Origin of the sequence: Haladaptatus sp. SPP-AMP-3, from assembly GCF_049568665.1 — an archaeon.
Taxonomy (GTDB): Archaea; Halobacteriota; Halobacteria; order Halobacteriales; family Haladaptataceae; genus Haladaptatus; species Haladaptatus paucihalophilus.
The window spans coordinates 1,323,838-1,546,729 of the sequence record NZ_CP145897.1; the positions used below are offsets into that span (position 1 = coordinate 1,323,838).

Annotated in this window: 229 protein-coding genes (2 of these 229 running past the window's edge); 124 read left to right on the forward strand and 105 right to left on the reverse strand. The window is 63.6% G+C overall.

The window, feature by feature from the left end; all coding sequences use genetic code 11:
- The 5 genes from V5735_RS07550 to V5735_RS07570 all read right to left on the reverse strand — a co-directional run.
- On the reverse strand, positions 1–314 hold the start of the coding sequence (locus tag V5735_RS07550) for a cytochrome P450 (RefSeq protein WP_423745797.1). It extends 901 nt beyond the left edge of the window; 314 of the gene's 1,215 nt are visible here — the first part of the coding sequence; it begins with the start codon at positions 312–314; its stop codon lies beyond the left edge, outside the window.
- A gap of 193 nt (positions 315–507) precedes the next feature.
- The gene (locus V5735_RS07555) at positions 508–1,638 is read right to left on the reverse strand and encodes an ABC transporter ATP-binding protein (protein ID WP_423745798.1); all 1,131 of its coding nucleotides are present in this window, start codon (positions 1,636–1,638) and stop codon (positions 508–510) included.
- Between the two features lie 6 nt (positions 1,639–1,644).
- The gene (locus V5735_RS07560) at positions 1,645–2,517 is read right to left on the reverse strand and encodes a carbohydrate ABC transporter permease (protein ID WP_423745799.1); all 873 of its coding nucleotides are present in this window, start codon (positions 2,515–2,517) and stop codon (positions 1,645–1,647) included.
- Positions 2,514–3,413, reverse strand: a complete 900-nt coding sequence (locus V5735_RS07565; protein WP_423745800.1) for a carbohydrate ABC transporter permease — start codon at positions 3,411–3,413, stop codon at positions 2,514–2,516. The genes V5735_RS07560 and V5735_RS07565 overlap by 4 nt, the downstream gene beginning before the upstream one ends.
- A 16-nt stretch (positions 3,414–3,429) precedes the next feature.
- Positions 3,430–4,761: an ABC transporter substrate-binding protein gene (locus tag V5735_RS07570; protein ID WP_423745801.1), complete on the reverse strand. Its 1,332-nt coding sequence runs from the start codon at positions 4,759–4,761 to the stop codon at positions 3,430–3,432.
- A 192-nt stretch (positions 4,762–4,953) separates the two neighbouring features.
- Here V5735_RS07570 and V5735_RS07575 point away from each other — a divergent pair, with 192 nt between their 5' ends.
- Entirely contained in the window at positions 4,954–5,871 is a 918-nt protein-coding gene (locus V5735_RS07575) for a serine/threonine-protein kinase RIO2 (RefSeq protein ID WP_423745802.1), read from the forward strand.
- Here the strand turns inward: V5735_RS07575 and V5735_RS07580 are convergent.
- Positions 5,868–6,020 carry a DUF1328 domain-containing protein gene (locus tag V5735_RS07580; RefSeq protein WP_423745803.1) on the reverse strand — a complete coding sequence of 51 codons (153 nt, stop codon included), beginning with the start codon at positions 6,018–6,020 and terminating at the stop codon, positions 5,868–5,870. The genes V5735_RS07575 and V5735_RS07580 overlap by 4 nt on opposite strands.
- A gap of 278 nt (positions 6,021–6,298) precedes the next feature.
- Here V5735_RS07580 and V5735_RS07585 point away from each other — a divergent pair, with 278 nt between their 5' ends.
- The gene (locus V5735_RS07585) at positions 6,299–6,373 is read left to right on the forward strand and encodes a hypothetical protein (protein ID WP_423746007.1); all 75 of its coding nucleotides are present in this window, start codon (positions 6,299–6,301) and stop codon (positions 6,371–6,373) included.
- 4 nt (positions 6,374–6,377) lie between these two features.
- Here the strand turns inward: V5735_RS07585 and V5735_RS07590 are convergent, their stop codons facing one another.
- Together V5735_RS07590 and V5735_RS07595 are read right to left on the reverse strand one after the other, a co-directional pair.
- A complete protein-coding gene (locus V5735_RS07590) occupies positions 6,378–8,483 on the reverse strand; it encodes a hypothetical protein (protein ID WP_423745804.1) in 2,106 nt (701 codons plus the stop codon).
- Between the two features lie 28 nt (positions 8,484–8,511).
- On the reverse strand, positions 8,512–9,213 hold the full coding sequence (locus V5735_RS07595) for a DUF7504 family protein (RefSeq protein ID WP_423745805.1): 702 nt from the start codon (positions 9,211–9,213) through the stop codon (positions 8,512–8,514).
- A gap of 205 nt (positions 9,214–9,418) precedes the next feature.
- Between V5735_RS07595 and V5735_RS07600 the strand changes: the two genes are divergently transcribed.
- Positions 9,419–10,009 (forward strand): 50S ribosomal protein L15e, encoded by a 591-nt coding sequence (locus V5735_RS07600; protein ID WP_423745806.1) that lies wholly within the window; start codon positions 9,419–9,421, stop codon positions 10,007–10,009.
- Positions 10,010–10,055: 46 nt separating this feature from the next.
- On the opposite strand, the gene V5735_RS07605 is transcribed toward V5735_RS07600, so the two are convergent.
- Complete coding sequence (locus tag V5735_RS07605) at positions 10,056–11,636, reverse strand: lamin tail domain-containing protein (protein ID WP_423745807.1); 1,581 nt, start codon at positions 11,634–11,636, stop codon at positions 10,056–10,058.
- A gap of 187 nt (positions 11,637–11,823) precedes the next feature.
- On the opposite strand from V5735_RS07605, the gene V5735_RS07610 reads away from it, so the two are divergent.
- Positions 11,824–12,468: a TMEM175 family protein gene (locus V5735_RS07610; RefSeq protein ID WP_423745808.1), complete on the forward strand. Its 645-nt coding sequence runs from the start codon at positions 11,824–11,826 to the stop codon at positions 12,466–12,468.
- A gap of 249 nt (positions 12,469–12,717) precedes the next feature.
- Here V5735_RS07610 and V5735_RS07615 read toward each other — a convergent pair whose 3' ends face one another.
- The gene (locus V5735_RS07615) at positions 12,718–13,734 is read right to left on the reverse strand and encodes an NADP-dependent oxidoreductase (protein ID WP_423745809.1); all 1,017 of its coding nucleotides are present in this window, start codon (positions 13,732–13,734) and stop codon (positions 12,718–12,720) included.
- Between the two features lie 58 nt (positions 13,735–13,792).
- Entirely contained in the window at positions 13,793–14,608 is an 816-nt protein-coding gene (locus V5735_RS07620; RefSeq protein ID WP_423745810.1) for a CPBP family intramembrane glutamic endopeptidase, read from the reverse strand.
- A 92-nt stretch (positions 14,609–14,700) separates the two neighbouring features.
- Here V5735_RS07620 and ubaA point away from each other — a divergent pair, with 92 nt between their 5' ends.
- The 4 genes from ubaA (at position 14,701) to V5735_RS07640 (ending at position 17,764) form a co-directional block, all read left to right on the forward strand.
- Positions 14,701–15,519 carry an SAMP-activating enzyme E1 gene (gene ubaA / locus V5735_RS07625; RefSeq protein WP_423745811.1) on the forward strand — a complete coding sequence of 273 codons (819 nt, stop codon included), beginning with the start codon at positions 14,701–14,703 and terminating at the stop codon, positions 15,517–15,519.
- Positions 15,520–15,703: 184 nt separating this feature from the next.
- Complete coding sequence (locus tag V5735_RS07630; protein WP_423745812.1) at positions 15,704–16,273, forward strand: DoxX family protein; 570 nt, start codon at positions 15,704–15,706, stop codon at positions 16,271–16,273.
- A gap of 69 nt (positions 16,274–16,342) precedes the next feature.
- Positions 16,343–16,525, forward strand: coding sequence for a hypothetical protein (locus V5735_RS07635; RefSeq protein WP_423745813.1), 183 nt, complete (start codon positions 16,343–16,345; stop codon positions 16,523–16,525).
- 75 nt (positions 16,526–16,600) lie between these two features.
- On the forward strand, positions 16,601–17,764 hold the full coding sequence (locus V5735_RS07640; protein ID WP_423745814.1) for a VIT1/CCC1 transporter family protein: 1,164 nt from the start codon (positions 16,601–16,603) through the stop codon (positions 17,762–17,764).
- A 24-nt stretch (positions 17,765–17,788) separates the two neighbouring features.
- On the opposite strand, the gene V5735_RS07645 is transcribed toward V5735_RS07640, so the two are convergent.
- From V5735_RS07645 to V5735_RS07655, 3 genes are read right to left on the reverse strand one after another with little or no spacing between them, the layout of a single operon-like run.
- Positions 17,789–18,958 (reverse strand): NAD(P)/FAD-dependent oxidoreductase, encoded by a 1,170-nt coding sequence (locus V5735_RS07645; protein WP_423745815.1) that lies wholly within the window; start codon positions 18,956–18,958, stop codon positions 17,789–17,791.
- A 34-nt stretch (positions 18,959–18,992) separates the two neighbouring features.
- The gene (locus tag V5735_RS07650; protein ID WP_423745816.1) at positions 18,993–19,505 is read right to left on the reverse strand and encodes a winged helix-turn-helix transcriptional regulator; all 513 of its coding nucleotides are present in this window, start codon (positions 19,503–19,505) and stop codon (positions 18,993–18,995) included.
- A 33-nt stretch (positions 19,506–19,538) separates the two neighbouring features.
- Positions 19,539–19,910, reverse strand: coding sequence for a DUF7471 family protein (locus V5735_RS07655; RefSeq protein ID WP_423745817.1), 372 nt, complete (start codon positions 19,908–19,910; stop codon positions 19,539–19,541).
- Between the two features lie 197 nt (positions 19,911–20,107).
- On the opposite strand from V5735_RS07655, the gene V5735_RS07660 reads away from it, so the two are divergent.
- The 3 genes from V5735_RS07660 to V5735_RS07670 all read left to right on the forward strand — a co-directional run bounded on the left by V5735_RS07660 (position 20,108) and on the right by V5735_RS07670 (position 22,565).
- Positions 20,108–20,743, forward strand: a complete 636-nt coding sequence (locus tag V5735_RS07660) for a DsbA family oxidoreductase (RefSeq protein WP_423745818.1) — start codon at positions 20,108–20,110, stop codon at positions 20,741–20,743.
- A gap of 62 nt (positions 20,744–20,805) precedes the next feature.
- A complete protein-coding gene (locus V5735_RS07665; RefSeq protein ID WP_423745819.1) occupies positions 20,806–21,531 on the forward strand; it encodes a ribonuclease H-like domain-containing protein in 726 nt (241 codons plus the stop codon).
- A gap of 269 nt (positions 21,532–21,800) precedes the next feature.
- Positions 21,801–22,565, forward strand: a complete 765-nt coding sequence (locus V5735_RS07670; protein WP_423745820.1) for an NAD-dependent epimerase/dehydratase family protein — start codon at positions 21,801–21,803, stop codon at positions 22,563–22,565.
- 39 nt (positions 22,566–22,604) lie between these two features.
- Here the strand turns inward: V5735_RS07670 and V5735_RS07675 are convergent, their stop codons facing one another.
- Complete coding sequence (locus V5735_RS07675) at positions 22,605–22,955, reverse strand: hypothetical protein (protein ID WP_423745821.1); 351 nt, start codon at positions 22,953–22,955, stop codon at positions 22,605–22,607.
- 85 nt (positions 22,956–23,040) lie between these two features.
- Positions 23,041–24,903, reverse strand: a complete 1,863-nt coding sequence (locus tag V5735_RS07680) for a glycoside hydrolase family 15 protein (protein WP_423745822.1) — start codon at positions 24,901–24,903, stop codon at positions 23,041–23,043.
- Positions 24,904–25,017: 114 nt separating this feature from the next.
- Between V5735_RS07680 and V5735_RS07685 the strand changes: the two genes are divergently transcribed.
- Both V5735_RS07685 and nucS read left to right on the forward strand, forming a co-directional pair.
- On the forward strand, positions 25,018–25,554 hold the full coding sequence (locus V5735_RS07685) for a DUF6735 family protein (RefSeq protein ID WP_423745823.1): 537 nt from the start codon (positions 25,018–25,020) through the stop codon (positions 25,552–25,554).
- Between the two features lie 41 nt (positions 25,555–25,595).
- Entirely contained in the window at positions 25,596–26,330 is a 735-nt protein-coding gene (gene nucS, locus V5735_RS07690) for an endonuclease NucS (protein WP_423745824.1), read from the forward strand.
- 11 nt (positions 26,331–26,341) lie between these two features.
- On the opposite strand, the gene mutS (V5735_RS07695) is transcribed toward nucS, so the two are convergent.
- Positions 26,342–29,008 (reverse strand): DNA mismatch repair protein MutS, encoded by a 2,667-nt coding sequence (gene mutS / locus V5735_RS07695; RefSeq protein WP_423745825.1) that lies wholly within the window; start codon positions 29,006–29,008, stop codon positions 26,342–26,344.
- Between the two features lie 67 nt (positions 29,009–29,075).
- Positions 29,076–29,396: an antibiotic biosynthesis monooxygenase family protein gene (locus V5735_RS07700; protein WP_423745826.1), complete on the reverse strand. Its 321-nt coding sequence runs from the start codon at positions 29,394–29,396 to the stop codon at positions 29,076–29,078.
- Between the two features lie 104 nt (positions 29,397–29,500).
- Between V5735_RS07700 and V5735_RS07705 the strand changes: the two genes are divergently transcribed.
- A complete protein-coding gene (locus tag V5735_RS07705; RefSeq protein WP_423745827.1) occupies positions 29,501–30,574 on the forward strand; it encodes a guanosine monophosphate reductase in 1,074 nt (357 codons plus the stop codon).
- Positions 30,575–30,787: 213 nt separating this feature from the next.
- Here the strand turns inward: V5735_RS07705 and thsA are convergent, their stop codons facing one another.
- The gene (gene thsA, locus V5735_RS07710) at positions 30,788–32,425 is read right to left on the reverse strand and encodes a thermosome subunit alpha (protein ID WP_423746008.1); all 1,638 of its coding nucleotides are present in this window, start codon (positions 32,423–32,425) and stop codon (positions 30,788–30,790) included.
- Between the two features lie 229 nt (positions 32,426–32,654).
- Here thsA and V5735_RS07715 point away from each other — a divergent pair, with 229 nt between their 5' ends.
- Entirely contained in the window at positions 32,655–33,602 is a 948-nt protein-coding gene (locus tag V5735_RS07715; protein WP_423745828.1) for an AIR synthase family protein, read from the forward strand.
- A 16-nt stretch (positions 33,603–33,618) separates the two neighbouring features.
- Here V5735_RS07715 and V5735_RS07720 read toward each other — a convergent pair whose 3' ends face one another.
- Positions 33,619–34,566 carry a DUF7351 domain-containing protein gene (locus tag V5735_RS07720; protein WP_423745829.1) on the reverse strand — a complete coding sequence of 316 codons (948 nt, stop codon included), beginning with the start codon at positions 34,564–34,566 and terminating at the stop codon, positions 33,619–33,621.
- 130 nt (positions 34,567–34,696) lie between these two features.
- Between V5735_RS07720 and V5735_RS07725 the strand changes: the two genes are divergently transcribed.
- From V5735_RS07725 to V5735_RS07765, 9 genes are all read left to right on the forward strand, one after another.
- The gene (locus tag V5735_RS07725) at positions 34,697–35,278 is read left to right on the forward strand and encodes an NADPH-dependent FMN reductase (protein WP_423745830.1); all 582 of its coding nucleotides are present in this window, start codon (positions 34,697–34,699) and stop codon (positions 35,276–35,278) included.
- Positions 35,279–35,284: 6 nt separating this feature from the next.
- On the forward strand, positions 35,285–36,103 hold the full coding sequence (locus V5735_RS07730) for an arylamine N-acetyltransferase family protein (RefSeq protein ID WP_423745831.1): 819 nt from the start codon (positions 35,285–35,287) through the stop codon (positions 36,101–36,103).
- Between the two features lie 26 nt (positions 36,104–36,129).
- Positions 36,130–37,206, forward strand: a complete 1,077-nt coding sequence (gfo6, locus tag V5735_RS07735; protein WP_423745832.1) for a D-xylose 1-dehydrogenase Gfo6 — start codon at positions 36,130–36,132, stop codon at positions 37,204–37,206.
- 246 nt (positions 37,207–37,452) lie between these two features.
- On the forward strand, positions 37,453–38,526 hold the full coding sequence (locus V5735_RS07740) for a glucose 1-dehydrogenase (protein WP_423745833.1): 1,074 nt from the start codon (positions 37,453–37,455) through the stop codon (positions 38,524–38,526).
- Positions 38,513–39,139: a transcriptional regulator GfcR gene (gene gfcR / locus V5735_RS07745; protein ID WP_007982358.1), complete on the forward strand. Its 627-nt coding sequence runs from the start codon at positions 38,513–38,515 to the stop codon at positions 39,137–39,139. The genes V5735_RS07740 and gfcR overlap by 14 nt, the downstream gene beginning before the upstream one ends.
- A 65-nt stretch (positions 39,140–39,204) precedes the next feature.
- Positions 39,205–39,723 (forward strand): hypothetical protein, encoded by a 519-nt coding sequence (locus V5735_RS07750; protein WP_423745834.1) that lies wholly within the window; start codon positions 39,205–39,207, stop codon positions 39,721–39,723.
- Positions 39,724–39,766: 43 nt separating this feature from the next.
- Positions 39,767–40,114, forward strand: a complete 348-nt coding sequence (locus tag V5735_RS07755; protein WP_423745835.1) for a glutaredoxin family protein — start codon at positions 39,767–39,769, stop codon at positions 40,112–40,114.
- A gap of 105 nt (positions 40,115–40,219) precedes the next feature.
- Entirely contained in the window at positions 40,220–40,795 is a 576-nt protein-coding gene (locus V5735_RS07760; protein ID WP_423745836.1) for a DUF7110 family protein, read from the forward strand.
- Between the two features lie 208 nt (positions 40,796–41,003).
- Positions 41,004–41,975, forward strand: coding sequence for a phosphoadenosine phosphosulfate reductase family protein (locus V5735_RS07765; RefSeq protein WP_007982366.1), 972 nt, complete (start codon positions 41,004–41,006; stop codon positions 41,973–41,975).
- Positions 41,976–42,474: 499 nt separating this feature from the next.
- On the opposite strand, the gene V5735_RS07770 is transcribed toward V5735_RS07765, so the two are convergent.
- From V5735_RS07770 to V5735_RS07780, 3 genes are read right to left on the reverse strand one after another with little or no spacing between them, the layout of a single operon-like run.
- Entirely contained in the window at positions 42,475–42,762 is a 288-nt protein-coding gene (locus tag V5735_RS07770; RefSeq protein WP_423745837.1) for a winged helix-turn-helix domain-containing protein, read from the reverse strand.
- Positions 42,759–44,288: an ABC transporter ATP-binding protein gene (locus V5735_RS07775; RefSeq protein ID WP_423745838.1), complete on the reverse strand. Its 1,530-nt coding sequence runs from the start codon at positions 44,286–44,288 to the stop codon at positions 42,759–42,761. The genes V5735_RS07770 and V5735_RS07775 overlap by 4 nt, the downstream gene beginning before the upstream one ends.
- A complete protein-coding gene (locus V5735_RS07780) occupies positions 44,285–45,184 on the reverse strand; it encodes an ABC transporter permease (protein ID WP_423745839.1) in 900 nt (299 codons plus the stop codon). Before V5735_RS07780 ends, V5735_RS07775 begins: the two co-directional genes overlap by 4 nt.
- 195 nt (positions 45,185–45,379) lie before the next feature.
- Between V5735_RS07780 and V5735_RS07785 the strand changes: the two genes are divergently transcribed.
- Positions 45,380–46,228, forward strand: coding sequence for a class I SAM-dependent methyltransferase (locus V5735_RS07785; protein WP_423745840.1), 849 nt, complete (start codon positions 45,380–45,382; stop codon positions 46,226–46,228).
- A 14-nt stretch (positions 46,229–46,242) separates the two neighbouring features.
- Here V5735_RS07785 and V5735_RS07790 read toward each other — a convergent pair whose 3' ends face one another.
- The 3 genes from V5735_RS07790 to mutL all read right to left on the reverse strand — a co-directional run bounded on the left by V5735_RS07790 (position 46,243) and on the right by mutL (position 49,422).
- Entirely contained in the window at positions 46,243–46,434 is a 192-nt protein-coding gene (locus V5735_RS07790; protein ID WP_423745841.1) for a DUF7333 family protein, read from the reverse strand.
- A gap of 31 nt (positions 46,435–46,465) precedes the next feature.
- A complete protein-coding gene (locus tag V5735_RS07795) occupies positions 46,466–47,209 on the reverse strand; it encodes a hypothetical protein (protein ID WP_423745842.1) in 744 nt (247 codons plus the stop codon).
- Between the two features lie 83 nt (positions 47,210–47,292).
- Entirely contained in the window at positions 47,293–49,422 is a 2,130-nt protein-coding gene (gene mutL, locus V5735_RS07800; RefSeq protein ID WP_423745843.1) for a DNA mismatch repair endonuclease MutL, read from the reverse strand.
- 121 nt (positions 49,423–49,543) lie between these two features.
- Between mutL and V5735_RS07805 the strand changes: the two genes are divergently transcribed.
- Positions 49,544–49,831 carry a hypothetical protein gene (locus V5735_RS07805; protein ID WP_423745844.1) on the forward strand — a complete coding sequence of 96 codons (288 nt, stop codon included), beginning with the start codon at positions 49,544–49,546 and terminating at the stop codon, positions 49,829–49,831.
- A 260-nt stretch (positions 49,832–50,091) separates the two neighbouring features.
- Here the strand turns inward: V5735_RS07805 and V5735_RS07810 are convergent, their stop codons facing one another.
- From V5735_RS07810 to V5735_RS07825, 4 genes are all read right to left on the reverse strand, one after another.
- Positions 50,092–50,298, reverse strand: a complete 207-nt coding sequence (locus tag V5735_RS07810; RefSeq protein WP_423745845.1) for a DUF7576 family protein — start codon at positions 50,296–50,298, stop codon at positions 50,092–50,094.
- Entirely contained in the window at positions 50,295–50,576 is a 282-nt protein-coding gene (locus V5735_RS07815) for a HalOD1 output domain-containing protein (protein ID WP_423745846.1), read from the reverse strand. The genes V5735_RS07810 and V5735_RS07815 overlap by 4 nt, the downstream gene beginning before the upstream one ends.
- A gap of 90 nt (positions 50,577–50,666) precedes the next feature.
- Positions 50,667–53,909: a PAS domain S-box protein gene (locus tag V5735_RS07820; protein ID WP_423745847.1), complete on the reverse strand. Its 3,243-nt coding sequence runs from the start codon at positions 53,907–53,909 to the stop codon at positions 50,667–50,669.
- Positions 53,910–54,165: 256 nt separating this feature from the next.
- The gene (locus V5735_RS07825) at positions 54,166–55,020 is read right to left on the reverse strand and encodes an RNA ligase family protein (RefSeq protein ID WP_423745848.1); all 855 of its coding nucleotides are present in this window, start codon (positions 55,018–55,020) and stop codon (positions 54,166–54,168) included.
- A 218-nt stretch (positions 55,021–55,238) separates the two neighbouring features.
- Between V5735_RS07825 and V5735_RS07830 the strand changes: the two genes are divergently transcribed.
- Both V5735_RS07830 and V5735_RS07835 read left to right on the forward strand, forming a co-directional pair.
- Entirely contained in the window at positions 55,239–55,592 is a 354-nt protein-coding gene (locus V5735_RS07830; RefSeq protein WP_423745849.1) for a hypothetical protein, read from the forward strand.
- A gap of 215 nt (positions 55,593–55,807) precedes the next feature.
- Positions 55,808–55,942 (forward strand): DUF7503 family protein, encoded by a 135-nt coding sequence (locus tag V5735_RS07835; RefSeq protein ID WP_423745850.1) that lies wholly within the window; start codon positions 55,808–55,810, stop codon positions 55,940–55,942.
- A gap of 3 nt (positions 55,943–55,945) precedes the next feature.
- Here the strand turns inward: V5735_RS07835 and V5735_RS07840 are convergent, their stop codons facing one another.
- A complete protein-coding gene (locus tag V5735_RS07840) occupies positions 55,946–58,024 on the reverse strand; it encodes a hypothetical protein (protein WP_423745851.1) in 2,079 nt (692 codons plus the stop codon).
- Positions 57,954–58,460 carry a DUF7504 family protein gene (locus V5735_RS07845; protein ID WP_423745852.1) on the reverse strand — a complete coding sequence of 169 codons (507 nt, stop codon included), beginning with the start codon at positions 58,458–58,460 and terminating at the stop codon, positions 57,954–57,956. The genes V5735_RS07840 and V5735_RS07845 overlap by 71 nt, the downstream gene beginning before the upstream one ends.
- 379 nt (positions 58,461–58,839) lie before the next feature.
- Here V5735_RS07845 and V5735_RS07850 point away from each other — a divergent pair, with 379 nt between their 5' ends.
- Positions 58,840–59,550, forward strand: a complete 711-nt coding sequence (locus tag V5735_RS07850) for a hypothetical protein (RefSeq protein WP_423745853.1) — start codon at positions 58,840–58,842, stop codon at positions 59,548–59,550.
- A gap of 57 nt (positions 59,551–59,607) precedes the next feature.
- Here V5735_RS07850 and mutS (V5735_RS07855) read toward each other — a convergent pair whose 3' ends face one another.
- Positions 59,608–62,286, reverse strand: a complete 2,679-nt coding sequence (mutS, locus tag V5735_RS07855; RefSeq protein ID WP_423745854.1) for a DNA mismatch repair protein MutS — start codon at positions 62,284–62,286, stop codon at positions 59,608–59,610.
- A gap of 201 nt (positions 62,287–62,487) precedes the next feature.
- On the opposite strand from mutS (V5735_RS07855), the gene V5735_RS07860 reads away from it, so the two are divergent.
- Both V5735_RS07860 and V5735_RS07865 read left to right on the forward strand, forming a co-directional pair.
- Positions 62,488–63,678 (forward strand): hypothetical protein, encoded by a 1,191-nt coding sequence (locus tag V5735_RS07860; RefSeq protein WP_423746009.1) that lies wholly within the window; start codon positions 62,488–62,490, stop codon positions 63,676–63,678.
- Between the two features lie 42 nt (positions 63,679–63,720).
- Positions 63,721–64,065, forward strand: a complete 345-nt coding sequence (locus V5735_RS07865) for a four-helix bundle copper-binding protein (RefSeq protein WP_423745855.1) — start codon at positions 63,721–63,723, stop codon at positions 64,063–64,065.
- A gap of 49 nt (positions 64,066–64,114) precedes the next feature.
- Here V5735_RS07865 and V5735_RS07870 read toward each other — a convergent pair whose 3' ends face one another.
- A complete protein-coding gene (locus V5735_RS07870; RefSeq protein ID WP_423745856.1) occupies positions 64,115–65,443 on the reverse strand; it encodes an RNA-guided endonuclease InsQ/TnpB family protein in 1,329 nt (442 codons plus the stop codon).
- Between the two features lie 53 nt (positions 65,444–65,496).
- On the opposite strand from V5735_RS07870, the gene V5735_RS07875 reads away from it, so the two are divergent.
- On the forward strand, positions 65,497–65,634 hold the full coding sequence (locus tag V5735_RS07875) for a hypothetical protein (protein WP_423745857.1): 138 nt from the start codon (positions 65,497–65,499) through the stop codon (positions 65,632–65,634).
- A 99-nt stretch (positions 65,635–65,733) separates the two neighbouring features.
- On the opposite strand, the gene thiD is transcribed toward V5735_RS07875, so the two are convergent.
- From thiD to V5735_RS07890, 3 genes are read right to left on the reverse strand one after another with little or no spacing between them, the layout of a single operon-like run.
- Positions 65,734–67,101, reverse strand: coding sequence for a bifunctional hydroxymethylpyrimidine kinase/phosphomethylpyrimidine kinase (gene thiD / locus V5735_RS07880; protein WP_423746010.1), 1,368 nt, complete (start codon positions 67,099–67,101; stop codon positions 65,734–65,736).
- Positions 67,101–68,114 (reverse strand): AIR synthase family protein, encoded by a 1,014-nt coding sequence (locus tag V5735_RS07885; RefSeq protein WP_423745858.1) that lies wholly within the window; start codon positions 68,112–68,114, stop codon positions 67,101–67,103. Before V5735_RS07885 ends, thiD begins: the two co-directional genes overlap by 1 nt.
- A 39-nt stretch (positions 68,115–68,153) precedes the next feature.
- Positions 68,154–69,167, reverse strand: a complete 1,014-nt coding sequence (locus tag V5735_RS07890) for an AIR synthase family protein (protein ID WP_423745859.1) — start codon at positions 69,165–69,167, stop codon at positions 68,154–68,156.
- Positions 69,168–69,412: 245 nt separating this feature from the next.
- Here V5735_RS07890 and V5735_RS07895 point away from each other — a divergent pair, with 245 nt between their 5' ends.
- Positions 69,413–69,577, forward strand: coding sequence for a hypothetical protein (locus V5735_RS07895; RefSeq protein ID WP_423745860.1), 165 nt, complete (start codon positions 69,413–69,415; stop codon positions 69,575–69,577).
- Between the two features lie 59 nt (positions 69,578–69,636).
- On the opposite strand, the gene rbcL is transcribed toward V5735_RS07895, so the two are convergent.
- A complete protein-coding gene (gene rbcL / locus V5735_RS07900) occupies positions 69,637–70,884 on the reverse strand; it encodes a type III ribulose-bisphosphate carboxylase (protein WP_423745861.1) in 1,248 nt (415 codons plus the stop codon).
- 135 nt (positions 70,885–71,019) lie between these two features.
- On the opposite strand from rbcL, the gene V5735_RS07905 reads away from it, so the two are divergent.
- Positions 71,020–71,400 (forward strand): hypothetical protein, encoded by a 381-nt coding sequence (locus V5735_RS07905; protein WP_423745862.1) that lies wholly within the window; start codon positions 71,020–71,022, stop codon positions 71,398–71,400.
- Positions 71,401–71,545: 145 nt separating this feature from the next.
- Here the strand turns inward: V5735_RS07905 and V5735_RS07910 are convergent, their stop codons facing one another.
- Positions 71,546–71,716 (reverse strand): hypothetical protein, encoded by a 171-nt coding sequence (locus tag V5735_RS07910; RefSeq protein WP_423745863.1) that lies wholly within the window; start codon positions 71,714–71,716, stop codon positions 71,546–71,548.
- 74 nt (positions 71,717–71,790) lie between these two features.
- Between V5735_RS07910 and V5735_RS07915 the strand changes: the two genes are divergently transcribed.
- Together V5735_RS07915 and V5735_RS07920 are read left to right on the forward strand one after the other, a co-directional pair.
- Positions 71,791–72,303, forward strand: a complete 513-nt coding sequence (locus tag V5735_RS07915) for a gamma carbonic anhydrase family protein (RefSeq protein WP_423745864.1) — start codon at positions 71,791–71,793, stop codon at positions 72,301–72,303.
- A gap of 133 nt (positions 72,304–72,436) precedes the next feature.
- Complete coding sequence (locus tag V5735_RS07920) at positions 72,437–73,966, forward strand: alpha,alpha-trehalose-phosphate synthase (UDP-forming) (RefSeq protein ID WP_423745865.1); 1,530 nt, start codon at positions 72,437–72,439, stop codon at positions 73,964–73,966.
- A gap of 1 nt (position 73,967) precedes the next feature.
- Here the strand turns inward: V5735_RS07920 and V5735_RS07925 are convergent, their stop codons facing one another.
- Positions 73,968–75,341, reverse strand: a complete 1,374-nt coding sequence (locus V5735_RS07925; protein WP_423745866.1) for a nicotinate phosphoribosyltransferase — start codon at positions 75,339–75,341, stop codon at positions 73,968–73,970.
- Positions 75,342–75,683: 342 nt separating this feature from the next.
- Between V5735_RS07925 and V5735_RS07930 the strand changes: the two genes are divergently transcribed.
- Both V5735_RS07930 and V5735_RS07935 read left to right on the forward strand, forming a co-directional pair.
- Entirely contained in the window at positions 75,684–77,024 is a 1,341-nt protein-coding gene (locus V5735_RS07930) for a RimK/LysX family protein (RefSeq protein ID WP_423745867.1), read from the forward strand.
- A gap of 180 nt (positions 77,025–77,204) precedes the next feature.
- A complete protein-coding gene (locus V5735_RS07935; protein WP_423745868.1) occupies positions 77,205–77,564 on the forward strand; it encodes a M48 family metalloprotease in 360 nt (119 codons plus the stop codon).
- Here the strand turns inward: V5735_RS07935 and V5735_RS07940 are convergent.
- Positions 77,549–77,674: a hypothetical protein gene (locus tag V5735_RS07940; protein WP_423745869.1), complete on the reverse strand. Its 126-nt coding sequence runs from the start codon at positions 77,672–77,674 to the stop codon at positions 77,549–77,551. The genes V5735_RS07935 and V5735_RS07940 overlap by 16 nt on opposite strands.
- 49 nt (positions 77,675–77,723) lie before the next feature.
- Between V5735_RS07940 and V5735_RS07945 the strand changes: the two genes are divergently transcribed.
- On the forward strand, positions 77,724–78,947 hold the full coding sequence (locus V5735_RS07945) for an HAD family hydrolase (protein ID WP_423745870.1): 1,224 nt from the start codon (positions 77,724–77,726) through the stop codon (positions 78,945–78,947).
- A gap of 5 nt (positions 78,948–78,952) precedes the next feature.
- On the opposite strand, the gene V5735_RS07950 is transcribed toward V5735_RS07945, so the two are convergent.
- Both V5735_RS07950 and V5735_RS07955 read right to left on the reverse strand, forming a co-directional pair.
- Entirely contained in the window at positions 78,953–79,609 is a 657-nt protein-coding gene (locus tag V5735_RS07950; RefSeq protein WP_423745871.1) for a hypothetical protein, read from the reverse strand.
- 130 nt (positions 79,610–79,739) lie between these two features.
- A complete protein-coding gene (locus V5735_RS07955; protein WP_007979343.1) occupies positions 79,740–80,006 on the reverse strand; it encodes a MoaD/ThiS family protein in 267 nt (88 codons plus the stop codon).
- 100 nt (positions 80,007–80,106) lie between these two features.
- On the opposite strand from V5735_RS07955, the gene V5735_RS07960 reads away from it, so the two are divergent.
- Together V5735_RS07960 and V5735_RS07965 are read left to right on the forward strand one after the other, a co-directional pair.
- Complete coding sequence (locus V5735_RS07960) at positions 80,107–81,021, forward strand: dihydrodipicolinate synthase family protein (RefSeq protein ID WP_423745872.1); 915 nt, start codon at positions 80,107–80,109, stop codon at positions 81,019–81,021.
- Between the two features lie 106 nt (positions 81,022–81,127).
- Positions 81,128–81,991 (forward strand): NosD domain-containing protein, encoded by an 864-nt coding sequence (locus V5735_RS07965; RefSeq protein ID WP_423745873.1) that lies wholly within the window; start codon positions 81,128–81,130, stop codon positions 81,989–81,991.
- Here the strand turns inward: V5735_RS07965 and V5735_RS07970 are convergent.
- Positions 81,975–82,982 (reverse strand): glycoside hydrolase, encoded by a 1,008-nt coding sequence (locus tag V5735_RS07970; RefSeq protein ID WP_423745874.1) that lies wholly within the window; start codon positions 82,980–82,982, stop codon positions 81,975–81,977. The two genes, V5735_RS07965 and V5735_RS07970, sit on opposite strands and share 17 nt — an antisense overlap.
- Positions 82,983–83,406: 424 nt before the next feature.
- Here V5735_RS07970 and V5735_RS07975 point away from each other — a divergent pair, with 424 nt between their 5' ends.
- The 4 genes from V5735_RS07975 to V5735_RS07990 all read left to right on the forward strand — a co-directional run bounded on the left by V5735_RS07975 (position 83,407) and on the right by V5735_RS07990 (position 87,307).
- Positions 83,407–83,532 (forward strand): hypothetical protein, encoded by a 126-nt coding sequence (locus tag V5735_RS07975; protein WP_423745875.1) that lies wholly within the window; start codon positions 83,407–83,409, stop codon positions 83,530–83,532.
- 50 nt (positions 83,533–83,582) lie between these two features.
- The gene (locus V5735_RS07980; RefSeq protein ID WP_423745876.1) at positions 83,583–84,821 is read left to right on the forward strand and encodes a mandelate racemase/muconate lactonizing enzyme family protein; all 1,239 of its coding nucleotides are present in this window, start codon (positions 83,583–83,585) and stop codon (positions 84,819–84,821) included.
- A gap of 350 nt (positions 84,822–85,171) precedes the next feature.
- Entirely contained in the window at positions 85,172–86,755 is a 1,584-nt protein-coding gene (locus tag V5735_RS07985; protein WP_423745877.1) for a PQQ-binding-like beta-propeller repeat protein, read from the forward strand.
- A 48-nt stretch (positions 86,756–86,803) separates the two neighbouring features.
- The gene (locus V5735_RS07990; protein WP_423745878.1) at positions 86,804–87,307 is read left to right on the forward strand and encodes an NUDIX hydrolase; all 504 of its coding nucleotides are present in this window, start codon (positions 86,804–86,806) and stop codon (positions 87,305–87,307) included.
- Here the strand turns inward: V5735_RS07990 and V5735_RS07995 are convergent, their stop codons facing one another.
- Positions 87,308–87,670: a hypothetical protein gene (locus V5735_RS07995; RefSeq protein ID WP_423745879.1), complete on the reverse strand. Its 363-nt coding sequence runs from the start codon at positions 87,668–87,670 to the stop codon at positions 87,308–87,310.
- A 78-nt stretch (positions 87,671–87,748) separates the two neighbouring features.
- Here V5735_RS07995 and V5735_RS08000 point away from each other — a divergent pair, with 78 nt between their 5' ends.
- Entirely contained in the window at positions 87,749–88,279 is a 531-nt protein-coding gene (locus tag V5735_RS08000) for a hypothetical protein (RefSeq protein ID WP_423745880.1), read from the forward strand.
- Positions 88,280–88,348: 69 nt separating this feature from the next.
- Here V5735_RS08000 and V5735_RS08005 read toward each other — a convergent pair whose 3' ends face one another.
- Positions 88,349–88,564 carry a hypothetical protein gene (locus V5735_RS08005; RefSeq protein WP_423745881.1) on the reverse strand — a complete coding sequence of 72 codons (216 nt, stop codon included), beginning with the start codon at positions 88,562–88,564 and terminating at the stop codon, positions 88,349–88,351.
- A gap of 53 nt (positions 88,565–88,617) precedes the next feature.
- Positions 88,618–89,406: a YihY/virulence factor BrkB family protein gene (locus V5735_RS08010; protein WP_423745882.1), complete on the reverse strand. Its 789-nt coding sequence runs from the start codon at positions 89,404–89,406 to the stop codon at positions 88,618–88,620.
- Positions 89,407–89,537: 131 nt separating this feature from the next.
- Between V5735_RS08010 and V5735_RS08015 the strand changes: the two genes are divergently transcribed.
- Both V5735_RS08015 and V5735_RS08020 read left to right on the forward strand, forming a co-directional pair.
- Entirely contained in the window at positions 89,538–90,122 is a 585-nt protein-coding gene (locus V5735_RS08015; protein WP_423745883.1) for a flavin reductase family protein, read from the forward strand.
- Positions 90,119–90,916: an aminoglycoside N(3)-acetyltransferase gene (locus tag V5735_RS08020; protein WP_423745884.1), complete on the forward strand. Its 798-nt coding sequence runs from the start codon at positions 90,119–90,121 to the stop codon at positions 90,914–90,916. Before V5735_RS08015 ends, V5735_RS08020 begins: the two co-directional genes overlap by 4 nt.
- Before the next feature lies 1 nt (position 90,917).
- Here the strand turns inward: V5735_RS08020 and V5735_RS08025 are convergent, their stop codons facing one another.
- Positions 90,918–91,250 (reverse strand): 2Fe-2S iron-sulfur cluster-binding protein, encoded by a 333-nt coding sequence (locus V5735_RS08025; RefSeq protein ID WP_007979359.1) that lies wholly within the window; start codon positions 91,248–91,250, stop codon positions 90,918–90,920.
- A gap of 123 nt (positions 91,251–91,373) precedes the next feature.
- Here V5735_RS08025 and V5735_RS08030 point away from each other — a divergent pair, with 123 nt between their 5' ends.
- Positions 91,374–92,741, forward strand: coding sequence for a geranylgeranyl reductase family protein (locus tag V5735_RS08030; RefSeq protein WP_423745885.1), 1,368 nt, complete (start codon positions 91,374–91,376; stop codon positions 92,739–92,741).
- Positions 92,742–92,913: 172 nt separating this feature from the next.
- Here V5735_RS08030 and V5735_RS08035 read toward each other — a convergent pair whose 3' ends face one another.
- Both V5735_RS08035 and V5735_RS08040 read right to left on the reverse strand, forming a co-directional pair.
- Positions 92,914–93,231, reverse strand: a complete 318-nt coding sequence (locus V5735_RS08035; RefSeq protein ID WP_423745886.1) for a HalOD1 output domain-containing protein — start codon at positions 93,229–93,231, stop codon at positions 92,914–92,916.
- Positions 93,232–93,403: 172 nt separating this feature from the next.
- Complete coding sequence (locus V5735_RS08040) at positions 93,404–94,687, reverse strand: amidohydrolase (RefSeq protein WP_423745887.1); 1,284 nt, start codon at positions 94,685–94,687, stop codon at positions 93,404–93,406.
- Positions 94,688–94,879: 192 nt separating this feature from the next.
- Here V5735_RS08040 and V5735_RS08045 point away from each other — a divergent pair, with 192 nt between their 5' ends.
- The 3 genes from V5735_RS08045 to V5735_RS08055 all read left to right on the forward strand — a co-directional run bounded on the left by V5735_RS08045 (position 94,880) and on the right by V5735_RS08055 (position 97,327).
- Positions 94,880–96,451 carry a Na+/H+ antiporter NhaC family protein gene (locus V5735_RS08045; RefSeq protein WP_423745888.1) on the forward strand — a complete coding sequence of 524 codons (1,572 nt, stop codon included), beginning with the start codon at positions 94,880–94,882 and terminating at the stop codon, positions 96,449–96,451.
- Positions 96,448–96,708 (forward strand): DUF7513 family protein, encoded by a 261-nt coding sequence (locus V5735_RS08050; protein WP_007979365.1) that lies wholly within the window; start codon positions 96,448–96,450, stop codon positions 96,706–96,708. The genes V5735_RS08045 and V5735_RS08050 overlap by 4 nt, the downstream gene beginning before the upstream one ends.
- Positions 96,709–96,880: 172 nt before the next feature.
- Complete coding sequence (locus V5735_RS08055) at positions 96,881–97,327, forward strand: hypothetical protein (RefSeq protein ID WP_423745889.1); 447 nt, start codon at positions 96,881–96,883, stop codon at positions 97,325–97,327.
- A 78-nt stretch (positions 97,328–97,405) separates the two neighbouring features.
- Here the strand turns inward: V5735_RS08055 and V5735_RS08060 are convergent, their stop codons facing one another.
- Positions 97,406–97,738, reverse strand: coding sequence for an uS10/mL48 family ribosomal protein (locus tag V5735_RS08060; RefSeq protein WP_007979367.1), 333 nt, complete (start codon positions 97,736–97,738; stop codon positions 97,406–97,408).
- Positions 97,739–97,930: 192 nt separating this feature from the next.
- Between V5735_RS08060 and V5735_RS08065 the strand changes: the two genes are divergently transcribed.
- The gene (locus tag V5735_RS08065) at positions 97,931–98,359 is read left to right on the forward strand and encodes a bis(5'-nucleosyl)-tetraphosphatase (protein ID WP_423745890.1); all 429 of its coding nucleotides are present in this window, start codon (positions 97,931–97,933) and stop codon (positions 98,357–98,359) included.
- Positions 98,360–98,392: 33 nt separating this feature from the next.
- Here V5735_RS08065 and V5735_RS08070 read toward each other — a convergent pair whose 3' ends face one another.
- Complete coding sequence (locus tag V5735_RS08070; protein WP_423745891.1) at positions 98,393–99,091, reverse strand: PGF-CTERM sorting domain-containing protein; 699 nt, start codon at positions 99,089–99,091, stop codon at positions 98,393–98,395.
- Positions 99,092–99,228: 137 nt separating this feature from the next.
- Between V5735_RS08070 and V5735_RS08075 the strand changes: the two genes are divergently transcribed.
- Entirely contained in the window at positions 99,229–100,272 is a 1,044-nt protein-coding gene (locus tag V5735_RS08075; RefSeq protein WP_423745892.1) for a DUF5787 family protein, read from the forward strand.
- Between the two features lies 1 nt (position 100,273).
- On the opposite strand, the gene V5735_RS08080 is transcribed toward V5735_RS08075, so the two are convergent.
- Positions 100,274–100,774 (reverse strand): DUF5797 family protein, encoded by a 501-nt coding sequence (locus tag V5735_RS08080; RefSeq protein WP_007979372.1) that lies wholly within the window; start codon positions 100,772–100,774, stop codon positions 100,274–100,276.
- 132 nt (positions 100,775–100,906) lie between these two features.
- Between V5735_RS08080 and V5735_RS08085 the strand changes: the two genes are divergently transcribed.
- Positions 100,907–101,683, forward strand: a complete 777-nt coding sequence (locus V5735_RS08085) for an enoyl-CoA hydratase/isomerase family protein (RefSeq protein ID WP_423745893.1) — start codon at positions 100,907–100,909, stop codon at positions 101,681–101,683.
- 15 nt (positions 101,684–101,698) lie between these two features.
- Here the strand turns inward: V5735_RS08085 and V5735_RS08090 are convergent, their stop codons facing one another.
- The gene (locus tag V5735_RS08090; protein WP_423746011.1) at positions 101,699–102,904 is read right to left on the reverse strand and encodes an MFS transporter; all 1,206 of its coding nucleotides are present in this window, start codon (positions 102,902–102,904) and stop codon (positions 101,699–101,701) included.
- Positions 102,905–103,093: 189 nt separating this feature from the next.
- Between V5735_RS08090 and V5735_RS08095 the strand changes: the two genes are divergently transcribed.
- From V5735_RS08095 to V5735_RS08105, 3 genes are all read left to right on the forward strand, one after another.
- Positions 103,094–103,351 (forward strand): DUF5789 family protein, encoded by a 258-nt coding sequence (locus V5735_RS08095; protein ID WP_423745894.1) that lies wholly within the window; start codon positions 103,094–103,096, stop codon positions 103,349–103,351.
- A gap of 60 nt (positions 103,352–103,411) precedes the next feature.
- On the forward strand, positions 103,412–103,723 hold the full coding sequence (locus tag V5735_RS08100; RefSeq protein ID WP_069453019.1) for a transcription factor S: 312 nt from the start codon (positions 103,412–103,414) through the stop codon (positions 103,721–103,723).
- 475 nt (positions 103,724–104,198) lie between these two features.
- Positions 104,199–105,881, forward strand: a complete 1,683-nt coding sequence (locus V5735_RS08105) for an acyl-CoA mutase large subunit family protein (protein WP_423745895.1) — start codon at positions 104,199–104,201, stop codon at positions 105,879–105,881.
- 279 nt (positions 105,882–106,160) lie between these two features.
- On the opposite strand, the gene V5735_RS08110 is transcribed toward V5735_RS08105, so the two are convergent.
- The gene (locus tag V5735_RS08110; RefSeq protein ID WP_423745896.1) at positions 106,161–107,276 is read right to left on the reverse strand and encodes an aminotransferase class V-fold PLP-dependent enzyme; all 1,116 of its coding nucleotides are present in this window, start codon (positions 107,274–107,276) and stop codon (positions 106,161–106,163) included.
- Positions 107,277–107,376: 100 nt separating this feature from the next.
- Between V5735_RS08110 and mce the strand changes: the two genes are divergently transcribed.
- Complete coding sequence (gene mce, locus V5735_RS08115; RefSeq protein ID WP_423745897.1) at positions 107,377–107,760, forward strand: methylmalonyl-CoA epimerase; 384 nt, start codon at positions 107,377–107,379, stop codon at positions 107,758–107,760.
- Between the two features lie 8 nt (positions 107,761–107,768).
- Here the strand turns inward: mce and V5735_RS08120 are convergent, their stop codons facing one another.
- Together V5735_RS08120 and V5735_RS08125 are read right to left on the reverse strand one after the other, a co-directional pair.
- Entirely contained in the window at positions 107,769–108,350 is a 582-nt protein-coding gene (locus V5735_RS08120) for an NUDIX domain-containing protein (RefSeq protein ID WP_423745898.1), read from the reverse strand.
- A gap of 123 nt (positions 108,351–108,473) precedes the next feature.
- Positions 108,474–110,390: a beta-CASP ribonuclease aCPSF1 gene (locus tag V5735_RS08125; protein ID WP_423745899.1), complete on the reverse strand. Its 1,917-nt coding sequence runs from the start codon at positions 110,388–110,390 to the stop codon at positions 108,474–108,476.
- A gap of 300 nt (positions 110,391–110,690) precedes the next feature.
- Here V5735_RS08125 and V5735_RS08130 point away from each other — a divergent pair, with 300 nt between their 5' ends.
- On the forward strand, positions 110,691–111,167 hold the full coding sequence (locus V5735_RS08130) for a hypothetical protein (RefSeq protein WP_423745900.1): 477 nt from the start codon (positions 110,691–110,693) through the stop codon (positions 111,165–111,167).
- 1 nt (position 111,168) lies between these two features.
- Here the strand turns inward: V5735_RS08130 and V5735_RS08135 are convergent, their stop codons facing one another.
- On the reverse strand, positions 111,169–111,573 hold the full coding sequence (locus V5735_RS08135) for a hypothetical protein (protein WP_423745901.1): 405 nt from the start codon (positions 111,571–111,573) through the stop codon (positions 111,169–111,171).
- A 55-nt stretch (positions 111,574–111,628) separates the two neighbouring features.
- A complete protein-coding gene (locus V5735_RS08140) occupies positions 111,629–111,925 on the reverse strand; it encodes a hypothetical protein (protein WP_423745902.1) in 297 nt (98 codons plus the stop codon).
- A gap of 172 nt (positions 111,926–112,097) precedes the next feature.
- Between V5735_RS08140 and V5735_RS08145 the strand changes: the two genes are divergently transcribed.
- The 7 genes from V5735_RS08145 (at position 112,098) to gltB (ending at position 124,576) form a co-directional block, all read left to right on the forward strand.
- Complete coding sequence (locus tag V5735_RS08145; RefSeq protein ID WP_423745903.1) at positions 112,098–112,559, forward strand: 8-oxo-dGTP diphosphatase; 462 nt, start codon at positions 112,098–112,100, stop codon at positions 112,557–112,559.
- Between the two features lie 395 nt (positions 112,560–112,954).
- Complete coding sequence (proS, locus tag V5735_RS08150; RefSeq protein WP_423745904.1) at positions 112,955–114,412, forward strand: proline--tRNA ligase; 1,458 nt, start codon at positions 112,955–112,957, stop codon at positions 114,410–114,412.
- 86 nt (positions 114,413–114,498) lie between these two features.
- A complete protein-coding gene (locus tag V5735_RS08155) occupies positions 114,499–116,169 on the forward strand; it encodes an acyl-CoA synthetase (protein ID WP_423745905.1) in 1,671 nt (556 codons plus the stop codon).
- A gap of 133 nt (positions 116,170–116,302) precedes the next feature.
- Entirely contained in the window at positions 116,303–116,992 is a 690-nt protein-coding gene (locus V5735_RS08160) for a metallophosphoesterase (RefSeq protein ID WP_423745906.1), read from the forward strand.
- Positions 116,993–117,029: 37 nt separating this feature from the next.
- On the forward strand, positions 117,030–119,153 hold the full coding sequence (ppk1, locus tag V5735_RS08165) for a polyphosphate kinase 1 (protein ID WP_423745907.1): 2,124 nt from the start codon (positions 117,030–117,032) through the stop codon (positions 119,151–119,153).
- Between the two features lie 236 nt (positions 119,154–119,389).
- On the forward strand, positions 119,390–119,890 hold the full coding sequence (locus V5735_RS08170; RefSeq protein ID WP_423745908.1) for an Lrp/AsnC family transcriptional regulator: 501 nt from the start codon (positions 119,390–119,392) through the stop codon (positions 119,888–119,890).
- Between the two features lie 198 nt (positions 119,891–120,088).
- On the forward strand, positions 120,089–124,576 hold the full coding sequence (gene gltB / locus V5735_RS08175) for a glutamate synthase large subunit (protein WP_423745909.1): 4,488 nt from the start codon (positions 120,089–120,091) through the stop codon (positions 124,574–124,576).
- 25 nt (positions 124,577–124,601) lie between these two features.
- Here the strand turns inward: gltB and V5735_RS08180 are convergent, their stop codons facing one another.
- Positions 124,602–125,336, reverse strand: a complete 735-nt coding sequence (locus V5735_RS08180; protein WP_423745910.1) for a GNAT family N-acetyltransferase — start codon at positions 125,334–125,336, stop codon at positions 124,602–124,604.
- Positions 125,337–125,602: 266 nt separating this feature from the next.
- Here V5735_RS08180 and V5735_RS08185 point away from each other — a divergent pair, with 266 nt between their 5' ends.
- The 4 genes from V5735_RS08185 to V5735_RS08200 all read left to right on the forward strand — a co-directional run bounded on the left by V5735_RS08185 (position 125,603) and on the right by V5735_RS08200 (position 129,952).
- Positions 125,603–126,592, forward strand: coding sequence for an NAD-dependent epimerase/dehydratase family protein (locus V5735_RS08185; RefSeq protein ID WP_423745911.1), 990 nt, complete (start codon positions 125,603–125,605; stop codon positions 126,590–126,592).
- 551 nt (positions 126,593–127,143) lie between these two features.
- Positions 127,144–128,193: an NAD(P)-dependent glycerol-1-phosphate dehydrogenase gene (locus V5735_RS08190; protein ID WP_423745912.1), complete on the forward strand. Its 1,050-nt coding sequence runs from the start codon at positions 127,144–127,146 to the stop codon at positions 128,191–128,193.
- 240 nt (positions 128,194–128,433) lie between these two features.
- Entirely contained in the window at positions 128,434–129,084 is a 651-nt protein-coding gene (locus V5735_RS08195) for a helix-turn-helix domain-containing protein (RefSeq protein WP_423745913.1), read from the forward strand.
- A gap of 289 nt (positions 129,085–129,373) precedes the next feature.
- The gene (locus V5735_RS08200; protein WP_423745914.1) at positions 129,374–129,952 is read left to right on the forward strand and encodes a response regulator transcription factor; all 579 of its coding nucleotides are present in this window, start codon (positions 129,374–129,376) and stop codon (positions 129,950–129,952) included.
- A 29-nt stretch (positions 129,953–129,981) separates the two neighbouring features.
- Here V5735_RS08200 and V5735_RS08205 read toward each other — a convergent pair whose 3' ends face one another.
- The 4 genes from V5735_RS08205 to V5735_RS08220 all read right to left on the reverse strand — a co-directional run bounded on the left by V5735_RS08205 (position 129,982) and on the right by V5735_RS08220 (position 133,586).
- Positions 129,982–130,815 (reverse strand): ABC transporter permease, encoded by an 834-nt coding sequence (locus V5735_RS08205; RefSeq protein ID WP_423745915.1) that lies wholly within the window; start codon positions 130,813–130,815, stop codon positions 129,982–129,984.
- Entirely contained in the window at positions 130,812–131,747 is a 936-nt protein-coding gene (locus V5735_RS08210) for an ABC transporter ATP-binding protein (RefSeq protein WP_423745916.1), read from the reverse strand. The genes V5735_RS08205 and V5735_RS08210 overlap by 4 nt, the downstream gene beginning before the upstream one ends.
- A gap of 64 nt (positions 131,748–131,811) precedes the next feature.
- Positions 131,812–132,645 carry an ABC transporter permease subunit gene (locus V5735_RS08215; RefSeq protein ID WP_423745917.1) on the reverse strand — a complete coding sequence of 278 codons (834 nt, stop codon included), beginning with the start codon at positions 132,643–132,645 and terminating at the stop codon, positions 131,812–131,814.
- Positions 132,642–133,586: an ABC transporter ATP-binding protein gene (locus tag V5735_RS08220; RefSeq protein ID WP_007979421.1), complete on the reverse strand. Its 945-nt coding sequence runs from the start codon at positions 133,584–133,586 to the stop codon at positions 132,642–132,644. The genes V5735_RS08215 and V5735_RS08220 overlap by 4 nt, the downstream gene beginning before the upstream one ends.
- Before the next feature lie 121 nt (positions 133,587–133,707).
- Between V5735_RS08220 and V5735_RS08225 the strand changes: the two genes are divergently transcribed.
- Complete coding sequence (locus V5735_RS08225) at positions 133,708–134,211, forward strand: N-acetyltransferase family protein (RefSeq protein WP_423745918.1); 504 nt, start codon at positions 133,708–133,710, stop codon at positions 134,209–134,211.
- Between the two features lie 18 nt (positions 134,212–134,229).
- On the opposite strand, the gene V5735_RS08230 is transcribed toward V5735_RS08225, so the two are convergent.
- A complete protein-coding gene (locus tag V5735_RS08230; RefSeq protein ID WP_423745919.1) occupies positions 134,230–136,035 on the reverse strand; it encodes a S9 family peptidase in 1,806 nt (601 codons plus the stop codon).
- A gap of 307 nt (positions 136,036–136,342) precedes the next feature.
- On the opposite strand from V5735_RS08230, the gene V5735_RS08235 reads away from it, so the two are divergent.
- The 7 genes from V5735_RS08235 to V5735_RS08265 all read left to right on the forward strand — a co-directional run bounded on the left by V5735_RS08235 (position 136,343) and on the right by V5735_RS08265 (position 141,062).
- Positions 136,343–136,546: a HalOD1 output domain-containing protein gene (locus V5735_RS08235; RefSeq protein ID WP_423745920.1), complete on the forward strand. Its 204-nt coding sequence runs from the start codon at positions 136,343–136,345 to the stop codon at positions 136,544–136,546.
- A gap of 4 nt (positions 136,547–136,550) precedes the next feature.
- A complete protein-coding gene (locus tag V5735_RS08240; protein ID WP_423745921.1) occupies positions 136,551–136,745 on the forward strand; it encodes a hypothetical protein in 195 nt (64 codons plus the stop codon).
- 84 nt (positions 136,746–136,829) lie between these two features.
- Positions 136,830–137,327 (forward strand): hypothetical protein, encoded by a 498-nt coding sequence (locus tag V5735_RS08245; protein ID WP_423745922.1) that lies wholly within the window; start codon positions 136,830–136,832, stop codon positions 137,325–137,327.
- Positions 137,328–137,633: 306 nt separating this feature from the next.
- Entirely contained in the window at positions 137,634–138,233 is a 600-nt protein-coding gene (locus tag V5735_RS08250; RefSeq protein ID WP_423745923.1) for a DUF7344 domain-containing protein, read from the forward strand.
- An 84-nt stretch (positions 138,234–138,317) separates the two neighbouring features.
- Entirely contained in the window at positions 138,318–139,391 is a 1,074-nt protein-coding gene (locus V5735_RS08255) for a glycosyltransferase (protein ID WP_423745924.1), read from the forward strand.
- A 193-nt stretch (positions 139,392–139,584) separates the two neighbouring features.
- Positions 139,585–140,256, forward strand: a complete 672-nt coding sequence (locus tag V5735_RS08260) for an ABC transporter ATP-binding protein (RefSeq protein WP_423745925.1) — start codon at positions 139,585–139,587, stop codon at positions 140,254–140,256.
- Entirely contained in the window at positions 140,253–141,062 is an 810-nt protein-coding gene (locus V5735_RS08265; protein ID WP_423745926.1) for an ABC transporter permease, read from the forward strand. The genes V5735_RS08260 and V5735_RS08265 overlap by 4 nt, the downstream gene beginning before the upstream one ends.
- Positions 141,063–141,071: 9 nt before the next feature.
- Here V5735_RS08265 and folP read toward each other — a convergent pair whose 3' ends face one another.
- A complete protein-coding gene (gene folP, locus V5735_RS08270) occupies positions 141,072–143,522 on the reverse strand; it encodes a dihydropteroate synthase (RefSeq protein WP_423745927.1) in 2,451 nt (816 codons plus the stop codon).
- A gap of 75 nt (positions 143,523–143,597) precedes the next feature.
- Positions 143,598–144,125: an SHOCT domain-containing protein gene (locus V5735_RS08275; RefSeq protein ID WP_423745928.1), complete on the reverse strand. Its 528-nt coding sequence runs from the start codon at positions 144,123–144,125 to the stop codon at positions 143,598–143,600.
- Positions 144,126–144,251: 126 nt separating this feature from the next.
- Between V5735_RS08275 and V5735_RS08280 the strand changes: the two genes are divergently transcribed.
- Positions 144,252–145,052 carry an alpha/beta fold hydrolase gene (locus V5735_RS08280; RefSeq protein WP_423745929.1) on the forward strand — a complete coding sequence of 267 codons (801 nt, stop codon included), beginning with the start codon at positions 144,252–144,254 and terminating at the stop codon, positions 145,050–145,052.
- Positions 145,053–145,086: 34 nt separating this feature from the next.
- Here the strand turns inward: V5735_RS08280 and V5735_RS08285 are convergent, their stop codons facing one another.
- Entirely contained in the window at positions 145,087–145,353 is a 267-nt protein-coding gene (locus V5735_RS08285) for a zinc ribbon domain-containing protein (protein WP_423745930.1), read from the reverse strand.
- A 281-nt stretch (positions 145,354–145,634) separates the two neighbouring features.
- Here V5735_RS08285 and V5735_RS08290 point away from each other — a divergent pair, with 281 nt between their 5' ends.
- Positions 145,635–146,102, forward strand: coding sequence for a hypothetical protein (locus tag V5735_RS08290; RefSeq protein WP_423745931.1), 468 nt, complete (start codon positions 145,635–145,637; stop codon positions 146,100–146,102).
- Positions 146,103–146,189: 87 nt separating this feature from the next.
- Here the strand turns inward: V5735_RS08290 and purH are convergent, their stop codons facing one another.
- Positions 146,190–147,806, reverse strand: a complete 1,617-nt coding sequence (gene purH / locus V5735_RS08295) for a bifunctional phosphoribosylaminoimidazolecarboxamide formyltransferase/IMP cyclohydrolase (protein ID WP_423745932.1) — start codon at positions 147,804–147,806, stop codon at positions 146,190–146,192.
- Between the two features lie 167 nt (positions 147,807–147,973).
- On the opposite strand from purH, the gene purB reads away from it, so the two are divergent.
- Together purB and V5735_RS08305 are read left to right on the forward strand one after the other, a co-directional pair.
- Positions 147,974–149,350, forward strand: a complete 1,377-nt coding sequence (gene purB / locus V5735_RS08300; RefSeq protein WP_423745933.1) for an adenylosuccinate lyase — start codon at positions 147,974–147,976, stop codon at positions 149,348–149,350.
- Between the two features lie 58 nt (positions 149,351–149,408).
- Complete coding sequence (locus V5735_RS08305; RefSeq protein ID WP_423745934.1) at positions 149,409–150,089, forward strand: hypothetical protein; 681 nt, start codon at positions 149,409–149,411, stop codon at positions 150,087–150,089.
- Between the two features lie 10 nt (positions 150,090–150,099).
- Here the strand turns inward: V5735_RS08305 and V5735_RS08310 are convergent, their stop codons facing one another.
- The gene (locus V5735_RS08310) at positions 150,100–150,471 is read right to left on the reverse strand and encodes a hypothetical protein (protein WP_423745935.1); all 372 of its coding nucleotides are present in this window, start codon (positions 150,469–150,471) and stop codon (positions 150,100–150,102) included.
- A gap of 87 nt (positions 150,472–150,558) precedes the next feature.
- Here V5735_RS08310 and V5735_RS08315 point away from each other — a divergent pair, with 87 nt between their 5' ends.
- Both V5735_RS08315 and V5735_RS08320 read left to right on the forward strand, forming a co-directional pair.
- On the forward strand, positions 150,559–150,777 hold the full coding sequence (locus tag V5735_RS08315) for a zinc ribbon domain-containing protein (RefSeq protein ID WP_423745936.1): 219 nt from the start codon (positions 150,559–150,561) through the stop codon (positions 150,775–150,777).
- 39 nt (positions 150,778–150,816) lie between these two features.
- A complete protein-coding gene (locus V5735_RS08320; protein ID WP_423745937.1) occupies positions 150,817–151,158 on the forward strand; it encodes a DUF5518 domain-containing protein in 342 nt (113 codons plus the stop codon).
- A gap of 324 nt (positions 151,159–151,482) precedes the next feature.
- Here V5735_RS08320 and V5735_RS08325 read toward each other — a convergent pair whose 3' ends face one another.
- From V5735_RS08325 to dapA, 6 genes are read right to left on the reverse strand one after another with little or no spacing between them, the layout of a single operon-like run.
- Entirely contained in the window at positions 151,483–152,598 is a 1,116-nt protein-coding gene (locus V5735_RS08325; protein WP_423745938.1) for a M20 family metallopeptidase, read from the reverse strand.
- 4 nt (positions 152,599–152,602) lie between these two features.
- Positions 152,603–153,439 carry a diaminopimelate epimerase gene (gene dapF, locus V5735_RS08330; protein ID WP_423745939.1) on the reverse strand — a complete coding sequence of 279 codons (837 nt, stop codon included), beginning with the start codon at positions 153,437–153,439 and terminating at the stop codon, positions 152,603–152,605.
- A complete protein-coding gene (gene lysA, locus V5735_RS08335) occupies positions 153,436–154,683 on the reverse strand; it encodes a diaminopimelate decarboxylase (RefSeq protein WP_423745940.1) in 1,248 nt (415 codons plus the stop codon). Before lysA ends, dapF begins: the two co-directional genes overlap by 4 nt.
- Positions 154,680–155,522, reverse strand: a complete 843-nt coding sequence (locus V5735_RS08340; protein WP_423745941.1) for a 2,3,4,5-tetrahydropyridine-2,6-dicarboxylate N-succinyltransferase — start codon at positions 155,520–155,522, stop codon at positions 154,680–154,682. The genes lysA and V5735_RS08340 overlap by 4 nt, the downstream gene beginning before the upstream one ends.
- Complete coding sequence (gene dapB / locus V5735_RS08345) at positions 155,519–156,241, reverse strand: 4-hydroxy-tetrahydrodipicolinate reductase (RefSeq protein ID WP_423746012.1); 723 nt, start codon at positions 156,239–156,241, stop codon at positions 155,519–155,521. The genes V5735_RS08340 and dapB overlap by 4 nt, the downstream gene beginning before the upstream one ends.
- A 32-nt stretch (positions 156,242–156,273) precedes the next feature.
- Positions 156,274–157,164, reverse strand: coding sequence for a 4-hydroxy-tetrahydrodipicolinate synthase (gene dapA / locus V5735_RS08350; protein ID WP_423745942.1), 891 nt, complete (start codon positions 157,162–157,164; stop codon positions 156,274–156,276).
- 356 nt (positions 157,165–157,520) lie between these two features.
- Here dapA and V5735_RS08355 point away from each other — a divergent pair, with 356 nt between their 5' ends.
- The 3 genes from V5735_RS08355 to V5735_RS08365 all read left to right on the forward strand — a co-directional run bounded on the left by V5735_RS08355 (position 157,521) and on the right by V5735_RS08365 (position 159,115).
- The gene (locus V5735_RS08355) at positions 157,521–157,853 is read left to right on the forward strand and encodes a hypothetical protein (RefSeq protein WP_423745943.1); all 333 of its coding nucleotides are present in this window, start codon (positions 157,521–157,523) and stop codon (positions 157,851–157,853) included.
- Positions 157,854–157,926: 73 nt separating this feature from the next.
- Positions 157,927–158,568: a metallophosphoesterase family protein gene (locus V5735_RS08360; protein WP_423745944.1), complete on the forward strand. Its 642-nt coding sequence runs from the start codon at positions 157,927–157,929 to the stop codon at positions 158,566–158,568.
- 49 nt (positions 158,569–158,617) lie between these two features.
- Positions 158,618–159,115: an NYN domain-containing protein gene (locus tag V5735_RS08365; protein WP_069449646.1), complete on the forward strand. Its 498-nt coding sequence runs from the start codon at positions 158,618–158,620 to the stop codon at positions 159,113–159,115.
- Here the strand turns inward: V5735_RS08365 and V5735_RS08370 are convergent.
- Entirely contained in the window at positions 159,112–159,288 is a 177-nt protein-coding gene (locus V5735_RS08370; protein ID WP_423745945.1) for a hypothetical protein, read from the reverse strand. The genes V5735_RS08365 and V5735_RS08370 overlap by 4 nt on opposite strands.
- Positions 159,289–159,430: 142 nt before the next feature.
- Between V5735_RS08370 and V5735_RS08375 the strand changes: the two genes are divergently transcribed.
- The 3 genes from V5735_RS08375 (at position 159,431) to V5735_RS08385 (ending at position 161,074) form a co-directional block, all read left to right on the forward strand.
- Positions 159,431–159,901, forward strand: a complete 471-nt coding sequence (locus tag V5735_RS08375) for a PUA domain-containing protein (protein ID WP_423745946.1) — start codon at positions 159,431–159,433, stop codon at positions 159,899–159,901.
- 61 nt (positions 159,902–159,962) lie between these two features.
- Positions 159,963–160,355, forward strand: coding sequence for a nascent polypeptide-associated complex protein (locus V5735_RS08380; protein WP_423745947.1), 393 nt, complete (start codon positions 159,963–159,965; stop codon positions 160,353–160,355).
- A complete protein-coding gene (locus tag V5735_RS08385; protein ID WP_423745948.1) occupies positions 160,352–161,074 on the forward strand; it encodes a methyltransferase domain-containing protein in 723 nt (240 codons plus the stop codon). The genes V5735_RS08380 and V5735_RS08385 overlap by 4 nt, the downstream gene beginning before the upstream one ends.
- Before the next feature lie 111 nt (positions 161,075–161,185).
- Here V5735_RS08385 and V5735_RS08390 read toward each other — a convergent pair whose 3' ends face one another.
- A complete protein-coding gene (locus tag V5735_RS08390) occupies positions 161,186–161,785 on the reverse strand; it encodes a GNAT family N-acetyltransferase (protein WP_423745949.1) in 600 nt (199 codons plus the stop codon).
- Positions 161,786–161,867: 82 nt separating this feature from the next.
- Here V5735_RS08390 and V5735_RS08395 point away from each other — a divergent pair, with 82 nt between their 5' ends.
- Positions 161,868–162,236 carry a hypothetical protein gene (locus V5735_RS08395; RefSeq protein ID WP_423745950.1) on the forward strand — a complete coding sequence of 123 codons (369 nt, stop codon included), beginning with the start codon at positions 161,868–161,870 and terminating at the stop codon, positions 162,234–162,236.
- Here the strand turns inward: V5735_RS08395 and V5735_RS08400 are convergent.
- Positions 162,213–162,674 (reverse strand): MGMT family protein, encoded by a 462-nt coding sequence (locus tag V5735_RS08400; protein WP_423745951.1) that lies wholly within the window; start codon positions 162,672–162,674, stop codon positions 162,213–162,215. The genes V5735_RS08395 and V5735_RS08400 overlap by 24 nt on opposite strands.
- Positions 162,675–162,759: 85 nt before the next feature.
- Between V5735_RS08400 and trpC the strand changes: the two genes are divergently transcribed.
- From trpC to V5735_RS08420, 4 genes are read left to right on the forward strand one after another with little or no spacing between them, the layout of a single operon-like run.
- The gene (trpC, locus tag V5735_RS08405; protein ID WP_423745952.1) at positions 162,760–163,518 is read left to right on the forward strand and encodes an indole-3-glycerol phosphate synthase; all 759 of its coding nucleotides are present in this window, start codon (positions 162,760–162,762) and stop codon (positions 163,516–163,518) included.
- A complete protein-coding gene (gene trpB / locus V5735_RS08410; protein ID WP_423745953.1) occupies positions 163,515–164,828 on the forward strand; it encodes a tryptophan synthase subunit beta in 1,314 nt (437 codons plus the stop codon). The genes trpC and trpB overlap by 4 nt, the downstream gene beginning before the upstream one ends.
- A complete protein-coding gene (gene trpA / locus V5735_RS08415) occupies positions 164,821–165,702 on the forward strand; it encodes a tryptophan synthase subunit alpha (RefSeq protein WP_423745954.1) in 882 nt (293 codons plus the stop codon). The genes trpB and trpA overlap by 8 nt, the downstream gene beginning before the upstream one ends.
- A 21-nt stretch (positions 165,703–165,723) precedes the next feature.
- On the forward strand, positions 165,724–166,518 hold the full coding sequence (locus V5735_RS08420) for a 2-amino-3,7-dideoxy-D-threo-hept-6-ulosonate synthase (protein ID WP_423745955.1): 795 nt from the start codon (positions 165,724–165,726) through the stop codon (positions 166,516–166,518).
- Here the strand turns inward: V5735_RS08420 and V5735_RS08425 are convergent, their stop codons facing one another.
- Positions 166,519–167,190, reverse strand: coding sequence for an HAD family hydrolase (locus tag V5735_RS08425; protein ID WP_423745956.1), 672 nt, complete (start codon positions 167,188–167,190; stop codon positions 166,519–166,521). It lies immediately after the preceding gene.
- A gap of 182 nt (positions 167,191–167,372) precedes the next feature.
- Between V5735_RS08425 and V5735_RS08430 the strand changes: the two genes are divergently transcribed.
- On the forward strand, positions 167,373–168,542 hold the full coding sequence (locus V5735_RS08430; protein WP_423745957.1) for a 3-dehydroquinate synthase II: 1,170 nt from the start codon (positions 167,373–167,375) through the stop codon (positions 168,540–168,542).
- On the opposite strand, the gene V5735_RS08435 is transcribed toward V5735_RS08430, so the two are convergent.
- The 4 genes from V5735_RS08435 to V5735_RS08450 all read right to left on the reverse strand — a co-directional run bounded on the left by V5735_RS08435 (position 168,529) and on the right by V5735_RS08450 (position 171,769).
- A complete protein-coding gene (locus V5735_RS08435; RefSeq protein WP_423745958.1) occupies positions 168,529–168,945 on the reverse strand; it encodes a DUF7575 domain-containing protein in 417 nt (138 codons plus the stop codon). The two genes, V5735_RS08430 and V5735_RS08435, sit on opposite strands and share 14 nt — an antisense overlap.
- Before the next feature lie 72 nt (positions 168,946–169,017).
- Positions 169,018–169,692, reverse strand: a complete 675-nt coding sequence (locus V5735_RS08440) for a type I 3-dehydroquinate dehydratase (protein WP_423745959.1) — start codon at positions 169,690–169,692, stop codon at positions 169,018–169,020.
- Positions 169,693–169,722: 30 nt separating this feature from the next.
- Positions 169,723–170,751 (reverse strand): DNA-methyltransferase, encoded by a 1,029-nt coding sequence (locus tag V5735_RS08445; protein WP_423745960.1) that lies wholly within the window; start codon positions 170,749–170,751, stop codon positions 169,723–169,725.
- Between the two features lie 55 nt (positions 170,752–170,806).
- Entirely contained in the window at positions 170,807–171,769 is a 963-nt protein-coding gene (locus tag V5735_RS08450; RefSeq protein ID WP_423745961.1) for a transcription initiation factor IIB, read from the reverse strand.
- A gap of 254 nt (positions 171,770–172,023) precedes the next feature.
- Here V5735_RS08450 and V5735_RS08455 point away from each other — a divergent pair, with 254 nt between their 5' ends.
- Both V5735_RS08455 and yjjX read left to right on the forward strand, forming a co-directional pair.
- Entirely contained in the window at positions 172,024–172,773 is a 750-nt protein-coding gene (locus tag V5735_RS08455) for a helical backbone metal receptor (protein WP_423745962.1), read from the forward strand.
- 34 nt (positions 172,774–172,807) lie between these two features.
- Positions 172,808–173,344 (forward strand): inosine/xanthosine triphosphatase, encoded by a 537-nt coding sequence (gene yjjX, locus V5735_RS08460; protein ID WP_423745963.1) that lies wholly within the window; start codon positions 172,808–172,810, stop codon positions 173,342–173,344.
- Here yjjX and V5735_RS08465 read toward each other — a convergent pair.
- A complete protein-coding gene (locus V5735_RS08465; RefSeq protein WP_423745964.1) occupies positions 173,330–175,150 on the reverse strand; it encodes a flippase-like domain-containing protein in 1,821 nt (606 codons plus the stop codon). The two genes, yjjX and V5735_RS08465, sit on opposite strands and share 15 nt — an antisense overlap.
- A gap of 218 nt (positions 175,151–175,368) precedes the next feature.
- Between V5735_RS08465 and V5735_RS08470 the strand changes: the two genes are divergently transcribed.
- Entirely contained in the window at positions 175,369–175,608 is a 240-nt protein-coding gene (locus tag V5735_RS08470) for a DUF7123 family protein (protein ID WP_395281535.1), read from the forward strand.
- A gap of 204 nt (positions 175,609–175,812) precedes the next feature.
- Here the strand turns inward: V5735_RS08470 and V5735_RS08475 are convergent, their stop codons facing one another.
- From V5735_RS08475 to pyk, 5 genes are all read right to left on the reverse strand, one after another.
- Entirely contained in the window at positions 175,813–176,427 is a 615-nt protein-coding gene (locus V5735_RS08475) for a winged helix-turn-helix transcriptional regulator (RefSeq protein ID WP_423745965.1), read from the reverse strand.
- A gap of 102 nt (positions 176,428–176,529) precedes the next feature.
- Positions 176,530–177,666 (reverse strand): SPFH domain-containing protein, encoded by a 1,137-nt coding sequence (locus V5735_RS08480; RefSeq protein WP_423745966.1) that lies wholly within the window; start codon positions 177,664–177,666, stop codon positions 176,530–176,532.
- A 129-nt stretch (positions 177,667–177,795) separates the two neighbouring features.
- Positions 177,796–178,329 (reverse strand): NfeD family protein, encoded by a 534-nt coding sequence (locus V5735_RS08485; RefSeq protein ID WP_423745967.1) that lies wholly within the window; start codon positions 178,327–178,329, stop codon positions 177,796–177,798.
- 38 nt (positions 178,330–178,367) lie between these two features.
- Positions 178,368–178,550: a DUF7312 domain-containing protein gene (locus tag V5735_RS08490; protein WP_007979533.1), complete on the reverse strand. Its 183-nt coding sequence runs from the start codon at positions 178,548–178,550 to the stop codon at positions 178,368–178,370.
- A 35-nt stretch (positions 178,551–178,585) separates the two neighbouring features.
- On the reverse strand, positions 178,586–180,334 hold the full coding sequence (pyk, locus tag V5735_RS08495; protein WP_423745968.1) for a pyruvate kinase: 1,749 nt from the start codon (positions 180,332–180,334) through the stop codon (positions 178,586–178,588).
- A 115-nt stretch (positions 180,335–180,449) separates the two neighbouring features.
- Here pyk and V5735_RS08500 point away from each other — a divergent pair, with 115 nt between their 5' ends.
- Complete coding sequence (locus V5735_RS08500; protein WP_423745969.1) at positions 180,450–180,734, forward strand: GYD domain-containing protein; 285 nt, start codon at positions 180,450–180,452, stop codon at positions 180,732–180,734.
- 7 nt (positions 180,735–180,741) lie between these two features.
- On the opposite strand, the gene metG is transcribed toward V5735_RS08500, so the two are convergent.
- Together metG and V5735_RS08510 are read right to left on the reverse strand one after the other, a co-directional pair.
- Positions 180,742–182,811 carry a methionine--tRNA ligase gene (metG, locus tag V5735_RS08505; protein WP_423745970.1) on the reverse strand — a complete coding sequence of 690 codons (2,070 nt, stop codon included), beginning with the start codon at positions 182,809–182,811 and terminating at the stop codon, positions 180,742–180,744.
- Between the two features lie 774 nt (positions 182,812–183,585).
- Positions 183,586–184,152: a YqaA family protein gene (locus V5735_RS08510; protein ID WP_423745971.1), complete on the reverse strand. Its 567-nt coding sequence runs from the start codon at positions 184,150–184,152 to the stop codon at positions 183,586–183,588.
- A 103-nt stretch (positions 184,153–184,255) separates the two neighbouring features.
- On the opposite strand from V5735_RS08510, the gene V5735_RS08515 reads away from it, so the two are divergent.
- Positions 184,256–184,831 carry an HVO_2922 family protein gene (locus tag V5735_RS08515; RefSeq protein WP_423745972.1) on the forward strand — a complete coding sequence of 192 codons (576 nt, stop codon included), beginning with the start codon at positions 184,256–184,258 and terminating at the stop codon, positions 184,829–184,831.
- Positions 184,832–184,841: 10 nt separating this feature from the next.
- Here V5735_RS08515 and mfnA read toward each other — a convergent pair whose 3' ends face one another.
- Both mfnA and V5735_RS08525 read right to left on the reverse strand, forming a co-directional pair.
- Entirely contained in the window at positions 184,842–185,900 is a 1,059-nt protein-coding gene (gene mfnA, locus V5735_RS08520; protein WP_423745973.1) for a tyrosine decarboxylase MfnA, read from the reverse strand.
- A gap of 51 nt (positions 185,901–185,951) precedes the next feature.
- Positions 185,952–187,073, reverse strand: a complete 1,122-nt coding sequence (locus V5735_RS08525; RefSeq protein WP_423745974.1) for a hypothetical protein — start codon at positions 187,071–187,073, stop codon at positions 185,952–185,954.
- 163 nt (positions 187,074–187,236) lie between these two features.
- Between V5735_RS08525 and V5735_RS08530 the strand changes: the two genes are divergently transcribed.
- A complete protein-coding gene (locus V5735_RS08530) occupies positions 187,237–187,752 on the forward strand; it encodes an HPP family protein (RefSeq protein ID WP_423745975.1) in 516 nt (171 codons plus the stop codon).
- Between the two features lie 99 nt (positions 187,753–187,851).
- On the opposite strand, the gene ppsA is transcribed toward V5735_RS08530, so the two are convergent.
- A complete protein-coding gene (gene ppsA, locus V5735_RS08535; RefSeq protein WP_423745976.1) occupies positions 187,852–190,146 on the reverse strand; it encodes a phosphoenolpyruvate synthase in 2,295 nt (764 codons plus the stop codon).
- Positions 190,147–190,265: 119 nt separating this feature from the next.
- Positions 190,266–190,604, reverse strand: coding sequence for a DUF7344 domain-containing protein (locus V5735_RS08540; RefSeq protein WP_423745977.1), 339 nt, complete (start codon positions 190,602–190,604; stop codon positions 190,266–190,268).
- A gap of 181 nt (positions 190,605–190,785) precedes the next feature.
- Between V5735_RS08540 and V5735_RS08545 the strand changes: the two genes are divergently transcribed.
- A complete protein-coding gene (locus V5735_RS08545) occupies positions 190,786–191,133 on the forward strand; it encodes a KTSC domain-containing protein (protein ID WP_423745978.1) in 348 nt (115 codons plus the stop codon).
- An 18-nt stretch (positions 191,134–191,151) separates the two neighbouring features.
- On the opposite strand, the gene V5735_RS08550 is transcribed toward V5735_RS08545, so the two are convergent.
- Positions 191,152–192,075 (reverse strand): PhzF family phenazine biosynthesis protein, encoded by a 924-nt coding sequence (locus tag V5735_RS08550; protein ID WP_423745979.1) that lies wholly within the window; start codon positions 192,073–192,075, stop codon positions 191,152–191,154.
- A 104-nt stretch (positions 192,076–192,179) separates the two neighbouring features.
- Complete coding sequence (locus tag V5735_RS08555) at positions 192,180–193,559, reverse strand: hypothetical protein (protein ID WP_423745980.1); 1,380 nt, start codon at positions 193,557–193,559, stop codon at positions 192,180–192,182.
- A gap of 136 nt (positions 193,560–193,695) precedes the next feature.
- On the opposite strand from V5735_RS08555, the gene V5735_RS08560 reads away from it, so the two are divergent.
- From V5735_RS08560 to V5735_RS08585, 6 genes are all read left to right on the forward strand, one after another.
- The gene (locus tag V5735_RS08560) at positions 193,696–194,250 is read left to right on the forward strand and encodes a hypothetical protein (RefSeq protein ID WP_423745981.1); all 555 of its coding nucleotides are present in this window, start codon (positions 193,696–193,698) and stop codon (positions 194,248–194,250) included.
- Positions 194,251–194,286: 36 nt separating this feature from the next.
- Positions 194,287–194,997: a phosphoribosyltransferase gene (locus V5735_RS08565; protein ID WP_423745982.1), complete on the forward strand. Its 711-nt coding sequence runs from the start codon at positions 194,287–194,289 to the stop codon at positions 194,995–194,997.
- 5 nt (positions 194,998–195,002) lie between these two features.
- Positions 195,003–195,602, forward strand: a complete 600-nt coding sequence (locus tag V5735_RS08570; protein WP_423745983.1) for an HD domain-containing protein — start codon at positions 195,003–195,005, stop codon at positions 195,600–195,602.
- Between the two features lie 182 nt (positions 195,603–195,784).
- Positions 195,785–196,633, forward strand: coding sequence for an S-methyl-5'-thioadenosine phosphorylase (gene mtnP / locus V5735_RS08575; protein WP_423745984.1), 849 nt, complete (start codon positions 195,785–195,787; stop codon positions 196,631–196,633).
- Between the two features lie 76 nt (positions 196,634–196,709).
- Positions 196,710–196,865 carry a hypothetical protein gene (locus V5735_RS08580; protein ID WP_423745985.1) on the forward strand — a complete coding sequence of 52 codons (156 nt, stop codon included), beginning with the start codon at positions 196,710–196,712 and terminating at the stop codon, positions 196,863–196,865.
- A 118-nt stretch (positions 196,866–196,983) separates the two neighbouring features.
- Positions 196,984–198,054, forward strand: a complete 1,071-nt coding sequence (locus tag V5735_RS08585) for a pyridoxal-phosphate-dependent aminotransferase family protein (RefSeq protein WP_423745986.1) — start codon at positions 196,984–196,986, stop codon at positions 198,052–198,054.
- Here the strand turns inward: V5735_RS08585 and V5735_RS08590 are convergent.
- From V5735_RS08590 to V5735_RS08600, 3 genes are read right to left on the reverse strand one after another with little or no spacing between them, the layout of a single operon-like run.
- Entirely contained in the window at positions 198,051–198,965 is a 915-nt protein-coding gene (locus V5735_RS08590; RefSeq protein ID WP_423745987.1) for a segregation/condensation protein A, read from the reverse strand. The two genes, V5735_RS08585 and V5735_RS08590, sit on opposite strands and share 4 nt — an antisense overlap.
- Positions 198,958–202,536 carry a chromosome segregation protein SMC gene (smc, locus tag V5735_RS08595; protein WP_423745988.1) on the reverse strand — a complete coding sequence of 1,193 codons (3,579 nt, stop codon included), beginning with the start codon at positions 202,534–202,536 and terminating at the stop codon, positions 198,958–198,960. Before smc ends, V5735_RS08590 begins: the two co-directional genes overlap by 8 nt.
- Before the next feature lie 27 nt (positions 202,537–202,563).
- Complete coding sequence (locus V5735_RS08600; protein ID WP_423745989.1) at positions 202,564–202,818, reverse strand: DUF7518 family protein; 255 nt, start codon at positions 202,816–202,818, stop codon at positions 202,564–202,566.
- A gap of 270 nt (positions 202,819–203,088) precedes the next feature.
- On the opposite strand from V5735_RS08600, the gene V5735_RS08605 reads away from it, so the two are divergent.
- From V5735_RS08605 to V5735_RS08630, 6 genes are all read left to right on the forward strand, one after another.
- Positions 203,089–203,580 (forward strand): DUF4352 domain-containing protein, encoded by a 492-nt coding sequence (locus V5735_RS08605; RefSeq protein WP_423745990.1) that lies wholly within the window; start codon positions 203,089–203,091, stop codon positions 203,578–203,580.
- Positions 203,581–203,687: 107 nt separating this feature from the next.
- A complete protein-coding gene (gene gatB, locus V5735_RS08610; RefSeq protein WP_423745991.1) occupies positions 203,688–205,205 on the forward strand; it encodes an Asp-tRNA(Asn)/Glu-tRNA(Gln) amidotransferase subunit GatB in 1,518 nt (505 codons plus the stop codon).
- Between the two features lie 222 nt (positions 205,206–205,427).
- Complete coding sequence (locus V5735_RS08615) at positions 205,428–206,366, forward strand: DedA family protein (RefSeq protein ID WP_423743153.1); 939 nt, start codon at positions 205,428–205,430, stop codon at positions 206,364–206,366.
- 66 nt (positions 206,367–206,432) lie between these two features.
- Positions 206,433–207,464: a lysylphosphatidylglycerol synthase transmembrane domain-containing protein gene (locus V5735_RS08620; RefSeq protein WP_423743154.1), complete on the forward strand. Its 1,032-nt coding sequence runs from the start codon at positions 206,433–206,435 to the stop codon at positions 207,462–207,464.
- Between the two features lie 115 nt (positions 207,465–207,579).
- Positions 207,580–208,257 carry a DedA family protein gene (locus V5735_RS08625; protein ID WP_423743155.1) on the forward strand — a complete coding sequence of 226 codons (678 nt, stop codon included), beginning with the start codon at positions 207,580–207,582 and terminating at the stop codon, positions 208,255–208,257.
- Between the two features lie 133 nt (positions 208,258–208,390).
- Positions 208,391–209,104, forward strand: a complete 714-nt coding sequence (locus V5735_RS08630; protein ID WP_423743156.1) for a lytic murein transglycosylase — start codon at positions 208,391–208,393, stop codon at positions 209,102–209,104.
- Positions 209,105–209,157: 53 nt separating this feature from the next.
- Here the strand turns inward: V5735_RS08630 and V5735_RS08635 are convergent, their stop codons facing one another.
- The 3 genes from V5735_RS08635 to V5735_RS08645 all read right to left on the reverse strand — a co-directional run bounded on the left by V5735_RS08635 (position 209,158) and on the right by V5735_RS08645 (position 213,558).
- On the reverse strand, positions 209,158–210,588 hold the full coding sequence (locus V5735_RS08635; RefSeq protein WP_423743157.1) for an MATE family efflux transporter: 1,431 nt from the start codon (positions 210,586–210,588) through the stop codon (positions 209,158–209,160).
- Between the two features lie 80 nt (positions 210,589–210,668).
- A complete protein-coding gene (locus V5735_RS08640) occupies positions 210,669–211,217 on the reverse strand; it encodes a response regulator (protein ID WP_423743158.1) in 549 nt (182 codons plus the stop codon).
- A 124-nt stretch (positions 211,218–211,341) separates the two neighbouring features.
- The gene (locus V5735_RS08645; protein WP_423743159.1) at positions 211,342–213,558 is read right to left on the reverse strand and encodes a histidine kinase N-terminal 7TM domain-containing protein; all 2,217 of its coding nucleotides are present in this window, start codon (positions 213,556–213,558) and stop codon (positions 211,342–211,344) included.
- A gap of 180 nt (positions 213,559–213,738) precedes the next feature.
- Between V5735_RS08645 and V5735_RS08650 the strand changes: the two genes are divergently transcribed.
- Positions 213,739–216,267, forward strand: coding sequence for a DNA topoisomerase I (locus V5735_RS08650; RefSeq protein ID WP_423743160.1), 2,529 nt, complete (start codon positions 213,739–213,741; stop codon positions 216,265–216,267).
- A gap of 133 nt (positions 216,268–216,400) precedes the next feature.
- Here the strand turns inward: V5735_RS08650 and V5735_RS08655 are convergent, their stop codons facing one another.
- Positions 216,401–217,045, reverse strand: a complete 645-nt coding sequence (locus V5735_RS08655; protein WP_423743161.1) for a helix-turn-helix domain-containing protein — start codon at positions 217,043–217,045, stop codon at positions 216,401–216,403.
- 127 nt (positions 217,046–217,172) lie between these two features.
- On the opposite strand from V5735_RS08655, the gene V5735_RS08660 reads away from it, so the two are divergent.
- The 7 genes from V5735_RS08660 to V5735_RS08690 all read left to right on the forward strand — a co-directional run.
- Positions 217,173–217,610: an ester cyclase gene (locus V5735_RS08660; protein ID WP_423743162.1), complete on the forward strand. Its 438-nt coding sequence runs from the start codon at positions 217,173–217,175 to the stop codon at positions 217,608–217,610.
- Between the two features lie 335 nt (positions 217,611–217,945).
- Positions 217,946–218,668 (forward strand): phosphoglycerol geranylgeranyltransferase, encoded by a 723-nt coding sequence (locus tag V5735_RS08665; RefSeq protein WP_423743163.1) that lies wholly within the window; start codon positions 217,946–217,948, stop codon positions 218,666–218,668.
- 214 nt (positions 218,669–218,882) lie between these two features.
- Positions 218,883–219,815 (forward strand): ABC transporter ATP-binding protein, encoded by a 933-nt coding sequence (locus V5735_RS08670; protein ID WP_423743164.1) that lies wholly within the window; start codon positions 218,883–218,885, stop codon positions 219,813–219,815.
- Positions 219,808–220,611, forward strand: coding sequence for an ABC transporter permease subunit (locus V5735_RS08675; protein WP_423743165.1), 804 nt, complete (start codon positions 219,808–219,810; stop codon positions 220,609–220,611). The genes V5735_RS08670 and V5735_RS08675 overlap by 8 nt, the downstream gene beginning before the upstream one ends.
- The gene (locus tag V5735_RS08680; protein WP_423743166.1) at positions 220,608–221,237 is read left to right on the forward strand and encodes a TetR/AcrR family transcriptional regulator; all 630 of its coding nucleotides are present in this window, start codon (positions 220,608–220,610) and stop codon (positions 221,235–221,237) included. The genes V5735_RS08675 and V5735_RS08680 overlap by 4 nt, the downstream gene beginning before the upstream one ends.
- A gap of 25 nt (positions 221,238–221,262) precedes the next feature.
- The gene (gene aspS, locus V5735_RS08685) at positions 221,263–222,561 is read left to right on the forward strand and encodes an aspartate--tRNA(Asn) ligase (RefSeq protein WP_423743167.1); all 1,299 of its coding nucleotides are present in this window, start codon (positions 221,263–221,265) and stop codon (positions 222,559–222,561) included.
- Between the two features lie 239 nt (positions 222,562–222,800).
- On the forward strand, positions 222,801–222,892 hold the beginning of the coding sequence (locus V5735_RS08690) for a pantoate kinase (protein WP_423743168.1). Its footprint extends 742 nt past the window's final position; the window shows 92 of its 834 coding nt (coding positions 1–92); the start codon lies at positions 222,801–222,803; the stop codon falls past the right edge of the window.

Below are 222,892 nucleotides of genomic sequence, written 5' to 3' on the forward strand. Positions count from 1 at the left end.
TCGTCCACGAACCGCCGAAGTCGGTCGTGTTCCGGGGGTTCCGCGTTTATCATGGTCCGGCGCATCTCTTGGTCGTCGTCGAACGATACCGCCTCGGCGTCCCGCACGTCCGAGGAGAACGCGTCGTAGTCGGAGAGCACGCGGTCCACGTCCTCGTACCGAAACACGTCCCACATCTTTCGACTCTCGTCGTAGCGAACGGGAGACTCCCGACGCATTCGTGCGTACCAGTCGAACGGGTCGAGTTGCCGCTGTCTGTCGTACAGTTCTTCGGGCGGGCGGAGGACCGATGACGCTTGATTGGGGGACTCCATCGGCTGAATAACCGTTCAGTTAGATTGTATGCTTTTTGGTCAGAGGTTGGTTGATAGTATAAATAAATCGCGGATATAAACAGCGAACAACTATCAGCCCAGACCAATCTCGAAATGAAAGGGAACTGACCAGTCAGTTAGAAACCGATTTTACGGCCGCTCGTCCGAGGCGTGAAACGAGGGTCGGGTCCGGCTACGCCGAGGGACGCTTCACCGGCGTTCGCTCGGACGCGTCCGGCGACGAATGGTATATCGCCGCCCCGGTATCGGAACGGAACAGGTGGAGCCGTTCCGGGTCGGCGACGAGGTTGACCGTTTCACCCACTTCGACCGACCTTCGCGGGTCGGCTTTGACCGAGAGTTCGGTCCCGCCGACGGTGCCGCGGAGCAACAGCGACTCGCCGAGCGGTTCCGTGACGCTCACCGAGAGTTCGATATCGCCATCGCCCTCGCCGACCTCGAGGTCTTCGGGACGGATGCCGACCTGCGCGCGGTCGATATCGGTATCGACGCGCGTCTCCGCCCGTGGAAGCGGGATGCGAAATCCGTTCCCCTCGGCGACCCGGCGTCCGTCGCCCTCGGAGACGCGAGCGGGAAGGACGTTCATCGACGGACTGCCGACGAACTCCGCCACGAATCGGTTGACGGGATAGTCATAGAGCGTCTGCGGGTCATCCACTTGCTGGATTTTCCCGTCGTTCATGACCGCAACGCGGTCGCCGAGCGTCATCGCCTCCGTCTGGTCGTGCGTGACGTAGATGGTGGTCCGTTCGAGTTCGGCGTGGAGTTCCGCGAGTTCCGCGCGCATTTCGACGCGCAGTTTGGCGTCGAGGTTCGACAGCGGCTCGTCCATGAGGAGAATTTCGGGATCCCGAACGAGCGTCCGGCCGATGGCGACCCGCTGTCGTTCGCCGCCCGAGAGTTCACCCGGCTTCCGGTCGAGGAGGTCCACGATGTCGAGCATGTCGGCCGCGTCAGCGACCGCCCGCTCGATTTCGTCGCTCGTGTACGACCCCGACGAGTTCATGCCGAAGGTCATGTTGCGCTCCGCGGTCATGTGCGGATAGAGCGCGTAGTTCTGGAACACCATCGCCACGTTGCGGTCCTTGGGCGGGACACCGTTGATGACGTCGCCGCCGAACCGAATCGTCCCGTCGGATATCGTTTCGAGTCCGGCGAGCATGCGAAGCGTGGTGGATTTCCCGCACCCGCTCGGTCCGACGACGACGAGGAACTCGCCGTCGTTCACTTCGAGGTCGATGCCGTTGACTGCCGTCACGTCGTCGTACCGCTTGACGACGTTTTTCAGTGAGATGGTTGCCATAACTGGTCACTTTTGTTGAAGTCCGAACGTCTGGAGAAGCGGGCGGTGCAACACGAGGAGAACCAAGAGCGGGGGGACGAGCGCGATGACGGCACCCGCCATGATGAGTCCCCACTGGGTTTGCCCCGCGGCGCTGGCCGACTGCAAGAGTTTGACGCCGACCTGCGCGACCTGCTTTCGTTGCGTACTCATGATGGTGAGCGGCCAGAGGTACTGGTTCCACGCGTAGATGAACTCGATGACCGCGACGCCCGCGATCATGCCCTTCGACATCGGCACGAGGACGCGAAACAGGAACGTGAGCGGTCCGATACCGTCCAGTCGGGCGGTTTCGACGAGCGAATCCGGAATCGACCGGAAGTGCTGTCGAAGCAGGAAAACGGTCGTCGCGCTGGCCAGGTAGGGCGCGGTCAGCGCGAGCAACGAATCCGACCAACCGATGCTCGCCACGAACTGGAACAGAGAGAGGATGCGCACCGGGACGGGGAGCATCAGCGTGAACAGGATGAACATGAACACCAGTCGCTTGAACCGGAACCGGTAGTAGACGATGGCCAGCGCCGCGAACAGCGAAATCGCTACCTTGCCCACGACAATGACGAGTGACATCACGAGCGAGTTGAGCAGATACCGACCCATCCCGTACTCGGTCATGGCGGCGACGTAGTTGTGCGCCGCCTGCCCGCCGGGGGCGAGGTTCGTCGTCTGGTATATCTGGGTCGTCGTCTGCGTGCTCATCAGGAGCGCGAGCAACAGGGGCAACGCCATGACGAACGTCGAGCCGACGAGTGCGACGTGCACGAAGAGGTTGTCCGGGAGCACGTCCCGCCACGACCCCCGACGCACTCGGTCGGCGGCGGCGAGCGACTCCGTGCTCATGAGTTCCCTCCGTACTGGACGTACCGGTCGGAGAGGCGCAACTGGGCGTACGTCAGCACGCCGACGATGCCGAACAGGATGACGGACTCGGCAGATGCGAGTCCGGGGTTCGAGAACTCGAAGGCGTCCCGGTAGAGCTTGAAGATGAGGAAGTTGGTCGCCCCGTTCGGGCCGCCGTGGGTCATCAGGTCCACCAACGAGAACGTGCTGAAGAACGCGTAGATGGTGTCCATGACGACGAGGAACAGGAGCGTCGGCGAGATGAGAGGGACGTAGACGCGGGTGACGAGCTGAAACCGGCCAACGCCATCGAGTTTCGCCGCCTCGTTGAGCGTCGGCGGCACGTTGTTCAGCGCCGCGAGGATGAAGATGATGTTGTAGCCGAGTTGCTTCCAGATGGCCGCGAGCGCGACCACGACCAGCGCGAGCGTACCGTTCGTGAACCAGTCGAGCGTGATTCCGAACAGGTCGTCGAGGAAGTACGTGACGACGCCCAACGTGGGGTGCAACAGGAAGAGCAGGATGGTCCCTGCGACCGCCGGGGGCAGCGCGTACGGCCAGATGGCGGCCACGAGGTACGCCGCTTGCCCGGTCGTCACCTCGTAGAGGAGCGTCGCCACGAACAGCGATACGGTCAGCGTGCCGACCACGACGGCGACGGCGAAGAGGGCCGTCACCGCGATGCTGTGACGGTACTCGGGCGAGGTGAGGAGGGTTGCGAAGTTGTCCAGCCCGACGAACGTCTTGTGGAGACCCAGCACGCCCGTGTTGTAGAGGCTCAGACGGATCGTCTCGACTGACGGATAGTACAGGAACGCGACGAGGACGACTATCGTCGGCAGCAACAACAAGGCCGCCTGCCAGGTGCTCGAATACGTTGATTCTTTAGTAGACATGAAAAGCGGAGGTGGGTTACTTCTGGTTCGCGCGGGCCAGCTCGGACTCAACGTCCTTCTTTGCGCTGGCGAGCGCGCTATCGACGCTGGTTCCCTGAATCATGCTCACGTAGCTCTTCTCGACGATGGTTCGCGTCTTTGCGAACGGTGCCATCTGTGCGCCGCGAGTCGCCGTCGTATCCTTCGTGGCCTGCAGCTGGTCGAACGCCGTCTTGAAGTTGGGATTCTCGTCGAACCAGCCGTTGTCTTGGAGTTGTCCGACGGCCTCCTTTCGGACGGGGAAGTATCCCGTGTTCTTGTGCCATCGGACCTGCTGTTCGGGCTGGCTGAGCCACACGAGGAAGTCCGCCGCGGCCGTCTGTTTCGCGTCCGAGAGTCCCTTCGGAACCCAGAGCGACCCGCCGCCGATGACGACGCCCTTGCGTTTTCCCTCCGGGACGGGCAGGTAGCCGGTACCCATCTCGAAACCGTTCTCCTTCGCGCCCGCGGTGGTCGAGGCGATGCCGGAAGTAGAGGTGATAAGCATCCCGACTTTCCCGGCGATGAACGCCTGTTTCGCGGCGCTCCAATCCTCGATGCCGGGGTTGAGGTACGCGCCCTGCTCGTACAGTTCCGTCCACCAGTTGAAGATTTGCTTTGCCGCGTCGCTTTCGAGGTAGATTTCGGTCGGATCGCCCGCGCGACCGTTCTCCTCATTGACGAGGAGTTGATTTTGCTCGGCCATCCACTGTTCGACGAACCAGCCGTGGTTCGGCCACGTGATTCCCTTCTTCGTGGCTCCCGAGTCGATCAGCTTCGCGGAGGCGTCCGTAATCTCTTGGAAGGTTTTCGGCGGACTCTCGGGGTCGAGACCGGCCTTCTCGAAGGCGTCCTTGTTGTAGTACAGGACGGGATTCGAGGAGTTGAACGGCATCGAGTTGAGCGTATCGCCGATGCGGTAGTAGTTGAGGACCGGATTCAGGAAGTTGTCGTAGTCGATTTTGTCGGACGGAATGATGTCTTGGACGGCGACGAACGCGTCGCTGGTCCGTGCCAGTCCGGTCCCAATGTCGAAGATCTGGGCGACCGCCGGGGGTTTGTCCGCCTTGACCGCCGAAAGGGTCGAGTTCAGCGTCTCGCGGTAGCTCCCCTTCGATGTCACCTCGACGGAGACGTCCTCGTGTTCGGATTCGAAGTCGGAACCCATCTGGTCCAACAGCTTCGCGGTGTCGCCGCCCATCGCGTGCCAGAACTTGATGGTGGTCGTGGAGTTTCCGCCGGTCAATTGACCGCTACAACCGGCGAGCGCCAACGCACCGGTTGTGGCGCTCGTGGCAAGGAATTTTCGACGAGTGGATTCGTTCGTCATCACCCGTCGATTCGGACAACCAAACTTAAGCCGTTGTAATAGGTCTATGTGCCGAACACATAATCATACATAGCAGTCAATATACGTATGAATTGTACGCCGTTTCCATCGCAATCGCTACGAACGTCGTATCGGAGACCCCCATCAGCGTAGTCGCAAGCCCCTTACGCGCCGGACGAGTAGGCGAACGCGATGGTCCGGAACGTCGCACCCGAGATGGCCGAGTTGGAGCCGGAGGACTTCTATCTCCTCTCGGGCGTCGAGCAGGGGATGCGCTTCAGCGAGTGGGTACAGAAGGAGAAGATTCCACGCTTCTCGCGGTTGACCGCGGAGGAAGTCGAATATCGAATCGACCGGTGTCTCGACCGCGAACTGCTCGAACGCAAGACCATCCAGTACGAGGGCTACACCCTCACGTTCGAGGGGTACGACGCGCTCGCGCTTCGGGCGTTTTCCGAGCGCGATACGATTCAGGGCGTCGGGTCGCCGCTCGGCGTCGGCAAGGAAAGCGACGTGTACGAAGTGCAGTCGTTCCGGCCGCTAGCGTTGAAGTACCACCGCGAGGGCTACACCAACTTCCGCGAAGTGATGAAGGAACGCGATTACACGTCCGACCGGGAGCACGTCTCGTGGCTCTACACCGCTCGCAAAGCCGCCGAGCGGGAGCACGACGTCCTCGAAGCGCTGTACCCCGACGTGAGCGTTCCGCGCCCCATCGACCACAACCGCCACGCCATCGTGATGGAGAAGATAGACGGCGTGGAACTCGCGCGCTCGAAGTTCGAAGACGAGCAGGTCGTTCCCGTACTCGACCTCGTTCTCCGCGAGGTGGGGGACGCCTACGAAGGCGGGTACGTCCACGCGGACATGAGCGAGTACAACGTGTTCGTCAACAGCGAGGGAATCACCATCTTCGATTGGCCGCAAGCGATTCCGACCGACCACCAGAACGCGGCGGAGTTCCTCGAACGCGACGTCCGCAACATCGTCGGCTACTTCCGGCGCAAATACCCCCAACTCGTGGGCGACGTGGACGTTCCCGCGGTCGCGGACGCCATCACCGAAATAGAGTTCGACTCGGTTCGCAACCACGTGAACGACGGGGCCTAAACGACGTACGAGAGCACCGCCAACACGAGGAACACGATTATCAACCACTTGGCGATGTTCATCGACATGCCCGCGATACCACCCGCACCGAGCACGCCAGCGACGATGGCGAGGACGGCGAACGCGATCGCCAGACTGAGAATCGCCATTAGCGACTCACCCCGCCGACGCCGTATCTGTATGCGAGATACATGCACGGTCATAGTCCCCCTGGTCACTTCGTGTCGTGGGCTGAATTAGCAAGTACGGTATGTTATTTGTGGCCGTAAGGAGATTTTATCATGGAAACCAAGGATTCGTATTATAATTATCTTGTTTAAACTGATTAAATAAATTAATCTGTGATAGGGAATATAATGGATGTATGGCACGACAGAATGTCGCCACGTATCTCGAACGGCACCCACGAATGATCGGCGCTTTGTTCATGGCCAGTCTGTTGTTGATGCAGGCTGCGCCTGTGTTGGCAGGTCGTGGAGCAGAAGCAACAGCTGGGCCGTAGAATCCTATTTAAGAAAATCAATCGGGTTCCAATGGATTTGTCCATTGATAGTTGCTGGTTGTTGGTCTACCTCTAAAAATTCCTTAAGCTTTGCAGCGGACACATCTTCGAAAGATGAGTTACTGGAAACGATAGTTCTCGCCGTGCGGCCAAGGACGTTTACAGTATATGTTGATCCAATCTGACATCGAGGATCAATGAATGTGTCGAATTTAACGAGATATTGATTCTCTGCTCTAGCTGTAATCGATAGCCAACTTGGGATTCCACCACCAGACTGCACCAACGAGCGGCTCCCATTTCCAAGCGTGATATATCGATAACCGGAAACCGTTTCTTCACGAGCAATCGCTAACGCTGTTCGTAATGGAAAGCCACTGTTTAGTAGCGCTGCAAATGTTCGACCAACCCGTGTAGCGGTTTCATTGGCAACATCGTCAAGTGTCACGACGCCACCCATACTACCTCGCCCAATCAATGCCATCCCCTGCTCGTACGAAGAACAAGCGTTCAAAAAGAATGCCTTGATACCGACGTCATCGAGTGTCTGAGCGTCCAAACAACCATCGACACAGAGGAATCCATTTTCGTCTACGTGACCAACGTAGTGGAACAAATCGATGGGTGATTCAATTATCTCACGCAACTCGGCCACAGTTTGATTGTAGTCGATGGTGATGTCATAATCAACCAGTTCACGAAACCCGTACAGTTCATCCACGATTTCGTCGCTCATCTCCGCGTCGTTGCAGACGACGTGAATGCTGATTCCAGATTTGTTCGGCGCGGAGTAGTCGAACCGGCGTTTGAGAGTCTCAACCGTCAACTTGTTCGCACCCAACGGAAACCCATCCCCAATCCACGCGTGTTCGGTCGTTTCCACGGGGTCGGGTCGAACGATTTTCCCCGCGTCGGTTCGCTCGCTCGCACCCCGGAGGAGGTCCGCGCTTTCGAACTCCCGCTTTTCGTCCCGCGTGAAGCCAGTCCGATAGAAGTCGTCGAACATCTGTGGCTGTGAAATCGACTGCTTCGAGGAGCGGAGCGGTGCGGAGCGAATCTGGGAGAGGTCGTACGCGAGAAACGGCAACACCGCGGCGTGTTTTTCGAGCGGCGTCACGTCCGTCGTGAGCGTCCACGTCGGGACGTACTCCGAAATCGTCTCGAACGGAACCGAAAGGTACGTCTCCAACTGTTCGGGGAGCGAACTGTCGTACACTTCCGCGAAGTCCCAGTCGAGGCGCGGTTCCAGTTGGTTTCGTTCGTAGAGTTCGTCCTTGACGATTCCTTCCGTCCGAACCAGACAGTCGAGAAACGCGGTCTGGCGGAGGAGTCGATGCAGGGTCCCCTCGTAGGTGCCGTCGCTTTCGAGGGAGTACTCGAAGTCACCAGCGACCAGTTTGGGGACCCCGCTCGTCGGAACCACCTCCGCGCCGAGGTAGTAGGCCAACGACGCCGCCGGATAGACCTTCTCGTACAGCAGGGGCAGTTCGAGTCGGACGCCGGTGTCCGGCGGGTCGATGGACTCCGGAACGTGGAATTCGTCGCCCAGTTCCACGAGCGGCGGATGCCCCCGGAGCGTCGGATGCGCGCGGTCGGGAGTCGTCATCTTGAGCGCGGACCCGAACATCGAGAGCGCGCGCATCGTGTCCCGAACCGACCCTGAGACGGTGATGGTTCCTTCGGGAGATTCGTGATACGAACGCGCGCCGATTCGAACGGCCGTCGATACGTCGAACGAAAGCCGTATCTCCGTCTCCGACTTTCGAATCGTGACCGCGGACGAGAACGAGAGATAGATGACTATCGGCGTTCCGTTGAGTTGATAGTATTTCTCTCCCGGTTCGAGCGTCAGTTCGGTGTCACTGTTCGGCGTGAAATCCTGTAGAAACTCGCCATCGGCCGAGTATACGTAGATGCTCCCCAGTATCGGGAAGACGATTTCGTCCGTCTCGACGGTCACGGCCGAATCGACGGGATAGTAAAACGAATCGGCTGCTGCTGGCGTCGGTTCGACGGCGCTCGGGGTGTGCAACTCGAATCGCACCTTCTCGATGGGGTCCCGAATCCCGACGCCGGACCGTCCGTCCAGCGAATCGAACTGTGGTTCCACGATTTCGTGTGTTTCAGATTCCAGATACTTATAGGTCTACCCACGCGGTCGTCATATCGAGGGACGGGATGTGCCACCGGTGGTCGGGGCAGTCACCGTCCCGCTGCCGGAGTTCGATTCGGGCGTCGAACAGGGACGACAGTTCCGCAACCATGTCGGCGTCATCCGGTACTGGAAGATGGTAGTGGGCCATTCCGCGGACGCCCTTGGTGACCGCGCCGATGGAGCGCAGGAATCGCTTGAGTGCGAGCAGGTCGTGTTCGTCCACGAGGTAGTTCAGCGAATCGACACAGAGCCGAAGCTCGGCCGGGGCGACGCCCTCCGCGGCGTCGTCGTAGTAGCCGACGGCGGTCACTATCTCCTCGCGGAGTTCGTGGAGACCGTTGTGGCCGTCCAACGGCGGGAGGGTTTCGCTGACCCCCGCGGCGGCCTGTGGCATGGCGCGGCGACGGTTTCCGCGGTCGATGAGCCAGACGGAGGCATCGTCGTACGAAACGCCCGCCGGGAAATGCTCGTTCGCGGTGTTGATTCCCGCGTCCGTGAGCGCGAGGACGCGTTTTCGGTCGTGCATGTCATCTCCGAAGAGGGTGCGCGACGCGCGGTTCGTAACACGTTGTGACACTTCGCCGGTGACGAGGAGGTTACTTCCGTGCTGTCGGAGGCTTTCGAGGTGGTCCCGGAACACGTACACGTCCTCCTCGTCCCGGAATAACGGCCGACAGTCGTTCATCTTACGTTGTATTCCTCGTAATTTGATAAAACATCTCTGGTTGTGACGAGCGAAGACGAAGCTCTTAAACCCGCCAACCGGGAACGTTCGGTAACTCGCTGGGAAACGGGCACCAGTGGGCACCTGCAACTGCAGGACGGAATGTGGCGTGGTCGATTGTGAATCGATTCCACGCTGAACCACTCAACGCCCGTGGTGATAGACCATGGCAAAAAGTTTCTACTCCCACATTCGGGACGCATGGAAGGACCCGGACGACGGCAAACTCGCCGAACTCCAGTGGCAACGAAAGCAGGACTGGCGCAAACAGGGTGCCATCGAGCGAATCGACCACCCGACCCGCCTCGACCGCGCCCGCTCGCTCGGCTACAAGGCCAAGCAGGGCATCATCGTTGCGCGCGTGAGCGTCCGCAAAGGTGGCGCACGCAAACAGCGACACAAGGCCGGACGCCGTTCCAAGCGCCAGGGTGTCAACCGCCTCGGACGGCGCAAGAACATCCAGCGCATCGCGGAAGAGCGCGTCAGCAAGAAATACCCGAACCTTCGCGTCCTCAACTCCTACTGGGTCGGCGAGGACGGCAGCCAGAAGTGGCACGAAGTGATTCTGGTGGACCCCGAACATCCCGCCATCCAGAACGACTCGGACCTCAACTGGATTTGTGACGACTCGCACCGCGGCCGCGCACAACGTGGCCTCACCAGTGCGGGACAGCGAAACCGCGGTCTCCAGCAGCGCGGCAAGGGTACCGAACACACCCGCCCGAGCAACACCAGCGGCAAGGGCCGCGGCAAGTAACCCTTCGTCGATTTCGATTTTTTGCGCTCAACACCCTCGAGAGAGGTCAGTACGAGCGTTTCGTCACGAGGGCGTCCGTATCGTCGAAGACCGAAACGGTGTCTCCGTCGTCGTTCCAGACGCTCTGCGAGCGACCCCAGTTGAGGATGGCCTCGTCAGTTCCCGTCCCCGTTCGAAGCGTCACCGGTGTTCCGGGCGGGAGCGTGAACCCATCTGGAAATCGGTACTCGTGTTCGGCCTCGTCCGTTACCCGCCATCCGGTCAAATCGAGCGGCCGGTCGGTCGTGTTCTCCACGACGATGGACTCCGCCGTCGGCGAACCGGACCCGTCCTTCGGACGCGGGTGTACCTCGATAACCGAGAGCGGCGGTTCCGACGCGGAGTCCGGGGTGTGCGCGTCGAACAGGTCGAACGACGCGTTCAGTTCGGTCGTGGTTAGCAGGGACGGGTCGTCGGTCAGGTTGGCGGATTCGTCCGTCACTCGGTCGTCGTTCAACCGGAGGTCGGTCCCGAGTTCCGCGGCGAGCGCGTTCAGACGCGAGCGCGCCTCGTTTGGCATCTCCTCGTCGGAGTGGCCGACGAGAACGACCGCGCCGCCGGATTCCGCGAAGACTGCGACGGCTTCCCGCTCCGCCGCCGTGAACGGTTCGGCGGGCGGCGTCACGGTGAGCGCACGTCCGTTCAGCGCTCCGTCTGTCGCCAACTCGTTCACCTGTCGGAGTCGAAGGTCCTGCCCCTCCAGATATCGCCCATAGTAGGCGATGTCCTCGGCGGAGAGGGCGTACTCCGCGTCGAATTGCCCGTGTCCGCCGTCCATCAGAATTGCACCCGACCGCTCGGTGAGCGACGACACCACGTTGGAGAGGAACGGAAAGTTTCCGTATCGACTGGTGTCGACCGGGAAGCCCTCCGCTTGCTCGTACGTTTCGTCGACGAGCGGCCCGCCGACCATCGCGACGGACGCCGATTCGTCGACGGCGACCAACGGAATCCGTCCCTCGTAGGTGGTTCCGTTCCCCGAATGCTGCGTCGCGGTGTCGGCGGCGAAGACGGGAACCCTGTCGGACGCGACCGCTCCGCCGTCGGTTTCGATGCTCGCGGAGGTCGGGACGAAGAGTTTCTCCACGGGTCGGTCTCGAATCTCGGGAGCGGCGGCGACGTTGCTCTTCGTCCAGACGTGTCGGTGCTCCGTTCTGGCGGTCGCTTCCAGTTTCGAGTACTCGTCGTGGTGTGCGAACCCGGAGTCGTACACGCGGGCGAATCCTTCGGCGACGGCCTTTCGATTGTAGACCGTATCCCGTTCGCCGGTGTCGTCGGCGTCGTACCGAACGTATCGCAGGAGCCGACCGTAGCTCCCCCTGTCCGGTTCGTTTTCGTCGGTCAGGAGGTCGACGGTTTCCCCGGCGAGTTCGTCCTTTGCGAACCGACTCGCCGCTTCTCCCCACCGGCCGAGGTAGTTCAGTTCCTCGACCCCTTCCCACTCGGCGCGCCGCTCCGCATCGGCGTTGTCGGTCGTTTCCGGCGTGTCGATGCCGATGATCCGGACCGTTTCGGTGGTTCCGTCGTCGAACCGGACGTCTATCGTATCGCCATCGGTGACTTCGGTGACGGTGGCCGTCGTGGACATACGTTCCCTGATACGCACCGCAGGCGCATTATTCGTTCTTAGAATTTCTGATAAAATTCTACACCTCTAAGTGGAAATAAATGAGGCGGGGGGAGGAACCGAAAGGGTGGTCGATTCGAGGCGGAAAGACGCTCGTGCGCGATTCTCCGCGCAAATGCTATCAGACAGCGGGTAGTCAACGAGGTAAATGGGCGAACCGGAGGAGACGACGGAGCGAGCGACCCAAGAGCAGGCGGAGGGGATGGCTCGATTGGCGGGGTTCAGCGACGGCGTATTCGCCATCGCCATCACGTTGTTGATACTGAACATCGAAGTGCCCGAACCGACGGCTTCTGCGGCGGTCGCGGTCGCACAGGTGATACGCGAGTGGCCGGACGTGTTGAGCTACATCATCAGCTTTCTCGTCATCGGCAACTACTGGATCGTTCACCACAGCATCTTCGAGGACGTCGATAGCTACGACCGACGGTTCCTCTGGTTGAACGTCGTCTATCTCATGTTCATCGCGTTCATCCCCTTTTCCACCTCGTTGCTCGGCGACGTTCCGGGACGCTTTCCCGTCATCGTCTACGCCGGAACGCTCACGCTGACGAGCATCGTCCTCGCCGTTCTCTGGCGATACGCGTGGACGAGCGACCTGCTCGACGGCACGGTCGACGGCGAGAAGGTGCGCGACGTCACCGCCAGTATTCTCACGCCCGCCGTCGTCTTCGCCGGGTCGATTCTGGTGTCCTTCGTAAGCGCGCAACTGGCGATGTACTCGTGGGTGCTCCTCTTTTTCGCCGATTCCGCGCGGGAGCGGTTGCTCGGAGGAGAAACCGCCCGGGGGTGAAACGGCGAAATCTGCGGGTACGGAGGGAGCGAAGCCGGTTCGACCGATTGGAGAAACCACCCGAATGAATCGTATTTTGCGATATGAAATGGTTCGCGTCGCCGACGGACGCTGACCGTTCGGTCGGCGACGGTCGTCCGATAGCGAACCGTAAGACTTCGCGCTACGCTCACGGGTCGAGGCAGCGCGAGAGGAAAGTTGACATCCTCCCCGCGCTGAAGCGCGAGGATTCCCGACCGCGTTGGGATATTACTCTTCGGGTTCGCCGACCTTCACCAACTGCTTGCCGATGTTCTCGCCCTCGAACAGGCCGAGGAAGGCGTCGGGGGCGTTCTCCAGCCCCTCGGTGACGGTTTCGCGGTACTGAATTTTACCCTCGGATATCCACTGGCCGAGCTGTTTCGCGCCCTGCTCGAAGCGGGGCGCGAAGTCGCCGACGAGGAGGCCTTCGACCGTCGCGCGCGCCTCGATGAGTTTGCCGAGTTTGCGCGGTCCGGTGGGCATCGACTCGGCGTTGTAGAGCGCGATTTGACCGCACACGGCGACGCGTGCATCGACGTTGAGTTTCGAGAAGACCGCATCCGTGATTTCGCCGCCGACGTTGTCGAAGTAGCGGTCGACACCCTCGGGTGCGGCGTCGTCGAGCGCCGCGCCGTAGTCGTCCACGTCCTTGTAGTTGATTCCGACGTCGAAGCCGAGGTCGTCTTCGAGGAAGGAGACCTTCTCGTCGGACCCGGCGAAGCCGACGACTTTGGCACCCGTGAGTTTCGAAATCTGGCCGACGACGGAGCCGACGGCCCCCGCCGCACCGGTGACGACGACGGTATCACCAGCGCGCGGTTGGAGGACTTCGCGGGTGCCGAAGTAGCCGGTCAGTCCCGGCATTCCGAGGACGCCGAGCGAGGTTGAGATGGGTGCGAGGTCGGGGTTGACCTGCTGGAGTTCCGGGCCGAGGGCGGTAACGTAGTCGGCCCATTCGAGGTTGCCGGTCACGATGTCGCCAGCCTCGAAGCCAGCGCCGTTGGATTCGACGACTTCGCCGACGACCCCGCCTTGGAGCGGGTCGCCGACCTCCCACGGTTCGGCGTAGGACTCCCCGGCGTCCATTCGGCCGCGCATGTACGGGTCCACGGAAAGGTACAGCGTTCGGACGAGTGCCTCTCCCGGCCCCGGTTCCGGGACATCTTCTTCGACCAACTCGAAGGTGTCTCGGTCGGGCGTTCCGGTCGGGCGCTTCGACAACAGGAATTTTCGATTCGTCGCCATACTGAACAAATACTACGCACACGAATAAGGGGGCTGTGGCGGAAGCCGCCTTTGCCGCTTACAGGACGGTACCGAATGACACGAGGACGACCACGACGTGGAAGGTGACGTGACCGACCATCGCCGATTCGAGGCTCCCCCGCCAGTAGAGCCACCCCAAGCCGACGCCGACGAGTGCATTGAGAGAGACGGCAAGCGCGCCCAACGCGGGCGTGAACGACGGGGACGTTGAGAGCACGGGAAGGTGTCCGACCCCGAAGGCGAGCGCGGAGACGACGACGGCCGTCCACACGACGCCCGAGGACGGTCGGTCGCCACCGACGGGTTTCCAGACCAGCCACGCGACGAGCGTCATGAAGCCGTACCGTACGAGCAACTCCTCGGTGATTCCCCCGTAGAGGAGCCGGGTGGGGACGGTCGCGATGACGGAGAAGACGGTCGAGTGGACACCTCCTGCAACGCCGAGCGACGGGAGGTCGGGCGCGACCGCCGCGAGCGCACCGTCGAGGGCGAGCACGGTGACGGCGAGGGCGACGCCGACGCCGACCGCCGCGGGGAGTTCCTCGGCGAACAGGACCGGCGGCTGTGTCCGCCCGACGAGTCGGTAGAGGACGTGCGAATGCAGTTTCACGCGCGGCGCGAGTGCCGTCCCGACGAGACAGGCGAGCGCGAGCAGGACGAGGGGTTGTGCGATACCGACCAGAAAGAGGGAGGGGGTCGGCGTGTCGGTGAACTGCGGGACGGCCCGAAGTTCGTCTAACAACGACGCGCCGACCGCAACGACGCCGGGAAGCCCGAGGAGGAACGTCACGAGGGCCCCTTCGAGGAACGAACGCCGTCGCGTTCGCTCCGTCGTCGACCCGGGGGTGTGCATACGACTCGGCGCGTGCCCGAGGGCGAAAAAGGGTTCGAGTCGTCCGGCGGGTCGAACCACGGATTTATAGCTCGATGCGCCTACTGGAAACCATGAGCGGCCTTTCGCTCGACGCGACACAGCTCGACCGCTACTCCCGGCACATCATCATGGACGAGGTGGGGGCAGAGGGCCAACAGGCGCTGCTCGACGCCCGCGTTCTCGTCATCGGCGCTGGCGGTCTCGGCGCACCGGTCATCGAATACCTCGCGGCGGCGGGTGTCGGCACCATCGGCATCACGGACGACGATGCGGTCGAACGGAGCAACCTCCAGCGGCAGGTGATTCACGGCGACGACGACGTGGGGCGTCCGAAAGTCGAGAGCGCCGCCGACTTCGTTCGGGAGTTGAACCCCGACATCGACGTCGAAACGCACGCGGTCCGCGTCGAACCCGACAACGCGGCGTCGCTCGTCGCGGAGTACGATTTCGTCGTGGACGCGAGCGACAACTTCCGAACGCGATACCTCGTCAACGACGTGTGTACCCTCTCCGACACGCCGTTCTCCCACGGCGCGATTTACAAGTTCGAAGGACAGGTGACGACGTTCACGACCGACGGACCGTGCTATCGCTGTCTCTTCCCGGAAGCACCGCCGGAGGGAATGGTCGCCGACTGTGCGACGACCGGCGTGCTCGGCGTTCTCCCCGGAACCGTCGGCTGTATTCAGGCCACCGAGACGGTCAAATCCATCATCGGAGTCGGCGAGGTGCTGGAGGGCCGGATGCTGTTTTACGATGCGATGGACATGAGCTTCGAAGAGGTCGAGTATCGGCGCAATCCCGACTGCCCCGTCTGTGGCGAGGACCCCATCGACTCCATCGAGGACGTGGAGTACACCGAGTCGTCGTGTGCGGTACGGGCCGACTGACACCGGTTCTGATTTTCCGATTACGTTCCCAATCCGTTGCCCGGTTTTCCGCCCCCAAGTGTCACGTGACAACACTGGTTATTCATCCTAAAACAGAGATGTGAAAAAAGAGTTCTCAGGCCGTGGGAAATGGGAATCGGCTATATGCTCCCAGCGGTCGTCTCTTCATTTGTAGGTGAAGACAATGGCAACTAACGAAATCAACACCGGTGCAAACACGTTCGAAAGCAAAATCGGGGGACTGACCGTTCGCGGACAGGCACACAGCCTGAGCGCGTGGTTCGTATTGGCGCTCCGACTCATGATGGGCTACGCGTTCCTCCACGCCGGGTGGTCGAAAATCGTCGCGGCGGAACCGTTCGATGCGGCGGGATACCTCCTGCACGCGGTGCCGAAAACCAGCCCGATGCTCGGCGTGTTCCACTGGATGGGCACCACGCCGTGGTTCGTGGACTTCGTGAACGTGGCCGTCCCGTTCGGCGAGTTCTTCATCGGCCTCGCCCTCATCGTCGGCGCGTTCGTCCGCCTCGCGGCGTTCTTCGGCGCGTTCATGATGGCGATGTTCTACTTCGGCAACTGGACGGTCGAACACGGCATCATCAACGGCGACTTCGCGTACATGCTCGTCTTCCTCGCCGTCGCGGCGTTCGGGGCGGGCCACATCCTCGGATTGGACGCGCTCATCGAGCGGTACGAGGTCGGCGGCGAGGCGCTGGTCGAGAAGTACCCTGCCCTGCGATACATCCTCGGCTAAGCACGCTTTTTCTCGGACTCAGATTCCGTACACGGAATAAATACAACCTAGGCGACACAAGGGTGGCGTATGGAACACAGCATATCTCCGTACGAAGTGGTCCTCTTCGTGGGAATTCTCGCGGCAGTTGTCGTGAGCGGCAACCTCCTCCTCGGAATCGTAGCCGCCGTCTTGCTTCGTATTCTGAGCGTCCTGCTCGATATCCGAAACTCCCTTTCGACGCTCTCGGAACGGGAAGTCCTCGAAGGCTGATTTTCCGCACCTGTCGGTTCCCGCCTTCCCGATTCTCACGGCACTGTTTTCCCGAATGGCGATGATACAACAACTATGGAATCAGGGGACGAAGACTCGGACGACGCGGACCCGAGCAACGTGGACCCGGATGACGCGAAACGGTGGCGGGCCAACTGGCAGGACGAGGTGGACGGCGCGGCGCTCTATCGGGCGATGGCCGAATCGGAGTCGATTCCGGAGCTTGCCGAACTGTACGAGAACTTGGCGGCGACGGAAGCCGAACACGCGGATTTCTGGGCGGCGAAGTTGGACGACGCTGACGAACCGGTCGGCTTGCCGACGCCGAGCCGTCGCGCGCGAACCCTCGCGTGGCTGGCGCGGCGGTTCGGCGCGGCGTTCGTCCTCCCGGCGGTTCGGGGGAGCGAAATCGGCGGGAGCGCGGCCTACGCGGCACAAGCCGACGCGGGGACGACGCTCGCGGACGACGAGCGGTCGCACGCTCGACTCCTCTCCCAACTGGACACGCCGAGCGGCGTCGAAGGCGGGACGCTGGCGCGACTCGAAGGCAGGCATCGGGCGACCAGCGGAAACGCGCTTCGAGCCGCCGTCCTCGGCGCGAACGACGGACTCGTCTCGAACCTGAGTCTGGTGATGGGCGTCGCGGGGGCGGCGCTGTCCCCGAACTCGATACTCATCACCGGACTCGCGGGGTTGCTGGCGGGCGCGGGTTCGATGGCGATGGGCGAGTGGCTCTCCGTTCAGAGTTCGCGGGAGCTATTCCAGCGGCAGATCGCCGTCGAAGCCGACGAACTCGCGGAGGTGCCGGAGGAAGAGGAGACCGAACTCGCCCTCATCTATCGGGCGAAAGGGCTGTCGGAGGAGCAGGCCGACGAACTCGCCGCTCAAATCGTCTCGGACCGTGAGACGGCGCTCGACACGCTCGCGCGGGAGGAACTCGGCATCGATCCGGAAGGCCTCGGCGGGTCGGCGTGGGAGGCCGCGGGGTCGTCGTTCGTCCTGTTCGCGCTCGGCGCGGTCGTTCCGGTCGCGCCGTTCGCCGCCTTCGCCGGACTCACCGCGGTCGGCGTGAGCCTCCTCGCCAGCGCGGCCGCGCTGTTCGTCATCGGCGCGGGAATCACGCTTCTCACCGGACGAAGCGTCCTGTACTCCGGCGGACGGCAGGTCCTCATCGGACTCGCGGCGGCGGCCCTGACGTTCGGCGTGGGTCGGCTCATCGGCGTGACCATCGCCGGGTGACGGTGGGGAGCGAGCACTTCGGGGTCAGTTCGTCCGGTCGTACTCCCAGTCGTCGCGGAGCGCCCGCCACACCGACGTTCGGACGGCGGAAATCGACAGCAGACGGCCCGCAAGCGACGGGTGGGAGAGAAGACGAATCAGCGCCCGGTAGGGCTTCCTGTCGATAGCTTCGATGTCGATGCCGGAGGCGGCCGAGAGCAGGTCCGCCAACAGGTCGGTTCGGGCCTCGTCAAGAACGGTCGTTGCGAGCGACGAGAGGAGGTATTCGGCTCGCATACCTCGATGGAGGCGGTCGGGGTACTCGTCCAGTTCTCCCGCCGCGACGCACTCGGCGAGCAGGGACGCGGAGTGAATCGCCTGAGAGATGCCTTTTCCAGTGAAACGATTTGCGATTCCGGCGGCGTCGCCGACGCGAACGACGTTGTTCTCCGGGCGATAGATTCGCGCCGGGTCCAAACTCGGCCCGCGCGGGATGACGGCGACGTTCGTTCGGCTCCGGTCCGGTTTCGGCCAGTCGTTGCGCTCGCACGCGGCGCGGAACGCGGCGAAGTAGTCGTCGGGGACGTCGCCCTCGTGCCATCCGACGCCGACGTTGGCCCGCGTTTCGGTCTTCGGGAACAGCCACTCGTAGCCCAGATACCCCTCGAAAACGATGCGCGAGTGGGGGTAGAGCGCGGAAAAGTCGCCCGTCACGTCGGCGTTGAGCGCGACCATCCGACCGGCGTACTCGTCTGTTGCTCCGCGAACCTTGCTCGTGAGCGACGGCTGGCCCGTGGCGTCCACCAGCAGGTCGTACTCGCTCCCGAGACGGCGGAATTCCGCCTTTCTCACGCCGTGATTCGCCCGGATATCGACGCCCCGGTCGGCCAGCCACGCCGCCCACCGTCGCTCGACCAGATTTCGGTCGGTGATGTAGGCGTCCCGTGCGGGAAACGTGCCGCTGCCGATGACCGTCTCGTCTCCCCGAACCGCCACTCGAAACGACGGAACGGGATTCAGAAACCCGTTTTCGGCGGTCTTCTCGAGCGGGATCCCCGAGGCGGCCGTCATCGCCTCGCCGCAGTTGACCCGTTTTTCGTCGTACCGCTGGCGCTCGTAGAGGGTTACGTCGTCGCCGAGTCGCCGGAATTCGGTGGCGGCCGCGAGGCCGCCGACCGCACCGCCGACGACCGCGATTGATCTCCGACGTCGCATATCGTCTCCGATACGATTCGGCGTACGAAAAAAGCTACTCAGCCAGCAATCCGTCCACCAGCCGGGTGAAGCGGTCCACCATCCGCTCGGGGAACGACGGCGTGACGGCCGCCATCAGGTGGGCCGTCTCCTCGGGTCGCATCGGCGCGAGCGTCACCCGGTTTCGCACGTCGTGGCGTTTCTCCACGAGGTCCTGCTCTTCGAGGTGCGAGACGTGCCATTCGAGCGTGCTCCGGGCGATTCCGAGGTCGTCGGCTAGCGCTCCGGGGCGGGCGGTTCCGCGCTCCAAGAGCGTGACGAGCACGTCGCGGGCGGTTTCACGGCGGAGCAGGGCGAGCGCCGCCCGCTCCCACTCGTCGTACTCGGGGGTGTAGTAGTGGGTTTTGCCGTAGAGCTGTTCGCTCACGAGGCGACCCTCGGTCAGCAACGCTCGGATGTGATACTGTACCTGTCCGGGCGCGATTTCCGACTCCCGAACGAGGTCGTTGAAGTGGATTCCCGGACGGGAATCGACGCATTGGGCTATCCGTGTTCGTGTCTCGGTCATCGTTTTCAGTGGTTGTCGTTCCGTCGTCGTGGTTCAGTCGTCATCGTCTTCCGTCGGCACCGTTTCGTCGTCGTGGTTCAGTCGCCGCGTTTCGACGCTTCTGGCGTAGTACACCGCACCGATGAGGAGGGCGATGACGACGATGTCGAGCCCGTGTTCGTACAGGTGGTGGGCGTTCGCGGAGAGGTAGTTCGCCGCCGTCATCCCGCCGACGAGTTCGCGGCCCGCGAGCGCCGCGAACGCGAGCGCCACCAGCAGATACGGAAGCGTCCGCCGCTGTCGAAACGCCGCCAGCGCCAACAGGAAGACGGCCGCGGACCCGACCGCCGCCAGCGCCAACACGACGTGGAGTGCGAGTCCACCGGAGGAGGCGACGGCGTGGAGCGGGTACAGTGCGGGTGCCATCTGTCACGAATTTCGTGCTCGACGTACCTGAGGCGTTCGGTTCCGGGATGTGGTCGGGCGAGACGATTGAAGAAAGACGATGGCGGAACGGAGTCACGAGACGAAGTGCTCAAGGAGTTGACGGCGGGAATTTCGACGAAGGGGCAACCGCTTCCGAGGCCATCCGCTTTTTGCACTCCACAGCACAACGGCCATCCATGAGCCACCCCGAAGCTTCCGACCGACTCGTCGTGTACTCCGATTACGTCTGCCCGTTCTGTTATCTGGGACGGCAGTCGTTGGAGCGGTATCGGGAGACGCGCGAGGACCCGCTCGCGCTCGACTGGCACCCGTTCGACCTCCGGAGCGGGAAGCGCAACGCCGACGGCTCCATCGACCGGAGCGCCGACGACGGGAAGGGCGACGAGTACTACCGACGAGCGCGGGAGAACGTCCGGCGGCTACAGGAGAAGTACGGCGTCGAGATGGAACAGGAGATTGCGACCGACGTGGACTCGCTTCCCGCGCAAATCGCCTCCTACTACGTCAAATCCGAGCACCCCGACCGCTGGCTCGACTTCGACGAGGCGATTTTCGAGGCGCTGTGGCAGGATGGACGGGACATCGGAGACGCGGGCGTCCTCGCCGACCTCGCCGACGACGCGGGACTCGACCCCGAGGAGGTACGAAACGCAATCGCGGACGACGACCTCCACGAGGAGCTTAAAGACAGGTTCGCGGAGGCACGACAGCGCGGCGTGACGGGCGTCCCGACGTTCGCCTACGACGGCCACGCCGCGCGCGGTGCGGTTCCGCCGGAGCAACTCAAACGGCTCGTGGACGGCGGCCGGTAACGCGAGTCAGCCAATCCAATTACCACAGTTTTACTATCGCCGCCCGACGCCGTGAACGATAGATGGCAGGACGGTTCGCACTCGACATCGAAACGGTGAGTCCGACGCTCGACCACTACGAGACGCCGCCGGATTTCCGCGACCCGGCGTATTTCGAACTGCTCGCGGTCGCGCTCGGATACGAATCGCCGGACGGCGACAGGGAGACGGAGATGCTGTTCCGACGGGACGATACGCCCGCCGACGAACTCGATTTGGTCGAGCGAACGCTCTGTTGGCTCGCCGAGCGGGACGGGGACGAGTACATCACCTACGGCGGCGCGACGTTCGACGTGCCGCAACTCGTCGGCCGAGCGAGGGCGGCGGCCGATTCGACGCGGGAAGACCTCGCCGAACGGCTTCGGACCCGACTCGAGGCGGACCTCGCGCACGTCGATTTACGGCGTCCGGCGTGGGACGCGTTCGGCGACTACACGCGACTCGAAACCGCGTGCCGAGAGGTCGGAATCCGACCAGAGGACACCCGCTGGGACACGTACGACCACGGTATCGACCTCGACGCGCTCCGCCCCGAGAAGTTTCGGGGCTTCGGGAAGGTCATCAACAAGGACGTTCCCGTGTTCGGCGAGCGGTACATCGCGCTCGCGGCCGCCGGAGCGACCGAGACGCTGACGTTCCGGTCGTTGCACGAACTGCTCGACCACTACGGCCGGGAGGACGTCGTACACCTGTTCGACCTCGCCGACGCCCGCCCGTTCAGCGTCGCGGATACCGCGTCGCGGACGTGATTCGGAGACGGATGCAATCGGACGGCCCTGACGCCGAGCAGCACCGGGAATAGTATTTTTCGGTATGTTTTAGTACAATTCAGTATTATCCAGTATTTCACAGTATTTATTAGTTTTTTAGACATCGAATCAGTGTTCATCGATAGGATTCAGTAACGGAGACGACGGAGCGGAATCGTTCGACGCCTCGTCACCAAACTCTCGAAGCGATAGTTTCCGGACATCGTTCGACGGAGGATATAGGGTCGTCGGGGACGAATCACGCCGACATGACACGGATCGCAGTGACGGGGGCCGGGGGCAACGTCGGCCGCGAGTCTTTGACCGCGCTCGAAGACCACGACGTGACGCCGATTACGCACAGCGAGCACGACGACATCGACAGCGTGCGCTGTGACGTGACGGACTACGACGCGCTTTCCGACGCGCTGTCGGGACACGACGTGGTGGTACACCTCGCGGCGAACCCGTCGCCCGAGGCGGACTGGCGGAGCACCGTGGACGTGAACATCGAGGGAACGCGGAACGTCTTCGAGGCGGCGCGGGAGCACGGGATTCGGCGAGTCGTCTTCGCGTCCTCGAACCACGCCGTCGGGATGTACAACGCCGCAGATAGGACGAAGACGGAGACGATGACGACCGGGACGGCCGAACCGATCTCCCACGACGACCCGCCGCGACCGGACTCCTACTACGGCGTGAGCAAGGTGACCGGCGAGGCGTTGGGGACCTACTACGCCGACCGACACGATATCGAGGTCGTCAACCTCAGAATCGGGTGGCTCCTTCCCGAAGACGGCCTTCGGGACACGCAGGACGAACCGGAGGAACACGCCCGCTTCGCGCGCGCCATGTGGCTCAGCCCGCGGGACTGCCGCGACGTGATTCGCACCGCCGTGACGTCGGACCTGCCGGAACGGGCCGTCACCGCCCACGCCACGTCGCGCAACGACGACCGGTTCCTCTCCCTGCTCTGGGCGGAGCGTGCGCTCGGCTACCGGCCGCGCGACAACGCGACGGAAGTCCTCGACTGAGCGCGATTGGTTGGATCGATGTAACCGTCCACGAATCGGTCAGTTGGGTTTTCCGGTCGGTCGAACGCCCGCCAGCCGTCTCCCGAGCCACGTTACGACGACTGCGAACAGGTAGTACGTGACGAACGATCCGACCTCCCACGGTAGCTTTCCGCCACCCAAGACGCCGTCGATGGCGTAGACCACGTTTTCCAGACCCCACGGAGCGTCGTAGAAGAGGAGCGTCACCAGATACGACGGAATGAACAACACCCGCCAAAGGACGAAGCTGTATATGTCGAGGACGGCGGGGAGTTGCGACGTGACCGCGAGGAAGGTGAACACGATGAGCGTCGAACGGGCGAACCACACCGTTGGTGTCGGGGCGGTTGGTAACGGAGAATCCGTCATACCACTCCGTTCGCTTTCGAACGACTTTACGTCGCGTCCAGTCGCCCACGACGGGAGCTGTCGCGACCGTCAGGCCCGTTCGACCCTATTCCACCCGTGACAGGTCGTCGGACTGCTGTTCCCCGCCGATCGTTTCCGAGTACGGCACCTCCTCGCGCTCGGCCATGCCGAGATACAGCGCGGCGTTGACCAACCCGACGTGGCTGAACGCCTGCGGGTAATTCCCCAGCAGTTCCCCCGTCTCCGGGTCGATTTCCTCGGCGAACAGGCCGAGCGGACTCGCGTGGTCACAGACCGACTCGAACACGTCGCGTGCCTCCTCGACGCGACCGGAGAGCGCCAGCGCGGAGACGAGCCAGAACGAGCAGATGACGAAGGCCCCTTCCTCACCCGGTAGACCGTCCGTGCCGTCGTAGCGCCGGACGAGGCCGTCGTCGTCCGCTTCGAGTCGGTCGCGGACGGCGTCGATGGTGTTTTGCACCCGGTCGTCCTCGAACGGAAGGAAGCCGACGATGGGAATCAGCAACGCCGTCGCGTCGAGCGACTTCGAACCGTAGGACTGGACGAAACTCCCGACGTCATCGTCGTACCCCCGTTCGAGGATTTCGCCCCGGATCAGGTCGCGCGTCTGCTCCCACTTTTCAGTCGGGGCGTCGAACCCCCACTCGTCGGCGATTCGCAAGCCGCGGTCGAGCGCGACCCAACACATCACCTTCGAGTGGACGAAGTGGCGCGGGCCGCCGCGAACCTCCCAGATTCCCGCGTCGGGGTCGTCCCAGACGTCGCAGACGTGCTCGACGATACCGCGAATCGCGCCCCAGTCGTGGGGGTTGAACTCGTCTCCGTCGGTCGTTTCGAATATCGCCAAGAGGAGTTCGCCGAAGATGTCGAGTTGCTGTTGGTCCTTCGCCGCGTTGCCGACGCGAACCGGGGACGAATCGCGGTACCCCGAGAGGTGGTCGAGCGTTCGCTCCTGTAGGTCGGGGGCGCCGTGCAGACCGTAGAGCGGTTGCAGTTGCGTCGGGTGCTCGGCGTGGCTGAGGTTGAGGAACCAATCGAAGTACGATTCTGCTTCCGCGGTGTGGCCCAGGTTGGCGAGCGCCTGAATCGTGAACGCGGCGTCTCGAATCCAGTTGTAGCGATAATCCCAGTTTCGAACCCCGCCGACGTTCTCGGGGAGCGAGGTGGTCGGCGCGGCACAGATGGCTCCCGTTTCGCGGTGGGTGAGCAGTTTGAGGACCAATCCCGACCGGACGGCGAGGTCGTGGTGCACCCCGTCGAACGAGCACCCGTCCGGGCAGGAGTGCGCCCAGTCGCGCCAGAAATCCACCGTTCGGTCGAGGCGCTGGGAACAAACGTCGGGGTCCGCCTCACCCGTCTCCTCGTGCGACAGCACGAACCACGTCGATTCGTCCGCCGACAGCGACCACGTGGCGCGGACGGTTGCCCCGTCCACCTCGAATCCGACACCGCCCGCGAGAAAGACGAATTCCGCGTCGTCTGTTGGATACTCCCCGTCCGAGACACGAATCCCGCCGTCAGCGGATTCCACGACCGATTCCGCCCGTGCGTAATCGAATCGCGGGACGAACGTCAGTTCGAGTTCGACGCCCCCCTCGACGGCCGTCACCTCGCGGTAGACCGCACGCTCCATGCCGTCGTCGCGGACGGGCATGAAATCGGTAACCCGCACGCGCCCGGAATTCGTTTCGAACGTCGTCCGCAACACGTTCGTTCCGTCGAGATACGACTGTTCCGAGTCGAACGAGTCGGTCGGCTGAATCCGCCAGAATCCCCCGTTTTCGGCGTCCAAGACGCTCGTAAACACGCTCGGTGATTCGACGTGTGGCAGGGGAAGCCACTCGATTTCGCCCTCGTCGTTGACCAGCGCACAGGTCTCCAGATTACCGATGAGTCCGTACCGTTCGAGTGGAGAATACAGGGTCATCGTTTCGGAACCCCAGCAAACCGCGTCATATCGATAATTCGACCGAGCAACGAATTGAACCTTTGGGCGGTTCACCGTCCGCGTCGTCGGCGACGAGGCGGATGCTTTTATGTGATGACGGAAGCACTCCGGGCCACCGTGGGACACCGAGCACTCGTCATTTACGAGCGACCCGACGGCCGTTACGACCGTCACTACGCACACTGGGGCGCTGCGAACCTCGAACTCCGTCACGAAATCACGCCGGAAACACCGTTCGCTGGCAAGCGTGGAGCGCGAACCGAGAAGCGATGGACGCCCGCAATCGACCCGGCGCCCCGAGATACCGCGCTGTCGTTCGACGACGCCGTGACGTTCGACCATCGGGCGTTCGAGGCGTTCTACGTCGTCTCCCTGACGTGGCTCGTCGCAGCGTACCTCCCGCTGTGGTTCGGCGCGACCGTCGACGCCGACGTGCACGCTGGCGTGCTCGTCGCAGTCGAGTCGGAGCGCGACGCCGCCCGCGTCCGCCGCTGGTTTCGCGCGACGCGGACGGTGGTTCGGGACATGGTTCGCCGTGGCGTGTTCGATGTCGAGAACGCCCGGGACTACCTCGCATCTCGCGTCGCCGAGTGGGCGGGAAGTCGCCGGGAGGTGATTTCCGTGCGGTGATGGCAATCGGTTTTTATCCGACTACCATCTACCATCGGTCAGTGACGCAGACGAACGACAGGACGGACCCCGCCACGCTCCGGACGCCGACGCACGGCGAGGCGCTGGCACACGTCGAGACGGCCATCGAACGGGGGGACCTCGTGACCCTGTTCGGACGCTGTACCGTCGATTACGACGGCCGCGCGGAGAGCTATCTCGGACCCGGCGACCGACTCGTCGTGCTCAAACCCGACGGAACCACGCTCGTCCACACCGAGGAGGGACAGAAACCGGTGAACTGGCAACCGCCGGGGGGTACCCTCGACGCCGAACTCGTGAACGACCACCTCCGCGTCGGGAGTCAGCGGACGAGTCCGAGCGAATCGCTCGAAGTCGAGTTCGAACGCCTCACGCAGGTGTCCGCGTTCGACGTGACCGACGCCACGGAGTTATCGCTGGACGGGACGGAAGAGGACCTCCGGAAGCGGATTCTCGACGACCCGGACCTCGTGGAAGCGGGCTTCACGCCGCTCGCCACGGAGCGCCAGACGGCGGCGGGTGCCATCGACATCTACGGCACGGATGCGGACGGCACCACGATGGTGGTAGAACTCAAACGACGGCGCGTCGGCCCCGATGCGGTCGGCCAACTCCGGCGCTACGTGGACGCCCTCCGCCGCGACCTGCACGCCGAGGCCGAGATTCGCGGCGTCCTCGTCGCGCCGTCGGTGACGGAACGCGCCCGCAACATGCTCGCCGAAAGCGGGTTGGAGTTCGTCTCGTTGGAACCCTGAACGGACACAACTCAGTCTAACTCGCCCTTCAGCCTATCGAGCAGTTGCAACGCTTCGAGGGGCGTCGTGTCCGCGACGTTGGTACGGCGGAGTTCGGCGAGCACGTCGGTCGAAGCGGATGGCACGGGTGGTGACTGAGGAGCGGAATCGGTCGGGTCGGCGTCTCCAGAACGGGTACCTTCGCCCACCGAGTCCCCCTCGCCTTCGGCCAGCAGATCCTTGGAGCGGCGGATGACCGACTCCGGGACACCGGCGAGTTGGGCGACTTCGACGCCGTAGGAGGCCATCGTCGCGCCCTCCGAGATGTGGTGGTCGAAGACGACCTCGCCGTCCCGTTCCGTCGCGCCGAAGTGGAGATTGACGGCGTTCGGAAGGTCGTCGGCGACGGCCGTGAGGTCGTGGTGGTGGGTCGCAAAGAGCGTCTTCGCGCCGATTTCGTCGTGGACGTGCTCGGTCACCGAGCGCGCGATGGCGAAGCCGTCCGTGGTACTCGTTCCGCGGCCCACCTCGTCCAGCAGAATCAGCGAGCGGTCGGTCGCGTTTCCGAGGATGTCGGCGAGTTCGGTCATCTCGACCATGAACGTCGAGCGACCGCCCGCGATGTCGTCGCTCGCGCCGACGCGGGTGAACACGCGGTCCACCAGTTCGAGGCGCGCCTCGTCGGCGGGCACGAAACTGCCGACCTGTGCGAGGATGGTGATGAGCGCGACCTGCCGCATGTACGTCGATTTCCCGGCCATGTTCGGGCCGGTGATGACCGCCAGCGTGTCGTGGTCGAGGCGGGTGTCGTTCGGCACGAAGGAGGATTGGGTTCGCTCGACGACAGGATGGCGACCGTTTCGAATCTCGATGCCTTCCGAGACGATTTCGGGGCGCGAATAGCCGTGTTTGGCGGCGACCTCGGCCAGCGCGACGAGGGTGTCGAGTTCGGCCAGCGTCTCGGCGAGCGACTGCACCCGCTCGGATTCCTCGGCGACGGCCTCGCGCACCTCGCAAAAGAGGTCGTACTCCAACTCGTCGGCGCGCTGTTCGGCGCGGACGATTTCGTCCTCGCGCTCCTTGAGTTCCGGCGTGTAGAATCGCTCCGAATTTTTCAGGGTCTGCCGTCGCGTGTAGTCCTCGGGCACCTTGTCGAGGTTCGGATCGGTGACCTCGATGTAGTAGCCGTGGACCTGATTGTAGCCGACCTTGAGCGATCCGATACCCGTCCGCTCGCGTTCGCTCGCTTCGAGGTCGTCTATCCACGCCTTCCCCGAGCGCTCCGTCTCGCGGAGGTCGTCCAGTTCGTCGTCGTAGTCCGATTTGATGACGCCGCCTTCGGTGATTTCGATGGGAGGTTCCTCGGGAATCGCGCGACCGATTCGGTCGCGCACGGCGGCCATCTCGTCCAGATTCTCGTGGAGGCGTCGTAGTTTGGGAGATTCGACGCCTTCCATCGCCTCCGCGATGTCCGGAACCACGTCGAGCGTGGCCTTCAGCGAGCGCAAATCGCGGGCGTTGGCCCGGCCGCGGGAGACGCGGGAGATGAGACGTTCGATGTCGTAGACGTTTCGCAGGAGGTCGTGGACCTCTTCGCGCGCTTGGACCGTCGTCGTCCACTCCTCCACGGCGTCGAGTCGGGCTTCGATGCGGTCGCGTTCCAGCAGGGGGCGGCGGAGCCAGTCAGTGAGTTTGCGACTGCCGAGGGCGCACGCGGTTTCGTCCAGTACGCCGACGAGCGTGGCGTCGTCCTGCCCGTGAACGGCGCGGGACGAGAACAGTTCCAGGCTCGAGAGCGCCACGGCGTCCAACAGCATGTACGAGCGCGGGTCGTACCGCGTCAGGTGGTTGAGGTAGTCGAGACGGGTGTCGTCCGCATTCTCGTCGTCCTCAGCCGCGCCTTCGCCGCCGCGGACGTACTCGGCGTAGGAGAGGAGCGCCCCACAGGCCCGGATTTCGGCGTCGGTGGCGAGCAGTCGGTCCGGCGGGCCGAAGTAGTCGGCGACCAACTCGCTCGCGCCGTCGATGTCGAAGGTGGCTCCGGCGTACTCCGTCACCATGCAGTCCGCGTCGAAGACGTCGGGGGTCGGCGTGTCGGTCGCACCGTCGGGCGCGGCCGAGTCGGGGTCGAGGGCGGGGGCGACGATGGCCTCCGTCGGTGCGAACCGCTCCACTTCGTTGCGGACCTCGCTCGCGGTTTCGACCGTCGTCGCGTAGAAGTCCCCCGTCGAAACGTCGAGGATGGCGAGGCCGTACTCCTCGTCGTGGGCGAGGCTGGCGACGAAGTTGTTGTCGTCGCCGTGGAGCAGTTCGTCCTCGGTCAGCGTGCCGGGCGTGACGACGCGGGTGACGGCGCGTTCGACCACGCCGGAGGCGTCCGCCGGGTCCTGCACTTGGTCGGCGACGGCGACGCGATAGCCCGCGTCCAACAGCGCCTCGATGTACGATTCGGCGTTGTCGATGGGGATTCCGGCCATCGGATACGTCCCCGTGTTGTCCTCGCGTTGCGTGAGCGTGATTTCGAGAATCCTCGAACAGCGCTCGGCCGCCTCGCAGAACGTCTCGTAGAAGTCGCCGACCTGAAACAGTACCATCGAATCGTCGTACTGCCGACACAGCTCGAAGTACTGGCGCATCATCGGCGTCAGCTCGTCGCTGTGTTCGGCCATCTTCTCGGGTGCCCCCAGCGCCGCGTCCATGCGAGAAACCCAGTTCCCGCACGGCAATAAGCCACCGGAATCGCGGCGGAGCGGACGGGGCGCGTGGCTACCGTTCGTCCGTGAACGCCACGTCGTAGAGGTGGTAGTCCACCGTGGCGAGTTCGAGCGCCCCGTCCATGTGTTCGCGCACGTCGGGGCGCTCGAAGATGGCCTCGAAGTCGGCCTCGCTCTCCCACTGGGCGTAGTTGACGACGCGCTCTCCGTCCCGGCTTCGGTGGACGTTCGCGGAGACGAATCCGGGCAGGTGACGCATGGTCTCCTCGGTGGCGTCGGCGAGGAGGGAGACGAGTTCGTCCTGTTGCTCGGGGGGAACGGTGAAGACGTTGATGAGGGTCATCACGTCCGTTTCTGTGTCGATAGTCGTCATCGAATATCGTTCACCACGCGACACGAAATACGCTGCTGCCGACCACCCCCGTCCGTTTTCAGTGGAGTTAAGTGGAGTCGGAAACTCGGAAGTGAAGGTTACCGATGGACATCAGGACAGGTCTTTCGTACGGCGATGTGCTGCTCGTGCCGCAACGCTCTCCGGTCGATAGCCGGAGCGACGTCTCCCTGGCGACGAAGCTAACGCCGACCCTCGAACTCGACGCGCCGCTTCTCTCCGCGCCGATGGATACCGTCACCGAGACGGACGCCGCAATCGCCCTCTCGGAGCGGGGTGGTCTCGGAACGATTCACCGCTTCATGGGCATCGGGGAGCAAGCCGAACAGGTTCGCTCGGTGAAAGCGGCCGGTGGACTGGTCGGTGCCGCCGTCGGCATCAACGAGGAGTTCATCGACCGGACGGAAGCCACGCTCGACGCGGGCGCGGACTGCATCATGGTCGACGTCGCTCACGGCCACATGGAGCGCTGTCTGGACGCCGTGTCCGAAATCAAAGCCGAGTTCCCCGACGCGGAACTCGTCGCCGGAAACGTCGTCACGCCGGAAGCCGTCTCGGACCTCTACTCGGCGGGCGCGGACGGCGTGAAGGTCGGCGTCGGTCCCGGTTCGCACTGCACGACCCGCAAGGTCGCCGGAGCGGGCGTCCCGCAACTGACCGCCGTGGACGATTGCTCGGAGCGGGCGGACGACCTCGGAATCCCAATCGTCGCCGACGGTGGCATCCGTACCTCCGGGGACGCCGTGAAGGCGCTCATGGCCGGGGCCTCGACCGTGATGATGGGAAGCTTCTTCGCCGGAACCGAGGAAGCGCCCGGTGAAACCGTGACCGTGGACGGCCGGGCGTTCAAGCGTTCGCGCGGCATGGCCTCCACCGCCGCGAACGAGAACCGCACCGACAAGGACCTCACCCCCGACGCCGACGAGGGAATCGCGGGCCTCACCGAGTACAAAGGCCCGCTCGCCGACGAAGCCGAGACCTTCCTCGCCGGACTCCGCTCGGGGCTGAGTTACTGCGGCGGCCACGACATCGCCGCCGCACGCGAGAACGCCGAATTCATCCAAGTCGCCCCGAGCGCGCGGGAGCGAGAGGGCGCACACTCCGTCTTCGCAAACGCCGAAACGGAAGAAGAGAAGGAAGCACTGGCTCCGTTGCAGTAATCGGATTTCACATCTCGCGCTTCGGGTTTCGTTGTGGCGCGCTGGGACGGATCCGAGGACACGTCGTCCGAGGTCCGTGTTGACAGCGTGCGAGGGATGAGCACCCCTCTTCCGGCGCGAAGGGGGCAGAATATCTCCTCTCGTCGCCGTCTAGAACCCACGAACACCGCACCTCGTTGGACATCAAAACGAGATTCGATTCTCGCTCCCGTCCTACATCATGCCGCCCATCCCTCCCATACCGCCCATGCCACCCGTCTCGGGGCCGCCCGCTTCGTCCTCGCTCTTGCCGAGGTCACCCGCGGAAATCACGTCGTCGATGCGCAACAGGAGTTCGGCGACGTCGGTCGCGCTCTGGATGGCTTGGGTCTTGACGCGGAGGGGTTCGACCACGCCCGCGTCGAGCATGTCCACGACGTCGCCGGTTTCGGCGTTCATTCCGGCGCTCTCCTCCCCGGCGTCGTGCCGACTTCGGAGTTCGGTGATTGCGTCGACCGGGCTGACGCCCGCGTTTTCGGCCAGCGTGCGGGGAATCGCCTCCATCGCGTCGGCGAACGCCTCGACCGCGAGCTGTTCCCGGCCGCCGACGCTATCAGCGTACTCCCGGAGGGCGAGCGCGAGCGCAGTTTCGGGTGCGCCGCCGCCCGGTAACACCCGGCCGTCCAGCAGGGCGACGCGGACGACGCCGAGGCTGTCGTTGACGGCCCGTTCGACCTCTTCGACGACGTGTTCGGTGCCGCCGCGGAGGAGCAGGGTGACGCTTCGCGGGTTGTCACACTCCTCGACGAAAATCCGGGTATCCCCCGCCACGTCGCGTTCGGCCACGAGTCCGGCGTGGCCGAGGTCGTCGGGGTCGATGTCGTCGAGGCTGGAGACGACGCGGCCGTCCGTCGCCCGCGCGAGGTGGTTCACGTCGCTCTGTTTCGCGCGGCGGACGGCGAGGATGCCCTCCCGTGCGAGGAAGTGCTGTGCGAGGTCGTCGATGCCCTTCTGGCAGAAGACGACGTTCGCGCCGCTGTCGGCGATTCTATCGACCATCTCCCGGAGCTGTGCCTCCTCGCGGTCGAGGAACTGCTCGAGTTGGTCCGGGTCGGTGACGCTGACCGCCGTCTCCGCTTCCGTCTCCTGTACCTCGATGGGCGTATCGACCAGCGCGATGGTGGCGTCCTCGACGTGCCACGGCATGTCGTCGTCCACGCGCTGCTTGTCCACCACGACGCCATCCACGAGTTCCGACCCCGAGATGGCACCCCCGACGACCGTCTCCACGGTGACGTTCGAGAGGTCGATGTCGTCGCTCTCGTCGTCGCGGACCGCGCGAACCGCCCGCACGACGATTTCCGACAGCGCTTGCTTGGCCGCTTCGGCCCCCTTCCCCGTCATCGCCGTCTGTGCGATTTCGACGAGCAGGTCGCTCTCCTCGACGGGATGGGCCGCCGATTCGAGTACCCGTGACGCTTCTCTGCTCGCCTGTCGGTAGCCCCGCGCGACCGTGGTCGGATGGACGCCCTGTTCGAGCAGTTCCTCCGCCCGGCGAAGCAGGTCCCCGGCGAGGATGACCGCCGTCGTCGTCCCGTCCCCCGTCTCGTCCTCTTGGGTTTCGGCGGCTTCGACGACCATCGTCGCCGCCGGGTGTTCGATGTCCATCTCCGTGAGGATGGTCACGCCGTCGTTGGTGACGACGACGTCACCCATCGAATCCACGAGCATCTTGTCCATTCCCCGCGGGCCGAGCGTGGTGCGTACCGCCTCGGCGACCGCCCGTCCGGCGGTGACGTTCATCTCGCGGGCGTCGCGTCCGCTCGTTCGCTGTGCCTCCTCCCCCAGTATCAGGACCGGTCCGGTCTGCATTCTGTCTGCCATGATACCCCACACCGGATACGACAGCATGCACAAAAGAACTAGTCCCGTGACGCGAGCGGAGCAGTCGTTCCGTAGTGCGCCGAAATCAGCGCGGAGAATCCGACGGCCGGACCACGAGGAAACTGACGACCCCACCGCGGCGAATCCGACGGCCCCACCGCCCCGACAACCGCGCCACGACGAAACGCACATTGGCACGTCGTGAGAACGTCGGGGCATGATCGGTAAACTCGACCCGGAGGACCTCGCGCTCGTCGTCTCCCGGACCGGCGCGAGCGACGAGGACGTCTCCGTGGGTCCCGGATACGGCGAGGACGCCGCCGCAATCGAGGTGGGGGAGCGAACGCTCGTCGTCAGTTCCGACCCGCTCTCGCTGGCGCGCGAACGACTCGGCACGCTCGCGGTCAACGTCGCCAGCAACGACGTGGCCTGCTCCGGGGCCGACCCGCGATGGTTGACGAACGTCGTCTTCCTCCCCGACGACGACCGGGAGACGCTGGACGTCGTGACCCGACAGATAGACGAGGCGGCGACCGAACTCGACATCGCCATCGTCGGTGGCCACTCCGAGTACGCGCCCGACCTCTCGCGGCCGATGGTCACGATGACTTGCATGGGACTGGCTGACGAGTTCGTCCCGACCGGCGGGGCGGAACCGGGCGACCGACTGATTCTGACGAAGGGTGCCGGAATCGAGGGCACGGCCATCCTCGCCACCGACTTCCGCGCGGAGGTCGGCCCGGTGGCCGAACGCGGCGAATCGTTCTTCGAGGAGATAAGCGTCGCCGAGGACGCCCGCCACCTCCGCGAGTACGCCCACGCCATGCACGACCCGACGGAAGGCGGCGTGGTCACCGGGCTGTTGGAGATGGCGGAAGCTTCCGGCGTGCGCCTCGAAGTCGCCCGCGACGACGTGCCGGTCCGGGACGCGACCCGCGACCTCTGTGACACCATGGGCGTGGACCCGCTCCGCATCTTCGGCTCCGGGGCGCTCCTCGCGGCGGTCCCTGAGGAGTCGGTCGAGGAGGCGCTCGACGCGGTTCGGGCGGTCGGAATCCCGGCCGCCGTCGTCGGGCGCGCCGTCGAAGGCGACGGCGCGCTCGCGCTGGACGATGAGGAAATCACCGACCCGCCGCGCGACGAGTTGTACGCCCTCTGGGAGTAGCGCCGCGTGACTTCGGTTACGAGACAGACCGTTCGACGACGCTCAGCTCCTCGTCCACGACGAGTTCGAGCGTGTCGCCGTCGAGGGTAACGCGAAGCGCGACTTCCCACGGATCCGTGGAGCGGACGGTTACGTGGCGGTCGGTCGTGGCGAATTCGAGCTTCCAGATGGGCGTCGTCGTCACGTCGAGACCCCGCTCGTGGCAGAATGAGATGAGATCGGGGTTTCCGAGGAGGGCTTCGCCGAGCCGCAAGTAGTTCCGGTGATTACAGCGGTCACACGAGCGGTTGATGCACACCGCCCGCTGGTCGGGACGGGGATAGCCCGTCTCGGACGGCTCGACGAACGTCGTGTCCACCGCGTTCCCACAAAGATGGCAGACCCCGCGTGCGAACGCGAGGCGAACCGACCGGTTGTACTCGCTGGCCTGTGCGACGGTGCTCCCGTCGTCGCCGTGCAGGACGCCGGGGGGCGTGAAGTCGTACTCGTACAGGTACGAACAGCCCGGACACTGTATCTTGAACAGGGCGTGTTCGTACATCGCCTCGACGGGTTCCCCGCAGAAGTAACAGTCCGTATCGAGTTCCGTCGGGGAGAGGGACGCGCCGTCTCCGTCCGTCGTGGCTCGAATCGTTCGCGTGAGCATCGTCCCCTCCGGGCGGAGCGCGTAGCCGGTCCCCTCCTGCTCGACGACCGTTTCGACGAGTTGCGAGTGGCCGTCGTCCCGACGCTCGACGAACTCCCCGACGAGCTGTTGGAGATGGTAGTTGAACCGACTGCTGTCCACGTCCGTGCCCACGCGCGAGCGCAGCTCCGAGAACGAGAGCGCGGGCGGGTTCCCCTCCCCGCCGCGGGCGTCGCTGAGCGCGTTGAGTATCCCCGCCCGAACGTCGTTGCCGATGAGCGTGAGCGCCTCGGTCGATGCGACCGACGATTCGGCCGCCGATTCGAACTCGTCCTGCATCTCGTGACGGCGGTTTTCCATCGACCGGGTAATCTCTTCTGGTCGGGTCGGGGGAAGTGACAGACGGACAACTGTAGCCGTCTTCAGCGAGCGCTTTAGTGGCTGTCGGCGGTACTCTCTTCCGACGAAGATGGAACCCGATACACACGTCGTCGCGCTGTGCGGGAGCCTGCGCGACGAAAGCGGAACGCGGGCCGCCCTCGGGACGGCACTCGACGCGGCGGAAGCGGCCGGTGCGACGACGACGCTCGTCGACCTGCGCACCTACGACCTGCCGCTGGTGGACGCGGACGAGACGACCCCGGCGGACGCCGAATCGCTTCGACGGACGCTCCGAGACGCCGACGCAATCTTGCTCGGCACGCCGATGTACCACGGGTCGTACTCCTCGCCGCTGAAGACGGCGCTCGACTACTGCGGGTTCGAGGAGTTCGAGAACAAGACGGTCGGGTTGCTCGCTGTGTCCGGCGGCCGGTTTCCGACGTCCGCCCTCGAACACCTCCGGTCCGTCTGCCGAGCGTTGAACGCGTGGACGCTTCCCCTCGAAGTCGGCGTCTCCGACGCTCACTCGTCGTTTTCGGACGGCGAACTGACCGACTCGACCGCCGCGGAGCGCGTCCGTCGCCTCGGCGAACACCTCGTCCTGTTCGCCGGTGTCGAGCAGTATCCCGAGGTCGCCAGCGCGACCATCGAATCGGTCACCGGATTCTAAGCCAGCATGAATCACGAACGATACTGCGGTCGAATCGGTCTGGACTCGACGACGATTCGGGACACGGACCTCGAAACGCTCGCCCGACTCCAACGCGCGCACGTCACGACGGTTCCCTTCGAGAACGTCGCCATCACCGGCGACCCGTTCGGCGACCGCGAGGGAGCGGGCGTCTCGCTCGCCGCCGGTGACTGCTACGACAAAATCGTCGAGCATCGCCGCGGCGGGTTCTGTTTCGAACTCAACGGTCTCTTCGGCGACCTCCTCGCCGAACTCGGATTCGACGTGAGTCGACGCGCGGCGATGGTGCTCTCGGACGGGGAGGCGCGTCCACCCGCGAACCACCTCACGAACGTCGTCACGCTCGACCGGCCGTACATCGTGGACGTGGGGATGGGAGTCCCGACGATGCGGCGTCCGCTCCCGCTCGACGGCGACGCGACGCGGGACGACATCGGCGTCGAATGGCGCACCGTCGAAAGCGACCGTCCCGATTCGGACTACGCGACCCAGTTCCGGGACTCGTCCGAGGAAGACCCCGAATGGAAAACGCGGTACGTCTTCCGCGACATCCCGAGGGAGCGGTCGTACTTCGAGGCGACGTGCGAGTACCTCGCATCCGCGCCCGAGTCGCCGTTCACGGGCGACCCCGTGGTCACCATCGCGACCGATTCCGGTCATGCGAAGCTCACCCCCGACGCGCTGACCCGGCACGAAAACGGCGAGGAGCGCGAGCGGTCGCTCGCCGAGGCGGAGTGGTACGACGCGCTCGAAACCGAGTTCGGCGTGACCGACCGCCCCGAGGCGACACGCCCCAAACGCTAACCGCCACAGGCTCGTTCCTGTGGGGGATGACGCTCGCAGACCACCTCGACGACTTCACCCGACGCGATTGGGAGACCGTGACCGACTCGGACGAACGAGTTCGGTTCGCGCTCGTCGGCCTCGGCTGGTTCACGACGGAGATGGTCGTCCCGGCCCTTCGGGACAGCGACCGCTGTGAAATCGGGGCGCTCGTCAGCGGTTCGGCGGAAAAGGCCGCTCGACTCCGCGACGAAATGGGGGCCGCCCGCGCGTTGCGTTACGAGGAATTCCACGCGGGGGAGGGTGCCGACGCGTACGACGCGGTGTACATCGCCACGCCGAACGCGACACACCTCGAATTCGCGGAGACGGCGGCCGACCTCGGCAAGGCCGTTTTGTGCGAGAAACCGATGGAAGTCTCGGCCGCGCGGGCGGAGCGGTTGGTCGAAGCCTGTGACGAGGCCGGGGTGCAGTTGATGGTCGGCTATCGGATGCACGTGAACCCGGCCGTCCGGCGGATGCGTGACCTCGTACGGGAGGGATTCGTCGGCGACCCCGTACTGGTCGAGGGGTCGATGTGCCAGAACGTCTTCGAGCAGATAACGCCCGACCCGAACCAGTGGCGACTCGACGCCGACCTCGCTGGCGGGTCGGCGCTCATCGACCTCGGCATCTATCCGCTGAACACCGCCCGATTCGTCCTCGGTTCCGGCCCGGTGAGCGCGCAGGGGACGACGCGGAGTCCGCACGAACACTTCTCCGGGGTGGACCAACACGTCTCGTTCGAGGTCGCGTTCGACGACGGCGTCACCGCGGCCTGCGTCGCCAGCCAGTACGCCCAGAAGGGAAGCGAGTTCTCGGTGACGGGGACCGAGGGAAAACTGACGCTCTCTCCGGCGTTCTTCGGCGAGGCTCAGTTGACGGTCGAACGCGGCGACGCGGCGGCCGCGTTCTCGGTCGCACCGGTGAACGAGGAACGGGAGGAATTCGACTACTTCGCCGACCGTTTGCTCGCCGACCGCGACCCCGGACCCGACGGCGCGCACGGACTGGTCGATATGCGAACCATCGAAGCCATCTACGAGTCGGCGGAAACCGGCGAGCGCGTGGCGGTCGAACGCTAACGAGCGTCCGCGAACGGCGGAAACCGGGCGCTTCGGGAACGGGTTCGCTGGCGCGGATTTCGGCGACGCAGTTGTGACTCGCCGAACAGCGCACGGGAAAACGCGAGCGGCCAGAACTGCATATTGGACAGACGTTCGGGTTCGTGTGAGCATACTACCATGGACGCTCGTGGCCGCTCACCTGCACCTGAACGATTTACTCGGCAAAGAATAAATGTTTTGAATACCGGGCTGTAAGGGTGTGACATGCACGCAGTCGCACTCAAGCGCGGCGCGAGTGCCCCCGAAGTCATCGATAAACCCCGACCGGACCGCGATTCCGGCGAGGTGCTGGTGCGGACACTCCGAGTAGGCATCGACGGAACCGATTACGAAGTCATCGCCGGACATCACGGCGGCTTTCCCGCGGACGACGACCACCTCGTTCTCGGCCACGAGGCTGTCGGCGTGGTGGTGGACCCGAACGATACCGCGTTCAAGGAAGGGGACGTGGTCGTGCCGACCGTTCGCCGTCCGCTTCCCGACGGCCCGACGGAGTACTTCGAGCGGGGCGAACCGGACATGGCTCCCCCGGAGGACGTCGTCGAGCGCGGCATCACCGGCGGCCACGGCTTCATGAGCGACTACTTCACCAGTCCCGCGGAGTTCCTGCTTCCCATTCCGGACGACCTCGCCGAGTGGGGCTTTCTGGTCGAACCCATCAGCATCGCCGAGAAGGCCATCGAACACGCCGACGCCTCGCGCTCGGCGTTCGACTGGCAACCGGAGAGCGCGCTCGTCCTCGGCAACGGGTCGCTCGGCCTGCTCACGCTGGCGATGCTCGGCCAGTCCTTCGAGCGGACCTACTGCCTCGGCCGCCGCGACCGACCGGACCCGACCATCGACATCATCGAGGCGTTGGGCGCGACGTACATCGATTCGCGCGAGACGCCCGTCTCGGAGATACCCGACGCGTACGAATCGATGGACTTCATCTTCGAGGCGACCGGCTACCCGAAACACGCCTTCGAGAGCATCGAGGCGCTCGCGCCGAACGGCGTCGCGGCGCTGCTCGGCGTCCCGGATTCGTGGCCGTTCGAAATCGATGGCGGGAAACTCCACCGCGAACTCGTGATGCACAACAAGGCGCTCGTCGGGAGCGTCAACTCCGGCTACCGGCACTTCGAGGCCGCGACCGAGACGCTCTCGTCGCTCCCCGACTGGCTCTTGGACGACCTCGTGACCGGCATCTACGACACCTCGAACCTCGCGGACGCATTTGCGGACGACGAAACGACAATAAAGGCCGCGGTGAAATTCTACGACCATGAAGAACGTTGACGACCTCATCGAGAGCGCGGCCGAGCTAGCGGAGCGCGGCCTCTCGAAGGGCGAAATCGCGGACGAACTGAACGTCTCGCGCGAGACGGCGAGTTGGCTCGTCGAACGGAGCGGGAGCGCACCGACCCCCGAACCGACCGGCGGTCCGCAGGACATCCACGTCGATTGGAGCGCCATCGGCCGCGACAGCGCCCGCCTCTCGCACGTCGGCGCGGCGATGGCCGATATGCTGTCGAAACACGGCGAGGAGGTCGATTTGACCATCGGAATCGAGAAGGCGGGTGCGCCGCTGGCGACCACCGTCGCCCGCGAACTCGGCACCGACCTCGGAACCTACGCGCCGCGAAAACACCAGTGGGACGAGGGCGACATCGACGAGTACGGCGGCAGTTTCTCGCGCAACTTCGCACAGATTCGGGACCGCGAGTGCTACGTCGTGGACGACACCATCACCAGCGGGACGACGATGACTGAAACCATCGAAGCCATCAAGGACCGCGGCGGCGACCCGGTCGCCTGCATCGTCCTCGCCGATAAGCGCGGTATCGAGGAGCTAGACGGCGTTCCCGTCTACTCGCTGGTGCAGGTCATCGGCGTCGGCAGCGACGAGTAGCGTCACGAAAACCGACCCGAACCCGCGGCAGAAAGCATTTATTTTTCGATGATAACTCCCGGAGTATGACCTCCAGACGGGTTCTCGTCGGAACTCTCACCCTCGGTTTGGTCGTCGGCCTCGTCCTCGGTTCGGCCGGGTCATCGCTGTTCAGTTTTCCCGCGAACGCGAGGAACGGCGTCGAGATACCGTCCGAATCCCTCGTCACCGCCACCGGGACGGGCTGTTCGGCGACGGTCGATACCGGCGGCTGGGTCGGCCAGCAACCGATTCACGACGTGGTGGCCGTCTCGTTTAACGACACCATCGCGCACGAAGCGACCGCCATCGACGTGAACGCGACGTTGGATTCCGGCGCTGACGGGGACTATTTCCTCCGCATCGATACGAGCCCCGACCACGCCGCGTCGGCGAAGAAGGGGTCGCCGGACGACTGTCAGCCGCGGACGACCATCGACGCGGCCGTTACGGTGCCGCGCGATTACGACACGATAACCGTCGTCATCGACGGCGAGACGGTGACGACCGTCGAAAACGACGGCAGTTCCTTCGCTCGCTACCGTCCCGTCAACGGCACGGCGTGACGCGGGCGCAACTTCTTTGCGGCGTGGGTGCCTACGTAACGGTATGACCTTCACACCCGGCGAACAGCTATCGGCCGAGGAAGTCGAGGAACGGGTCGATTCGACCATCGCGAACGAGGACGTCGTGCTTTTCATGAAGGGAACGCGCCTCATGCCGCAGTGCGGCTTTTCCATGCGCGCGGTCGAACTCCTCGACGCGCATCTCGGGGACGAGTTCGAGACGGTGAACGTGCTCGATAACCTAGATGCCTACCGCGAGGCGTTGTCGAGTCACAGCGGCTGGGAAACGATACCGCAGACGTACGTGGACGGCGAATTCATCGGCGGAAGCGACATCCTCGCGGAGATGGACGAACGAAATGAACTCGAATCGACACTTCGAACGGACTGACGTCAGTTCGCCGGTTGCACGCGCAACCGAAAGAGTAGACCCTATAAGTGCGGGGCGCGTATACAAATACGTACCGCCGACGGGAGACGGAACCCACGACTACAAATGAGCCAGGTATACCGACTACATTCGACGCTCGAATTGCCGCTTGAAACTGTTTACGACTACTTCGAAAGTGACCCAGAACTACCGGACGGAATCGACAGCGTCGATATCACCCGCCGGAACAACACTCTCATCATCAGCGCAGTCTCGACGGACGAGAGCATCAGCAAGTACACGCCGACCGCGCAACTGAAAGCCAGCGTCTCCGAGACGCGCGTCTTCACCGAGGAGGAGGAGGCGCGACGCAACGCGCCCCGATGGGGGACTCCGGAAGAGGAAGAAGAGGAGGAACCGACCGGCGAACTCATCGAGATGGCCGCGTTCAAAGGCGACCGCGAGACGGTGCTCCAGAACAGCGCGGTGCAGTACCCGATGTTTGAGGTGCTCTGCACTATCGCGCGAAAGGCCGAGAAGGGAACGCTGACTGCCATCGCCGAAGTCGGTGGCGAACTCGAAGCCACCCGAATCGTCGACGGCGACGACCGTCCGGCGTCCATCGAAGTCGTCGAAGGACCGCGCAATGAAAACTCCTCGTCCAGCGGCGTGAACTGGCGCGACAACAAGTTCATCAGCTAATCGTCGTCCTGCTCCCCGTCCTCCCATCGATGCAAACTCCATCTCGCACGGATTCGCCCGCGAGAACTGACCGTCCGATTTTTTCCGGTGTCCCTCCTCGTGTGAGCCGCGGCTCGAAAACGAGACGTATCAGTTTGATTATTTTAAATGGTTCCTCACGCCGAGCCGAAAAGCACTTTAGCGACCTAATTATATCTAATTACACGTCATGGCAAACGACTTCCCCGACTACCTCGACGTGGATTACACGGACGGCGAAGGCGAGAACCCCGAAGACTATCCCTCGCTCGAAGACAAGATCGAGAAGGCGATAGACGTCACGCGCAAGGGTCTCGAAGAGTACGAGAACCCCGCCGTCATGTGGACCGGCGGTAAGGACTCCACGCTCACGCTCTACTTCATCAAGGAAGTCGCGGAGCGCTACGACTTGGAAGTCCCCCCGGCGGTGTTCATCGACCACTACCAGCACTTCCAGGAGATTCACGACTTCGTGGACTACTGGGCCGACGAGTGGGACTTGGAGGTCATCTACGCCCGCAACGAGGACGTGGGCGGCTACGTGGACGAACACGACCTCGAACCCGGCGACGACATCGAAATCGACGCGCTCTCGGAGCACAACCAACACCACGTCCGGGAACTCCTCGAATACGAGGAGGACACGTTCCCGTTCCTCCTCGACACGTACGTGGGCAACCACCTGCTGAAGACCGTCGCGCTCAACGACGCGCTCGAAGAGTACGACGTTGACGGCGTTATCTCCGGCGTCCGCTGGGACGAACAGGAAGCCCGCGCCGACGAGACGTTCTTCAGCCCGCGCCACGACCCCGAAATCTACCCGCCGCACGACCGCGTTCAACCCATCCTCCACTTCGACGAACCCGCGGTCTGGGACGCGTTCTGGTACTTCGTCGTCCCGGACACCGTGGAGGACTACCCCGACGACGGCTACGTCCCGCAAGGCTTCGACGACCTGCCGAACGACCTCACGCAGGACGACATCCCCGTCTCACCCAAGTACTTCGAAGGGTTCCGCTCGCTCGGCAGCGAAATCAGCACCGAGAAAAGCGACCAGGAACCGGCTTGGCTGCAGGACATGGAGAACACCACCGAGCGCGCGGGCCGCGCCCAGGACAAAGAGGACCTGATGGAGCGCCTGCGCGACTTGGGTTACATGTAAGACCCACCTTTTACGACGCTCGCAAGTGGAAGCGCCGACGGCAACCGTCGGCGCTTCCACGGGCATCTTCACGGCGAAGCCGTGAAGGAACAAGGGAGCTTTCTCCCTCGCATTTCCTGTAAAAGCTGAACCAAAAGCACTCCTCCCTCATTTTGACGAACGACTCGTCACGCGAGTCGTTCGTCTCCATTCGGTCGTCGGCCCGGAAAATCGGAGATTTTCCGGTGTCTCACAACCGCGAGGCGATTGTGATCGCTCGAAAGACCGAAGTCTTTCGTTGGGTGTGCTAGCGACTGGTGGGTGTGTCGCCTGCTGATTTTTCGGTTGTGCGGAACGCCGTTTCTGACGGTTGTGTCGATTGCTGACTTCCGGGAATTGTGTGGTCTCTCGATTCCCGACGATTGCGTAATCATTCCCGACGATTGCGTAAACGGCGGATTTCGTGCGGTCGTGTCCTCGACCTATCGCTCACGGCTCACGTCCGTTCGCCGTTCGCTCGTCAGGTGTCGAGGCCGTCGAGGAGTGCTTCGAGCGTCTGGACGTGTTCCTCGAACAGCCCCCGTCCCTCGTCGGACAGTCGGTAGGTCGTCCGGGGTTTTTTATCCACGAATTCCTTCGTCACTTCGACGGCGCCCGCGTCCTCCATCCGTCCGAGGTGGCTGCTCAGGTTACCTTCGGTCACGTCCAAGGCCGTCTTGAGGTCGTTGAAACTCGTCTCCCCGTGCGCGTAGAGGTGGGCGAACAATTGCAACCGTGTCGGCTGGTGGACGAGTTTGTCGAAGTTCATGCCCCGCGTAGGATTCCGTAGGCGGCGACGGCATAAATGAAGTACGAGACGCCGAAGGCGGCGTATCCCCACGGCCGAAGCGGTTCCCAGTAGGAGAGGAGGAGGACGTACGCGACCATCAACACGCCGCCGACGGACAGGGCGAGCCTGTCTTTGCGTCGAATCCGATACGCGCGGAGGCTGTTGGCTTCGACGAGGTAGCCGATCCCCGTCAACGAAGTCCAGATGCTGAACACGTACAGCGTCCCGTCGACGTACCCCAAATCGCCCAAAACGGGGTTCGTGACGAGTTGAATCACGAGTCCGGCACAGAAGATGAGGCCGAACTGGTAGCCTACGTTCGGCAGTTCGCGGGGTGGCCCACCCCGTTCGTGCCTCCCGAGGTACCAGCTGACGACGCCGCCGGTAGCCATCAACCCGAACCAGACGACGCCGAACCAGTACGCCGGAAGTCGTTCGCTGAGGACGTACTGGGATGCGAGCGACGCGACGAGGACGAGCGCGGCAAACACCAACCACAGTCTGACGAGGCTGGGATACCGCTCCTCGATACCCATGGCGTCCTTGATACCCTCGATGTCCCGTTTCAGTCGGGTCACGTCGACATCGTCGGGCACGTCGTCGACCGTTTGCGTCTCGGTTTCGGTCATCGCTCTCCCTCCGAGAGGTGGACGTAGTAGTTGAACAGGTCGGTGTAGGTCGGCGTCGCCTCGGTTACCGCCTCGCCGCCCGTATCCACCTCCATTCGCTTCGCTATCTCCTCGACGCTCTGCCCGTCCGGGACGAATCCGCGTGTCTGTCCCCCGTCGCTGAACACGCGCTCGTCGACGACGTGCTCGGAGAGGATGCTCCCCGTCTCGATACCCATCACGCGCGCCACGGGGGGGAAGCGACGAGAGCATCTCTTTGGGGGTGCCGGTAGCGACGACGCGGCCGTCGTTGACGAACGCCAGTCTGTCGGCCAAGTCGGCGTCGTGGGGCAGGTGGCTCGAAATCACGAACGTCGCGTCGCGCTCGCGGACGACTCCGTGGAGCGTCTGTATCATCGAGAGGTCGAGACCGGCGGTCGGTTCGTCGAGCAGGTACACCGGGACGTCGATGCTCAAGGTAATCGCCAACTCGATTTTGCGTTTCATCCCGACCGAACAGTCTTCGAGCGGCTTGTCCAGCGCATCCACCACGTCGAAGCGTTCGACGTACTTCTCCCAGCGGTCGGTAAATCGGGGATGGAGACGCGAGTAAAACCGGATGTTCTCTCGACCTGTGAGGGAGTCGATTCCCATCGCTTCCTGCAAGAGGAAGCCGACGTTCGACGCCGCTTGGGGCGGTTTGCCGAACACCAACACGCTCCCATCGGTTGGCCGCATGCTCCCGGCCATACAGGACAGCAGGACGGTTTTGCCGACGCCGTTCGGGCCGAGCAGAACCAGCACTTCCCCTTCTTCCACGTCGACGCTGACCGATTCGAGCACGTCGTTCCCGTCGAACGACTTGTCGATGTCTTTCGCTTCGATAGCGGTTGTCATTCGCCGGAACCTCCCTCATTCCCGAGCCAGCGTCGCTGATACAGCACCCGGTTCGTCACGACGAATCCGACGACGAGCACGACGACACCGTACCCGGCAAGCAACGCGAGCGACGCCGGGTCGCTCGGCATCGCCGGTGGCGCGAGTCCCGCCTGCTTCCAATCCCCGATATCGAGCAACTGGTAGACAGCGATTCGGGCCGCGAGCGTGTTCGGAAGGAGGTTCAGCAGCGTCGGGTCGCCGGAGAACATCCCCGGCGAGGTGCCGTTGTAGCCGGTGAGGAAGTAGCCCATCATGGCGACGGAGATCGAGATGATGTTGGCGTAGCGCGCCTCGCGGACGAGCGTGGCGATGCCGAGCGCGAGCACGAGCCAGACGAGGTTCGACAGGAGGAGCGCGACGAGGAGTACCGGAACCGCGCCGAGCCCTCGAAGCGTGTACTCCGCCCCGGTGAGGACGCTCACGCCGAGGACGAACCCGAACGCGGCCAGGCCGAACAGCTCTCCGGCGACGAGTCGCCCTACCAAATCGGCGGACGACCGTATCGGCAACGACCGGAACTGCGCGTATCGGTGCTGTTCTAAGTCCGTCACGAGGTGCTGGCCGAACACGTTCAGACAGACCACGGTCGCGCCGAACATCCCGTACCCGACCGCGACGGTGGCCTTGACCGTCGGCAACGTGTCCGCCGGAATTTGATCGGTCGGCATGAACACGTTGATGGTCAGCAGATAGAATCCCGCGGGAAAGCCCATCGACCAGACCAGGACCGCCAGACTCCGACGCATCTCGCGCAAATTGCGGTCGACGAACGCCCACATCTGTCGAACCCACCCGCTCCCGGAGATTCCCGTGGAGTAGATGTGACCCGAGTTGGATTTCGATTCCGTTGACATCTCGTCCCCACTGTTGGCGCTCCGACCCATAAATGTTTGCAATAGAATGTACTTTGTAGAACAAAGTTCGAGGTAGAAGCTACGAGAGTACGCTCCGTGACGGCAGTCGTCGGTAGATTCGACGTTCCACTGCCCGTTCCACGGTACCAATTCACAAAAATGGCTTTTGTTTCACCATTCGAATCGACATATCGGATGACGAACGACCCGCGAAACCGCATCGACCCGGCGAACTACTACGACCGGTTGAGCGAGGGCGAGTGGGAACGCCTCGAAGAGTCGTTCAAGAATTCCCTCGAATTCGAGAATACGACCGGCTATCTCGACCGCTTCCTGCCCGAATCGGGGCACGTCCTCGACGCTGGCGGGGGCGCGGGACGGTACTCGATTTGGCTGGCGGAGAAGGGATACGACGTCACCGTGCTCGACCTCTCGGCCGAACAGGTCGCCATCGCGAGACAGCGCGTCGCGGAGCGCGACCTCGAATCCCGCGTCAGCGTCCAGCGCGGAGACATCCGTGACCTCCCGTTTTCCGACGACCGGTTCGACGCGACGCTCTGTCTCGGCGGCCCGCTCTCGCACGTCATCGACGCCGACGGGCGGGACGCGGCGGTTCGGGAACTCCGTCGCGTCGCCAAATCAGACGCTCCCGTCTTCGTCTCGGTGATGGGGTTCGTCGCCGTCGTCCAAAACCTCATCAAGAGCGCGCCGCACTTCGGGGTGGGCGTTCGACAACTGCCCGACGTGGTCGAAACGCGGGACTACTCGCCGGAACTGATAGCGAAACACGGCATCGACGACCCGTCGTTCGTCGAGTGTCATTTCTTCCGGAGCGACGAACTCCGCCGTCTCCTCGAAGACCGCGGCATCGCCGTCGAAGTCGTCGCCGGACTGGAAGGCCCGGCCTCGAACTTCGGAGCGAACCTCGAAAAAATAGACGAGGAGGCACAGGAGACCGTCGCGGAAGTCGTCGAAACGCTTCGGGAAGATCCGACGATTGCCGACCTGTCGAACCACATCCTCGCCGTCGGGCGGGTCGAGTGAACGATTCGGGTCCGCTATCTCGTCGCGCGGTACTCTCCGTGTTTCACGCCGAGGGCGAGCGCTATCAGGCCGAAAACAAGCATCGAGGGTGTCACCATCATCAGCACTGTACTCGTCGCCATGGCTCCCATCCCGATGAGGCCCGCCGTACCGATGGCGACGATTGCCACCAGTGCTGCGGCGGTCACGGGTAAATTGAACTCCATACGGGACGGTTCGGCGACCGACGGAAAAGCGTTACTCCGATTTCGGGCGCATGAGATTCGCCAGCGTCACTAAGAACCCGAGGACCCAACCGACCGGCACCGCGATTCCGAACCACATGCCGACGTAGGCGAGTCCTTCGAGGTCGAAGCGCGCCCGGAGTATCTCGTCGATGCCGCGATAGGTGAGCACGTTGTTCAGCAACCACACCGCGAGGTTCGTGCTGTTGGGGAAGATGACGTTCGAGAGCGACGGGGAGTACAACGCCGCGACGACCGGTGGCAGGAAGAGAGCCGTCATCCCGGACGGGTAGGCGAACAGCACCGTCGTTATTCGACCCCCGTATCTGCTGGTGAGGTACGAGAACACCGCCGCGACCGTCGCCACGCCACCGGCGGCGGCGACCGCGTAGAACCCCTCCGTGGAGAAGCGATATCTCGCCAGCGCCGCCAAGCCGCCCCAGACGACCACCGAGAGCACGATGACGCCGAGCACCCCGAGGCTCGCCGCCGTTCGGTCGATGCGACTCGTGTAGTAGCGCGCGGCGAAGCCGAACAGGACGAAGGGATAGAGCAGGGCGACGACGACCGTTCCGACCACGCTCCAAATGCCGTAGGCGACCTTCCCCGTCGTACTCTGTGGCTGCCACTTTCCGAGGACCGAGTGGGACTGCTGTCGCTGTCGCGGGAAGAACAGTGCCATCCATCCGGTGTGTAACTGTGCGATATCGTAGCGTATTGCGTCGGTGAGTCCTCCCTGACTCGTCCCGCGTGCCATACTATGGCACCATTCGGCCAGCCGATATGAAGGTTATCCTTACCGGTCCGGAATCGGACAATTGCGGGGCGTACGCGCGCAACTCACTCGGCTCGCCGTCCGGCGTGACCCGGATAGTCCCGTTCGAACCGGTCCTCTATCTCGCCTCGGTTGAACTCGATGACCACCGGCCGCCCGTGCGGGCAGGCGTAGGGGTTTTCACACTCGTCGAGCGCCGCGAGCAGACTCACCACGTCTCCCTCTCGAAGTGACGTGTTACCGGTTATGGACGGATAGCACGCCAAATCCGAGATGAGTTCGTCGGCGACCGCCTCCGCCGAATTGGCGTCACCCGATTCGACCGAGATGAACTCGGAGAGCACGTCTCGGAGCAGGTCCGGCGAGAGCGTCTTCTCGAAGACGGCGGGAACGGTCGTCACCTCGACGGTCCTGTCATCGACGAGCGCGGCGTGAAAGCCCAGTCGCGCCAGCGCCTCGCGGTAATCGTCGAACAGCGCCGCCTCCGCCGCCGTCAGTTCCAGTTTGACCGACGACGCGAGGACTTGCGTGGTCGTATCGCCCGCGAACTGCCGACAGAGGCGCTCGTAGTTGACCCGCTCGTCGGCGGCGTGCTGGTCGATGAGCACCAAGCCGTCGTCGGTTTCGGCGACGACGTAGGTGTCGTGGAGTTGCCCGAGAATTCGCATGCTCGGCAGTCGTTCGAACGAGGCTTCGTCCGCTTCTTTCGCTCCCTCCCCGCCCGTTTCGGGGAGCGTCGTCGTCGCCGTCGGCGCGCTGAACTTCCGTTCCGGGTCGCGGGCGGCGTCGGTCGTCGCCGGACCCTTCCCCGCCGAATTTCCTCCCGCGGAACGTCGCTCAGTCGCCGAATTTCCGTTCGTCGTCGCGGTCCTGTTCGTCGTAGAATCGCCGCTCGTTGGTGATTCCGTACGGGATTCGGTCGCGGTTCGTCCGGTGGTCGAACCGTGGCCGCTCGACGTCGTTCGGTCCGGTTCCGTCGCTTCCGTATCCGCGGGTTCGGTGCGGTGGGAATCGGACGCGACGTTTCGAGACCCTGACTTCGGTGCCGTTGCCGCGTTCGAATCCGCCGTCTCTCCGCTCGCGTCCGTTTCTCCTTCCTCGTTCCCGTCGCCGAGTTCCGACTGCACGGGTTCGGGCGTCACGTCCGTCTCGTCGGGCGCGGACCGACCGCGCGGGGCGGAGGTCCGGACCAGTCCGTTGTCGAGGAGTGCCTCCTGCACGGCGTCACGAACCGCCGCCTTCACCCGCGCTTCGTCGCCGAACCGGACCTCCATCTTGCGCGGATGGACGTTCACGTCAACCGAGTCGGCGGGCACGTCGAGGAAGAGGACGGCGAAGGGATAGCGGTCGGGTGCGAGTTGGTTGCCGTAGGCGTCGAGGATGGCCTCCCGAACCACCGAGGAGCGGACGTACCGCCCGTTGACGTAGGTTGCGACGTACTCGCGGGTGCTTCGCGTCGTCTCGGGATGGCTGACGTATCCCGAGACGTCCACCGCGTCCCCGCCATCGACGGCGATCATCGCGGTGGCGACCTCCCGACCGTACACCGACAGGATGGTGGACTGGAGGTTTCCGCGTCCGGTCGTCGAGAACACCTCGCGCCCGTCGTGTTCCAGCGAGAACGCCACCTCGGGGTTCGCCAGGGCGTACTGGGTGACGACGCGGTTGACGTGGGCGAACTCCGTGGAATCGGTCTTCAGGTACTTCCGGCGCGCCGGGGTGTTGAAAAAGAGGTCTTCGACTTCCACCGTCGTCCCCTCGGGACAGCCCGCCGGTCCCAGTCCCTCCACGTCGCCGCCGACGAGGCGGAGTTCGGTGCCCGACCCGCCGCCGCGCGGCTTCGTTCGAATCTTCGTCCGCGACACCGCGCCGATGGTGTACAGCGCCTCGCCGCGGAAGCCGAGGGTTGCGACCCCGGATTCGAGGTCGTCGATGTCCCGAATCTTGCTCGTCGTGTGCTCCTCGACTGCGATTTGTACGTCCTCCCTGCTCATCCCGATGCCGTCGTCAGTGACGGCGATTCGCTCCGTCCCACCGCCATCGACCCGCACCGAAATCCGCGAAGCGTCCGCGTCGAGGCTGTTCTCGACTAATTCCTTGACCACCGAGGCCGGTCGCTCGACGACCTCCCCCGCCGCGATTCGCTGTATCGTCGTCTCGGAAAGCGCTCGGATGTTCGTCTCCCCGTCGCTCATTTCTCGAATCCTTTCGGCCCGTCGTAATCAAGGTTCGTGTGTCGGGTCGAAACCACATCATTAATGAATAATAGGTATAAAATCGCAACGTTTACTCGCGTCCGTCGCGTGTACACCTGCCATGGAATCGTTTACCGAGACGCTGGAAGTCGTGACCTTGGGGAACCACGTTCGTATCGAACTCGAGGACGGACGGGCGTTCGAAGGCCCGGCCAGCCCCATCGATTACACGCCCGACGACCGCTTCCGACTGGAAATCGAACCGCGACACGAGAAGATTCGGCGCTGTGAAATCAGCGCCGTCTGCGTCGATGGGTCGTGGACGACGCCGGAGGTCCGCCACTACAGCCTCGGCGACGAGGACTGGACGGTCGCCGGAGAAGCGCTCGACATGGAAATCACGCGATAGCTGCCGACTACCTGCCGCCGGTAGTCGCCTCGGCCGGTAGCGACCGGCCGGGGTCAGCGTTCGACGGGTGCGGTGACGCAGGAGCGAATCCACGCGTTCGAGTTCTCCGGGGCGTACATCAGTACGACCCGAGCCGATCCGTCGGAGTATTCGGTACACCGGAGTCCTTCGGTTCGTTCGTCATTGGTACTCGTCATTGTTGGGTAGGGGGTGAGTGAGCGTCGCTGCCGAGCGAATCGCCGGGAACGCCGAGCGGAGGTTCATTCGCGGCTCCACGCCGCTTGACACGCTTCGTCGCAGAACGAGTGGAGAACGACCGACCCGTCCTCTTTCGTTTCCGTGACGATGGGATACCACGCGGTGGTGTCGATGGGGCTATCGCAGTGGGAACAGACGGGCGTCACGGACCGAGTGACGGTGACGTCACGGCGACCGTCCCGCTTCTCCATCCCGGGAGTATCGTTCATGCCTCTACTTGCGAGAGGAGCGTGGCGGAGACGGTTCGATTGTCGGAGACGACCACTTCACAACCGTCCATGGTAAAGCTGACACTGGAATCGACGTCTCGCGTTACCGATGGGGTCGGTCGGAATAGTCTGTCGAGCGCGTCCGGGTCGATGATATCGTACAGTGGTGTCATATCGGCTGGGTCGACTTCGGCGGCGTCGGCGACGGCACGTATCACGGCCTCGCTAACACGTCCGTTTTTGACGGATATCGTTGCGGTAGTTCCTCGGTCACTCATGCGTTCCACGACCGGAGGCAAGACAAGTATCGGTAAAGTGGTTCCAGCTAGCTATGCAGTACCATACCGATAGTGACGCTAGATACCTAGCTACTCGACCTCGTAGAGCCGGTCGAACAACTTCCGCTGGGCGGTTCGGAGGTGGTTGATGAACGTCGGTTGCGTGATGTCGAGGGACTTCGCGACTTCCTGCCCAGTGGTGCCGCGGGGAGAGTCGAAAAAACCGCTCAAGTAGGCCGTCTTCAACACCTGTTGCTGCCGGTCGGTGAGACCTTCTTCGAAGGCCGCACGGCAGGTTTGAACCGTCTGTACCGGCTGTTCGCGGTCGCGCCGTGCGGCGAGTTCGAGCCCCGAGTAGCGCGTCCGGAGCGTCTCGACGAGTTCTCGGACCTCCGTCGTGGGCGGGACGGTGACGACCGCCCGGATTCGCTCCTCGGTGGCAGTTATCGATTCGGGCACTGCACCGCGTTCTCCGAACACCGACGGAATGAGTGGCTCCGTCACCGTGATTTCGAACAGCACCTCGTCGTCGTGTTCGGTCACGGGGCGACCGCGTTCCACCGTGATGACTTCCTCCAGATACGTCTCGACAGCATCGACATCCGCCCCGTGGACCGTGATGAAGAGGTGGTCCGTCTCCTCGTCGTTGACGATACCCTCGTAGGTGACTCGGCAGTCGAGGCTCGTGGCGAGTCGTTGGAGCAAGTCGTCGGAGTCAGTGACCCGAAAGTCGAGTTCGATACTCCGGTCGGTCAACAGGCCGCGCTTCGTTTCGAGGGCGTCGATGGTGTACGCGATGGTCTCTCCGAGTTCGGTGAACACTGCCTGTGAGAGCGCGTCGAACGCATCCGAGCGCGTCGCGTACACCATCAGAACGCCGTAGGAATACTCCCGGTAGACGAGCGGGATTCCGATAACCGACTGATAGCCCCGCGTGAGCGCTTCGAACCGCCACGCCTCGCGTTGGACGCCCCCGGCGACGTTCGTCACGGTCGTGAGGGAACCGTTTTTCACCGTACTCACTGCCGGTTCCACCGCCGTCGAGTCCGTCTCCAACTCCAACGAAACGCTGTCCAAATATCCGCGCTCCACGCCGGACCACGCTTCCGGAACGACCTTCGATGTCGCTTCGTCGAGCGTACCGACCCACGCCATGGCGAATCGGTCGGTCGCGGCGAGGCGCTCACACACTTCGTCCACGACGTCCGAGCGTGAGTCCGCGAGGACGAGCAGATGTTCGATGTCGCGGAGCAGTTCCGTCGTCTCGTGTAGTCGTTCGAGACGAGCGGCCTGTTCTTCGAGTTCGTGCTCCCGCTTGCGGAGCGCAGCCTCTCGGCTCACTCGGTCGAGCGCGGCCTGCGTCGTGGCGGCGAAGAGGGTTGCCAGTTCGACGGCGTCCGTTTCGAACGTTCCCGGTTCGTCGTCGACGGACATGAACACCCCGTGGTTCCCGAGCGGGACGTACAGCCCGCTCCTGAGACGCGTCTCCGGGTTGTACACGTGTTCGGACTCGCGAACGTCGTCGAACACCCGCGTCTCCCCCGTGGCGAACACCTGCCACGTGATGCTCTCGCCCGCTTCGAAGGAAACCGGCGGGCCGACGAGCGGCGGGACGTCGTCCGAATGGGCCACCGGTTCCAGCGTGTTCGTCTCCTCGTCGAAGAGGAAGACGACGACGCCGGGGAGGTCGAGCACCGACGCACCCGCGTCGGCGGCGATTCGTGCCACTTCCTCCGTCGAGGACGCTTCGAGCATCTCTTGCGTCGCGGTGTGCAACGCCGTGAGCGCCTGCTCGTGACGCATCCGCGCGGTGACGTCCATCGAGACGCCGATGACACCCGTCACCACGTCCTCCTCGTCGTGCATCGGTTGGAACCACGTCTCGATATGCAGGTTTTCCAGTTCGTGGACGGCGTTGACGGGTTCTCCCGAGAGCGCCCGCCGGACGTCGGCGATAGCGTCGGGACATTCGGAGAGCCTGTCGAAAACCGACTCGCCGATGACCTCTTCGGGGGACGTATCGAATGCCGCCAACTCACGGCCCTCAAAAAGGGTGTACCGCCCGTCGGCATCGAGCGCGAACAGGATGACCGGAACGTTCTCGACGACCGATTCGAGGCGCGTCTTGGTCTCTTCGAGTTCGCGCTTTCGCTCTTTCTGCTCGGTGATATCGGTGTACACGGCGTAGGACTGCTCGCCGGATTCGCCGGGGTGAACCGGAATCGACCGCAGGAAGAAGTCCCGGACGCCGTCGGCCGTCTCGCGCCTGACCTCGTCCTCGATGTACTCCCCTGCTTTCACCCGACGATTGATAGCGTTCCCTTCCGCGGCGAGTTCCGTCGGCAGAACGACGTCATCTATCGAGCGACCGACCATCTCGTCTTCGGGGTAGCCGAACGTCCGCTCGAACGCGGCGTTCACCGCTTTTATCATCGGAACGTCGCCGTCGTACTCACAGTAGGCGGTCGCGTCGCCCGAATCCTCGAACAACGCCGCGACTCGATCGCGTTCGAGTTGGAGACGCCGGTCGCGCTCGACCCGTTCCGATATGTCGCGCATGACTCCGACCGTCCCCTCGAACGACCCGTCCTCGGACGGAACCGACGTGAATCGCACTTCGACGGGAACCGTCTCGTCGTCGGCCGTCCGGATTTCGATTTCGTACGTGCCGACGTCCTTCTCGCGGTCGAGAAGGAGTTCGCGCTGTCGAAATGCTTCCGAGACGGTTTCCTCGTCCGAGATGAGCGACCCGTGAGCGCCGACGAGTTCGTCCCGACTGTACCCCGTCAACTCCTCCATCGCTTCGTTGACGGCGAGAAGATAGAACTCGTCGTCCAGCGCGTAAATTCCGTCGTTGACGGTGTCGAACATCGTTTCGTACCGTTCGAGGTCGCGTTCGTGCGCCGTCCATTCGGGTGGTTCCTCGCCCAGCTCGGCGACGCCGAAGAGACGGTCACTTTCGGGGAGTCGAACCAGGTGGCAGTCACCGGAGCGTTCCGGCCCGTCTGCCGTAACAAAACCGACGGAGACGGTGGCGTTGCCCTCATCGAGCGCCGTGGTACACGCGGCATCGAAGCGTTCGCGGTCGGATTCGGTCACGAGGGCGTCGGCCCGCTGTGAGGCGAGGTCGGTATCGGAACGTCCGGTCAGGTCGGCCACGCGGTCGGACCACCACGAGAGGGGTTCCTTGTTCCGGAACGCGAACGCGAACACCGCGTCGTCTAACGCCGAGAACAGCTTCGCAAGTGACCGAGAATCATCACCGAAACTCGACACGAGGGCGTCGAACCCCGTGACGTTCTGCGACGTCCGATTGTCGGGAAATGACGTCATTGAACCATCCCCCTCGATAACGAGGGTCGTTGAGGGATAGAATGGGTGGCACGGTCATGAATCCACTGCTCGTCGTGTCGTCCGATTACGACTTCTCATCGTGAATTTTCCGTGAATCGAAATAAATGGTCGATTTTACAACACGCTCACCGCTATCCGCGACCGGTTTCACAACCGAAGCGGCATCGAACAGAACGGCCGGAGCGGGACGTGGCTCATCCGGTATTGGAGCCGTTTACGCGGTGCTCCCCGACTATCACTCATTTGACCACTGGTTCGAACGTTCGGCCACGAACTCGCTCGCAAGCGCCGCGAGTTCCGACCGGAACGCCCCCTCGTCGAAGTCCGCGGCGTCGTGAAACAGACGGTCGTGTTCCTCCCGAACGATGTCCTCGAACACGCGGTCGTAGAGGGTCTCGACCGTAACCGCTCGGTTCCGGGCTTCGACTTCCGTCGCAACCGTCCGGAACCGGCGGTCGGTCGCGAGTTCCGTTGCGACTTCCTCGGCGGGTCCCTCCACGGGTTCCACGTGCGCCGTCGCCTCCACGTTCGGGTGTGTGAGTTCCGCCCGCTCGCCCGTCTTGTTTCTGATGACGACGCCCGCCGCGGCCCCGTCGTACCAGTTCGACTCCGGGATCTCGTATGCGTCGGGGTCGAAATCGACCGCTCGAACCTCCTTTTGGACGGTATTCACGGGATGGAGCCCGAGTCGTTCGTACACCTTCTCGACGGCATCCGGCGGGAGAAACCGCTCCTCGTTCGTCTCCCAGATGTCGTAGCCCAGAAACGACGGCGTGCGACGCCACTCGTAGTCGATGGTTCGTTTGACCGTCGCTTCGCCGAAGAAGACGACGGATTCGACGTCGCCGACCGCGGCGCGCAACGCCCCGCGGTCGAGGTTCTCCCGGAGGTGTCGAATCAGATGCTGGTATCGAGCAGGGAGTTCACCGGCCTCGTAGACCCGTTCCCGGTCGCCGACGCGAATCGCGCCGGACTCCTGCAGTTGAAAGCGGACACCCCAGCCGTCTATCTTCTCCTGAATCCAGAGGTGGCCTCGTTCGAACAGGGTGGATGCGGCGTCGGCGCGCGGAATCGATGGATACCGTTTCATGGTGTTGGGTGACGGTGCCGGTCGGTGCCGGTCGGTGCGGGCGGCGGTCGGTGCGGGCGGCGGTCGGTGCGGGCGGTGCGGGCGGCGGACTGCTGTGAAACGGTAGCGGCGCGGGCTACTCGTAGTTTTTCATGCATCCTTCGCTCTTCGTGTTCGACTCGTGCGACAGAACGGTCTTCTGGGATTCGTTCCTCCTTCCGAGGTAGTTCTTCCCCACGATGCGCGCGAACCAGTTCAGTCCGGCGCTGTCGCAGGTGCTCGGCTCGGAAGCGCGGTGTGACCTGTTCGCCGTCCTCGTCGAGCGTCGGGGCGAGTGGCTCACCGCCGCCGAGTGGTGCGACCGAGCGGGCGTCTCGCGCTCGGGCTTCCACCGCGACCACAAATCCCTCTTCCTCGGGTTCGACCTCGTTGACCTCCGAGACGGTGGTTCGGACACTAGCGTCCACCCCACCCACACCCTCGCCGACACCGAACAGGCCGACCTGCTCGCCGACCTCCACTACGCGCTGGAGGACGAACTCGAAAACACCGGTCCCCTCCTCTCCACCGCCCTCGACGGATTCGTCCGGTAGCTCCGTCGGCGACCGCGCGGAATCGTATTCTGTCGGTATTTACACGACACGAATATATCAAGTGTCATTCACGAATCTGCCGTATCCCGTCGATTCGACCGGAAATAGCGCGTGAATTCAACATTTCGTCGTGTTCTCCGCGATTTATTTCTATATTGCATGGGTGAGTAGCTTTAAGAAAAGTCTACATTCACGTGGAGAGTCGATTTGATTGCATGTCGGAGGACAACCTACAATCGTATCTCGCACAGCACCCACGAATGATCGGCGTTTTGTTCGCTATCTGCCTGCTCCTGATGCAGGCGGGGAATACGTCGGCGGCGGTAGCACTCATGACGAATGGTCCCTGAGAGTCATAAATCCGCGGCCGAAAGTTCGTCACTCCAGTAAATACTTCTATTATATTTCACAGGCAGTAGTTCGAGACTTAGAACACTGTTAAACTCCTCAGCAGACAGTACGTATCCCGTGAACGGATCTGAAGTGAGATATCGCGTTGGGTCGTCTTCGAGATTTGACGCCGCCATCGAACCCAACCCGTAGCTTGAGGCTGGATAAGCACACTGCTCTACGAGAAACTCGTTCCCGTCTCGGCTAACTCGAAACATCGCTGGCGCACCACTTTCACTCTGACACAGCGTCACGCCACCGTCTCCGACCGTGACGTATTCGACGCCGACGACCAACTCCTCTTTCGCAACGCTGAGGGCGGCACGAAGCGAGAATCCACAGTTCAACAGTCTGGCGAGTGAGCGGCCGATCTTCGTCGCCGAGGAGTTGACGACCTCGGCGAGGGTGACGACGCCGCCCTTGCTCCCCTTCTGGACGAGGGTTTCACCCTGTCGATACGAGCGGCAGGCGTTCAGCAGGAAGGCATCGACGTTGACCTCCGAGAGGGAATTCGCGTCGAGCGACCCGTCCGAACAGTGGAAGCCGTCGTCGTCCACGTGGCCGATGTAGTGGATGAAGTCGGCGTCGGACCGGAACAGGGTCGCCAGTTCGTCCGTCGTCGTCTCCTCGTGAATCGACACGTCGAAGGCGACGAAATCGCGGAGTCCGTAGAATCGACTGACGACGTTCTCCTCGTCCATCGACACGTCGTTGCAGACGACGTGGACCGTCAGCGCCGACTCGTCCGGCGCGGTGTAATCGTTCTTCTGACGCAACGACTCTATGGACACCTTGTTGGCCCCGATTGGGTAGCCGTTGCCGACCCACGCGTGTTCGATGGTATCCGCCGACTCTATCTGGAACAGTTCGTCGTCGCCCCAGTCCCACGCGTCGTCCGCGCTCCGCGTGAAGTCACCCGCCGCGACCGCCGTGCGCGTGAAGTCGTCGAACATCTTCGGCTTGGGCCGCGAGGTGTACGTGTCGGGGTGCTGTGGCGTTCGCAACAGCGACAATTCGCTTGCGAAGTGCGGAAGCGCGGGAAGCGTCTCCGCCGTCGGCACCACGTCCGTCGTGAGGTGCCAATCGAGGATGTGCGGTTCGAGCGTTTCGAACGGAATCGAGAGGTATTCGGGCAGTTGCTCCGCGAGCGGTCGGTCGTACAGGTCGGCGAAATCGAGGTCCACCAGCGGTTCGACCCGCTCGCGCTCGTGCAGTTCGACCTTGTAGTAGCCCTCCGTCCGCGTGAGACAGTCGAGGAAGAACGTCTGTCTGAGGATGCGGTTGACGGTGGCTTCGTACCCGCCGGGTCCCGAAAGCGAGCGTTCGAACTCCCCGACCCGCAACCGCGGCGCGTCGCCGACGACGAGTTCCGCGCCGAGGTAGTACGCCAGCGACGCCGCCGGGTACACGTAGCTCCGTTCGGGCGGCAGGACGAGTTCGACGCCCGTGTCCGGTCGCTCGATGCTGTCCGGTACGTCGAAGGACTCGCCTCGCTCGATGAGCGGCGGATGGCCGCGAAGCGTCGGAAACGACCGCTCACAGGTCGTCGTCTTCAGCGCCGACCCGAGCAGCGAGAGGGCGGCCATCGCGTCCTCCACGTCGTCGGTGACGGTGACGGTCCCCGTGGGGCGTTCGTGGAACGACCGCGCACCGACGCGCGCCCGGCGACGCCCGTCGAACCGAATCATGGCGGACGTTTCGCCGTGGTCGAGCACCAGCGAACTCTCGACCGCGATGTAGAGCTTCATCGGCGTGCTCTGCACTTCGAGCAGGTAGTCGTCGAACGGGAATTCCAACCCGTCGAACGTCGTCGCGTCGGTGACTATCGACCCGTCTTGGGTGCGGACCACGACCGAGAGGTGATTCGGAATCTCGATGCCCGTCGCCTCGAACCCGACCGCCGCGTCGATGGGGAAGTAAAACTCCGTCGTCCCGGCGGGTTCCATCGTGGGAGGGTCCTCGGTGTAGAGTTCAAATCGGACGTTCTCGACAGGGTCGAAGATGGTGAGTCCGCAACGCCGGTCGAGTGTATCGAACTCCATGTGTCTGATTCTCTGTTGTATGTTTCGGGGCGATTATAGTTCTATCCACACCGTCGTTTTGTCGAGTTCCGGGACGTGCCAGCGCTGTTCGGCCTTCATTCCGGGTTTCCGTCGAAGTTCGATTCGCGCGTCGAACAGCGGCGGTCGGAATCGACCGCTCCCCGTTTCGCTGGTCGATTATCCACGTCGTCGCGTCGGCGGGGGACGCGCGCTTCGGAAGCCGGGATTCGGGGCTGTCGATGGTTCGGTCGATGAGCGCGAGGATTCGATACCGTCGCTCCCCGTAGCCGAACAGCACGCGGGCCGCCTTCGCGGAAATCCAATCGGGCACGTTCCCGGTCACGAGGATGTTGCTTCCCCGCTGTTTCAACCGCTGTAACCACGTCTGAAAGTTCGAATCGGGGTCGTCCCCCCGAAACTGGAGCTCCGAAGTCATATCGAGTATATCGGAATTCTTTCAAATAACTATTCCGAGTTAGATAAGTCGGAAGGAACTGACCCTGTCCGCCGTCGGTGAGGCCTCCCGTTCGACGCTTCGCGGCCGTTCCCTCGAGTCTCGATTCTCCACGTTCGGCCGCTTTCGAACCATTAGTTCGGATACATGTCACCGATGGTTGTACGATTGGTCAGTTGTTAGGACAAGCACGGATGGGACGATACCAACGGCGTGCCGGTATCTCTCGTCGTCCACGAAATCGAACTACGCTTCTCGATTCTCCGACGTGTATTTCATACTCCGTTTGTTGTAACTAACGAAAAAATGCTGCAAAGTTATGGGTCAGTACGTGGATTTCTGCCCGAGGTCATCCGTAAATATGACGAGAACGAGTATCACGCTCCTGTTGGTCCTCGCCGTGGTCTTCGCCGGGTGCGCGTCGCTCACCGGTAACGACGACCAGACGACCACGACGACCATCGAAAAACCGACGGACACGACGGCATCGACGACGAGTACATCGACCGACGCGGGCGACGGAACGACGGACACGTCGTCCGACGTCACGACGACAACGACGGCACAGGCGACGACAACGCAAGCGACGACCACGACCGCCGAGTCGTCGTGGTCGGAACCGAAAGCCCCGAACACGCCGCTCCAGAACAAGATGGACTCGGAGGACGGCGGTAACTGGATACAGAGCGTCTCGGTCGTGAACACGAAGTCCGGAAGCGGCGGGTACGCCGCCTTCGACCTGAAGGTCGAGGCCAACACCGACATGCATCACATCGACCCCGCGGAGCACGGCACGGTGAACGGCGAACCGTTCTTCCTCGTGTACGCCGACGGGTCGCTCGACAACGGGTCCCGGTTCACCCGGACCGAGGGGACGCTCATCGAGCGAATGGACGTCTCCCGGGACGAAAACGGCGAGTTCACCATCACCATTCGACCCGGCGGACTGGAAAATGCCGGTGTCGAGGACGGCGAGGTCAAACTCATGGTCCTGCTGATGGACGAGGACAAAGACTGGGACGACATCTACGGCGTCGCCACGGTCACGGTGGACTACTCGTCCGGCGAATAGTCGGCGACCGCTCGCCCGCTCTGACCCGTTCGGGGCGTAAAACGGCTTTTACTCGATTTATCGCTCTTCGACCCGCTGTTGCCACTCCTGTACCTTCGACATCAAATCGATGGGCGAGATGTCGGCGACTTCGACGCCCGCGAGTTCCGAGAGCACGGCTTCCGTCTCCGGGTCGAGCGAGGGACCGGCGGCGGCTGATTCCTCGCCATCGTTCGTCCCGCCCGTGTCGCTTCCGTTCCCGTTTCCGCCCGCACCGTTCGTTTGGAACTGTCCCGACCCGAGGTCGAACACCGCCTGCACCGATTCGTTCGACCCCGACCCGCGCGCCTCGATGGCTTTCTCCTGTCTGAGTTTGTCGAGCACGTCCCGCGAGCGCTTGACCACGGGCATCGGCACGCCCGCCAAGTCGGCGACGTGAATCCCGTACGATCGGTTCGTCGGGCCGTCCCGAACGGTTCGGAGGAAGGTCACGTCCCCGTCTCGCTCGTCCGCCGCCACGTGGACGTTCTCGACGCGCTCCAAGTGGTCGGCCAGGGTCGTCAGTTCGTGGTAGTGGGTCGCAAAGAGCGTCTTCGCCCGGACCTCGTTGTGCAGGTACTCCGTCGCGGCCCAGGCGATGGAGATGCCGTCGTAGGTCGCGGTTCCGCGACCCACCTCGTCCAGGATGACGAGCGAGTCCTCGCTCGCGGAGTGGAGGATGTTGCTCAACTCCTGCATCTCGACCATGAACGTCGAGCGACCCTGTGCCAACTCGTCCAGCGCCCCGACGCGGGTGAAGATGCCGTCCACTACCCCGATTCGGGCCGACCGCGCGGGGACGAAACTGCCGACCTGCGCCAGCAGAGTGATGAGCGCGACCTGCCGCATGTACGTCGATTTGCCGCTCATGTTCGGCCCGGTGACGATGAGGAACTCGCGGTCGTCGTCCATCCGCACGTCGTTCGGGACGAACTCGGTCGTTCGCTCCACGACGGGGTGACGACCCTGTTCGATGTCGAGTCCCGACTCGACGAGTTCGGGCCGCACCCAGCCGTTTTCGACGGCGTGGACGGCGAGGCTCGCCAGTACGTCCAACTCCGCCAGCGTCCGCCCGACGTCCTGCAGGAGTTCGGCGTGTTCGGCTACTCGCTCCCGGAGTTCTCCGAACAGTTCGTACTCCAGTTCCCCGCGTTGCTCTTCGAGGCGAAGGATTTCCCGTTCGCGCTCCCGGAGTTCGTCGGTGACGTACCGCTCGGAGTTCTTCAGCGTCTTGACGGCCTCGTACTCCTCGGGAACCTTGTCCGTGTCCGACTTCCCGACCTGCAGGTAGTATCCGTCCGTCTTGTTGCGGTCCACCTGCAGGTGCGAGATTCCGGTTCGGGACTTCTCGCGGTCCGCCAGCGTGTCGAACCACTCCAGATTCTCCTCGTGGCTATCGATGATGTCGTCCAACTCCTCGTCGTAACCGCGGCGCAAGAGACCGCCTTGCGTGACCGTGTTCGGGGGGTCCTCCGCGACGGCTTCGGCCAACTCTTCGCGCAATCGCTCCACACCTTCTCGGTCCGGTCGGGAGACGAGTTCCGACAGCGGAGAACTCGACAGCGACGGCGCGTTGGCCACGGCGTCGGCGACGGTCGGGAGGACGGCGAGGCTGTCCCGAACCCGGAGGAGGTCGTGGGCGTCGGCGCTTCCGGAGACGGCCTTGCTCGCCAACCGTTCGAGGTCGTAGGCGTCCGCGAGCGTCTCCCGAATCTCCTCGCGGGCGAGCGCCGACTCCGCGAAGGCGGCGACGCTCGACTGGCGTTCCCGAAGGGCGTCGGGCGACCGGCGAGGTCGCTGGAGCCACTCCTTCAGCAACCGCCGTCCGGCGCTCGTCTTCGTGTGGTCCACCGTCTCGAACAGCGACCCCTTCCGGTCGCCGTGCATCGTCTCGGTGAGTTCAAGGTTGCGCTGTGTCGTCGCGTCGAGTTCCACGTGGTCGTCGGCGTGGTACGACTGCAACCGCGTCATGGACCCGAGGACGCCCGCGCCGGTCTCCTCGACGTAGGAGAGGACCGCACCCGCGGCCCGCACCTCCGCTCCGTCGCCCGAATCCAATCCGAGGCTGGACAGGGCTTCCGTCCCGAACTGCTCGCGGGTGCGGTGGGCCGCCTTGCCGGGCGCGAACGCGTTCGCGTCGTGAACCGACAGGGAGGCGTCGGTCCGTTCGCGGACCCGTTCGAGGAACGAATCGTCGTTCCGGAGTTCGGGACCCGGAAGGACCTCGGCGGGGTCGAACCGATACAGTTCCGTCAGGGCCTTGGAATCGGCGTCGGGACCCGAAACGGCGCTGACGAGGAAGCGACCGGTCGTCACGTCCGCGAAGGCCAACCCGTAGCCGTCGTCCACGCGGACGATGCCCGCGAGGTACTGGGCGTCCGCCGACGAGGTTTCGAGGAGCGTTCCGGGCGTCACGACCCGCGAAATCCGTCGAGCGTGGCCGCCGTCCGTCTCGTACTGGTCGGCCACGGCCACGCGGTAGCCCCGCTCGACCAGCCCTTTCACGTACGGCGTCAGTTCCGAGAGCGGGACGCCCGCCATCGGATAGCTGCTGCCGTGGCTGGACTTCTTCGAGACGTTCAAATCGAGCACGTCGCCGACCAACTCCGCGTCGTCCGCGAAGAACTCGTAGAAGTCGCCGACCTGCATCGTCAACACGTCCGCGTCCGTCTCTGCTTTGAGCGAGAGAAACTCCCCGACGATACCGCCCTCACTCACGGCGGGCACCCCCGGAGGCGAGAACCGAAATCATGTACGACAGTGGGGTGGACGCCGACTAAAACGGTGTGGATTCGGCGCGAAAACTACCGTCGAATGCGGCGGGTCCCGCCGGTACGGTTTTGCCGCCCGACGGCGTTGGTTTCCCCTCGCGTGGTTTCCGTTCGTCCCCGTTCCCGTCGGCAACTGGGTGCGACGCTGATGGGACTCGCCGTCGTCGGCCTCGTCTGCACGCTCGTCGTCAGCGCCGCCCTCACGCCGCCGATTTCGAACGTCTCGTCGGGTCCGGTTTCCAACCGAACCGTCGTCGGCGTCCAGTCCACGACGACCGACGGACGGGTCGTCGCGCTGGATGCCGACGGCCATCGCGTCTGGCAGTACGGTCACGCCAACGGCTATCACGACGTGTCGTGGCTCCCGAACGGGACGGTGCGCGCGGCGTTCATCGATAACGGCTATCGAAACTGCGGCCCGTACGAGTCGCCCTGCGCCCGGACGGGCGTGCGAATCATCGACCCGAAGCCCTCGCCGCACGTCGTCTACGAGTGGACGTTCCCCGTCCGCTCGGGCTTGAACAGCGAACTCCACGACGCCGAACTGCTCCCCTCGGGCGAACTGCTCGTCGCGGACATGGACGGAGAGCGGGTGTTCACCGTCGCGCCGAACGGGACGAGAACGTGGCAGTGGAACGCGAGCGAGCGGTACGACCCGCCGTCCGACCCGACGCGAACCGATTGGCTCCACATCAACGACGTGGACCGAATCGGCCCCGGTCGCTACCTCGTCAGCGTTCGGAACGCGAACCAACTCCTCGTCCTCCGGCGCGGTGAGGGCGTCGTCGACGTCGTGAACGCCGAGGGGGATTGGCGGCTGCTGAACAAGCAACACAATCCCCAGTACCTCTCGAAGGACGCCGTTCTCGTCGCCGACAGCGAGAACGACCGCGTTGTCGAACTCCACCGGACGGACGGGGAGTGGAACGCCGCGTGGCAGGCCCACGGCGCGGGCGGTATCGGCTTCGACTGGCCGCGAGACGCTGACCGCCTGCCGAACGGCCACACGCTCGTCACCGACAGCCGAAACAACCGGGTCGTCGAACTGAACGAGTCGGGGGCGATGGTTTGGAGCGCCCGCGTCCCCACGCTCCCCTACGAGGCGGACCGCTATCCGGGCGAGTACCCCGCCGGACCGCCCACGGGCGAGACGGGCGACGTCGGAACCGGAACCACGAAACTTCCCGTCTTCGACTACCTGCTCGACAGCGCCCGGCACGTCGTCGTGCTCCCGTATTGGGTCGCCGGGTGGCATCTCGCGGTCGGATGCGTCGCGCTCCTCGTCTTCCTCGTGGGGCTATGGCTGTTCGTCCGGGGGTCGGAAAAGCCGGTTGCGTGAGCAACCAGAATCGACACTCGTCGTTCTCCCGTCCGTCGTTCCGTGGCGCTCACTCAAATCGACCACTTGGACGCCGAGATGGACAACTGTATCAACGACTGCTTCGAGGCGACGCAAGCCTGCGAGTGGTGTGCGGACCGGTGTGCCGACGAGGGCGAGGAGATGGCCGAGTGCATCCGGCTCTGCCGCGACGTGGCCGACATCGCGTCGATGCACGCCCGATTCATGGCGCGAAACTCGAACTACAGCGACCAGCTCGCCGAAGCCTGTGCCGGTGTGTGCGAGGAGTGCGCCGAGGAGTGCTCCCGACACGACCACGACCACTGTCAGGTCTGTGCCGACGTGGTGGAAGACTGTGCCGAAAGCTGTCGGCAGATGATGGCATGACATCCTCCTCGCCGTAAACGGCGAGGTTTCCTCGCGCTGGGGGTATCGGCTACCGACCCACGGAGGCAACTTGCGGGTTCGTATGCTCCTCGTTGGGAACTAAGCGTGGTAACTCTGACCAGTTATGGTCGTCCCACTTGAGGCATACGGGCCGTGCCATCGACCGTGTTACCGTCGTCTGCCGTTGACGAGATACTTTGCGTCTCGTTCGCCGATCAGAGATCTCCGATTTCTGACGACGTCTCAAGAACGATTCACTTGCCACGAGGTCGGGGTGACCTTCAAACCCACACGAACACGTCAACGTGTCCTGATGCCGAACCGTGTCCGTGGTTGACCCGCAGTTCGGACACGTCTGACTTGTCCACGCCTCAGACCGAACCTCAACAGATATACCGTATTCTTCGGCGGTACACGCCAGTCGGTTCACGAACGCTCTGAACGACCAAAAGTTGTGTGTCTTCTCGTTCGCTCGAACCGACCAGTGTGTCTCCAACACGTCGGTTAAGTCGCCCACATACACTGTCGAAACGCCTTCGTCGTAGAGGCGTTCGATGAGGTTACGGGCGAGTACGTCTTGAGCGTGGTCACGACGCTTGGTACGCCGGTCGTACAGGCGGAGGATTCGGTGACTACTGTATCGGCCTTCCTCCAACAGTGTTTGGAGCCGGGCGATTTCTCGCGTTGTCTCGCGGAATCGCTTGAACAGGTCGCGTCCTTCGTACAGGTATTGCTGGCCGGTCGTGGTTGTGCAGGCGACGAGGTTGTTCGCACCAATATCCAGAGCGGCTTCTTCCGAAGCCAGTGGTTGTGCTAGCCGAGAATGGTCGATAGTGACTGGCTGAAAGGCCCTGAATGATTGTGCTTGCTCGTCGTAGAACAACTCCAACCGACCCTGCTTCTCGTACTCCTTCCAGTTGGGTTCACCTCGAACTTTGAGGCGGAGACGTTCGCGGTATCCCAACCCGTACTCGTCTTTCAGGTCTTGACCGACGAGAATTTCGAGGCGAGAGTATTCGCCCCACTCGACCGAGTACGATGTGTTGCGGATATACGTGCGGAGTTCTCGACCGTTTTCCGAGTTGCCCCAGAAACCGGGTTTTCTGTTGGCTTCGTCCTTCTTGAGTCTGAAGAACGACTTCCATGCTTCGCGATTCTTTCGCTTGGTTTGTTGAACCGTCGAAGCACCGAGAACACCACCATAGCGACCGCGATATTCGCGGATGTCCCATACGTCTCCGTCTGGGTCGGCGTAGTGTTCGCGGCGCTCGTAGTTGATTTCGTTCCAGAGAGCGGCAGAAGCGTCCAACAGGCGGCGAAGCAATTCCTCGTCCGCGTCGGACTGAGGGGTCACCTCAAACGTGTTGGATCGCTTCATCAACTACTGGTTGTATCCAAACACACATGAGTGTGTGGTTTGTGTGTTATTGTATGGTCGAAGTCCGCATCGAGTTTGACGACGAGGAACAGTATGAGAGGTTGAGCGAATTGAAGAAGCACCGTGGGTTGACGTGGAAGGGGTTGCTCCTCGAAGGCGAGAAGAAAGTCAGGGAGGATACCCCGAAATAAGCGTCGAGCGTGGTCTGTGTCGTGGGGTGTCGGATTCACGCCCGCCCTAAAGGGCGGGACTCTCTCCTTGAGTCAGGTAGACTCCCGAATCGACCGTCGTCACTCTTTTGCGCGAAGCGCATCCAACACCGCGAACGTCCGGCGTTGAAGCGTCTCCGCGTCCTCCGCCAGCATTTTTACGATCGCTTCCTTTCCAACCTCGCCTCGGTCGATTATCGCCACGGGCGTTCCGTCCGCCGACTGAAACGCCTGTTTCGCACCCCAGCCCATCGTACTGCCCTCTTCCGCCTTCACGTCCTCGGGTTCCGCGTCGCGGTCGAACTCCGCGACTTCGCCGCGCAGGGTCGAGAGCGCGTCTTCCACGTCGGCGTCGAACCGGCAGTTGACGGCGAACCGCAAGTCCGAATCGAACTCGCGCGCCGAGAGCAGGAACCGCGCCACGTGACTCGACGCGCCGAAGCGCACGCCGCGGTTCGGATTCACGCCGGACAGCGTGCGGGTGATTCGCCCTTCGACGGCGGCGGTCTCTCCCACCCTCTCGGCGGAGGGCGTCGCCCCGACGACGTTCATGCCGACTTCGGGGACCAGCGCGCTCACATCGCGTTCGACGAAGGAGCGGACGACCGCTTCGACCGCTTCCGCGGTGTCGTTTCGGGCCGCTCGGTTCCGAAGTTCGGCGAGGTGGTGGACCGCTCCCGGTCCCTCGCCGACGTCGAGGTTGTAGCGGACCGCCCGCTCCACGAAGTCGGTGGCTCCTGATACCGCGGTTTCGAGGTCGTCACCGAGCGCGAGTCGGGCCGCGACGGCGCTGGCGAGCGTGCAACCAGACCCGTGGGTCGCGTCGGTGTCGATTCGCGGGTGTTCGAAGACCGTCGTACCGTCGTCCGTAACCAACACGTCCCGAACCGTCTCGCCGGGGACGTGGCCGCCCTTCACGAGGGCGGCGTCCGCGCCGAGTTCGCGGAGGGCTTCGCCCGCCGCTTCGGCGCGTTCGTCGTCGGTCGGTTCGATGCCGGTCAGGACCTCGGCCTCGTCCGCGTTCGGCGTGACGAGCGTCGCGTGCTCGAACAGGTCCTCGTAGGCCTCCTCGCCCGCCGAGTCGAGCAGTCGGTCGCCCGACGCCGCGACCATCACGGGGTCCACGACGACCGGGACGTCCACCTCGGCGACCTGCTCGGCGACGCTCCGCACAACGGGGGCCTCCGCGAGCATGCCGGTCTTGACCGCTCGCACGTCGAAATCGGAGAGGACGGCCTCACACTGGGCTTCGACTTCCTCGACGGGGAGCGTGGCGAACCCTTCGACGCCGCGGGTGTTCTGTGCCGTGACGCTCGTGATTGCGCTGGTGCCGAACACGCCGTGGGCCTCCATCGTCTTCAGGTCGGCCTGAATCCCCGCCCCGCCGCCGGAGTCGCTTCCGGCGATGGTCAGCGCGACGGGGAGCGAGACGGGTGCGGCGGTTCGCATCATGTCGATTTCTCCGTGAACTCCTCGAAGGCGGCCCAGAACGGGTCCGACTCGGGATGTTTGATTTCTTCTCCATCGACGGCGACGCCTTCCCCGTCGCGGACGTCGCCGATGATTCCCGCGGAGATGTCGGCGTCGTCGAGCGCGGACACGACGCTCTCTGCATCCTCGGGTGCCACGGTCAGCAGGAGCGTTCCCTCGCTGATGGACGACCACGGGTCGATGTCGAAGAAGTCGCACGCCTCCAGTACGCCGGGAAGCACCGGCATATCGTCGCGGCTCACGTCGAGGTGAACCCCGCTCGCGGTCGCCATCTCGACCAGCGCGCCGTGGACGCCGCCCTCCGTGGCGTCGTGCATGGCCGACACGTCGCCCGTCTCCGCCGCGATGCGGGCGTCCTCGACCGGACTCATGTCGTAAAAGCGGTCCTTGGCTTCTTCGGCGGCCTCCTCGGGGAGGTCCATGAGGTCCGCGAACTGGTTGCTCAACAGGCCGGTCGCTTCGACGGCGGGACCCTTCGTGAGCACCACTTTGTCGCCCGGTCGCGCGCCGTTCGGTCGGACGACGTTCTCGGGGTCGCCGACGGCCATCGCGGTGGCTCCGCCGACCATCGGGTAGTTACAACCCGAATATCTGGCGGTGTGGCCCGTGACGACGCTGACGCCCAGTTTTCTCGCTTCGCGGTCGAACGTCCGCCAGACCGTTGCGAACTCCTCGTCGGTGATTTCCGGCGGCAGATTGAAATCCACCGCGAGGTGGGACGGACGGAGGCCGCTGACCGCCACGTCGCTCATCACGATGTGAAACGCGAACCACGCCGCCCGCTCGAAGCCGAGCGAGGGCATGACGAAGATGGGGTCCGTCGCCGTCGCTATCGCTTTGCCGCCGACTTCGAATACTCCAAAATCCACACCGTGCTGTGGTTGTAACGTTACGTCGTCTCGCTCCGCGCCGAGGTGCGGGAAGATGTACTCCTCGAAGAATTCGCTGTCCACTTTGCCTAACTCGCTCATCGGTTGGAGGTATTACTTTGTGGTATTTATCGGTGGTGTTCACTCCCGTTCGGTCGACAACTCGGCGAACACCTGCAACGAGGGGTCTACGTCGGGATGTTCGATTCGGTCGTCATCGACGTACACTCCTTCGCCCTCGCGCACCGTCCCCATTTCGGCCGCCGGAATCCCGGCGTCGGAGAGCGCGGCGAGGACAGTCTCCGCTCCCTCGGATGCAACTGTCAGCACGAGCGTTCCTTCGGTCGTGGACTCCCACGGGTCGATGTCGAAGTATTCGCACGCTTCCAGCACGCCGGGAAGCACCGGCACGTCGTCGTGGGTCACGTCGAAGCGCACTCCGGCGGAGCGTGACATCTCAACCAGCGCGCCGTGAATCCCGCACTCCGTGGCGTCGTGCATGGCCGTGACCGATCCCGCGTCGGCCGCCACCAGCGCGTCCTCGACCGGACTCATGTCGTAGAATCGGTCCTTCGCGCTCTCGATGTCGTCCTCGGGGAGGTCGATCTGGTCCTCGAACAGCGTCACGAGAAAGCCCGCCGTCTCCACGCCCGGCCCCTTCGTCACGAGCACTTTGTCGCCCGATTGCGCCCCGTCCGGCCGGACGAGGTTCTCCTTCTCTCCTACGGCGAGCGTCGTCGCGGCGCCGACCCACGGATACTGACAACCCGAATATCTGGCGGTGTGGCCCGTGACGACGCTGACGCCCAGTTTTCTCGCTTCGCGGTCGAACGTCCGCCAGACCGTTGCGAACTCCTCGTCGGTGATTTCCGGCGGCAGATTGAAATCCACCGCGAGGTGGGACGGACGGAGGCCGCTGACCGCCACGTCGCTCATCACGACGTGGAAGGCGAACCACGCCGCCCGCTCGAAGCCCAGTTCGGGCAGGAGCGAGAGGGGGTCCGTGGCGAGCGCGGCGATTTTGTCGCCCACGTCGATGACCCCGAAGTCCACGCCGTGTTTCGGCCCGAGGAGTTCGTCGTCGCGGTCCGCGCCGAGGTAGGGATAGATGTGTTCGTCGAAGAAATCGCGGTCTATCTTCCCGATGTCGCTCATACAGGTGGTATTTGGGCGGCGCACAAATCCGTGCTGATTCGCCGAAAACCGATTATGTGGGCTCGGGGAGAGTCGGTACGAGAGGATTCCGGTGGTCGCTTTGCGAACGACCACACAGTGCCGGACTCTCCTAAAATCCTCGCCACGCTCGCTAAGGGATGGTGCTGGTTCTGATACCGGTCGAAGTTGTCGGGGTGAAGTCCTCGAAAGTTTCCGTCTGTTCGCCACGAGTTGTTGGTTCTTCTGTGACTGCAACTGCAGACGTCACTGAAACCGCCACCGCACAGCACCGCGTGCTCACGGCGTTGCCGTCGTCTCGCGGGGCGCGCCCGCTCGACTGTTCGTGGAACGTCGTTCCGCGCTATTCGCATCCGCGGTTTCAAAGTAAACCTCGAACGCTGGCACAGTGAAAATCAGGCAGTCGTCACACCTTCGACTCCCGACCCGCGTCGAATCCGGGAATTCGGCCCTACCGCGGCGTCTCGGTGCCCCACTTATCGAGGGCGACTTTCAGTTCGGGGTGGTCCTCGGCGTACTCTTCGAGCGGGATACCCGCCACCGTCGCATCGACGGATTGGCGGAGCGCGGCCGCGCCCGCGCGGGTGCCGTCGGGGTGACCGTGGACGCCGCCGCCCGCCTGGATGCAGATGTTCGTCCCTTCGCGGTCGATGAGTTCGGCGACGAGGCCGGGATGCAGGCCGCCGGAGGCGACGGGAAGCACGTCGTTCATGCCGTAGAGGTCGGAGTAGAGCCACTCGTTGATGCCCACCGTGTCCTCGTTTTCGAGTTTGCCAAGGTCGGCGGTCCCGGTGTGGAGTTGGTCCACGCCGCAGATGCGGGCGATTTGCGCGAGGACGCGCATCGAGACGCCGTGGGTCGGAATTCGGTCGAAGGCGGCGTGCATCGCGCGGTGGGCGTGAATGGCGAGGCCGAGTTCCTCACAGCGCTCGCGGACGCTCTGGACGGCACCCCAGCCGGTCGTGACGACGTCCACCATCACGTACTCACAGCCCTGTTCGGCCACCATGTCGGCGCGTTCGAGCATGGTGTTCGTGTCCGCCGTGATGTTGACGAGGTAGCTCTTCGTCTCGCCCGTCTCGTCCTGTGCGTCGTCCCGCATGGCGAGGCTCTGGGTGAGGCGGTCGGCGAAGGGGTTGAAATCTTGGTCCGTGAGATTCTCGTCGTCCTTCAGGAGGTCGAGGCCGCCGACCCACGCCTCGTAGCCGATTTGGGCGTGCTGGTCGGTCGAGAGGCCGACCTTCGGTTTGGGAACCGTGGCGGTGATTGGTCGGTCGCCCGCGTCGAAAATCTCGTTGCGAACGCCGCTGCCGAACTGCGGGCCGGGGAAGGAGGTGGTGAGCGGTTCGGGCCAGTCGCAATCGAGCAGGCGAATCCGCTCGACGGCCTTCATGCCCATGATGTTGCCCGCGATGCAGGAGAGTACCTGTGGCATACTCCCGTCCTCGAACAGCGCGTCCGGGTAGGCGACCTTCACTTCGTTCCCCTCGATGCTGAACGTCGTGGCGCTCAGGTCGGTGATGCTCCCTTCGACTTGGAGTTCGGCCCACGTTCCGTTCGAACTCTCGCTGGCGACGCGACTCGCCGCGTCCTCCATGTCCATGTCGGCGGCCGGTTCGACGTGGAAGGTGCAGACGAGTTCCGATTCGGCGGGGGTGTATCCAAGGTCGAGGAAATCCTCGTACTTTATGCCGGGCATAACCCGTATCTTCACCGTCGTTGGTTAAAAATCCACCCGCCAGTTTCGGGAAACGTGGGTGAACGGGAGGAGCGATGTGCGGCATTTCGTATCGGGGAACGGAACGCTTACGCCATCGTCCGGAAATCGATTCGTATGAATCGACGGGGATTCGTCCGATACGGTTGCTCGCTCTCCCTTTTGGGCGGTACCGGGGGGTGTCTCTCCGACGGGTGGGGAACGGACCCGCACACAGAGACGATAACGGTGTATAACCGCCTCGACGGGGTGGTGACCGTTTCGCTCGACGTGCGGCGATCCGAGAAACGCGTCTTCTCCGGGCGCGAATCGATTCTCGCGTCGGGGTCGTGGGACGTTCCCGACGAGTTCGGAGTCGGAAGCTACGACCTCTCCGTCGAGGTTTCTGCTGGCCCGTCGGCACGGACGTCGTGGGAGGTCCCGGAGGACGGTCCCGACCGAGGGTTGGGCGTCGAGATGCGGCGGTCGGGAATCGAAATCATTCCGTGGGTCGATTGAACACCGCGGCGACACCGACGACGCGACTCGACCACCACCTCCACGTCGTTCCGCCGGAACGAACGTAACGCGTACTCGTGGCCGGAGCCGCGGGGGACGAACGGGACGGTTCGCGGAAGACGTGTGGTGCGAGTAGGCGGGACGACTACCAGAGCGTTCGCCCGCTCCCGTCCACCTGTCCGACCCAGAGCAGGTGCGCGAAGGGGACGAACGCGAGGAAGTCGCCGTCCTCGTCGAACAGTCGAACGCCGGGACCTTCGATTTCGTACTCGGCGCACTCTATCTGCTCGCCGTCGGAAATCTGTGCCTTGAACATGGGGATACACACGACCGGCGCGACCTAAAAAATGACCCCGCCAAAGCTTTGGTCGAGAACGTCGTGTCAGGGGTATGGTTCGAACGTACGGGTTCGAAGGGGGTGAGCCGTCGGTGCACGAGGACGCCCACGTCTGCCGGGAGGCGACCGTAGTGGGGGACGTCGAGATCGAGGCCGACGCGAGCGTCTGGCCCGGTGCCGTCCTCCGGGGTGACGTGGCACCGGTGCGCGTCGGCCGGGAGTCGCACGTCGGCGACAACGCGGTTCTGCACGCCTCGACGGTCGGCGACCGGGTGATGGTCGGTCACGGCGCGGTGTTGAACGACGCGGAAGTCGGCGACGGGTCGCTCGTCGGGTTCAACGCAACGATAAACAGCGACGTGCGAATCGGCGAACGGAGCATCGTCGCGGCCGGGACCGTGACGCTCGAATCGGCCGATATTCCGCCAGAGTCGTTCGTTCGGGGGGTCCCCGCGCGGGTGACGCCGCTGTCGGAGACGACCATCGACGCGGAAGAAATCTTCGAGTCGTACTCCTCCGGGGAGTACACCGGGCTTGCGAAGCGCCACGGAACGCTGTTCGAGTAGGGCGTCGAGCCAGCGACCGAGCAGGAGGGTCGGGCGCGAAGCGCGCGCGATTCCACACGACAATAAAGAGACTTGCGAGCGCAACCCACGCAGTGATTCGTCTCAGTGGCCCAGATACGAGACGAGCGACATAATGGACAAAACCGTTGACGGTACCGTCTCCGAGACGGAGGAGCGGGAGGCCGTTTCCGCGACACCGCCGTTCGGAGACCGAGAATTGGTCCTCGTATCCAACAGGGAACCGTACGTACACGAACGCGACGACGACGGCATCAGCGTCGCCCGTCCAGCGGGTGGCCTGACCTCCGCGCTCGACCCGATGATGGCGAGCACGGGCGGGACGTGGGTCGCGTGGGGTAGCGGCGACGGCGACGAGGAGATGAGCGACGAGAACGGGTGCGTGCGCGTCCCCCCGGAGTCACCCTCCTACGAGTTGAAGCGCGTCGCCCTCTCGGAGGAACAGGTGACCAACTACTACTACGGTTACAGCAATCAGGTGTTGTGGCCCCTCTGTCACTCGGACATCGCCAAGATGACCCCGAAACCGGAGTTCTGGCGACACTACCGCGAGGCGAACGAGCGCTTCGCCGACGCGATACGGGAGCGGGTGGACCCGTCGGAAGCGGTCGTCTGGTTTCAGGATTACCACTTCGCGCTCGCACCGCGGCTGATCCGCGAGTCGGCACCCGATGCGTTCTGCATGCAGTTCTGGCACATTCCGTGGCCGTCGTGGGACGTGTTTCGGAGTTGCCCGGAACACGACGAACTCCTCGACGGGTTGCTGGCGAACGACCTCCTCGGGTTCCACACCGACCGCTACTGCCGGAACTTCCTCGACTGCGCCTCGAAAGCGGTGGACGCGGACGTGAACCGCGAGACGGGATTGATTCGCTACGACGGGCGAACGGTTCGCGTCGAGTCCTTCCCGCTCGGCATCGACGCCGCGGAGCGACGACGGCTCGCGGGGTCGGCGGAGGCTGACGAAGCGTGGGAATCCCTCCGGAGCGCGTACCCGCTCGGGGCGGAGCGGTTGGCGCTCGGCGTCGATAGACTCGATTACACGAAGGGTATCGAACAGCGGCTGACCGCCCTCGAACGGCTCTGGGAGGAGCGACCGGAGTGGCGCGGACGGCTCACGTACGTCCAGAAGGCGAGCGAGAGCCGGAGCCGGATCGACGACTATCAGCGCGTCCAAGCGACCGTGACGGGGGAAATCGAGCAGATAAACGAGCGGTTTGGAACGGACGCGTGGCGACCCATCGTGTACATCGACGACCGACTCTCGATGGCCGAACTGGCCGCTCTGTACCGGGAGGCGGACGTGGGGCTCGTGAGTTCCCTCCGTGACGGCATGAACCTCGTTGCGAAGGAGTTCGTCGCCTCGCAAGTGGACGACCCCGGCGTGTTGGTCCTCAGCGAACTCGTCGGCGCACACGAGGAACTCGGGGACGCGGCGATGACGGTACATCCGAACGACGCCGAAGCGTTCGCGGACGGCATCGAGCGGGCGCTGACGATGGACCGGCCGGAACGGTCGAATCGCATGACGCAGCTGCAAGCCGAGGTCGAGGAGAACGACATCGAAGCGTGGAAAAACGACGTGCTCCGGCACGCCGGAGAAGTGTTGAACCGGAAGCGCAGTACCGGCCGCGGCGGCGCGTGACTCACCGCGCTTCCAATTCGGCTTCCAGGTCGTCCGTCAACTGGCGGAGGCCGTCACTGATTTCGACCGGATAGGTGCCGGGGGAGCGTAATTCGCGGCAGTCGTCGGGCAGTTTTCGGCGGCGCGTCCCCGCCCGGTCCGCAATCGCGCCGAGTTCGGGCGAGTCGGCCACCCTGTCCCCGTCCTCGAAGACGGTGACGAGTTGTTCCTCGCCCGCGACGTCCTCACCGCGCAACGCGAGCACGTCCTTCTCGTAGCCGCCGTCTCCGACGCGGCGAACGCTCTTCGCGCCGGGGTACGTGACCTTCCCCGACGACAATTTCATGCTCGGACGCATCTCGCCGTCGCGCTCGACTTCCGTGAGTTTGTACACGAGGTCGAGCGACGGGGCGTCCCTGCTCGTCGTCAGCGCGGTGCCGGGACCGAACCCGGTCGCCACGCCGCCGTCCCGGAGGAAGTCCGCGATTTTGTGCTCGTCCATGCCCGAGGAGACGAAGATGGGTCGGCCGTCGACGATTTCCGCGACCTCCTTCGAGAGCGGGGCGAGGTCGCCCGAATCGAGGCGCACACCGACTTCGGCATCGTGGTCTTCCGCCACGTCCATCGCCAGTTTCGCGCCCTCGACGGTATCGTAGGTGTCCACGAGCAGAATCGTGTCCTCGTGGTACTGTTCGAGGAACGTCTCGAACGCCTCCCGTTCGTTCTCGAAACTCTGGATCCACGAGTGGGCCATCGTCCCGTAAACGGGGAGCGAGAACGCCTCACCGGCCGCCACGAGCGAGGTGCCGTCGAAGCCGCCGATGGCGGCGGCGCGGGCGGCTTTCATCCCGGCGTCGGTACCGTGGGCGCGTCGGGAACCGAAATCGACGAGCGACTGGTCGTCGCCGTAGCGTTCGACGGCTTCGCGCATCCGGGCGGCTTTCGTCGCCACGAGGCTCTGAAAGCCGATCTGATTCAACACCAGCGTCTCGAACAACTGGGCCTCGAAGATGGGCGCGGTCACCTCCAGCAGGGGTTCGTCGGGGAAGACCGGCGTCCCCTCGGGGAGCGCGCGCACCCGCCCCGTGAACTCGAAGTCCGCGAGTCGAACGAGGAAATCCTCGTCGAACCCGCGATTTCGAAGGTAGTCGATGGCTCGCTCGCCGAACGAGAGGGTCTCGATGTACGCCATCGCCTGTTCCAGCCCTGCCGCGACGACGAAGCCCCTGTCCGTCGGAAGTCGGCGGAAGAAGAGGCTGAACGTCGCTTCCGGGTCGTGGTCCGCGGCGTGATAGCCCTGCAACATCGTCAGCTCGTAGAGGTCGGTGAACAGTCCCAGATTTTCGGCCGTGACGTAGCCGAATCGCTCCTCGTCGTCCGCGTTGGTCCCCACCATAGCCACTGGGACCACGCCCCGCCAGTAATAGTTAGGGGAGAGATAGCGAGGGTGGAAAGGGACGGTGAGCGACCCGAATCCGGCGAGAGGCGTTTATTCGTGGGGATCCTACGCCCACCCATGAACTTGGAATCGCTCAAACCGGACTTCCTCACGCCGAACTGGAAGTGTAATTCCTGCGGGAAGAAATACTGGCGTAACCGACGGCAGTGCAGTCGCTGTCAGAGCACGGTCTTCGACCGGATCCGCTAGTCGAGAAAGAACAATCGGCCGGGAACGTCGATCCAACTATTAGCAACAGAGCAATAAGTGTTTTGAGCCGAGTTAGCGAATGACAGACCGATGTCGGGAGAAACGTCGGTCCGAGTCGGTGTCTTCAGCCTTCACAACAGCAAGGAGACGAAAGCGATTTTGAACGCCGTCGAAGCGTTAGGTCACGAACCCGTCTGGCTTCGCCGGGAGAACACGTCGGTCGAGATACGGGACGGCGAACTCGTCCTCGAACCGAACGTGGACATCGTCGCCAACCGGTTGTTGCTCTCCAAGACGGAGTATCCCGACGAACTGTTGGGACTGGTGAACCTGTACGCGAGCGTCGTCCCGACCCTCAATCCACCGATGTCGGTGCTACGGGCGACGCACAAGTTCGCCGCCGCGGTGCGACTGGCCGAGGAGGGGGTTCGGGTCCCGGACGCCATCCTCGCGCTCTCGACGGAACGACTCAACGAACTCTGTGAGCCCTACGGCACCGAGGCCGTGTACAAGACCGCCATCGGGACCCATGGCGGCGGCACGTGGAAAGTCGACCTGAACGACCCCATCAGCTCCCGCGTCGGGAAAAGACAGGCGTTCGTCCAACAACTCATCGAACAGGACGACGACGACGGCCCGCACAGCGACCTCCGGGTCTACGTGGTCGGCGATTCCGTCATCGGCGGGATGATTCGCTCCGCCCCTGACGAGGAGTGGCGGACGAACGTCGCGCTCGGGGGAGACGTACGCGCGGCGGGCGACGTACTCACGGATGAAGTTTCGCGAACCGCACTCGACGCGGCGAACGCCATCGGCCTCGACTACGCCGGGGTCGACCTCATCCGAAACGAACGCGACTGGTACGTCCTCGAAGTCAACCCGACCGCGGGGTTCAAGGGGTTCTTCGAGGCGACCGGCCACAGTCCGGCACCGCACATCGCTCGCGCCGCCATCGAAACGGCGGGCGGGTCCGTGGACGAAGACCGGGTCGTCGAACTGACCGCGACGCTCGACGACACCGTTCCCGCCTGCAAACCGTCGACGAGCCGCCGGGACCTCTCGGAGCAACCGACCATCGGCTACACGACGGAGGTCGTCGTCAGCGGGACGTCGGGGTCGGCGACGGTCGTCGCGAAATCCGATACGGGTGCGAGTCGGACGAGCATCGACACCGGCGTCGCGGCGGACGTCGGCGCGGGACCCATCCGTCGAACCTCGCGGGTGCGCTCCGGGAGTTCGAAGTCGAGTCGCACGCGTCCGGTGGTCGATATCGTCGTCGGCATCGCCGGGAACCACTACACCGTCTCCGCGAACATCGAGGACCGAAGCCACATGGAGAATCCCGTCCTCCTCGGCCGCGACATCCTCGAACACTACCAAGTGGACATCAGCAAGCGGGTGGACGAGGAGGTCACCACCATCGAGGAGTGATGTCGAGGGAAGTGAGGTTGGGGGAGTGAGGTCGAAAGAAGAGAGATCAAAAGGGGAGTCGGAGGAAAAGGAACCACCGACGCCGCTCAGGAGCGGACGAAGTGTTGCCGTTTTACAATCGCTGGCGAGAAAGAAAGGGACGATGCGGAGCTACAGCCTCACCGGTCGAATTCCCTCTCGGTGACGGCGCTCGTCGGGCGGTCGCTGCTCGCGCTGTTCGCCCGACAGCGCGAACTCGCCGCCGACCGCGCCGCCGTCGAACTCGCGCGGTCCGCGGCGGCCTTGGCGGCGGCGTTGCAAAAAGTGGACGCGGAGGCGGTCGATGCACCGACGACGGACCTCCGGGAGGCCGATACCGTCGCGGCGTTCTCCATCGTCGAACCGCCGCGGGCGTCGAACGACGGCTTTTCGATTTGGACGGACGGGCGGACGCCGACGGTGCTTCGCGTCCGAAATCGGCTCGACGACATCGGCAACTGGCTGTTCAGGACGCACCCGTCGACGGAAAAACGGTGTGCGCTGCTTCAATCGTGGTCGTAAGCGGTCGTCGCGGTGGGGGAGTTGTGGTCGCGGTCACGGTGGTGATGTTCGTTGCGGGAGGAGTGTTCGGGCGTCGGTGGTTTGCCGTCGCCGTTTTCCGAGTCCGCCAATATTCCCACCTCCCCCGACCTTTATCTCGGAAAGCGACCCACTTCCAGTATGGAACGCTACGACGCCCTCTATCGGCTCTACGACGAGTTCGACGCGAAAACCCTCAGAGCGTATCAGGACTTCGTGGACGTGTTTCCGCCGGTCGATTCGCGGGTCGCGTTGGAACACTGGCAGTCCGCGAGCGACGAACTGGAGGCGCGAAAGGACGAGATTCGGGAGGAGTTCGACGCGGGGGAGACGTACGCGGACGTGGCGGCCCACGCCACGCGCGACCAAGCGTTCACCGCGCTCGACCTCTACTCGAAGTACGGCCGGTCGGTGAACGCGCTCGTACTGGACGTGGACGAGACGCTCCGGTCGGCGGGCGGAACGGACAACGAGATTCCGCGGGAGGTACTCAACCTGCTGACCGAATTCCACGAGAAGGGCGTCCCCATCGTCGTCTGTACGGGCCAAACGCTGGAGAACGTGAAGGGGTTCACGATTCAGGGACTCGGCAACGAGATCGTCCACTCCGGCACGGTGAGCATCGTCTACGAGGCGGGGACCGGCGTGTTCACGCCGGGCCACGGCGCGGAAACCAAACGACTGCTGTTCGAGGACTTGGACGACGACATCCGGGACGTCTTCGACACCGTGCGCTCACGGGTGCTCTCGTCCGCGCCCGAGGAACTCCGGCGGGGGACCCACCTGCAGGGCAACGAGTTCAACATCACGATGAAGCCGAACTTCGAGACGGGGAGCGCGAAGGCGGTGGAAGTCATCGACGACGCGCTGGTCTACCAACTCGACCTGCTCGGCGAGACGGTGGTCGAGGACGGGAGCGAGTGGGCGCGGACCTACTACGCCCACAGCGACCCCGAAATCCGCGGCGTGCTCGAAGCGCAAGGCGGAATGCCGGACGCGGACGTGGAAGCGATTCCGGAGGACGTGCGGGACACCTTCGACCGAATCGACGTGGCCTACTACGAGGGTGACGCCGCCGAGATCGGCAGTCGAGAGTTGAACAAAGTGGTCGGCGTGGAAGCCGCGTTGAACGTCCTCGGCGTGGACGACCCGTTCACGCTCGTTATGGGCGACAGCAAGAGCGACCTGCGCGTGATGCAGTGGGTGGACGAGAACGACTGTGGCATCGGTGCCGCGCCGGAACACGCCTCCAGCGACGTGTTGGACCATGTGGTTCGCACCGACGAACTCATCTTCGACCGCGGAAAGGCGGGCGACGTGCTCCGGACGGTGTACGCGCTGAATCGGTTGGGTCGATTGGGATAAAGTCCTCAGTCGTACCAGCACGCGACGCCGACGACGGAGAGCGGAACCGTCGCAAGCCACAGCACGATACGAATGGCGAGGAGTCTCGGACCGAGGAACGGATGGACCGGTCCGACGTGGGACGTTCGAAGATAGTAGTAGGTGCCACTCTCGTTGAGGAAGCGAAGGGGCCGAGGAATCTCCGACCGCGTGCGGACATGTCCCGTTCGAATCGCCGTCCGAAGTTTGGGACCCGTTCGACTGGTTGCAGAGTCCGGGTCGTACGTGACGTTCGCGAGCACGGTGGCGAACGAGACGTTCCGCGCCGCGAGAACGGTCGTTCCGTTTTCCACCTCGACGGTCGGTTCGTAAAACCCGTTTCTGGTCCGGACGTACTCGTAGTCGGGCCACGAACGCGAGAAGTTAGCGCCGACCGAAACACCGCCGTGTATCGCCGCGAATTCGAATCCGCAGGCGCGGGCGAGCCTCGGGGAGCAGTCTTGGACCGACGGGGACTGTCGAACGTAGTGGGTCGTGTGCGAGTGGTCTAACTCGACCGCCCGGTACTCGTATCGGAGGCCGTTACCGTCGGGAACCAACCAGAGCGTGTTCGCCGCGAACGCCACCGCGAGGAGAACACAGAGCGCACCCATCGCTCGGCGGCGGTTCACGGAATCACACATCGCCGAAAGCTCATGACGGAGAGGTATCAGAATCGAGTATAAGTTTTCTGCTCGGGAGGACGAGAGAAGCGGAGAGAGGAAACGAAGAGAGAAACGGAGGTTCCGAGGTCGTGGGAAGCGCCGCGTCGAATCAGGCGTGGACCTGTACGCGAACGGTGTCACCCGCTTCGACGGGACTGTGAACCGAGAGCGGTTCGTGGTCGGACTCGCGGACGAGGCTGGTGTCCGAGCGAAGGCCGAATCCGTCCACGATTCCCGCGCGGACTTGCGGGCCGTAGCGCTCGCCGAGTTGTTCGACGACGTCCTCGACTGTCGCCTCGTCGGGGACTGCCACGCGTGCGTCGCGGGTTCCGGTGCGCGCGACCATCGGGCCAGTGAGTTTAACTGTGACGTTCATACACACATCTACACACTACCGGAACAAAAAGTTTACTCAGTCTCGAAAAACTCCTGCCGAGACGAAACCGCTTATTGGGCCGGGGGACGAGCGTCCGAGTATGTCGCACGCACCAGAACCGGGAATGGACGACCCGCTCTCCCTGCACGGCGTCGTTCCGCCCACGATTACGGCGTTTCACGAAGACGAGTCGGTGAACTACCAAGCCACGGCGGCCCACGCCCAATACGTCGTGGACGGCGGTGCACACGGCGTCTTCCCGCTCGGAACGAACGGGGAGTTCCCCCTGTTGACCGGCGAGGAACAGCGCGGCGTCGTCGAAGCGGTGGTCGAAGCCGTGGACGACGTGCCCGTCATCGCGGGCGTCGGCGCGCCGAGCACGTACGAGACCGTCGCGCACGCCGAACACGCGGAATCGGTCGGCGCGGACGGCCTCGTCGTCGTCACGCCGTACTACTACCCGCTGGACCACGACGCGGCAGTCGAACACTATCGACGAGTCTGTGAGGCCGTCGACCTCCCGGTGTACATCTACCACATCCCGAGCAAGACCGGCAACTCGCTGTCGCTCGACACCCTCGACGACCTCGCCGAAATTCCGAACCTCGCCGGACTCAAGGATTCGAGCAAAAACGTGCCGTGGCTCGGGCAGGCCATCGACGCACACCCCGAACTCACGTTCCTCGCGGGGTCGGACTCCCTGCTCCTCCCCGGCCTCCAACTCGGCTGTACCGGCATGGTCAGCGCGGTTGCGAACGCCTTCCCCGAACTGGTCGTCTCGCTCTACGACGCATACGACGCGGGCGACGTGGAACGTGCCCGCGAACTGCAGAGCGACGTGTACGCGATTCGGGACGCGCTGAAGGGCGGGTCGTACATGGCGGGCGTGAAGACGACGCTCGACGTGCTCGATTTGGGCTTCTCGCCCGGCCCGCTCCGGAGCCCGCTACGGAAAATGAACGAATCGGACCGCGCGGCGCTCGAATCCGACCTTCGCGCGCTCGACATGCTCTGATTGTCGGCGCGTACGCTCCATTTCCGGGTCCTCACGCGACCGTTCCGACGAGTAGGATGACCTTACGAGGAGAGCGTATAACACGGGGGGCGTTGTGCGTGGGACCATGCTCCCCTCGCGCGTTCTCGTCGTCGGGTTGGTTTTCGTCTGTGTTGTCGGCGGTGTCGGCCACGTCGGCCACGTCGGCCGCCCGCCGGTCGCCAGCGCGTCCGCCGCATCGACCACGACAACGGCACCCGCCGCACAGTCCGCCACGGCCGTCGATTCCTGTACGGCGATTACGAAATCCGGGCGCTACGTCCTCGCACAGGACGTCCACAACGGGAAGACGGCCATCTCGACCGGATGTGTCAAAATCCGCGCGGACGACGTGGTGCTGGACGGCCGGGGACACATGCTGGACGGGTTCGGCGTCAGCGACACGAGCGGCGTTCACGTAGCGGGCGCGTCGAACGTGACGGTTCGGAACCTCCGAACCAAGGATTGGAATCGCGGAGTCTACGTGCAGAACGCGGCCGCCGTGACGGTGCGCGACGTCGTCACCTACAACAACGCCATCGGAATCGGCGTGACGGACTCGGACGCAACACTGGTGAACAACACCGTCAGGGACGGCCTCCGCGGTCTCGTCCTCGACGACGCGTGGGACGACGACCTGCGTCGCAATCGCATCCACCACAACGAGGTCATCGACATCTACGCGCCGATGGCGCTGGTGAACGTCTTCGGCGTGCAACTCACCGTCGGACCGCCGCTCGACTTCGACGGCGACGGCCGCTACGAGGACGTGACCGGCAACGGGAAAGCCGGAGTCTGGGACGCCGTTTCGCTGCCGGTCATCGCCGTGGCCGAGACGGTCGGTGTCGCCGACATCCCGGCACAGCAACGGTCCGCCCTCGACTTCGACGGCGACGGGAACTTCGACCACAGCGACGTGCTGGCCTACGCCGGACTCACGCCTTCTCGATGACCTTCTTCGCCCAGTCGGGCCACTCCTTGCGCTCCCGGCCGTTGAACGTGTCGTCGCCGGACATGGCTTTGAGGGCGCTCGCGTCGTCTTTGCTCCAGACCGCGCCGTCCTCGTGGAAGACGCCGTTCAGGATACCGCGTTTGCGCTGGCTCAACATGTAGGCCGGTTTGAGCATGAGCGACCAGAAGAAGTTGCCGACGCCGGATTTCCGAATGACGGGGGCGAGCGAGGCGTAATCGGGGCCGCGCTGGGCCGCGGAGATGTCCTTCTGTCCCCACCCGAAGTTGGCGACGCGCTGCCACTCCGTCAGCCAGACGGGTTTGTTGATACTGTTGCGGAGTTCGTTCGCCTGCTGGAGCACGCCGCTGTAGATGTCCGTCGTGTTCGGGTAGTTGTAATGGAACTGCACCACGTCGATGCCCCAATCGTAGTAGTCGGTGGCGTTCGCGAAGCTCGTCGCGCCGATCGTCAGCGGCACCTCTCCGCGTCGCTCGCGGGTGTACTGAAACATCTCGCGGGCGAAGCGCTTCTTCCACGGCCGCCAGCCGGGTTCGTTCATCACCTCGATGGCGAGCACCCGCTCGTCGTCCCGGTAGCGGTTCATGATCCACTCGACGAATCGCTTCGGCCCGCCCCACTCGTCGGGATTGCGCATCACGTGCTTGGCCGGGGACCAGACCGACGTGCCCGTCCACGGGTCGGTGTCGTAGAGGTTCTTCGGAACCGGCGGACGCCCGACGCCCTCGAAGACGCCGAGCAGGATGCGGATGCCGTGCGAGTCGGCGGTCGAGAGGAAGTGGTCGAGCGCCCGGCCGAACGACGCTCGGTCCTTGTGCCACGCCTCGTAGCTCAGCCACGTCCGAATCGCGTTGAGGTTCAGTCGGTCGGCGAACCCCATGTCGCGCTCCGTGACGCCGCGTTCGTAGGTGTGCCACATCTGGAAGGAGTTCATCGCGCGGGCGGGCAGGTACATCGCTCCCCGAACGTCCACGGGAGGTCCACCGTCGGCGACGCATCCGGCGAGAGAAACCGCAGATGTGACACCGGCGGCGAGGAATCCCCGTCTCGTACACCGATGAGTCATGGAATCGCGGACAACGGCCGGGCACCTGAATGTAGTGGTGTTTCGGCTGACATACTTTCCCCCGTCCCGCGGGGTCGCCCCCGGCACGCCGACCGCGGGGAGCCACGGAGAACGGAACGAATCTCGGGGGACCCGTTCGGTAACTTCGATGAACGTTTCGGGACGCCCGTCTCGGTTATCCGGTGTATAATCGGCAGTAGAGGCGTTAGAATCGGTGATTCGGTCGGACGTTCGTCTGTCACCCAACAGAGGGGAACGGTGGGCCTATCACGGCGTGTAATCGGTTAACTGGTCAATAGTAAGGATACGACGCGTCGAAGCGGCAAACGAGATGCCTGAACAGCAGACCGAGCCGCGGGTCGTCGGGTACTATCGACGCGGGCGATACGAGCTTCGCGCGGAGGATTCCGTCCACGCGTGGATCAGCGCGGAAACTCCGATCGACGTGCGCCAGTAATAACGGACGATACCATTTGAACTTTTACTACGGGCGGAGTACCCGCCGGTATGGGACGCGATTACTCGACACTGCACGACCCCAACGCAGAGTACACGATGCGCAACCTCTCCGGCGAAACGATGGGTGCGACGGCATCCCGCGGGAGCAAGCGCGACATCGAGATAACGGACGTACAGACGACGATGGTGGACGGCAACTTCCCGTGGACGCTCGTCCGCGTGTACACTGACGCCGGAGTCGTCGGCACCGGCGAGGCCTACTGGGGTGCCGGTGTCCCCGAACTCATCGAGCGAATGAAGCCGTTCGTCATCGGCGAGAACCCGCTCGACATCGACCGACTGTTCGAACACCTCGTCCAGAAGATGTCCGGCGAGGGGTCCGTCGAGGGCGTCACCGTCACGGCCATCTCGGGCATCGAAATCGCCCTGCACGACCTCGCAGGGAAAATCCTCGACATCCCGGCCTACCAACTCCTCGGCGGGAAGTACCGCGACCAAGTTCGCGTGTACTGCGACTGTCACACCGCCGACGAGGCTGACCCGGACGCCTGTGCCGACGAGGCCGAACGCGTCGTCGAGGAACTGGGCTACGACGCGCTCAAGTTCGACTTGGACGTTCCCTCGGGACTCGAAAAGGACCGCGCGAACCGCCACCTTCGCAACGGGGAAATCCGACACAAGGCGGAAATCGTGGAGAAGGTTACGGAGCGCGTAAAGGACCGCGCGGACGTGGCGTTCGACTGTCACTGGACGTTCTCGGCCGGAAGCGCGCAACGTCTCGCCAAGGCCATCGAGGACTTCGACGTCTGGTGGCTCGAGGACCCCGTTCCGCCGGAGAACCTCGACGTGCAAGAGGAAGTGACGAAATCCACGACGACGCCCATCGCCGTCGGCGAGAACCGCTACCGCGTCACCGAGGAGCGCCGTCTCATCGAGAACCTCGCGGTGGACATCATCGCGCCCGACCTGCCGAAGGTCGGCGGCATGCGCGAAACCCGAAAAATCGCCGACGTGGCGAACCAGTACTACGTTCCGGTCGCCATGCACAACGTCTCGTCGCCGGTGGCGACGATGGCGAGCGCGCACGTGGGGTCCGCCATCCCGAACTCGCTGGCGGTCGAATACCACTCCTACCAACTCGGCTGGTGGGAGGACCTCGTGGAAGAGGACGTCATCGAGAACGGCTACATCACGGTGCCCGAAAAACCCGGTCTCGGCCTGACGCTCGACATGGACGCCGTGGAAGAGCACATGGTCGAAGGCGAGGAGTTGTTTGACGAAGCATAGCTTCGTCGGGCCAGTGAATCTTTGATTCACGCTGTTTGACGAGGCATGAACCTCGTCAAGCCAGCAAAGCTCTGCTTTGCGTTGTTCGACGAAGCGTAACTTCGTCGAGCCAGCAAATTTCCGAGTCGTGGGGTATCACGTTCGACACCCACGGACACCCATCCTATCAGATACTTCTCGATTTTGATGAGGTTTGAATTCGTCAGAATCGTGGAAGAGTCGAGCAGAGAGGAGAAGTTTAGAGATGCACAGAGATTTTCGGACACATTCATACATTGTCAAAATTGGAAGTATTTTTAAACGGAATGCCTGCACAAAGTATATTCGATGGCGATACTTTCAAATGGAGCATGCACGCGACAAATCGGCGGGAGTTTCTGAAGGTGGCGGGGGTTCTGGGAGCGACCGTCGCCGTTGGCACCGAGTTCGCGACGAGCGCGGAGGGGTCCGGCGGCACGGGAGATTCGTGGGCGACGTACCGCGGCAACGCGGGACGAACCGGTGCGACCGAGAACGTCGGTCCGGGGGCGAACGTGACCACCGAGCGGTCGTTCGATATGGACGGCGGCATGTACACGTCCGAACCGGTCGTCGCGGACGGAACGGTGTACATGGCCGTGACGACGGCACACACGCCATCGACCAGTGCGGGCTACGTCGCCGCCTACGACCCGGACGGTGACGAAACCGTGTGGAAGCACGAGGGGGTTTCCCGGCCGGGAACGCCCACGGTCGGTGGCGGCACCGTCTACTTCGGGACGTACGGTTCCGAGGACGCCGACGGGACGAGATTCTTCGCGCTCGACGCCGACACCGGCGAGACGAAGTGGCACAAACCCGCCTCGGACGGGTTGTCGAATCCGTTGGTCGCGGACGGGGACTTGTACGTCGAGATGGCGGGTGGCGTCTCACGACTCGACGCCGAAACCGGCGATACCGTTTGGACGACCGACGCGGTTCAGGGAAGCGCGTGTTACGCGGACAGAACGCTCTTCTACACGGACGGAACCGCGCTGAACGCGGCTGACGGGTCCGTGCGCTGGGACGTCACCGAGGAAGACGACGAACTCCAGGCCGTCGCGGATGGCGTGGTGTACGGCGTCGTGAACGAAAGCAGCGAGCACGCAATCAAAGCGCGGTCGGCCGACGACGGGACGGTCCGATGGTCGTCGTCGGTCAACATCGAGTACTACTGGCTCGGAGATCGACTCACGGTCGCCAACGGGCGCGTGTTCTTCCGCGTCGGGAACACGATACTGGCGTTCGACGCGAAAAGCGGCGAAGAAGCGTGGACGACCGTGACGGACGCAGCGCTCGCGGGTGCCCTGTCGGTCGGCGGGGAAACGCTGTACGCCGGTGGCCGAGCGGACCCGGAGACGGAGACCGGAAACGCGGTCGTGCTGGCGCTGAACACGACGAGCGGAGAAGTGGAGTGGCGACACGAGTTCGGGGGATGGAATTTCGACGAATACGGCCCGGCGGCCAACTCGCCCGTCGTCGCGGACGGGCGGGTGTACACCGCGACCTATCCGATGGGCTCGACGCTGGATTGGATGTACACGCGGTACGGCGATTTCCACGTCCTCGGCAGCGACGACGGACCGGCCACTACGACTACCACGGAAGAAACGACCACGACCGCCGAAACCACCACGAGCGGGAAAACGACCACGACCGCCAGCGAAACGACCACGACGACAACGACGACTTCGGGGACCACGATGCCGGGAACGACGACAACGACCACGACGACATCGGGGTCACCGGGTGCAACCGAAACGACGGGAACGGGAGGGAATGGACAGCTCACCAGTACGACGACCGGGACGACGACCACCTCTGACGGACAGCCCGGATTCGGACTCCTCACCGCCCTCGGCGGCGTCGGCGGCGTCGGTGCGTACCTCCGGTCCAAAATCGAGCGCGAGGACTGACCGACCGCATCCGTCGAATTTTTGACAGACGGGAACGGATGGAACGGTGTGCCTCACGACGTTCCACCGGATACGCCGCGCGAGCGACAGACGCTTTCGCTCCCCGAGTCGAAACTGGCGTCGCTTCGGGAGTGGGCGGTCGACGGCACCGGATTGACCGCGGCGGCGGGGGTCCGCGACGCGGCGGGGCGAATCGCCCTCGTGAAGAACGGCTGGTCCGAGGGGTGGATTCTTCCCGGAGGCGGGGTCGAACCCGGCGAGACACCGACGGAAGCCGCGAAGCGCGAAGTGCGCGAGGAGACGGGCTTGGACGCCACCGTCGGTGCGCCGCTGGTCGTCCTCGACCAATCCTACGTCGCGGCGGCGGACGGGGAGGAACGGTTTTCGGCCCGGTACGTCGTGTACGCCGCTCGTGCGGAGGGTGACATTCCAGACGCGTCGCGGTTGGGCGCGCACGAGGTCGAGATTTCGGCCGCGGAGTGGTTCGAGCGACTGCCCGAGAATCTCCACGACGGCGACCTGCTTCGGCCGTATCTCCGGGACGAACCGTGATTACGCCCGCAACTGCTCGATGACCGTCCTCCTGAACGCCACCGCGACCGCACCGGCCGCGAACAACCACACCAGCACGATTTGGGCGGGCGTCGCGTTTCCGGACGTGAGTCCCGTTCCGAGCAGATAGTGAATCCCAATGGAGAGCAGGAAGACGAGGAAGGCGAAGTGCCAGACGCCATCGACGTACAGGTCGGGGTTGTACGAGAGCAGGGCGTACGCGAGGAGAAGCGCGACGCCAAACACGCCGAAAATCCCCGAGTTACCTCTCACGTCGAGGGCATCCGCCAACGGGCCGACGAGGGTGGTGAGCGCCAGAATCAGCGCGAACGTGACGCTGACCGCTCGAGAGCCACTGACCATGGCGCGAGTTGCCGGGGGCGACGCATAACTGTAGCCATATCGAACAGTATATCTCGCTGGTACCGAAATGAAGCGAGAATGAGCGGGGACCCCCGTTTTCGTGAAACGCAGCGGTTCCGGCAGGGGTGGCTGTGGGCGTTTTTGCTCGTCACGAACGTTCCAATCCTCATCCTGCTGGGCGTCATGTTCGCCGACGAGTACGGCGGACTGACCCCCGAAGCGATACGAGTCGGAGGGCTGACCCTGCTCGCGCTCGTCCTGCCGTTGGTCCTGATACACCGAGCGGTGCTCGTGACGGAGGTGCGAGACGACGGCGTGTACTTGAAGTTCTTCCCGTTTCACCTCCGATTCCGTCGGATTCCGTTCGGGGAAATTGGAGCGGTCGAATCGGCCGAGTACAGCGCCATGCGCGACTACGGCGGGTGGGGAATCCGGTGGGGCGTCTCGCTGACTCGACATGGGGTGGCGTGGAGCGAGAGGGGGAAAGCGTACATCGTCGACGGAAGCGAGGGCGTACGGCTCGAACGCGACGGAGAGCGGCCGCTACTCGTCGGGTCCGAACGCGCCGACGAACTACGCCGAGCGATAGAAGACGGGCGACGATACTGAAATCGGTCCGTCCACGCGGGCGAACGGATTTCGGGACGAGTTCCACACCGACCCGCGGCGTGCGAAAAATTAGGCGCTGTCGGTCTCCTCGTTCACGTCGATGTGTCGTTCATCGACGTTCTCCTCTTCCTCCGCCTCCTCGGCGTCGTCGGGGAGGCCTTCCGCATCCGACTGCTTGAGTTCGGCTTCGTCCATCTCCTCGTCCACGCGGTCAAGTTCCTGTTCGATTTCCTTTTCGCGCTCTTCTTTCATCTCTCGCCGTCGGTCGCGGTTGTCTTCAGCCATCGTCGGCGCGAACTACATCGAAGTTGTACTTTTGCGTGGCGGCCATCGGACCGTCAGACGGTCGCCGCGCTCCGGTCGGCGACGACGAGGTTGACGACGGCACCGACGAGCAGGATGACGCCCGCGAAGTAGAGCCACGTGAGGAAGACGATTATCACGCCGAGGATGCCGGTGAGTCCGTACTTTCCCGACCCGCCGAGGAAGTACTGGAACCCCGCTTGGAGCACCAGCCAGCCGAGGGCGGCGAAGAGCGTTCCGGGCAGCGCTTCCCGAAGCGACATTTTCACTGGGGGGAGGACGTAGTACAGCGGGAGGAAGACGAAGACGAGGCCCAACAGCAGGCCGGAACTGGCGATGGCACCCACGAACGGGATGCTCGTCACCAGCGACGATCCGAGGATGGTCCCGACGACGACCATCAGCGCGACGCCGAGCACCACCGCGAAGAGCGTCACGAGGCCCTTTTTCACCTGTTCGACGATGCCCACGTCCGGGAACGTCTGGTACACCTCCTCGAAGGCGATGACGAGGCCGCGAAACAGTTTGAGGCTACTCCAGAGGAGGATGAAGATACTCACGACCGACGCGCCCGCGGTTCCGGAGGTGTTCTGCACTGTGCGGTCGAGAACGGTCGCGCCCTCGTCCGAGAGGAATCGTCTGGAGGCGTCGATGAGGAGGTTCGAGAACTCCTGTCCGCCGACGAACGTCCCGACGGCCAACGCAAGTAGGACGAGCGGGAACAGGGAGACGAACGCGTAGTACGCGAAGCTCGCCGCGAGGAACGTGACGTTGCGCTCGCGGACGATATCGACGACCGACCGTATCGACTCGGTGACGCTCATATCAGAGAATCGTGCTCTCACGTAATGGATGATTCGGCTGTATGAATGACGAATCGGGGGGCGGTCACCGACTTCCGGCAGGACCGACCGAACCCGAAATCCGTTTGGCAGCGCGCGCTATGTACCACGATATGGAGATAAATCCGGAGACGGTCGGTTCGCTGTACCGGACGTTGGCTGGTGCCGTCGTCCCGCGCCCCATCGCGTGGGTGAGCACCCGGAGTCCCGACGGCGTGGACAACCTCGCGCCGTACAGCTTTTTCAACGTGGTCAGCGTCGCCCCGCCGGTCGTGATGTTCTCGCCGGTGGACGGCGAGGACGGCCTGAAGGACACGCCGACGAACGTGCGGGAGACGGAGGAGTTCGTCGTCAACGTCGTCACCGAACCGCTCGCCGAGGCGATGAACGAGACGAGCGCGACGCTCCCGCACGGCGAGAGCGAGTTCGACCGCGCCGGACTGGAGCGCGCGGAATCGACCGCGGTGGACGCGCCGCGCGTGGCCGATTCGCCGGTCGCCTTCGAGTGTTCGCTGTACGACATGGTGGACATCGGCGCGTCAACGATGGTGCTCGGCGAAGTCGAATGGGTCCACGTGGACGACGACGTGACCACGGACGGAAAGCTCGACGTGAACAAAATCGACGCAGTGGGCCGTCTCGCCGGGAGCTTCTACGCCCGGACGGACGAGCGGTTCTCGCTGGAGCGCCCGCCATGACCGAGGGGGATGCGGTCGAGCGAACTCCGGAGCCGATAACGACCGAGCGATTGGAAGCCGACCTCCGCGACCTCGGCCTGTCGGCGGGCGATGCCGTCCTCGTTCACTCGTCGCTCTCGGCGCTCGGTTGGGTTTCCGGCGGCGCACCGACGGCCGTGGACGCGCTCATGGGCGTCGTCACGGCGGCGGGAACGTTCGCCATGCCGACCCACTCGACCCAGCTTTCCGACCCGACTCACTGGGAGAATCCGCCGGTTCCGGACGAGTGGGTGGAAGAAATCAAGGAAACGTCGCCGCCGTTCCGACCGGAACTCACGCCGACGCGCGGCATGGGCGCAATCGCGGACTGCTTCCGGGACTATCCCGGCGTCGTCCGAAGCCGCCACCCAACGACGTCCTTCGCGGCGTGGGGTACGGACGCCGACGTGGTGGTCGCGGACCACGCCTACGACTCGCCGCTCGGCGAACGGTCGCCGCTCGCGCACCTCGACGAACTGGACGCGCGGGTGCTCCGCCTCGGCGTGGACGCGAACACGTCGCTCCATCTGGCGGAGTACCGGGCCGACTACGACAAATCGTTCGAGACGAACGGCGGTCCGGTGCTGGAAGACGGCGAACGACGGTGGGTGACGTTCGAGGAACCGGAAAGCGAAGACGACTTCCGGGACATCGAGGCGGCGTTCGAGGAAAATCACGAGGTGCACCGTGGACGGGTCGGCGAGGCGGACGCGACGCTGCTGTCACAGCGGAAACTGGTCGAGTTCGGGGCGAAGTGGATGGAAGCAAACAGGTAGCTCAGTCGTCCGCCGCCGCGGCGGATTCGTCCATGGCTTCCGCGTCGGCCTCGATGCTCGGCGGGTACTTGCCCCGGTCGAGTTTCAGGTCGCTCTGTGGACGGGCCATGCAGGTGAGCGCGTAGTGTTCGGATTCTTCTTCGGTCAGACCGCGGGCGGCGGGTTGAGTCACGTCGCCCTCGACGATTTCCGCCGAGCAGGCGAGACACATGCCGACGCGACAGGAGTACTCCTGTGCGATGCCCTCCTCGATGCAGGCGTTGAGGATGGTCTGTTTGTCCGAAACCTGGATGGATTCGCCGGTCCCGACGAACTCGACGGTGTACTCGGTCATACCCCGGCGTACGAAACAACTCGGCAAAACTCTTTATGCACGCCGTCGTGCATTTAGCGTCCTTCTCAGGAGGACACAATAGGGGATAAAGAGTTTTCTCGCTTCCCTCTCGTAGCGAAACGCATGAGCGAACGATACGATATGGTCGTCGTCGGTGCGGGGACGTCGGGGTGCTACGCCGCGGCGACCGTGGCCCGCGAGGGGTACGACGTGGCGGTTGTCGAGCGGAAGACGGAAGAAGAAGCGGGCCACATCGCGTGTGGTGACGCCCTGAAGGGGGCCGACGCCTTCCCCGAGGCGATTCCCAAGGAGAAGCTACAACCGGCGTTCACCAACACGGGCGTCGACCACGGGCGATTCGAGATTCCGCGGGAGGACACGGTGCTCGAAATCCCCATCCCCGGCGAACTCGCCGTCATCGACCGATGGGAGTACGGACGACGCATCATTCAGGGCGCGAAGGACGCCGGTGCGGAGTTCCACTACGACACGGTCGTCCAAGACGTGACGCAGAACGACGACGGACGCGTCACGGGTGTTCGAGCCATCCACAAGGGCGACGTCGTGGAGTACGAATCCGACCTGCTCATCGACGCCGCGGGGGCGCTCTCGCTGTTGCAGGACAAGACCGACTTCTCGGGCACGACGTTCGACACCAACGTCACCTACTCGCAGTTCTGTTCGGCCTACCGCGAAATCATCCACGTCGACGAACCGGTCGAGTGGGACGACGCCCTCGTGTTCAAGCCGACCGACCGCGCCGCGGGCTACCTCTGGTACTTCCCGCGCACCAGCACGGAGATCAACGCCGGGCTCGGCTTCCAGATGAACGAAGAGCCGATGGAACTCGTGGACGACCTGAAACACGACCTCCGCAACCGGGCCGAGTTCGACGGGGCGACCGTCGAGGACAAACTCGGCGCTGCGCTCCCGACCCGCCGCCCCTACGATTCGGCCGTCGCGCCCGGCTTCATGGCCGTCGGCGACGCCGCCGGACACGTCAACCCGACCACCGGCGGCGGCATCGCGGGCGCGGCGTACGCGGGCAAGTACGCGGGGGAGCAAGCAATCGAGGCCCTCGAAACCGGCGACGCGAGCGAGCACGCGCTGTGGGAGTACAACCGACGCGTCATGGACCACTTCGGCGCGCGATACGCCGGTCTGGACATCTACAACATCTTCACGACCGCCGTGGACGTGGACGACCTGATGGGGATGCTCGGCGCGCTTCCCGCCGAAAAGCTCTCCGAGGCGCTGTACTCGGGAAGCGCCAACATCGGCCTCCGCCTCAAACTGCAGACGGCGCTCGATGCGCGCGACCACTGGCGACTCGTCTACGACCTCTATAAGACGAAGAAACTGGCCGACGAGGTTCTCGACCACTACGACCACTACCCGACGGACCCGCGCGGCCTCGCCGCGTGGCAGGACGTGCGCGACGACCTGATGGACGAGGTGTACGCGACCACCGGTGCGGCTCCGAAATACTGAACCCAGTCACCCGTACGGTCCGCCTTCTATGACCGGTCAGTATTGTACGGTGTATGAAAGTCTGAATGCGGGTAAGCCACCGCTACGAGGGAGAGATAAGTCATGACATAGCATGGCTGGAGGGATGAAAAGTCGGCGGGAACGGCAACGAACGGAAAAAAGAGGGGAGTCGTTATTCTAGTTCACGAACGACAATCTCACCGTAGCTCTGGACGGTTACTTCGTAGTCGAGGATGGTGAAGACGACTTTTCCACCCGTTCGAGGCGACCCGTCGTGCTTGTCGCTAAATAGATTGTCGAGCGCGTCGGGGTCGATGACGTCGTATAGCGGTACCCCGATGTCGCTGGGGTCTCCCCCGGTAATATCCGTAAGTGCCATGACGACCGCGGTACTGAGTTGTTCCCCGTCGGCGTAGATGGTGTACTGGTTCGTCTGCGCTGAACTCGTGATAACTGCACCGTCGTTGCTGTCGTTGATGTTCCCGTTCATAGGTTGTACCTCTCGAACACTGCAATACTGTTCGAATCTACTTAGACGGTTGTGGCGGGTGCTTATAAAAATTACCGTGTTCAATTGAAACGGTTGGTGGAACGCAATCACGGTCTGAGTAACAGGTATCGGCAGCGTGGAAATCCACCCACTATCGTCGTTGTTGTACCAATTACGGACGTTGCCGTGCGATTTCGGTGATCGATGTCGAAAGGAGGTCCACGCCGATTTGGAGACTGTCCTCGTCCACGTCGAAGGTCGCGGTGTGGTGGCCACCGGGGTGGTCGGTTCCGACGCCGACGTAGGCCGCGAGACCGCCGTTCCCTTGGACCTCCTGCATCAGATACGTGGCGTCCTCGCTCCCGCCGAGCGTGTCGCGGCGAATCGGGTTCTCGACGCCGCTCGTGTTCAGGGACACGTCGTGGACGATTTCGACCAATCCCTCGTCGCTCTCGGCGCTCGGCGCTTCCCCTTCCGCGCTCAGTTCGACGGAACAACCGTGCATCGTCGCCGCGTTTTCGAGGACGCGCTCCGCGCGCTCTTTCATGTAGTCCTTGAGTTCGGTCGTCTCGCCGCGGACTTCGCCGTCGATGAACGCCTGCTCCGGGACGATGTTCGTGGCCGTCCCGCCGCCGACCTGCCCCGCGTTGACGCGCGTCGGACCGTCCTCGTGGCGCGGGATGGCGTAGAGGTTCTGGATGGCCGTCGCCATCGCCTGAATCGCGTTCTCCCCCGCGTTCGGCTGCCCGCCAGCGTGGGCCGGTTGGCCGGTGAACTCGGCGAAGAAGTGGTCCACCGCGAGGAATCCATCGACGCCCGCGACCACCTCGCCGGTCGGGTGGTCGAGGCCGATGTGAACCGCGAGGAGGTAGTCCACGTCGTCCAGATGGCCGCTCTTCGCCATCGGCTTGCCACCGGCGACCATCTCCTCGCCGGGCTGGAAGAGAACCTTGAACGTCCCGTCGAAGTCGCTGTCCTTGATGGCTTCCAAGACGCCGATGCCCATCGTGATGTGCGAGTCGTGCCCGCACGCGTGCATCGCGCCCGCGTGCTCGGAGCGGAACCCTTCCGCGGCGGGAACGTGGTCCTCGTCGGTCGATTCCTCGCGGAGCAGACCGTCGATGTCCACGCGGAGGGCGACGGTCGGACCCTCGCCCCGGTCGAGTACCGCGATAGCGCCCGTGTTGCCGCCGTCGAGTCGTTCGAGGACGTCCTCACGTGCACCCGCTTCGCGCGCCTGTTCGTACCACGTTTCGAGTTCGTCGTCGTCCGGGACGGACATGCGCTCCCCTTGGGCGAGCACCTCGGGACCGACGAACAGGTCGTCCACGCCGATGGCTTCGAGTTCCTCCACGATGCGAGCGGTGGTGTAGAACTCGCGCCACGCCGGTTCCGGGTGGCGGTGAAGGTCACGTCGAAGCGAGACGAGTCTGTCACGGCTGGTCTGTTGACTCATGGCGAGGTGGACGGCGGGCGGGGCCTTAAATACTCCAAAAGCGGCCATGCCGTCGAATTTCGTTCTTAGAATTGCGCCCGGAATTGAAAACTTAGTGACCGTTTTGCACAGAAACGTCGCCGTCTGTCAATTTTTGCGGACTACTTTTATACTATCGCGGTTGCTTGACACAGGGTGTCAGAGGTAATATGAATGAGTTCGCCAACTGACGAACGTGACGGAGAAGTCGAAGAGGAGTTAGCGCAAGCAGAACACGCACGACACGAGTCTCGCATCGAGTTCTACGGCGGGACGGCGATGAGCGCGCTACCCATCGGCTTGTTCATCGTCTGGGCCGTGTTCCAGAGCGGTTTCCTCGGCGTCGGGAGCACATCGGGCCTCGTCGTTGGGATGCTCGTCTCGCTTATCATCGGGATGTTCTTCGCAAAGGGCGACTGGAAAACCTACGCCAACACCATCTTCGAGGGGATGACCCAGCGCGTGGCGGCGACGGCCATCGTCGCGTGGCTCTGGGCGGGCATGTTCGCCCAAGTGTTACAGGACGGCGGGTTCGTCCAAGGACTCGTCTGGGCCGCGGACGCGTTGCACGTCGGCGCGTCGCTGTTCCCGGCGGCGACGTTCATCCTCGCGGCGCTGTTGGCGACGGGCATCGGAACGGGGTACGGGACGACCATCGCGTTCACCGGCCTGTTCTTCCCGGCCGGTCTCGTCGTCGGCGCGAACCCGGTGTTGATGTTCGGTGCGATACTGTCGGGCGCGGTGTTCGGCGACAACCTCGCGCCGGTCAGCGACACGACCATCGTGAGCGCGGTGACCCAAGATTCGGACATCGGCGGCGTCGTCGCCTCCCGGTTCAAGTACGCGCTCACCGCGGCGGTGTTCGCGCTGGTCGGCTACGTCGTCGCCGGGATGATGATGGACGGGGCGAACATCGCCGCCGACGTCTCGTTGGACAGCAACCCCATCGGCCTCATCCATCTCGTTTCGATGGGTATCGTCATCGTGACGGCCATCTCGGGTCGTCACATCGTCGAGGCGATTTCGTGGGGGCTCGTGTTCGCGGTTATCGTCAACGTCGTCACCGGCCTCGCGCCGATTCAGAAGATGTTGGTGTTCTACGCGCCGAACAACGGTCCGCTCGCGAGCACCTTCGGCTTCCTGCCGTTCGTGCAGACCGTCGCCGTGAACGCCGACAACGCGGGGACGGTCGGCGGCAGCCTCTACAGCGGCGCGTCGGGTTTCTTCCCGCTCATCGTCTTGACCCTGCTCATCGTCGCGGGTGCACAGATAATGATTCGGGGCGGCGGGTTCGAGGCGCTCCAGAACTTCCTGTTGAACGTCGTCGCGACCAACGTCCGGCGGGCGGAGACCACGATGGTCCTCGGCACGGCGGGCGTCAACGCGATGATAACCATCAACACCGCCGCCGAAATCGCCATCGCTCCCTACGTCGCCCGCATCGGTAAGCGGTTCAACGTCAACGGGTACCGCCGCGCGAACATCCTCGACGCCAACAGTTCCGCGATGGGCTACATCTTCCCGTGGGGCGGCGGCGTCCTGGTCGGCTACGCCACGATGATTCAACTCGTGAGCAGCGACCAGTTCGGCTGGTTCACCCGGTCGATGGTCGTCAACCCCGCGGAGGTCTGGCCGTTCGTCTTCCACGGCTGGTTCCTGTTCGGCGTGTTCCTGATATCGGCCCTGACCGGGTTCGGACTGGAGTACGTTTCCGACCGCCGCGCCGAGGAGGTGGCGCGGGTATGAGCCTCCTCGACAAGTATCTCGCCGGGTGGTCGTTCCGGACGAACAAACCCGAGTTCGAGGCGGGCGAGGAGATAGACGTCTACCTCACCGGCCACCGTAACGGGACCGCGACCGCACGTGTCGGCGACACCATCCTTCACGTCGAGGGTGCGCCGTCGAACGCCGTCGACGAGCGCGTCCGGCTTCGCGTCGAGGAGTTCGACGCGAACGAGCACGTCGGACGAGCGGCCTTCGTCGAAGCGCTCGACGGGGAATAGTCACGGTCCGCGGTTCGACGAACGTCGGTCGCGCCAGGATGTCGGTTGCACCGGGACGTCGGCCGCGACGAGGAGTCAGTTACGTCGGGTTACTCCGTAACCCGCCGCTTACGTCCGCTTTATCCCCGCGAGACGCCTCCCTACGAGTGCGTACCACGGGGGGTACGGAACGATGGAATCGAACGATGCTATAGAACTCCCGAACCCGAGCGATTCGCGTCGGGAGTTCATGAAGAAAGGACTGCTCGCGGCGGGTGCGGTCGGACTCGGCGTTGCAGGGGTGGGGACGGCGGCAGCACAGGACGGGCGGGAAGTACTAGTGTACTTCGACGACTACGTGGCGGACGCGCGGTTCCGCGTCGTCTCGCTGCTTCCGGCGTCGATAACCGTGCGGATGCTCTCCCTCCCCGGCGGCGGTGAGGCGGCCGAAATATCGCAACCGGACGACTACAACGGCTACGCGATTCGATACGACAGAGGAACCGGAAGCGTCGCCGGGGCCTCCTACGTCTTCACCAAAGGGACGCTACAAGAACGGACGAGATACGAATTCTCGCGGGACGCGACGGTGTTCAGCAGCCGTCTCGGACTTCTCGACACGACCGTCAGTCGGCCGTGAAAACTGACGGTCGTGAGCCGAGCGGTCGCTGAACCGCGTGTTTTTCGAATTCCGGAAGAGAGAAGAAACGAGCGGCGGTCAGGCTTTCCCCATTCCCTGAATCTGTTCGAGTTCGACCTCGACGCGGATTCCCGGCGGGAAGTCCATCTGGGCGACGCGGCGGGAGACGTCGTTGTGCCCGACGATCTCCAGCCGTCGGGTGTAGACGGTGTAATCCCAGCTTCGGAACTGTCGCCCTTCGTCGCCGGAGAGCGTCTTGTACTGTGGTACGCGATGTCGCTCCGGCGGGTCCGAATGCGGTCCGCGAAGGTCGGCCCCTTTCCGTCCGGCCAGCGAGCGAATGTCGGATACCACGCTGTCGAGAACGGGACGGTTCCCGCTCTGGAGTAGTATTTTCGTGATGAAGGTCATGGCTAGCTCTGTAGGCAGTACACAATCCTTCTACGTAAAACGTCTGCTTCCGACCCGAGGGATTCCTCCGCAGGAAATTCGACATTCACTAACGAACTATCACGAGGAATTCAAAACGGAGCGCGCTGGTGGCACGAAAATGCCCGTATTGGTTCGACATTCCTTTAATGGCTAACCTCGTAACTGAACACAATGGCAGTTAACGCTACGAGCGCGGGTGCGATCCTGTTCAGGGATACCCGCGGTCGACGAGAATACCTCCTCCTCAAAAGCCGACCGGGCGATTGGGAGTTCCCGAAAGGCGGCGTGGAGGGCGACGAAGAGCTACAGCAAACGGCGATACGGGAGGTGAAAGAGGAGGCCGGAATCGAGGACTTTCGGCTCCTCGACGGCTTCCGCGACGACTACAGTTACGTCTTCGAGGCGAACGGAACGACGATTCACAAGACCGTCCACCTGTTCATCGCCAAGTCCTACGAGGCCAGCGCGGAACTCTCGACCGAACATCGAGACCTGCAGTGGCGCGACTACGAGCAGGCGATAAACACCATCACGCAGGACGGACCGCGCGACATCCTCCGTGATGCGGACGAGTACCTCGACGAGTACGAGGACGCCTGAACGAAGAAAACGAACCGCGGATTTTTTCGAAGACTACCGTCGCCGAGCGAGCAACGCGACCGCCGCGAGCGCGACGACAGAGATACCGACGCCGAACCCGGGTTGACCGCTGCTGTCGGTGGTCGTCGTGGAGTCGTTCGACGTGGTGGTCGTCATGTTGGATTCATCGTACGTCGTCGGGGTGTTCGCCGCGGTCGTCCGCGACCCGCTCGTCCCGTCACCTTTGACGTTGAGACCGCCGTATTCGATGGTGGGAGCGCTGTCCCCGGTTCCGGCGTAGACGGTGATTCCGTACATGTTCGCGGGGAGTTCGCCGTCGACCGTCGTCTCGTTTTTCACGGTGAGTTCGTCGGCGCCGGCCTTCGTCGTCAAGGCCGAACCGTCTCCGCTCCCCGCTTTCGCGGTGTCGAACGTGAGGACGACGGTGCCGTCGCCGTCGCTGTCGGTGACGCTCGCGTTGAGCTTGTAGTCCATCGCGCCGCCGCCGAGTTGGACGGTCACGGCGTCCACGTCCTCCAGCGTGACGTTCATCGTAACCGTCTCACCCTGCTCGACCTCGTAGATGGAACGATTGAACGAGACCGTACCGTTCGCATCGTTCGACTGGAAGAGCGAGGGGGACTGTACAGCGGGATTGGTCGTGCTCGCCGCGTGTCCGGCGGAACCCGCCGCTGCGGGTCCGGCGAGGAGCGAGACGACCAACAGGGTCGTGAGGGCGTTTCGTAGGGTCATAGATATCGGGGTACCGGTACCGAAAACCGGTTTACTCGTCAGTTGACGAGAGGAGTCGATCTTTCCCATCTCCCAACAAATATTTTTTGATATCGCGTAGTCGAATCGCTTACCAGCGCTGGGAGAGAGGGTACCGTATGGACGAATCGGAGTTCGTCTTCGAACTGCGAACCTGCCGGTGGGTCGAGCGACGGTGGCCGCCCGACGGCGGCGACCGGGCCGTCCTCGTCTCCCGACAACTCGGAACGAAGCGCAGACGATGGGATACCGTCGTCATCGAGGTCGATGCGGACGCGTTCGCCCGCCGGGCAGACTTCGGTCGCCGTCGCCTGGACGGTGACATGCTCGGCGTCGTTCGACACGCTCCCGCTGAGTGGGAGTGGTACCGGGACGCCCTCCCCGACCCCGACTATCCGTGGCGGTACGTCCGCGAGACGATTCACGAGGCGGACGAACGGGGAATTTTGAAGGTGAGAAAGCGAAGCAACCGCCTCGAAATCAAACGGCGGTACGAGTACCCGGACTGGATTCGGCGCATCGTCGCCATCGAGAACAAACCGGACTTGGACGCCAGCGCGGCCCGCGACTTGCGACCGCAGTTGGAACGGGACGTTGCCCTCTCGCTGGCCGACGAGGTGTGGGTGGCGACGAACGCGACGGGCGAGACGGTCGAACCGGCACTGCTCGAATCGGTGCCGGTCGAGGCGGGAATTCTGACGTTCGACGGGCACGACGCCGCGGTGGCGTGGTACCCAAGGACGCTCGACGCGGGCACGCCGGGGACGCGAATCCTCGAACGACCCAGCGGCGGGAAGTACGACCAGTCGGCCGCCCGGTTCGAGTACGTCCCGCCCGAGGAGAAAGCAAGAAAGCGGCTCGAAATCGCGGAACGGGCGTACGAGCGAGGGTGGCGCACGTACACTCGGACGATGCGTCCGGACTGTCGGCACTTCGAACTGCGGCGGGAGGAGGCGTTGGTGTTGCCCTACTGTGACGCGAAATCCTGCCACCAGACCGCGCGGGAGTGTTCCGGGCGGTGCTCGGCGTTCGAACCCGAACCCCCGGCGTGGCGGCAGAAAGGATGGCCCATCGAGGGCGGGCCGGGGAACGCCAGCAAACGACTGCTTGAATCGCGTCGGGAACGCTATCGTCCGGGGCAGTCAGCGTCGGACGGCGAGTGATTCACCCGGACTCTTCGACCGTGATGTCGTCGCGGGCGACGGCGAGTTTGAAGGTCGGGACAGTTCGGTAGACGACCTCGACGACGCCCTTTCGTTTCAGACTCTGGAGCGCGGCGCGCACGTCGTCCACGTCGGGGTCGATATCGAACTCATCGCGGACGCTGTGCAGGACGGAGACGACGCTCGCCGACCGGTCGTCCGGGTCGGGAACGACGTCGAACACCTGTCGCTGGAGGGTCGGGACGCGGACGACGCTCGGCGCATCGTCCTCGTCGTCGGCGACCATGCCGGGCTCTACGTCCACGAGGTCGTTGGCCTCCGTCGTCGCGCGGATGTAGCTGTTCTCGTCGCGGTAGTAGTACTCCTTCAGTTCGCTTTCGAGATACTGGTGCACTTCGCTCCCGCTCTCCAACCCCCAGCGGTCCTGCAGTTCGCTGTTTTTCGTCGGTTGGAGTTCGACCAAATCGGCGAGACGGTCGCGGGCCTCCTCGGACAACGTCATTGTCGCGTGATTATGACGGGGGGTTATTTCCCAGTTCCGAAGCGTCACGAGGAATCACGGGGTGAGCGCGGGTCCGTCGCCGTCACCCACCCGTCCGCAACGATTAACCGAATACCCCGAGACATCCCACGCATGCCCGAATGGGACACGGTACGATACGAGTTTTCGGACGACGTTGCGACGCTCACGGTCGACCGCCCCGACCGACTCAACGCGTTGAACGTCGAAACGCTCCACGCGCTCCGCGAGGCCATCGTCGAAGCGGAGGCGGACGGTGCCCGCGCGCTCGTCCTCACGGGTGCGGGCGAGAAGGCGTTCATCGCCGGGGCCGACATCAGCTACATGCAGGACCTCTCCGTGACCGACGCACAGGAGTACGCGGAGTTGGGCCACGACGTCGCCGACTCGCTCGAAGCGTTTCCCGCGCCCGTCGTCGCCGCCATCAACGGCTACACGTTCGGCGGCGGGTGTGAACTCGCGCTGGCGTGTGACCTCCGGGTAGCGAGTTCGAACGCCGTCATCGGCCAGACCGAAATCGACCTCGGCATCATCCCCGGGTGGGGCGGCACCCAGCGACTCTCGCGGTTGGTCGGCGACGAACTCGCCCGTCGGCTCATCTTCTTCGGCGAGCGCATCGACGCACAGGACGCCCACGAGATGGGGCTGATAGGCGAAGTCGTCGCTCCCGACGAACTCGACGCCCACGTAGAGGAGATGGCGACCGACCTCGCGGAACGCCCGGCGTTCGCCCTGCAAGCCGCGAAGGAGGCGCTGAATCAGGTGCAGGAAGGAACCCAGTCGGCGGGACTGCGCTACGAGCGTCGGCTGTGGAGTTCGCTGTTCGGCACGCACGACCAGCGAGAGGGGATGGCGGCGTTCGTCGAGGACAGGGACCCGAACTTCGACTGAGGGAGAAAAGCGTTTTCAATCCTGCGGCGTCGGACGGGCGTCCGGGGGTTTCGTAACCGTCTCTTCGACCTGCGTGTAGACGAGGGCGGCCCCGAGCGCCGCGAGGACGCCGCCGACTTCGAACGGCACTTGGAAGCCGAACTTGACGAGGAACCCCGAGGAGAGCGGCCCGATGGCGGTGCCGAGACCGAACGCCATGGTGAGCAGGGAGAGTTGCGTCCCGGACTGCCCCTTTCGTGCGATGTCGCCCGCGAGCGCCAGCGCGGGGGCGAACACGAGCGCACCGGCGACGCCCTGGACGAGGCGGGCGATCAGCATCTCCACCGGCGTTCCGACGAAGCCCTGTACCACCGTGGCGGGGACGAGCAGGACGAGTCCGGCGACGATGAACTGTTTTCGGCCGTAGCGGTCCGTCGCACGGCCGATAGGCGTCTGGAGGGCGACCTGTGCGAGGACGAACGCCGCGAACTCGATGCCGAACCACAGTTCGTTCTGTCCGAGTCGCCGGTTGATGGTCGTCTCCAGCGTCGAAATCAACGCGATGCTGATGGCCATGAACAGCGAGGCGAGCGCCAGCGTGAAGATTGGGTCGAGACCGCCGCGCGAGCCGAGAATCGTGATGGAGAAGTCGTCGGCCGCCTCGGCGTCGGCCTGTTCGGGGTCGCTCACGAGCAACGTGACGAGCGCGAAGCTGATGAGCGCCCCCAAGGAGGCGATGTAGAAGGCGGATTCGAAGCCGGTCATGTGAATGCCCGCCACGGTGTAGGGACCGTTGTGAACCAGCGCACCGGCCGCTATCGGCCCGGCACCGAATCCGAGCAGTCGGAACGTGTTGAACACGCCCATGTTTCCGCCGCGGTTCTCGTCCGACGCGAGGTCGTTGACGAGCGCGATGGTGCACGGGATGGTGAAGGCCACGCCGATACCCTGAACGGCGCGAATGGCGACGAGCGCTGGGTAGCTACTGGCCAAGGAGAAGGAGAAGTTCGTCACCGCCAGAATTCCCAGTCCGAGCAGGATGAACACTTTCCGCCGCTCGGATTTGTCCGAGAGGTATCCCGCGAACGGTTGCGTGAAGCTGTTCAAGAAACCGAACAGGGAGAGGACGATGCCCGTGATGGCCGTCGCTGTGAGTCCGAAAGAATTCCCGGTTATCACGCCGCTGGTAATGTAGAGCGGGAGAACGATGATGAGAAACGAATTGCCAGCCGAGTCGGCCATCCGTGCAATCGCCAAAGCTAGCACTCGCCTGTCTACACTGAACATTCGAGTCGAAATACCGACTGCACGGTGAAGACAGTTGTGATGGCGGTCGTCGTGGCAGCAATCGTCGGGGCGAGGGAGCGGTAACGGCGGTTCGAGAGGGGGAGCGCGATAACACCTAAGCACGACCGCGGCGTCTGTGCTACCATGACACAAAGAGTCAAGTACAATCGGGTCGAGTCGGTGCTTCGGGAACTCTCCTATCCCATTCTGCGTGAGGACGCGGCCATCGAGTTGGACGAGACGACGCTCGTCCTCGCCGAGGGCGAGGAGAACCTCGGCGGCCTCATCGCCCAGACCGACCAAGAGGAGTACGAGTCCGCGCGCGACCTCGAAACGGAGGTCAACAACGTTCTCCCGCGCGAAGCGGTCGGCGAACCGTACCAGTCGGAGGGGGAGGGATAAGCGAAAAAAGCGCGGAAAGCACGCTACTTAAATGGCCGCGTTTGTTAGTCCGGGACAACAATGGAGTTCTGTGACGAGTGCGGTTCCATGATGAAAGCAAACGACGGGTTCTGGGTCTGTGGTAGCTGCGGCCACGAGACTCCGCGGGGCGACGCCTCGGAGTACGTCATCACCGAGGACCAAGAGGCGAGCGAAATCATCGAGAGCGGCGGCGGTAGTAACGGCCTCCCGACGACCGAGGTGCAGTGTCCCAACTGTGACAATGACAAAGCCTACTGGTACCTCCAGCAGATTCGCTCGGCCGACGAGAGCGAGACCCGCTTTTTCGTCTGCACCGAGTGCGAACACAAGTGGCGCGAAGACGACCACTAAATCGGCTTTCTCGCGGCGCGGTTTCGCTTCCATTTCGATGAGCTGACCCTCGAAACGAGGAGTCACCAATAGACTCCGTTTCTGGCCGTGTTTTCGTCTTTCCAGTTGTCCTCGAAAACCCCCGACGCCACGAACCGCACTGGAAACGCGCTGATGCAAAGTCGAGTAACCGCCTCGGCGCGTGCGACAGCAGGCCTTCAACTGAAGGCCTGCTGGCTATCGCGCGAGGGACGACTGAGTGAACGCGAAGGAGTCGGTTGGGGAGGGTGTGGACGGTTGCGGTTTCATCGACGTCTGTATTTGCAGTCACAGAAGTACCGGAACTATCTCATAACGAGCGGACGGGGGCTTTCGAGGCCTCGCTTGTAGTAACCTCGTTCACCCTAAAACCGGACTTCCCTCGCTACTACTCCCCACGTCTTCCTCGAAGTCGTCCGTCAACCCTTAAGACGAATCGCCGACAACAGTTCAGGCAATGTTTGACGCGGACGACCTCGACGAAATCCGCCGGGGGAAAGACGAGTGGGAAGCGGAGACGCTCGACCCGACGCTGGAGCGGTTCGGCGAGCGAAAGGAGGAGTTCACGACCGACACGGACGGACAGACGGTAGAGCGCCTCTACACGCCGAACGACGTCGCCGACACGGACTACGAGGAGGACCTCGGCTATCCGGGCGAGAACCCCTACACGCGCGGCGTCTACCCGACGATGTACCGCGGGCGACTCTGGACGATGCGCCAGTACGCCGGGTTCGGGACGGCCGAAGAGACCAACGAGCGGTATCACTACCTCATCGACAACGGCCAGACGGGGCTGTCGGTGGCGTTCGACCTGCCGACGCAGATGGGCTACACCTCCGACGCCGCGATGTCGGCCGGGGAAGTCGGGAAGTCGGGCGTCGCAATCGACTCGCTCGCGGATATGGAGGCGCTGTTCGACGGGATTCCTCTGGACGAGGTGAGCACGTCGATGACCATCAACGCGCCCGCATCGGTGCTATTGGCGATGTACATCGCGGTGGGCGACCGGCAGGGCGTCTCCCGCGAACAGCTCCGCGGAACGATTCAGAACGACCTGCTCAAGGAGTACATCGCGCGGAACACGTACATCTTCCCGCCCGAACCGTCGATGCGCATCATCACGGACATCTTCGAGTTCTGCACCGAGGAGGTGCCGAAGTTCAACACCATCTCGATTTCCGGCTATCACGTCCGCGAGGCGGGCGCGACGGCGGCACAGGAACTCGCGTTCACGCTCGGCAACGGTATCGAGTACGTCGAGGCGGCGCTCGACGCGGGGTTGGACGTGGACGAGTTCGCGCCGCAGCTCTCCTTTTTCTTCAACGCGCACAACGATATTCTGGAGGAGGTATCGAAGTTCCGCGCCGCGCGGCGGATGTGGGCGACCATCATGGAGGAACGCTTCGGCGCGGAGAATCCCAAATCGAAACAGCTCAAGTTCCACACCCAGACGGCGGGGTCGACGCTCGCCGCCCAGCAGATAGAGAACAACGTCGTCCGGGTGGCGTATCAGGCGCTGGCGGCCGTCCTCGGAGGGACCCAGAGCCTGCACACGAACGGCAAGGACGAGGCGCTGGCGCTCCCGACGGAAGAGAGCGTGCGGACCGCGCTCCGCACCCAGCAGATTTTGGCCCACGAGAGCGGCGTCGCGGACACCATCGACCCGCTGGCGGGGAGTTACTACGTCGAGGCGCTGACGGACGACTTGGAGGAGGAGGCCTTCGACCTGCTCGACACCATCGACGAGAAGGGCGGGATGCGCTCGGCCATCGAGAGCCAGTGGGTCCAGCGCCAGATTCAGGACGTGGCCTACGACCGCCAACAGGAGATAGAGTCCGGCGAGCGGACCATCGTCGGCGTCAACGAGTTCGAGGTGGACGAGGAACCCGAGATGGATATCCAGGAGGTCACGGAGGAGGACGAACGCCGACAGATAGACCGCCTGAACGAGGTCCGTGAGGAACGAGACGACGGGGAAGTCGAGGAGACGCTGACCGCACTCCGCGAGGCCGCGGAGGGAGACGACAACCTCATGCCGTACATCGTGGACGCGGTGAAGGCCTACGCGACGGTTGGCGAAATCTGTAACGTGCTCCGGGACGTGTTCGGCGAGTATCGACCGGGAACGGCGATTTAATCGGGCGAGTCGAGCCGACGAGTACCTCGCCATCGTGGTCCGCGATCGTCTCCCCGGTAGCGGGAAGGTACTCGTCCATGAAACGGTCCACGCCGGTTACTCCGTCGACGGCGATACCGTATCCCTTTCGTTGCGTGTCGTGGGACATCCTTCTTCCCCCACCGTCGGCCGACACCGAACTCCCCGGTCCGACGGATGCATACCGTGTCAAATTCTGCCACGATGAACGTATGGGCACGGTCCCCCGGTTCGAGGAGAGTAGGGACCGTAGTTCGCCGCTCAGACGTGCTCCAACAGCGCGTCGATGTCGTCCGCCGTGTTGAAGACGTGAACGGAGGCGCGGACGGAGTTGTTCGGATACGGCAGCGAGCGGATGCGAATCCCCTCGCCAGCGAGTCGTTCGACGAACGCGTCCGGGTCGTCCACTCCGAAGGTCACGAGGCCGGACTCGTACTCGCGGGGACTCAGCAATCGCGCGTCGTCGGACGCGACGAGGCCTTCCTTCAGTCGGTCGGTCAGCTCCCGGATTCGGTTCTCGATGGTGTCGTAGCCGACTTCCTCGATGACGTCGATGGCTTCCCCCAGTCCGGCGTACGGTGCGGGCGAGACGGTTCCCACTTCGAGTCGGTGCGCGCCGGGTTCGTAGGCGTATGCCTCGGCGTTAGGGTCCTCCACGCTCCGGTAGCCGATGTGGGCCGGGTGCAGATGGCGTTCCGCCCCCGAACGGACGGAGACGAATCCGGCACCGAACGGACCCAGCAACCACTTGTGACCGGCACCGGCGACGAAATCGGCGTCCCATTCGGTCACGTCGACCGCCATCTGGCCGGGACACTGCACCGCATCCACGAGAACGAGCGCACCGGCATCGCGGGCGATGTTGGTGAGTTCCCGCACCGGAAGCATCGTCCCGTGCGTCCACGTCAGCGCGCTGAAACAGACGAGTTTCGCGTCGGCTACGGCGTCTTTCACCGCATCGAGGTTGAGTTGTCCGTCCTCGCTCGGAACAACGTCCGTCTCCACGCCCTGTCGCTCCAACCGCTTCCACGGGAGGATGCCCGAGGAGTGTTCGAGGTCGGTTCGAACCACGCGGTCGCCGTGCTCCCAATCGAGCGCGGCGGCGATTCGGTTGATGCCGTCCGTCGTGCTCTGGGTCAGCGCGATTTCCTCGGGGGTCGCACCGAGGTGGTCGGCGACCGTCTTCCGAGTCCGGTCCAGCACGTCGAACGTGAACGGATACATCCCCTCGTCGGCCGGTGTCTCGTACTCGTGGCGTTCGAGACAGGATTCGTTGGCCTCGACGACGCGGGTCGGGCTGGGGCCGCTCGCGCCCGTGTTCATGTACGTCGTCCGTTCGAGCGCGGGGATGTCGGCTCGCAAGGCAGTGGGTTCCATCGGATACAATCATGCACGGTACGCCTAATAATTCCCACCTCGCGGCAATCCGGTCGGTCGAATCACCACCGTTATGCCGCGATACGGCCATCGTTTCCGCATGCAGATAGACCACATCGGCATCGCGACCGACGATGCGGCCGGACTCGCGGAGACGTACGAAGCGCTGTTCGACGCCCCCGTCGCCCACGAGGAGGAGTTCGACGGACTCCGCGTCGTCTTCCTCGATTTCGGTGGAAGCTACTTCGAACTGCTCGAACCGCTCGAAGACGACACGATTTCCCGGTATCTCGACAAGAACGGCGCGGGCATCCACCACGTCGCGCTCGAAACCGACGACATCGAGGGCGCGCTCGAAACGGCGCGCGACCGCGGCGTCGAATGCATCGACGAGGAACCTCGACCCGGCGCGTGGGGCCACGACGTCGCGTTCCTCCACCCGAAATCGACGGGCGGCGTGCTCGTCGAGTACGTCGAGCATTAAATCGGTCGTTAAAACCAGTCGTCCGCACGCAGTTCGTTCGCGGGAAGCATCCGAGAGGGTGGTTCAGCGAACCACGCCGCCCCGTTGAGTTCGCCGCTCTGAATCGAGATGTCTCCGTCCAGATAGTCGGCATCGAAGAAGACTAACAGAAGGTGGAGGCATTTCTCGTCGTCGTTTTCGGGGACCACGGTTAGCCGACGAAGCAGGAACGGGTCCGCGAGTTCGCATGTGACGTTGGTCTCCTCTTCGACCTCTCGAACAGCGGCCTCCTCGGACGTTTCACCGTCCTCGCGTCCGCCGCCCGGAAGACCCCACGAATCCGCTCCCCGATTGAGAATCATCAGCGCCCGTGGACAGTCGTCGAACGCCCCGTCAGGCATCGAATCGCTGAGCGGGGCGGCGTCTTCGGGTCGACGGACGACCCACGCGTACGCACCCCCCGTGTACCCGTCGCGGGCGTATCCGACCAATTCCTCGAACTTTGCGATACCGGTTTCCTGTGTCCGCTCTTCGACCGGAACGTCGCCGTACTCGTCCAGCAGTCGATTCATCCGACGTTCGACCGCGGCCCGATTGACTTCGAAAGACATGATTCTCACGAATAATGGCGGAAATATAATTGAACCGGAACGACGATACGCTCGACGGTTACTCGAACGAAATCACGAGAGTTCGTAAAACGAACGAGGCGTCTCAGAACCGAGTTCCGGCGTTCACTTGAACCGGAACGTCTCCAGATTCTTCGGTGCGAACGTGCGGATGTTGAAGTCGTGGTAGAGCGACGAGGAGAGGTCTTGGGTCGAACTCTCGTCGCCGTGGACACAGAGCACCTTCTCGGGGCGGGGGTTCATCGTCTTGACGAAGTTCATCAGCCCGGCGCGGTCCGCGTGGCCGGAGAAACCGTCCACGGTTTCAACGTCGAGTTCGAGGTTAAGCGTCTTGTTCCGACCGCCGCGTCCGTTGATCGGGATTTCGTCCCATCCGCTCTGGATGCGACGACCGAGGGTTCCCTGTGCCTGATAGCCGACGAACACCATCGTGCTGTCCGGGTCCGGACCGACGTGTTCGAGCCACGACATGATGGGCCCGCCGGTGACCATCCCGGACGTCGAGAGGATGATACACTGGTCGCCGTCCGCGACGTCCTGTCGTTCCTCCTCGCCGCCGTCGATGTGATTGAACTGCGGCGCGAGGAACGGGTTCTCGTCCTCGTGGAAGATACGGTCTCGGAGGTCGTCGCGCAGGTATTCGGGGTACGTCGTGTGGATGGCCGTCGCCTCCCATATCATCCCGTCGAGGTGGACGGGCATGGTCGGGATGTCGCCGTTGCGCATCGCCTCCTCAATGACGAGCATCATCTCCTGTGACCGCCCGACCGCGAACGCGGGGATGACGACCTTGCCGCCCTTTTCGTAGGTCTCGTTGATGACCTTCTTGAGTTTCTCCTCCGAATCCTTCTGGTCGGTCTGGTAGTCGTTCCGACCGCCGTAGGTCGATTCGAGGATGAGCGTTTCGACGCGCGGGAAGTCGTTCACCGCGCCGTTGAACAGGCGCGTGTCGGTGTAGTGAATATCGCCGGAGAACGCCACGTTGTACAGGCCGTCGCCGATGTGGAAGTGCGTGACCGCGGAGCCGAGGATGTGACCCGCGTTGTGGAACGTGAGTTTCACGTCGGGCGCGATATCCGTGACGTCGCCGTACTCCAGCGGGATGGTGTGCTTGAGCGCTTCCCGAACCATCTCGCTCTCGTACGGCGGGACGCGGCCCTCCTTCGCGGCCACGTCGAGGTAGTCGAGTTGGAGCAGTCCCATCAGGTCGCGGGTCGGTTCGGTCGTGTAAATCGGGCCGTCGTAGCCGTACTTGAACAGGAGCGGGATGAGCGCGCTGTGGTCGAGGTGAGCGTGGGTGAGCACCACCGCGTCGATGGTAGCTGCCCCCGCGCCGAGTGCCTCCTCGACTTGGAGGTACGGCACGTCGTCGGAACCGGGCTTGTCGCCACAGTCGATGAGGATGCGGGTTTCGGGCGTCGAGAGGATGAAGCTCGCCCGACCGACTTCGCGGCAACAGCCGAGCGTCGTGACGCGAACCCACTCCTCGTCGCTCATCTCCTCGCGGTGTATCTGTCGGCCGACCTTCTCCAGGATGTTGCGACGGTCGTCGCGCTCCTGTTTGAGGAAGTTCCGGACGTTTGAAACCGTCGAGGATTCGATGGGCGGCGTCCTGACGACTTCGGGCGTCCAGCCGACTTCTTGGGTTATCTCTCGGAGCGTACTGCCGTGTTTGCCGATGACCATTCCGGGTTTCTCGGCCTGGATGACGACTTCACCGGTATCGGCGTGGAAGTCGAGGTCCGTCACGCCCGCCTCCTCGGGGATGACGTCGAGGATGTCCTCGCGCGCCGTGTCGGGGCGTGAGAGGACGTCGGGGTCGGGACGAACCGTGATGCGCTTTCGCAGTTGGCTCGCCAGCTTTCGGATCAGGTCGCCGTTGCGCGCGAACTTCTTCGGGTCGCGCGTGTAGACGACGAGTTCCGGTCCTTCGTACTTGACGTCGGATACCGAAATGTCGCTCGGGAGTTCGCTCGTAATCGTTGCTTTGAGGTCTTCGAGTTGTTGCTCTACTTTACTCATGGTGAAAACAGTCCGCTTCGTCCGTTGGGAGAGCGAATGCTGTTGGTCCGGCGTATCTGGGATTGTCGCAGTCGGTGGTTTCGAACACCGTGACCACTACGACGTATACAGCACAGCATAGATTGTCTCGCTTGTTCTGCGGGATTGGAGCATACGCGTCAACGCGCATAATGTGGTCCTGGTCTCCGAAAGCAAACTGCTCATGGGTGACACAGGAAAACCCGCTTATCCCCCACTAAACGGTGTGGTTATAAAAGCCTTCTCAAAACCCCTAAATCTACTCTGCACGACGTATTCCCCATGCGACTCACCCCTGCGACCGTCGCGGACGAACACGAGTGGGTTCGGGAACGAACGGAAGTCGTGATGCTCATCGACGACGTTCGAGCGAATCTCGGCGAGGCGTTCGGCACGGAGGTCGATTCCGTCTCCGCCGCCGACTACCGACGCGAAGTGAACGCCGTGTTCGCCGACGGCGACCTCGCGGTGAACGTCGCCGCGCTCGTCGCCCTGCTCCGCGACCTCGACGTCGAAAACGACTACCCCGGATTCGTCGTGGACGAACTCCTCGGCCGGGAACTCGCCGGAATGATCGCGGGCAACCAACCCCTTCGCCTCCTCGGCGAGGCCACGTTCCACTACGCGGATATCATGCACCACGTGGACGACGAGGCGGCGGGCGTGGACGACTTGGACGCCGCCCTCGCCGCCGGATTTCAGACGCGACTGCCGGGGTGGGACTGGACGGAAGGCGAGAGTCCGTTTTCGGTGGAGTGAGTCAGACCTCGGCGTCTGCGTCCACTTTGAAATGTCGCCCGCCGCGCATCATGTCGAAGCCGAAGAACGCGAGCGAGAGCGCGCCGACCGCGTTCACCGCAATCCAGCCGAGTCCGTTGTCGGCGAGAACGCCGGTGAGCAGGAACGACACCGCGAGGCAGACGTATCCCAGACCGGCTAACCGATACCAGCCCACGTCCCACGGCAGTTCGACGCCGGAGAGTATCAACAGGAGGCCGCCGAGGATGCCGACTCCGAACTGCGCGAGTTGTTCGAGGTGGGACAACGCGCGGGGTCCGAACAGGACGAGAAAACCGGCGTTCAGCAACAGCATGAACGCTCCGAGCCACTTGAACCACCGCCGCTTCGGCCCGCCCGTGGGTGCGCTGATGACCGGCGCTTTCATGATTTCGTGTTGGTTGACTGAACGTAAATAACTTCTTTCGATGATTTCGCGGGGGTCAAAACGACAACCGCAGGAGATACGACACCAACACCGACAGGGAGAGACAGAAGAAACCCACATCGGCCAGTCGGCGCTTTTCGACGTTCCATGTGTGGTCGGTGGTCGAAAGGAGAAGGAGGAGTCCACCGCCCGTGCCGAGCGTGGTTTGGACGAGTAAACTCGGGTCGCCCAGTACGTGAAAATCGAGTGCGACCACCATTCCGAGGTGGAGAATCAAAACGAGAACCCCGAGCCAACGTATCGCGCGTTGGCCGACACCGAGCGTCGGAGCGGAAATCGTCGGCGCTCTCATGAGATCGTGTTGGATAACTGGCGTTAAAAAACTTCGTTCACCTGTCTTCGACCCGCAGGTCGAACCCCCAGTCGAATTCCGTCATCGGGTTGTCGTCAGCCGTTTCGGTCGTGACATCCGGCCCCTCTGACCGTTCGGAACACTGATTAAATCTGGGAGACAGCGAACGGACATGCAACCCGCGACGCTCTGCTACCTCCTTCGCGGCGACGAAATCCTCCTCATCCGCAAGAAGCGCGGCCTCGGCGAGGGCAAACTCGTCGGTCCCGGCGGAAAGGTCGAGGACGGCGAGACCCCCCGCGAGGCCGCGGTTCGAGAAGTCGAGGAGGAGGTTCGCGTCTCCGTTGAGAATCCGACCAAGGTCGGCGAGTTCGAGTTCGTCTTCGGCGAGAATCCGGAGATGTTCGTCCACGTCTTCCGCGCCGAGGAGTTTTCGGGAGAACCCCGAGAGACCGAGGAGGCCGACCCGCGGTGGTTCGACGTCGAGGACATGCCCTACGGCGAGATGTGGGAGGACGACCGCCTCTGGATGCCGTATTTGCTCTCGGGTGAGACGTTCTCGGGATGGTTCCGGTTCGATTCGGACGGCGACGAGATGCTCGAACAGGAGTTGGAAACGGGCGTAGGCTTTTGAGTGTGGGTTCGTTTGTATCGACGAATCGAGTTCGTTTTTCGGCGACGGTTCGGTGGTCGCGACGAGTCGTGGCTGGTTTTGCTGTGAGTACAAATACAGACGTCACTGAAATCGCCACCGCAACCGCACCACACGCCTCCCCAACCGACTCCTTCGCGTTCACTCAGTCATCCCTCGCGCTTGCCAGTCGGCCCGCAACCGACCGCAGGTCGCGGGCCGTCTGCTGCACGCGCCAGCGTGGCTGGTCGATATGGCGCACCTCGTCGTTTCGGGTGGTGCGCGGTCCTCGTGAGCGACGAAGGAGCGAACGAGAGGACATCCTTCGAACGTCCAAAATCCCACGTCCCTCCCTCGCTTCAGGACATTTAAGAGTGCAACCGGACTGGATAGGAGTAATGAGCAACGACGACCAGGAACTCGGCATCACCGAGTCCAAATCGTACAGTCCCGGCGACTGGTACGCCGAAGTCGTACTGAAGGCGGGTCTCGCCGACTACGCGCCCATGGGCGGGTTCATCGTGACCCGGCCGCGCGGCTACGCCCTCTGGGAGGGCCTGCAGGACCACCTCGACGGCTGGTTCAAGGACACGGGCGCGCAGAACGCCTACTTCCCCGCGCTCATCCCCGAGAGCTACCTCGAACGGGAAAGCGACATCGTGGAAGGGTTCGACCCGGAAGTCGCGTGGGTGACCCACGGCGGCCACGACGAACTCGACGAGCGCCTCGCGTTTCGCCCCACCAGCGAGAGCATCATCACGCCGTTCATGAGCCAGTGGGTGCGGAGCCACCGCGACCTGCCGCTCCGACTCAACCAGTGGTGTAGCGTGATTCGGTGGGAAGCGACGGACACGAAGCCGTTCTTCCGCACGAAGGAGTTCCTCTGGCAGGAGGGTCACACCGCACACGAGACCCGCGACGAGGCGTGGGACGAGACGATGACCCGACTCGACCAGTACCAGCGCGTCTTCGAGGAGGTGCTGGCGATTCCGGTCATGCCCGGCCGCAAGCCCGAACACGACAAGTTCCCCGGCGCGGACACCACGACGACGGTCGAGGCCCTGATGCCCGACGGCAAGTCGGTGCAGGGCGCGACCAGCCACTACCTCGGGCAGGGCTTCGCCGAGGCGTACGACCTCTATTTCACCGACGAGAACGAGGACGAACGCGTGGCCCACACAACCTCGTGGGGACTGTCGTGGCGCGCGCTCGGGGCGCTCATCATGACCCACAGCGACGAGCAAGGGTTCGTCTGCCCGCCCACGCTCGCGCCCGAGCAGGTCGTCATCGTCCCGATTTGGCAGGAGGAGAACCGCGAGGAAGTGCTCTCGTACGCCGAGGGCATCGCGGAGGACCTCGAAGACGCGGGCGTCCGCGTCGAACTCGACGACCGCGACGAGCGCAACCCCGGCTTCAAGTTCAACGAGTGGGAGCTGAAGGGCGTCCCCGTCCGCTTCGAAATCGGCCCGCACGAGGTCGAGGACGACGAGATTACGGTCGTTCACCGACCCGACGGTGAGAACGTCGTGGAGGACCGCGCGGACATCGCCGAGACCGTCGAGGACCACTTCGACGCGGTGTTCGACAAGATGTACGAGGCGGCCGAGGAGACCCTCGAAGATAACATCCGCGAGGCCGACTCCCGCGCCGACATCCTCGGCACCATCGGCCAGCACGGCGGCTACGTGAAGACCGCGTGGTGCGGCGACGAGGACTGTGAGACCGAAATCAAGGACCAGATTTCGGCGGAAATCGTCATGGTGCCCCTCGACCGCGACGAGGAACCCTGCGGCGACGAGTGTTCCATCTGCGGCGACGAAGCGGAGGAGACGGCGTACTTCGCCAAATCGTACTGAACGCGCGATTTCCCTTTTTCTCGCCGAGTGCCGAGCATGACATGTGAACCTTGGATTAGATAGTCCCGCGCGTGCAACGAGGCACCATGCCGCGGTACGTCACACTCGACGACACGTACGAAGCCGCCCGCGAGAACTTCTCGTGGAACCTCCCCGAGAGCTTCAACGCCGCACACGACCTGCTCCGCAAGCACGACGACCCGAAGGGATCCGTGGCGCTCTTCCAAGCGTATCCGGACGGGCGGCGGGAGACGTACACCTTCCGCGACATCGACGTGCTGTCGAATCGGGTCGCCAATGCTCTCTCGAATCTCGGCGTCGGATTCGGCGATAGGGTCGCCGTCGCCCTCCCGCAGAAACCCGAAAATCCCATCACCCACCTCGCGTGCTGGAAACTCGGCGCGGTGTCGGTGCCGCTGTCGGTGCTGTTCGGGTCCGAGGCGCTCGGCTATCGACTCGACGACAGCGGCGCGAAAGTCGCCGTCGTGGACGCGTCGGTTCGCCCGACGGTGGACGCGGTTCGGGACGACTGCCCCGACCTCGAACACGTGGTCGAGGTGGACGGGGACGCCGGTGATGGACGGGACGCCGACGGGGAGGCGCTCGACTTCGAGGAACTCCTTCGGGACGGCGGACGCTCGTTCGACATCGCGGAGACGACGCCCGAGACGCCCGCCATCGTCATGTACACGAGCGGAAGCACGGGTCCGCCGAAAGGCGTCCTCCACGGACACCACGTGTGGGTGGGGCACTGCCCGACGTACTCGATGGTATTCGAGCGAAACGTCCTCGGGAAAACGGTGGCGTGGACCCCCGCGGATTGGGCGTGGATCGGCGCGCTCGGCGACCTGCTCTTTTCCTCGTGGCACTACGGCCGCCCGGTCGTCGGCTATCCGATGGGGAAGTTCGACGCCGAGGAGGCGTTCGAACTCGTGGAGGAGTTCGGCGTCACGGACGCGTTCGTCCCGCCGACGGCCATCCGCATGATGATGGAGGTGTCCGACCCGACCAACGCCTACGACCTCGACCTCGATGCGATCAGCACCGGCGGCGAACCGCTGACGCCCGAGATTCTCGCGTGGGCGGAGGAGGAACTGGCGGGCGTCGCGGTGAACGAACTGTACGGCCAAACGGAGGCGAACCTGCTCGTCGCCAACTGTCGGGACTGGTTCGAGGCGAAACCGGGGAGCATGGGGAAACCCGTTCCGGGCCACGACGTCGCCATCGTTGACCCCGACACCGGCGAGGAACTGCCGCGCGGCGAGGTCGGCCAAATCGCGGTGCGAAACCCCACAGAACCCGCGATATTCGAGGAGTACTGGAACGCCCCGAGGAAAACCGAGTCGGTTCGGGTCGGCGACTGGCACCTCACCGGCGACCTCGCTGTGCAGGACGAGGACGACTACATCTGGTTCAAATCGCGCGACGACGACCTCATCATCACGAGCGGCTACCGCGTCGGACCCGGCGAAATCGAGAAAGCCGTCCTCGAACACGAGTCGGTCGAACAGGTCGGCGTCGTCGGCGTCCCGGACGACACGCGCGGGGAAATCATCGCGGCGTTCGTCCAACCCGTTTCGGGAGTCGAGGGATCCGACGCGCTCCGCGAGGAGATACGGACCCTCGTCCGGGAGCGCCTCGCCGAGTACGAGTATCCGCGTCGAATCGAGTTCGTCGCCCGACTGCCCCAGACGACGACCGGGAAGATTCAGCGAACGGAGTTGCGGGAGCGGGCGGTCGAGGAATCCGGTTCGTGAGGGATTGGTATAAATTCGCATACGTATTGCTCTGACGCCTCCAGGCGGGTATTATAAACCGTTTAGACCGCGGACCGGCTGTTTTCCGTCGAAAGGCCGCTCACCGACGCGGCGAGCGGTCGCTACTACAACAATGTTTTCGAGTCCGACGTTCGACGACGGGGTGCCACACGAACGAATCGACGCCGACGAGTGGGAGGACATCTACGTCGTCGGCGACGTCCACGGCTGTTTGCCGGAACTCGAATCGCTTCTCGACGACCTCGCGCCGTCCAACGACGACCTCGTGGTGTTCGTCGGCGACCTGATTCGCAAAGGTCCCGACAGCATCGGCGTCGTCGAGTTGGTTCGGGAGAACGACAACTTCCGCTCGGTTCGGGGAAACAACGAGCAGAAACTCCTCGACGGGGGCGTCGAACTGGACGAGTTCGGGGAGGCCGAAATCGAGTACGTTCGGAGCCTTCCGGCGGCGATTTCGTGGGACGGCGCGCTCGTCGTTCACGGCGGCGTGGACCCGCGAAAGCCGCTTTCGGAACACTCCATCGACGACCTCGAAACGACGCGCTCGCTGGACCCGGACGGAAGCTACGACCGACCGTTCTGGTTCGAGGAATACGACGGGCCGCGGCGGGTGTTCTTCGGTCACACCGTCCTCGAACGGCCGGTCGAACAGGAGTGGGCCGTCGGGTTGGACACGGGGTGTGTCTACGGCGGGACGCTCACGGCGTACGAGTATCGCGCTGACGAGTTCGTCACCAAGCCGTCCCAGAGAACTGGCAAGAACAGAAGCGAGGACTCCATCGTCACTCCGCGAACCCACTGAAACCTCGGTCCCAGAAAATCGCCCTCCGCGACCAGCCATGCCACAACACGAGTTACCGGACGACGATGACGAGGAAACGACGTCCGAAAACGCGACCATCGACCTAACGGACTCCAAGTACTACCTGAACCGAGAGTTGAGCCAACTCGAATTTCAAAAGCGGGTGCTTCACGAAGCGATGGACGAGCGCAACCCGCTGCTGGAGCGCGTGAAGTTCCTCGCCATCTTCACGACGAACATGGACGAGTTCTTCCGCAAGCGGGTCGGCGGCCTGAAACAGCAGATGGCGGCCGACGTGACCGAACTGTCGCCCGACGGTCGGACGCCGCGGGGACAGTGGGACGAAATCCTCGACGTGACGCGGGAGATGTTCCGCCAGCAGTCGGACTGTTATCGGGACGTGATTCACGGCGAACTGGCGGCCGCGGGTATCGAAATCGTATCGTACGACGCCCTGTCGTCCGCGGAGCGGGACGACCTGCGCGCGTATTTCGAGGCGTCCGTCCTTCCCACGCTCACGCCGCTGACGTTCGACCCGGCCCATCCGTTTCCGTTCATCTCGAACCTGAGCCTCTCGTTGGCGGTGCTGACTCGGAAGGACGACGAGTCGGAGACGACCTTTTCGCGCGTGAAGATTCCGAAAAACAGGCCGCGTCTCGTCCGAATAGGCGACGAGACGCGATACGTCCTGCTGGAGGACGTCATCCGGGCCAACCTCGACCTCCTCTTTCCGGGCACGGAGGTCATCGACCACTCCACGTTCCGCGTCACCCGAAACGCGGAGGTCGGGAAGGACGAGGAGGTCGCGGAGGACCTCATCGACATGATAGAGTCGGTGCTCCGGGAACGTCGGTTTGCCACCGTCGTTCGCCTCGAAATCGAGGAGGGGATGCCCGACGAGGTTCGGGAGTTGCTGGTCGAACAGCTCGGCGTGGACGAACGCGAAGTGTTCTGCCTCCCCGAACCGCTCGACTTCCGGGATTTCATGGACCTGACGGACTGTGACCGACCCGACCTGAAAACCGCTCCGTGGACGCCACAGCCCCATCCTCGTCTTTCCGGCGGGACCCCCGACGAATCCGTGGACGTGTTCGAGGAGATTCGACGCAACGACGTGCTCGTCCATCACCCGTATCACTCCTTCGAGGAGACGGTCCAGAAGTTCCTGCGGCAGGCCGCGACGGACCCCGACGTGCTCGCCATCAAACTCTCCATCTATCGGACCGCGAGCGACTCGAAGGTCGTCGAGAGCCTCATCGAGGCGGCGAGGAACGGAAAACAGGTCGCGGTGATGGTCGAACTCAAGGCGCGATTCGACGAGGAGAACAACATGGAGTGGGGCAAGAAGTTGGAGGAGGAAGGCATCCACGTCGCGTACGGGACCATCGGCTACAAGACCCACAGCAAGACCGCGCTCGTCGTCCGCGAGGAGGAAGACGGTGTGCAATTGTACTCCCACGTCGCCACCGGAAACTACCACTCGGAGACGGCGAAGACGTACACCGACCTCGGACTGCTGACCGCGGACCGCGAAATCGGGCAGGACCTGAGCGACCTGTTCAACTATTTCACCGGCCACACCCGCCACGAGAAGTACCGAAAACTGCTCATCGCACCGGGGAACATGCGCGAGCGGTTCACCGAGATGATACGCACCGAGGCGGCGTTGGCGCGCGAGGGAAAGGAAGGACGCATCGTCGCCAAGATGAACTCCCTCGAAGACCCGACTATCGTCGAAGAACTCTACCGGGCGGCGATGGACGGCGTCGATATTGACCTCATCGTCCGGGACATCTGTCGGCTTCGTCCCGGTATCGAAGGGGTGAGCGAAACGGTGGACATCTATAGCGTCGTCGGTCGGTTTCTCGAACATTCCAGAATCTTCTACTTCGGCAACGACGGCGACCCGCGGTACTTCATCGGGTCCGCCGATTGGATGACGAGGAACCTCGACAAACGCGTGGAAACCATCGCACCGGTGACGAACCCGGCGCTTCGGGAGGAACTGTCGACGATTCTCGAAACGATGCTGGCCGACAACCGGAACTGCTGGGTGATGGAGTCGGACGGCGGCTATCGCCAACGGCGACCCGGCGACGAACCGACGGTGGCCACACAGGACGTACTCATGCGACGCGCGGGTCGCCTGAGCGACACCTGAAGAAACCGAAGCCGTCCAAAGTGATAGGAGATCGATTAGAACGGGTATCGAAACGGTCACGTGCAGGAGAGTATAAAACGGATGTGAATAACGCTCAACCAATGTCGAATATCCAAAAATTGAGTAGAATTTGACAGTATACTACGGAATCACGTGTTGTAATCCGTAGGCACACCATTTATCCAAATCACGAATCGTTAGCAAAGTTTTAGAAACTCGACTACAATCGGTTATGTATGGCCGAAGTCAATTTAGACAAAAAGGACTTCAAAATCCTACGCTGGCTCGACAGGGAGGGGGATATCGACGTGGACGAAGTGAGCGACGAACTCGGTATCAGTACCTCGACGGTGTACTATCGGTTGGATAAGTATCGAAAACAGGGCATTCTCTCGGGGACGGTTTCAAAAATCGACGCGCACGAACTCGGCCTCGAACTGACCGCTATCACCGAAATACGAAGCACCTACGGACCGGGATACGACGAAATAGGCGAGGAGCTGACAGATATCTCGGGCGTTCAGACGGTGTACTTCATGCTCGGCGACAAGTCGTTCACGGTAATCGCCCATCTCCGCGACCACGACCACTTACAGGAGTACATCGACGACATCATCCACACCGACGGTGTGGAACACTCCTCGACGCAGATAGTTCTCCAAACGTTCAAGGACGAATCCAGACTACTGGTCAACTACGACGACGAGGACCTGGAAGCGCTCATCGAAAGCGGATAGGGGCAGTTTTCGATAGTTGCGAAGAAGCGGTGAAGCGGACGAAATTCTCGTCCGAACCAGTTCGAATTTACTACAACCATAGTTATTTCGCCGCCACTATCGTGTAAACGTCCAATATATAAGGAACACATATTGACAATAGCACACCCTTTCCCCTTCAGGAGAAACCTCTTATGCCAGTTTGTCATGCGCTCGCACATGACCAACTCTCTCGTCGACCCGACCGACCAGCGGTCGAACTGCGGTGTCGGGGTCGTAATGGATCTCGACTCCGACGCCGACCACGAAATCGTCGCCGACGGCCTGTCGCTCCTCGCCAACCTCGAACACCGCGGAACGACCGGCGCGGAATCGAACACCGGAGACGGTGCGGGTATCCTCGTCCAGCGTCCAGACTCGTTTTTCGCCGCGAAACTCGATTCCGACCTCCCCGAGACGTACGCCGTCGGGCAGTTGTTCCTCCCGCGCGATGCGGACGTTCGCGCCGAACTGAAGACGACGGTCGAGGAGATTCTCGGTGGGGAAGGCGTCCCCGTCTTCGACTGGCGGACGGTCCCGACCGAGAACGACGACCTCGGCGAGACGGCGCTCGAATCGGAACCCGTCATCGCCCAGTGTTTCGTCCGCCCCGAGGAGGGAACGTCCGTCGAGGAGTTCGACGAGACGCTCTACGTCGCCCGGCGCGCGCTGGAACGGCGAGTCGAGGCGCGCGACGACGCCGACCGATTCTACGTCTGCTCGCTGGACCGCAAGACGCTCGTCTACAAGGGGCTTCTCAAGGGCGACCAACTCACGGGATACTTCCCTGACCTCCGCGACGAGCGCTTCGAATCCTCGGTCGCCATGGTTCACGCACGGTTCTCCACGAACACGCTCGGCGCGTGGCACCTCGCACACCCCTACCGGCGCGTGGTCCACAACGGTGAAATCAACACGATTCAGGGGAACGGCAACTGGATGGCCGCCCGCGAAACCGACCTCGAAAGCGAGCGCCTCGGCGACGACATCGACCGCATCACGCCGGTCACGACGCTCGACCAGAGCGACACGGCCGTCGTCGATAACGTGCTCGAACTGCTCATGCAGGACGGCCGCGAGTTGCCCCACGCGCTCCGCATGCTCCTCCCCGAGGCGTGGCGCGACCGGACCGACGGCGACCGCCGCGCGTGGTACGACTTCCACGCCTCCCTGGTCGAACCGTGGGACGGCCCGGCGCTCGTCGCCGCGACGGACGGCGACCGCGTGGGCGCGGTGCTCGACCGCAACGGATTGCGGCCCTGCCGGTACGACGTGACGGCGGACAACCGACTCGTGATGGCGAGCGAAACCGGTGCCCTCGACCTCGAACCGAACGAGGTGGTCGAGCGGGGACGTCTCAAGCCGGGACAGCTGTTCCTCGCCGACCCCGAACGGGGCGGCATCGTCTCGGACGAGGCCGTGTTCGACGACCTGACCGACGAGAAGTACGCGGAGTGGGTCGAAAACGAGCAGGTCCGACTGGCCAAGCGGGTGGAATCGCCCGCGCCGCGGAACGAGTCCGATTCCGACGGCACCGCCGAGTCCCCCGTCCCGCTCCGTGCCGGACAGGCCGCTTGGGGCTACACCCACGACGAACTGAGCGAACTCCTCGAACCGATGGCCAGCGCGGGCAAGGACCCCGTCGGCTCGATGGGCGACGACACGCCGCTGTCGGTACTTTCCGACTTCGACCGTCCGCTCTTTTCCTACTTCAAGCAACTGTTCGCGCAGGTGACGAACCCGCCCATCGACTACATCCGAGAGGAACTGGTGACGAGCCTCGAAACCCGCCTCGGCCGCCAGCGCAACCTCCTCGGCGAGTCGCCCGCCCACGCGCGGCAACTCGTGCTGGAGTCGCCCGTGCTGACCGACGAGGCGCTGTCGGCGGTGCTCGAAACCGACTTCCCGACCGACGTCGTTGACATCACCTTCGACCCGGACACGGACCTCGAAGCGGCGGTCGAGCGGGTCCGCGACGACGCCCGCACCGCCGTCGAGGAGGGTGCCGAAATCGTCGTCCTCTCGGACAGGGGGACGGGCGAGAACCGAATCCCGATTCCCTCCCTGCTCGCCACGGGCGCGGTTCACCACCACCTCGTGCGCGAAGGACTGCGGACCAGGACCGGCCTCGTCGTGGAGTCCGGCGACCCGCGAACCGTCCATCACCTCGCCACGCTGGTCGGGTACGGTGCGGGCGCGGTCAACCCCTACCTCGCCTACCGGACCATCGAGGATTTGGTGGCCGGACCGGACGGCGCGGACGAGGTGGAGGCCATCGGCAAGTACGTCTCGGCGCTGGAGAACGGGCTGCTGAAGACGATGGCGAAGATGGGTATCTCGACGGTCGAGAGCTACCGCGGTGCCCAGATATTCGAGGCGGTCGGGCTGGACGGTGAGTTCGTCGACGAATACTTCACCGGCACCGAGAACCGCACCGAAGGCATCGGTATCGACGAAATCGAGGACGACGTGCGCGAGCGCCACGAAACCGCGTTCGGCGACGACCCGAACATCGACCGACGGGGCGAGTACGAACACCGCTCGAACGGCATCCACCACCAGTGGAACCCGAAAACCGTCGGCGCGCTCCAGCGAGCGGTTCGCGGAAACGACGACGAGGAGTACGCGGCGTTCGCCGAGGAAATAAACCAGCAGCAGGAGACGCTGCAGACGCTCCGCGGCCTCCTCGACTTCGACACCGACGCCCGCGAGTCGGTCCCCCTCGATGAAGTCGAACCCGTCGAGGACATCGTGACCCGGTTCTCCACGGCGGCGATGAGCCTCGGGTCGCTCTCGCCGGAGATGCACGAGAACAACGCCGTCGCCATGAACCGTATCGGCGGCAAGTCGAACACCGGCGAGGGCGGCGAACCGCCGGAGCGGTTCGACACTGAGCGCGAGTGTTCGGTGAAGCAGGTGGCGAGCGGGCGGTTCGGCGTCACGAGCCGCTACCTCCAGTCGGCCGACGAGGTGCAGATCAAGATGGCCCAAGGGTCGAAACCCGGCGAGGGCGGACACCTCCCCGGCAAGAAGGTGAACGAGATGATCGCGCACGTTCGCCACGCCACGCCGGGCGTCGGCCTCATCTCGCCGCCGCCGCAACACGACATCTACAGCATCGAGGACCTGAAACAGCTCATCTACGACCTGAAGGCGGGAAGCGACGGCTCGGAGGTCAACGTGAAGCTCGTCTCCGAGGCGGGCGTCGGCACCGTCGCGGCGGGCGTCGCCAAGGCCAAGGCCGACGTCGTACACATCTCGGGTCACTCGGGCGGCACGGGCGCGAGTCCGCGGACGTCCATCAAGAACGCCGGATTGCCGTGGGAACTCGGCCTCGCCGAGGCCAACCAGATGCTCCACCAAACCGGGCTTCGCTCGCGCATCCGCGTCAGCGTCGACGGCGGCCTGAAGACCGGCCGCGACGTCGCCGTCGCGGCCCTGCTCGGCGCGGAGGAGTACTCGTTTGGGACGGCGAGCCTGGTCACGAGCGGGTGCGTGATGGCGCGCAACTGCCACGCCAACACCTGCCCGGTCGGCATCGCCACCCAGCGGGAGGAGCTTCGGGAGCGGTTCCCCGGCGAACCGGAGCACGTCATCAACTACATGGCGTTCATCGCGGAGGAGCTTCGGGAGATACTGGCCGAACTCGGCTTCCGCACCGTCGAGGAGATGGTCGGCCACGTCGAACTGCTCCGTCAGCGCGACACCGACCACCCGAAGGCGCGTCGTCTCGACCTTTCGAGCGTGCTCGCCGACCCCGCGAACGGTGGCAGCCGAACCAAGACGCGGGAACAGGACCACGAGTTGGACGACCACCTCGACCACGACCTCCTCGACGCCGCGCGCGGCGCGCTGGACGGCGAGGAACCGGTCGAAATCGAGCGTTCGATAACGAACCGGGACCGCGCTGTCGGCGCGATGCTCTCAGGTCGCATCTCCGCGCTTCACGGGGGAGCGGGACTGCCGGACGGGTCCATCACCTGCCGGTTCGACGGTGCCGCCGGACAGAGTTTCGGCGCGTTCTGCCAGTCCGGCGTGGACCTGTTCCTGACCGGTGCGGCGAACGACTACGTAGGAAAGGGCCTCTCGGGCGGCCGAGTCGTAGTCGAAACCCCCGACGACGCTGGCTACGATTCGAACGACGTCATCGTCGGCAACGTCGCCCTGTACGGCGCGACGGGCGGCGAACTGTACGTCAACGGCGTCGCGGGCGAGCGCTTCGCGGTTCGCAACAGCGGCGCGAAAGCGGTCGTCGAGGGCGTCGGCGACCACGGCTGTGAGTACATGACCGGCGGCGTCGCGGTCGTCCTCGGCGAAACCGGCGAAAACTTCGCGGCCGGGATGACGGGCGGCGTGGCCTACGTGTTGGGCGACGGCGACGAACTCCGCGAGCGCGTCAACGGCGAGAGCGTCTCGCTCTCGTCCGACTTGGACGCGCGCGACGAGGCGGTAGTACGGCGGTTGGTCGAAAACCACGCCGCCGCGACGGGCAGCGAAACGGCGCTGTCGGTGCTCGACGAGTGGGAGTCCGTCTCGTTCGTGAAGGTCATGCCCGACGCCTACCAGCAGGCCATCGAGGAGGGCAAAGAAGACGTTCGAACGTCGCCCCCAAGTCCGGTTTCGGCGCCCCGACAGTCGTCCGACTTTCGAGTGCCGTCGGACGACTGAACCCGGAAAAAGCGGTCGCCGATCTTCAGAGGTACGCCGAGTCCCACCGCGCCGCCTTCCGCTTGTTGCCACACTCGTTGCACTCGATGCGTTCCATGCTGTCCATCGCGTTGTCGAGCGTCTCGCAGTTCGAGCAGAAGTAGCCGTAGCGGTCCTCACCCGCCTCGTCGTTGAACACGGCGAAGAACGGCGCTTTCGACCCCCGACTGGTTTCCGAGCGGTTGATGTATCTGGTTTCCCCGTCGAACTCGCGGGCTTCCAGTATCGGTTCGTCGCTCTCCGAGTAGATGTTCTCGGTGTACGTTTCGTCGCCGATTTCGGCTGTCCGCTCGCCGACCTTGGTGAACCCGTGATCTCGATAGAATTGGTTTCCCTCCTCGTTTCCGGCGAGGACGAGCCCGGAGAGGGTTTCGACCTCTTTGTCTTCGAGTTTCTCCTTCGTCTGCCCGAGGAGCGTCGTTCCGACACCCTCACCTCGGTAGTCGGGGTGGACGTGCAGCCAGAGGATGTTCCCCTCAGGGACGTCGGGGAGCACCTCGCTCTGCGTGAATCCCGCCACGTCTCCCCCGTCGAGCGCGACGAGGTACAGCGTCCCCCGGCTTTGGAACTCCTCTTCCAAGTTCTCCTCGGAGTACCACTCCTCGATGGCGTGTTCGATTATCTCCTCGTCCAAGAAGTGTGCGTATGAAGCCGCAAGCGACTCCGCGGCGACGTCTTGGATTCCAGCGATGTCCTCGGTTCGCGCTTCGCGTACTTGCATACTTGGCATACTCCGGGATGAACAATAAACATTCTACCGGCCGTAGCTTCCCACTTGTCTCTTCGATTGCTGTCATTACGTCCGATTTTTGCGTATCGTCGCGCTCTATCCTCCCGTTCGGACGTTTTTCATCGGGTCATTCCCGACCGACCGTCCAGTTTTTCGTCTCAGAGCTCGCCATCGCGGAAATTGGGCGACGAGTTACGCTCGGCTCGTACTTCTCCGCCTTCGGTAGCGTTTTCCGCCCGCCACGCAATCGACCCGACATGAACACGGCACTCGTCATCGGCGGGACGCGATTCATCGGCCGCCACCTCGTGACCGACCTGCTCGACAACGGCTACGACGTGACCATCTTCAACCGCGGGAACCACGACAACCCGTTCGCCGACGTGGACGGCGTGAGCCACTTCGAGGGCGACCGAACGGACGACGACGCGCTCGAAGCGGCGCGCGACGAGGTGGACCCGGACATCGTTATCGACTGCGTGGCCTACAAACCCCGCGAGGTCCGGGCGGCCACCGAAATCTTCGCCGACGTGGACGGCTACGTCTACATCTCCAGCGGAAGCGCTTACAGCAACGAAGTGCTTCCCAAGCGGGAGAACGACACCGAACTCTGTGGCTGCACGGACGAACAGGCCACCGACGACTCCCACGACTCCTACGGCCCGCGAAAGGCGGAGGGCGACCGCGCCATCTTCGAGGCCGCGGAACGGGGCGTCAACGCCATGAGCGTCCGCCCGTGCATCGTCTACGGACCCTACGACTACACCGAGCGACTGGACTTCTGGATAGACCGCGTGAACGAACACGACCGCCTCGTCGTCCCCGGCGACGGCCAGAACGTCTGGCACCGCGCCTACGCCGAGGACGTGGCGAGCGCGCTCCGCATCGTCGCCGAGGAGGGCGACCCCGGCGAGGCCTACAACGTCGGGGACGAACGGTTGGTCACGATGGACGAGATGCTGTCGCTCATCGCGGACGCCCTCGACACCGACGTCGAACTCGTCCACGCCAGCGACCGCGAACTCTCGACGGCCGACCTCTCCACCGACGACTACATCCTCTACCGCGACTACCCGCACGTCCTCGACACGAACAAACTCGCCGCGCTCGGCTGGGAATCCACGCCGCTCGACGTGGCGATGGAACGAACCGTCGAGGAACACCTCGAAAGCGACCGCGACGGCGGCGAGTACGACCCCGGACGCGAGAACGAGAAGCGCGTCCTCGGCGTGCTCGACACCATCTGAGACGTATTCGGCGGTTACGGTGAACAATCGGCGACTGATTTCGTTTCATCTCGTTCGTGCATTCCGACTTCTCAATCTGGCGCGCGCTGGCGAGGCGACGAGGACAGCGAGGTTTCGAAGGAACCTCGGAAGCGAGCGGCACCGCCGCGAGCCATCGTCCGAGTCGTCTCGATAAAGCGTGCGAGGGATGAGCGAAGCGAATCGGCTGGGGAGGGTGTGGCTGATGCGGTTTGCGGTGCGGTTTCAATGACGTCTGTATTTGCAGTCACGGAAGAAGTAACAACAACTCGTGCCGAGCGGACGGGTGCTTTCGAGGTAGTCTTCTCGGTAGTTGCAGTCGAAGTAGCTGCAATGTGTTCTCGTAGGGGGTGGGGGCTTTCCGTGACTTCATGGTCGTAGCCGAAGAGTTAGAATGAACATCACGAAACGACCGGACGAGAACGGTCGAAGTCGTCGCATGCCCAGCAAAATCGAATCCACCTCGTAACCAAAGTCCCCAAAGTCGTCGGAGGAGGGGAAACTGTTTGACTGCGTAGGAGAGACAGACCACTATGTTCGAGAAATCTTCGTGGATTCGCCTGCCGCGGAACGTCGTGGTGGGCCATGGCGTTCTCTCGGAGACGACGGCGGCCATCGACGAACTGCACTTGCACGGGACACCGCTGCTCGTGACGAGTCCGACGCCGAACGAGGTGGCGGGACGGCGCGTCGCGGACCAGTTCGAGGATGCGGGATGGGGCGTCGAAACCGTCGTCATCGAGGAGGCGAGTTTCGAGTCCGTTCAGCGGGTCATCGACGTGGCGAACGAAGTGAGTCCGGGCTATCTCGTGGGTGTGGGCGGCGGGAAAGCCATCGATATCGCCAAGATGGCGAGCGACGAAATCGGGCGGGGCTTCGTCTCGGTTCCGACGGCCGCGAGCCACGACGGTATCGTCAGCGGGCGGGGGTCGGTCCCGGAGGAGGACACGCGCCACAGCGTGGCCGCCGAACCGCCGCTGGCGGTCGTGGCGGACACGGAAATCATCGCCGACGCGCCGTGGGAACTCACGACCGCGGGGTGTGCCGACATCATCAGCAACTACACGGCGGTCGAGGACTGGCGGCTGGCACAGCGGCTGCAGAACGTGGAATTCCACGAGTACGCCGCGACGCTTGCGGAGATGACGGCCGAGATGCTGGTGGACAACGCCGACACCATTCGGCCCGGACTGGAGGAGTCCTCGTGGGTCGTGGTGAAGGCGCTCGTCTCCTCGGGCGTGGCGATGAGCATCGCCGACTCCTCGCGTCCGGCCAGCGGAGCGGAACACCTGTTCTCGCACCAACTCGACCGCATCGCGCCGGGGGCGGCGCTGCACGGCCATCAGGTCGGCGTCGGGTCCATCATCACGGAGTACCTCCACGGCGGCGACTGGCGCGGTATCCGCGACGCCCTCGCGACCATCGGCGCGCCGACGACGGCCGACGAACTCGGCATCGACGCGGAGACGGTGGTCGAAGCGCTCACGACGGCCCACGAGATACGCGACCGGTACACCATCCTCGGAAACGGGATGAGTCGGGCCGCCGCGTACGAGGCGGCGGAGACGACGAAAGTTATCTGAATAGTTCGAAGTGGATTCCGAACGGATGGGGCATCAATTTCCGAACCGTTTGCGGGTATCACAGAGTCGATACGAGTGGGGGCCTGACGAGATATGTCGGGAATATCGGTAGCGTTTCGAGAACGTATCGGCCGCGTTTTCGTAACCGTCTCCGATTACGTGCCGGACGTTTTGACTGGGATTGGCAACAACATTGAATACCCTCGCGTAACTGATTTCGCGTGGTGGTATCGAAAACAGATGAGTTCCATCGTTGAGATTTCGATATCCGCCGACGAGTTTGCACTCGGCCGCGCGTTGCAGGCGGCACCAGAGGTGCAAATCGAACTCGAACGTGTCGTCCCGGTTGGGATGTCTAGATTTCCCTTCTTCTGGGCACGCGGTGGCGATATCTGTCGGTTCGAAGCGGCGGCACGCGCCGAACCGGCGATCAACGCGCTCACGAGGATCGACACGCTGACTGACAATACGCTGTTCCACGCACAGTGGAACGACGAGAGTACGAACCTCGTCCACGGAGTCGAAGAAGCCAACGCGACTATCGTGGAAGCGAATGGAACGGTGAACGACTGGACGTTTCATCTCCGGTTCCCGGCACAAGAAGGAATGTCCTCGTTCCAGACGTTCTGTCAACACGAGGGAGTTCCAATAGAGGTCGAGCGAGTGTACTCCATGCAGGAACGAGCGGTTCACGACTCCGCGGGTGTCACGCCAGCACAGCGGGAAACGCTCATCACTGCCTACGAGGGAGGATACTTCGAACGACCGCGTGGAATCACGCGTGAAGAGTTAGCCGACGAACTGGGAATCTCTCCACAGGCCGTCGGTGGTCGTCTTCGACGCGGATATGCCAATCTCATCGCCGGACTACTCCGTCCGATGGATGGATAGACGTTGAATCAGCAACGCACTTAAGTGTGTTTCGTGGGAAACATGTGGTCTCAACTACTTCGCGCCACATCGTTTCCATGTGATTGGACGTTCGGAAATGGGGCCGACGATGCGAGACGAAATCGTTCGGTCAGCGGGTATCGAGTGTTGTAAGTATACGACGCTCTCGACCCGACCCACGAGTGCCGACCGTGGCCGTGTGGGAAACCGGTCGGAACGATGACTCCCGGACACCGACGTCGCCCGCCCCACGTCGGAACCCGCCCGTCCAGCGACCCGGAGACTACGAATGAGTGAGTACCAAATTCTCGTCGTCGATGACGAACAGCCGATTGCCGACCTGTTTACCCGCTGGCTCGAGGACGAGTACGACGTTCGAACCGCCTACAGCGGCGCGGAAGCGATAGCGATGCTCGACGGCTCTCCCGATATCGTCCTCCTCGATAGAGACATGCCCGAGACGAGCGGTGACGACGTTTTAGAGGCGATTCGAGCCAGGAACATCGACTGTCGGGTCGGAATGGTGACGGCGGTCGAGCCGGATTTCGACGTGCTCGAATTAGGATACGACACCTACGTCGTCAAGCCGATTACAGGACCGGACGAACTGTACGACGTCGTAGAGAGCCTCCGCCGTCGGGCGACGTACTCGACCGACGTTCAACAGCTCCTCGCGTTGTCGTCGAAGCGTGCGACCCTCGAAGCGCGAATCGCCGAGAGTGAACTGGCCCGACACGAGGAGTACCAGACGCTCGTATCGGAGATACGACACTTGAAGCGGTCGCTTTCGACGACGCTCGACGGGATGGACGACGCGGAGTTGGACATGGAACTGACCGACAGCAGAGTCGCTCCCGAGCAGACGTAAGGCGCGAAAAAATCTATTCTGATGCGGGTTTAGCTGATGTCCGCCCGTTCGAAGCGCCAGTAGCCGAGGGCGACGGGAACGACCAACCAGAGCGCGAGCAACGCGAGCGCGAACCAGCCTTCGAGGTAGAAGGGAACGGTTCCGTTGACGAGTTGCGCGTACGGACTCGCTCCGCTCGGGTTGGACAGGAAGTTCGCCGCGACGCTGTAGGCGTTCTTCGGATTGATTATCTGGAGGAGGAAGTACCACGGCGGGAGTCCGTCCGCCACGTTCGGCATCGCGCCCTTGGCGAGGTAGTAGACGCCGAGGGGAACGATGTCCCAGACGAGTTCGAAGAGGAAGTACAGGCCGACGGCACCCGCCATCGCACGCGAGCGGGTGGACGCCATCGCCGAGAACCCGATGGCGATGCCGACGAACACGATTCCGAAGATGAACGTCGTGACTCCCTGTACGAGGAAGTCCGACACGGGGAACGAGCCGAACTGAACCGCGAGGACGATGGCCCCGGCGATGAACGCGATGACGGTGGCGACTCCGACGACGAGGGAGCGGCCGACGAGTTTGCCGACCAGCACGTCCCGACGGGTGTGGGGCAGGCCGAGCAACAGCTTGATGCTCCCCGATTCGCGCTCACCGGCGATGGCGAGGTACGCGACGACGAGCGCCGCGAGCGGAACGAGGAGCGTCGCGGGGGAACTGAGGAATCCGATGGCCTGTTTCGCGGTGAACTCGTCGGTCAACGAGCCGACGGCGAACATCGTCCCCGCGGTTGCGAGCACGAACAGCACCGTGATACCCCACAGCATCTTCGAGCGGGCGGCGTCCTCGAAATCCTTGCGCGCGACGACGGCCCAGCTCATGCTTGGGCCTCCGATTCGATCCGCTGACCCTGAGAACCGGTCGTGTAGGCCTCGAAGAGGTCTTCGAGCGAGGATTCTTTGGTCCTGATGTCGGCAACCGTCGCGCCCGCCTGCTCGACGGCGTTGATGACCTTCGCCTTGGAACCCGCGTCGGAGTACGTGACGTGAATCTCGTTCCCGTCGACGGACATGTCCGTGACGCCCTCGATGCTCTCCAATTCGACGTTCGGGACGGTGTCGACCGTCAGCACCATCGTAGCACCGGTTCCGACCGCATCCCGGAGGCCGTCGATGGTATCGACGGTGACGAGTTGGCCCTTGTTCATGATGGCCACGCGGTCACAGACCGCCTCGACCTGACTGAGGATGTGGCTGGAGAAGAACACGGCCGTGCCGCGGTCGGCCTCCCGCTGGATGATTTGGCGCATCTCGCGGACGCCGTGCGGGTCGAGTCCCGAGGAGGGTTCGTCCAGTATCAGGAGGTCGGGGTCGCCGACGAGCGCCATGCCGAGGACGAGACGCTGGCGCATCCCTTTGGAGTAGCCGCCTGCCGAGCGCGACGCGTCGTCCGCCGAGAGACCGACGCGTTCGAGGATGTCGTCCGCGTCCTCGTTCGTGCCCTTGGAGTCGATGGCGAACTGGATGTGCTTTCGCCCCGAGAGCCGACCGTAGAGGTCGGTCGCGTCGGGCAGAATGCCAATCCGCTCGTGGATCGCCTGCGTCTCTGTCTGTGCGTCGTAGCCAAGGACCGTCGCCGTCCCGTCGGTCGGGCGAATGTAGTCCATCAGCATGTTGATAGTGGTCGATTTCCCGCATCCGTTGGGACCGAGGAAGCCGAAGACTTCTCCCTCGTTTACTTGGAGGTTGAGATCACGGACCGCGACTACGTCACCGAACCGCTTGGTGAGACCAGTCGTTTGTATGGCGGCCATAACGCCCATATATTCCTTAGGGTAGTTAAAAGTATGTTGGCACGACATATCATGGCATAATAGGTCAGCCGAGGTCCGCGCGCTCGAACCGCCAGTAACCGAGAACGAGCGGGACGACGAGCCACGCGGCGAGGATGACCAGCATGAACCACTTCTCCAGGAAGAACGGCACCGTCGCGTTCTGGCCGATGACGCGGAAGTAGTAGAGTTGCTGGTCGGTGAACACGAGGTCCGCGGCGCGTTGGAACGCGTACGGCGGGCTGACGAGGTAGACGAACTCGTAAATCTGTGCGGAAAGGTGCACGCCGAGCGTGTCGTCGGCGAGGAATCGAAGCGCCCGAGACGGCGAAATCGCCGGGACCGTCCAGAGGACGTTGAACACGAAGAAGACGCCGACCGAACTGGCCATCGCCCGCGACCGTGACGCACACGCCGCCGAGAGACCGACCGCGATGGCGATGTACGTCACGGCGAAGAAGAGGAACAACAGGAAGAACTGCGCGAGAACCGCGATATCGACCGATGCGAGGAGAATCGACCCCTCGACGGCCGCGATGACGAACGCTAACGCGAGACCGACCGCGACGACGGCCGACCGACCGACGAACTTCCCGATAACGAGGTCGAGGCGCGTGTTCGGGAGTCCGAGGAGGAATTTGATGCTCCCGGACTCGCGTTCGCCCGCGATGGCGAGATAGGCGATGATAAGCGCACTGATGGGGATGATGAAGATGCCGACGAGCGCGAGGAGTCGGAGCACGTTCGTCATGCTCACGTCCGAGGGTGCGACGTAGACCGTGAGCGCGAGCAGCGCGACGTACAGGCCGATGAGCGCCCACAGGCCCTTCGAGCGTCGGGAGTCGATGAAATCCTTTCTCGCCACCGACATCCAACTCATGCGGTGACCTCCATACGAGCGTCGGGTTCGTCCTCGGGTTCGTCACCCGTCGTGTAGGTGGTAAACAGCTCTTCGAGCGAGGCTTCCTCCGATTTGATGTCGGTGACGGTCGTCGCGGCGTCCACGCGCTTGACGACCTGCGGTTTCGTCACGGGGTCGGAAAACGACACGCGGAGCATCGACTCCTCGACGGACACCTCGGACACGCCGTCGATGGCGGTCAGGTCGAGGCCCGTCGGCACGCGCTCGACGGAGAGGAGGAGTTGCGAACGGGAGCCGGTCAGTTCCCGAAGTCGCTCGACGGTGTTCTGTGCGACGAGCTCGCCGTCGTTCATGATTCCGACGCGGTCACAGACCGCATCGACTTCGGAGAGGATGTGGCTGGAGAAGAACACGGCCGTGCCGCGGTCGGCCTCCTCGCGGAGCAGTTCGCGCATCTCCGCGATGCCGTGCGGGTCGAGTCCCGAGGAGGGTTCGTCCAGTATCAGGAGGTCGGGGTCGCCGACCAGCGCGGCGGCCAACGCGAGGCGCTGTGTCATCCCTTTCGAGTAGCCGCCCACCTTCCGGTCGGCGTCCTCCTGTGACAGCCCAACGCGGTCGATGAGCACCGCTGGGTCGTTGGTCGCGTCCTTCGCATCGATGGCGAATTCGAGGTGTTCGCGCGCCGTCAGCCGGTCGTAGAGCCGATACCCGTCGGGGAGAATGCCGATTCGGTCGCGGATGGTTCGGGATTCGTCCTGTGCGTCGTAGCCGAGGACCGTCGCCGTTCCGTCGCTGGGGCGCATGAAATCCAACAGCATGTTGATGGTGGTTGATTTCCCCGCTCCGTTGGGACCGAGGAAACCGAATATTTCGCCCTCCTCGACCGTCAAGTCGAGGTTTCGAACCGCGACGACATCGCCGAATCGCTTGGTGAGGGACTTCGTTTCGATGGCGGCCATGGCGGGACTTTCGATGCTGTGCACAAAAGTTTTCTCCTGATTGACAGCTACCAACGTGTTCAATGGTATCACGCGACAGTGACGCGAAAGGATTTTGCATCGCGGCGTCCGTCCTTCCCGAATGACATCGACCGCAATCCGTCCAGCGCGGCCCGCCGACGCCGCCGGTATTCGGCGCGTCGCCCGCGAATCGTGGCACGCCGCCTACGACGACATCATCGGGGCGGAGACCGTGGACGACACCATCGACCGCTGGTACGACCCAGACCGACTCCGCGAGAGCGCGCGGCGACCGAGCCACGAGTTCTTCGTCGCCGAGCGCGACCGACTCGTCGGGTTCGTCCAGGTCGCGCGCGACGCCGAGGAGGAAGAAGAGGGAGGGACCTTCGAACTCGTGCGCATCTACGTCGTTTCGGACGAGTGGGGGTCGGGACTGGGAACCCGCTTGCTCACCCGCGCCGAGCGGCGGTTGGAAGACCGGGACGCCGACCGACTTCGATTGACCGTCCTCGCCGACAACGAGGTCGGCGTGGGATTCTACGAGTCCCGCGGCTTCGAGCGCACCGAAGAGCGAGACGATGCGGCGCTCGGCGTGACGGAGTTCGTGTACGAAAAGGAGTTGTGAACGGCTATCCGACCGCGCTTAGACGTACCGCTCCAAGAACTCGGCCGTCTTTGTGTACGCCTCGATGCGGTTCTCCAGTTTCGAGAAGCCGTGGCCCTCGTCGGGGAAGACGAGCTTTTCGACCGGGACGCCCTGTTCGGCGGCTTCCTCGGCTATCTGCTCGGCCTCGCCCACGGGGACGCGCGGGTCGTTCTCCCCGTGGAGGACGAGCAGTGGCGCTTCGATTTCGTGGATGTTGTTGATGGGACTGATGGACTCCAGGAAGTCGCGGTCGTCTTCGAGCGAACCGTACTCGGCCTCGCGGAGTTCGCGCCGCCAGTCGCCCGTGTTTTCGAGGAACGTGACGAAGTTGGCGATGCCGACGACGTCCACCCCGGCGGCCCACAGGTCGGGATACTCCGTCAGCGCCGCGAGGACCATGAACCCGCCGTAGGAGCCGCCCATGGCGACGATTCGGTCGGGGTCCACGGCGCGCTGGTCGTGTAACCACTCGACACCGGCCTCGACGTCGGCGACCGAATCCATCCGCTTTTCGACGTCGTCCAGATGGGTGTACTCCGTGCCGTAGCCTGACGAACCGCGGACGTTCGGCTCGAAGTAGGCGTACCCGCGGTTCAGGAAGTACTGTTTGACCGGGTTGAACGACGGACGACGCTGGCTCTCCGGACCGCCGTGGATGTCCACGATGACGGGGGTTTCGCCCGCGCTCGCGTCCTCCGGCACGGAGAAGAACGCGGGAATCGAACGGCCGTCGAAGCTCTCGAAGTGAACGAGTTTCGGGCGGACGAACGAGTCAGTCGGGAGTCCCGCCGTCGATGCGTCGGTCCAGCGCTCCGCCTCGCCCGTTTCCGTCTCGACGACGTAGACGTTGGTCGTGCTCGCGCTGCCGGTGACGGAGATTGCGAATCGCTCCGCGTCGGGGCCGAAACTGACGCCCCCCGCGATGCCGTGCGGCAGGTTGGGCGTCGGGAACTCGCGGATGGTCGTCTCGCCGGTCAACTCGCCGACCGTGAGTTCCGTGTACCCGTCCTCGTTGCGCGAATAGACGAGTCGTCCCGTGTCCTCGTCCAGCGCACAGCCGTCCACGTTCCAGCTCCCGCCCTCCTCGACGAGTTCGATATCGTAGGTGTCGAGGTCGAGGCGGGCGAGATACATCGTGTCCGCCCCCTCGTCGGTGACGAGGTAGAGCGCGTCGCCGTCCGGCCCCCAGTTGATGCCCTGATACCGAACGTTCCCCTCGTGCGGCGTGACGTGTTCGATGTCGCCGGATTCGATGTCGAGGACGTACAGGTCCCGGTCGAACGAGGAGTGGGATTCGACCACGACGAGGCGGTCGTCGTCGGGACCCCATCCGGCGAGCGAGAGCCACCCGTCGCCCTCGTACACCATCTCGGCGTCGTCTCCGGTCCCCGTGCGGTCCTGTACGTACACGTCGAAGACGGCGTTGTCCCGCCGGTTCGACGCGAACGCGAACTGCGACCCGTCGGAGTTCCAACCACCCCATCTGTGTTTCGCGTCGGGCATCGCCGTGAGGGGAGTGATGGTTTCGCCGTCGCCGTCGAGACGGAACAGTTGCTGGCGTTCGTTTCCGCCCTCGTCCATCCCGAAGGCAAGTTCGTCGCGCTCGGGGGACCACGAGACGAACGTCACGCGCTCGTCGTAGAACGTCGATTGCTGGGGCCACGTGCGGGGGGCGTCCAACTGCCACACCTGCGGGACGCCGGTCGTGTTCAACAGGAAACTCAGACGCTCCCCCGTCGGGCCGAACGACGCGCCGTACGCGCTTCGAACGTTCAGATAGCGTTCGAAATCGTAGGATGTCATCGTCGGTCGGTTTTCCCGCTGACGGGATAGAGCTTTGGTCGTCGATACCACCCGACGTTAGTGAACAACTTGCAATTAAAAGATAAAATACACCTCATCGTACTTAAAGAATGGAGATACAAAGGCACAGACTTTGGACGACCGATAGCTTGATTTGTAGTACGTTTCGTGATATAGTATGGATACGACATCTCAAAATTCTCACAGTGACTCCGATTTGATACGGAAATTCTCATTCGATAGCACTGAAACCGACAGTGTCGTCGTTGCTGTCAGCGCGGCCGTTTCGGAGGTTACTGGGACGCCGATGGAGGAGATGCCGCCACTCCAAGAGACGCTCGACTGCGACGCGCTCGAATCCCTCTTTAGCTCGTTCGATATAGACGATATCGGGGAGATAGGACAGGTCCAGTTCCCGTTTCACGGGTGCACGGTGCGGATCGATACGACCGGAACGATCCAAGTGTTCGACGGTAATCGACGATTTACCGCCGACGGCACCGGGTGCTAACACCGTGGAGGGTGAACCGGAACTGCTCTCGGTGGACGAGTTCGAGGACGAACTCGGAAAACTGCTCGAAACGAGCGCGCGGAACGGAATCGATTTCGACCGGTCGTGGACGTTCCGCCTCCCGAACGATGACCTCCCCGACATAATGGTCGAAATCACGAGTCTACAGAAGCCCACCTCCGATTCTGAAGAGCGGTAATGGCGGCGTTCGAGGGGTAAAGTTGTCGTTTCCATAGGGTAGCCTGTATATAACAAAAACCCCTGCGTGAGAGGCGCGGATACCATGCAAACAGAGAAACGACGCGTCCTCGCGGTCGCTATCGCCTGCCTGTGTATCATCGGAAGCGGTGGCGTCGTCGCCACGACGCACGGAAACGCAACTGACGGTCAACGGACGGGGACGATGACACACGAGCAACGAGCGAAAACGACGACGCACGACCGAACGGGGACGCACGACGAACGGGCGGGAACGGAGACGCCGAACGAGACGGTACAGGTCGAGTTCGTCAACAACTCGACGGTCGTGATTCACGGCGCGGCCGAGCGCGTCGGCATCGGAACGACGTGGTACGCGCCGGACGGCGTTGCGACGTCGTACTTCGAGTACGGCCCGCTGAACGGGACCACGCGCATCGCCGTGCCGGTGCAGGGTAGCGAAACCACGATAACCTACGTCACGGTGTACGACGACGACCGCGCGACGCCGATGCTGACGAAGCAACCCCCGACCGCGGCGAACACGACGACGGAGACATGCCGCGGCGAATCGGTCGCGTGAGTGCGTGCGTCGATGTCGTAACGACGACCCGACGGTACGACGACCCGCGATAAACCTCGATTCGCCGCGCGGTCGCCGTGCGGGAATGGTCGGATTTGTTCGCGCCAACGAGCAAGTAACAGCCGATTGAGTCGCTGGCAGCGCGGAAACCGCATCGTCCGGCGTCCGGTCGCCGCCGGTGGGTTCGGCCGCACGTTTGTCAGTCGATAAACTGTTTACGAAATCGGGACATCGAGCGATACGGGGTAAACGGAGTCGCTGATTTATGCGGTATCTCGGCGTCTACGCACCGACAGGGTGGGAGGAATGAATACGACACAGACACGGGAGCGCACCGACCGGGCACGGTCGCGGGCGTTCTCAGAACAGGAGGTGTACGACGCGGTGAAGAACCTACGCAGGCGCTACGTTCTCTACTCGCTCAACCGGCAGCGCGGTTCCGTCGAGTTGGGAGAACTCGCCGAACAGATAGCGGCGTGGGAGAACAACATTTCTCGGGAGGAGGTGTCCCCGGAACAGAGAAAATCGGTGTACAGCGCGCTGTATCAGACCCATCTTCCGAAGTTGGAGAACATCGGTATCGTCAGCTACGACCGGGATTCGAAGCAGGTGTCGTTTACCGACGGCGCACGGGATTTCGAGTTGTATCTCGCGACGGACTCCCAGACGACGGTTCCGTGGCACAAACTGTACGTCGCGCTCTCGGCGGTCGGCGCGCTATTGCTCGCGCTCGGATGGTTCGAACTCGTCCCCGCTTCGGGGTTCCAACTCGCGACCTTCGTCCTCGTCGCGTTCGGCATGACAGCCACGGCGCACTTCTACGACCGTCACTGTTGGCAGCAGCGGTTTCAGGGTGCGACCCCGGACCTCGCCGTCGAGTTCGGCGACGACGGCCGGTTCCTGTGAATCCTCGGCGACCGTTCAGGGGATTTTCACTATCGGCGCGCAGATGAAAGAAGACTTTTACTTTCTCGTTTCGTGGCGAGGAGTATGCGCGTCGCGTTCGTCGCAGAAGTGACGGCTCAACACGATGACACGGGGAGAACCCGCCGACTTAGACGTCTCGCAGAACTGCTCGCGAATCGCGGCCACGACGTCACGGTCTTCTGTGCCCAGTGGTGGGACGGCGACCACGAAACGTTCGAACAGGACGGGGTGGTGTATAACGCGGTGACGACCGACCCGCCGGGGCAGAGTCCGTCGCGGCGCTTCGCGCTCTCGCTCCCCGGCGCGCTCCGTCGTTCGAAACCCGACGTGATCCACGCGGCCGCGGTTCCGAAACACGTCCTCGCGGCGAAGACGGCGAGCAAACTCGCGCGCGCACCGCTCGTCGTGGACTGGTACGAGTCGCCGTCTGAAATCGAGAGCACCTCGAAGTCGCTCCGGATGGCGGCGCGGGCACCGGACGAAGTTATCACACCGTCCGAGACGATACGGACCCGCGTCCGGGAGTTAGGAGCGGACGGCGGCGACGTGCGGGTGATTCCGAACAGCATCGACATGGACGCCATCCGGGACGCGCGGGTGGTCGACGGTGCCAACATCGTCTACTCGCGCCGCCTCGACGAGGACGCCAACGTCGAGAGCCTCTTTCTGGCGCTGGCCGAACTCCGCGATAAGGGCTGGCACGCCGTCATCATCGGCGACGGCCCCGAACGCGAGGGGTACGAGCGACAGGCCGCCGACCTCCGAATCGACGACCGCGTGGAGTTCACGGGGGCACAGCCGGTCGAGAAACGGATTCCGGTGTTTCGCGGCGCGCACGTCTACGTCCAGACCGCGCGGCGCGAGGCGTTCCCGACGGACCTGTTGCGCGCGCTGGCGTGTGGCTGTGCGGGTGTCGTCGAATATCACGTCGAATCGAGCGCCCACGAGTTGGTCGAACAGGAAGAACGCACCTTCCGAACGACGAGCGAGCAGGAACTCACCGACGCGCTTCGGGCGGCCGCCGACCTCCCGCGGATGACGGAAAACGAGGAGTTCGAGCGCTACGACAACGACCCCGTGTTGGAGCGGTATCTCGACTGTTACCGCGACGTGCAGGATTCGTTCGGATTCTTCTAGAGTCAGCTTCGTCCGCGAGAGGCCGTCGATACGGGCGAGGAACGCCGTGCTCCGTCGGTGACGGTCTACAGAGTGAACGAAACCCGTACTACCGACTACTGTTGGAGTCGGAGCGGTGACGATGGGTATATCCGATATCGATACCCTCCGGAGGAGAATTCAAACCGATGCCACCCGTACCGGCGGACAACGCATGGCGACCAAACTCGAAACCGAACGACTCACGCGAGTCGTCGGCGGGGACCGAATCGTCGATGGCGTTTCCATCTCGGTATCCGAGGGGGACGTACTCGCGGTGCTCGGTCCATCCGGGTCGGGGAAATCCTCGCTCCTTCGGCTCCTCAACCGGCTCGACGAACCGACCGACGGAACCGTGTTTCTCGACGGGACGGATTACCGCGACCTTCCGCCCCGGGAAGTCCGTCGCCGAATCGGCATCGTCCCCCAGTCGCCCGCGCTGCGGGACGGGACGGTCTTCGAGAACGTGACCATCGGCCCGCGGCTTCGCGGCGAGACGGTCGCGGACGGAACCGTCGAAGAATTGCTGGGACGGATGAACCTCGACGGCTACGCCGACCGGGACGTGGCGGACCTGTCGGGCGGCGAGGCACAGCGCGTCGCCATCGCTCGGACGCTCGTCACCGAACCCGAGGTGCTCCTACTCGACGAGCCGACGTCGAGCCTCGATTCGTCGTCCGAGGAACGGGTCGAAGCGCTCCTCGAAGGACTCGTCCGCGAGACCGACCTGACGACGGTCCTCGTCACACACGACGAGTCACAAGCGCGTCGGCTGGCGGACCGCGTGGCGCTGCTCGAAGACGGGCGGCTCGAATCGGTCGGAACCGTGTCGGAGGTGATGGCGTGAGCTTTTTCGACCAGTTCGGAAACCCGGACGTGCTCCGGGGACTCGGACAGGTCGCCGTCGCGTCGGCGTTGGCGCTCGTCGTCCTCGTCGTCTCGGCGGTCCGAAACCTCGACCTCGAAACGGAACTCGGGCGGTCGTTCGTCCGCGGGTTCGTGCAGGTGATAGCGATGGGGTCAGTCATCGGCGTGCTCTTCTCGGTGAGCCTCGCGTGGAGCGGGCTGGTGCTCGTGGCGATGATGGGAATCGCCGCGTGGATTTCGAAGGACCGCGGCGAGGGCGTTCCGGGCGTCTTCCGCGTCTCGCTCGTCGGCATCGCGTTCGGGTCGGGACTCGTCATCGTCACGATGGTCGCCGCGGGCGCGATAGAGGCGACCGTCCGGAACCTGATACCGGTCGGCGGGATGGTCATCGCGAACGCCATGAAGACCAACTCGCTCGCGCTCGACCGGTTCAAGGGAGAGATAGAATCGAACCGCGCGGAAATCGAGGCCGTCCTCGCGCTGGGCGTCGCCCCGGAGAACGTCGTCTCCGAGTACGTGACGACGAGCGTGCGGGCGTCGCTGATTCCGATGGTGGAGTCGCTGAAGAGCCTCGGACTCGTCTACATCCCCGGCATGATGTCCGGGATGATTCTGGCGGGCGCGAACCCCATCTATGCCGCGGAGTACCAGTTCGTCATCATGGCGATGCTGTTCGCCGCCGGGGGACTGACGAGCATGGCGAGCACCCTGCTCGTCGGTCGCTACGCGTTCACCGAGGCCGAACAGCTGAAACCGTTCGACGGGGGAGAGCCGAGCGCGGGATAGCGTCGCCGTCTACTCCTTGCGGTCCGCGTTGGCCGCCTCGACGGCGCGGACGGCGGCGACGTTCTCCGGCACGTCGTGCACTCGAACGATGTCCGCCCCGCGTTCGGCGGCGATGGTCGTCCCGGCGACCGTCGCGGCCGTTCGGTCCTCGCCCGAGATGGGTTCGAACATGGATTTGTGCGAGTGGCCGATGAGGACGGGACACTCGAGCGCGTGCAGTTCGCCCGTCCGACCGAGGAGTTCGAAACTCTCCGCGGGGGCCTTGCCGAAGCCGAGTCCGGGGTCGACGATTATCTTGCTTCGGTCGAGTCCGGCCTTCTCGGCGAGCAGGACGCGCTCTTCCAGTTCCGCGATGACGTCCTCGACTACGTCGTCGTATTCGACCGTGTGCTCCGGAACCACCGGCGCGTCGAGGCTGTGCATGACGACCAACGGCGCGTCGTACTCCGCCGCGACGAAGCGCATCTCGGGGTCCTCCAACCCGGATACGTCGTTCAGAATGTCCGCGCCCGCTTCCAGCGCGGCGCGGGCGACTTCGGCCTTGCGAGTATCGACGGAAATCATCGCATCGAGGTCGCCGATTCGCTCGATGACGGGAACGATGCGTTCTATCTCCTCCGCGTTCGATACTTCCTCCGCGCCGGGGCGCGTGCTCTCGCCGCCGATGTCGATGACGTCCGCTCCCGCCTCGACCATCCGCTTCGCGCGGTCGATGGCGTCCTCGCGTGCCTCGTACTGCCCGCCGTCGTAGAAGCTGTCCGGCGTCACGTTGAGGATACCCATCACGGCGGTTCGACCCTCCCACGGGTAGCCGTGGTCGCGGCCGTCTCCGTCCCCGTCGGCGTCCGACCGCCGGATACCGAGCGTCTCCCGGAGGTCGTCGGCGAAGAGCGACAGACCGTATGGTCCGTCGTCGAGCGCCTCCGCGAGCCGTCTGTACTGGGTCAGCGTGCCCATCAACAGCACGTCGATGTTCTCGTCGTCCCGGTCTTTGAGTCCGGAGCGAGCACACTCGCCGCCGAGGGCGAGCATCTCCTCTTTGATGCGCCGTGCCTGTCGGGTCTGGACGCGGGTTTTGACGACGCGGTGAACCGCTTTCCCGCGGGTTCTGACGCTCTCGGTATGCGCCACGTGGGTGGTTTCCAGCGCCTCGCGCGCGTCGTCCATATCGGCGATTTGCTTCGGAATCTCGGCCCGCGTCCAACGGGTCCGCGCCTCCGCCACGGCGAACAGCGACCCGACGACGAGGACGAAATCGTCCTCGTCGGCCGCCGCGAGCGCGCTCTCGAGCGCGCTCTCGACCGAGCGGATTCGTTCGACGTGCTCCACGCCGCTGTCCTCGAACACCCGCGCGATGACCGCTTCGTCCTCCGCGCGGTCGATGTTCGCGTGGGTGGCGACGACGTGATCGGGCGTCGGGAGTGCGTTCGCCATCCCTTCGACGTCCTTGTCGTGCATCGCGCCGAAAACGAAGTGGAGGTCGTCGTAATCGAACTCCGCGATGGTGTCGGCGAGGGCGGCACACGCACCGGGGTTGTGCGCCCCGTCAAGCGCGACGAGCGGGTCCGTCCCCATCACTTCGAACCGGCCGGGCCAGAATCCCTTTCGAAGCCCGCGGGCGAGGTCGGTGTCGGTCACGTCGGCGACCTGCCGGGCGAGCACCGCGGCGATCCCCGCGTTTTGGGCCTGATACTCGCCGAGCAGCGGAATCGAGGTTTCGAGGGACCAGTCCGGACCCGACAGCGAGATGGCCGCCTCGGTGTGATTCGTCCGTCCTTCGTAGGTCGCCCGCACGTCGCTGTCCTCGCCGTCGCCGACGACGAGCACGTCGCCCGCCTGTTTTCGAACCGCGTCGAGGGCGTCCCCCGTCGCGCCGGTGACGAGGGGCGCGTCCTCTGGCGCGACGTGCGCCTTGTCCGTGGCGATTTCCTCGACCGTCTCGCCGATGATGCCCGTGTGTTCGAGCGTGACGCTGGTGACCGCCGAGGCGACGGGGTCCACGACGCTCGTCGCGTCGTACCGCCCGCCGATGCCGACTTCGAGGACGGCGACGTCCACGTCCTCGCGTCCGAAGTACCAGAGCGCCAGCGCGGTCATCCCCTCGAAGAACGTCGGCGAGTTGCCGTGGGTCGCCCGTTCGGTCACGTACTCCGAGACGGCTTCGACGTACTCGACCATCGCCGCCTCGGTGATTGTACGCCCGTCGACCGTGATTCGCTCACGAACGTCGTCGAAGTGCGGCGACGTGTACAGCCCGACCGACAGTCCCGCTTCGCGGAGGACTTGCTCCGTCATCCGGGCCGTGCTGCCCTTGCCGTTCGACCCCGCGACCTGCACGAACCGAACCCCGTCGTGCGGGTCGCCGAGGTGCGCGAGGAGGTCCGCGGTGGAGTCCGTCCCCGGCTTCGGACGGAACCGCCGCAAGTCGAAAAGAAAGTTCGCCGCCTCGTGGTAGTCCATGTCTGTGAGGACAGAAGCCGTGCGCTTTAGATTGTCGGAGTCGGAGGGCGTCGAACCGATCGGCACGCCGACCGGTCAGAACTCACGTTCGAACTCGCGCGTCGTCCGCTCGTAACTCCGTCGGGCCGAAGCGCGACCCCCGTCCTCGTTCTCGTCCATCAGTCGCATCATCCGCCGTTCGAACTCGTCCTCGTCGATTTCGCCCGCGACGTATCGATCTTTCAGCTCGTCCATCCGATCCTCTTTCGTCGGTTCGAGGCGTTCCGAGAGTCCGACGTCGCGGGCCTCCGGGGACAGTCGTTCGGCGATTCGAGCGAGTCCGGCGAGCCGTTCGCTTCGCGGCATCGAAGCCTGCCGCACCGCGCTCGAAACCATCCAGACGAACAGCGCGGCGGCGAGGAGGGCGTCCAGCAGGAACGCCACGACGTACGGGAACGCGGCGTTGAACACCGCGAAGACGAGCGGCGTGTTCGCGTACGCCGACCCCCCGAGGGCGGCGAGGGTACCGAACACGCCGACGACGGCGATTCCGACGAGGAGGACGAGCGAGAACACGAACCCCGCGAACAGCGTCTTGACCTTCGTGCTGGAGAGCGCGCTCATCGCGTGGAGCTTTGTTCGGGGACCACTTTAACTCACCTTCCGCCGCCCGCGAGCGGGGTGGCGAGGGTCCGCCGCGACGAGTTCGACGGCGGTGTTTTTGCCCGTTCGCGGCGTACACCACCCGTCATGCCGTACGAACAGTGCAACGGAGCCGACCTGTATTTCGAGGACGATGGAACTGGAACGCCGCTCGTCTTCCTCCCCGGCGTGATGACCGGGGTTCGGTTCTTCACGCACCAACTGGGGGACCTCTCGGACGGCTACCGGACCGTCGCGCTCGATTACCGGGGGCACGGCCGCTCCGAGAAGACGGAAACAGGGCACACGGTGGGCCAGTACGCCAGCGACGTGGACGCCTTCCTCGACCTGCGGGACCTCGACGACGCGGTTCTCGTCGGGTGGTCGATGGGCGCGCTGGTCGCGTGGGAGTACGTCGACCGGTTCGGGACCGACCGAGTTCGGGGCCTCGTGGACGTGGACATGTCCGCGTCCGCGTTTCAGTGGGACTACTACGACCACGGGAAAAGCGACTTGGCACGGCTCACGGAAACGCTCGAATTCGTCCAGACGGACCACGCCGCGTTCATCGAGGGACTCGTCGAAGCGGCGTTCGCGGAGCCGCCGTCCCCCGAGACGAGGGCGCTGGTCTTCGACGAGGTATCGCGCACGCCGTCGCCCATCAAGAGCGCGATTCTGTTCGATTACACGATGCGCGACTACCGCGACGTTCTCCCCGACATCGAGGTCCCGACCCTCGTCTGCGCCGGTGCCGACGAAAAGTGGCGAACCGTCGCGGCCGTCCGGGACGTCGCGGACCGCCTCCCGAACGCCGAGTTCGAACTGTTCGAGGAGAGCGGCCACTGCATCACGGTGGAGGAACCCGAGCGGTTCAACCGCCGACTCCGGGAGTTCGTTGAATCCCTGTGAACCCGAGCACGACTTCCTATTTCGCCCGTCGAATTCAGGCGTCGGACAGCGGTTCGCCGCAGTACTCGCACGAATCGGCGTCCGAGGCGTTCCGAGCGCCGCACTCGGAGCAGTTCCGTTTCGGCGGTCGTTCGGGCGGTCCCGGAAACAGCCCGCTCCAATCGGCCAGTTTGATGACCGCGAGGACGAGGAGAACGTCGAGAATCCACCCGACGGGACCCATGAAGGCGAACAGGACGAAGAAAACGCAGACGACGGCCGCGAGCGCGAGATAGACGCCGTGTTCGGCTTCGAGTTTCATGGAGGGTAGTTGATAACTGGCGGCATAAGTTTTCCCGCGATACGGGCGACCCGCCGGAGCATCGTCGGGTGAAATCGGCTCCTCAGTGGGTCGCTTTGTCACGGTTACCACACGCTTTTATCTCAGACTACCAATCTGAAGGACAGATGTTACACTTCTGTCCACGGTGCAGAAATGCCGACGTCGAGAAACGGGTCCTCGGTTCGGCGGATGGATATGCGACCGCCGAGTGTCCGGAGTGTGATAAACGGTTTCGGTTTCGGTACCTCCCGCTGTACACGTTGGAAGGAGCGCCGGGCGTCGGAAAATCCACGACCGCGGGTGTACTGGACGGTACAATCTCGCCGTCGATTTACGAGGGCGACCTGCACATCGATTTGACGAACGGAAACCTTTCGTGGGCGGCCATCTGCGACCTCGATTTCCGCATCTGCATGATGCTCCACGCGGCCGACGAGCAGGCGCTCTTCGTCGGCGGTGTCCACCCGCACGACCTCTCTGACAGCCCCGAGACGCGCTATTTTTCGAGTATCGAACGCTGTGCGCTCGTTTGCGACGACTCCGACCTCGAAGAACGATTGGGCGAGCGGTCGATGGCCCCGAACACCATCGACACCTTTCTCGACGTCAACCGATGGTATCGGGAACAGGGTGCCGCTCAAGACATCACAGTCATCAACACCAGCACCGCCGACCCCGATGCGGTCGCTCGTCGGGTTCACACGTGGCTCGACGGCGCGGAACCGTAACCAGTCCGTTCAATCGTGGCGCTTCGGTCGTTCAATCGTGACGAAAACACCGTCAGAGTAAACTCGGACGTATTTCAGACGCTCCTTTCAGTCGTGTCTGAAACACCGACTCCCGGTGAACACCATCGCCATGTCGTGCTCGTTCGCGGCCTCGATAACGTCGTCGTCGTTCACCGACCCGCCGGGTTGGATGACCGCCTCGATGCCCGCTTCGGCGGCCTCCTCGATGGCGTCCGGGAACGGGAAGAAGGCGTCGCTCGCCATGACCGCGCCGTCGGCGTCCTTGCCCTCGGCGTCGCGGTCGGCCTTCATCTTCGCGATTTGCACCGCGTCCACGCGGCTGACCTGTCCCGCGCCGACGCCGACCGTCTCGGTGCCCGTGGCGAACAGGATGGCGTTGGATTTGACGTGTTTGATGGTCTGCCACGCGAAGAGCAGGGCGTCGAGTTGCTCGTCGGTCGGTTCGCGCTCGGTCACGACGTCGAGGTCCTCGCGGGTCGGGGCCTGCATGTCGCGCTCTTGGACGAGTCGGCCGCCCACGAGGTCCTTCTCGGTGTGGGTTTCCGTGATTTCACCGAGTTCGGAGACCTCCAGCACGCGGAGGTTCTTCTTCTCGCACAGCGTCGCCAGCGCGTCGTCGGTGTAGCCCGGCGCGACGACGACTTCCTTGAACGAGTCCACGATTTGGGTCGCGGTGGCGTCGTCGCACTCGCGGTTCAGCGCGACGATGCCGCCGAACGCGCTCTTCGCGTCCGTCGAGAGGGCGCGCTCGTAGGCCTCGGCGAGCGAGTCGGCGACGGCACATCCGGCGGGGTTGGTGTGTTTGATAACCGCGCAGGCGGGGCGGTCGAACTCCTTGATGAGGTTCAGCGCGCCGTCGGCGTCGTTGTAGTTGTTGTACGACAGCGCCTTCGCGCCCTCGTTCAACTGCTCGGCGTGGACGACGCTGGCCTCCTCGCACGTCGCGTTGGCGTAGAGCGCGGCGTCCTGGTGCGGGTTCTCCCCGTACCGGAGGCTGGCGGTGCGGTCGAAGGTCTCGACCTTTCGAGCGGGGAGTTCCTCGTCCGTATCCGCCTCGACGTGGACCTCGTTCGCGTCGAAATCGACGTCGACGTCCCCCTCAGCGAACCAGCGCACCGCACGCGGATACGCCTTGAACTCGCCTTGGTAGAGGACGCGCTCCTTCAGCGTCTCCTCGTCGTCGCCCTCGTACACCGGAATCGGTTCCTGCGTGACGATCGGGCCGTTGTCGACCTTCGAGCGGTCCACCTCGCCCGCGTCGTCCGTCGCGTCGGTGACGACGTGAACCGTGCAACCGGTCGTGCTCACGCCCGCGTCCAATGCGTCGCCCCACGCGTCCATGCCGGGGAACGAAGGGAGCAAGGACGGGTGGACGTTGAGCGTCGTCGGCGCGTCGTCCAAAAACTCGTCCGTGAGGATTCGCATGTAGCCGTCGAGGCACACGAGGTCGAACTCGTAATCCGCGAGCGCGTCGAGGACGCGGCGCTCGTGGTCCTGCCGCGATTCGTCGTCGCCCTGTTCGACGACTTCCGTGGGAATCCCGCGCTTTTCGGCTTCGTCCAGCACCGGCGCGTCCGCGCTGTTGGTGAGGACGACCGCCAGTTCCGCCCCGCCCGGCGCGAGGTCCGCGATGTGCATGAGGTTTCGACCACGGTTCCCGGCCATACCCGCAATCCCTGTCATACGAGAGAGACCGACCGGCGGGGGCAAAGTAGTTGCGGTCCACCGACGAATTCTATACAATATCGTGTATATATTTCGGAGGCGAATCGTTATTTTTCCGTTTTGTATGCACACTTGTGCGTCACCGGACCGACACGCTTTTGCCGAACCGAACGGCAGGCACAGGTATGGATTCCCTATACGCCGTCTCGCCGGTAGACGGGCGCTACGCCGGTCGAACCGCGCCGCTCCGCGACTACGCGAGCGAGGCCGCGCTCATGCGTGCCCGCGTGCGAGTCGAAATAGAATATCTCATCGCGCTGTCCGACCTCGACGTGACCCCCTTCGACATCGCGGCGGACGACCGCGACGAACTCAGGGCCGTCTACGAGGAGTTCGACGCCGAGGACGCGGAAATCGTCAAGGCACTCGAAACGGAGGGCTACGAGGACTACCCCGCGACGAATCACGACGTGAAGGCGGTCGAATACTTCGTCCGCCGCTCGCTCCCCGACGGACTGGACCTCGGGTCGTGGATTCACTTCGCGCTGACGAGCGAGGACGTGAACAACCTCGCCCACCGCCTGCTCGCCAAACCCGCCGTCGAGGAGGTTCTGCTCCCCGAACTCGCCGCCGTCCGCGACGAGTTGGCCGACATGGCCCACGAGTACCGCGACGTGCCGATGCTCGCCCGGACCCATGGGCAACCGGCCACGCCGACGACGTTCGGCAAGGAGATGGCCGTCTACGCCGCGCGCCTCGGCCGAGCGGTCGGAGAAATCGAACGCGCCGCGGAATCGCTCTCGGGCAAGCTTGCGGGCGCGAGCGGCACCTACGCGGCTCACGTCGCGGCGTACCCCGACGTGGACTGGCGAGCCTTTTCCCGCGAGTTCGTGACGAACCTCGGCCTCTCCCACACCGCGCTCGCCACCCAAGTGAACCCGTGCGACGACCTCGCGGAACTGTTCGACGCGCTTCGCCGCGCTAACACGATTCTCCTCGACATGGACCGCGACGTCTGGCTCTACGTCAGCGACCGCTACCTCGGGCAACTGGCGACCGAGAGCGAAACCGGCAGTTCGACCATGCCCCACAAGGTCAACCCCATCGACTTCGAGAACTCGGAGGGCAACCTCTCGAAGGCCAACTCGGACCTCACGTTCCTCGGCGACTACATCACTACCTCCCGACTCCAACGCGACCTCTCCGATTCGACCGTCAAGCGGAACATCGGGTCGGCGTTCGCCTACTGCCTCCTCGGCTACACCAAAGCCCAAGACGGTCTCGGAAAAGTCGTCCCCAACGAGGAGGTCATGCGAGAGGAACTCGAATCCACGCCCGAAATCATCGGCGAGGCGGTCCAGACGATTCTCCGGCGCGAAGGCCACGGCGACGCCTACGAGCGTGTCAAGGCGCTCACCCGCGGGAAGCGCGTCACGCTCGACGACTTCCGCGACCTCTTCGACGAACTCGACGTGGACGAGGACGTGCGCGAGGAACTGCACGCGCTGACGCCCACCGGCTACACCGGCATCGCCGCCGACCTCGCGGACGACCTCGACTGAGCGCTCGCCAGCCCAGCCAGCCCAAACCGTTACGCTTCTCTCCGTCGTCACCGGTGACATGTCGTCGACGTACGAGCGACGCCGACTGGTGGCACCGCTCATCGCAATCGCCGCGCTGGTCTACTGGGTCGCCGTCCGACCGTGGCACCTCCGCTGGGGCGCGACCGACGAGGAAGCGACTGGCCCCCTTCCCGGTGACGGCCTGCTTCGAGACCCCGAATCCGAGGTCACTCACGCCGTCACCATCGACGCCCCCGTCGAGGAGGTGTGGCCGTGGCTCGTCCAAATCGGACAGGGGCGCGGCGGCTTCTACAGCTACGACTGGCTGGAGAACCTCGTCGGCGCGGACATCCACAACGCCGACCGAATCCTTCCGGCGCATCAGGACCTCGAAGTCGGGGATACCGTCCGCCTCGCGCCCGAAGACTACTCGGTGCAGACGCCCGAGTCCGCCCCCGAAGTCGCGGTGCTCGACCCCGAGCGAGCGATAGTGCTCCAACCGCCGGGAGAATCGCCGCGGTGGACGTGGGCGTTCGTCCTCCGTCCGGTCGACGACCAGACGACGCGGTTCGTCGTTCGAATGCGCTCGCACGGAAAACAAAATATCGCCGGGAGAGCGGCCGACGTCCTCTTCTGGGAACCCGCCCACTTCGTCATGGAGCGCAAGATGCTGCTCGGAGTGAAAGAGCGCGCCGAATCGTCGGAATACGGGACGCGGAAAAACGTGAATCGGTCGTGACTTCAACGAATTATTTGTAGTAATCGCGCTTGCTGTAGACGTAGGCCAACAACAACCCGCCGACGACGATGCCGAAGAAGGCGGCGAGATGCCCCGTGAAGAATCGGAGGACGTCCATCAGCAGGCTTAACCCGTACACGATTATCGTGAGCGTCCACGCCCACGACTTGAGCGTCCACAGACCCCAGACGACGGCGAGTTTGGCGATTGCGAAGACGATGACGATGGTACCGACGATGAGGCCGATGGGGGACGAAAACAACACACCGAGACCGCGAAGGAGGCCTCCGAGGGCACCGAGCGCACCGAGGACGCAGATGATCTTGATGCCGAGCGGGGCGGACTGGGATTTCCGTCCGTATGCGGAACGGTTTGTAACCATGCTGTTCGATAGAAAGCGCATCGTAATAAGCTTCGTTGACGTATCGACCACGAAGTATTTATTCCCACGAGATAGACACGTCGCTGTATGGACCCCGATACACGCGATATCTCCGGTTGCCCGAAATGCGATCACACGGAAGTTACCACGGACTCCATCTCGACCACCGGTGGCGGACTCAGCAAGATGTTCGACATCCAAACGAAGAGCTTCACCGTGGTCTCCTGCTCCAACTGCGGTTACTCCGAACTGTACAAAGACGTCCGCAACCGCGGGAGCGACATCGTGGACGTCTTCCTGGGTTGAATCGCCACCGACCGCCGTTTTCGCTACCCACTACAACATATGACAGACAGCAACAACCTCATCCACGCGCTCATCGGAGCAGTCGTAACTCTCGTCGTGTCCTTCGTCCCGTTTTCGCCCGTCCTCGGCGGGGCCGTCGCCGCCTATCTGGGGCGGACGACGCCCGACGAGGGACTTCGAGTCGGTGCCATCTCCGGTGCCATCGCCGCGATTCCCATGGCGGTCGTGGGGCTGTTCGTCGTGAGCATCATCTCCTTCGGGTACGTGCCCGGCGGATTCGTTGCGCTCCTCTTTCTCTTGGGCATGTTCGCCATGCTCTACACGGTCGGACTGAGCGCGCTGGGTGGGTACCTCGGCGCGTATCTCGCCGACGAGTTCTGAACAACGAATCGACCTCCTCACCTGAACTTTATATACCAACACGAAGCCACCTCGCGGCGTGACCGCCGAACGAATCGCAGCGCTGGTCGTCCTCGCCGCGCTCGCACCATTGGTTTCCGGTGGTGAGCGACGACGCTCTTCGGCACTACTTCCCGCGGTTTCATCGCTTGCGGTCGTCGCGCAACGACAGCAATCACAACAGCGACCGCGACGACGGCTACAACAACCGCGAATACTCGTTCTCGACCGACCACCGCCTAAGCGCGACCCGTCCGAAAGCGATGTCCGCAACCTATCGGACCGAGAGTGCCAACAGTATCCCGATCAGCCAACGAGCGTTAGAAGGGTTCCCCGCACCGCATCCGCGGCCGCTCGGACGTCGCCGACATCGACGTACTCCCGCGGCCCGTGTGCTACCGCGCCCTCGTCGTCGGACAGCACGCCCGGCCCGAACACGACCGTCGGAGCGACGCGTGCGAAATAGGACGCCTCGGTCGCCGCGCCGAACGGACGCACCTCGCCGCCGCTTTCGTCGCGGAGCATTCGCACCAGTTCCGAGTCGGCGGGCGTCTCGAAGGCTTCGAGAAACGGCGTGTCGCGTTCGGCGAGCGAAACCTCCACCTCGACCGCATCCACCGCGTTTCGAAGATGGCCTTCGAGCGAGCGTCGGAACTCCTCGGCACCTTCCGGCGGAACGCTCCGCCGGTCGATGACGAAGGAGCAGTCGGCGGGAATCTGGTTTGTGGCGGTTCCCCCCTCGACCGTCGTCGGCGTGAGCGTCGGCGCACCCAGTTCGGGATGTTCCCTGTCCGAATCGAACGTGGAGAGCGCCGATAGGACGGGAGCCAGCCCGCGTATCGCGTTGACGCCCGCTTCGGGGTGTGCGGCGTGTGCGTTCTCTCCCCGAACGGTGACCGTTCCCTGAAAACGCCCTCGTGCGGCGTTGCACACGTCGAGGTCGGTCGGTTCACCGACGACTACGGCGTCGGGATGGAATTCTGTCCCGTCCTCCTCGTCCCGAACGAGGAAGCCGAGGGCGGCCGCACCCGTCGAGTCGGTTTCCTCGTCCGGCGTCACGGCGAGCGTTACCCGTCCTCGCTCCGGTTCGACCGCGAAAAACGCGTCGAGGAGCGCCGCGAGCGGTCCCTTCGCGTCACAGGAGCCGCGGCCACGAATCCGGACGTCGTCACCGTCTCCGTCGCTATCGCGGGAAAACGGAACGTGGGGGGGCACGGTGTCGATGTGGGAGTTCAGGACGACGTGCGGACCGTCCTCGTCGCCGACGCGCTCCGCGAGGACGTTCCCCGCGGCGTCGATGGTCGCCTCGACGCCCGCCGATTCGAGGGTTTCGACGAGCAGGGTTCGCATCGCATCGACCGATTCGTGTGATGACGTCCGAACGGCGGTTTCGAGGAACGAAATCGGGTCGAAGTCCGTCACGGAATCACGCCTCTAAATCGAGTCGTCCGGCGTTCGAGACGCGGAGGTCGCCGCCAAACTCGCGTTCGACGGGTCCGGTGAGCGTCGCGTTTCGGTCGTCGACCGCGACTTCGAGGTCGCCGCCGGGCGGCGACACCGACACGTTCTCACCGTCCGCGAGTCCGAGTCGGCGCGCGGCGGCCGCGATGGCGACCGCGCCGGTGCCACACGACTGGGTTTCGCCCTCGACGCCGCGCTCGAAGGTCCGCTGGTCGAACCCGTCGTCGCGTGGCGAGGCGAAGGTGACGTTCGCGCCCTCCGGGAAGACGTCAGCATGGCGAATCGGCGGCGCGTCGCGTTCGAGGTTCACCGCGTCCACGTCGTCCACGAACGCGACCGCGTGCGGAACGCCCGTGTTCACCGCCGTTACGTCGTAGTCGCCGACGCGCGTCTCGATGAGGGGTTCGTCCCCCGCGACCGGGACGTCGTTCGGCCCGAATTCGGGGGCACCCATCTCGATGGTCGCGCCGCCATCGTGGATTTTCGCGTGGCGGGTTCCGGCGAGCGTGTCTATCATCACTTCGTCCGCGTTCGCGCGCTCGGCGGCCCAGACCGCGGCACAGCGCGCGCCGTTTCCGCACATCTCGGCCGTGCTCCCGTCCGGTTGCACCAGCGTCATGATGACGCGTGGGGGCCGAAATTCGGGTTCGAGCGCCAGAAAGAGCACGCCGTCCGCACCAATCCCGTCGGTCCTGTCACAGACCCTGCGGGCGAACCGCGAGCGGTGAGGGACACACGCGTCCGGGTTCACGATGACGAAATCGTTCCCGGTTCCGTGGTACTTCTCGAACGAGAGGTTCATTCCCACGTCACCTCCGTTTCGGTCGCGATGACGTCCGCGTGGGTTTCGCGTCGGTGTGCGACCCCGGTTCGGTCGCCGTCCACGACAACGACGGCCGGACGCGGCCGCGAGTTGTACTGGCTCGCCATCTCGTAGCCGTACGCGCCCGCGTTGCCGACGGCGAGCAGATCGCCGCGCGTCGGGTCGGTGAGCAGATGGGTTCCGAAGGTGTCCGAACTCTCGCAGATCGGACCGGCGACCGTCGTTTCGACCGCTCGACCGTCCGCTCCCACACTCCTGATGTGATGGTACGAATCGTAGAGCGCGGGTCGAACGAGCGCCGTCATACCGGCATCGACGCCGACCACGGTCGTCGCGGGGGCTTGCTTGACCGTGTTCACGCGGGTCAGGAGGACACCGGCGTCGGCGACGAGGTACCGACCCGGTTCCACGACGAGCGTGGCGTCGAGGTCGCCGAGCGCGTCCCGCGTCGCGTTCGCGACCGATTCGAGGTCGAGCGGCGGGTCATCGGGGTGATACGGCACGCCGAATCCGCCGCCCACGTCCACGAATTCGAGGTCGAGGTCGATGGTGCGAGCCAACTCACCCATCCGGGAGACGAGTTCGCGGTGGTTGCCGAGGTCGTCACCCGAGATGCCGCTTCCCGCGTGGGCGTGGACGCCAACGACGTCGAAGTCGTCAGCGGCCGATTCGAGCAGGGATGCGGCGCGGTCGTACGGAACGCCGAACTTCGCGTCCGCACCCGTTCGCACCTTCTCGTGGTGGCCCGCGCCCACGCCGGGATTGACGCGGAGACAGAGCCGTCCGTCGTAGCCCCGCTCGGCCAATCGGTCGATGGTGTCCGCCGCACCGACCGTAACCGTCAGACCGGGATGGTCCGCGGCGAATTCAACCGCCCTGTCGAGGTCGATTCCGGGCGGGTTGACGGCCGTGTAGTGGACACGCTCGCCATCGAATCCGGCGGCGAAGGCGCGCTCCGTCTCGCCCGCCGAAGCGCATTCGATGCTCGCACCGTCGGCTTCGAGGGTTTCGAGGACCGCGCGCGACGTGTTCGCCTTCGCGGCGAAGTGGACGTCGGCGTCCGGAAACGCCGCGGCGAGTCTGGCGTAGTTCTCGCGGACGCGTTCGAGGTCGATGACGTACAGCGGCGTGTCGTATTCGTCGGCGAGGTCGGCGAGTCGGGCGTCGGACCAATCCGACAGCCGTCGTACCGGCGGGTTGTCGGCCGAAACGGTCGCGCTCATCGCAGGGCCTCCTCGCGCTCGACCTGTGCGAGCGTGTCGTCTTCAACGTCGAGAGCCACGACGGCGGGCTTGTACGCCCCGCCGTCGAACAGGTCGTGGTCGCCGAGGCTCGATTCCACGAATCGGGTGAACGCGCGTCGGTTCGGCGGAAGATGGCCGTACAGAATCTCCTCGTCCACGAGGTCGTAGACGGGGATTCGCGGCGTGAGAAGCGTGTTCTCGGCGACGATGCTTCCCTCACCGACGACGAATCCGGACGTGACGCGACAGCCAGCGCCGAGGCTCACGTCGTCTTCGACGATGACGGGCGTCCCCTCGACGGGTTCGAGGACGCCCCCGATGAGCGCGTTCGCACCGAGTTTGACGTTCTCTCCGATTTGCGCGCACGAGCCGACGGTATCACAGGAGTCCACGAGCGTCCCGTCGCCGATGGAGACGCCGATGTTGACGAAACTCGGACTCATCAGGATGCAGTTCGACCCGACGTGTGCGCCGCGACGGACGACCGTTCCGTCGGGCGTGTTTCGGGTTCCTCTGTCGGGAAAGTCGTCCGTCCCGCGGAGCGGAAGCACGTCGTAGTAGGTGATGCCGCCGTATTCGTGGCCCTCGATGTGTCGAAGGCCGAAGTTCAGTAAAATACCCTGTTTCACCCACTCGTTCGCTTCCCAACTCCCGTCGCGCTTTTCGGCGGCGCGAACCTCGCCCGCCTCCAACGCGTCGAGGAAGGTTTCGAGGAGTTCTCGTTCGTTCGGACCGGCGCTGTCCGCGTCTACCTCGCCGGAATCGTATCGGTGCCACAGTTCTCGTACGTCGTTTCGTATGTCGCTTTTACGTCTCATTCGCTGATTACCTCGCTGAACTCGTACCGCCCCGGATGTCGTCCGGTCACCCACGCCGCCGCGTCGAGCGCGCCGTCGGCGAACACGCCCCTGTCGGCCGCCCGATGGGAGAGTCGAAGGTCCTCGTGGTCGTTCGCTATGAGGACTTCGTGTTCGCCCGCGATTCCCCCCGCGCGGCGGGCGTGAACGCCGATTTCGCCGGGTTGTCGCGGCGCGTCGCCGTCGCGTCCGTGAACGCGCTCGTCGGGACCGCCCGCCGCCGCGATTCGGTCGAGGAGCGTCTTCGCGGTCCCGCTCGGCGCGTCTCGCTTGCCGTTGTGGTGCGTCTCGGTCAGTTCCACGTCGTAGCCGGGCAGGTCGGAGACGGCGCCTTCGACCGCCCGGAGGAGGGCCTGCACCCCGCGGGAGAAGTTGCTCGCCACGAGGACGGGGACCGACTCGCTCGCTTCGCGGAAGACGGGTTCGTCGCCGTCGAACCCGGTCGTGCCGACGACGCACGCGACGTCCGCGTCCGCACACGCCGAGACCAACGTTCGGCTGGCGTCGGGGTTCGAAAAGTCAACGAGAACGTCCGGGTCGTACTCCGAGACGACCGCTTCGAGGTCCGCCGCGGATTCGGTCGGAACGCCGTTGATTTCCCTCGGCGGGTCGCTGCTCACGCCAACGACGATATCCACGTCGTCCCGGTCGCTCGCCGCCGCGATGACGGCGCGGCCCATCCGCCCCGTGACGCCGCCGACGAGCACCCGCGTCACGCGCCTCCCTCCAGTTCGTCGAGTACCATCGCGAGTTCCTCGCGGTTCTCGTCGGACAGTTCGGACAAGGGCAGTCGGAGGCCGTCCGGTCCGTAGCCGCGGTGTTCCATCGCCGCCTTCACCGGAATCGGATTCGTCTCCGCGAACAGCGCGCGGAACAGCGGTCCGAGTTCGAACTGGAGTTCTCGCGCGCGGCCGTAGTCGCCCGAAAGGGCCGATTCGACCAGTTCACAGGTCCGTTCCGGTTCGACGTTCGCGGAGACGCTGATAGTCCCCGCCGCGCCGACGGAGAGCATCGGAAGCGTCAGCGCGTCGTCGCCCGACAGCACCGCGAACGTCTCGTCTCGGGTCCGTTCGATTATCTCGCTTATCTGCCCGAAGTCGCCGCTCGCGGCCTTGTAGCCGACGATGTTGTCGTGTTCGGCCAGCGAGACGGTCGTCTCCACGTCGATGTTTCGTCCGGTTCGAGACGGGACGTTGTAGACGATTTGGGGCAGGTCAACGCCGTCCGCGATGGTGCGGTAGTGGGCTTCCATCCCCGCCGGTTCGGGCTTGTTGTAGTACGGCGAGATGAGAAGGAGGCCGTCGGCCCCGGCGTCCGCGGACCGTCGTGCGAGGTCGAGGGCTTCGTGGGTCGCGTTGCTCCCCGCGCCAGCGATGACGGGGATGTCGACGGCGCCCACGACGGTTTCCACGACTTCGACGTGTTCGTCGTGGCTCAGGGTCGCGCTCTCGCCGGTCGAGCCGACCGGAACGAGGCCGTCAACCCCGGCGCGTTCGAGGCGCTGGGCGTCGCTACGGAGGAGTTCGTGGTCTATGCTGTCGCCCGCAAAGGGCGTCGTCATCGCGGGATAGACCCCGCGAAACGGTGTGTCTGTGTCTGTCATCGGTCTGTGTCGGAAATCGGTTATCGCGCGGTACAAAACGAGAATGGCTCGAAACGGGGGTGCCACGCCCGCCGCGAACCTCACGCCGCACGTTTTGTCCGTTTTCCGACTGTGCTGTCGCTGGCTCGCCGATACGCGAACACGGCGGGCGCCACAGCACGAGGCATATTCCATTGGGTGTTTCGTGGTGACTTATGCCTTACGCCGACGACAGACTCTGCCGTCGGGGTCGGATTTCGGCGGATTCGTCGTCAAAAACCGGTCGGAATCGCGAGGAAATCGGTCGAAAGTGGTCGTTTGCCGAAAATCAACCGGTTGCGCAGAAAACATTTACCGAGATATGAAGGATGTTCAGTATGAACTGGTCCCTCATCGCACGGTGTAGCCTCCGATACTCGCTCGTCTACGCGGGACTCACGGTGGGCGTCGTGTTCGCTCTCACAAAATCGGAACTCGCGCTCCTCGCTCTGTTCGGGGTTGGACTCGCCGTTCTCCTGTTTGCGCTCGGTGGAACCGGAACCGTCCGAATGGGAACAGCCATGGCGAACGCGGATTCGATGGGGATAGAGAGTACCATCGTGGACCCAGCGGATCTCCAACCGACCCAGTTGGAGAACGACATCAAATTCCTCTTCTACGGCGTCGGTCTCCTCGTCTGTGGCATCGCGGCGCTCGTACTGGTCGGGTAAGAGGGGCCTGTGTGCCGTTGCCGCGCGGAACAATCCGGCGGTCTTATCATACCTCCAGACATACGCTCGAAAAATGCTCGTCCTCGGAGACGCCCACGCCGACGACCGCGACAACCGGCGCGCGCTCTTTGCGGCGTACCGCGAGGCGAACCCAGACGTTACTCTGCAGTTGGGAGACTTGATGTTCTACGACTTGCCCGCACCCACGTGGTTTATCGGCGGCAACAACGAGGATTTCGACACCATCGAAGCACTGCGGAACGGACTGGTTTCGAACTCGCACGTCAGAAACGCACACCTCATCGCCAGCACCGCCGTCGAACTCGACGGCCTTCGAATCGCCGGTCTGTCGGGGAACTTCGCGCCGACGCAGTACGACCGCCCGCGCGCCAACCTCGTCGGCGACCGCCGCCGTCACTTCACTCACGAAGACGTGGAGGAGGCGATGGAACTCGACTCCGTGGACGTGTTGCTGACCCACGAGGCACCCCACGGCCTACCCGTCGCCGAGGAATACGACGTCGGGTGTTCGCACATCGACGACCTCATCTCCGCGCTCTCGCCGGACCTCTGTCTCATCGGGCACCACCACCAGCACGCCGAGACGACCATCGGCGAGACGCAGGTCGTCAGCGTGGCACCGGCGTGGGAGCGATATTACATCCTCGACCCCGAGTCGCTCACGCTCACGTGGCACAAAACGCCGACGTCGTGACAGTACCGGACAAGCAACTTCTTTATGCCAGTAGTTATCACACTAACGTATGACGGATATTCATCCGGGTCAGCGCGTCACGGTATTAGCCGACGCGCAAAACCTCTATCATACTGCTCAAAGCGTCTATAGTCGGAATATCGACTACTCATCTCTTCTCTCGAAGGCGGCACAGGAGCGAGAGTTGACGCGCGCCATTGCTTACGTCATTCAGGCCGATAGCCCCGACGAGGACCGCTTTTTCGACGCGTTGACCGACATCGGATTCGAGGCGAAGATAAAGGCGATAAAGACGTTCGGCGACGGGTCGAAGAAGGCGGACTGGGACGTCGGCATCTGTCTCGACGCCATCACGCTTGCACCGAAAGTCGATACGGTCGTGCTCTGTACCGGCGACGGCGACTTCGCACAGCTCGCAACGCACCTTCGACACGAGGGGGTGCGCGTGGAAGTGATGGGGTTCCAAGAATCGACCGCCGAAGAACTCATCGCCGCCGCCGACAGTTTCATCGACCTCAGCGAGCGGACCGAAACGTTTCTTCTTTAGACCGGGCGACCGCCTTCGCCCGTGCCGAACATCAGTGCGCCAGCGGCGAGCGCGACAGTGGCGAGACCGGCGAGGGCGTTCCCCGTGAAGGTACCGATCATGGAGATGACGCCAAATATCATGACGCTCCCGACGATGAGAAGCGCGATTCCCAGCAGTTCTTTCGTGTTCATACGCCGTCTTCGGACTCCCGCCTAATAAATCGCTCTCAAATCGATAGCCAGCGCCATGGTACTCCGTGACAGAGAAATGGTAACACGTACCAAACAGCCCGATGTCGAAGGGCTTTCACCCTCACACGCTAAATCCGGCCCAATGACTGAAGACGAGGATTTGCCCGCACTGCGTACGACCGCGGATTACCAGTTCGGCGCGGGAGCCGGTGCCGCGCTGTTCCCTCCCGAGGAGGACTTGGAAGTTCGCCATTCGTCCTCCGGGCGACCCCAGCAGGTGCACGCCGACGGGAGCCGACTCGTCACCTACGCCACCGACGGCCGATTCACGCTCGGCCTCGCGGGGGGCAATCGCATCGCCAACGCCCTCGAACCGCCCGCCGGTCGCGTCATCGTCGGCGACGAGAGCGAGCCGTTCGTCCGGGACGGCAAGAACGTCTTCGCCAAGTTCGTCGCGGACGTGGACCCCGACGTTCGCACCGGAGACGAGGTGCTCGTGACCCACGAGAACGGCGACCTGCTCGCCGTCGGTCGCGCCGAACTCGATGCCGACGCCATGTTCGATTTCGACACCGGAATGGCCGTGAAGGTGCGCGACGGCGCAGAAAAGTAACCCGACGGGTTTCCGACGCATTTGCGTCACGTTTTTCCCCCTCCGTTCCGACGATTCGGGTATGTTTGGAGGAGGCGGCGGTGGGCTCGACCCACGCAAGATGCAGCAGATGATGAAGCAGATGGGTATCGAAGTGGATGACATCGAAGCCGAAGAGGTCGTCATCCGCACGACCGACGGCGAAGAACTCGTCTTCAGCGACCCGGACGTCACCCGAATGGACGCACGCGGCCAGCACACCTACCAGGTCGTCGGCGACGCCGAGACGCGCGAAGCGTCCGGTAGTTCCGACGCGGGAAGTTCCGAGGAGTCCACGGAGGAATCCGCGAGCGCGATTCCCGACGCCGACGTCGAAATCGTCGCCCAGCGCGCGGGCGTGAGCGAAGACGAAGCCCGAGAGGCGCTCGACGCGGAGAACGGTGACCTCGCGGCGGCGGTCGAGCGACTGGAGTGACGGTCCTACTCGTTCACGGCGATCGGGAGTACCTCCGGAATCCGGGCGAGGAGCTACAGACCGACCTCGGCGTCCTCACCGTTCCCGAGGACGTGCAACCCGGCGACGTTCTCGCCACCCACTTGGACGAGGAGTTCACGGTGCGACGGCTCCGCGGCCCGGACCTGTTCCATCACTTCGAGCGAACGGGCGCACCGATGCTCCCGCGGGACATCGGCCTCGTCGTCGGCGAAACCGGCGTCGCGGCTGGCGACCGGGTGCTCGACGCGGGAACCGGAACCGGCGTCCTCGCGGCCTATCTCGGACGAATCGGGGGGGAGGTCGTCACCTTCGAGCGGAAGGAAGATTTCGCCGAGGTCGCCCGCGATAACATCGAGATGGCGGACGTGGCCGATGCGGTCGAGGTTCGAACGGGCGATATCACCGATAACCTCGACGAACTCGGCGAGTTCGACGTTCTCACCCTCGATACGCCCGACGCCGCGGAAGTCGTCGCGCACGCGCCGGACCTGTTGGCGGACGGCGGCTCGCTCGGCGTCTACGCGCCGTTCGTGGAGAGCGCCCGCGACGTCGAAGCGGCCGCTCGGGAAGCGAATCTCGACGACGTTCGCACGATAGAGACCATCCAGCGCGAGATGGACTTCGACGAGCGGGGAACGCGTCCATCCACGAGTCCCGTCGGCCACACCGGGTATCTCACCTTCGCGCGGAAGACGTAGCGTGAAACGGCGCGAGACGACGGTACTCGATATTATTTTTCTTTCGACACGCCCCGCTACCGCGGGGCTATTCGGGACTTCACGGAGCGGTCGGTGAAAAACGGTCCGCGCTCAGTGCCTGCCAGTGTCGTACTTGTAGGTCGCGTCGTCGGGGTCGATGCCGAACTCCTCGGCCATCTCCTCCGCGTCCTCGTCGCTCGAAGGTTCTCCCTCGCGCGGCCGGGCGTCCTTGAACCGTTCGCGGAGACGGTCGGGCATCCCGAAGGAATCGACGGCGAGCACCATCGGGATGGCGTCCGGTTCGATGTCGTCCCGTTTCGCATCGAGGCGGTCGCGGAGTTTCGACGGGAGGTCCTCGGCGTCGAGGGGTTCGAAACCGAACTGGGCGAGGTAATCGGGCACGCCGACGAGGGCGTATACCGCCTCGAAGTCGTCGTCGCTCGCCTTGTCGATGAGGCGTTCGATGACGTGCGCGCCGACGCCCTGCCCGCGCCACGATTCGACGACGCCGATGCTCGTCAGCTCACAGATTTCGGGGGCATCGTCCGGCTTGTGGATTCGAACCCGCCCGAACCCGGCCTTTTCGCCCGACGTTTCGTCCACGACGACGACGTAATCCCGGGAGCGAAAGGCGGTTTCGTCGAGCCCCATCGCCTCGATGTTGTCGAGCAACCAGACCTCCTCGCGGTTTTTAGCATCCCGGACGTACATGCCGAGAGATACGTTCGCAAGCGTCAAAAAGTCATCCGTAGGTGAACGATGAAGTGACCAGCTGAGAAATAACGACCGTTCGATGGTTCCGTCGAAGCTCACGAGACAGACAGGAGTCGCGCTCATGGTGTCGGTGGTCGCGGTTCAGTTGGCGCTCGAAGGCTACGGCATGCTCACCGACAGCGGGACCGCCGAGTTTGGAGCGCATCTCGCCTTCGCGTCTCTCTGGGTGGTGTTCGGTGGCGTAACGCTGCTCGAACGCGGCAAGACGCGGTTGTCCGTTCTCACGGCGGGGGTGCTGGTTGCGAGCGGGATGCTGGAGGGCTACTCCCTGTTCGCCTCGAACCCGATTCTCGGGGACGGGGTGGCCGAGATTGTGGCGGGCGTCGGTGCGCTCTTGTACGCCGCCGGAATGCGGAGGACGCGTTTAAAGCCCTTCCAGCGAGCGTAGTTTCTGTTCGACGTCCGGCGGCGCGGCGCTCGGCCCGTCGCGGACGCGGTGGTCGGGGACAAAAATCGGGGCGGGGTTCTCGTCGAGCGCGGTCCTGACCAGTTCCAAGTCCGCGTCCTCGGTGTGGTCGATACCGGAGGTCATCCGGGCGACGGTTTCGACGTTCACCTGCTCGCCGTAGGGGACGTTACGGACGGACTCGAGCACGCTTCGCTGGTCCGTCGGGAGGGTGAGCGCGACCTGTACGTCCGAAAAGTCGTCCTCGACGCCCTCCAGATACGCCATGATACGGTCGAGGACGGCGTGGTCTTCCAGTGCGTCGTCGTCGGGGTCGTGCGGAAACGTCACGCGCAAGACGCGCCCGCTGGCGACGCCGACCTGCACTGCTCGCTCCAAATACGGGGAGGGCTGCGCATAGATTCCGGCAGTCTCGTCCATAGCGACGGCAACGAACCTCATGACCTTCAAGATTCGTCCCGCGGACGCAAACCTTATGTACAAACTAGTCCGTTGATGTACTACAATGAACGTAGATGGTGCGCTCGCACCCGCGGTCGAATCCATCCTCCGGACCGCTCGGGAACGGACACCCGACGGGGACGCGGGGCGGGTTTCCGTGGACGCGCGTTCGTTTTCGGACGCGCTCGCGAACGCGGAGGAAAACGGACAGGTGCCGCTGCTAGCGGAGGTAAAGCCGACGAGTCCGACGACGGACGGCGAACGAACCGACGATCCGGTCGAACTGGCCGAAACGATGGTCGAAAGCGGGGCGACAGCCCTGTCGGTTCTCACGGAACCGGAGCACTTCGGCGGCAGTCCCGAGAACCTCCGTCGAATCCGCGAAGCCGTGGACGTACCGGTCCTCCGCAAGGACTTCATCGTCCGAGAGGAGCAACTGGACGCGGTGGCCGCGGACCTCGTGCTCCTCATCGTCCGCTTCGTGGACGACCTGGAGGGACTGCTTTCGGCGGCCGAAGAGCGCGGCTTTCAGGTCCTCGTCGAAGTCCACGACGGGGACGAACTCCGAGAGGCGCTCGATGCGGGAGCGACGATCATCGGCGTGAACAACCGCGACCTCGCGCGATTGGAGGTCGATTTGGGAACGTTCGAATCGGTCGCGCCCGTGGTTCCCGAGGACACGACGCTCGTCGCCGAAAGCGGCATCACGACGTCGGCGGACGTCGAACGAATGTGCGACGCCGGGGCGGACGCCCTGCTCGTCGGGAGCGCCATCATGGACGGCGACGTCGGCGAAAACACGCGGAGGTTGGTGAACGCATGAGCGATACGAACGACATGAACGGAACGAGCGGAATGAACGAGACGAAGTTCGGCGAGTACGGCGGCCAGTACGTCCCCGAAGTGCTGATGCCCGCAATCGAGGAACTCCAGTCGGCCTACGAGCGCTACGTGCTGGAGAACGAGGACGGGTTCATGGACGAGTTTCGTCGCCACCTCCGCGATTTCGGCGGCCGACCGACGCCGCTCCAGCGCGCCGACGCGTTGAGCGAGCGATACGACCGCGAGGTCTACCTGAAACGCGAGGACTTGCTTCACGGCGGGGCGCACAAACTGAACAACGCGCTCGGGCAGGTGCTACTGGCGAAGTACATGGGCAAAGAGCGCATCGTCGCCGAGACGGGCGCGGGACAGCACGGCACCGCAACCGCGATGGCCGCCTCGTACCTCGACATCGACTGCGAGGTGTTCATGGGCCGCACCGACATCAACCGCCAGCGGCCGAACGTCTTCCGGATGCGAACCCACGACGCCGAGGTGAACCCCGTCGATGTGGGTTCGGGAACGCTGAAGGAGGCCATCAACGAGACCATGCGCGACTGGGCGACGAACGTCGAGGACACCCACTACGTCATCGGGAGCGTCGTCGGCCCCCATCCGTTCCCGAAGATGGTCCGCGACTTCCAGTCGATTATCAGCGAGGAAGCCCGAGAGCAGATTCGCGAGAAGGCCGGGCGACTCCCGGATAGCGTGGTCGCCTGCGCGGGCGGCGGGTCGAACACCATGGGTGCGTTTCACAATTTCGTCGGGGATGAAGACGTCTCGCTGTTCGCCGTCGAAGCGGGCGGTTCGGGTCTGACTATCGACGAGGACGAGGGCGTCGCGCCGCACTCGGCGTCCCTCTCCTCCGGACGGGACGGCGTGCTCCACGGTGCCCGAACGAAACTGCTCCAGAGCGGGGACGGTCAAATCCTCGAATCCCACAGCGTGAGCGCGGGACTCGACTACTCCGGCGTCGGACCGGAACTCGCCCACCTCGTCGAAACGGGGCGGGTGACGCCCGTCAACGTCGGCGACGACGCGGCCCTCGAAGCCTTCCACCGACTCTCGAAACTGGAGGGAATCATCCCCGCGCTGGAGTCGAGTCACGCGGTTGCGTACTTGGAGCGCGCGGCGCAACGCGCCGCGGACGGGTCGAGCGGCGGAGCGCCGCGAGACGAAGCAGACGACCTCGGCGACCTCGTGGTCGTCAACGTCTCCGGACGCGGCGACAAGGACCTCGATACGGTCATCGAGGAGAGCGCGAAGCGTGGTATCGATGCGGCACCTGGTATGGGGGTCTTTGATGAGTAACTCCGCGTCGGACCTCGAATCCGCCTTTTTCGACGCCCCCGCGTTGATTCCGTACGTCGTCGCTGGCGACCCGGGTATCGAAGAGACGAAGGAATACGTCCGAGCGCTGGTCCGCGGCGGTGCGGACGTCATCGAACTCGGCCTGCCCTTCTCGGAACCCATCGCGGACGGGGCGACGATTCAGAACGCCATCCAGCGCGCGCTTTCCGGCGGGATGACGCCCGACGACTACCTCGAACTCGTTTCGGAGTTGGACGTGGACGTGCCCGTCGTCTGCATGACCTACTACAATCTCATCTATCAGTATGGGGGCCGCGAGGCGCAACGCGCCTCGGAACGGTCGAGCGGTGGCACACCGCGAGACGAGGAAGGCGTCGAGGGGTTCGTGTCCGCCGCCGCCGATGCCGGGGTGTCGGGACTCATCGTCCCCGACCTTCCCGTCGAGGAGAGCGGTCCGCTCCGCTTGGCGTGCGACGAGTACGGACTCGATTTGGTGTTCATCATCGCGCCGACGACGACGGACGCGCGCAAACGGCGCATCAGCGAGCGGGCCTCCGGATTCGTCTACGTGCAGGCCAGAATGGGAACGACGGGCGCACAGGCGGACGTGAGCGGCGACACCCACGACAGCCTCGCACGACTGGACGGAAGCGACCTGCCGAAAGCGGTCGGCTTCGGCGTGAGCGAGGGCGAACACGCCCGCGAAATCGTCTCGGCGGGAGCGGACGGCGTCGTCGTCGGCAGCGCGCTCGTCGATATCGTCGCGTCCGGCGAGAACGTCGCGGAGCGACTCGAATCCAAAGCCGCGGAACTCAAATCCGGGGCACGCGAAGGGGAACAAGAGATACCGGAACCGGAACGAACTTCAAACTAGCTTGCTACAGAGTCACATACAATGAACACAGGAATCACAGCGCGCCTCGACCGAATCGGGCGCGACGGACGCTACGTCATCGTCCCGATGGACCACGGAATCACACTCGGCGCGGTACGCGGCCTGAAGGACATCGAATCGACAATCGACGCGGTAACGCGGGGGGGTGCCGACGCCGTTCTCACGCAGAAGGGAATCGCGCCGCGCGTCCATCCGAACAAGAACGACGCGGGCTACATCGTCCACCTGAACGCCTCCACGACCATCGGCCCGGACTCGAACGATAAACGCATGACCGGGACGGTACAGGAGGCCATCGCGGCGGGTGCCGACGCCGTTTCGCTCCATCTCAACGTCGGCAGTAACTACGAACCCAAACAGATCACGGACCTCGCGGAGGTGTGCGACACGGCGGGCAAGTTCGGGATTCCCGTCCTCGCCATGTCCTACGCCCGCGGGCCGGGCATCGACGAACACGACGCGGAAAGCCTCGGCCACGCGGTGCGGTTGGCAGAGGAACTCGGTGCCGACGTGGTGAAGACGGCCTACAGCGGCGACGCCGAGAGCTTCGAGCACGTGGTCGAATCGACGCGCCTCCCCGTCGTCATCGCGGGCGGTGCACCCGAAGGCGACAAAGCGACCCTCGAAGCGGTCCGCGGCGCGATGGACGCTGGCGGTGCGGGCGTCTCCATCGGCCGGTCGGTCTTCCAGCACGACGACCCAGAGGCCATCGCCCGCGCCGTGACCAGCGTCGTTCACGACGACCTGTCCGCCGAGGACGCGCTGGACGAGGCGGGGCTGTCGGTCGAAGCCTGATTATAGCAGTTCGGGGAACTCCGCGAGCGACGTGAGCGTGTGCGTCGGTTCGTGGGGCGATTCCGTTCTTCGGTTTTCGTGGGGAATCCACACGGAGTCGATACCGAGCGCGTTCGCACCGGCGACGTCCGCCCGCAACGAGTCGCCCACGTGGAGCGCGTCGTCCGGTGCCACGCCAAGGTCGGTCAGCGCCTTCTCGAACGGGGCCGCGTCGGGTTTCGGCGGGACGCCGTTTCGCGGGTCCACGAAGACGAGCGTATCGAACGTGTCGGCGATGCCGAGCGCGTCCAGTTTGACGGTCTGTGTCGCCTCGTCTCCGTTCGTCACGAGACCGACGTTCGTCTCGTTGGCGGCCGCCAACGCGTCCTCGGCACCGGGTCGGAACGAAACCGCCGAGTGGTCGACGCACTCCTCGTACGCGGCGGCGAGCGCCGACGCGTGATGGTCCTCGACGCCCGCCTCGCGGGCGGCGGCGGCGAAACAGAGTTCGTAGAATTCGTGCGACGTTTCCGCGGTCGGGATGCCGTCTACCGCGTCGATGATATCGGTGACCGTGCAGTACTGTTCGACGGACGCGCGGTCGAACGCGTCCGCGAGAACCGCCTCCTCGTCCTGCTCGGAGACGCACAGCGTCGAATCGAGGTCGAAGAGAACGGCATCGAGATCAGTCATTCGTTAGTACTGTTCGAGAGTGGGACAAAAAGATATCGAGTGACGAGCGGCGCGTTCCCGTCGACGGCCGCCAACGGGGACGGTCGGCTGTAGTGGTCGTCCGCCGTGAATTCGATAGCGGGGGACGCCGAGAAGTTGCGGATTCCGCCACGTTCAAGCCGTGGGGCTACGAGCGATTCAGCATGACACGCTCCGTATGGTTGAAGGCCGACGCCTCCGTCGGCGACTGGGACACCCGGCGCAAACGAATCACGGCCGGGTTGGAAGCCGGTGTGGACTGGATTTTGGTGGACGACGGCGACGTCGAGCGCGTTCGAGAACTCGGCGAGGTGAACGTCGCGGCGTTTCGCTCCGAGGGCGACGTGCACGTCTTCGACGCCGAGGACGACGAGCGCGACCGGGCCGACGCCCGAATCGTCGGGAAGGACGGCGAGGGCGACGGAACGGTCGACCTTCCCTCGGATTTCTCCGGCTCCGCCGACCTCTCGACGCTCCGCCGGGAGGACGAAGCCGAGGGTGCCTACGTGAGAATCCTGAGCGAGGAGTACGAAGCGTTCGCCGAGGAAGCAGCCCAGGAAGCCGACTACACCATCGTCGTCGGCGAGGACTGGACCATCATCCCGCTCGAAAACCTCATCGCCCGAATCGGCGAGGAGACGGACCTCGTGGCGGGCGTCACGAACGCCGAGGAGGCCCGAACCGCGTTCGAGACGCTGGAACTCGGCGCGGACGCCGTTCTGCTCGACAGCGACAACCCGGACGAGATTCGGTCGACGGTGGAAGTGCGCGACGCCGCCGAGCGCGAAACGCTGGACTTGGAGTGGGGCGAAGTGCTCACCATCGAACAGACCGGCAGCGCGGACCGCGTGTGCGTCGATACCGGGTCACTGATGGAACACGACGAGGGCATGCTCGTCGGGTCGATGTCGCGCGGCCTCTTTTTCGTCCACGCCGAGACAGCGGAGTCGCCCTACGTCGCGTCGCGGCCGTTCCGAGTGAACGCCGGGGCGGTCCACGCCTACGTCCGCACCCCCGGCGGCGGGACGAAATACCTCGCGGAACTCCAGAGCGGCGACGAGGTGCAAGTGGTCGATACCGACGGCAAGACCCGCGAAGCGGTGGTCGGTCGGGTAAAAATCGAGAAGCGACCCATGTTCCGCCTCGAAGTCGAGACGGCGGACGGCGACCGCGTGGAGACGCTGCTCCAGAACGCGGAGACCATCAAAGTCGCCACGCCCGACGGACGGAAGGCCGTGACGGACATCGAAGTCGGCGACGAAGTGAAACTGTTCCTGGAAGGCGGCGCGCGACACTTCGGCGAGAGCGTCGAAGAGAGTATTATTGAGCAGTAGCGTCGGCGTCGAGCGGCGACGTACACCACTGACAGAAGTCGAGGTCGGCGTCCACTTTTCGTCCGCAGTTCGGACAGCGCCTCGTTCCGTCGGCCGCCTCTTGGACGGCGCGATTGTTACGAATCGCCGACCAGTAGGCGTCGAGGATGTTACACAGCGAGACGAACAGGACGGGGAGGGTCTGCTGTATGTCGATGTTTTCGCTCGCCTGCATGTAGCCGGACCAGCCGCCGTTTTGGACCGCCTGTACCATCTCCGGGGGGATGAACAGGTAAGCGGTGAGGAACGCGAACCCGAACCAGAGGAACGCGCGAAGCCACTCCCGGAGGTAGAGATGGCCCGCTCCGGGGTAAATGAACGCGAACAGAGCCGCGAGCCACGGGCGCTTTTTGTTCCGTGTCACTAGTCGTTGATAGCTGGTCGAGCGTGTTAAACCCTTCCGATGCGGCGTTTTAACGGGAATCCGCCGAGGCGGTCAGTTACTGCGCAGTTCGTCGACGAGTTGCGAGAGCGTGGCCAAGTCGTACTGACCGGGTGCGGTCGCGTCCGCCGGTTCGAGGGGCGCGTAGCCGATTTTCGACCCGTACAGCGGAGCGACGGCCCGCGAGTGACGGCCGACTTCGCCCATCGCCATCGTCGCGACGGTTTGCCCCCGCTCCGTGAGGAGGTTCGTGACGCGGAACAGGTCGAGCACGTCGGACTCGGACTGGGCGGTGACGGCGAGTTTGCCCACGTCGGCGTGGTCGGTGCAGTTTTCGAGCAGTTCGCGCATCCGTCGCTGCGACGGCGTTTCCTCGAAATCGTGAACCGAAGCGACAACGAGCACGTCGTTGTTCCGCGCGTGCTCGGCGAGGTCCCGTCCGGGTCCCGTAAACAGCGTCTCCAGTTCGAGGTCGATAGCGTCCACCGCCGGGTGGTCGGTCGCCTCGCGGAGGGCATCGAGTCGCTCGTCGCCGGTCGCCTCGCCGCCTTCCCACTCGGCGCGATTCGTGGCGAGGACGGGCAGTTCGCCGTCGTAGGCGGACAGCATCGAAAGCGGGTCGTCCGCGAGGTCCATCCGGAACTCGACGATATCGGCGTGTTCACGGGCGGGGGGTTCGTCGCCGAGGTCGGCCGTGCTCACAGCGAGCGAAAAGGAATTGACGTCCATATCCGCGACTTCGACCCGCCGAATAAAAGGTTACTCGGAATAGGGTTCGTGAGTGACGAAGAATCCGGTGCCGTCCCGTTCCACGTCGTTCACGGCGTACAACCGGATGTCGCGCTCTTGGGCCGTCTTGACGGGGAAACCGTAGTACGTGGCGTCGTACTTGAGGTCGCCGCCGTGGTCGCTCACGAACGCCCGATGGTCGTCGAGTCGCCGGGAGACGACGTTTCGGGAGAGTTCCGGCGCGGTTTCGGCCCGCTCCGCGAACAGTTCGACGAAATCGGATTCGAGTTCGTAGCCGACCGAGTTTCGACCCGCGACCATCGCGGCGAGCGAGGTCGTTCCCGTCCCCCAAAACGGGTCGAGAACAGTGTCGCCGTAGACGGAGAACATCGAGATGAGCCGATACGGCAGTTCGAAGGGAAACGCCGCCGAACGCTCGCGGAGGTCGCCGTGGTCGAGCAGTTGCTCCTCGCCGCGAACGTCCGTCCAGAGGTCGGAAAACCACTCGTTTCGCTCCTCCCAGAAGTACGAAGACTCGTAGCGATGGTCGACGCCCGGTTCGAACGCGCGGGTGTCGCCGTTCCGGAAGACGAGGAGGTATTCGTGTTCGAGCGCGGCGTAGGCGTTCGGCGGGAGCATCCCCGACCCCATGAACTTCGTCAGGCGGTTCGAGGGTTTGCGCCAGAGGATGTCGGGAAGGGACTTCAGACCGCGCTCCCGGAGGTCGCGGAGAACGTGGGCGTGGTTCGGAAACGACTGAAACGTCCCGTCCACCTTGCGGGTGGCGTCGCCGACGTTTATCACCGCAATGCCGCCGGGTTTCAGCACGCGAACGAGTTCGGCCCAAACGGCGTCGAGTTCGTCGTGCATAAACTCGAACGCCGCGTCACCGTCGCCCGCCGAAAGCGCCGCCTCGATTTCGGGATTCGCGTCGGCGAAGAGGTCGTCCCACATCTCTATCATCGGATAGGGGGGAGAAGTGACAACGAGGTCTATCGAATCGTCGGGAAGCGAGGTATCGCGCGCGTCACCGACGTGAATCTCGTGCTCGGTTTCCATTGCGGTAGCTTTCTGAAGCTATCGGCGCAAGATAAAAACCTCTTTTCAAACGCGTCTACAGCGCGACGGTTCCTTCTTCGGCTTCGAGCAGTTCGTGATATCGGTTGCGAATCGTGACCTCGCTGATGTCGGCCACGTCGCTGACCTCGGCCTGCGTCGTCTTCTCGTTGGTCAGGAGCGCGGCGGCGTAGACGGCGGCCGCGGCGAGGCCGACTGGCGATTTACCGCTGTGGACGCCCTGTTCTTTCGCGTTACGGAGGAGTTCGCGGGCGCGGTGTTCGGCTTCGTCGGAGAGTTCGAGCCCGGACGCGAATCGCGGGACGTAGCTCTCGGGGTCGGCGGGTTTGACTTCGAGGCTGAGTTCGCGCACGACGTAGCGGTAGGTTCGCGCCACTTCGCTTTTGTCGACGCGGCTGACCTCGGTGATTTCGTCGAGGCTCCGCGGGACACCGGCCTGTCGGGCGGCGGCGTACACACACGAGGTCGAGACGCCCTCGATGGAACGACCCGGCAGGAGGTCCTCGTTCAGCGCGCGGCGGTAGATGACGCTGGCCATCTCGCGCACGTTGTCCGGGAGGCCGAGCGCGCTGGCCATCCGGTCGATTTCGCCGAGCGCCTGCTTGAGGTTCCGTTCCTTGCTGTCGCGGGTGCGGAAGCGCTCGTTCCACTTGCGGAGTCGCTGCATCTTCTCGCGCTGGCGGGAACCGAGCGAGTTGCCGTAGGCGTCCTTGTTCCGCCAGTCGATGTTGGTCGACAGCCCCTTGTCGTGCATCGTGTTCGTCGTCGGCGCGCCGACGCGGGACTTCTCGTTTTTCTCCTTCGCGTCGAAGGCTCGCCACTCCGGGCCGCGGTCCACGTTGTCCACCTCGACGACCAGACCGCAGTCCTCGCAGATGGTTTCGCCGTGACCGGAGTCGGCGATGAGCTTACCGCTACATTCGGGGCAGTTCCGTCCCTTCTGCCCGCTTTTCTCTACTTCTGTTTCTTCGCTTCTCGTTCGGATAGTCGTGTTTTGCATGTGCAATACCTCCTCGGTGGGAGAGCGCGTCAGCTACCGGGCAGGTGAATCCTGAAAAACCCGGGCACCGCTAGTCTTAACACGTCGTTAGGACGAAAGGTACTTAAACGATTCGTTTTTCGACCGTGTTGAGTTCGTGAAACACTCACACACGCCGTGAAATAGCCGTCCAGCGTCAGGCCAGCGAAATATTTAAGAATGGGTTTCGACGAGGTAACGAAACGTTTACTCGCTCCCGACCGAACCGCGGGGTGATGGTTTCGAACCGCGTCGTCTCTCTCGCGCCGAGCGTCACCGAAATCTGTCGGGCGCTCGATGCAACGGACCGACTCGTCGGCGTCACCCACCACTGCCGACTCGACGTCCCCGCGGTCGGCGGCTGGCTGAACCCGGATTTCGATGCGGTCGAGGCGCGCGACCCCGACCTCGTTCTAACGACCGACGCGTTGCAGGCGGACGTGCGCGACGACCTCCGGGACCGCGGGCATCGCGTCGTCCACGTCGAACCGGAAACGCTCCACGAAGTCGTCGAATCGTTCGCCACGGTGGGACGCGCCATCGGGAAACCGACCGCGGGCCGCGCCCTCGCGCGGCGCGCTCGGAGTCGAATCGAGCGGGTTCGCCGACAGGTCGCCGATGAGCGACACCCGGTCGTCTACTGCGAGGAGTGGTCCGACCCGCCCACCGCGGCCGGAAACTGGGTGCCCGACGCGGTTCGGACCGCTGGCGGCGAGTACCCGTTCGTGTCGTCGGGTGAGCGCTCCCACCGAGTCGGGTCGGACGCCATCGAGGACGCGGAACCGGAACACGTCTTCCTCCACGTGTGCGGCCGGGGCGAGCGAAGCGACCCCGAAACCGTGCTATGCCGCGACTGGGACGTTCCCGCACTCGAAACGGGGCGCGTCCACGTCCTCGACGACTCCCTGCTGAATCAGCCGAGTCCGCGACTCCTCGACGGCATCGAGACGATGGCGCGAACGCTCCACCCGGACGCGGTGGAGTAGCAACGTCCAAGTACGGACGGAAAGGAAAGCCACCATGCACGTCGGCGTCGGCAGTGGAAATCCGGTGAAGGTAGCCGCGGTGGAGTCCGCCCTCGGCGGACGACTCGGCGCGCGGGTCGAATCCGTCCCCGTCGAGTCGGGCGTCGCGGAACAGCCGTTCGGCGAAGCGGAGACGGTAGCGGGCGCGGAGAACCGCGCTCGGAGAGTCAGGGTGGCGGGGAACGGATACGAACTGGGCGTCGGACTGGAGGGCGGCGTCGCCGAGGTTCCCGGAACCGACGGCCTCTATCTCATCATGTGGGCCGCCGTGACCGACGGCGAGACGATGGGACGCGGCGCGGGGCCGCGGCTTCGGCTCCCGGAACCCGTCACCCGTCGAATCCGGGACGGAGATGAACTCGGCCCCGTGATGGACGACGTTCTGGGGGAAGACGACGTGGCGAAAAAGCAGGGCGCGGCGGGCGCGCTCACGGACGGAATCATCGACCGGCAAGAAGCGTTAGAACAGGCGGTCGCCGGGGCGCTCGCCCCGTTCGTCACCGATTTCTATACGTCGTCAGTCGTCGAGTGAAGCGGGTTCCTCGACGGACACGTCGCGTCCCTCCTCGACCGCTTGGGTCAACGAGACGTTGAGCGAGAACATCGACCCGACGCCGCCGACGAGCGTGACGATGTTCTTCACAGCGTGGTCGAGGATGGCCGCACCGAGGGCCACTTCCCACGAAATCGGCGTCAGACCCGCAACGAAGACCGTGAACGCGGCCTCGTACAGGCCGACACCGCCGGGCGAGAGCGGGAGCACCTTGGCGAGGTTGCCGACGCTCACCGCGAAGAAACCGATGGCGACCAACGTGACGGGGTTGAGCGACACCTTCGGGAACGCCGTGAGGACGAGGATGGCCGTCAGCACGTCGAGCGACCAGATGGCGAGGCTGCTCGCGCCGACGCGGGCGAAGGCCGTCCGGTCGCTCGCGACGGTCTGCACGTCTCCGGTGAACCGCTCGACGATGCCCGCGATGTGGTTCGCGTAGGAGTCCGAACTGATTTTCGTCACGAACGAGCGGACGAAGTTGCTGTCGGAGCGGGCGCTGGCGACGATGATGCCGACCGCCGCGATGGCGGCAACGCCGACACCCGCCGCGACGTAGACCGCGGTTCGTGCGGCCTCGGCGTGCTGTGCGCCGGTGACGGCCTGCACGATGTCGGCCGCCTGTCCCGTCACGGTCAGTCCGATGAGGACGACCCCGGCGAGGACGGTTATCGTCAGCAGGTCGAAGACCCGTTCGACCGCGAGCGACGCGAAGCCGGACGGGTACGGGATGTTGCGGCGGGCCTTCATCACGTAGGCGCGCACGCCGTCACCGAGTCGCGCGGGGAACACGAGGTTCCCGGTCTGGCTGATGAATATCGCGCCCGTGAGGAACCCGACGCTTTCCGTGAATCCGAGTTCTTCGAGGATGTTCTTGTACCGCGCACCGCGAAGCGGCCACGAAAAGACGTAAATCAAGGCCGCGACACCGACGAGCGCGAGGTTCGCGCTCTCCATCTGGGTGAGGACTTTCCCCAGCGGGAGGTATTTTCCCATCAGCGCGACGGCGATGATGGTCAACAGGACGCCGACGGCCATGGAGACGCTCCGGGTGATACGCGGTTCGACGGAGAACTCCCACCAGCAGCGACCTATCTGGCTCCCCATCCCGAACACGTCCCGAACGAGGTCCACCTTCGTGTCGCCCTTCGGCGTCCAGTCCACCGAGAACTCCTTGATTTCGTATCCCTTGCGCTGTGCGCGAACGAGGACTTCCGTGTCCCAGAACCAGTGTTTGTCCTCGACGTCGGCCAGCACGTCGAACAGGGCGGTCCGGTCGAACGCCTTGAATCCGCACTGGTGGTCGCGCAGGTCGGACTGAAGAAATAGTCGTGTCAGTCCGTTGAATCCGCGACTCGCAACGTCACGTTTCGCCGGACGGTCGGCGACGTTTTCGGGCATCCAACGCGACCCCGTGGCGAAGTCGTACTCGCCGGAGCGAACGCTCTCGACCAACTCCTCCAAGTGCCGCATGTCCGTCGCCAAGTCCGTATCGAAGTAGACCAGCGTCTCCCCGTTCGCGGACTCGAACGCCCGATTCAGTGCTCCCCCACGTCCCAACCGTTCGTCGCTGTGAAAGTGGCGGACGCGTTCGTCCTGCGCCGCCATTCGGTCCGCGATTTCCGGCGTCCGGTCGTCACAGCCATCTTCGGCAACGATTACCTCGAAGCTATTTGGAGGGAGAAACGATTCCAATGTGTCGAGAGTCGTCTCGACGGTGTTCTCTATCGTCGCCTCCTCGTTGTACGACGGAAGGACGACGCTCACCTCTACAGAACCACCGCTCATTATGAAACTGTCTCACCCTCGCACCGTAAGTAGCTTCTGGGCCATGACTGTCAGGATTGCACGTGTGAACCCGCCTACAACCGAGCGTTAACCAACCGTACCAACCACCCCCACGGGAGGAATTATATTCACAAGAATTGAGAGAGAAATCACAAGACGGCGTTGCGTTAACCACTCGTACCAAACCCACTAAGGTCGTCACCTCCCACTATAGAAGTATGAGCACCACCACTGCTGGCACTACCACGCTTACTGACAAACAACAGCGTATCCTCCGGTACCTTCGTGAAAACGGAGCGACAAAAACGTACTTCAAATCCCGGCTCATCGGCGACGAACTCGGACTCACCGCGAAGGAAGTCGGCACGAACATGACCGCCATCGCGGACGGAAACTTCGACGTCGAAGTCGAGAAGTGGGGGTACTCCTCCTCGACGACGTGGAAAGTCAGCGCCTGAGCGAGAACGCGTCGCCCCAGTGGGTTTCATCGTCGATATCGTCGGAACTGTCATCCATCCGTTTCGTCAGACCTGCTTTTATTGGCACGATTTTACCGACATCGATACGGTCGTCTAGTCGGTTCTTCGTCTCATCTCGAACCGGTCAACTCGAACCAATCGAACGGATAGAGATGTTCGAGAGTCGAACGGAAACGCCGGATTTCACGGGTCGAACGATATCAGATTCGCCGCCTCGCCCGCGAACTGTTCCGCGTTCGCGTCGAACGAGTCGGCGTACCGAACGAGCAACGTGATGAGCGTCTCCGGATGTCGGACGGCGTATCCGTCCTCACGCGAGAGCAGTCCCTTCTCGTCCAAATCGGCGGCGTACTTGCTCACCGTGGGCCGCGAAACGTCGAGCGCGGCCGCGACGTCGCCGCCGGTGGCGTCGGGGTTGCGGAGGAGTTCTATCAGCATGCCCCGCGGCGTGTCGCGTCGGAGGTAACTCAACGCGACCTGCTCGAACGCGGAGAACTTCCCGGCGGGAAAAAACCGCCGGTAATCGCCGTCCCGGTGGCTCTCAACGACGCCGAGTTCGACGAGCTGTCGCAAGTGATGTTGCGTCTCGCCGGTTCCAAGTTGGAGGTCGTCGCGTACCTTCGAAAAGTGTGCGCCCGGTGTCGTCGTCACGTAGCCCGCAATCGCGTCGCGGGCTTCGCTTCGCTCGCCGCTGTGATTCCCATCAGCGAGCTTCGTCAATGGCGTTGCCGCTCCCAAAACCGCGAAACGGCGGAGCGTCGCACGCTTATTTTCATCGACGTTCCCGGGCTGAACCATCTACACATCCGTACAACTGGGGAACGTAAAACAGCTTCGCTTGACAGACAGTTACAATGGCCGAACGGTCGGACCGAAAACGAGTCGAACGGTGGAGGGCTGTTATTCGACTTCGGTTTCGAGTTCGCTTTCAGACTCCGAGTCGGGCGACTCTTCTTGGGGGGACTTCATCTCGGCGTCCATCTCCGAGATAACTTCGTCGGCGCTCTTGATGTTCGCCTTGTCCTCTCCCTCTTTGATGGCCTGTGCTTCCTTTTCCATCGCTTCGACGTCCATCTCGGCTTCCTCGTCTATCTGGCCGAGGATTTCGTCGATGTCGTCGAGTCCGAGCAGTTCGCGGGTCTCGGAATCGAAGTCGAGGCTCTCCAAGTCCTGCTTGTCGTCGATGGCGACGTCGCTGCCGGTGAGGTGTTTGCCGTAGCGGCCGACGAGCGAGGAGAGTTCCTGCGGCAGGACGAACGTCGTGGACTCGCCCTCGCCGATGGCTTGGAGCGTCTCCATTCCCTTCTCGATGACGGCCCGTTCGCCCATCGATTCGGCGGATTTCGCTCGAAGCACGGTCGACACCGAGTCACCCTGCGCTTCGAGAATCTGGCTCTGTTTCTCACCTTGCGCGCGGATGATGTTCGACTGCTTGTCACCCTCCGCTTTCTCGATGGCGCTCCGGCGTTCACCTTGCGCTTCGAGAATCATGGCGCGGCGCTTCCGTTCGGCGCTGGTCTGTTGCTCCATCGCCTGCTGGACGTCCTTGGACGGGTTGACTTCACGGACTTCGACGCTCTCGACGCGAATCCCCCACTCGTCCGTGGGTTCGTCGAGTTCGCGGCGGATTTTCGCGTTGATCTCCTGGCGCTTGTTGAGCGTGTCGTCGAGTTCCATGTCACCGAGGACGGCACGGAGCGTCGTCTGGGCGAGGTTCGAGACGGCGCGTTTGTAATCCTCGACTTCGAGGAACGCCTTCTTCGCGTCCATCACCTTGATGTAGACCACGGCGTCGGCGGTCACGGGCGAGTTGTCGCGCGTGATGGCTTCCTGGCGCGGCACGTCGAGCGTCTGTGTCCGCATATCGAAGCGATAGGTTTTGCTAACGAACGGCGGAACGAAGTTGATACCCGGTTCGAGTAGTTTACGGTACTCACCGAAGACGGTCAGCGCTCGCTTTTCCGTCGCTTGAACGATTTCGACTGCCTGCCAGATGGTGACGACGGCGAGCAGTAACAACAACAGTGCGACTATCATAAACCCCCCAGTCATGGGGGCGCTCTGCAGGGGTATTGTGGGCAGCATTACGTTCGGATGTTGGGAGAGATACTTGTTAAGTATTCTGCTACTTTATCCCATATTATTCGACACGAAAGGGAGAGATAATTACAGTTCTTCCGTCTCCTTCTCTTTGCCCGCTCGTTCACGCGCGAGTTCGCGGTCGATGGCGTCCTCGATGAAATCGATGGGTTCGACCGTGACGACGTTGCCGCCGCCGGGGTCGATGACCATCACTTCCGTCCCCTCGGGAATTTCACCGTCCATCGACCGAGCGGCGAAGTAGGGGTTGAAGCCGCCGCCTTCCAGTTTCACCTGTCCGCCCGAGCGCGTGACGCGTTCGGTGACGTGCCCGGTCGTTCCTTTCAGCGAATCGGAGTCCTTCGTTCGACCGGAGCCTTTGCCACCGTACAGGTCGAGGTTCCGATAGCCGTAGAACGCGAGCGCGCCGAACGCGAGAACGAGGAACGAGAGCACGAACGGCTGGGCGAGCGGCGGAAAGAGGAGGGCGAGCAATCCGGCGAGGAGGAGGGCGATACCGACCACGATGAAGTGTGCACCGGGGATGAGCGCCTCCGCGAACGCGAGCCCTGCACCCGCGATGACGAGTAAAAGCGCAAGCGAATCGAAGGGCGATGCCATGGGTGGGCCTTGGTGTCGAACGATTAAGGGTTTGTGGGTTAGGCGACGCCGGTGACGTGGAGAAACATGAAAACGACGGTCAGGACACCGAGCAACACGAACAGCACGTTCTCCGCCGAAGGGGACCCCGGTTCGAGGGGTTCGCTCTCGGCGAAAACGTCGGGCGACGCGTCGTCGGCATCCTCACCAACATCGTCCACGTCGTACTTCCAGTCGGACATACGTCAGGATACGGGTCCGGTGACCAAAAGGCTGGCTACGAGCGGTCGTACGAGCGAACGTCGCCGTCGTACACGACGCCGCGTTCCGCATCGAGGGTAATCTCGTCGCCGTCGCTGACGGTCGGGCCGAGCGGCGCGCCGCTTATCATCGGAATCTCCAGTTCGCGCGCGATCAACGCCGGATAGCCGGTCATCCCCGGACGGGAATCCACGATACCGGCGAGGCGTGAGGTGTCGCCGGTGAACTCGCCGTCGAAATCAGGTTCGAGGACGAGGATACCCCCCGACGGAACCTCCGAGAGGTCGCCGGTCGAAGACCGCGCCGCCGGTCCCACGGTTTGCCCGCGAACCACGCTCCGCCCCGTCGCGATGGTTTCCGCGGCGACGTGCACCTTCAACATGTTCGCCGTGTCCGAGCCGTCGAGTTCGCTCATCATGCCCGAGAGGACGACGACCGTGTCACCGCTCTCCGCGACACCGGCGTCGAGCGCGGCCTGCACGCCGTCCTCCACGATGGTTTCGACGCTGTGGCCGAGGTCGGTGTACTGGGCGTTGACGCCCCACGAGAGGGCGAGTTTCCGTCGAACCCTGTCGTTCGGCGTCGTCGCCACGACCGGCACGCCGGGGCGGAACTTCGCCACCTTCAGCGCGGTGTACCCGGATTCGCTGGCGGCGATCACCGCGCTCGCGCCGATGTCGCGGGCGAGGTAGCGGGCCGAGCGAGCGATGGCATCGGTGCGCGTGTCGTCGCTCATCGGGACGCGCTGTTCGAGCGTCTCGTCGTACTCATCGCTCTCCTCGACCTCGCGGACGATGCGGTCCATCGTCTCCACGACGCGAACCGGATGGTCGCCGATGGCCGTCTCGCCCGAGAGCATCACGGCGTCGGTCCCGTCGAGGACGGCGTTCGCCACGTCGGACGCCTCCGCCCGCGTCGGCCGTCGGGAGTGCACCATCGAGTCCAACATCTCCGTCGCGGTGATAACCGGAACTCCGGCCTGCTGGCACGTCCTGATGATGCGCTTTTGAATCATCGGCACGTCCTCCATCGGACACTCGACGCCGAGGTCGCCGCGGGCGACCATCACGCCGTAGGCCGCGTCCACGATTTCGTCCAGGTTATCGACCGCACCGCGCCGCTCGATTTTGGCGATGATGGGGATGTCGGCGCCGAACTCCTCCAGCACCTTGCTGACCTCGTACACGTCGTCGGCGTCGCGGACGAAACTCGCGGCGACGAAATCGGCACCCTTCTCGGCCGCGAGACGGAGGTCCTCGCGGTCCTTCTCCGTGACGACGCTCAGTCCGAGTTCGACGCCGGGGACGTTGACGCCTTTCCGACTGCTCAACTCGCCGCCGCTCACGACGTGCGCGACGACGGCATCGTCCTCGACATCCTCGACTTCCGTCTCGATTCGGCCGTCGTCCAAGAGAACGGCGTCGCCGGGTTGGGCGTTCGAGATGGATACCGAGAGGCCGACCTCTTCCGGCGTCGCGTCGTCGCCCTCCACGAACCGGACGGTCGAACCGGTCTCGAGGGTGATGGGCTCGTCCACTTCGGCGGTTCGAATCTCCGGTCCTTGCAGGTCGAGCATGGCCGAAAGCGGGTTTTCGGTCGCCTCGTCGACGCGGCGAATCGTGTCGATGAGTTCGGCTCGGTCCTCGCGCGAGCCGTGGCTCGCGTTCACCCGCGCGACTGTCATACCGGCGTTTGAGAGTTCTCGGACCGTGCTCCGGGAATCGGACGCGGGTCCGAGGGTACAGACGATTTTCGCGTTTCTCATGCGCGGTGATTGGTGCGTGCCCCAAAAAAAACCCTACAGTTAACTCGCGCCCGAGTTCAAACGGCGGCGCGTCCGGCCACAATCGATATTTGTGTTGCCTCCAAAGCGAGAAAATATGTCGACGTACGCCTCGCTCGTCACCGTCGAACAGGACTACCAGAACGTACAGGAACTCGCATCGATTTGGGGGGACGTCCGAAACGAACTGGAAACCCACAGCGCGACGCTCGAATCGACGTACGCAATCCTCGGGGAGTACGATTTCCTCCTCATCATCGACGCCGAGGACCGTGACGCCGCGTACCGAGCGTCGCTGTGCATCGAACGCTACGGCCTCGACATGCAGACGATGGAAATAATCCCGATGGAGGACTTCGCAACGCTCGTAGACGACCTCTGAACCGCGACTACTTGATTTTCGTGCCCGGTTCGGCGTCGGCGTGGGTCGTCAACAGGTCAGCCTCCTCGCCCGCCGCCAGCACCATGCCGTTGCTCTCGACGCCGAACAGTTCGGCCTTTTCGAGGTTGGCGACGACGACTATCTTCTTCCCCTCGAGGTCCTCCACGTCGTGAAGTTGTTTGAGACCGGCGACTATCTGCCGGGTTTCGGGGCCGATATCGACTTCGAGTCGAAGGAGGGCGTCGGCACCCTCTATCGGTTCCGCCGACTCGATGCGGCCGACGCGGAGGTCGAGGTCTTGGAATTCGTCGAAGCTGATTCGATCGTCCGAGATGGGTTTGTGGTCGCTCACGGTTTCGTCCTCGTGTTCGTCGGCTTCGTCCTCGTTCGACGTAGCCGCTTCGATGCGTTCGTCGAGCGTCTCGTTCAGTTCATCGACGCGCTCGTCCTCGATTTGGGCGAACAGTTCGTCGGGTTCGCCGAAGTCGCCGCGCGGCGCGGCGAGCGCGTCCGCGACGACGGTCTCGTGCACCGAACCGTCCTCTCCGAGTTGCGCCCAGAGGGTTTCGGCTTTGCCGGGGAGAATCGGCTCGAAGAGCACAGCGAGCGCCTTCGACAGCTGCACGCAGTCGTAGATGACCTGTTCGGCCCGTTCGGGGTCCTCGTCGGTCAGCTTCCACGGTTCGTTGCGCTGGATGTACTCGTTGCCGAACGCGGCGAGCGCGGTCGCGGCGTCGCCGAGGTCCTTGATGGAGTAGTCGTTGACCGCCGCGGTGAACTCGTCTATCGCGTCTTCGATTCGCTCGCGCACCTCGTCGCTCGTCTCGGCGTCCGGCGCGCCGTCGTAGTTCCGCGCCGCGAACAGCAGGCTCCGGTAGACGAAGTTGCCGACCGTGCCGACGAGTTCGCCGTTGACGCGCTCCTGGAAGCGATCCCACGAGAAGTCCACGTCCTGTTGGAAGCCGCCGTTGGTGGCGAGATAGTAGCGCAGGAGGTCCGGGGCGAAGCCCTCGTCCAGATAGTCGTCGGCCCAGACGGCGCGGTTGCGACTCGTCGAGAAGCCCTTGCCGTTCAGGTTGACGAAGCCGCTCGCCATGACGGCGCGGGGTTCGTTGTACTCGGCGACGTGGAGCATCGCGGGCCAGAAGACGGTGTGGTGCTGGATGATATCGCGGCCGATGATGTGGACGATTTCGCCCGCGTCCTTCCACGGTTCCTCCCAGTCGTAGGTGTCCGCACCCACGCGCTCGGTGTACTGTTTCGTGCTGGCGATGTACTCGATGGGTGCATCGACCCAGACGTAGAGCACCAACTCCTCCGCACCTTCATCCTCGCCGGGGTAGTCGATTCCCCAGTCCATGTCGCGCGAGATACACCAGTCCTGTAGTTCGCCCTCTATCCACTCGCGGGGCTGGTTTTTCGCGTTGCTCGTTCCTTCGAGGCGGTCGATGAACCCCTGTAGGTACTCCTGTAGCTCCGAGACGCGGAAGAACTTGTGCGTCCGCTCGCGGTACTCGGCCGGGTTGCCGGTTCGGATGCTCGTCGGGTCCTCGATTTCGCCGGGTTCGAGGTGCCGACCACAGCCCTCGTCGCACTCGTCGCCGCGGGCGTGGGCACCGCAGTACGGGCAGGTCCCCTCGACGTAGCGGTCGGGGAGCGGGTCGTCCTCGATGGGGTCCCACGCGACTTTGATCTCCTTCTCGTAGATGTAGCCCTCCTCGTCGAGTTTGCGGACGATTTCCTGGGTCAGTTCGGTGTTCGTCTCGTCGTCCGTGTGGCCGTAGTTGTCGAACTCGATGTCGAACTCAGGGAACGTCGCTTCGTACTTGTCGTGGTGGCGAAGCGCGAACTCGCGGGGCGAGACGCCCTCCTGCTCGGCGTTGACGGCGACCGGCGTGCCGTGCATGTCCGACCCCGAAACGAACGCGGTCCGCTGGCCGAGCGTTTCGAGGGCGCGCGAGTAGACGTCGCCGCCGACGTAGGTTCGGAGGTGGCCGATGTGCAGCTCCCCGTTCGCGTAGGGCAGTCCGCACGTCACCACCGCGGGTTCCTCGGTGGGATAGTCGTCGTGACTCATGCTATCGACTCCGTTTCTGTGGGTGTAAAAACCGCCGATTTCTCCGTCTGCCGTCGCTTCCCTGTCTCCCGTTCATTCCGTCTCTCCTGTCCCGTCCGTCGCTCCTGATTTCGTCCCGTCATGCGTGATGTGCTGTATTCGATGGTTGGTGGGGGTCGTTCGCGTAGCGGTCGCTCTCCGAACATTCCAAATGGACGGGTTTCACCCCGGATACCGACCGACGACCGGCCCAGAAGGATTCACCCGACGCTACTGCTGTCCGCGCATAGGCATCCGAGTGAGGTGGGCCGTCCGGCGCATACCATTCGATATGTTCGTGACAGTATATAAACTCTCGCCCGCTGGAAGGAGGATAGAACCATCGGTTTCGGAAATCCGAGCTATCCACGGTGGCGCGCGCTGGCGGGGCGGTGAGGGCAGTTGTCGGCCGAACCGCCCCGCCAAAGCGTGCGAGGGATGAACGAAACGAAGTGGAGTGAATCGGTTGGGGAGGGTGTGGCTGAGGCGGTGTGCGGTGCTGTGCGGTCGCTGTGTCCGGGTGGAACTGAAAGGGGTCGCTCGCTCGCGCTTGCATGGTCTGCTGTGCGGGCCACTATTCTGGCCGGGCGTGGCGGAGAGGCCAGAATATCTCGCACCAGCGGCCGCGAGCGGGCGAGGGCTTTCGAGAACTTCACTTCGGTAGGCGCACTCACAGCGGAGATGAAACCACCTCGTAGCGAGCGAACGGGAACGTCCGAAAAACGACGGTATTAAAGCCGACCCGCCGAGTCCGCTTCAAAGCGACAGGACGCCAGCACCGACGAGCGTGACCAACACCAGTCGGCCGACGCTCCCGGCGAACGATGCCAGCGCGAACTTCACGTAATCCGTTTCGAGAATCGAAAACGCGTAGATGGAGATGGTATCGGGAAAGCCGGGGACGCACAGCGCCCCTGCCAGCCCGAGGTACCCCCACTTTTGAGCGAGACCGACCGTCTTTCGCTCCGACCACTCCACGATGTCGATTTTCGAGCCGCGGAGCGCGCGGATGACGGGACCGGACTGTTTCGCCTCCTGCCCGATGTGGAAGGCGAAGACGCTCCCGGCGGCCTTGCCGAGACCGCTGAGGAGGATGATGAGCGAAATTCGTCCGAGTTTGCCGACTCCGAGGTCGAGCGGAGCGAGCAGGACGACCTCGCTGGGGAGGGGGAGAAGGAACGAGATGAGGAAAGAGTAGATGGCGATGAGTACGAGACCGAGCCATCCCGTCGCGTGTTCGACGGCGTCCGTCAACCCCCCGAGGGACCCGAGAACGACGCCGTTCGTGGCGACATCGACGACCGAAGCGAGGATATCGAGCACAGAAGTAGGTCCGCAATCGACCGATGTAAAGGTTGAGATTGGACCCCGAAACGTGCTACTCGATAGCAAACAGACTGATGACGACCCGTGACGAATCGAGAGTGTGAACTCGGACAGAGAATACCGCGTCACGGTGCATCCGACGCTGCAAATGCGGGTGGCGTACACGGACGACGGCTCGGCAGTGACGGCGACGGTCGAGTATCGGCGCGACGGGGAGTGGGAGGAGTCGGCCGGAACGGTCGAACTCCGCGGGCGAGAAATCGCCGTCACCCGCGACGGCGAATCGGTGCTGGAGAAACACCTCAGCGCGGAGTTGATAGAAGAGTACGGGTCGTCGGTCGCCGGGTTCGTCGGCCGATTGGCGAACAGAGGCGGCGTGGGAAAATTAACGGCGCGAGAGAAGGGCACCGAACCCGATTCGTGGCCCGTCGCGGTGACGCAGGAGGACGGGAGCATCGTGGAGGCGCTCCGCCCGCCAGCGCAGGCGACGTTCGAAGTGTACGAGGACCACGGCGGCGAGTGGCGCTGGCGACTCGTACACCGAAACGGGAACATCATCGCCGACGGCGGCGAGGGCTACTCGTCGAAACAAGCCGCGAAGAATGGCATAAAGAGCGTCAAACGAAATGCGCTCGGCGCGCCGGTCGAGGAATCGGAGCGGCCAGCCGAGTCGTAACCGACGGCGATTACGCGCGAACGGCGTCCAAATCCGCGACGAACTCCTCCAACATCGCGCGGGTGACGTGGGGCATACAGACGATTCGGAGTTCGCCCGAGCCGGTCGGCGAGACGCGCCAGCCGCGCTCCTGCAGGGCTTCGACCGTCCCGCGCGGGACGTCGATTGCGACCAACGGGAGCACCGGGTCGACCACATCGTAGCCCCGCGAGTCGAAGGCGTCCGCTATCCACTCCGCGTTCGCCCGTGAGCGTTCGAACTGCTCGCGGTAGCCGTCACGCCAGAGCGCGTCCATCGCGGCCCACGCGCTGGCGACGCCCGCGCCGCTTCGCGTTCCGGTCAAGGTGGCTTGTGAGGTCGATTCGAGATACGGTGTTTCGACGGCCAGCGCGTCCAAGACGCGCTTTTCGCGGGTCAAAAACCCCCCCGCCGGAACCGCCGCCTGCCCCATCTTGTGCGGGTCGATACCCATCGTGTCCACGGCCGCGTGCTCGAAGTTCCACTCGTAGTCGGTGAAGGGGAGGACGAAACCGCCCCACGCGGCGTCGACGTGGAGCAGTGCGCCCGCATCGTGGGCGATGTCGGCCAGGGACGGAATCGGGTCCACGCGCCCGTATTCGGTCGTTCCAGCGATGCCGACCACGAGAACGGTGTCGTCGTCCACCAATTCGACCATCGCGTCCGGGTCGGCGCGGCGGTCATCCGCAACCGCCGCGAGTCGGAGTTCGACGTCGAGCACGTCCGCCGCCTTCTGAAAGCTGAAGTGGGCGCTCTCGGGCGCGACGACGTTCGGGTCGTCCGTCGCCGCGAGGTTGCGCGCCGCTCGAACCGCTTGGATGTTCGCCTCCGTGCCGCCGCTCGCGACGTAGCCGTGCGGATTCGAAAGCCCGGTGATGTCGCCGAGTAGCGACACGGCCTCGTCCTCCAGCGCCGAGACAGAGGGGTACGTCGTCGGGTCGCCCGGATTCGATGCCAAGAATCGTTCGGCGGCGTCGCGCGCCGCCGGATGCGGTTCGGTACACATCGAGGAAAGTACCCGGCGGAACGATTGGCTCGCGGCCACCTGCATACCCCCAAATTCGACGCAACCCGTTTATTGGTTCCGTTACGCGACGACTCGCTACGGCGCTTTCGACTCGTCGTACCCGACGGAAAAGCCGCTCGACTGAACGATGACACCGGTCGAGGTGACGATGGTTAGCGAATAACTGCCCTCGAACCGAATGCCAGCGTCACGACCCGGGTCGGGCCGCGTCAGCATCGGGTCGCCGCCGTCGCTCGGGAAGTAGAAGTACGCCGTCTCGCCGGGTTCGAGCGCGTGCTCGAACGTCGCCGCGTACGTCGTTCCATCATGGCCGAGTTCGATGGTCGAACCGGCCGGAAGCGCGTCGCCGCCGCGGTGTTCGATTTCGAGACGGCCGGAGTCGGTCGTGGTTCGAAGGTCGGCGTGGACCGCCCGCCCCGCCTCGTCGGTCCACTCGGGACGGTCGATGGCGTCCGAGCGCGCCGCGAGGAGTTCGAAGTCGATGGACCGGGTTCGCCCATCGGTTTCGATGAATCGGTGGAAGCGGTGAACGCGACCGGCCGAATCCACGACCAGCGTGGCGTCGTAATCGGTGACGTTCTCGAAGCCGCCGTTCCCGGAGAACCGGTCGGCGTGAAGCGTGATTCGGGTTCCGGCATCGGCGCGCGCTACGTGGTCGATGGCGAACTCGCCGGAGTGGAGTATCGACCGAATCGTGTTCGATTTCGCCACGCCGCGTTCTTCTCGCGGACGGATTCGGTACCGCGTCCCCTCCTCGCTCGTGCCGCGCGAAATCACGGTGGAGTCGTTCTTCCACACCGCGCTCCGATAGTGAAAGTTACCGGTCACGTTGAGTCGCGCGAACACGGTGGACAGCCCCGCGGTGGCGCGGCCGTGCTGGACGGCGACTGTGGTTTTGCCGTCCGCGCGGGACGTTTGGCGGGCCTCGAACCGAAAGCCGGTTTCGCGCAGGGCGGATTCGTGGGCCGAAACCAGCGCGTCCACGTCCGAAATCCCGTCGGTCGTGACACCCGGCGGGAGGTCGGCATCCGCCGGGGAAATCGTCGTTTCAGTGGTGGTCGTGGCTGTCGTCGTGGACGATGCCGTCTGTGTGATCGTATCCGATGCGACATTCGTCGTCCCGGCGTGACCACCGAGACAACCTGCAACGAGAATCATCGCCGTGAGGAGGGCGATTCCGGCCGGTTTCCAATTCATCTCCCGCGACAATTGCCTGGATTGACATATAAAATTGAAGAAAAGTTGTCGGGATAGGAAGACTGGTTCACGGTCGGCACCGACAGCGAATAGAAGTACATACAACGGTTGTCTTCGATACGTCTACAAAGGGTATGTCGATGAAAAGGGCTGACAAATCGGTATGAGACAGCACGTTGAAACCGGTCTCTATGCGGGATTTCTGTTCGCCGTTCTCGGATTCGTTGCATGGATGAGTGGTGAGCCGTTTATCTTCCCGAGCCTTGGCCCATCCGCATTCATGCTGGCGTTCGAGCGCCGGAGAGACCGACAACAGGTGTATCGGATTGTCGGGGGGCATCTCATCGGCGGTGTCGCCGGATTTGTTGCGTTTCATTTGCTTGGAGATGGTGCAGTGATCACAGCACTGCCCCCCGCCCGCTCAGCTGAAGAATTTCACCTCGTTGCGAGTGCAGTCGTCTCGATTGTTCTCACTAGTTGGGCGATGATTGCAACCGACATGATTCACGCTCCCGCCTGCGCAACGACGCTTATCGTCTCCCTTGGATTACTCTCGACCCCGACTCAAGTTGTGATTATCGTTGTGAGTATCGTTCTCCTCGTAGCGTCGGATACTGCCGTACTGTTTCTGTTTAAACGAGTCGTCGGTAGATCGCATCCGATTTATTCCGGTGAATGAACTACCGTTCCTACCGCTCATCCGGCGAACTACGCTTTGGCGGGAGCAGATACGGATTTGGAGCGTTTTTCAACGCCTTTCGAAAAATCGGATTGTTCGTTACCGCACCGAGTCCAACATCAGTTTCTGCTCGACGCGTTTGACTTCGTGTTGCACGTCGCGCACGGCGTCGATGTTCGCCGAGACGGACGAGACACCACGATTGACGAGGAACCGGACCATTTCCGGTTTCGACCCGGCCTGTCCGCAGATACTCGTGTTGATGTCGTATTCGCGACAGCAGTCGATGGTCTGGCCGATGAGTTCGAGGACGGCGGGGTGGAGTTCGTCGAACCGGTTGGCGACGTTCTCGTTGTTGCGGTCCACCGCGAGGGTGTACTGGGTGAGGTCGTTGGTGCCGAAACTGGCGAACTTGATGCCCGCCTGTGCCATCTCCTCGATTTGAAGCGCGCTCGCGGGCGTCTCTATCATCACGCCCCACGAGCGTTTGTCGGGGTCGATGCCCGATTCGGCCATCAGCCGACGGGCTCGGAGAACGTCCTCGGCGTCGTTGACGAGCGGGAACATAATCTGTACGTTGTCGTAGCCCATGTCATACAGCTCGCTGAAGGCGTCGAGTTCGTGCTGGAAGACGCCGGGCTTGTCGAGGCTCCGGCGGATGCCGCGCCAGCCGAGCATCGGGTTGTGCTCGTTTGGCTCGTTCTCGCCGCCTTGGAGCTGTTGGAACTCGTCGGTCGGCGCGTCGAGCGTGCGAACGCGGACGGGTCGGGGGTAGAACTCCTCGGCGACGCCGCGGATTCCCTCCACGATTTCGTCCACGTAGGCGTCCACGCCGTGGTCCTCGATGTAGCGTTCGGGCGTCTTGTTGGTCGAGAGGATCATGTGCTCCATTCGGAGCAAGCCGACGCCGTCAGCTCCCGTGGCGGCGGCGCGTTCCGCGGCCTCCGGGATGGAGACGTTCACCTTGACCTCCGTCGCGGTCATCGGTTTGACGGGGGTCTTCGGTCGCGCCTCCTCGATGGGTTCGCGCTCCGTCTCTCGTTCGGGCTTGCCCTCGCGGATGGTTCCCTTGTCGCCGTCCAACGTGACGACTTGTCCGTCTTCGAGGGAATCGGTGGCGTTGCTACAGCCGACGACGGCCGGGACGCCGAGTTCGCGCGAGACGATGGCGGCGTGGCTGGTCATGCCACCTTCGTCCGTGATGATGCCCGCCGCGCGCTTCATCGCGGGCACCATGTCTGGCGTCGTCATCTCGGTGACGATGATATCCCCCTCTCGCACCTTGTCGAGTTGGTCGAGTTTCGTGACGAGTCGGACCGCGCCGCTCGCGATACCGGGGCTGGCCCCGAGTCCGTCGACGAGGATTTCGTGCCCGCTCGTGCCGACCGCTCCGGCCGCGCCGCTGCCGTCGGCGACGCCTTCGGACGACTCGGCCTCGATGGAGCCGTTGTCGCTGATGGTGGTTATCGGACGGGACTGGAGCATGAAGACCTCACCGTCCACGATAGCCCACTCCACGTCCTGTGGGGTTTCGTAGTGGCTCTCGACCTCCTCGCCGAGTTCGATGAGTCGGTTGATGTCGTCCTCCGTGAGGACGCGTGCGTTCCGTTTATCGTCGGGGACGCTTCGTTCGACCGTCTCGCCGGTGTCCTGGTCCTTCATGTGCATCACCTTCTTGTCGGCGATGGTGACGTCCTCGGCCGCACCGGTTTCGCGGTCGATGACGTAGTTGTCGGGCGACACGGACCCGGAAACGACCGCCTCGCCGAGCCCCCACGCGGCCTCGATGATTATCTTCGGCTCGCCGGTCGAGGGATGGCTGGTGAACATGACGCCGCTCTTTTCGGCGTCCACCATGCGTTGGACGACGACGGCGATGTCCACTTTCCTGTGGTCGAAGTCCTTCTCCTGTCGGTAGTAGATGGCGCGTTGGGTGAACAGCGACGCCCAACACTCCTTCACGCGCTCGACGAGATCGTCGCGCGTGATGTTGAGGAACGTCTCCTGTTGTCCCGCGAAAGACGCGTCCGGGAGGTCTTCCGCCGTCGCGGAGGAGCGAACCGCGACGAACGCCTTCCCGTCATCTAGATTATCGTAGGCGGCGAGAATACCATCGCGCATGTCGTCGGGAATCTCGGTTTCGAGAATGAGTTCTTCCGCCCGCGCCTCGGCATCCGCCAGCGCCGCGGAATCCTCGGTGTCGACGTCAGCGGCCTCAAACAGCTCTTCTGCGATACCGGTTTCTTCGATGAACCGTCGATAGGTTTCGGCGGTCACGACGAATCCCGGCGGGACAGGAAGGTTCGCACCGGTGAGTTCACCGAGCGAGGCCCCCTTGCCACCGACCAGTTCGAGGTCGTTTGCACTGATTTCGTCCAGCCAGAGTACAACCATTGCGTATGGGGGGAAACAAGCAGGTACATAAAGAATGTTCCGACCAGTTCGTCGTGGAAAAGTAACTCAGAACCGAATATACTCTGGAATCGCCACCAGGACGCCGGAGACGATTTTCGTCATTCTACGAACAGGGGAAGTAGCTCATCGACGTCGGCGCACGGACGGATTACGAGGTTCGTTCTGTCGTAATCGATGAACCCGTAGTCCGCCAGCTTGGGGAGATGGTGGTGGTGAAGCATCGACCGGACGAGGGTTTCGTCCGTATCGGTCAATCGAGACGAAACGTTCGCTCCGAGTTCGTTCAACTCGATGGTGTCGGCGTCGCACTCGTGAAGGAGCGACAGGACGGTTCGACGTTCCGGACGCTGCAGGGCGTCGAAGACTTTCGACAGGTCGTGCGTGGTTGGTACGGCTGTAGAAATTCTGGTTTCGGTTGGCGTCTCGCTGTTAGTCATGGCTTCTCCGACCACCCGGACGGCACGATGGACTGGATAAATTGAACGTGTAGAACCGTCCGGGTTGGTACACCATAGAAGACGACGATTATACATAAATAACTTTCTGTGCCTATGCATAACTTACAACAATGATTCTCGGGCCGATGCGTTGAGGGTCGTTCGAATCGTGGCTTCGGCGATGAAAGCGCGCACACGCGACGGCGAACGAATCGAGTGCGACGAGTTCGAGGAAGGGAGCGAGGGAATCGTCCTCCGGGGACGCCACGCGCGCGTCGTCGGCTACGTTCCGTACGACATGCTGGCGTCAGTGACGCGAACCCGGACGCCCGTAGATTCGACCAGTTTGGCGAGCGTCGGCTACGACCCGAAGGAGGAAACGCTCGAAATCGAGTTCCACAGCGGCGGCGTGTATCGGTACGCCGACGTTCCCCAATCGGTGTATCAGGAACTGCTGAGCGCCCGCTCACACGGGTCGTACTTTCACGAAAATATCCGGGGGGCGTACGACTATCGTCGAGTTCGGTAGCGTCGTTCGCGTCCGTCGTCAGCACTCGATGATGTCGTCGTCCGCCGCGTCGGGGACGACCAAACTGCCGTCCAACGCGGTCGTGGCCCGACCGCCGACTCGTACGCCGGATTCATTATCGACCCGCACGCGCACGTAGCCCGGCCGGTCAACGAAGTGACCCTGCTCCAAGCGGAGTTCGTCCGGGAAATTCCCGGACTCGCCCTCGTTGTCGAACGCGGTGTACGCGTCCAGATACGCCGCGACCGACCCGCTCGCCGTTCCGGTCACCGGGTCCTCGGGAATCCCCACCGCGGGGGCGAACATCCGCCCGTGAAGCGTCGAGTCCGCCTCGATGGCGTCGAACGTGAAGGCGTAGACGCCGAGCGCGCCGACCTCCTCACCGATTTCCACGACGGCCTCCATGTCAGGGTCCGCGCCGCCGATGTGTTCGAGGAAGTTGACGGGCACGACGAGAATCGGAAGTCCCGTCGAGGACACCGCGAGCGGGAGGTCCTCGCCCACGTCGCGGAGCGCCGCCGGGTCGATGCCGAGCGCCGCGCCCAGTCGCTCGTACTCGACATCGACGGGCTCGACTTCGGGGTCGTCTTGGGTCATCCAGACGGTTCCGTCCGTCTCAACGTCGATGTCCAGCACGCCGACGTTCGTTTCGAGCGCGTGCGTTCCCGGTTCGATGCGGTCGTCTTCGAGCAGGTGGACGTGCGAGGCGACCGTCGCGTGTCCGCAGAGGTCGATTTCCGTCGTCGGCGTGAAGAACCGGACCCGGCGGTCCGCGTCCTCGCTTTCGACAAAAAAGGCCGTCTCGCTCACCGAGAGTTCGCGGGCGATGGCCTGCATCTGGTCGGCCGTCAAATCGTCGGCGTCGGGGACCACACCGGCCGCGTTTCCGGCCAGCGGTTCGTCCGTGAACGCGTCCACGAGCAGCGTTCGACAGGTTTGCATACCGGTGGATGGTCCGACGGGGAGTTGAAGCCTCGGTTCTCGATGCCCGTGGGACGGTCGAATTGGTTTCCCCGTTATCCATTCCAATCGCGGTCGAATGACGATTACGACTGAACGACGTAGCCGCCGGTGACGCGCAACTCGAAGGAGTCCGACGAGGGGTCGGGAACCTCGACGGTCAGGGACACGTCGCGGACGAAGGTTCCGTCGCGGGCGTCGTCGTCGGTCAACTCGAACGTGGTTCGGTTCCCCTGCACGGAGAGCCATCCGGTTCCGACGGCGGTGCCGGACACCTCGGCGATCGCTTTCACCTGCTTACCGGAACCGGTCGCGTCGGACACCGAGAACGATTCCAAGGACAGTTCTGGCCCGTCGGTCGAAACCGTGACCGTGGTGTCGAACGTCTCGCGGTAGGTGACCGACCCATCTCCGCCCGTGCCGCCACGACCACCATCACCGCCACCGCTCCCACCATCTCCACCGCGTCCGCCGCCACTGCCGCCGTCTCCGCCACCGCTTCCGCCTTCACCGGGTTCCTCGGTCAGCAGTTCGACGCCGAGTTCCGACTCGACGGCCGCGATTTTGGAGAAGATGGTCTGTCGTGCGGACCCGGCGAAGAGCAGGCCGACGAGTTCGCCGGTCGAATCGAGGAAGACGGGCGACCCGCTGTCGCCGCCCTTCGACATCGGTCCCGCGATGAGTTGGTCGCGGAGTTTGATGGTGCCCGCGTCGCCGTAGTTCACGCGGACGCTCGCGCCGGTGGCTTTCACGTCGCCCTGCGTGACGCCGGTGGTGCGGCCCGTCTTCGTCACCGTCTGACCCTTGAGCGAGCGGTAGTCCTCGCGGCGGACGCTCGTCGGCCACGAGTCGTCCAACTTGTAGTACTCGGGCGATTCCCGCTCCGGATCGACGGAGCGGGCCGCGACGTCCACCAGCGCGCCGTCGTCGATGGTAACGTAGCCGCGCAGTTCGCCGGTCTTGTCGTCCGGCATGCTCCCGCCGTCCCTCGGCGATGGCTGGATGACCGGTTCGCCGAACTCTCCTTCGTTCACCCGGGCGTAGACGTGGTTGTTCGAGAGGCGAACGAGGTCGCCCTCGGAGACCGACTCGGCCCAGTTCCCGGCGTCGGTGTCGGTCACGCGGGCGGGGTACGGTCCGGCGGTCGCGGCCGTCGATTTCGCGTTGATTTCGCTGATACCGCCGACGACCGGTCGATGGCGGTCGTGGCGGCCCGCCTCGGCCTCGGGGAGGGGTTCGAGAAAGGCGAGCGCGTCGAACCCGTCGCGTTCGTCGCCGTAGCCCGCGTCTTCGACGCGGACGGTGACGCCGGAGACGCGCTTTTTCACGTTGTCCTCGTCGTCGAGTTCCGCGTCCGGGAGCTTTTGCGAGACGAAGACCGTGAGCGTGTTCGTTTCCTCGTCGTAATCGACGCCGAGGACGTTCTTGCAGTCGAGGAGGTGTTCGAACTCTTGTGTGTGCGTCATGGTTTGGGGGCGTCAGGACAGGTCCGTCGCCGGTGTTTTCACTGCCTGATTCGATGATATTAAGGTGCGAATCGTAATATAGTTGACGGCGCTTGCGGGGTAGCGTTTTCCACGCGGGAGGCGTAGCACGGTATCCATGAGAGAGCGCGTCACCCAAATCGAAGTCGTTCGAACGTGGCTCGAAAACGAGCGGGTCAAACCGGGTGTGGACGTCGAGTTCGACCCGGACGAACCGGAGTGGGCGCTCGTCGCGAAACTGCTCGATAGCTGTGCGTTCGAGGCCTCGTTTCTCTGGCGGTATCCCATCGCGTGGTATCGGTTCGACCTCGACGAATCGCGGTTTCGCCGCCTCCGCGTCATCGACGGACCCGAAAACGAATCGTGGCGACGACTGTCACCGGACGGGAGCGTGCTGGGTGCGGCACGGCGGATTCTGGCGGACGAGTTGACCGGGACGTACGACGACGTCGACGTGACGCGGGTTCGTCAAATCGCGGCGGCGCTCCCGGCACCGTCGCGGCGACTGGTGTTGTTCAAGCGCGACCACGGGGAACGACCGACCATCGCGGACGGGAACCACTACGCGACGGCACGTGCCATCCGGCTCCTTCAAACCGGCGAGTACACCCCGCAGTGGGCATATCTCGGGGTTCGACGGCGCGTGCAATTGGGCGTACGCGACCACCTGTAAACCGTTAAGTGTGCCGACGCGCGACGTTCGGATAGAATGAGCGACATCCCGGACGATTTCAAATGTACCATCACCAACTGGGATTACATCTACAGTCTCTGCCGCGACGTGAGCGAGCAGGTGAAAACCTCCGAATTCGAACCGGACGTCATCGTGGCGCTCGCACGCGGCGGGTGGTTTGCCGGGCGATGTATCTGTGATTTCCTCGGCTTGGACGACCTGACGAGCCTCAAGATGGAACACTACGTCGGGGCGGCCCAGAAGTCGAGCGAACCCGAAGTCCGCTACCCCATGCCCGAGGGGAGCGTCGAGGGCAAAGACGTGCTCATCATCGACGACATCGCGGATACGGGCGGGTCCATCAAGCACGCCGCGGAGTACGTCGAGGACCGCGACGCGGGCGAAATCCGAACCGCCACCCTCCAACTGCTCAAGACGAGCGAGTTCGACCCCGACTACATCGGCGAGCGACTGGAGGAGTGGGCGTGGATCGTCTACCCGTGGAACTTCATCGAGGACATGATAGACATCACCAGCGGCGCGCTGGACCGAGCCGACGACGAGGTGTTCACGAAGGACGACATCCGACACTACCTCAACGAGTTCCACGACGTGGAGCGAATCCAGATGGAGATCGCCCAACCCGACCGCCTGAGCGAAGTCCTCGAAGAGATGGTTCGGCGGGACGTCCTCGCCCGCGAGGACGACGGCTGGCGACTGCTGGAGAACTCGACCGGCGTACAGTAGAAACCGTGGACACCATCGACGCACTCGCGGACGCGTTCGCGCTGAAGGACGAACGCCGAACCGGGTGGCAACTCCGGGAGGTTTCGGACCCCGAATCGGTCGCGGGACACACGTGGGGCGTCGCGTTGCTCTGTTTGCAGTACGGGAGCGAAGCCGACATCGACACCGACAGAGCGCTCCGCATGGCGCTCGTCCACGACCTCGCGGAGGCGAAAACGGGAGACGTTGCGACGCGCGTGAACGACGCCGACCAGCGGGTTTCCGCGACCGAAAAGGAACGAAACGAACGCGAAGCCATGGACGACCTCGCGCCCGCGTTGGACCCCGAAATCCGCGATCAGTGGGAGGAGTACGAAGCCCGCGAGACCCCCGAATCCGCCTTCGTCAAGGACATGGACCTGGTGGACATGTGCCTGCAAGCGCTCGTCTACGAGCGTGAAGCGCGATACGACGGCGAGCGGGAGAACGACCGGTTCGACGAGTACGAGGATTTGGACGAGTTCTTTGCCACGGCGGAGCCGCGACTCCGAACCGCGACCGGCAGGAAACTGTTCGAGGAAATCGAGACGCGCTACGAGGCCGTTCGGGACGGGACGGACGAATAATCGGTCCGTGGCCGAGGGATCCACTCCTGAGCGAAGAGCGGGGATGGTACGGGAGGTCTCCGATATCGTATTTTGGGTCGTGTGTCACGGCATCATGCAGCACGGACGGGCGAAAAAGGCTCCGAATCCCCGTTCGAACCGAACCCGTGTCGTTTAGGTGGACACCGGGACGAGTACACCGCATGATTGGCTTCATCGGCGGAAGCGGCATCTACGACGCACTGCCACTCGAAAACACTCGCGAGGAGAACGTGACGACGCCCTTCGGCGAACCCAGCGCGCCCGTCACCATCGGCGAACTCGCCGGGAAGGAAGTCGCTTTCCTGCCCCGCCACGGTCCGAAACACCAGAAAACGCCGACGGAAGCGCCGTATCGGGCGAACATTCACGCGCTGAAGCAACTCGGCGTGGAGCGGATTCTGGCGAGCAACGCGGTCGGCAGCCTCCGCGAGGAACTGCCGCCACAAACGCTCGTAGTTCCCGACCAGATTTTCGACCGGACGAAACACCGAACCCCGACGTTCTTCGGCGACGGCATGGTCGTCCACATGCCCTTCGCGGACCCGTACTGCCCGCACATGGTTTCTCACCTCTCGGAGGCCAGCGACGAGGCGACCGACGCGGACCACCGTTCGGGCGGCACCTACGTCTGCATCGAAGGCCCGCAGTACTCGACCCGCGCGGAGAGCGAGTTCTACCGCGCACAGGGCTTCGAAATCATCGGCATGACGGCGATTCCGGAGGCGAAACTCGCGCGCGAGGCCGAGATGTGCTACGCGACGGTGGCGGGCGTCACGGACTACGACGTGTGGAAGGAGGACAGCGAGGTGACCCTGGAGGAAGTGCTCGACAACGCCGCGAAGAACGAAGACGCCATCAAGGAGGTCGTCGAGCACGCGATTCGAACCATGCCCGACGAGCGCGAGTGCGACTGTGATCACGCGCTCGAAGGCACCATCAACACCCCGACGGAAGCGATTCCGGAGGAGACGCGCGAGGAAGTCGACCTGCTCGCGAGCGAATATCTCTGAACGAATCGAGATGGGCCGTTTAGGTATCGCGCAATCGTTCCGAAAGCTTACACCAGTCCGCGAACGATATCGGGACATGGTTGCCCCGAGCGAAATCGTAAGCGCGCTGGTGGCGGTGGAGTTCGTCGTGATGGCCTCGATAGTGTTGCTCGTGGGTCCGTTCGAAGCCGCGATTTCACTCATCCCGCTGCTATTGGTGTTTCTGATCGCCCTCCTGCTGTATCGTTCGTGAGTTGGTAGCTGACGGAACCGACAGGCGAGGACGCGAAGCGAGTCCGGCGGATTCGATTCCGTCTTCGACCGGGGCGCCTGTGGAACGGTTTAACTTCCCGTACGCACGCCTAGGTCCCATGGACGAGAACACGCTCACGATGACGCCGGGGCCGACCGCCGTCCCCGAGGACGTTCGGCAAGCCATGGCGCAACCGGCGATGAACCCCGACGTGAATCCCGAGTTCGAATCGTACTACGAGACGGTGCTCGACAAACTGGCGCGGGTGTACGGAACGGACGACGAGATGGTCGTCCTCGGCGGCGAGGGAATCCTCGGACTGGAAACCGCGGTCGATTCGCTGGTCGCGCCGGGCGACGACGTGCTCTGTCTCGCCAACGGGGTGTACGGCGACGGCTTCGCGGACTTCGTGGAGATGGCGGGCGGCAACCCGGTGGTCCACGAGGCCGATTACAGGGACGCATTCGACCCGGACGAGGTGGCCGCACGCGTCGAATCGGGCGACTTCGCCGCCGCCACGATGGTCCACTGTGAGACGCCGACCGGTCTGCTGAACGAGTTCGACGAGATTCTGGCGACGTTGCAGGAGGCGGGAGTTCTGACCATCGTGGACGCCGTGTCGTCGCTCGGCGGCACCGAGGTCCCGGTCGGGAACATCGACGCGTGTCTCGGAGCCTCGCAGAAGTGTTTCAGTTCGCCGCCCGGCCTGACCACCATGTCCGTCAGCGATGCGGCGTGGAAGAAGGTCGATGAGACCGAGCAGAACGGCTTTTACACCAGTCTGGAACCGTGGCGGGACGCCGACTACTCGTTCCTGCCGTACACGCACCTCGTGTCGAACCTGTACTCGCTGGAGGCGTCGCTGGACCGGATTCTCGACGAAGGTCGGGAGAGCGTGTTCGAGCGCCACGAAACGGCGGCCGAACGCTGCCGGGAGCGCGGCGAGGAACTCGAACTCGAACCGTTCCCCGGAACTGAGTCGCTCTGCTCGCCCACCGTCACGGCCTTCGAAATCGAGGGGCGTGCGGAGGAGACTCAGGCGAGATTGTACGAGGACCACGACGTCCTCGTCGCCACCGGACTCGGTGAGATGGCATCGGACCTCCTCCGAGTCGGTCACATGGGGTACGGTGCCGACCTCGAAGCCGTCGAGAAGACGATGGACGCGCTCGAAGCGGTGCTCGATTAATCGGCGAGGAGTTCCGGGGGTTCCTCGTCGTCCGCACCGCGGGCGTCCTGCACCCAGAGGTCGCCGAACAGGTCGTCCTGTTCGAGCACGAGCGTCCCTCGGTGGGCGAGAAACAGCAGGGCGAGGTACGTCATGACTCGCGTCGAACCGACCGTTTCGATCTCGGCGTAGAGCACTTCCGTTCTCCCCGCCTCGTACTGTTCGACCAGCGCACCCCGTACGTCGTCGATGACCGTCTCGATGTCCTCGTCGTGGGTCGTACCCGTTACCTCCGACTCCGTGGGTTCATCGTCGAAGCGCATGTCGTCGCCCGAGTGGTAGTCGAGCGTCTGGGTCCCGCGCTGGAACCCCTGTGGCGACCCGCTCGTGTCGTACGTCCGCGACTCCTTCCACCACGACCCGCGTTCGCGCTCCCGAAGTTCGCGGACGAGTTCGTCCAGCGTCTCAGGCTTGCCGCGAGCGCTCTTCCGGTCGAGTCGGCGTTCCATCTCGTCTTCGAGCGACGCGACGGGGTCGAAACCGTCCGTCTCGTCCATCGCCATCGGCGCTTCCCACGGTTCGAGTTCCGCTTCCTCCTCCGGTTCGTCCTCCGAGAGGAGCGCGTCGCTCTTCATCCGAAGGAGCACGCTGGCGTAAAACAGCGCCCGTCCCGAGGTTCTGAGGTCGGTGCCGTCCAACCGGTCGAGGAACTTGTCCGTCACGTCCACGATGTCGATATCCCACGGTTCGATTTCGCCCTCCTCCGCGAGCTGGACGAGCAGTTCGACGGGTTCCACCTCGTCGTCCGACTCCTCCGTCGGCAGGTCGGAGAGGAGGTCCGACTCCCCCCGCTCTCGGTCCTCGTGACCGGCGATATCGAGCGGAATGTCGTCGTTTGCGTTCCGATTCTCCTTCGGAGAATCGCTAGTCATCCGCGGGCACCTCCTGCTCCCCGTCCAACCGGATGCCAGTCACGCTGCTCACGTTGTCCCCTTGCATCGTCACGCCGATGGCCCGCTCCGAACGGTCGAGCATCGCGGAGCGATGCGAGACGACGACGAACTGTGCGTCGCCCGCGAGTTCGTGCACCATCTCGCCGACGCGTTCGGCGTTCACGGCGTCGAGGAAGGCGTCCACCTCGTCCAGCGCGTAGAACGGCGCGGGGTTGTAGCGCTGGATGGCGAAGATGAACGCGAGCGCGGTCAGCGACTTCTCGCCCCCGCTCATGGCGTCGAGACGCTGAACAGGCTTGTCCGCCGGTTGCGCCTTCATCGTCAGGCCGCCGTCGAACGGGTCGTCGTCGTTTTCGAGGAACAACTCGCCCGACCCGGCCGACAGGCGCGTGAAGATGTCCTGAAAGTGCGCGTCGATGGCGTCGAAGGCCTCCATGAACGTCTCCTTCTTCTGTGATTCGTAGGAGTCGATGCGCTCGCGGATGCCGTCGCGCTCTTCCACCAACGTCGCTTTTCGATCCTTCAGGTCGTCCAACTGCCCGTCCACCTCGTCGTACTCGTCGATGGCGAGCATGTTGACGGGTTCGAGCGCCTCCATCTGTCGAGTGAGGCGGTCGATGTTTTCCTGCACTTCATCGTGGTCCGGCACGTCCTCGGGGTCGTACTCGCCGACCTCCTCCCGGAGTTCGGACACCTCCTCTTCGAGACGGTTCGCGCTCCGCTGCAGGCTTTCGAGGCGGTTCTCGACGCCCTCGACCTTCGACTGCTGGGCGTCGCGTTTCGACTTCGCCTCCTGCAGTTCCTCCTTCAACTCGGCGCGTTCGTCCTTGAGTTCGGTCAGTTCCTCTTCGAGTTCGGACACCGCCTCGCGCTTTTCTTCGAGGGTCTCCTCTCGCTCCTCGATGTCGGATTCGAGTTCCGAAATCAGCTCTTCCTGCTCGGCTTTTCGATTCTGTGCGGACTCCACCTCGTCGTGGAGGTCGTCGATGGCGTCCTCGGCGTACTGCTTTTCGAGTTGCAGTTCGTTGAGTTTGCCGTCGAGCGAATCCATTCGGTCCGAAAGCGCGTCGATTTCTTCGTTCACCTTGTCGGCCTCGCTCGTCAACTCGGGAATCTTCGAATCCGCGAGTTCGCTTTCGAGGTCCGCGATGTCCTCCTCGATGGACGCGATGGTTTCGTCGTGGGCCGACACCTCGGCGTCGAGTTCCTCCATCCGCTCGGTGACCGATTCGCGTTCGTCCTGTAGCTCCTCGATTTCGTCCCGTAGCGACCCGATTCGCTCCTCGATGGATTCGAGTTCGGACTCCTTCCGTTCGATGTCGTTCTCGATGCTTCGAACTTGATCCGTCGCGTCCGTCTGCCGGTCGCGGGCGTCGTCCAACCGCTCTTCGACGCCGTTGATGGACTGTCGAATCGACTGGCGCTCGTCCTCCAACTCGTTGATCTGGCGCGCCACGCGCTCGATTTGTCCCTTGCCGGAGGCCGAAAACGAGTAGCGCGACCCGCTGGTCGAACCGCCGGTCATCGCCCCGCTCTTCTCCACGAGTTCGCCCGAGAGCGTCACGAGGCGGAAGTCGCCCATCAATTCGCGGGCCGTCTCCATATCCTCCACGACGAGCGTGTCGCCGACGACGTAGGAGAAGACCGAGGCGTACTCCGAATCGAAGTCGATGAGATTGTACGCGAAATCGACCACGCCCGGCGTGTTGGGCGGGGACGGTAGGCGGCGCTTTTGCATCTTCGTGATGGGTAGGAACGTCGCCCGCCCCGCATTTCGCTGTTTCAAATACTCGATACAGCGCTGTCCGACGCTATCGTCGTCCACGACGACCTGCGCCAGTCGGCCGCCAGCCGCCGTCTCGCAGGCCGTTGCGTACTGCTGGCTCACGCTGCCGAGTTGTGCCACCGCGCCGTGAACGCCGTCCAGTCCGCCGTTCAGAATCGTTGAAACGGCGCGACCGAACGACGAATCGCCGCTCTCGTTGGCCCGCGCATCCAGTTTGGCGTACTCCTGCTGTTTGGACTGTATCTTCCCCTCTACCGCGTCGAGGTCCGATTGGAGTTCGGACTTTTCTTCCTTCAGGTCCGACACCACGTCCTCGATTTGCGACGCGTTTCGCTCGGCTTTCGTCAGTTCGTCGGCCAAGTCGCCGAGTTCGGTTTCGAGTTCGGGAATCCGCTCGCGGGCCGACGCGAGTTCGTTTTGCTTCTCGTTCACCGCGTCCGAACGCCGCCGCGCTTCGTCCAGCAGGCGGTCTTTCTCCCGCTGGCGCTCGTTTTTCTCGCTCTTTTCGGCTTCCAGGGCGTCTTTCTTCTCGGCGAGGTCGGCTTTCACCTCGTCGTACTCGGTGTCGACGTTCTCTATCTCCTCCTCGATTTCGGCGAGTTTCGCTTCCTTGGTTCCAATTTCACTCTTAACGGACGCCTTCTCGATTTTGATGTCGCGGATGTCGCCGTCCAACTCGTCGACCGTCTCCTGTTTACGGTCGATTTCGACGAACGCCTGCCGTCGCCGGTTTTCCCCGTCCTCTATCTTCTCTTCCGCAGTCTCGATTTTGTCCTCGAGACGGGAAATTTCACCTTTGACCTCCTCGATTTCGCTCTTGATGGCGAGCTGTTCGTCCTCGCCCTTGCGCTCGATTTCGGCGTTGAGTTCCTCCAGTTGGTCTTCGAGACGGACGACTTTTCCCTGCTTTTCGTCCAGTTCGCGCTGGAGGGAGACGAGTTCCTCCTTTCTTTCGTCGATGTCGGTTCGAGTCGCGTCCAAATCAGACCGCTTCTCTTCGAGTTCGGCGGCCTTCAGATAGCCTTCGTACTCCTCTTTCTCATCGCGGAGGCCCTGATATTCGAGCGCCGTCTCGCGTTCGTCGCGCAACTGGTCGAGTCGGTCCTCCTTCTCCTCGATTCTCAGTTCGGCCTCCTCGACGCGGTCTTTGACCACTTCGAGTTCTTCCAAGGCGGCGTCCCGCTTTGCGTCGAACTCCGCCACACCGGCGATTTCGTCGATGATTTCGCGCCGCTCGTACGGCGTCATGTTGATGATGCCGGTCACGTCGCCCTGCATGACGACGTTGTAACCTTCCGGCGTCACGCCCGCCTGTGCGAGCAAATCCTGTATGTCCGAGAGGTTGACCGAGCGGCCGTTCAGGTAGTAGTACGAGTAGTAGTTGTCCTCGGTCTGTTTGACCCGGCGCTTGATGGTGATTTCGTCCACGTCGCCGACGTTATCCGTCCCGGCGGCGTTGACGACCTGCGTCCGGTCGAGGGTTCCATCGCTGTTGTCGAGAACGACCTCCACGGATGCTTCGAGCGGTCCGTTGCCCGTCGCCTCGTCCCCGTCGTGGCCGGGGTTGTAGATGAGGTCGGTCAGTTTCTCTGCGCGGATACCGCGCGTTCGGGCCAATCCGAGCGCGAAGAGAACGCTATCGATGATGTTACTCTTCCCGGAGCCGTTCGGGCCGGTCACGACGGTGAAGTCCTCGTAAAACGGGATCTCGGTCTTCCGGCCGAAGCTCTTGAATTTGTCGAGGACGAGCGTTTTGATGTGCATGGATTGCTCGTGGGGTGAGGAGAAGTCCTACGCGACGATGATGTCGTCACCGGGTCCGGACGACTCCTCTTCTTCTGTGTCGTCCTTGGACTCGTCAGATTTAGCCTCTTCGTCCTGCGCCGAGTCCGATTTTGCGTCCGCGTCCGCCGTTTCCTGTGCCTGCTCCAATTCTCGGATTCGCTGGTTCGCGTCCACGAGTTCCTCCGTCAGGCCACGAATCGTCGCTTCCAGTTCTTCCATTCGAGATTCGAGTGAGCCGATACGGTCGCGCTGGCTAGTCATATAACGTATGCGTGACGGTTTATCAATAAATGTGCGTCAGACATGCGGCAGACAGTCGTGTGAATCCGACCAAACGTGACAACTGAGCCGAACCAATACCGGTAGACGACGGTTTCCACGACCCTGTTGCGTTCGTGTCGTCAATCCGCCACAACACCATTACAATAGCAGGTTGAGCGCCGAACCGTGAACCGACGGCAAGCACTCACAGTGGTTGGAACAGGGCTTTCCGGTGGCATAGCGGGGCGTCTGTCCTCGGTTCAAGTCGGGGTGACAAATGGAGAACAGAAAGCCGAATCGACGAACAGTGCCTCCGAAGGGTCCGGACCGAAGAAACGAGACATCCGAACGCTTTCCATCGGAGAGACGGCAACGCTGAACGGGGGCATACACGTCACCGTCGAAGAGGTCGAATTCAAAGACCAATACGTCAGGCGAGGTTCGGCGGGCACGCCTGCGAGGGGAAAGCAGTTCGCCATCGTCCCCATCGAGACGAGAAACGAAGGCGAGGAGAAACACGAGTTGCCGAGAGCGATAACCCTGAAACTCAAAGCGAACGGGGAGAGTTACTCCACGACGAGCTACACCGGCAGCGAGTACACGCGGTATCGCTACCGAGGCGGGCAGAGCAAGCCAGGTGCGATACGCGACGGGGAACTACGCTTCGAAATCCCGAAGTCGGTATCACAGTCGGAACTCACCGTCCAGTGGACGTATACGGAACTGAACCATCCGGTAGTCATCAGATGGCGAGGAAATTAAACGCCACAGAGAAATCGATGCAGGAGTTTCACCGCGTTCCGTTCGTGAGAGGCGTCGTTGGAAGCGTCCCGTAGGCTTTTAACGCTCACCCGACCAACCAGTCTGTAATGACTGCTCAGGCTGTCCAAGAGGGCGAACACGTGGCCGTTATCGGCCTCGAAATCCACGTCCAACTGGAAACGGACACGAAGATCTTCTGCGGGTGTTCGACCGACCAAGGCGACGCCGAACCAAACACCTACACCTGTCCGGTCTGTCTCGGATTGCCGGGGTCGCTTCCGGTGCTGAACGAGGCGGCCGTGGAGTACGCCGTCAAGGTCGGCAAAGCCATCGACGCCGACATCCCCGAGGAGACGACCTTCCACCGGAAGAACTACTTCTACCCCGACCTTCCGAAGGGATTCCAGATCACCCAGTACGATGCGCCCATCTGTCAGGACGGCGAACTGGAGTTCAGCTTCGAGGGTGAAACCCGAACGGTCGGCATCCACCGCGCGCACCTCGAAGAGGATCCCGGCAGTCTCCGGCACGTTCGGGACGGAACGGGCGACATCGAAACCCGGACCGTCGGCATCGACCGCGCCGACTACACCCTCGTCAACTACAACCGCGCCGGGACGCCGCTGATGGAAATCGTCACCGAACCCGACTTCCGCGAACCCGGCGAGGTCGTCTCCTTCCTCGAAAAGCTGGAGGAAGTGCTCGAATATCTCGGTGCCTTCGACTCGACGCGAGACGGTAGCCTGCGCATCGACGCCAACCTGTCCATCATTCCCGAGGAGGACGTTGCGGAAGACGGGTCGATTCCCGAGGACGTTCTCGCGGAGGCGAACCGGACCGAAGTCAAGAACATCTCGAGCCACAAAGGGGCCGAAAGCGCGCTGGCCTACGAGGAGAGTCGACAGAAAAATCTCATCCGCCGCGGAAAGGCCATCGAACAGGAGACGCGCCACTTCAACGAAACGCACGGTTCCACGGTTTCGATGCGCTCGAAGGAAGCGGAGAAGGACTACCGTTACTTCCGCGAAGAAGACCTACCGCCGCTCCGAGTGAGCGACTGGAAGCAGAAACTCGAAATCCCGGAACTGCCGGACGCCCGACGCGAACGGTTCCGCGAGGAGTACGGACTGAACAAGGAAGCCGCGAGCAAGCTCACGTCGAGCAAGCAGGTCGCCGACTTCTACGAGGACGTGGCCGAGGAGTTCGACCCCGACCTCGCCGCGGCGTGGGTTGCCGACAGTTTGCTTGGCGAACTCAACTACCGCGACATGGAAATCACGGATGTTGAGGGACGCCTCGGGGAGTTCAAGAACCTCATTCGACTGGTGGCCGAGGACGAGATTACGGCCAAGAACGCGGAAGAGACGGTTCTCCGCGAGATGCTGGACGATGGCGACGACCCGGAGACCATCATCGACCGCGAGGGACTCGGCAAGGCCGACTCGGGCGAAGTCGAGCAGGCCGTAACGGAAGCCATCGAGGAGAACCCAGACACGGTGGAGGATTACCACGCCGGGGAAGGCGGCGCTATCAACTTCCTCGTCGGACAGGTTATGCAGAAGACCGGCGGCAGCGCCGATCCAGGAAGCGTGAACGGCATGCTCCGCGAACGACTGGACGAGTAACGAACAGGCGACGTGGAAACGACCGCGAGGGGAGCGTCGCACGCCCGCCTCGACCCCTTCGCGGCAATCGGCTACGGCATGTCGGCGGTTGGTTTCTTCTTTCGATTTAAACCTACGTGTGGTTCTCGGAACGAGACGGTTGAATTGATCCTCCGGACCAAGCGGTGAGTCGGGTTTCTCGACGGCCACGGACACTAATCCCGCTCCGCCCGTGGTTCCCCTATGGCCGGTTTCGTGGGGAGCGCGCAAGCCTTCATTCAGCAGTACGGCCTGGTCGCGGTTTTCGTCTACATGTTCCTCGAATCGGCGTTGCTGTTGCACTTCACGCCGAGCGAGGTCGTCCTGCCCTTCGCCGCCGCGCTGCTGGTGCACGGACCGATTGGCTTTCTGTGGTTCGTCGTCGTTGCGACGGCGGGGGGTACCGCGGGAGGCGTCTTCGCCTACTACGTCTTCGGACGCGGCGGCGAGTACGTCCTGACGCGGTACGGGTCGTCCCTCCATCTCTCGGCGGACGGTCTCGAACGCGGTCAGCGCGTCTTCCGTCGCTGGGGGGAGAGCACCGTCTTCTTCTGCCGACTGCTTCCCGTCCTCCGGGCGGTCATCAGCGTCCCGGCGGGACTATCCGAGATGTCGTTTCGTCGCTTCCTGCTTTACACCGCCTCGGGAACCACCGTTTTCGTGACCTCGCTGACGTACCTGGCGTACACGGGAGCGCAAGCCGGAACCCCCGTTCACCGCGCGCTCACCGCGCTTCTCAGAATTCTCGCGCTCGACGTTCGATACGCGAGAACCCACGTTTCGGTCGTTCTTTCGCTGGCTGTTCTGCTGGTCGCCGCGCTCGTGGTCGTGTGGACACACAGAGAATGGGTTCGTGCGAACCCGACTGCGGCGAAGGCGGTCGTCCTTCGTGTCGTCGGTGTCGTCGGGACCGCACTCGGGTTGTTGTTCGTCACGAGCGCGATGAGCGTCCCCGTCGCGGCGTACTCGCTGGTCACGTGGATATGGAACGACCCGCGATTTCTGGTCGCCTCGCTCGGGTTGTCGCCGCGGGCGGCGCTGGTCTCGACCGGACTGGGCGTTCTTATTGCGACGTTCGTCGTCTACGAGGGCGGGAAACGCGTCCCGGTGAGCGCGGTCAGACGGTTCGATCTGAGGGACTAACGACGGCAAACGACGTCAGTGGCCGGAATGATTCTTACCAGTCCGGGTCGTTCGCTGGGACGGAAGATGGATGCACGAGGTCGGAAAGTGAACGTCCGGTCCGTCGTTCTCGGTCTCCTCGCATCGGTTCTCGTCCTCGCCCTCATCGTCTCGTTGGTCGGCGTCTCGGCGGTCGTGGGCGCGCTCAACGCCGCGAAACCCAGCGTCATCGTCGCCATCGTCGTTGCCGTTCTGCTCTGGCTGACGGCGTGGAGTTCCGCGCTTCACGTCGTGCTGTCGGTGCTCGGATATCCCCAGTCTCGTCTCCGGACGCTGCTGGTGTATTCGAGTATCGTCTTCGCCAACAGCGTGACGCCGTTCGCACAGGCCGGTGCGGAACCGCTCGCCGCGCTGTTCGTCTCCCGGGCGACGGACGCGGAGTACGAAACGGGGCTATCGGTCGTCGTGAGCGTCGATACCATCAACCTGCTTCCGTCGGTCGGGTTCGCTGCCATCGGCTTCGCGTACTTCGCGGTTCGTTCGGCGCTGAATCCACGACTCGAACTCGCAGTCGTCCTATTCCTCGCCGTCGCCGTCGTCGTGGCCGCCGTCGCGCTGTTCGGGTGGCGGGCGCGGGACACCATCGCGACGTCCCTCGTCGGCGCTCTGTCGTCGCTCCTCGAAACCGTCGACCGACGGACGCCGTTAGCTATCGACCTACCGGAGCGGGAACTGGAGCGCCGGGTCATGTTGTTTGTCTCGAACGTAGAGCGAATCGCGCGGACACCCCGTCTGCTCGCTGTCGGAGTGTTCTTCTCGGCGGTCGGGTGGCTGTTCTTGGCCGCTACCCTTTGGCTGTCGCTCTACTCGCTCGGATACGCGATTCCGGTCGAAGCGCCGCTGTTCATCGTGCCGTTGGCGATGACGGCGAGCGTGACGCCCCTTCCCGGCGGATTCGGCGGCGTCGATGCCGCGTACATCCTTCTCCTGGGTGGATTAACGAACGTGTCGCTCCCGTCGATAACGGCGGCGCTGCTCGTCTACCGGGCGGCGACGTATCTGCTCCCCATCGTCCTCGGGGGAACCGCCGTCACGATTCTCGAAACGAGTCGGCGGTGAAGTTCGACACAATACCACATGGGTTCGCTACGGAACGGTATTGTTCGACAATAATAATATTGAATCCATCAGCCATGAAAAAATTAATTATGGAGAACGAAGAAGGGGTTATCGAATGTTCGATTGGCTAGCCAATACCATCCTCTCGTTCGTCGTGAAATACGGGTATTTGGCAGTCTTCATCTATCTAACGCTCGAAACGGCGTTCATCCTCCACTTCGCGCCGAGCGAAATCGTCGTCCCGTTCGCGGCCACGCAACTCGTCCACGACCCGATGTCATTCGGGTTCTTCGTCGCGGTTTCCACCGCCGGAGCGACCGCCGGGAGCCTCCTCGGGTACTACGCGTTCGGGAAGAACGGCAAGGCGGCGCTCGACCGGTACGGACACGTCCTTCACGTCACCGAGTCGGATTTGGAGCGAAGCCAACGCTGGTTCCGACGGTGGGGCCGGAGTTCCGTTCTCTGGGGTCGGATGCTCCCGTTGATGCGCGCCATCATCTCGATTCCGGCCGGAATCGCCGAGATGGACGTGCGAACCTTCACCGTCTACTCCGCGAGCGGTTCGCTCGTGTTCAACGTGTTTCTCACGTACCTCGTCTACGAAGGGTCCGGGGAAACCTCGCCGCTCGATTGGGCCGTCACGACGATTTCGACCACGGTCACGCCGTACATCGGGGGAATCGGAGGAAACTGGGTCGTCATCGCGGGCATCGGCGTCGTCCTCGCGGTTGGAACCGCGGGCGTCTGGCTCGCTCGCGAACACCTCACCCGAGAAGTCGCCTCACAACGGTGAAAACGAGCCCGATTCGCCCGCTTTTGTCCGGGCAGAAACGTGGCCGAGGACGGGTGGATTCTCCGACCGATCAATTTATTTCGATAATTTGGAGAAAAATATATTCCTCTGTAGTCCCGCCATATAATTGCAGATGCCATCCAGACGCAATATACTAAAGAAAGTCGGGGCGACGGGAACGGCGGCGGTGACCATCAGCGGCCTCTCGGGGTCAGCGGCGGCGACGCCCGGTTCCATCCCGTCGAACTATCTGACCGAGTACCAACAGACGGGAAGCGACTACGGAATCGACTGGACGTATCTCGCTGGCGTCGGCTGGGTCGAGACCCAACACGGCCAGTACGAGGCGGGGTGCGACACCTCGTCCGCCGGGGCGAAAGGCCCGATGCAGTTCATGCCCTCGACGTGGGACTACTACGGCGTCGACGGGAACGGCGACGGCGTGGCCGACATCTGTGACTATCAGGACGCGATTCCGGCCGCCGCCTACTACCTGACGGACAACGGCGCGCCCGACGACTGGGACAGCGCACTCTACGCCTACAACCACAGCTGGTCGTACGTCAGCGACGTGAAGGACGCCGCGGCGTACTACCGCGACACCTACGGCGGCGGCGGTGGCGGTGACAAATTCGTCGACGGCGACCGAGTAACGCCGACGGCCGACCTGAACACGCGGGAACAGCCCGGAACCGGTCAGCCAATCGTCGCGACCATCTCACCCGGCGAGGTCGGCGAAATCATGAACGGTCCGACGGACAAAGGCGGCTACACGTGGTGGGGCGTCCACTGGCTCGACCGCGGCGTGTGGGGCTGGTCGGTCGAGCGGTATCTCACCGACGCGTGAGGATTCGAAGCACCGTTCCCGTTTTTTGATGACCGCGCCGACGTTCCGACCGCTCAGTCCGCGGTCGTCGGTTGTCGCTCCTCGTCCTCCAACACGCCCTGTCGCCAGGTGCCGAGGCTGAACCAGAGGACGCCGACGACGAACGACCCGATGGCCGAAATCGACCACGCCCACCAGAGACCGTTGACGCCCCACGAAAGCCCGGAGAGGGTGAGCGGACCGAGTTGTAGCGTCCACTGGTAGGCGAGCAGTATCGCGACGGGTATCCGAAGCACCCAGCGCGAGAGGAACGAGAGCGCCATCGCGACCCCGGTGTTCCCCGCGCCGCGGAACCCGCCCTGAATCACCATCAGCCCGCCGAAGAAGGCGAGAAACGGCCCGATGACTTCGAGGAAGTGAGTTCCGACGCGGACCACCGCTGGGTCGTCCGTGAACACGCTGATGGCGACATCGGGAAAGAGCACCATCAATCCGCCAGCGCCGAACAGCACCACTAACGTTCCGATGGTCGCCTTCCGCGTCACCTCGGCCGCGCGGTCGGGCGTCTCCGCTCCGAGGTTCTGACCGACGCCGGTCGCGGCGGCCTGTCCGACCGCCCCCGAAACCGTCCACGAGACGGACATCATTCGAACGCCGACGCCGTAGGCGGCGGTCGGCACCGGTCCGAACCGAGCGACCAACGCGGCCATCGCCACGGCGGCGAAACTCCGCGCCGCCCCGTCGATGGTCGCGGGATAGCCGACCGTGACGAGTCGTTTCAGCACCGGCCAGTCGGGACGGAGGTCGTCGAGTCGAAGTCGGATTCCCCAATCTCCCTGCAGGAGGACGTACACGCCGACGACGGCGGCGAACACGCGAGCGACGAGCGTGGCGACCGCCGCACCTTGCGTTCCCATCGGGTCGAATGGGCCGTAGCCGAGGATGAGTATCGGGTCGAGGACGACGTTCATCCCGGCGGAGATAACCATCAACCACATCGCGGTTCGAGTGTCGCCAGCACCGCGGAGAACCGCCCTGAAGACGAAAAACAGGAACGTGAACGGGATGGAGATGAACAGGACTTCGATGTACTGGAGCGCCTGCACGTAGACCGGCCCTTCCGCACCGACGAGCGTGAGGAGTTGCGAGCGGAACGCGTAACCGAACGCGGCGAGGGCGACCCCGGCGAGGACGGTGAGCAGGGTCGTCTGTGCGACCACGTTGTCCGCGGCCCGGTCGTCACCGGCACCGATATGCTGTGACACCAGCGCGACCGACGACGCGGTGAGTCCCATGGCGAGCGAGACGAACAACCACGAGGTCGGGAACATGAGCGAGACGGCCGCAACCGCGTTGGTTCCGACCCGGCCGACCCAGAACATGTCCGCGAGGTTGTAAAACGTCTGGAGGAGGTTACCGACGACCAGGGGCCACGCCAGCGTCACCAGTTTGGGCGTGATGGCACCGTCGGTCATATCGACGCGTCCTGTAGGTCGCCCGGACATAAACGTTTCAGAGCAACGGTCGAACGGTCCTTAAACGAACGTATCCCGTCCGCTCTCTGCCGGTTTCTCGAGAGTACAGACTACTGAATCTCGCGGAGGACGTGTTGAAACTCGCGGTGGTCGCCGACTTCGAGGGACGAGTCGAGACTGCGGCGGACGGACTCGATTTCCGTTTCGAGCGAAACGAACTCGTCGTTCTCCTGCAAATCGTCGTATGAGTGCTCCGCCAAGAGGTTGGCGTGCGTCGAAACGAGCGAATAGTAGTGCGTCAACGTCTCCGCGTACTGTGCCCGACGGTACAGCGCCTCGACCGTCCGTCGAATGGTATCGCCATCGACGGGTTTCGTGATGTACTCGTCGAACGACATATCGATGATATCGTAGTCGGGTGCCACCGCGGTGATTATGGCGACGCGACAGTCGTACGCCTGTGCACGAATGCGTTTGAGGACCTTGGAGCCGCTCAACGTCGGCATTTTCCGGTCGAGAAGAACCACATCGATATCCTCTCCTCGCCGGTCGAGCACTGTGAGGGCCTCCTGTCCATCGTGTGCAACGTGTGTCCGATAGGCGGAGAGCCACTCCTCGTAGAGCGTGGTCACCTCCACCTCATCGTCCACGATTAGCACACAGATATTCCCATCTGCATTCATATTATAACCGTGTAGTGGTAGAGATAATCAATCAGATGCACATATATCTTTGGTTTCTTAGGTTACAGCTCTGGAACATTCGCGAAGGCGAAGTGACTTTTCACGAGAGTGGAGCGTCCGCTGACAGTTGTGGGAACGAGAGGACGGCGACCGTACCGCGTGGGTTCGCGTCTTCGAACCACATCGAACCGTCGTACTGCTCCATCATCACCGAGACGAAGTAGAGACCGAACCCGATAGAACCGGTCGATTCGGACGTGACGTTGCGGTCGAACACCCGCGTTTTCATCTCCTCCGAGATACCGGGTCCGTCGTCCTCGATTTCGACCCGGACAACCTCCTCCGACCGCCGTGTCCGAACCACGAGCGACGGGTCGTCGCGGTCGTGATGTTCGATGGCGTTCAGTAGCACGTTTTCGACGACCTCGCCGAGCAGTTCGTTGCCGGAGACGGCCAATCCGTCTTCGATGTCGGCGTCGATACTCACGTTCGGGTACGTGTTCCGAACCTTCGTCACCCGCCTCGACAGCGCGTCGGAAAGGGACACGGATTCCAACGATACCGACTCGGAGTCCGTGACGGTCTGGCTGACGGACCGAACCTTCTCCGTCAGTTGTCCGATATCCTCGCTCCAGTTTCGGACCGTCTCGAAATACGACTCCCCGGTCTCCACGACGTGTGGTTCGAGGAGTTCGAGATTGCCGTTGACGACCGTAATGCCGTTCAGAATATCGTGCCGCAAGACGCCGTTGAAGAACTCTATCTGCTCGGTTCGTTCTTCGACCATCGCTTGACTCTTCCGAAGGTCGCGTTCGCGTTGTGCGCGGTCGAGGGCCGTCTCCGTCGTGCTCGCCAGGATACGGGCGAACCGTCGGTCGTTCTCGGTGAACGTCCGTTTTCGGGTGTCGCTTCCGACCGCGAGGACGCCGTGTTCGCCGAGCGGCAGCGATAGCAGACATCCGAGGGGGAGATACCCGTACGGCGGCTTCGAGAGTTGCTCGACGGATTCGTACACGACCGGCGTTCCGGATTCGTACACCGACCACATCGGGTCGGCATCGCGCGAGAACGTCAGTTCGCCGTCGAGACCGTCCCGCATGAGGTCGGTCATCGCAACCGACCGAAGGACCGCCTCGTCGTCTTCCGGGAAGAAGATGGACGAATAGGGGTGGTCCAACACCTCGTCGGCGGTTTGCACCGCGATTTCGGCGATCTCCTCCGGTCGCTCCGCGTTCATGAATCGCCGGGTCGCGGATTGAAGCGCGCGGAGCGTCTCTTCCCGCCGCTTCTGGCTCGTTATCTCGCGGAGGACGAATATGTCGCCGCGATGTGCGTCGTGGTGGTCGCGTATCGGCGTCGAGCGGGGGTCGTAGATGGGCGTTTCCCCGACAGGACCGCCGTCCGTCCGAACCGAAGACGGTGAAAACGGTTCGTCGCTCGAAACGGCGTCCAGCAGCCCCGGAACGACCGATTCGAGGTCACGACCGACGATGGCGTCGCCGTCGAACAACGGCTTCGCCGCCGGGTTGTACTCGACGATTCGCTCGTCTGCGACGACGATAACGGGGTCGTCCATCTCGGACAGGACGACCTCGGAGGCGAGCGGCGCAACGTTCAGAAAGTCGTACCGAAAGAGGGCGAGACAGTCCAAAATGGCGCTGGCGGCGAAGAAGACGGGCGTCAAGCCGAACGCGATGTTCAGATCGACGAACGAGAAAACGGCGGTCCCGACGAGGGGGAGCAGTCCCGCGAGGATGATGGCGACCGTCTGTTTTCGATAGAGTCGGTCGGCTTGGAGCAAGAACACGGTGAAAAATCCGAATCCGGTGACGAGAACGACGAACAGGTAGACGAGGTGGAAGTAGAACGACGGCGTGTGGACGACCGACAGGGCGGTGAGGCCGTCGCTCGTCACCAGCGCGGCACTGTCGTTCGCGAAGCCGTGATGGGGACTCGATAACGAAACAACGGTGTAGAGGACCGGTTCCGCCCAAATGAGCGGCAACGTCTTGCGCGTGACCCAATCGTGCCGACCGGTGTATTCGAGCGCGAAGGTCAACCAGAGGACGGGGATGGCGGTGACGCAAACCCCGATGAGCGTCGTCCAGAGACGGGCGCGAGCGAGCGACGTGCTCGTCAGTAGGAGGAGGGAAAAAACGCACCACCCGGTGACGGCGAGAATGAGCGAGGAAAAGAGCGTCGCCCCAGGAACGTCCCGATTCGACCACGCGTGTCGCGCGAGGACGAACCCGACACCGCCGCCGAGAGCGGTACCAGTGAGGACGACACCGCCGCCGAAGGTTATCGAATTGAACATATAAGAGTGGTTTTTTGTACAACACTACGACACATAGCAGTTTCTTCCATTATCACCCCGGATAATCGGGTGCGCGTCGTGGTTGCGGTGGAATCCTACTTTCTTTCGTTGGCGAAACGTTTACCAGCGCCATGGCCGTAGCCGAGGGCGATGACCGACGCGAACCGGGGTGGTGCGTAAGTGGAACTCATCATCACCGAGAAGGACAACGCCGCACGTCGAATCGCCGACATTCTCTCCGGCGAGAGTGCGGAGGCCGACCGACAGAACGGCGTCAACGTCTACAAGTGGGGCGGAAAGCGCTGCATCGGCCTATCGGGCCACGTCGTCGGAGTGGATTTTCCACCCGAGTACAACGACTGGCGCGACGTGGAACCGGTAGAACTCATCGACGCGAGCGTCGAGAAACAGCCGACGAAGGAGAACATCGTTCGGACGCTCCGCCTGCTCGCGCGTGATGCGAGTCGGGTGACGATTGCAACGGACTACGACCGCGAGGGCGAACTCATCGGGAAGGAAGCGTGGGAACTCGTCCGCGAGGTGAACGAGGACGTGCCCATCCAGCGCGTTCGGTTCTCCTCGATTACGAAAAACGAGGTCTCTTCTGCCTTCGAGAACCCGGACGAACTCGATTTCGATCTGGCGGCCGCGGGCGAAGCCCGACAGATAATCGACCTCATCTGGGGGGCCGCACTGACGCGATTCCTCTCGCTCTCGGCGCGACAACTCGGCAACGACTTCATCAGCGTCGGGCGGGTCCAGAGTCCCACGCTGAAGCTCATCGTGGACCGGGAACGCGAGATTCAGGCGTTCGACCCCGAGGAGTACTGGGAGATGTTCGCCGACCTGCAGAAGGACGACGAGACGTTCGAATCGCAGTACTTCTACCGCGACGAGGACGGCAACGAGGCGGAACGCGTCTGGGACGAGGAGACGGCCGAGAGGGCGTACGAAACCCTCGAATCGGCCACGCGGGCGACCGTCGATAGCGTCTCGCGGCGGACGCGAACCGATAGCCCGCCCGCGCCGTTCAACACGACGCAGTTCATTCGCGCGGCCGGGAGCCTCGGCTACTCCGCCCAGCGCGCGATGAGCATCGCGGAGGACCTCTACACCGCCGGGTACATCACGTACCCGCGGACCGACAACACCGTCTACCCGGACGATTTGGACCCCGAGGAACTGCTCGATACGTTCGTCGGAAACTACCACTTCGGCGACGACGCGGACGGCCTGCTCGAACAGGACGACATCGAACCGACCGAGGGCGACGAGGAGACGACCGACCACCCGCCGATTCATCCGACCGAGGACATCCCGACGAAGGGCGAGTTGGGCGACGACGAGTGGGACGTGTACGAACTCGTGGTTCGACGCTTCTTCGCCACCGTCGCCGAGTCGGCGAAGTGGGAACACCTCAAGGTGGTCTCCACGGTGGGCGACCTGACCCTCAAGGCGAACGGAAAGCGCCTCCTCAAAGAGGGCTACCACGCCGTCTACCCGTACTTCAACACCAGCGAGAACTACGTACCGAACGTAGAGGAAGGGGAAGACCTGTCCATCCTCGACACGCGAATTGAGGACAAACAGACCCAACCGCCGCGCCGGTACGGTCAGTCGCGGCTCATCGAGAAGATGGAGAAGATGGGAATCGGGACGAAATCGACCCGCCACAACACCATCCAGAAGCTCTACGACCGGGGCTACCTCGAAAGCGACCCGCCGCGACCGACCCGCCTCGCACAGGCGGTCGTGAAAGCTGCGGAGGATTACGCCGACCTCGTGGTGAGCGAGACTATGACCCGCGAACTCGAAGAGGACATGACCGCCATCGCGGAAGGCGAGGCGGACTTGGAGGACGTGGCCGACTCGTCGCGCGAAATCCTCGCGACGGTGTTCGACGAGTTGGAGGAGTCACGCGAGGAAATCGGCAAACAGCTCCAACAGTCGCTGAAAGAAGACAAGACGCTGGGGCCGTGTCCCGAGTGTGGAGAGGACCTGCTCGTGCGCCAGAGCAGGCGCGGGTCGTACTTCGTCGGCTGCGACGGGTATCCCGACTGTACCTACACGCTCCCGCTGCCGAACAAGGGCAAACCGCTCATCTTGGACGAGACGTGCGAGGACCACGACCTCCGCGAGGTAAAGATACTCGCCGGACGAGGCACCTTCGTCCACGGCTGTCCGCTCTGCAAGGCGGAGGAGGCCGAGGAAGCCGAGGACGAGGTTATCGGGGAGTGTCCCGAATGCGGCGAGGAACACGGCGGCGAACTCGCCATCAAAAAGCTCCAGACCGGTTCCCGACTCGTCGGGTGTACGCGATATCCCGACTGTGACTACTCGCTGCCGCTCCCCCGCCGGGGCGAAATCGAAGTGACCGACGAGCGGTGCGAGGAACACGACCTCCCGGAACTCGTCATCCACAACGACACCGAGCAAAGCTCGGCTGGCCAATCGGACGAGTCCGATGACGGGGACGAACCGTGGGAACTCGGCTGCCCCATCTGCAACTACGAGGAGTTCAAACAGCGCGAACGCAAGAGCGGGCTCGAAGTCATCGACGGCATCGGCGCGAAGACAGCCGAAAAGCTCGCCGAGGCCGGTATCGACACCATCGACGACCTGAAGGACGCCGAGGCCGAGACGGTCGCCGAGCAGGTCAACGGCGTCAGCGAAGATAGATTGCGAAACTGGCAGGCGAAAGCGGACTGAAGACAAAGTTAGATTTTCAGCGCTGGTCGTGATTTTTCACGCGTCTTTGCGCCGTGAGCATCACTGTACCCGGGATGTACGAGCGTCGATATCGCGGTGGGCGTCACCGGCAGGCCGTGGAAGTCGCGGAGACCTAAGGGGATGTAGCGCTGCCTCGTCCCGCGAACTGCTTCATGACCCGTCCTTCGGCCCGGTGAAGTAACCTGCTCGCGGCGGATTTGTGGATGCCGAGGATCTCGGCCAACTCGGTGAGCGAACAGGAGCGAGGGGAATCGTAGTATCCCCGCCCGACCGCTTCGGTGACGATGTGCCATTGGCGCTCCGTGAGCAGCGTGTCCGATTCGTGCGACTGTTCCAGCGACGTGACGTGATACGGGATGTCGCTGGTCGCCAACTCGCTCACGTAGTTCGACAGCCGTTCGTGTGGGGCCGTCACCGTCACGGAAAACCAGCCGTCCCGAAGGACGGTGGGATAACGCGAAACGTTGTCCGACCCGCGGAGTGCGTCGTAGAGGTCCGTCACTACGGTCGTGAACTGAACCAACACCAGTCGGTCGTCCTGATAGACGGTTTCGGACGACAGCACTTCCTCCGCCGCCTCGAATCGCCGAACGAATCGTTCACCATCCTCCGTTCTCGCTTCGAGGAGGGCGAGCGCGTCGTCCTCCCGCGGTTGCGTGGCCAGCAGTCGAAACTCGCTTTCCGGGAAGTCGGTCGAGAGGTCGGCCAACCAATCGTCCACCGCCGCCCCGTCGATTCGCAGTTGAACCGTCGGCATGCTCGGAGGTCGGCGGCGAAGCAATATGAATGTAGCAACATGTTGCGCCGCGGACGCAGGACGCTTCCGAACCTACCGCGAGTGTGGTCGCGATGAAACACACCCACGAAATCAAGGAGGAACGAAAATGACGACCGAAACGACAAAACTACAGGAGAACAAGCGACTCGCCCGGAGCATCCCGGAACGGGTGTTCGCGGAGGGGGACCCCGACCTGCTGGACGAACTGTACGCCGAGAACGCTATCGAGCACAATCCGTTCGGAGACATACACGGACGGGCGGCGATTCGGGAATCGTACGAAGGGTTCATGGCCGCGTTCCCGGACATCGAACAGAACGTCGAGGACATCGTCGCCGAGGGCGACACGGTTGCCATGCGGCTCACCGCCCGCGGAACCCACGAGGGGCCGATGATGGGCCTCGAACCGACCGGGAGGGAAATCGAAGTCCAACAGACGGTGTTCACCCACATCGAGGACGGCGAAATCGTCGAACGATGGCTCCACCCGGACAACCTCGGCATGCTCCAGCAACTCGGCGTCGTGGAATCCGAATTCCTGTAGACGGATTTCCGCCGGGGTTTCGAACGGGTGAGAAACCGCAGAGTCAGCCAACGACACAACCGCCAGAAACGCGCATTTTCACAACCGCGGGGATCAGTTAACTCACCGAAAGACATGCGGTCTTTCGAGCCATCAAAATCGCCGTGCAATTTTGAGACTCCGGAAAATCGGAGATTTTCCGGGGCGACGAATCCCTGAAAGGGTGAGGAGCGCTTTTGATCGACCTTTTGCTGCGGTCGCAGGCGGAAGTGACGACGTGTGTCGTCACTTCCGCTGTCTCCCTGGCAAAAGGTCGTTCCGAAGCTGTTTTAGCCGGGAGTTTTGAAAGGAACCCTATGACTGCGCCATGGGACGACTGGGACCATATAACTAAACTCGATCCGGACAAGAGCCTCGCGGATGGCGATACGTTCGCCGACGTGTGCGCGACGGGGACGGACGCGCTCGAAATCGGTGGCACGCTGGATATGACGCAGGATAAGATGCAGCGGGTCATCGACGCCTGTGCCGAGTACGACGTGCCGCTCTATCAGGAGCCGAGTAACCCGGCCGTGGTCGTGGAGAGCGACGCGCTGGACGGCTATCTCGTCCCGACCGTGCTGAACACGCGGGACGTGGCGTGGATTGCCGGACTCCACAAGGAGTGGATTCGGATGGCGGACGTGGACTGGTCGGAGACGCACACGGAGGGCTACATCATCCTGAACCCCGAGGCGAGCGTCGCGGAATACGCCGACGCCGATTGCGACCAGACGCCGGAGGACGTGGCGGCCTACGCCGAACTCGCGGAGAAGATGCTCGGCCAGCAGATAATTTACATCGAGTGCTCGGGCACGTTCGGCGACCCGGAAACCGTGAAGATGGCACAGGAAGCGTTGGACGAGGCGACGCTGTTCTACGGCGGCGGCATCCACGACTACGAATCGGCGAACACGATGGCGGCGCACGCCGATATCGTGGTCGTCGGCGACCTCGTGCACGACGAGGGCGTCGAGGCCGTCCGCGAGACGGTCAAAGGTGCGAAAGACGCGAAGAAGGCGCGCGCGGAATCGGCGTAAGGAGCTTAGACGTACGAGAGTTCGTTTTCCGTCGGTAATTCGGAGTAGTGGCGACGCTGGAGGGCGGGCGACGCCAATTGGGAGCGGAGACGACGATTGTGAGTGGAAACGACGCAAATAACCGAAAAGCGCTGACGGTCGTGAATTAGAGATTTGAATATTCATGAACGGAATATTCATATATTCATAGAAAGGATATACAGTCGGGATACACATGTCCGCACTCGAAACGGTCGGTCTGACGAAGTACTACGGAGAGACGCGGGGTATCGAAGACCTGACGCTCTCCGTCGAATCGGGCGAGGTGTTCGGCTACCTCGGACCGAACGGAGCCGGGAAGACGACGACGATTCGGACGCTGCTCGGATTCATCGCCCCGACGGACGGGGAGGCGACGGTGCTCGGGTACGACGTGCGCGACGAGCGTGCGCTCATCGAAGCGAAAAAACGCATCGGCTACCTGCCGAGCGACCCCGGATTCGACGAGGGCGCGACCGGAACGCAGTTTCTGGACTACCAAGCGTCGCTGAAGGGCGACGACCGACGGGAGGAATTACTCGAACTCTTCGACGCACCCGTCGAGCGGGCCATCGAGGAGTACTCGCGGGGGAACAAACAGAAACTCGCCATCGTCTCGGCGTTCATGCACGACCCCGACCTCGTTATCATGGACGAACCGACCTCGGGACTCGACCCGCTGATGCAAGAGCGGTTCTACGACTTCCTCGAGGACGAGCAGGAGCGTGGAGTGACGTTCTTCTTTTCGAGTCACATCTTGAGCGAGGTTCGGAAGGTCTGTGACCGCGTGGGCATCATCCGCGACGGAAATCTCGTCACGACCGAGGACGTGGAAACGCTCCTCGACCGGAACGGCAAGCGCGTGCGGCTTCGAACGAACGAACCGGTGGCCCGCGAGGAGTTCGAGTTCGCGGGCGTCCACGACCTCGTGCTCGACGGCGCTGTGCAATTCACCTACACGGGGGAGTACGACGTGCTCTTGGACCACCTGTCCGACTATCACGTCGTCGACGTCGATATCGAGGAAGCACCGCTCGACGAGGTGTTCATGCGGTTCTACGGCGGCGAAGCGAGCACTGATGAGGCGGGTGAAGTTCCCGCGAGCGAGGGAGGTGAAGTCGATGCTTGAAATCGCGCGCTACGAGTCCTCGCGGCGGGTCAAGGGAGCGGTCGCGTTGGCGGTGCTCCTCGGCGTGATGTCGATACTGTTCGTCGCCCTGTTCCCGTCCATCAAGTCCTCGGGGGCGAACATCGACGCGTACTGGAACAACCTCCCCCCGGCGATGAAGGCGGCCTTCGGCGCGTCGGGAGCGGGGTTCTCGCTGACGACGATGGAGGGATTCCTCGCCGTCGAACTGTACCAGTTCTTCTGGTTGCTCCTGCTCGGCGTCTACGTGGCGTACCTCGCCGGGAGCCTCATCGCCGGTGACGTAGAGCGCGACCGGATGGACATGCTCCTCGCCACTCCCGTCTCGCGTTCGAAGGTGCTGGTCGAGAAGTTCGTCTCGTTGCTCCCCACGCTCGTCATCCTCAACGTCATCGTGGGCATCGTGGTGTACGGGAGCGTCGTCGGCGTCGGCGAGTCGGTGTCGCTGGGCAATTTGGCCGTCGTGCACCTGCTCTCGATTCCGTACCTGCTTGCCTGTGGCGGCATCGGGCTCCTGCTGTCGGTGTTGTTCGACCGGGAGGACATCGCCCAGCGCGGGGGACTCGGGGCGGTGTTCGTGTTGTTCCTGCTCAACTCCGTCGGCGAATCGGCGGATATGGGCTGGCTCGGAGCCCTCAGCCCGATGCACTACTACGACCCGACGGCAATCCTCGTCTCCGGGACCTACGACTGGACGGGGGCGGGAATCCTGCTCGTCGGAATCGCGGCGTTGGTGTCCGTGAGCCTCGTCATCTTCCAACGGAAAGACGTCGCATGAAGGGGTTCGACGACACTGAGCGCGAGCGGATACGGGACCGGTTGATGGAAACGGGGACCGACCTGTTCGCTCGGTACGGGCTGAAAAAGACCACCATCTCCGACCTCACGAATCCGGTCGGAATCGCCAACGGGACGTTTTATCGATTTTTCGACTCCAAGGAGGAGCTCTACTTCGAAATTCTGCAACGCGAAGGGCACGAGACGGCCGACGACATCATCGCCAACTCGTTCGAGACGGAAGACGACCCCGAGCGCGCGATTCGACGTTTCATGACGCTGTTGGCCGATGAAATGGAGGAAAACCCGCTGTTCGAGCGGTTGGTCGCGGGCAACGAGTGGGAAGCCGTCTTACGGACGATGGACGGCATCTCGGAGGAGGAGTACGAATCGATGCGTGCCGCGTCGTTCGCCCACCTCCTCCCGTACGTCGAAGCGTGGCAGGCCGAGGGAAGCGTCCGCGACGGCGACCCGACCGCCATCGTGGGCGTGATGGGGTCGGTGAAGTTCCTCACGGCGTACCGGGAACAGCTCGGCGAGGAATACTACCCGGTCGTGCGCGACACGTTCGTCGAAACGGTCGCCGCCGGGTTGACGCGCCCGACGGGGGAAAACGAACGCGTTTAAGCACGTCCCGGAAGAATTGGGCCGTATGCAGAACCGAACCTACACCGCGGATGCCGAACCCGGCGAGACCGTCACGGTCGCCGGCTGGGTCCACGAAATCCGCGACCTCGGCGGTATCGCGTTCCTCATCGTCCGCGACACGACGGGGAAGATTCAGGTCAAGTTCGAGAAAGACGACATGGACGAGGAGCTCGTCGAGACCGGCCTCGGCGTCAACCGCGAGAGCGTCGTCGAAATCACGGGTGACGTGAAGGAAGAACCGCGCGCGCCGACGGACGTCGAAATCGTCCCGACGGACGTGGCGGTCATCGCGGAGGCCGAACCGGAGCTCCCGCTCGACCCCAGCGGCAAGGTCGATGCCGACCTCTCGACGCGTCTCGACAACCGAACGCTCGACGCGCGCAAAGAAGACGTCGAGGCCGTGTTCAAGATTCGCGGCGAAGTACTCCGCGCCGTGCGCGAGACGTTCCGCGATCTCGGTTGCAGCGAAATCAACACGCCGAAAATCGTGGCGACGGGGACGGAGGGCGGAACGGAACTGTTCCCCATCACCTACTTCGGCGAGGAGGCGTTCATGAACCAGTCGCCGCAGCTGTTCAAACAGCTCATGGTCGGTTCGGGTCTCGAACGCGTCTTCGAAATCGGTCCCATCTTCCGCGCGGAAGAGCACAACACGCCGCGCCACCTGAACGAGGCGACCAGCATCGACTTCGAGAGCGCATTTTACGACCACAACGAGGCGATGGACGCCTGTGAAGCGGTCGTCAAGGCCGCCTACGAGGGCGTCGCCGAGAACTGCCAGGACGAACTCGACGCGCTCGACATCGACTTCGAAGTGCCCGAGGGCGACTTCCCGCGACTCACCTACGAGGAGGCCATCGAGCGCATCAACGCGACCGGCGAACTCGACGAGATGCTCGTCTGGGGCGACGACCTGCCGACTGAGGGCGAGAAGGCGCTCGGCGAGGACGTGGGCACCCACTACTTCATCACCGACTGGCCCAGCGAAATCAAGCCGTTCTACATCAAAGACCACGACGACGACGAGGAGTTTTCGACCGGTTTCGACATGATGCACCCGCGCATGGAACTCGTCTCCGGCGGGCAGCGTGAACACCGCTACGACCGCCTCGTCGAAGGCTTCGAACAGCAGGGACTGGACCCCGAGGCGTTCGACTACTACACGAAGATGTTCAAGTACGGCATGCCGCCGCACGCCGGGTGGGGTCTCGGCGGCGAGCGTCTCATCATGACGATGCTCGGGTTGGACAACATTCGAGAGGCTGTTCTGTTCCCGCGAGACAGACAGCGACTGAGCCCGTAGGCGAAGTCGCTGTCTTCGAGCGGGAGCATGCGGAATCTGTGATTCCACTCAGTTCCCGCGAGATCGCCAACGTCTGAGTCCGTAGACGAAGACGTTGCGAGCCACCGAGACGAGCGAAGCGGGTCTCGTCGGACCGCTGTCTTCGAGCAAAATCGTGGACGACATCTTCACACGAACGAGACCCTCGAGTGACGACGACGAATTTTAACCGTTATACGCTGTCGCCCGAAAGCGAGGGTATGAGCGACGAGGTTGGTCGCGCGTTCGTTCCCGGCCACATCACGGGGTTTTTCAGTATTCACGAGGCCGACGACCCCGAACGGGCGGGGTC

Coding starts and splice junctions, on each gene's coding strand:
- V5735_RS07555 (WP_423745798.1), bottom strand. CDS start 1,638: ATGGCAACCATCTCACTGAAAAACGTCGTCAAGCGGTACGACGACGTG.
- V5735_RS07560 (WP_423745799.1), bottom strand. CDS start 2,517: ATGAGCACGGAGTCGCTCGCCGCCGCCGACCGAGTGCGTCGGGGGTCG.
- V5735_RS07565 (WP_423745800.1), bottom strand. CDS start 3,413: ATGTCTACTAAAGAATCAACGTATTCGAGCACCTGGCAGGCGGCCTTG.
- V5735_RS07570 (WP_423745801.1), bottom strand. CDS start 4,761: ATGACGAACGAATCCACTCGTCGAAAATTCCTTGCCACGAGCGCCACA.
- V5735_RS07575 (WP_423745802.1), top strand. CDS start 4,954: ATGGTCCGGAACGTCGCACCCGAGATGGCCGAGTTGGAGCCGGAGGAC.
- V5735_RS07580 (WP_423745803.1), bottom strand. CDS start 6,020: ATGGCGATTCTCAGTCTGGCGATCGCGTTCGCCGTCCTCGCCATCGTC.
- V5735_RS07595 (WP_423745805.1), bottom strand. CDS start 9,213: ATGAACGACTGTCGGCCGTTATTCCGGGACGAGGAGGACGTGTACGTG.
- V5735_RS07600 (WP_423745806.1), top strand. CDS start 9,419: ATGGCAAAAAGTTTCTACTCCCACATTCGGGACGCATGGAAGGACCCG.
- V5735_RS07605 (WP_423745807.1), bottom strand. CDS start 11,636: ATGTCCACGACGGCCACCGTCACCGAAGTCACCGATGGCGATACGATA.
- V5735_RS07610 (WP_423745808.1), top strand. CDS start 11,824: ATGGGCGAACCGGAGGAGACGACGGAGCGAGCGACCCAAGAGCAGGCG.
- V5735_RS07615 (WP_423745809.1), bottom strand. CDS start 13,734: ATGGCGACGAATCGAAAATTCCTGTTGTCGAAGCGCCCGACCGGAACG.
- V5735_RS07620 (WP_423745810.1), bottom strand. CDS start 14,608: ATGCACACCCCCGGGTCGACGACGGAGCGAACGCGACGGCGTTCGTTC.
- ubaA (WP_423745811.1), top strand. CDS start 14,701: ATGAGCGGCCTTTCGCTCGACGCGACACAGCTCGACCGCTACTCCCGG.
- V5735_RS07630 (WP_423745812.1), top strand. CDS start 15,704: ATGGCAACTAACGAAATCAACACCGGTGCAAACACGTTCGAAAGCAAA.
- V5735_RS07635 (WP_423745813.1), top strand. CDS start 16,343: ATGGAACACAGCATATCTCCGTACGAAGTGGTCCTCTTCGTGGGAATT.
- V5735_RS07640 (WP_423745814.1), top strand. CDS start 16,601: ATGGAATCAGGGGACGAAGACTCGGACGACGCGGACCCGAGCAACGTG.
- V5735_RS07645 (WP_423745815.1), bottom strand. CDS start 18,958: ATGCGACGTCGGAGATCAATCGCGGTCGTCGGCGGTGCGGTCGGCGGC.
- V5735_RS07650 (WP_423745816.1), bottom strand. CDS start 19,505: ATGACCGAGACACGAACACGGATAGCCCAATGCGTCGATTCCCGTCCG.
- V5735_RS07655 (WP_423745817.1), bottom strand. CDS start 19,910: ATGGCACCCGCACTGTACCCGCTCCACGCCGTCGCCTCCTCCGGTGGA.
- V5735_RS07660 (WP_423745818.1), top strand. CDS start 20,108: ATGAGCCACCCCGAAGCTTCCGACCGACTCGTCGTGTACTCCGATTAC.
- V5735_RS07665 (WP_423745819.1), top strand. CDS start 20,806: ATGGCAGGACGGTTCGCACTCGACATCGAAACGGTGAGTCCGACGCTC.
- V5735_RS07670 (WP_423745820.1), top strand. CDS start 21,801: ATGACACGGATCGCAGTGACGGGGGCCGGGGGCAACGTCGGCCGCGAG.
- V5735_RS07675 (WP_423745821.1), bottom strand. CDS start 22,955: ATGACGGATTCTCCGTTACCAACCGCCCCGACACCAACGGTGTGGTTC.
- V5735_RS07680 (WP_423745822.1), bottom strand. CDS start 24,903: ATGACCCTGTATTCTCCACTCGAACGGTACGGACTCATCGGTAATCTG.
- V5735_RS07685 (WP_423745823.1), top strand. CDS start 25,018: ATGACGGAAGCACTCCGGGCCACCGTGGGACACCGAGCACTCGTCATT.
- mutS (WP_423745825.1), bottom strand. CDS start 29,008: ATGGACGCGGCGCTGGGGGCACCCGAGAAGATGGCCGAACACAGCGAC.
- V5735_RS07700 (WP_423745826.1), bottom strand. CDS start 29,396: ATGACGACTATCGACACAGAAACGGACGTGATGACCCTCATCAACGTC.
- V5735_RS07705 (WP_423745827.1), top strand. CDS start 29,501: ATGGACATCAGGACAGGTCTTTCGTACGGCGATGTGCTGCTCGTGCCG.
- thsA (WP_423746008.1), bottom strand. CDS start 32,425: ATGCAGACCGGACCGGTCCTGATACTGGGGGAGGAGGCACAGCGAACG.
- V5735_RS07715 (WP_423745828.1), top strand. CDS start 32,655: ATGATCGGTAAACTCGACCCGGAGGACCTCGCGCTCGTCGTCTCCCGG.
- V5735_RS07720 (WP_423745829.1), bottom strand. CDS start 34,566: ATGCAGGACGAGTTCGAATCGGCGGCCGAATCGTCGGTCGCATCGACC.
- V5735_RS07725 (WP_423745830.1), top strand. CDS start 34,697: ATGGAACCCGATACACACGTCGTCGCGCTGTGCGGGAGCCTGCGCGAC.
- V5735_RS07730 (WP_423745831.1), top strand. CDS start 35,285: ATGAATCACGAACGATACTGCGGTCGAATCGGTCTGGACTCGACGACG.
- gfo6 (WP_423745832.1), top strand. CDS start 36,130: ATGACGCTCGCAGACCACCTCGACGACTTCACCCGACGCGATTGGGAG.
- V5735_RS07740 (WP_423745833.1), top strand. CDS start 37,453: ATGCACGCAGTCGCACTCAAGCGCGGCGCGAGTGCCCCCGAAGTCATC.
- gfcR (WP_007982358.1), top strand. CDS start 38,513: ATGAAGAACGTTGACGACCTCATCGAGAGCGCGGCCGAGCTAGCGGAG.
- V5735_RS07750 (WP_423745834.1), top strand. CDS start 39,205: ATGACCTCCAGACGGGTTCTCGTCGGAACTCTCACCCTCGGTTTGGTC.
- V5735_RS07755 (WP_423745835.1), top strand. CDS start 39,767: ATGACCTTCACACCCGGCGAACAGCTATCGGCCGAGGAAGTCGAGGAA.
- V5735_RS07760 (WP_423745836.1), top strand. CDS start 40,220: ATGAGCCAGGTATACCGACTACATTCGACGCTCGAATTGCCGCTTGAA.
- V5735_RS07765 (WP_007982366.1), top strand. CDS start 41,004: ATGGCAAACGACTTCCCCGACTACCTCGACGTGGATTACACGGACGGC.
- V5735_RS07770 (WP_423745837.1), bottom strand. CDS start 42,762: ATGAACTTCGACAAACTCGTCCACCAGCCGACACGGTTGCAATTGTTC.
- V5735_RS07775 (WP_423745838.1), bottom strand. CDS start 44,288: ATGACAACCGCTATCGAAGCGAAAGACATCGACAAGTCGTTCGACGGG.
- V5735_RS07780 (WP_423745839.1), bottom strand. CDS start 45,184: ATGTCAACGGAATCGAAATCCAACTCGGGTCACATCTACTCCACGGGA.
- V5735_RS07785 (WP_423745840.1), top strand. CDS start 45,380: ATGACGAACGACCCGCGAAACCGCATCGACCCGGCGAACTACTACGAC.
- V5735_RS07790 (WP_423745841.1), bottom strand. CDS start 46,434: ATGGAGTTCAATTTACCCGTGACCGCCGCAGCACTGGTGGCAATCGTC.
- V5735_RS07795 (WP_423745842.1), bottom strand. CDS start 47,209: ATGGCACGCGGGACGAGTCAGGGAGGACTCACCGACGCAATACGCTAC.
- mutL (WP_423745843.1), bottom strand. CDS start 49,422: ATGAGCGACGGGGAGACGAACATCCGAGCGCTTTCCGAGACGACGATA.
- V5735_RS07805 (WP_423745844.1), top strand. CDS start 49,544: ATGGAATCGTTTACCGAGACGCTGGAAGTCGTGACCTTGGGGAACCAC.
- V5735_RS07810 (WP_423745845.1), bottom strand. CDS start 50,298: ATGAACGATACTCCCGGGATGGAGAAGCGGGACGGTCGCCGTGACGTC.
- V5735_RS07815 (WP_423745846.1), bottom strand. CDS start 50,576: ATGAGTGACCGAGGAACTACCGCAACGATATCCGTCAAAAACGGACGT.
- V5735_RS07820 (WP_423745847.1), bottom strand. CDS start 53,909: ATGACGTCATTTCCCGACAATCGGACGTCGCAGAACGTCACGGGGTTC.
- V5735_RS07825 (WP_423745848.1), bottom strand. CDS start 55,020: ATGAAACGGTATCCATCGATTCCGCGCGCCGACGCCGCATCCACCCTG.
- V5735_RS07830 (WP_423745849.1), top strand. CDS start 55,239: ATGCGCGCGAACCAGTTCAGTCCGGCGCTGTCGCAGGTGCTCGGCTCG.
- V5735_RS07835 (WP_423745850.1), top strand. CDS start 55,808: ATGTCGGAGGACAACCTACAATCGTATCTCGCACAGCACCCACGAATG.
- V5735_RS07840 (WP_423745851.1), bottom strand. CDS start 58,024: ATGGAGTTCGATACACTCGACCGGCGTTGCGGACTCACCATCTTCGAC.
- V5735_RS07845 (WP_423745852.1), bottom strand. CDS start 58,460: ATGACTTCGGAGCTCCAGTTTCGGGGGGACGACCCCGATTCGAACTTT.
- V5735_RS07850 (WP_423745853.1), top strand. CDS start 58,840: ATGACGAGAACGAGTATCACGCTCCTGTTGGTCCTCGCCGTGGTCTTC.
- V5735_RS07860 (WP_423746009.1), top strand. CDS start 62,488: ATGGGACTCGCCGTCGTCGGCCTCGTCTGCACGCTCGTCGTCAGCGCC.
- V5735_RS07870 (WP_423745856.1), bottom strand. CDS start 65,443: ATGAAGCGATCCAACACGTTTGAGGTGACCCCTCAGTCCGACGCGGAC.
- V5735_RS07875 (WP_423745857.1), top strand. CDS start 65,497: ATGGTCGAAGTCCGCATCGAGTTTGACGACGAGGAACAGTATGAGAGG.
- thiD (WP_423746010.1), bottom strand. CDS start 67,101: ATGCGAACCGCCGCACCCGTCTCGCTCCCCGTCGCGCTGACCATCGCC.
- V5735_RS07885 (WP_423745858.1), bottom strand. CDS start 68,114: ATGAGCGAGTTAGGCAAAGTGGACAGCGAATTCTTCGAGGAGTACATC.
- V5735_RS07890 (WP_423745859.1), bottom strand. CDS start 69,167: ATGAGCGACATCGGGAAGATAGACCGCGATTTCTTCGACGAACACATC.
- rbcL (WP_423745861.1), bottom strand. CDS start 70,884: ATGCCCGGCATAAAGTACGAGGATTTCCTCGACCTTGGATACACCCCC.
- V5735_RS07905 (WP_423745862.1), top strand. CDS start 71,020: ATGAATCGACGGGGATTCGTCCGATACGGTTGCTCGCTCTCCCTTTTG.
- V5735_RS07910 (WP_423745863.1), bottom strand. CDS start 71,716: ATGTTCAAGGCACAGATTTCCGACGGCGAGCAGATAGAGTGCGCCGAG.
- V5735_RS07915 (WP_423745864.1), top strand. CDS start 71,791: ATGGTTCGAACGTACGGGTTCGAAGGGGGTGAGCCGTCGGTGCACGAG.
- V5735_RS07920 (WP_423745865.1), top strand. CDS start 72,437: ATGGACAAAACCGTTGACGGTACCGTCTCCGAGACGGAGGAGCGGGAG.
- V5735_RS07925 (WP_423745866.1), bottom strand. CDS start 75,341: ATGGTGGGGACCAACGCGGACGACGAGGAGCGATTCGGCTACGTCACG.
- V5735_RS07930 (WP_423745867.1), top strand. CDS start 75,684: ATGTCGGGAGAAACGTCGGTCCGAGTCGGTGTCTTCAGCCTTCACAAC.
- V5735_RS07945 (WP_423745870.1), top strand. CDS start 77,724: ATGGAACGCTACGACGCCCTCTATCGGCTCTACGACGAGTTCGACGCG.
- V5735_RS07950 (WP_423745871.1), bottom strand. CDS start 79,609: ATGTGTGATTCCGTGAACCGCCGCCGAGCGATGGGTGCGCTCTGTGTT.
- V5735_RS07955 (WP_007979343.1), bottom strand. CDS start 80,006: ATGAACGTCACAGTTAAACTCACTGGCCCGATGGTCGCGCGCACCGGA.
- V5735_RS07960 (WP_423745872.1), top strand. CDS start 80,107: ATGTCGCACGCACCAGAACCGGGAATGGACGACCCGCTCTCCCTGCAC.
- V5735_RS07965 (WP_423745873.1), top strand. CDS start 81,128: ATGCTCCCCTCGCGCGTTCTCGTCGTCGGGTTGGTTTTCGTCTGTGTT.
- V5735_RS07975 (WP_423745875.1), top strand. CDS start 83,407: ATGCCTGAACAGCAGACCGAGCCGCGGGTCGTCGGGTACTATCGACGC.
- V5735_RS07980 (WP_423745876.1), top strand. CDS start 83,583: ATGGGACGCGATTACTCGACACTGCACGACCCCAACGCAGAGTACACG.
- V5735_RS07985 (WP_423745877.1), top strand. CDS start 85,172: ATGCACGCGACAAATCGGCGGGAGTTTCTGAAGGTGGCGGGGGTTCTG.
- V5735_RS07995 (WP_423745879.1), bottom strand. CDS start 87,670: ATGGTCAGTGGCTCTCGAGCGGTCAGCGTCACGTTCGCGCTGATTCTG.
- V5735_RS08000 (WP_423745880.1), top strand. CDS start 87,749: ATGAGCGGGGACCCCCGTTTTCGTGAAACGCAGCGGTTCCGGCAGGGG.
- V5735_RS08005 (WP_423745881.1), bottom strand. CDS start 88,564: ATGGCTGAAGACAACCGCGACCGACGGCGAGAGATGAAAGAAGAGCGC.
- V5735_RS08010 (WP_423745882.1), bottom strand. CDS start 89,406: ATGAGCGTCACCGAGTCGATACGGTCGGTCGTCGATATCGTCCGCGAG.
- V5735_RS08015 (WP_423745883.1), top strand. CDS start 89,538: ATGGAGATAAATCCGGAGACGGTCGGTTCGCTGTACCGGACGTTGGCT.
- V5735_RS08020 (WP_423745884.1), top strand. CDS start 90,119: ATGACCGAGGGGGATGCGGTCGAGCGAACTCCGGAGCCGATAACGACC.
- V5735_RS08025 (WP_007979359.1), bottom strand. CDS start 91,250: ATGACCGAGTACACCGTCGAGTTCGTCGGGACCGGCGAATCCATCCAG.
- V5735_RS08030 (WP_423745885.1), top strand. CDS start 91,374: ATGAGCGAACGATACGATATGGTCGTCGTCGGTGCGGGGACGTCGGGG.
- V5735_RS08035 (WP_423745886.1), bottom strand. CDS start 93,231: ATGAACGGGAACATCAACGACAGCAACGACGGTGCAGTTATCACGAGT.
- V5735_RS08040 (WP_423745887.1), bottom strand. CDS start 94,687: ATGAGTCAACAGACCAGCCGTGACAGACTCGTCTCGCTTCGACGTGAC.
- V5735_RS08045 (WP_423745888.1), top strand. CDS start 94,880: ATGAGTTCGCCAACTGACGAACGTGACGGAGAAGTCGAAGAGGAGTTA.
- V5735_RS08050 (WP_007979365.1), top strand. CDS start 96,448: ATGAGCCTCCTCGACAAGTATCTCGCCGGGTGGTCGTTCCGGACGAAC.
- V5735_RS08055 (WP_423745889.1), top strand. CDS start 96,881: ATGGAATCGAACGATGCTATAGAACTCCCGAACCCGAGCGATTCGCGT.
- V5735_RS08060 (WP_007979367.1), bottom strand. CDS start 97,738: ATGACCTTCATCACGAAAATACTACTCCAGAGCGGGAACCGTCCCGTT.
- V5735_RS08065 (WP_423745890.1), top strand. CDS start 97,931: ATGGCAGTTAACGCTACGAGCGCGGGTGCGATCCTGTTCAGGGATACC.
- V5735_RS08070 (WP_423745891.1), bottom strand. CDS start 99,091: ATGACCCTACGAAACGCCCTCACGACCCTGTTGGTCGTCTCGCTCCTC.
- V5735_RS08075 (WP_423745892.1), top strand. CDS start 99,229: ATGGACGAATCGGAGTTCGTCTTCGAACTGCGAACCTGCCGGTGGGTC.
- V5735_RS08080 (WP_007979372.1), bottom strand. CDS start 100,774: ATGACGTTGTCCGAGGAGGCCCGCGACCGTCTCGCCGATTTGGTCGAA.
- V5735_RS08085 (WP_423745893.1), top strand. CDS start 100,907: ATGCCCGAATGGGACACGGTACGATACGAGTTTTCGGACGACGTTGCG.
- V5735_RS08090 (WP_423746011.1), bottom strand. CDS start 102,904: ATGGCCGACTCGGCTGGCAATTCGTTTCTCATCATCGTTCTCCCGCTC.
- V5735_RS08095 (WP_423745894.1), top strand. CDS start 103,094: ATGACACAAAGAGTCAAGTACAATCGGGTCGAGTCGGTGCTTCGGGAA.
- V5735_RS08100 (WP_069453019.1), top strand. CDS start 103,412: ATGGAGTTCTGTGACGAGTGCGGTTCCATGATGAAAGCAAACGACGGG.
- V5735_RS08105 (WP_423745895.1), top strand. CDS start 104,199: ATGTTTGACGCGGACGACCTCGACGAAATCCGCCGGGGGAAAGACGAG.
- V5735_RS08110 (WP_423745896.1), bottom strand. CDS start 107,276: ATGGAACCCACTGCCTTGCGAGCCGACATCCCCGCGCTCGAACGGACG.
- mce (WP_423745897.1), top strand. CDS start 107,377: ATGCAGATAGACCACATCGGCATCGCGACCGACGATGCGGCCGGACTC.
- V5735_RS08120 (WP_423745898.1), bottom strand. CDS start 108,350: ATGTCTTTCGAAGTCAATCGGGCCGCGGTCGAACGTCGGATGAATCGA.
- V5735_RS08125 (WP_423745899.1), bottom strand. CDS start 110,390: ATGAGTAAAGTAGAGCAACAACTCGAAGACCTCAAAGCAACGATTACG.
- V5735_RS08130 (WP_423745900.1), top strand. CDS start 110,691: ATGCGACTCACCCCTGCGACCGTCGCGGACGAACACGAGTGGGTTCGG.
- V5735_RS08135 (WP_423745901.1), bottom strand. CDS start 111,573: ATGAAAGCGCCGGTCATCAGCGCACCCACGGGCGGGCCGAAGCGGCGG.
- V5735_RS08140 (WP_423745902.1), bottom strand. CDS start 111,925: ATGAGAGCGCCGACGATTTCCGCTCCGACGCTCGGTGTCGGCCAACGC.
- V5735_RS08145 (WP_423745903.1), top strand. CDS start 112,098: ATGCAACCCGCGACGCTCTGCTACCTCCTTCGCGGCGACGAAATCCTC.
- proS (WP_423745904.1), top strand. CDS start 112,955: ATGAGCAACGACGACCAGGAACTCGGCATCACCGAGTCCAAATCGTAC.
- V5735_RS08155 (WP_423745905.1), top strand. CDS start 114,499: ATGCCGCGGTACGTCACACTCGACGACACGTACGAAGCCGCCCGCGAG.
- V5735_RS08160 (WP_423745906.1), top strand. CDS start 116,303: ATGTTTTCGAGTCCGACGTTCGACGACGGGGTGCCACACGAACGAATC.
- ppk1 (WP_423745907.1), top strand. CDS start 117,030: ATGCCACAACACGAGTTACCGGACGACGATGACGAGGAAACGACGTCC.
- V5735_RS08170 (WP_423745908.1), top strand. CDS start 119,390: ATGGCCGAAGTCAATTTAGACAAAAAGGACTTCAAAATCCTACGCTGG.
- gltB (WP_423745909.1), top strand. CDS start 120,089: ATGACCAACTCTCTCGTCGACCCGACCGACCAGCGGTCGAACTGCGGT.
- V5735_RS08180 (WP_423745910.1), bottom strand. CDS start 125,336: ATGCAAGTACGCGAAGCGCGAACCGAGGACATCGCTGGAATCCAAGAC.
- V5735_RS08185 (WP_423745911.1), top strand. CDS start 125,603: ATGAACACGGCACTCGTCATCGGCGGGACGCGATTCATCGGCCGCCAC.
- V5735_RS08190 (WP_423745912.1), top strand. CDS start 127,144: ATGTTCGAGAAATCTTCGTGGATTCGCCTGCCGCGGAACGTCGTGGTG.
- V5735_RS08195 (WP_423745913.1), top strand. CDS start 128,434: ATGAGTTCCATCGTTGAGATTTCGATATCCGCCGACGAGTTTGCACTC.
- V5735_RS08200 (WP_423745914.1), top strand. CDS start 129,374: ATGAGTGAGTACCAAATTCTCGTCGTCGATGACGAACAGCCGATTGCC.
- V5735_RS08205 (WP_423745915.1), bottom strand. CDS start 130,815: ATGAGCTGGGCCGTCGTCGCGCGCAAGGATTTCGAGGACGCCGCCCGC.
- V5735_RS08210 (WP_423745916.1), bottom strand. CDS start 131,747: ATGGCCGCCATACAAACGACTGGTCTCACCAAGCGGTTCGGTGACGTA.
- V5735_RS08215 (WP_423745917.1), bottom strand. CDS start 132,645: ATGAGTTGGATGTCGGTGGCGAGAAAGGATTTCATCGACTCCCGACGC.
- V5735_RS08220 (WP_007979421.1), bottom strand. CDS start 133,586: ATGGCCGCCATCGAAACGAAGTCCCTCACCAAGCGATTCGGCGATGTC.
- V5735_RS08225 (WP_423745918.1), top strand. CDS start 133,708: ATGACATCGACCGCAATCCGTCCAGCGCGGCCCGCCGACGCCGCCGGT.
- V5735_RS08230 (WP_423745919.1), bottom strand. CDS start 136,035: ATGACATCCTACGATTTCGAACGCTATCTGAACGTTCGAAGCGCGTAC.
- V5735_RS08235 (WP_423745920.1), top strand. CDS start 136,343: ATGGAGGAGATGCCGCCACTCCAAGAGACGCTCGACTGCGACGCGCTC.
- V5735_RS08245 (WP_423745922.1), top strand. CDS start 136,830: ATGCAAACAGAGAAACGACGCGTCCTCGCGGTCGCTATCGCCTGCCTG.
- V5735_RS08250 (WP_423745923.1), top strand. CDS start 137,634: ATGAATACGACACAGACACGGGAGCGCACCGACCGGGCACGGTCGCGG.
- V5735_RS08255 (WP_423745924.1), top strand. CDS start 138,318: ATGCGCGTCGCGTTCGTCGCAGAAGTGACGGCTCAACACGATGACACG.
- V5735_RS08260 (WP_423745925.1), top strand. CDS start 139,585: ATGGCGACCAAACTCGAAACCGAACGACTCACGCGAGTCGTCGGCGGG.
- folP (WP_423745927.1), bottom strand. CDS start 143,522: ATGGACTACCACGAGGCGGCGAACTTTCTTTTCGACTTGCGGCGGTTC.
- V5735_RS08275 (WP_423745928.1), bottom strand. CDS start 144,125: ATGAGCGCGCTCTCCAGCACGAAGGTCAAGACGCTGTTCGCGGGGTTC.
- V5735_RS08280 (WP_423745929.1), top strand. CDS start 144,252: ATGCCGTACGAACAGTGCAACGGAGCCGACCTGTATTTCGAGGACGAT.
- V5735_RS08285 (WP_423745930.1), bottom strand. CDS start 145,353: ATGAAACTCGAAGCCGAACACGGCGTCTATCTCGCGCTCGCGGCCGTC.
- purH (WP_423745932.1), bottom strand. CDS start 147,806: ATGACAGGGATTGCGGGTATGGCCGGGAACCGTGGTCGAAACCTCATG.
- purB (WP_423745933.1), top strand. CDS start 147,974: ATGGATTCCCTATACGCCGTCTCGCCGGTAGACGGGCGCTACGCCGGT.
- V5735_RS08305 (WP_423745934.1), top strand. CDS start 149,409: ATGTCGTCGACGTACGAGCGACGCCGACTGGTGGCACCGCTCATCGCA.
- V5735_RS08310 (WP_423745935.1), bottom strand. CDS start 150,471: ATGGTTACAAACCGTTCCGCATACGGACGGAAATCCCAGTCCGCCCCG.
- V5735_RS08315 (WP_423745936.1), top strand. CDS start 150,559: ATGGACCCCGATACACGCGATATCTCCGGTTGCCCGAAATGCGATCAC.
- V5735_RS08320 (WP_423745937.1), top strand. CDS start 150,817: ATGACAGACAGCAACAACCTCATCCACGCGCTCATCGGAGCAGTCGTA.
- dapF (WP_423745939.1), bottom strand. CDS start 153,439: ATGAACCTCTCGTTCGAGAAGTACCACGGAACCGGGAACGATTTCGTC.
- lysA (WP_423745940.1), bottom strand. CDS start 154,683: ATGAGCGCGACCGTTTCGGCCGACAACCCGCCGGTACGACGGCTGTCG.
- V5735_RS08340 (WP_423745941.1), bottom strand. CDS start 155,522: ATGAGACGTAAAAGCGACATACGAAACGACGTACGAGAACTGTGGCAC.
- dapB (WP_423746012.1), bottom strand. CDS start 156,241: ATGGGCCGCGCCGTCATCGCGGCGGCGAGCGACCGGGACGACGTGGAT.
- dapA (WP_423745942.1), bottom strand. CDS start 157,164: ATGACAGACACAGACACACCGTTTCGCGGGGTCTATCCCGCGATGACG.
- V5735_RS08355 (WP_423745943.1), top strand. CDS start 157,521: ATGAACTGGTCCCTCATCGCACGGTGTAGCCTCCGATACTCGCTCGTC.
- V5735_RS08360 (WP_423745944.1), top strand. CDS start 157,927: ATGCTCGTCCTCGGAGACGCCCACGCCGACGACCGCGACAACCGGCGC.
- V5735_RS08365 (WP_069449646.1), top strand. CDS start 158,618: ATGACGGATATTCATCCGGGTCAGCGCGTCACGGTATTAGCCGACGCG.
- V5735_RS08370 (WP_423745945.1), bottom strand. CDS start 159,288: ATGAACACGAAAGAACTGCTGGGAATCGCGCTTCTCATCGTCGGGAGC.
- V5735_RS08375 (WP_423745946.1), top strand. CDS start 159,431: ATGACTGAAGACGAGGATTTGCCCGCACTGCGTACGACCGCGGATTAC.
- V5735_RS08380 (WP_423745947.1), top strand. CDS start 159,963: ATGTTTGGAGGAGGCGGCGGTGGGCTCGACCCACGCAAGATGCAGCAG.
- V5735_RS08390 (WP_423745949.1), bottom strand. CDS start 161,785: ATGTACGTCCGGGATGCTAAAAACCGCGAGGAGGTCTGGTTGCTCGAC.
- V5735_RS08395 (WP_423745950.1), top strand. CDS start 161,868: ATGGTTCCGTCGAAGCTCACGAGACAGACAGGAGTCGCGCTCATGGTG.
- V5735_RS08400 (WP_423745951.1), bottom strand. CDS start 162,674: ATGGACGAGACTGCCGGAATCTATGCGCAGCCCTCCCCGTATTTGGAG.
- trpC (WP_423745952.1), top strand. CDS start 162,760: ATGAACGTAGATGGTGCGCTCGCACCCGCGGTCGAATCCATCCTCCGG.
- trpB (WP_423745953.1), top strand. CDS start 163,515: ATGAGCGATACGAACGACATGAACGGAACGAGCGGAATGAACGAGACG.
- trpA (WP_423745954.1), top strand. CDS start 164,821: ATGAGTAACTCCGCGTCGGACCTCGAATCCGCCTTTTTCGACGCCCCC.
- V5735_RS08420 (WP_423745955.1), top strand. CDS start 165,724: ATGAACACAGGAATCACAGCGCGCCTCGACCGAATCGGGCGCGACGGA.
- V5735_RS08425 (WP_423745956.1), bottom strand. CDS start 167,190: ATGACTGATCTCGATGCCGTTCTCTTCGACCTCGATTCGACGCTGTGC.
- V5735_RS08430 (WP_423745957.1), top strand. CDS start 167,373: ATGACACGCTCCGTATGGTTGAAGGCCGACGCCTCCGTCGGCGACTGG.
- V5735_RS08440 (WP_423745959.1), bottom strand. CDS start 169,692: ATGGACGTCAATTCCTTTTCGCTCGCTGTGAGCACGGCCGACCTCGGC.
- V5735_RS08445 (WP_423745960.1), bottom strand. CDS start 170,751: ATGGAAACCGAGCACGAGATTCACGTCGGTGACGCGCGCGATACCTCG.
- V5735_RS08450 (WP_423745961.1), bottom strand. CDS start 171,769: ATGCAAAACACGACTATCCGAACGAGAAGCGAAGAAACAGAAGTAGAG.
- V5735_RS08455 (WP_423745962.1), top strand. CDS start 172,024: ATGGTTTCGAACCGCGTCGTCTCTCTCGCGCCGAGCGTCACCGAAATC.
- yjjX (WP_423745963.1), top strand. CDS start 172,808: ATGCACGTCGGCGTCGGCAGTGGAAATCCGGTGAAGGTAGCCGCGGTG.
- V5735_RS08465 (WP_423745964.1), bottom strand. CDS start 175,150: ATGAGCGGTGGTTCTGTAGAGGTGAGCGTCGTCCTTCCGTCGTACAAC.
- V5735_RS08470 (WP_395281535.1), top strand. CDS start 175,369: ATGAGCACCACCACTGCTGGCACTACCACGCTTACTGACAAACAACAG.
- V5735_RS08475 (WP_423745965.1), bottom strand. CDS start 176,427: ATGGTTCAGCCCGGGAACGTCGATGAAAATAAGCGTGCGACGCTCCGC.
- V5735_RS08480 (WP_423745966.1), bottom strand. CDS start 177,666: ATGATAGTCGCACTGTTGTTGTTACTGCTCGCCGTCGTCACCATCTGG.
- V5735_RS08485 (WP_423745967.1), bottom strand. CDS start 178,329: ATGGCATCGCCCTTCGATTCGCTTGCGCTTTTACTCGTCATCGCGGGT.
- V5735_RS08490 (WP_007979533.1), bottom strand. CDS start 178,550: ATGTCCGACTGGAAGTACGACGTGGACGATGTTGGTGAGGATGCCGAC.
- pyk (WP_423745968.1), bottom strand. CDS start 180,334: ATGAGAAACGCGAAAATCGTCTGTACCCTCGGACCCGCGTCCGATTCC.
- V5735_RS08500 (WP_423745969.1), top strand. CDS start 180,450: ATGTCGACGTACGCCTCGCTCGTCACCGTCGAACAGGACTACCAGAAC.
- metG (WP_423745970.1), bottom strand. CDS start 182,811: ATGAGTCACGACGACTATCCCACCGAGGAACCCGCGGTGGTGACGTGC.
- mfnA (WP_423745973.1), bottom strand. CDS start 185,900: ATGCAGGTGGCCGCGAGCCAATCGTTCCGCCGGGTACTTTCCTCGATG.
- V5735_RS08525 (WP_423745974.1), bottom strand. CDS start 187,073: ATGAATTGGAAACCGGCCGGAATCGCCCTCCTCACGGCGATGATTCTC.
- V5735_RS08530 (WP_423745975.1), top strand. CDS start 187,237: ATGAGACAGCACGTTGAAACCGGTCTCTATGCGGGATTTCTGTTCGCC.
- ppsA (WP_423745976.1), bottom strand. CDS start 190,146: ATGGTTGTACTCTGGCTGGACGAAATCAGTGCAAACGACCTCGAACTG.
- V5735_RS08540 (WP_423745977.1), bottom strand. CDS start 190,604: ATGACTAACAGCGAGACGCCAACCGAAACCAGAATTTCTACAGCCGTA.
- V5735_RS08545 (WP_423745978.1), top strand. CDS start 190,786: ATGAAAGCGCGCACACGCGACGGCGAACGAATCGAGTGCGACGAGTTC.
- V5735_RS08550 (WP_423745979.1), bottom strand. CDS start 192,075: ATGCAAACCTGTCGAACGCTGCTCGTGGACGCGTTCACGGACGAACCG.
- V5735_RS08555 (WP_423745980.1), bottom strand. CDS start 193,559: ATGACGCACACACAAGAGTTCGAACACCTCCTCGACTGCAAGAACGTC.
- V5735_RS08560 (WP_423745981.1), top strand. CDS start 193,696: ATGAGAGAGCGCGTCACCCAAATCGAAGTCGTTCGAACGTGGCTCGAA.
- V5735_RS08565 (WP_423745982.1), top strand. CDS start 194,287: ATGAGCGACATCCCGGACGATTTCAAATGTACCATCACCAACTGGGAT.
- mtnP (WP_423745984.1), top strand. CDS start 195,785: ATGATTGGCTTCATCGGCGGAAGCGGCATCTACGACGCACTGCCACTC.
- V5735_RS08580 (WP_423745985.1), top strand. CDS start 196,710: ATGGTTGCCCCGAGCGAAATCGTAAGCGCGCTGGTGGCGGTGGAGTTC.
- V5735_RS08585 (WP_423745986.1), top strand. CDS start 196,984: ATGGACGAGAACACGCTCACGATGACGCCGGGGCCGACCGCCGTCCCC.
- V5735_RS08590 (WP_423745987.1), bottom strand. CDS start 198,965: ATGACTAGCGATTCTCCGAAGGAGAATCGGAACGCAAACGACGACATT.
- smc (WP_423745988.1), bottom strand. CDS start 202,536: ATGCACATCAAAACGCTCGTCCTCGACAAATTCAAGAGCTTCGGCCGG.
- V5735_RS08600 (WP_423745989.1), bottom strand. CDS start 202,818: ATGACTAGCCAGCGCGACCGTATCGGCTCACTCGAATCTCGAATGGAA.
- gatB (WP_423745991.1), top strand. CDS start 203,688: ATGACTGCTCAGGCTGTCCAAGAGGGCGAACACGTGGCCGTTATCGGC.
- V5735_RS08615 (WP_423743153.1), top strand. CDS start 205,428: ATGGCCGGTTTCGTGGGGAGCGCGCAAGCCTTCATTCAGCAGTACGGC.
- V5735_RS08620 (WP_423743154.1), top strand. CDS start 206,433: ATGGATGCACGAGGTCGGAAAGTGAACGTCCGGTCCGTCGTTCTCGGT.
- V5735_RS08625 (WP_423743155.1), top strand. CDS start 207,580: ATGTTCGATTGGCTAGCCAATACCATCCTCTCGTTCGTCGTGAAATAC.
- V5735_RS08630 (WP_423743156.1), top strand. CDS start 208,391: ATGCCATCCAGACGCAATATACTAAAGAAAGTCGGGGCGACGGGAACG.
- V5735_RS08635 (WP_423743157.1), bottom strand. CDS start 210,588: ATGTCCGGGCGACCTACAGGACGCGTCGATATGACCGACGGTGCCATC.
- V5735_RS08645 (WP_423743159.1), bottom strand. CDS start 213,558: ATGTTCAATTCGATAACCTTCGGCGGCGGTGTCGTCCTCACTGGTACC.
- V5735_RS08655 (WP_423743161.1), bottom strand. CDS start 217,045: ATGCCGACGGTTCAACTGCGAATCGACGGGGCGGCGGTGGACGATTGG.
- V5735_RS08660 (WP_423743162.1), top strand. CDS start 217,173: ATGACGACCGAAACGACAAAACTACAGGAGAACAAGCGACTCGCCCGG.
- V5735_RS08665 (WP_423743163.1), top strand. CDS start 217,946: ATGACTGCGCCATGGGACGACTGGGACCATATAACTAAACTCGATCCG.
- V5735_RS08670 (WP_423743164.1), top strand. CDS start 218,883: ATGTCCGCACTCGAAACGGTCGGTCTGACGAAGTACTACGGAGAGACG.
- V5735_RS08675 (WP_423743165.1), top strand. CDS start 219,808: ATGCTTGAAATCGCGCGCTACGAGTCCTCGCGGCGGGTCAAGGGAGCG.
- V5735_RS08680 (WP_423743166.1), top strand. CDS start 220,608: ATGAAGGGGTTCGACGACACTGAGCGCGAGCGGATACGGGACCGGTTG.
- aspS (WP_423743167.1), top strand. CDS start 221,263: ATGCAGAACCGAACCTACACCGCGGATGCCGAACCCGGCGAGACCGTC.